A 223,194-nucleotide genomic window follows, 5' to 3' on the forward strand; every position below is an offset into this window, starting at 1 on the left:
GGCGGCCGAGGCGGCGGCCAGGCCATCGGCGGTGGAAATGAGGCTCAGCGCGGCGGCATCGGTCAGGCCGGCCGTCGTGACGGCCGCGGCGGCGGCCACATCGGCGGCCGACGATACTGCGGCCAGGGCCACGGCGTCGGTCTGGCTGGCAACAAATTGCGCCGTGGCCAGGGCGTTTTGCGCCAGCGTATTGGCGGCCGTCAAGGTGGTGACTGCTGTCTGCGCGGCAACTTCAGCGGCGGCGTCGGCAGTGGAGATGATGCCCAGCGCGCCGGCGTCGGTCAGCGCGGCCGTGGCGGCGGCGCTCGTGGCGGCGGCCTGAGCGGCGGCAGCCGCGCTGACGGCGGAGATATCGATTCCGCCCAGCTGGGCGGCCAGTTCCGCCGCCGAGACGGCGCTGGCGGCGGTGGCGGCAAGCGCTGCGGCGTTGGTCAGGTCGGCGGTGGCTTGCGCGATGTTCGCCGTCAGCGCATCGGCGGTGGAAATGCCGGCAAGGATGGTGGCATCGAACAGCGCGGCAGTGATATCGGCATTGTCGGCATCGAGCTGCAAGGTATTGACGGTGGCCGTCAGGTCGACGACGCTGGTCTGGCCAGCCGTGACGTTGGCGGCCAGGGCGGCGAGGTTGGCGAGATTGAAGGCATTCAATGCGACGTTGACGTCCAGCAGGCTGGCTTGCATATTGGCGGCGGCCGCATCGGCATCGGCCTGGTCGGCGGCTTGTTGAAGAGCAACGACATCGGTTTGGCCGGCAACGGTTTGTGCATTGGCGGCATCGCTGGCGGCCGCCGCATCGGCAGCGGCCAGGGCCGCCGCATCCGTCTGGTTGGCCGTCGTTTGCGCCGTCAGCGCGGCGGCGGCATCGGCGTCGGAAATCACTTGCAGCGCGGCCGCATCGGTCAGCCCCGCTTGCGTGGCGGCGCTGGCGGACGTGCTGGCGGCCGCATCGGCCGTGATTTGCAGGGCGGCCGCGTCGCTCAGACTGGCGGCGGCGACGGCATTCGCGGCCACGGTGGCGGCGGCGGCTGCGGCGGCGTCGAGTACGGCGGCATCGGTGGCGTTGGCGGTGACGGCCGCGGCAGCCGCGGCGGCGGCGTCGGCATCGGAAATCAGGGCCAGTGCCGCAGCATCCGTCAGGCCGGCCTGGAATTGCGCGGCGTCCGACGCCAGGGTGGCGGCATCGGCGATCAGCCCCAGGGTTGGCGCGTCCGTCATGTTCGCCTGCGTCTGTGCATTGGCGGCGTCCGTCGCGGCCGCATTGGCGGCGGCCTGCAGGGCGACGGCGTCCGTGGCGTTGGCGATCGAGGCGTCCTGGGCGGCGACGCCGGCAGCGGCGTCCGCTGCCATGCTCAAGGCGACGGCATCGGTCAGGCCCGCTTGCGTGCTGGCCGCGGCGGCGGCACTCGCTGCGGCGGTGGCGGCGATGCCCAGTGCGGCGGCGTCGGTGGCGGCGGCGAGGAGGGCGGCATTTTGTGCGGCGGTCGTGGCGGCATTCGAGGCGGCGGCCAGGGTGGCGGCATCGGTGGCGGCGGCCACGCCGGCGGCTGCGGCGGCATTGGCGGCATCGGCATCGGAGACGAGCGCCAGGGCGGCGGCATCCGTCAGGCTGGCCTGGATGCCGGCGGCGACGGCAGCGTTGGCGGCGGCGCTTGCCGCCAGGTCCAGCGCGGCGGCGTCCGTGGCATTGGCCAGCGCCGTGGCGGCGGCGGCAGCGGCGGCATCATTTGCCGAGATGACACCGAGCGCCGCCGCATCGGTCAGCGCTGCCTGGGTGTTGGCGGCGTTGGCGACGACGTCGGCCGCATCGGCGATGGCTTGCAGCGCCGGGGCGTTGGTCTGGTCCGCTTGCGTCTGCGCCGCATCGGCGGCGGCGTGCGCGGCGGCGGCGTTGGCGGCGGCCGTAGCGGCAGCCGCATCGGCGTTTTGTGCCGAGGTGGTGGCGGTCTGGGACGCGGCGGCGGCGTTGGTGGCAGTAGCGGCAGCAATGTCGTCATTCGTGGCGGCGGTAGCGGCCGCTTGTGCGCCGGGTACGGCGGCGGCCGTGCTGGCCGCCAGCATATCGTCGCTGGTGGCGTCATTGGCGGCGAGCAAGGCTGCTGCCGCGGCGGCGGCGGCCTGCGCCGCCAGCTGGTCTGCCTGGATGGCGGCATTCGCCGCTGCCAGCGATGCTGCTGCCGTGGCAGCTGCCGCGGCGGCTGCGGCGTCATCGGCCAGGGCATTGGCGGCGGCGGCGGCCGCTGCGGCGGCGGCCAGCACGGCGGCGTCGGTCACGACGGTGGTGCTGGACTGATTTCCTGTACCGCCCTGGCCGCCGGTGGAGCCGCCCGTGCCCGTGCCACCGGTGCCGCCCGTGCCCGTACCCGTACCGCCGGTGCCGCTACCTCCTGTCCCCGTGCCACCCGAACCGGCACCGCCGGCCGCGGCACCGCCTCCGCCGCCGCCCGCTGCCGCGGCAATCAGGCCAAGGCCGCCGAGTACGCCCAGCACGCCAAGTCCGCCCTGCCCATCTGTAACGCCGGCTCCGGCTCCGGCACCCGCGCCAGCCGAAGTGCCGGCGACATCGACGACACTGCCGCTGGGGATGCCGGCGGCGCCCGCGCCAGTGCCCGCCGCACCCGTGGCAGCACCGTTGTTATCGCTTTGCGGCGTGCCGAGGTCGGCGCCAGCCTGACCTGCGGCCGCGCCGCTGCCGCCTGCGGCCAGGGCCGCCGCTGTCACGGCCGCGGCCGTGCCCAGGGCGGCGGCATTGCCGTTATCGGCGCTTTCCGTGACTTCCACGACATTTTCAGGCGGCATGGTCGCACTGGCATCGGCCCCTTTTATCAGTTCATCTTCGTCATATTGCTTGCGGTCGCCATTTTTTGGATTGAGGGCCTTTTTTGCGGGTGTCGCGATCTTGGCGGCAGCGCCTTCGGCATTGACGGGAACTTGTGCTGGATTCGGGGTGGTGGCCATTTGAAATTCTCCGGAATAGGTTATGTGTTCGTTCAATTTTTCAGGATATTAAAAATCAATAATGAAATTCTTTTCCTTGATTACTCCGGCGAGGCTTGGGCCGTGGTCGAACTTGGGTATTGCTGATGTGGGTGATGAAAGTAAAACATAACTGGAAAAAAAGCGCTGGCACAACAGAACACTTATTCAGAGATATTAAAAATATCATTTTTATAGTTGTTTCGCATGGTGCTATTTTTTCGTATGCTGTTTCGCCTGCAACTGGCTGGTCAGGCGATACTCAGCGGCAGGGAACGGTGTTGGCGTGTGGTCCCTAGCTGTATCCTCCTCTGGTGATGGTTTCAATTTTGAAACTTTCAATTTAATTTTGATCACTTTTCATGCCACTATTCTGTCAAGCTTTGCGCAAGTGAATAATCACGAATTGTCACGAAATGGGACTTTGCGGCTGAATCTGCTGACATGCTCCGGTATTTCCGCATTGTTTATTAAAAAAACATATCGCTATCGAATTGCAAGCTGTTGCTTTTTTGTATGGAAATTGTCAAATGTAATTGGGAATAAAATACGATAGAAATAATTATTTGTAATTCTTATATCGTATTATTGCTATCAATTGAATAGCCTGAATGCGGTAAGGGATCTTTCATAATAACTATCAGTGCGGTAGTTATTCTTTCAGGACGGGGATTGGGGCGGAAATGGAAAACGCCCCGACGGGCGGGGCGTTTTTTTTACGGGGCAGTGATGTTGCGCCGTCAGCCTTCCTCGCGCCAGCGGCGCAGGCGGATGGCGGCGTAAATCAGCGCGGCGCCCGCCGCCGCACCGAGCCAGACGGCAGGCAAGGCCAGGCTGGACCAGGAATTGCTGAATACATCGATGCGCGTCATGTGCGAGCCCCCCTCTGCCAGCGCGTGCATGTGCGGCAGCAGTTCCGGTTCGAACAGGTACCAGCTGCCGGAAGAGTGCCCAGCAGGGCGCGTCCGATGACATTCATCTGTATCCACTCGACGCCGCTTTCCGTCTGCGTCAGCTTGCCGGCCCAGACCGTCAAGACGAGCAGCAGCAGCGGCACGCCGACGGCCCAGAGGAAGACTTTCGACCTGGCCCAGCTCGAGACCATCAGCAGCCAGCCGACCGTCGGCAAGGCCCACAGGCAATACACGGGCAGCAAGCCGAACACGCGCAGCGGTCCCAGGTACAGGCCCGGGGAGGCCAGCAGTTCGGCAAACACGTGGATGCCGTTGGCCGCCAGCACGCCGCTGAGGATCAGGATCAGGGCCAGCGACGTCAGGCTGGCGGCGGCGGCCACGAGCAGCGGCGCGACCAGCAGGGCGATGGCCGCCTTCGACAGCACCGTCTGCGCATCCGAGACGGGCAGCGACTTCCAGAACAGCACGCTGCGGTCGCGGCGGTCGTCATGCAGGGCGCTCAGGCAATAGAAAAACACGAGGAAGCCCAGTGCCAGGAACAGCGGCGCGGCCGCGTACGTGTAGTTATTGGCGACGGCGTCGATGATTTCCGCGCGGCGCGGGCCGAAGGTGCGGGTATTGAAGACGGTGCTCCAGGAAATTTCCTCGCCATTGACGATGAGCGCCGTGTGCATCTTGGTCCTGGCGACGGTCGCGGCCGCCATCAGGGCGCCCAGCACCGTCATGACGATGCCGATGATGGCGGGCGTCCACACCAGCATGCCCTTGTGTTCCCACAATTCACGCCGGAGCAGCCACTGCATTTTGTTCATGGGGGAAATACTCATTGGTACGATCCTTTCATGGTCGCGACAAACAGGTCCGCCAGGCTGGGCGTGCGGACTTCGCCCAGGGCGGCCAGCTGGGTGCGGGCGACGCCGTCGAACAGCATCACCGACTTGCCGAACACGCTGCGTTCGCTGATCGGCTGCAGGGCGCGCGCGGGATTGACGTGCTGCGGGCCCACCATCACTTCGATGTAGCGCTCGCCGACGACTTCTTCCATGCTCGAGGCCAGCACGATCTGGCCGTCGCGAATGAACATCAGGTCGCTGAGGATGTGCTCCACTTCCTCGATCTGGTGCGTGGTGATGACGATGGTCTTGTTTTCATCGAAATAGTCTTCCAGCAAGTTCTGGTAGAACTGCTTGCGGTACAAAATGTCCAGGCCCAGGGTCGGCTCGTCGAGCACCAGCAGTTTGGCGTCGATGGCCATCACCAGTGCCAGGTGCAGCTGCACCACCATGCCCTTGGACATGGCCTTGACCTTCATCTTCGGCGACAGTTTGGTGTGGGCCAGGTAGCGTTCGGCCTTGCTGCGGTCGAAACGTGGATGCACGCCGGCAACGAAATCGATGGCGTCGGCCACGCGCAGCCAGCCCGGCAGGATGGCCACGTCGGCGATGAAGCACACGTCTTCCATCAGCGCGTCGCGCTGCACGCGCGGATCGCGCCCCAGCACCGACAAGTCGCCATCGAAGCCCGTCAGGCCCAGAATGGCTTTCAGGGTGGTGGTCTTGCCGGAGCCGTTAGGCCCGATCAGGCCGACGATGCGCCCCGGCGCGATATCGAAGCTGATGCCGGCGATGGCCGTCTGCTTGCCATACTGCTTGCGCAAGCCGCGCGCGCTGATGACGCTGTCCTTGTTCAATGCATTCATGCGTTCTCTCCGTGTGCGCCGCCGTCGCGGCTCGCTTGCAGTAGTTGATCGAGGTCAAGGCCCAGGCGCGTGATGTGTTCCAGCAAGGCCGGCCATTCTTCGCGCAGGAAGCGCTCGCGTTCGCTGGCCAGCAATTTGTCGCGGGCGCCTTCCAGTACATACATGCCGAGTCCTCTGCGTTTTTCCACCAGGGCATCGTCGACCAGTTCCTGATAGGCGCGCGAAACCGTGATGGGATTCAATTGATAATCGGCCGCCACCTGGCGCACCGACGGCAAGGCGTCGCCGGATTGCAGCACGCCATCGAGCATCATGCCCACCACCCTGGCCTTGAGCTGGCGGTAGATGGGGCTATTGTCGTTCCATTCCGTGCTCATGGGATGCGCTCCGACAAGGGCGGGGCGGTGCGGCGCGTAAAAAATGCTGTCGGCATGGTGGCTCCGTGATGTATTGAGTTGGTGTTGTAGTTAACTATAACAGTGAAAATGCAAATGTCAACATTTTGATGCTTTTCTATCCATGAGGAAACTATAATGTTGCGTGTTTGAGAATCTTACTTGATAACTTTTGGCCCGAACCGGCGCCAGCAACCATGAAAGCAGAAATGTTAAATTGCTTTGAGGAAGTGCAAAACCTGTTCAGGCGTGCCGGCTGCGGCGCCGCCCTGTTGGCGCTACTGAGCGCCTGTGGCGGCGGTTCCTGCGGTGGCGCGGCCACGCCCGTAGCACCTGTCGAAACGCCACGATACCTGCTGGGCGGCACGGTCAGCGGCTTGCTGCCTGGCACCAGCGTCGTGCTGGCGAACGGCGCGGATAAAGTGACCGTCACGGCCAACGGTCGCTTCAGCTTTGCCGGCAAGCTGGCGGCGGGCACTGCGTATCAAGGCAAGGTCGACAGCGCCTCCGCCGGCCTGGGCTGCAGCATCGCCCCAGGCGCGGCGACCATGGGCAACGCGGATGTCGATACCCTGGCCGTGCGTTGCCTGCCTGTCTTGCTGGCCGGGGTGCAGGAACAGATCCAGCGTGTCGATGGCATGGTGCAGGATGGCGCGGGCAATTCTTATTTCGCCGATTCGTCCACGCAGGTGATCCACAAGCTCACCCCTGACGGCAACCTGAGTATCTACGCCGGCATGCCGGGCAAGGCTGGTGCCGTTGACGGGCCTGGGGCCAGCGCGACTTTCAACATGGGCGGCGGCCGTGCACCGCTGGCGATCGACGGCCAGTCCAATCTGTACGTGGCCGATAGCTGCAATGGCCTGGTGCGAAGAATTACGCCTGCCGGGGTGGTCAGTACACTGGCCGGCAAGCGCCGCGCCAATTGCGGCGCGACACCGGTCGCGCCGAATGGCACGCCTGTGTATGCCGATGGGCCGGGAGCGCAAGCGGGGTTCGGATGGATAAGCAGCATGGCCGTGGAGCGTAACGGCGATCTGCTGCTCGCCGATGATGGGCAGTCCACGCTTCGCCGGGTGACGCCAGATGGCGTGGTCAGCTCCATGTCTGTCATGTTTTTCGAACCGAACAGCCAGCCGCGGGCAGGGCAGGTAGGTCAGATAGCGCTCGATGCCATCGGCGTCATTTACTTGAGTAACTATGGCGGCAGTAAGATATATCGCCTTGACAATGGCCAGGCTTTCCTGATTGCTGGCAATGCGAGAACGACTGGCTATGATGGCAAGGGCGTCAATGCCAGCTTCAGGGGCGTGCGCAGCATGGTGTTCGAGCGCAGCGGCAATTTGTTGCTGGTCGACCGCGACGCCATCCGCCGCATGGCGCCCGATGGCGAGGTGACGACGGTCGTGGGGCGCCTGGTGCCTGATGCTGCGGGGAACCTGTCGACTGGAAAAACCTCGCGCTGATATTGCGCGAGGAGTCAGGCGCCATGCTGGTCTACGATGCCAGTCTGCCGCGCTTGAGCCGGGTGGATGCCGGCAACAGGATTGTGACCGTGCCTGTCATGCTGAGCGAAGCCGGGCCGGCGGACGGCGTGGGCGCTGCGGCCCGCGTGGGTACGGTCAGGGCGTCGGGCATGTGCGGCGACCCTGCAGGGAATGTCTATCTGCTCGATGCGGCCAACAAGGTATTGCGCCGGCTCGCGCCAAACGGCAAGCTGGAAGTCCATGCGGGGATTGCCGGCCGCGCCGGCAGCGATGACGGGCCACGGCTCAGCGCGACCATGCTCAGCCCCGTGGCCATTGCTTGCGGCGCGGATGGCGCCGTGTATGTGGCGGACAGGGCGCCGAATTCTGCTTCATTTAATTTGCGCAAGATCAATGCCGACGGGGTCATGTCCACCGTTGAGCCATTGCCAGCAGACGGTTTTGGCCTTCAGCAGTATATCCTGGCGGTTGACAAGGATGGCTATATCACCTGGACGGAGGCTTTGGGCGGGGGGATTTACCGGCGCCCGCCCGGTGGCGTATTTTCCTTGTTTGTGTCCTTTGAGACCCTCGCGCGCTCCTTCAGCGACAGTGAGCTCGGCTTGCAAGATATTCTGCCCTACAGCATGGTATTTGACAGCAAGGGGAATCTGTATTTTGATGACTATTATCATCAAGTGATCTTCAAGGCGGATCGTTCCGGCGCCGTGACCGTGTTTGCCGGCACCCTGTACTCGACTAAAAATGCCGACGGTGCGCCTGGCGTGGGCAGCCTGTCCTTTGCCGGCATGCCCAGCCTGGCCATCGACAAGGCCGACAACCTGTACCTGAGCGGCCAGGATGGCGTGCGCAAGATCGATGCGGCCGGGGTCATTTCCTCACCGCAACTGGCATGGGGCAATCCCATCGTGGAGGTCCTGGCTTTTGGCAACGGAACCTTGTATGGTTATACCGCCCGCGCCATCGTCCAGACGCCGTTGCCTTAGGCGGGACTTCGGTCAGGCGCGGTTGGCAAGCCCATCAGCCGCGCCTGCAAGTCCAGTGCATTGAGCAGGGCGGCCCCGGCCGCCGTATTGTCGAAGATGCACCAGCTGTTCGCTGGCGCCCGTGCGGCCAGTTCATTGGCCAGGGCCGCCAGGTAGTCGGCAGGGTAGTCCGAGTAGTAAATCCGCGGGCTGCCGTGCAGGCGCACGTAGGCGGCCTCCGTGGTCGGCACGTGCGGCCCCGGCTGGCCGGCGGGCGGGTCGGCGCGCACGCGCGTGATGCGCTGTATCGTCAAAAGCGTGGTCGCACCTTCCTCGAACCAGCTGGGATGGCGCGCCTCCCAGGCCAGCATGCGGTCGAAGCGTTGCCTTAGCGCAGTCAGGAAGTCAAAGGCCACGTCCGCCTCGAAACGCAGGCTGGGCGGCAGCTGCACCAGCACGCAGCCCAATTTATTCCCCAGTTGCATGACTTCCCCCGCAAAGCGTTCCAGCTCGGCAGTGCCATCGTGCAAACGCCGTTCGTGCGTGATGCTGCGCGGCAATTTCACGCTGAAGCGAAAATGCCCGGGTACGCTGTCGGCCCAGCGCGCGTAGGTTGACGGCTGGTGCGGGCGGTAGAAAGAACTGTTGATTTCCACGCAGTCCAGCACCTGGGCATAGCGCTGCAGGTGGCTGCCATCGAGGGGGAAGTGGCGGGCGGCGGCGCTGGAAATACTCCAGCCGGCCGTGCCGATGTAGCGAGTGTGCATGGCGCCATTACAGCGCAGGCCGGCCTATGGCGCTATCGGACTAAACCCCGTGGCGGAGTCAGCTTTCGCCTAGTCGATGATGTCGCCGTTCAGCTTGTGGCGCGTGATGTTGCCGCGTGCATCGATGGCGATCCAGCCGCCGCGTTGCGGTTCCACGTCGCATTCCCAGTCCGGCAAGACATAGCGCAAGGTTTCGTCAACTTTATGCAGGGCAGGGCGGTGCGTATGGCCGTGGATCATGACGGTGCTGGCGTTTTCGGCAAATACTTGGGCGACAGCGTCGGGCGTGACATCCATGATGTCCATGGATTTTTCGCCATTGTGCTCGCGGCTGCTCTTGCGCAAACCGTCGATGATGGCCTTGCGCTGCGCCAGCGGCATGGACAGGAACTGCTTTTGCCAGGCGGGCTGGCGCACCATGGCGCGAAACTCCATGTAGCTGACGTCTTTCGTGCATTCGGCGTCACCATGCAGCAAGACGATGCGCCGGCCGGCAATTGTGGCCACGTGCGGTTCGCTGAGCAGGGTAGCGCCGGCGGCGGCGGCAAAGCCGGAGCCGACGAGAAAGTCGCGGTTGCCGGCGATCCAGTAGACGTGCACGCCAGCATCGCTGACGGCGCGGATGGCGGCCGTCATGCGCGCATTGAACGGGTCTTCCAGGTCATCGTCGCCGGCCCAGTATTCGAACAGGTCGCCTAATAGATACAGCGCTTGCGCATATTGCGCATGGTGTTCCAGGAAAGAAAGAAACGCCGCGCTGGTGCGCGGATGCGAGCTCTGCAGATGCAGGTCGGAAATAAAGAGTGCGGCAGGCATTGTCATCGTTCAACGCTCCCAAGAAGTGAAGTGCATGGAGAGGCGCAAACGCTGCAATGCCTGTTATTCATGATGCAGTAGCCGAATTAAACTGCTTCGACTTTTTCGATGATGACGTCGGTTACTGGCACATCGGCGAACATGCCGGCGCGCGAGGTTTTCACGGCGCGGATGGCGTCGACGACTTCCTTGCCTTCGGTGACTTTACCGAATACGGCGTAGCCCCAGCCGTCCTGGCCTGGATAGTCGAGGAAGCTGTTGTTCTTGATGTTGATGAAGAACTGGGCCGATGCCGAGTGCGGATCCGACGTGCGGGCCATGGCCAGCGTGTACGTGTCGTTTTTCAGGCCGTTCTTGGCTTCGTTTTCCACGGTGGTGTCGGCAGGCTTCTGTTTCATGCCTGGCTCGAAACCGCCGCCCTGGATCATGAAGCCGTCGATGACGCGGTGGAAAATCGTGTTGTCGTAGTGACCAGCTTTCATGTAGGCCAGGAAGTTGGCAACCGTTTTCGGCGCTTTCTCGGCGTCCAGTTCAGCGGTGATCTTGCCCAGATTGGTGGTGATGATGACGGAGGTCATGATGATCCTTAATAAATTGGATGAATAATTGATTCAGCGGTGCCGGCCAGGCCGGCGCCGCAAAAACGCTATTTTACAGTTTTGCGGGCGCTGTCTTGAGTAAAGTCGCCGATTCGATCACCACGGGGGTGACCGGCACGTTCTGGTGCGGACCCTTGTCGGCCACGGGCACGGCCTTGATCTTGTCGACCACATCCATACCACTGACGACTTTGCCGAACACCGTGTAGCCGAAGCCGTCGCGGCCAGGATAGTCGAGCGCGCCATTGTCGTTGACGTTGATGAAGAATTGCGCGGTAGCCGAATGCGGGTCGCCCCGTGCGCGCCATGGCGATGCTGTAGGTGACGTTTTGCAAGCCGTTTTGCGCTTCATTCCTGATCGGCGCCTTGGTGGCTTTCTGTTTCATGTTCTTGTCGAAGCCGCCGCCCTGTATCATGAAGCCGTCGATGACGCGGTGAAACACCGTGCCCTTGTAGTAACCGCTGTTGACGTACTGCAGGAAATTGGCCACGCTTTTTGGCGCTTTTTCCTGGTCCAGTTCCAGCACGATCTCGCCCATGCTGGTTTTCAGGGCCACGTGGGGCGTCGGGTCGAGGGCGGTCGCCGGAGCGGCTGCCACGACGGCGCTGCCCAGGGTCAGGCCGGCAAACAGGGTGCAAAAGCGGGCCAGGAAAGACAGGCGTTTCGATTTGATTTCTTGCATGAAGGCGTCCTTAATCGTTATTTTTCTTTAAACTTGCTTTAATTGTAAATAAATGAAAATTCGGTTGAACATCGTAAAAACCTGATTCATATCGGGCCAGTATGGTTTTTATCAATGTTATACTTGACCGCTAACGCCCTAATTCTAACAAACAAGAACAACAATATAGCGGGTCGTACAGTCTCGGCGCACACGGCAGTTCAGTGGCGCGGCACCCCTGGTGTCCGCGCCTGTCTGTCGTTTTGCCAGGCTGGCGGCCGCTCCACTTGCAAAGTACGATGAGCAATCTAAAGATTTACAACACCCTGGCTCGCGAGAAGCAGGTATTCGTCCCGATGGAAGCGGGCAAGGTACGCATGTACGTCTGCGGCATGACCATCTACGACTATTGCCATATCGGCCATGCGCGCATGATGATGGCCTTCGACGTCATCTACCGCTGGTTGAAGGCGTCCGGTTTCGACGTCACCTATGTGCGCAACATTACGGACATCGACGACAAGATCATCCGCCGCGCCGTGGAAAACGGCGAGACGATTTCCCAGCTGACGACGCGTTTCACCCAGTACATGGATGAAGACACGGCCGCGCTGGGCATCCTGACGCCCGACCACACGCCGCGCGCCACTGAGTACGTGCCGCAGATGCTGCGCCTGATCGAGCAGCTGGAAGCGAAGGACCTGGCTTACCAGGGCGCGGACGGCGACGTGAACTACGCCGTGCGCAATTTCCCCCACTACGGCAAGCTGTCGGGCAAGTCGCTCGACGACCTGCGCGCGGGCGAGCGCGTCGATGTGAACACGGGCAAGCGCGATCCGCTCGACTTCGTGCTGTGGAAGTCGTCGAAGGAGTCCGAGCCGGAAGAAGTCAAATGGGACTCGAAGTGGGGCAAAGGCCGCCCGGGCTGGCATATCGAGTGCTCGGCCATGTCGTGCGCCTTGCTCGGCGAACAATTCGACATCCATGGCGGCGGCGCGGACTTGCAATTCCCGCACCACGAAAACGAGATCGCCCAGTCCGAAGGCGCGTTCGGCCACACCAGCGTCAATTACTGGATCCATAACGGCTTCGTGCGCCTGGACAATGAAAAAATGTCCAAGTCGCTCGGTAACTTCTTCCACCATCCGCGAAGTGCTGCAAAAGTTCGATGCCGAAGTGATCCGCTTCTTCATCCTGCGCGCGCACTACCGCAGCCCCCTGAATTACTCGGACGTGCACCTGGACGACGCGCGCCTGTCGCTGACCCGCCTGTACACGGCGCTGGCCGACGTGGCGGTGGAAGCGGGCGCCATCGACTGGAATGAAGCCCATGCCGTGCGCGTGCGCGAAGCGATGGACGACGATTTCAACACGCCGCTGGCCGTGGCTGCCCTGTTCGACCTGGCAACGGAAGTCAACAAGAGCAAGTCGCCGGCCCTGGCGCGTCAATTGAAGGGCCTGGCGGGCGTGTTCGGCTTGCTGGAACGCACGCCGCAGCAATTCCTGCAGGCAACTGTCGGCGCGGCCGGCGGCCAGGACGAGGCGGCCGGCATCGAAGCGGCCATCGCGGCGCGCAGCGCGGCGAAGAAGGCGCGCGACTTTGCCCAGTCCGACAAGATCCGCGCCGAATTGTTGGCCGCAGGCATTATTCTTGAAGACAAGCCTGACGGCTCGACCAACTGGCGCCGCGCATGATGGCGACGTCCAGGGAAAACGGGGAAGCGCCCAAGGTGACGGACCTGGCGCAAGTGATCCAGGTGCCGCACTACTGGGAAGAGGCGAAGATCGAGCTGATGAAGCGCGACCGCATCATGAAAAAGCTCATCCCGCAATTTGGCGACCTGCACCTGGTCGGCCATAGCGACCCGTTTACCACCCTGGCCCGTTCGCTGGTGGGCCAGCAGATCACGCCCAAGGCGGCTGATGCCGCCTGGAAAAAGCTGCTGCTGGCTTGCCCGAAATGCACGCCTTCACAAGTCTTGAAGGCCGGCGCCGAGCAACTGTCCGCCTGCGGTTTGTCCAAACGCAAGACCGAATACATCCTCGACCTGGCCGACCATTTCAAGGCCAAGCGCGTGCACGCGAGCCAGTGGGATCAGATGGATGATGAAGCCGTCATCGCCGAACTGGTGCAGATCCGCGGCATCGGCCGCTGGACAGCCGAGATGTTTTTGATATTTAATCTGCTCCGGCCGAATGTCTTGCCGCTCGACGACCCGGGTTTGATCCAGGGCATCAGCGTCAATTATTTTTCCGGCGAACCAGTTTCCCGCAGCGATGCCCGCGAAGTTTCCGCCAATTGGGAACCGTGGCGCACCGTGGCGACGTGGTATCTGTGGCGCAGTCTCGACCCTGCAGCCGCCCCTGCCGCACCCGATGCAGCCCCCGGCGCACCAGCCGGTACGGTAAAATAAACATAGATGACGCCGCGCGCCCTGGCGCCGTGGCCGGTAAAACCTGGAGGTACAATGACTAAAACGACTTTCCTCAATTTTGAACAGCCGATCGCGGAACTCGATTCCAAGATCGAAGAGTTGCGCTTCGTGCAAGACGATTCGGCCGTCGACATCTCGGAAGAGATCGACCGCCTGGCCAAGAAGAGCCAGCAGCTGACCAAGGATATCTACGCCAAGCTGACGCCTTGGCAAGTGGCGCAGATCGCGCGCCACCCGCAGCGCCCCTACACCATGGATTACGTGAATGAAATCTTTACCGATTTCCACGAATTGCATGGCGACCGCAGCTACGCGGACGATCTGTCCGTCGTCGGCGGCCTGGCCCGCTTCAACGGCCAGCCGTGCATGGTCATCGGCCACCAGAAGGGCCGCGACACGAAAGAGCGCGCCATGCGCAATTTCGGCATGCCGAAACCGGAAGGCTACCGCAAGGCCATGCGCCTGATGAAAGTGGCTGAAAAGTTCAACTTGCCCATCTTCACTTTCGTTGACACGCCAGGCGCCTTCCCCGGCATCGACGCGGAAGAGCGCGGCCAGTCGGAAGCCATCGGCCACAACCTGTACGTGATGGCCGAGCTGAAAGTGCCGCTGATCGCCACCATCATCGGTGAAGGCGGTTCCGGCGGCGCGCTGGCCATTGCCGTGGGCGATGCCGTGCTGATGCTGCAATACTCGACCTATGCCCGTGATCTCGCCGGAAGGCTGCGCCTCGATCCTGTGGAAGAGCGCCGAGCGCGCCTCCGACGCGGCCGAAGCGCTGGGCCTGACGGCGCACCGCCTGAAAGCCATGGGCCTGATCGACAAGATCATCAACGAACCGCTGGGCGGCGCCCACCGCGATCCGAAACAGATGGCCACCTTGCTCAAACGCGCACTGGCGGACACCCTGCGCCAGTTCCAGGGCATGAAAACCAAGGATCTGCTGGCCGCGCGCCATGAAAAACTGCTGAGCTACGGCAAGTTCAAGGAAACCACGCCGAGCGAGTAAATCATCGCCGGCGCAGGCCGGCAGCAAGAACACCGGGGACAGGCAGCCAGACGACAGGAGTCGTTTGGTCGCCTGTCCCTCTTTGCATTCCTGGAGTATTATGAAAAAGCAACAAACCGCCACCGTCGCCGATATCTTCGCCAGCGCGCTGGAAACCTGCGGACCGCAAGCCGGCGAGACGGTCGGCATCGCCCTCAGCGGCGGCCTCGATTCCGCGGCCCTGCTGCACCTGGCGCATGCCTGGGCGCAAGAGCAGGGCGTGGCCTTGCACGCATTTCACGTGCACCACGGCCTGAGTCCGAATGCGGATGCCTGGCTGGCGCACTGCGAGCAGGCGTGCGCCGGCCTGGGCATCGCCTTCGAGGCGCGCAAGGTCACCTTGGAAAAGAATGCGAAGACGGGCACGGAAGAGGCGGCCCGCAAGCGCCGTTATGCGGCCCTGGGCGAGCTGTGCGCCGCGCACGGCGTGCGCCTGCTGCTGACGGCCCACCACCAGGACGACCAGGCCGAGACGGTGCTGCTGCAATTGCTGCGCGGCTCCGGCACGGCGGGGCTGTCCGGCATGGATGGCGCCAACAGCGCGCCCGAACTGCTGGGCAACCCGGACCTGGTGATGGCGCGCCCCTTGCTTTCCGTGTCGCGCAGGCAACTCGAAGCGTATGTGGACAAGCATGCCATTGCGCACATCCACGACGAGTCGAAACGACGATCCCCGCTTTGCCCGCAATGCCCTGCGGCACCAGGTGATGCCCGTGCTGGCGCAGGCCTTTCCCGGTTTCCAGGAGCGCTTCGCCCGCAGCGCCCAGCATGCGCAATCGGCGCAGCGCCTGCTGACGGAGCTGGCGACCCAGGATCTGGCCGCTTGCCTCGACGGCGACTGCATCGAATTGGCGAAATTGCGGGAATTGAGCGCGGACCGCTGCTACAACCTGCTGCGCCACTGGTTCGGCACGCGCGGCTTGCGCATGCCGTCGACGGCGTGGCTGGCGGAAATGCTGGCGCAACTGCTGGAGGCGCGGCCCGATGCGCAACTGCTGGTCACGCATCCCGAATGCCACGTGCGGCGCCACCGCGACCGGCTGTACCTGACGCCCAAGCTGAATGACCTTGCCGGCATGCGCGACAAAAGCGATGCGGGCATTCCCGGCCTGGAAAAAGCCGGCCAGCAATTTACGTGGCAGGGCGAAGCCAGCCTGGCCTTTCCCGCGTATGGCGGCGTACTGCATTTCGATGCGGTGGAAGAAGGCGGGCAGGGTATCGATATTGCCTGGTTGCAAGCTCAAACCTTGACGATCGACTTCCGCCAGGGCGGTGAGCGCCTGAAACTGGCCCTGAACCGTCCCACCAAGAGCTTGAAATACCATTACCAGGCGTTCGACGTGCCCGCCTGGGAGCGCGAACGCCTGCCCCTTGTCTGTGCGGCGCAACAATTGCTGTTTGCGGCCGGTATCGGCCTCGATTGCCATTGCCTGAGTCTGCTGGACCGTCCCCGCGTGACTTTGCGCTGGGTCTCCTGCTGAGCGCAGGGGCAGCCGCCACGGCCACTCTCGGGGTGGCCGGCAAGTGGCTGCTCAAGCCGGCTGGACTGCATGGATTGGTTATTTCCATATGCGCAATCGGTATGAGCTAATGCGCTTTTTAGCTTGTTATTTTGCATTGCGGCATGTAGAGTAAAGCCCTCCTTTTTTATTCTTCTTGAGCGGAAACTTCACTCTTATGGCTTTAATCGTCCACAAATATGGCGGTACGTCGATGGGCTCGACTGACCGTATCAAGAATGTCGCCAAGCGCGTTGCCAAGTGGCACGACGCCGGGCATCAAATCGTGGTGGTGCCATCCGCCATGTCGGGCGAAACCAACCGCCTGATTGGACTGGCCAAGGAAATCATGGATCAACCCGATCCCCGTGAACTTGACATGATCGCCTCGACAGGCGAACAGGTGTCCGTCGGCCTATTGTCGATGGCACTGCTGGCGATCGGCAAACAAGCCGTATCCTATGCTGGCTGGCAAGTCGCGATCAAGACCGATTCCGCCTTTACCAAGGCACGCATCCAGTCGATCGATGACGAAAAAGTCAAACGCGACCTCGATGCGGGCAAGATCGTCATCATTACCGGTTTCCAGGGCGTCGACGAGCACGACAACATCGCGACCCTGGGCCGCGGCGGTTCCGACACCTCGGCCGTGGCGATCGCCGCCGCCATGAAGGCGTCCGAATGCCTGATCTTCACGGACGTCGACGGCGTCTACACGACCGACCCGCGCGTGGTCTCCGAGGCGCGCCGCCTGAAGACCATCACCTTTGAAGAAATGCTGGAACTGGCTTCGCTGGGCTCCAAAGTGCTGCAGACGCGTTCGGTGGAATTTGCCGGCAACTACCGCGTTCCCACGCGCGTGCTGTCGTCGCTGACCGACCCGATGTTGCCGCTGGAAATAGAAGCCAATTCAGGCACCCTGATTTCGTTTGAGGAAGATACAAACATGGAACAAGCAGTCATCTCCGGCATCGCCTTCAACCGCGATGAAGCCAAAATCACCGTGCTCGGCGTGCCCGACCGTCCAGGCGTGGCGTACCACATCCTGGGACCGGTGGCGGACGCGAATATCGAAGTCGACATGATCATACAGAATCAGTCGGTCGACGGTAAAACGGACTTCACCTTCACCGTCTCGCGCGGCGAATACACGCGCGCGCTGGCCGTGCTGGAAGCGAACCGCGAAGCGCTGGGCGCGGCCAGCATCACGGGCGACGCGAAAGTGTCGAAACTGTCCGTCGTCGGCGTCGGCATGCGCAGCCATGTGGGCGTCGCCTCGCAAATGTTCCGTACCCTGTCGGAAGAGGGCATCAACATCATGATGATCTCCACTTCCGAGATCAAGATCTCCGTGCTGATCGATGAAAAGTACATGGAACTGGCCGTGCGCGCGCTGCATAAAGCGTTCGAGCTGGAAAAAGCGTAAATATCCAAAAATATTGCCCCACGCCCTTGACCAAAGGGGGGGCAATCGATATTATGACGTTCGTCGCTGCAGCGCAGTTAGCTACAGAGACATAGTTGAGTAATCAGCTAGGAGACGTGGCCGAGTGGCCGAAGGCACATCCCTGCTAAGGATGCATACGGCTTATACCTGTATCGTGGGTTCGAATCCCACCGTCTCCGCCAGAATCAAATAAAAAAGCCTCCCCTGCGGGGGGCTTTTTTATTTGTCTGGACGGAACGGTGGGATTCGAAGACGGAGCGCCCTGAAGGGCGCGCAGGCTCTCCGAATCACCCATCTGCCGCGCCCCGCGCGGCCCCGTTGGCCGCGCAGCGGCCAACGCCGTCCCCTCATCTCAGGCAATGGTGGCCAGCGCATGCGCCGGCTTATGCGAGCCCATGCGCCGACCGGCGCTCAGCAAGGGATTCTTTTTCACGGCATTCAGCCCAACCCCCTTAAAAAGTTGCATAATCTGCAAATGCCGCGCAGAACTTCATCCTGGCCAGCGTGGCCTATGCCAGCGGCAAGGACGGCATGGTCCGCACAACCGAGGGGGTACGCACATGCAGCTGCTTCGCCAAGTCAAACTGTCGCGCCGGCTGGCCTTGTTGGTCGGCATCTTTTCGCTGGGCATGATCGTGTATGGCGGCTGGTCGCTGCGCGTGCTGCACGAACTGAAGGTCAACGGACCCGTGTATCACCGCATCGTGCAGGGAAGGGATCTGGTGGCCGACGTGCTGCCGCCGCCCGAATACATCCTCGAATCCTACCTGGTCGCCTTCCAGCTGATGGCGTCCGAAGAGCGGGGCGCGCAAGACAAGCTGGTCGAACGCCTGAAGGCATTGAAGGTTGAGTACGACACGCGCCACCAGTTCTGGCGTACCCAGGATCTCGATCACGATATCGCCGACACCTTGCTGACGCAGGCGCACGCCCCTGCAGTGGCATTCTATGAGATGGCATTCACGCGCCTCATTCCCGCGCTGCAGGGGCAGGACAAGGCTGGCGTGGCCACCGCCATGGCGGCGATGGCGGCCAGCTACGATAGCCATCTGGCGGCCATCAACCGCGTCGTCGACATGACCAGCAAGCGTTCCGGCGCATTCGAGACCGAGTCGGCCGACAGGGCGCGCTCGGCGACCGTGCTGCTGGCGGGCTTGCTGCTGGCATCGCTGGGCGTCAGCATCGCCGGTGCCGTGTTGATCAGCCGGAGCATTACCGGCCCCCTGCAGGAGGCGCTGCGGGCCGCGCAGAGGGTGGCGGCCGGCGATTTGAGCAATCGCCTCGACAAGCGCTTTTCCGATGAGCCCGGTCAATTGCTGCAAGCCCTCGAAGCGATGAATGGCAGCCTGTCGCGCACCGTGGGCCAGGTGCGCAGCAGCACGGAAAGCATTACGGTGGCTTCGCGTGAAATCGCGGCCGGCAATTTCGACCTGTCGTCGCGCACGGAGGCGCAAGCCAGTTCGCTGGAAGAAACGGCTTCCGCGATGAAGGAGCTGACCAGCACGGTAAAGCAGAATGCCGACAATGCCAGGCAGGCGAATCAGCTGGTGGTATCGGCGTCCGAATTTGCCGTGCAGGGCGGGCAGGTGGTCGGGCGCGTGGTCGATACCATGGGTGCCATCAATGCCAGCTCGCGCAAGATCGTCGATATTGTCGATGTGATCGACAGCATCGCTTTCCAGACGAATATCCTGGCCCTGAATGCGGCCGTGGAGGCAGCCAGGGCGGGCGAGCAGGGGCGCGGCTTCGCCGTCGTCGCCAGCGAGGTGCGCAGCCTGGCGCAACGTTCGGCCAGCGCCGCGCGCGAAATCAAGGCCATGATCGGCGACTCGGTCGAGCGCGTCGATGCGGGCAGCAAGCTGGTGGACGAGGCGGGCGCCACGATGGACAAGATCGTGACATCCGTCAAGCAGGTGGTCGACCTGATGAGCGAAATCGCCGCCGCCAGCCAGGAGCAGAGCCTGGGCATCGAACAGGTCAACCAGGCCATCACGCAGATGGACGAGGTCACGCAGCAGAACGCCGCCCTGGTCGAAGAGGCGGCCGCCGCTGCCGGCAGCCTGGAAGAGCAGGCGGCCAGCCTGGTGCGGGAAGTGGGGGTGTTCAAGCTCGACGCGGGTGCCGCTGCCGGCGTGCTTGCCGCGCCCGCGCATCCGGGCCGCTGACAGGCTGGCTGGCGGCCCGGATGCCGTTCGGCATGGCGTTTCGTGGGCGTTGCTGCGCTATGGCGCGTGAACCGCTGCAATGGCTTGCTTGTGGCACGTCGCCAGGCTGCCTGTGCAGGCGGAAAACGTTTCCAGATAGGTGATGGTTTTCTCGTACTCGTCGATCAGGTAGCGCAGCTGATATGTCGCCTCGACAGATTCGCCCGTGCCTTTGTCCCGCAGCCTGTACATATCTTTCAAGAAGCGTTTTCTTCGCACCAGTTCCGCAGCCAGGCGCGCCTTGCGCTCGGCGGCCGGTGGCAGGGGATACGGCTTGCCATTGATGGATTTGACGCCCTCGGGCGTCAGATCCAGGTCCTTGCCGGGAGCGCGAAATTCCACGCTCATGCTGCCATCCGCCTGCACCAGTATCAGCAGTTCGTCGGCGTCGCCGTAGGCCGGCAAGGTCAGGGCCAGCACTTCAGGCTTGCCCTTGGGCAGCCAGCGATATTCGAGCTTGACCTGCAATGGCGCGGCGGCCTGCGCCGGCAGGAAAAGGCAGCAGCTGGCGGCGCTGCTCATGTAAGGATGCAGTGGATCGGTATCGACAGCGTTGTCGGGATTGCTGGCGGAACTGATGCCCACCTGTATCATGCGCGGGCTGTAGTTCAAGGTGCTGACCGACAACTGCCGTTCACCGGCGCCGGACGTGGAGCCGTCCCGGCCCCGCTCCCCGCGCTCGTCCGCAAGTAGTGGCCGGTGGAACAGGGTGGTAATGCCGAAGGCCGCGATATTGCTGATATAGCCGGTATCGGACGGGCCGACGCGTGAGTTCTTGTTTCCCGGCGTGTGGTAGAGGTAGCCGATCTCTCCCAGCGCTAGCGCGCTGACCATGCGGTCCTGCTGAAACAGTGGCGGCGACGCATAGCTGTCGCTGCTACCCATGACTTTGGCGTAGATGGGGCCCGTCCATGGCCCGTCGCCGCCAAAACGCGCGCGTACCAGGTACTCGTTCAGCAACGGCACCACTTTCAGGACATCCTTGGTCTCGCCGGTGACAGGGTCGATGATGGAATAAATGCCCGGAAAGGGATCGGTGGCGACAGGCGACTGCTTGGGCAGGGCGAAGCAGAGTCCTGCAACCACGGTGACGGCGGTGGCGATGGCGATGCTGGCGCTGGTAGCTTTCATGCGCCGGGACCTTTCCCTTGCCTTTTGCAGAACGCCACCAGGTCGGCCGGATAGAATTCTGCGCCGCGATAGCCGCTGTCGTCGATATCGAGCACGCAGGTGATGGCGGCCGCTTCCCAGGACCAGTAGCCCCAGAACGAGGTGTCGCGCCGGTGGCTGTCGTAATAGGGCTCGCGGCGGCTGGCCTCATACCATTGCTGCAGATAAGCGTGCATCAGCGCGGGACGGGCATCTTTTTCTGCCGCGAATATCTTGAGTGTATTGACGTAGGGCAGATGGCGCGTGCACTTTGGCCAGGCGGCATCCCTGCCGGCGACGAAGCATGCCAGCAGCCGCTCCAGCAAGCCATCCTTTTCATGGTTATTGAAATCGATGACGGGGCGCCAGGGGGCAGCAAACTGCCGCAGCCCAGCAAAATGCCTAGGCAGACCATGCGGTTGACCTGTTCGTAGCCGTCGCCGGGCAGGGCGAAGTGGGGAAATCCCTGCTCGGCTTCGCCGGCCTGAGCGTCAAATGCCATGTCATGGCGGGCAAACGTCAGCCAGTAAGCGAGTATCGTCGGATACGCGCCGTGCAGCTCGTCCAGCGGGTGGCCGGCGCTATAGGCGAGGGCGAGCTGGTCGACGCCATCCCAGGCCCGCTCACGCGTGGCCGTCATGAAATTTTCTGGTGGAATATGTTGCAGCACGTGCGCCGGCTGTTGCAAGCCGGCTGCCACCATGTCGTAGCACTCGTCCTGGCTTTCCTTGCTTTCAAGGTAGATGGCGTAGGACAGCCGCGCTTCCCTGCGCCGCGCCAAAAAATCCTGTTCGTTCAGCGTCTGCATTCTTGTCCTTTGCTGATTATGGTTGCGGCCATGCAACTTCACTGGTGTAGCGCGCTTCTTTTCGTAGCCGTCGCGCATGGTCGACCAGGTCCCTGGGATACACCAGGGATCTGCTCTGGCTATCGTCCAGGTCGAGCAGGAAAACCGTCACCGCCGCTTCGAATGCCCAGTAGCCGTAATAAGGTGCATAACCTGCGTCCCTGACTCTCAAATGTCCGTCATGCCAGCGTGGATGATGTCGCATGGCTGGATACCACTGTTTCAGGTATTTCTGGAGCAGGGCGAGCGTGGCATGCTCGTCCTCTTCAAAGAAGACTTGCGCCAGGGTACTGTAGGGCTTGCCGAGGACGCAGGCGTGGAGATCCTGGCTGTCGTCGACATAGGCGCTGATCAATTGCTCGAACAGACTATCGCGGCCACGGTGGCTGCGCAGCACGTGGATGATGCGCAGCACCGAGCGCTGATCGCGCAGCAGGATGGCAATGCTGAGCAGTTGCAAGGTGTCCTGGTAGTCGGACAGGATGGAAAAGTCTGGCGCGCCGAAGTAGGCGTACGGCCCGTAATCTGGAAACTCAAGCGCCGCTTCCCGCTGACTGACCTGGTCGGCCGTATTCCATTCTTCAAATTTGTCCACGATGTCCGCGATGCGCGGCGCCAGGGCCTCGATGGACTCGCCCGCCGTGTAGTCGAGCATCCAGAGCCAGAGCAGTTCCAGATACAAAAAATGATGAACGGAAGCATTTTCCAGCGCTGAATCGGCGACCTTTTTATGTTCCAGTCTTCCTGCAATCAGCGCAAATTGATTGTTGCGCGTTTTGACATACAGTTCTTCATCAAGAAATTGCTGGCGCCGCCGCTCGTGAAATGGCAAATCTTCCATGCCTGGATTCCTTTTTCGGGTGAAACTGGTCACGTGCTGGTGTGACGGTTTTCTGCGCGTAATTTTCGGGCATAGTCAACGAGGTTCCTGGGATAGACCATATGGTTGATGCCGTTGTCGTCGACATCAAAAACAAAGACCATTGCGCCGGCTTCAAATGCCCAATAGCCATAATAGGGTGAGTAGCCTTTCTCGCTGATGCGCAGATGGCCGTCGTGCCAGCGCGGATGCTGTTTCATGGCTGGGTACCATTGCTGTAAATACTTCTCGATCAGCATGCGTGCCGCAGGTTCGTCGTTTGCATGAACTGCCTGCAGCAAGGTAGCGTAGGGTTTTGCAAACATGCAAGTGTCGAGCTCCATCGCATCGTCCACATACGCGCCAATCAGCTGTTCGAACAGGCCGTCTTGCCCACGGTGGCTGCGCAATATTCGGATAAGGCGCCTGACCGAACGTTGATCGCGTAATAATATGGCGATGCCTAATAATTGCAAGGTATCTGCATAATCGGAAAAATCCCCGAAATTCGCCGCTGCCCTGTATTTGTATGGGCCATATTCAGGATACTGCGACAGCGTTTCCTGTTGATGTTGCTGGTCGACTTCGTTCCATTCCGAAAATCTGTCCACGATGCCTGATAGCCGTGGTGCGAGTTCTTCGATAGGCACGCCGGCCGTGTAATCGAGCATCCAGATCCAGAAATTTTCGAGATATAAGAAATAGTGCGCCAAACTGCTATCTCCAGCGGATGCAGCCAATTCCTTGTTTTTCAGCTGAACCTGTAGCAAGGCACGTGAATTTTCCAGGGTTTTTTCATATTGATCCTGATCAAGGAATTGTTGGCGACGACGAGTGTTGAATGGCGCATTTTCCATGCTATTCGCCGGCTTTTCGTTTTGCCGATGGATTCGCCGATGGATTCGTATACAGGCTGGTGTGGCGGCCTTCCTTGCGTAATTGGCGCGCATAGTCGACCAGATCCCTGGGGTACACCAGATGCCCGGCCTGGCTATCGTCCAGGTCGAGCAGGAAAACCGTCGCCCCCGCTTCGAAAGCCCAGTAGCCGTAGTAGCCGGCATAGCCTTCCTCGCTGATATTGAGATGCTCGTTGTGCCAGCGCGGATGATGTTTCATGGCCGGATACCATTGTTTCAGGTATTTCTGGAGCAGGGCCAAGGTAGCTTCCTCATCCTCCTCATAGAACACTTGCAGCAGGGTGTCATAGGGCCTGGCGATGATGCAGGCGTCGAGTGCTTGTCCATCCTCCACATATCCGTCGATCAATTGCTCGAACAGGCCATCGCGGCCACGATGGCTGCGCAGCACGTGGATGATGCGCAGTACCGAACGCTGATCGCGCAGCAGGATCGCAATGCTCAGCAGTTGCAAGGTGTCCTGATAGTCGGACAGGATGTAAAACTCTGGCGCTCCCTGATATTCGTAGGGTCCAAACTCTGGAAACTCAAGCGCCGCATCCTGCTGATAGAGTTGATCGACCGCATTCCATTCTTCAAACTTATCCACGATGCCCGCGATGCGCGGCGCCAGCGCATCAATCGGCTCGCCAGCCGTATAGTCGAGCATCCAGAGCCAGAATTCTTCTAAATACAAAAAATGATGGACGGACGCATTTTCCTGCGTTGAGTCGGCGACCTTTTTGTTTTCCAGTCCTCCTGCAATCAGCGCAAATTGATTGTTGCGCGTTTTGACATACAGTTTTTCATCCAGAAATTGCTGGCGGCGCCGCTCGGTGAATGGAAGATTGTTCATCTTGTCCGGCTGCCGTCGTGATCGACGCGTAAGGAAGATGCACTTGCATGGAGAAATGCGGACATTGTTTGGGACTCCGTGTGGTGAGGTAAACGTATCGGCATTTGATGTCATAACTTGTTTGCAAGATTACACACTAGAAATAGTGATCGAACAAGCGCGATTCAATTGAATCGTGTGCCAGAAAGAAAGATTCAAAATAGCTAATATGAGCGACGCGATGGCGTGCCGCAGGTGTTTTCGGCCGTCATCGTCTTTTTACGTGAACAGGAGCAAGCATGAGCAAGATCAAATACGCGGCCGCCGCGGCCTTATGGGCCAGCCTGTCGCCCGCCATGGCGGCGTCCACCGCGGCCGCAGCACCGTTCCTCGATGTGCTCGTCTATCAGTACGCCAATTGCGTCAAACCTGCCTACCATCAGGCCGACCTGCTGGTGCAGGACGGGACGGGGCGCTACCAGATCGACGTCAAGGGCGAGGCCTATACGGTCGAACTGCAGGAACGCATGGGCTTTTCGCTGCAGGCGGGCATAGGCGGTCCCGTGGCGGCCGTCGTCAAGCTGGACCGGCCACCCAAGGGACAGTTCGAGGAGCAGGCGCGCTGGCGCGAGCGCTGGCTGCGCGACGTGGCCGAGCGCAGCGGCGTGGCGCTGGAAGAGCGGGCGCTTGCGGGCGGCGCGCGCTTGCTGGCCGTCAACAAGGGCGAGATCAAGGGTAACTATGTGGGGCAGTCCCTGCTGATCGATCCGGCACGGCAGTTGTTCATCGACATGGCGTGGCCGAATACGCTGGATATCTATCGCGGCCCCGATGGCGTGCGGCATGTGCGGCAAGTGCAGGACGACGTCTGGCAACGCCTGCTGTCCTGCTTGCCCGCCGCGTGACGCCGGTGGCGAGCGCATACCCCTGCTGCGTGCATGTGCATACACAAATAATAATGATTCTCATTTATAATTCGTGGCTATGGGGGTGCAATGGGCAGGCGCCGTGGCGCCACGGGTGTGAAGGAGGGCATGATGGGCAGTGTGTATGGTAACGAGGACGCGATCGCGCATGAGCATCGCGTGCTGATCGGCGAGTATGGGCGGGCGCAGGCCCGCTGCAGTGCGCAGCTGGCCGCGCAGGCGGCGCGCATCGCGCAGCTGGAGTCGGAATTGATGCGCGCGCGGGCGCAAGTCGTGATCCGCGATACGCGGCTGGCGCTGGCGCGTGACGAATTGGCCGAACTGGCGACCGCCGCACCGGGCCTGCCGACGCGGGCACGGCTGGCGCGCAAGGTCGAGTGGCTCAGTGAGCGCGTGCAGGACCTGATGCGCGAGTTGCTGCGCCTGCAGTGGTTGCCCGCGCCGGGCTTGCGGGCCGACGTGCGCGAAAAGGCCGTGCTATACGTGGGCAACTATGCAAATCTGGAGCCGGGCCAGGCTGCGGGCGGCGTCCACGTGGCGCAGCAGGCCGTCGAGCAGGCCGGCGGACGCTTCCTGCACCATGCGGGCGGGGACGACGGCGCCGACGACGTGGCGGCGCTGGAAGCGGGGCTGGTAGCGGCCGACCTGGTGATTTGCCAGACGGGCTGCGTCAGCCACGATGCCTACTGGCGCGTGCATGACCACTGCAAGCGCACGGGCAAGCAGTGCGTGCTGGTGGACCAGCCGCAAGCCATGCATTTCGTGCGCAAGGAGGCGCTGGCTGCTTTTTGATTCCGGATTAATGCCTGCTTAATCCGCATGGGGCAGAATGGCCACCATTCGACGTCATAGAAAGCGCCCATGCTGTCCCTGCAAATCGGCCCCCTGGCCCTGCCCACGGGCCTGGTTCTGTTGTTCTTCTCCCTGTGCGCCGCCTACGGCGCGGCGTGGTGGCTGCGGCGCTACCGCCAGCTGCCCGACGCCGGTCCCCTCGTTTTCCGACATGCTGATCGCCGGCCTGCTGGCGGCGCGCCTGGCTTTCGTGCTGCGCTGGCACGAACAATACTTCGCGGCTCCCTGGTCCATCCTGAATATCCGCGACGGGGGCTTCCTGGCGCCGGCTGGCATCGCCGCCGCGCTGGCCATCGCCGCGTGGCGCTGCCGGCGTCCCGCCATGGCGGCCATGCGCCGTCCTCTCGTCATCAGCGTGGCGTCCGGCGCGCTGGCCTGGGGCGTGCTGAGCGCAGGGATGGGGCTGGCGTATGACAAGCCGGCAGCCTTGCCGGCCGTGGCCCTGCAGGCGCTCGACGGCGCGCCAAAGACCCTGGCGGCGCTGGCCGGCGGCAAGCCCATGGTGGTCAACCTATGGGCCAGCTGGTGCCCGCCATGCCGGCGCGAGATGCCCGTGCTGGCCGCCGCGCAGCAGGCGCGCGCCGATATCGTCTTCGTCTACGCGAATCAGCGCGAGGATGCGGCTGCCGCCAGCGCTTTTCTGGACAAGAGTGGTGTGACCTTGCGCAATGTGGTGCTCGACAGCGAGGCGGCGCTGGGCAAGGCGGCCGGTTCCTCGGCCTTGCCGACCACCCTGTTCTATGACGCGCAAGGGCGCCTGGTCGACACCCACCTGGGCGAATTGTCCGACGCCTCGCTGGCCAGCAAGCTGCAGAAGATCACGCCCGTTCCCTGAGGCGGGTATGCCTTTTGACGTAACCGTGGCGGCTTCTGATAGTATACCCCCCTATAGTATTTATCGGGGTGAATCATGGGCCACACGGCACACAACAAGACCAGGCTGCTCAATCGCGTCAAGCGCATCAAGGGACAGGTGGAAGGCCTGGAGCGGGGCCTGGAAGAGGGCCGCGACTGCGGCGAAGTGCTGCAGCTGATCGCCGCCGTGCGCGGCGCCGTCAATGGCCTGATGGCGGAAGTCATCGAAGAGCACTTGCGCGAGCACGTGGCCAGTCCCGATATCTCCGGCGAGGAGCGGGCCAGGGGCGCCGCGACGACGACATCGCGGGCATTCTGCGCACCTACCTCAAATAAGGAGATCGCCATGAAAACGCACTCCCTGAGCGAAGACCTCTCCGCCTGGCAGCACGAACACGTGTTTGGCGCAGCCAGCGACAAGGCAGAACGCCGCGCGCGCATCGTCATGTGGATCACGCTGGCCACCATGGTGCTGGAAATCGTCGCCGGCTGGTGGTACAACTCCATGGCCCTGCTGGCCGATGGCTGGCATATGAGTTCGCACGCGCTGGCCATCGGCCTGGCCGCCTTTGCGTATGCGGCCGCGCGCCGCTATGCGCGCGACCCCCGCTTTGCCTTCGGCACGTGGAAGATCGAGGTGCTGGCCGGCTATACCAGCGCCATCCTGCTGCTGGGCGTGGCCGTGCTGATGGTGGCGGCCTCCGTCGAGCGCCTGTTTTCGCCGCAACCCATCCACTATCCGCAGGCGATGGCGGTGGCCGCCTTCGGCCTGGCGGTCAACCTCGTGTGCGCGCTGATCCTCGGCGGCCACCACGATCACGGGCATGACCACCACGGCGGCCATGACCACCACCACGACCATCACGGCCATGGCGAAGACCTGAACATGAAGGCCGCCTACATCCACGTGCTGGCCGACGCCGCCACCTCCGTGCTGGCCATCGTGGCGCTGGCCGGCGCGTGGGCTTATGGCTGGCGCTGGCTTGATCCCGTGATGGGCATCGCTGGCGCCGTGCTGGTGGCGCTGTGGGCGAAAAAGCTCATGCTGGACACGGGCAAGGTCTTGCTGGACCGCGAGATGGACCATCCCGTGGTGGACGAAATCCGCGAGGCCGTGGAAGTGGAAAGCGCCGGGGACACGCCGCGCATCGTCGACCTGCACGTCTGGCGAGTCGGCAAGCAGCTGTATTCGTGCGCTTTCTCCGTCGTCAGCCGCGATGCCAGCCTGACAGGCGCCGAGCTGCGTGCGCGCATCGGCATCCACGAGGAAATCGTCCACAGCACCATCGAGATTATTCGCCGGCCTTGACAATGATGGTGAAAAAAGCCCGTTGATGCGGGGCGTAGGCCGTATAATGTCGGCTTTTACAGCACGCGCTGTTCACCAGACAGAGAAGAAAATGAGCACATTACCACCATGCCCGCAATGCCAATCCGAATTCACGTACGAAGACGGCAGCCAGTTGATCTGCCCTGAATGCGCGCATGAATGGTCGGCCACGGCTGCAGAAGCGGCGGAGGAGGGCGCGAAGGTGTACCGCGATTCGGCCGGCAATATCCTGCAGGATGGCGACACGGTCAGCGTCATCAAGGATTTGAAATTGAAGGGTGGCGGCGGTGTCGTCAAGATGGGCACCAAGGTCAAGAACATCCGCCTGGTCGACAGCGACCATGATATCGACTGCAAGATCGACGGCTTCGGTTCCATGAGCCTCAAAACCGAGTTCGTCAAGAAGGTGTAACGCTTTTACCTGTAACACGGCGCGCCGGCTTCATTCCCGCGCGCCGTTTTTTTATTCAGACTCCATGCAAATCGATCATCTGCGCCAGCGCCTGCGCGCCCTGGGCGCCAAGCCCCTGCACGAACAGCGCGTGCTGCGCGACTGGATACAGGGCCAGCCGCACGACCAGGGCCGGCGCCGCGCCGAAGACTTTTTGCCGCTGCCCGTGCGCGAAGCCTTGCCTGCGCTCGACCTCGAACTGCAGGGCATGCTGAAGCTGCTCAGCACCCATCCGGGCGCGGACGGTTCCGCGCGCCTGCTGGTGGGACTGCACGACGGCCAGACGGTGGAAAGCGTGCTGCTGCCGCGCGACGGCCTGTGCGTGTCGAGCCAGGTCGGTTGCGCCGTTGGCTGCCAGTTCTGCATGACGGGCCGCGACGGTTTGATCCGGCAAGTGACCAGCGGCGAAATCGTCGCGCAGGTGGTGCTGGCGCGCACCTTGCGCCCCGTGAAAAAAGTCGTCTTCATGGGCATGGGCGAACCGGCGCATAACCTGAACAATGTGATGGAAGCGATCGAGCTGCTGGGCACCGAGGGCAATATCGGCCACAAGAACCTCGTGTTTTCCACCGTGGGCGACCCGCGCGCCTTCGAGCGCCTGCCGCAGGGGCGAGTCAAGCCGGCGCTGGCCCTGTCGCTGCACACGACCAAGCCGGCGCTGCGCGAACAGCTGCTGCCGCGCGCACCCAAATTATCCCCGCGCGAGCTGGTGGAGTTCGGCGAGTCGTATGCGCGCCTGACCGGCTACCCGGTGCAGTATCAATGGACCCTGATGGAAGGCGTCAATGATGGCGAGGACGAGATGGACGGCATCGTGGCGCTCCTGCAGGGCAAGTACGCGGTACTGAACATGATTCCGTACAACACCATCGACGACTTGCCGTTCAGGCGCCCCAGCTGGGACAAGGCGCGGGCGATTGCCGCCGCCCTGCATGCGCGCGGCGTGCTGACCAAGCTGCGCGATTCGGCCGGTCAGGACGTGGAAGGGGGATGCGGGCAGTTAAGGGCGCGCGAAGCGAAGGGCAGGAAAGTGATCGAGATACACGCAGCGTAGAACCGGGGTTAGACCCCCGGATACGTTGGCATCGAGCTTGACGCTAACAGCGTTGCGGGTCAGATCCCAGCCTTTGCCGTGGGGTTAAACTCCGCCCAGCAAATCGTTTTCATTCAAGATCGCAAACGCGATCTCGGGGTGCGCGGCCAGGCAGCGCCGCACGGCGGCCGGAATGGCCGCGCGCGTCTTACGGCACAGGCCCGGTTGCTCCAGCAGGCGGATCTGGAAGCCGCGCACGCTGCGCACTTCGCCGCTGCCCGGTGCAATCTGCAATTCCACGCCCAGATTTTTCTTCAACAGCAGTTGCAGCTTCTGCAGCTGTGCATAGGTGGCGATGCCATCGATATGCGCCAGCAGGCGCTTTTCTTCCGCCAGGTTCAGGCGCAGGATGGACAAGTCCGCCTGCGCATCGTCGAGCAGCCGCTCGCGCTCGCAGTCGCACAGCTGCGGCGGGCACTCCTTGCGGACTTCAAAATCGACGATGCGCATGCTGGTGTTCCAGTGACGTTCCAATGGCGATCCGGGATAAATCCAGTATCGTCCGCCATCTGGCGCCTGTCAATCAGCGCGGGCTGACGATCAGGCGCCAGAGGATAGGCCCCCCTGCTCGCTGCTGTGCTGATGGTGGTTTTGCGGCGGCATGACGTGGCCTTCCGTCGACACGATTTCGTGCGCGCAGCCGTCGCAGCGGTAGATGCCCGAATACGGCACGGCTTCGCCGGGCGACGTCAATTCATCGAAACGCGGGTGCATGGAGCGGGCCACGTAGCTGGGGTTCTTGTAGTCGGCCATGGATTCCTCGTGAAGTGGGTAATGACGCCATTCTGGCACACTATTGTGCGGGGCCTTGACCGCGTGTCTTGGCGCGCGCGCCGCCCTGTGTTGTAATGTTGATCATTTCATTTGAACACGCAAGGCCATGAGAACCCGCATCAAGATCTGCTGTATCGCTTCCATCGACGAAGCGCAACTGGCGATTGCCGCCGGCGCCGACGCGCTGGGCCTGGTGGCGGCCATGCCGTCCGGCCCTGGCCCGATTCCCGATGGGCGCATCGCGCAGATCGCCGCCTGGACGCCGCCGCCCGTGGCCACCTTCCTGTTGACGTCCGAAACGACGGCGCAAGCCATTGCCGAACACGTGCACGCCACGCAGCCATCCACCGTGCAGATCGTCGGGCATGTCGATCCCGGCGAAGTCGCTGAGCTGGCGCGCCTGCTGCCGCACGTGCGGCGCGTGCAGGTGATCCACGTGGAAGGGCCGCAGGCGCTGGAGTTGATTCCCGCCTATGCGCCCCACGTGCATGCCTTTTTGCTCGATTCGGGCCGCCCTGGCGCGCCGGTCCCGGAACTGGGCGGCACGGGCCGCACGCACGACTGGTCCATCAGCGCGCGCTTCGTGCGCGCCAGTCCCCGTCCCGTCTTCCTCGCTGGCGGCCTCGATGCGAACAACGTGATGGAGGCCCTGCGCCAGGTGCGGCCCTATGGCATCGACCTGTGCTCGCGCGTGCGCACCGATGGCCAGCTCGATGTCATGAAACTGGCCCTGCTGATGGCGGCCGTGCGCGACGCGGATGCGGCGCTGTATGCGGAAGGTTAAGCCGCCGTTGCCGACGCGTTCATCTCGCGCACGAACGCTTCCGTAAACGCGGCCACCATGCCGCTGGCCGCGCGCGGCGAGATCAGGCCGACGACGGAATGCGATTCCTCGTCGGGCAGGGCAATGAAACGCACGCCGGGCGGCGCCACCAGGCGCATGCTGTCCGGGACGATGGCGATGCCCATGTTGGCCTCGATCAGGTTCAGCTGCGAGGTCTTGCGCGACAGGGCGCGCGCCGCCTTCGGAAAGAAGCCCTGCGCCAGGCACAGGCCCGCCACCAGATAGCTCAGGCCACCGCGGTCCTTGTGCGGGATCGAGACGAAGGCTTCATCGCGCAGGGCGGCGATCGTCGTGCGCTCCAGGGCAGCAAGCGGCGAGGCCGACGACACGGCCACCACCAGCTTTTCCGCGTACAGTTCGCGCACGACGATGTTGGCGTGCTTGCGCAGGGTGGGCAGGCGCACGAGTCCCAGGTCGGCGCGGCCTTCCTCGATATCAAACGCCTGGTTTTCCGACGATCCCTTTGATACATCGAGCGAAACGCCGGGGAATTGCGCCAGCAGGCGGTTCAGCACGGCGCCGATGGCGGGCGTGAGGGTGACGGAACTCGAATGCAGCAGGCGGATGATGCCTTGCGCCCCTTGTCCCACGTGGCGTGTCTGGCGCACGGTTTCCTCGATGTCGTCGAGGATGCGCCTGGCCCGTTCATAAAAGACCTGTCCCGCGGGCGTGAGTTCGATATGGCGCGCGTCGCGCGTGAGCAGCAGCGCTTGCACCTCGCCCTCGAGTTCCTTGATTTGCCGGCTCAGGGCCGACTGCGCGATATATAACTTTTCCGCCGCGCGCGAGTAGCTGCCCGCATCGACGACGACTTCGACAAAATAGCGGAACTGTTTGATGGAAATCAATCGTATGCCTTTTCGAGATCGGAGACTGCCTGATTTGATATTAGCCTTGCCCCGGCGTTCACGCTACAGTGGACTGATCTGCCGTCACTGCAAAGGAAAGACCATGCTGGAATTGCTCGGGGTGTTGGGAGTACTTGTCAGTATTATCGTAAAACTGATTTTCGTCCAGATCGGCGGCGTGGCCGAGGGCAAGGAGGACTAATATGCCAGGGTCGCCACATACGGAGCCGACAAGCTCAAAGCTTGCAGGCGGCATGCTGGCGCGATCCCGTCCCATTCCGCCAGCGGCAAGCCCGCGCACTTGAGCGCCGCCTCGCGCGCCGTCCACGCCTGCGCCAGGCGCAGCGAGCGCTGGTCGGCAGGGCAGTCGGCCAGCTCAGCTGCCACCTGCGGCCCCAGGTAATCGCGCGCCAGATTGAACCAGTCGGCAATGTCCTGCACCCGCATCACGTCGATGCCGACGGCGCCATGCAGGTGGACGGCAGCCAGCGACAGTCCCTCGTCATGGCTGAACGACAGGCCCGCCGCGCGTCCTGCCAGCAGCAAACGGGGAGGGGCGCCCGGCGTCGATTCCACTGAAATCGCCTCGATGTCCAGGTTTCGCCATTGCGCCGCCGCCTCGCATACGGCCTGGCGCAGGTGCGCGCGTGCTTCGATACGTGACGGCGGCGGCACGATGCCGATCGCCAGCACGCCGTCGCCCGACCAGAGCACCGTAAAATCCATCAGCTGCAATCAGCTACGCAAAGGCGCGGCCGGACATCCGGCCCAGTTGCTGCCGGCGGGGATGTGTTCGCCCTTCATCACCAGGGTCAAGGGGCCAAGGCGGGCATTGTCGCCCACCCTGGCGCTGTACAGCACGGAGCTGCGCGGGCCCATGTACACGCGCTGGCCGATCTCCACGTGGTCGATCTTCATCACGCGGTCTTCGAACAAATGCGTTTGCGGGCAGGTCAGGGCGTTCAATTCGCTGTAGTCGCCGATATGCACGCAGTCGAATTCCGTGATGTCCGTCGTATCCATGTAGACGCCGCGGCCGATCTTGCAGCCGAACAGGCGGAAGGCCAGCGGCAGCCACGGCGTGCCGCGCAGATAGCGCATGAAGTTGGGCACGGCGATGCCTTCGTACAGATTGGTCACGCCTTCCGAGATCCACACGAACGGCGTCCACATGGGCGCCGCGTGCTTGCGGTAGCGTCCCAGCAGCAGCCACTTGAACAGCACGACCACCAAAAAATTGCCGATGCCGTAAGCCAGGCCGGCGATGGCCAGGTCGCCCACCACTTCGCCCCAGCGCCCGGCGCCCGCGATCGGCATCACGTCCAGCACCAGGGTATAGCCGACTGCGATCACCACCGCGTGCGGCGCGACGATGCGGAAGGCTTCGATCAGGCTGCGGCCCAGGCGGCGCAGCATGGAAGGCTTGAAGGTCAGGTGCTCGGCAAAGCCGCTGACCTGTTCGCGCGCGGGCAAATGCATGGGGGGAGAGCCGAGCCAGGTGTCGCCGCCGTGCATCTGCTCATTGCGCGGCGCGTGCGTGTGCACGCCGATCAGCACGTGTTCGGGTAGCACGGTGCCGTCCGGGATGTAGCTGCCGTTGCCGACGAAGCTGCGGTGCGAGACGACGGTGGGGCGCATGGTCATCCAGCCGCCGTCGATCTGCTCGTCGCCCAGCATGACGGCGTCGGCGATGAAGGTGTCGTCGCCCAGGGTCAGCATGTCGGGCACCACGCCCAGCGCCGTGGAAATCTCCGCGCCCTTGCCCACCTTGGCGCCCAGCAGGCGGTACCAGTACGGCGCGTACACGGTGGCGTAAATGCCGTGCAGGACGTTCAGGCTCGATTCCTGGATATGGCTGACCAGCCACTTGGCGCAATACAGATTGCTGTGCACGGGCGAGCTGCCCGGCTTCAGGCGGGGCAGCGCGCCCCAGCGGATGGCGGCTGACAGCAGGGCCGTGAGCACGATCAGCACGGCGCTGGCGGGGAAGGCCAGCAGGAAGTAGCGGGCCAGCTGGGTCGTCACGTCGCGGCCCTGCAGCCACGGCATCATTTCGCGCTCGTCGAACCAGTCGATCAGCACGAAGCTGGGGAAGACGGGCATGAAGAACAGCACGGCGATGAGGACCATGCCAAAGCAGAAGAACAGGGTTTCGCCCGTCAGGCGCAGGCGCGAGACGGCGGGGCGCGGCGGCTGGCTGGCCCGGTCGTAAGGGCCGATGTCGCGCGCGGGCGAGCCAGTCCAGACCCTGCCGGTCGGCACCGAGGCGCCATCTGCCAGCGCCGATTGTCCCTCCAGGTGGCCAAATGCGCCTACTTTGGTATTGCCTTCCAAAATCGCGTAAGAGCTGATGCAGGCATCGTCACTGATGCTGATCCGGCCCAGCAGCAAACGGCCCCGTTCAACGCGGGCGTTTTCAAAGTTGACGGCATTGCCGACGCTGACGTTGTCGCCGATGGACAGCAGGTCGGGCGCGCGCAGGGTCATCGAGCCGATGACCACTTCCTTGCCCACTTTCGCGCCCAGCGCGCGCAGCCACCAGCTGTTCAGCGATGAACCGCTGAGCAGATACGCGGGTGCCGATTCGACCAGGCGGTCGGCCAGCCACCAGCGGTAATACGTGACGCCCCAGAGCGGATAGCTGCCCGGCTTCAGACGCCCGGCGATCAGCCACTTGCCGGCAATCGCAATGGCAAATTCGGCCAGCGTCGCGAGCAAGAACACGCCGATCGAGGCGGCGATGGCGCGCGGCACGGTGTCGCCCGTGTCCCCCGTGAAGAAGTGGTAGGTGAAGAACGGCGCCATCCACTGTGCCATGCGCAGGGTGACGAGGCCCGGCACGGCCGCCGCCTGGGCCGCGCCGCAGATCCAGCGCTTCCAGGCCGACGACGGCGTCCAATCCGCTTCCGGCGTGGCCAGCGCGGGCACTTCGTTCAAGACGGCGGCGATCTTGCCGATCTGCCGGTTCTGGTAAATGTCGCGCACCGTCATGTGGGCGTAGGCCGGATCGGCGCGCAGGCTTGATGCCAGGCGCGCGGCCAGGAAGGAGTGGCCGCCAAGGTCGCTGAAGAAGTCCAGCTGGCGCAAGATCGCCTGGCCGGGGAAAAGCTTGGCCAGCGCCGCGAACAGGGCCGCCTCGGCCGGCGTTTCCGGCACGTCCGATACACCCGCCTCGCCGGCCGGCGGCGCGGACAGGGGCATGGCTTTCAAGGCTTTCCTGTCGATTTTCCCCGAGGTCAGGCGCGGCATCAGCGGCAGCAGCTCGAAACGGCCCGGCACCATGTAGGGCGGCAAGTGCAGGTTCAGGGCCGCGCGCAGGTTTTTCGCCGCCAGGGCGTCGTCGGGCGCCTCGTCGCTGCCGACGATGTAGGCCACCAGCTGGTCGATTCCGTCATCCTTGCGCAGCAGGACGGCCACCGTGCCCACGCCCGGTTGCTGCGCCAGCACGGCTTCGATCTCGCCCAGTTCCACGCGGAAGCCGCGTATCTTGACCTGATCGTCGGCGCGGCCCAGGCACAGCACCTGGCCGTCCGCATCGATGCGTGCCAGGTCGCCCGTGCGGTACAGGCGCGCGTCGTCGTCGGTGCTCGCCCAGGGATTGGGCAGGAATTTTTCCACCGTCAGGTCGGGCCGGCCCAGGTAGCCCTCGGCCAGGCCGGGGCCGATGATGCACAATTCCCCCGTTTCGCCGCGCGCCAGCAATGTCAAGGGACGGTTTTCTCCGGACTCGGCCACCTGCAGCACCAGCAAGCCGTAGTTGGGCAGCGGCGTGCCGATGGTGACGGGTTCCCCGGGCCGCAAACGCGCCAGGCTGCACGAGACGGTCGCCTCCGTGGGGCCATAGGTGTTGAACATGGCGCGGCCCGGGCGCGACCAGCGCTCGACCAGGGATTCCGGGCACATCTCGCCGCCCAGGTTGATCAAACGCAAACTGGGCACTTCCTCGGCGAACAGGGCCAGCAAGGTCGGCACGGCGTGGAGAACGGTGACCTTGTTCTCGGCCAGCGCGCGCGGCAAGGCTTCCGGGTCGCCCGAAATCTCCTTGGGACCCAGCCACAGGGTGGCGCCCACCAGGTAGGCGATCCAGATTTCCTCGAACGACATGTCGAAGGCGACGGAAAAGCCCTGGTAGACGGTGTCGGATTGCGTGACTTCCAGCACGGCGTTTTCGCTGCGCAGGAAGTGGCAGATGCTGCGCTGATTGATCAATATGCCTTTCGGCTTGCCCGTGGAGCCGGACGTGTAGATCACGTACGCCGGGTGTTCGGGCAAGACTGTGCCGCGCGCGGGCAGCAGTTCGCCCGGCGCGGCGGGGGCCAGCAGGCTTTCCGCCGTCCACACGGGGCGCTCGACGCCGGCCTGCTCCAGGCGCGGCGCGAACTGCGCACAGCTGACGACACCAAAGCCATTGGCGTCATCGAGGCACACTTGCAGGCGCTCGACGGGCGTGTCTTCATCGACGGGCAGCCAGGCGGCGCCCGCCTTGGCGATGGCCGCCTGCATCAGCAGCAAATGCGCGCCGCGCGGCAGCCACAGGCCGACGATGTCGCCGGGCTTGACGCCGGCCGCCACCAGGCGCGACGCGGCCAGGCCCGCCTGCGCATCGAGTTCGGCATACGTGATGCGGCGTTCGCCATCGATCAGAGCGATGTGTTCGGGGCAGCGGCGGGCCGTCGCTTCCAGCAGGTCGGCCAGCACTTCCTCGCGCAGCAAATCCGGTCGCGGCGGGCCGTACAGGATGTCGGCGTGGGTGGACGGGGTGCCTGGACTGACTGCGGTGAAATCGTTCATGGATGACGCTTATCTGTAATGCTGTAGGAGGAATCTGCTGTGCTGCGCATGGTGCGCGGCACAGTTGATACATTACAGCACGCAAGGCATTTCAGCGTTGCAGAACGGGGAATTTTGTGGATCTTTCAGCAATTATGTGGCGGCAGGCTCAACTGCCATGATTACGGAATGTAAATTGCGGAAACATGGCGCCGATTTGCGCCAAAGTAGGCGCCGCCGGATAGCCGTGCAGGGGCCGGCCGGACAGCGCCGCATCGACGCAGCCGTCGGCGCGGAATTGCTGCAGCACGTAGTTGTCGACGCCTTTGGCGGCCAGGGTGGCGGCCAGGGCCAGCAGTTGTGCGTCCGGCAGCAGGTCGGGATGCGTCGTGGTGCGGCATTCGTAGGCGACGCCGCTGGCAAGGATGGCGTCCAGGCAGGCGCGCGCCGGGTCGCCGCTGCCGGCCACGCGGGTCACATGGCGATAGTCGGCAAACGGCGCCTTGATGTCGAAGCCGACCCAGTCGACCAGGGGCAGCACTTCCTGCAGGCGCTGCGGATAGATGCAGGCCGTGTGCAGGCCGATGCCGAAACCCAGCGCTTTGATGTCCAGCATGGCGCGCCCCAGCGCCGGGTCCATGCACGCCTCGCCGCCGCTGAAGACGACGGCGTCGACCAGGCCCACGCGGCGGCGCAGCCAGGTCAGGACGTCCTGCCACGGCATGGCGCCTTCCGGCGTGCGCCCCTGCAAGTGCGGATTGTGGCAATAGCCGCAACGCCAGGGGCAGCCCTGCACGAAGACCACGGCCGCCAGCTTGCCCGGGTAGTCGGTGGCGGAAAAGGGCGTCAGGCCGCCCACTTTCAACTCAGCCATGGCAGGCGGGCAGGCCAAGCCGGGCGCCCGCTTCCGTAAAGTACTGGCGCTCGTGGAATTCGCCCTGCTTGCCGATGTTGAACGAGGCGACGGGGCGGTGGTAGCCCATCACGCGGGTCCAGATTTCGCAGCGCTGGCGTTCGGTGTCGAGCAGGGTGATGGCGGGAGTGAAGTCGGGACGTGCATTCATGGCGTTTCCTCAAGTGATGGAGCAATGTGGGCCTGCTTGCGGGCGATCAGCTCCGCGTCGCAGGTGGGGCAGAATTCATGTTTGCCGGCCAGGTAGCCGTGGCGCGGGCAGATGGAAAACGTGGGCGTGTGACGGTGATATAGGGCAGCGAGAAGCGGCTCAGGGCGCGCTTTACCAGCTCGCGGCAGGCGTTCGCGTCGGACAGCGCTTCCGTCATGTACAAATGCAGCACCGTGCCGCCCGTGTACTTGCGCTGCAGCGCGTCCTGCAATTCCAGCGCCTCGAACGGGTCGTCCGTATGCCCGACGGGCAGCTGCGACGAGTTCGTGTAATACGGATTGTCCGGCGTGCCCGCCTGCAGGATGGCGGGATAGCGCTTGCGGTCTTCGCGGGCGAAGCGGTACGTCGTGCCTTCGGCCGGTGTCGCTTCCAGGTTGTACATATGCCCCGTCTCTTCCTGGAATTGCACCATGCGGGCGCGCACGTGGTCGAGCAGGCGTATCGCCAGCGCATGGCCCTCGGCGGACGTGATGTCCCAGGCGTCGCCGCTGAAATTGCGGATCATCTCGTTGATGCCGTTCACCCCCAAGGTGGAAAAGTGGTTGCGCAGGGTGCCCAGGTAGCGCTTCGTGTACGGGAACAGGCCTTGCTGCATCAATTCCTCAATGGTGCGGCGCTTGATTTCCAGGCTGCTCTTGCCCAGTTCCAGCAGGCGGTCCAGGTCCGCCATCAGCGCCGCTTCGTCGCCGCGCCATCGGTGGCCCAGGCGCGCGCAGTTGATCGTCGTCACCACGCCCAGGGAACCCGTCTGCTCGGCGGAACCGAACAGGCCATTGCCCCGTTTCAGCAGTTCGCGCAAGTCCAGCTGCAAGCGGCAGCACATGGAGCGGATCATGTTCGGCTTGAGCTCCGAATTGATGAAATTCTGGAAATAGGGCAGGCCGTAGCGGGCCGTCATCTCGAACAGGCGTTCCGCGTTTTCGCTATGCCAGTCGAAATCCTCGGTGATGTTATAGGTGGGGATGGGAAAGGTGAAGACTCTGCCCTTGGCGTCGCCCGCCATCATGATCTCGATGTAGGCGCGGTTGATCATGTCCATTTCCGCCTGCAGCTCGCCATAGCTGAAGTCCATTTCCTGGCCAGCGATGACGGGAATCTGCTCGCGCAGGTCGTCCGGGCAGACCCAGTCGAAGGTGAGGTTGGTGAACGGCGTCTGCGTGCCCCAGCGCGATGGCACGTTGAGGTTGAAGATCAGCTCCTGCATGTACTGGCGCACGTCTTCGTAGCGCAGGCTGTCCTTACGGATGTAGGGCGCCATGTAGGTGTCGAAGGAGCTGAACGCCTGTGCACCGGCCCACTCGTTTTGCAGGGTGCCGAGGAAGTTGACGATCTGGCCGATGGCGCTCGACATGTGCTTGGGCGGGCCCGATTCGATCTTGCCCGGCACGCCATTCAAGCCTTCGTGCAGCAGGGTGCGCAGCGACCAGCCGGCGCAATAGCCGGCCAGCATGTCGAGGTCGTGGATGTGCAGCGCCGCTTCGCGGTGCGCGGCGCCCACTTCCGGCGGATACACCTGGTCCAGCCAGTAGTTGGCGATGACCTTGCCCGACACGTTGAGTATCAGGCCGCCCAGCGAGTAACCCTGGTTGGCGTTGGCGTTGACACGCCAGTCGCGCCGGTCCAGGTATTCATTGATGGACGCGGCGACGTCGACCTGGCCGCGCATGGATGGAACTGCATTTGTCGTCATGAAACCTCCAATAAACACAACATGCGGTGTTTTTATGGAGATTAATCACTAAATATAGTGGCGTCAAAGGGCGCGTGCAGTTGCGTGGCGAATCCTTGATGCAGGTGAAAAATACACCTCAGCCGGTTTTGTTCCAGCGCGTTTCGCGCAGGATCAGCCAGCTCGCGAAAAAGAACGCGGCGCCGCAGGCGGCGACGCTGGCGACGGAGGCGGGCAGCACGTGCGTCCAGATTTCCAGCGGCGTATAGGTGCTCCAGCTGGCCACGCGCGCGTCGAAGGTGACGTAGTTCGCCAGCAGCCAGTAGATGGCCAGCAGGCCCGTGCAGATGGCGGCCTGACGCAGCAGCGGCATCTTGCTGCGCGCGAACACGGCCAGCAGGAACAGCAGCAGCACGCCCGGATACGCGCCCAGTACTTCGGGCGACAGCACGGAGAGGGTTCCCGCGTCATAGCCATCGGCCGGGCCGGCCCACTGCACTTGCAGCGCGGTGAGGAACAGGGTGAGCAGGAAAATCAGCAGCGGTTTGCGGGTCATGGCGGGCAATCGGAGGGAAGAAAAGTGGGGCATTTTACAGCCAGGTCAAGCAAGTTGAACGCGCGCCAGCCATGCATGCATTCCTTCACCTGCGTCAAGGACTGGGCGGCATGGGCGGGGCTATAGTCTGCACCCTGAGCCGATACAGGACTGAGAACACCATGATGCTTGAATCAACCACCGCCACCCGCGTGGCTGGACCGCTGGAACTGGTCTGCCCCGCCGGCAGCCTGCCCGCCTTGAAAGCGGCCGTCGACAATGGCGCCGACACCGTTTACCTGGGCTTTCGCGACGCCACCAATGCGCGCAATTTCGCCGGCCTCAATTTCGACGAGAAGGCCATTGCCGAGGGCGTGCGCTACGCCCATCAATATGGACGCAAGGTGCTGCTGGCGCTGAACACCTATCCGCAGCCGCATAACTGGGCCGTGTGGCGCAGCGCCATCGACCGCGCCGCGCAGGCCGGCATCGACGCCATGATCGTCGCCGACCCGGGATTGATGGCCTACGCGGCCCAGCACCACCCGCAGCTGCGCCTGCACCTGTCCGTGCAGGGCTCGGCCACCAACTACGAAGCCATCAATTTTTACCACGAACATTTCGGCATCGCCCGCGCCGTGCTGCCGCGCGTGCTGTCGATGGCGCAGGTCGAGCAATTGATCAGCAAGACGGAAGTCGAGATCGAGGTCTTCGGCTTCGGCAGCCTGTGCGTGATGGTCGAGGGGCGCTGCGCGCTGTCCTCGTATGCGACAGGCGAGGCGCCGAACACCCACGGCGTGTGCTCGCCGGCGAAATCCGTGCGCTGGCTGGAAACGCCGAACGGCCTCGAATCGCGCCTGAACGGCGTGCTGATCGACCGCTACGCACCCGGTGAAAACGCCAGCTACCCGACCCTGTGCAAGGGGCGCTTCGAAGTCAACGACGAAGAGTATTACGCCATCGAGGAGCCGGCCAGCCTGAACACGCTGGCGCTGCTGCCGCAACTGATCGCCATGGGCGTGCGCGCCGTGAAGATCGAAGGGCGCCAGCGCAGCCCCGCGTATGTCGCGCAGGTGACGCGCGTATGGCGCGAGGCGATCGACGCCTGCCGCGAAGGCAATGCGCGCTACGCCGTCAAGCCAGGCTGGATGGCGGCCATGGACAAGCTGGCCGAGGGTCAGCAGCACACCTTGGGCGCGTATCACCGCTCCTGGAAATAGAGGATGAACATGCTAAAACTATCATTGGGCCCCTTGCTGTACTACTGGCCGCGCGCCACCGTTTTCGAGTTTTACCAGCAGATCGCCGGCACCGCCGTCGATATCGTGTACCTGGGCGAAACCGTCTGTTCGCGCCGGCATGAGCTGCGCCTGGCCGACTGGCTCGATATCGCCGACATGCTGGCCGCCGCCGGCAAGGAAGTGGTGCTGTCGACGCAGGCGCTGATCGAGGCGGGCGCCGAACTGGCCACCCTGCGCCGCATCACGGGCAATGGCCGCTACAGCGTCGAGGCCAACGACATGGGCGCCGTGCACTGCATGGAAAAGGGGGCGTCCTTCGTCGCCGGGCCCCATCTGAACCTGTTCAATGGCCCCAGCCTGCAGCTGCTGGCGCGCCTCGGTGCGCGGCGCTGGGTGATGCCGCTGGAAATGGGGCAGACGGCGCTGGCCGAGATGCAGCGCCAGAAGCCGGAAGGGCTGGAGACGGAGGTGTTCGCCTACGGCCGCATGCCGCTGGCGTTTTCCGCGCGCTGCTTCACGGCGCGCAACCGCAACCTGCCGAAGGACGATTGCGGCTACAGCTGCCTGGAAGAGCCGGACGGCCTGCTGCTGCGCACGCGCGACGAAGTGCCCTTCCTCGTACTGAATGGCACGCAGACGCAGTCGGCGCTCGTCTACAACCTGGTGCGCGAACTGGACGCCATGCGCGACATGGGCGTGTCGGTGGCGCGCATCAGCCCGCAGGCCATGCATACGGAACAGGTGATCGCCATCTTCGACCGTGCCCGCCGGGGGCAGGTCAGCGGCATCGGCGCCCAGGCCCAGCTGGCGGCCTGCCAGCCGGCCGGCGCCTGCGACGGCTACTGGCACGGCCAGCCCGGCATGGAACAGCACGCCGCCCATTGAACGCCTCGAAAGGAAGCACCATGCAAGATCAACTGGAAAGATTGCCCGTCCCGGCCCCGGTTCCGGCCAAACCCGGCATGAGCAAGCCCGCCATGTCGTACCGGCTGCCTGAACCGCTGGCCGAATTGCTGTCCAAGCTGCCGCCATATCCCGCCTCGTGGCTGTTCGTGCAGGGTTTGAACCGCCTGCTGGCGCCGCAATTGCCCGACGACGTGCGGCGCAGCCTGGAGGGGCGCAGCTTGCGTTTGCGCCTGCTGGACGCGGGCATCGCCTTCGATTTCGAGTGGCAGGGCACGGTGTTCGTGGCCGAGCGCTATGTCGACGTGCCCGACCTGTGCATCGCCGCCAGCGTGCATGACTTGATGCTGCTGGCGCGGCGCCAGGAAGATCCGGACACCTTGTTCTTCAGCCGCCGCCTGAGCCTGGAAGGCGATACGGAACTGGGCTTGCTGTTCAAGAACACGCTCGACGCCATCGAATTGCCGCCGTTCGACCTGCAGGCGCTGGGACCGCGCCGCGTGCTCGCGCATCTGCGCGACCGGGGCGCGCGGGAAGGCTGAGCGGGGAATTGCCGGCAGGGCGTTCAGTGGCGGCAGTGGCCGCAGGCGCCGCTGCACGAGGCCAGCTGTTCCTCATCCGTTGCTTCGCCCATGAAGCCGGCGTCGTTGACGGCGGCCAGCAAGCGTTCCTGCGTGGCCAGCCGTTCGTCGAATTGCACCGTGGCGCCGTGGCGCGCCAGCGAGACGCAGACGGTGGCCACGCCCGTGACCGCCTCAAGCGCGCCCGTCAACCTGTCGGCGCATCCTTCGTGATCCATTCCAATAATATTCAAGCGCGCTGTCTGCATGGGTTCCTCTTGTTTTTCAGATAAAAAAAACAGCGTAGGCGAGCGGTGCGCATGCCGTCCAGAGCAGCACGCAGGATTTATTTTGTATTTGCGGTTTTATTGATCTGGATTAATTCCTGCCCCTCCAGTACTGCCTGAAACTGCTGTTGTTTTATACACAGTTTCCCTATTCCAGTCGACAAGCGTACTCTGCTGCGTGATACTGTCATTCTGATAAGAACGCTGAGGAAAGCGCTGGAAAGGAGGGGCCATGCAGCGCCGCACCCTGCTCATGCTGGCCGGCCTGTGGCCGTTGGGCGCTGCCGCCGGCACGCCGCTGCCGCTCGTGTATCCGCGCCATCAGGCGCTCGATGATCCGCAGCAAGGTTATGTGACGGCCCTGCTGCAACAGGCGCTGGCCCGTTCGGGCCAGGCATATGCCTTGCGCCGCTCCGCACTGCGCATGGTGCAGGCGCGCGCCATGCAGGAAATCGCCACGGCGTCGGGCAGCGTCGATGTCGTCTGGGCCATGACGAGCCGGGAGCGCGAAATGCAATTGCTGCCGGTGCGCATCCCTATCGACCGTGGCCTGATCGGCTGGCGCGTGGCCCTGATCCATGCCCGCCAGCCCCAGCTGTTGCGGGGCGTGCGCAGCATCACCGCCCTGGCGCGGCTGTCGGCCGGGCAGATGCGCGACTGGCCCGACGCCGCCATCCTGCAGGCGAACGGCTTGCGTCTCGATACTTCGAGCACTTACGAAGGCCTGTTCCAGCAACTGGCGGCGGGGCGCATCGATTATTTTCCCCGCTCCGTGATCGAGGCGCAAAGCGAACTGGCCAGCCACGCGCAATTGCCGCTGGCGCTCGACACCCACCTGGTCATCCGCTACCCGGCCGCGCTGTACTTTTTTGTCGGCAAGCACCGGCCGGAACTGGCGCGCCACATTGAAACAGGGCTGGAAACCATGCTGGCCGATGGCAGTTTCGCGCAGCTGTTCCAGCAGCATTTCGGCCGCCTCGCGGATGGCCTGAAGCTGCCCCAGCGCCATGTGCTGGAACTGATCAATCCCGACTTGCCGGAAGAGACGCCGCTGGCGCGCAAGGCACTTTGGTATCGCCAAAAATATTACTAATAGTTTTGTTGATCTATGTCAAACAGCCGCCGCAATCGTGCGCAGGATGTTTGATGAAACGCAAAGCGAGTTCAACAGAACACCTGTTGACACTTATAAAATTTTCGCCGAACATCATTCTACTTTGCAACACTTTGCAATACTTTCCCAGCGAAAGCCGCCATGGCAGCTGTCGTGCGGGACCCGTGCGCCCGTTCAACGGCAAGCCGCCGCCAGCCACCGAACGCCCTGTTCCCTTGTAACCATCCGTTATCTTTTCGAAGGTTTGCCCATGCTCGATTCGATCGCGTCGGTATTGCACCAGGTGCCGGAACTGGCCCTGTTCCTGGCGCTGGCCCTCGGTTACGCGGTAGGGCAGATACGCTTCGGCCCCATCCAGCTGGGCGGCGTGTGCGGCACACTGATCGCCGCGCTGCTGATCGGCCAGCTGGGCATCACGCTGGATGCCAGCGTCAAGAACGTTTTCTTCATGCTGTTCATCTTTGCCCTCGGCTACGCGGGCGGTCCCCAGTTCTTTGCCAACCTGAACGCCAAGGGCTTGCGCCTGGGCATACTTTGCCTGATCGAAGTGGTGGTGGTGCTGGCGCTGGTGTTGCTGGCCACGCGGTTGCTGGGCCTGGACCAGGGCACGGCAGCCGGCATGATGGCGGGCGCGGCGACGGAATCGGCCGTCGTCGGCACGGCCACGGACGCCATCTCGAAGCTGGCGCTGCCGGCCGCCCGCATCGCCGAACTGCAAGCCAACGTGGTCACCGCGTATTCCATCACGTACATCTTCGGCCTGATCGCCATCGTCATCGTCACCAGCCAGGTTTTCCCGCTGTTGTTGCGCGTCAACCTGCGCGAGGAAGCGGACAAATTATGGGCAAAGATGGGCGGCGCGCACACCGATGGCGACGGGGTGCAGGCGACGCCGGAAATGGTGGGCCGCGCCTACCGCATCAGCCGGGGGGCCGGGCGCCGCCTCGATGCCTTGCAGCATATTTTCGCGGGCCGCGCCAGCATCACGCGCGTGCGCCGGCACGGCAAGGTGCTTGACCTGGAACCGGCACTGCGCCTGCGCGCCAATGATGAAGTACTGGTGATCGGCCACCGTCCCGCGCTGGTGGCGGCCGAAGCCGTGCTGGGCGAGGAATTTGCCGACACGACGGGCTTGAACATGGCCGTTTCCGCCGTCGAAGTGGTGCTGCAGCAAGCCGCGCTGGTGGGCCAGCCCTTGCGCCAGCTGGCTTTGCCTTCCGGCGTGCACGTGGCGGCCGTCGTCCGTGGCGAGCACAGCATGCCGCCGCCCTTGCCCGACCTGGCCCTGCAGCGCGACGACGTGCTGCGCCTGTACGGCACGGCGGAAGGGCGCGAACTGAACACGGCGCTGGCCGCCATCGGCAAGCGTGTGCCCACGGGCGACCGCAGTAACATCGTCTACGCCAGCATCGGCATCGTGCTCGGCGTGTACATCGGCGGTTTTACCGCCAGGCTGGGCGGTATTCCGTTTTCGCTGGGCACGGGCGGCGGCGCCTTGCTGACGGGCCTCGTATTCGGCTGGTACCAGGCAAGAAAGCCCGGCATGCCGGGCATCCACCCCAGCGCGCTCGACATGATGAAGGATATCGGCCTGGCCACCTTCATCGCCTGCGTGGGCCTGGCGTCGGGACCGCAGGCGATCGAGCTGATCCGCCAGTACGGCCTGTCGCTGCCGCTGATGGGCGTGCTGATCGCCGTCGTTCCCGCCTCGCTGTCGTTGCTGGTGGGTCACTTTTTCCTCAAGCTGGAAGCGCCCGTGCTGCTGGGCGCCATCGCCGGCCAGCAGTGCAGCACGCCGGCCCTGTCGGCCGTGCAGAACGCGGCCGGCAACTCCACGCCCTTGCTGGGCTACACGATTACGTATGCGATCTCGAACGTGGTGCTGCCTCTGCTGGGGCCGCTCATCGTGGCCCTGGCCGGTTCCGTCCACGCATGAGCAGCCGGCAAGGGCACGCGCAGTAAAGAATTCCTTCAACACGAAAGGCGGTCCGTATGGAATGGTTGCATGAGTTATTCAAGAAGTCGCCCGAAATTGCCTTGTTTCTCTCCCTGGCAGTGGGCTACTACATCGGCAAGATCAAGTTCGGCTCGTTTCAGCTGGGCGGGGTCGCCGGTTCACTGCTGGTGGCGGTCCTCGTCAGCCAGGTAGGCGTCGCCATCGATCCCGGCGTCAAGTCGGTGCTGTTTGCCCTGTTCATTTACGCGGTCGGCTATGAAAGCGGACCGCAGTTCTTCAATTCCCTGGGTCGCCAGTCGGTGCGCGAAATCATCCTGGCCGTGGTGCTGGCCGTGACGGCGCTGTTGACGGTGGTCATCATGGCCAAGGTCTTTGGCCTGGACAAGGGCCTGGCAGCGGGCGTGGCGGCGGGCGGCTTGACGCAGTCGGCCATCATCGGCACGGCCGGTGACGCGATCACCAAGCTGGGCCTGGCGGCCGACGAGGTGGCGCGTTTGCAGGGCAATGTGGCCGTCGGCTATGCCGTCACCTACGTGTTCGGCTCGTTTGGGGCCATCATCGTTTGCGTCAATATCTTGCCTAAGCTCATGGGTCGCACCATCCGCGAAGATGCGATCAAGGCGGAAACGGCGCTGCAGGCGGGCGTGCAGGTGCTGGGACCGGGCCAGACGCCGGCCGCGCCAGACCTGATCGGCCGCATCTACGACGTGGGCCCGGGCGCCGGCCGCACGGTGGAAGAGATCGAAAGTGCGCATCCGAACACGGCCATCACCATCGAGCGCGTGAAGCGCAATGGCCAGATCATCGACGTCAGCCCGGACCTGGTGCTGGCGGCCGACGATATCGTGCTGCTGGTGGGCCGCCGCGAAGCCATGCTCAGCGTGTCTTCCCAGCTGGGCAAGGAATTGCTGGCCGTCGAAGGCATGGAACTGGTGATGCAGCGCCGCGACATGGTGCTGACCAACAAGGCTTACCACAACAAGACGGTGGGCGAAATCCGCAGCGCGACGGCGCCGGGTGTGCGCCACGGCATCTTTGTCGTGCAGCTGAGCCGCATGGGCAAGATCTTGCCCATGCAGGCGGAAACCATCGTACAGACGGGCGACGTGGTGACCATCTATGGCGCCGAGCAGGACGTCAAGCGCGTGGCGGCCGAAGTGGGCTACATGATCGTGCCGAGCGCCAAGACGGACTTCGTCTACATGGGCGCCGGCCTCGTCGTCGGCCTGCTCGTGGGCTTGCTGGTGGCGCGCATCGGTTCGATTCCGCTGACCCTGGGCAGCGGCGGCGGCGTGCTGCTGTCGGGCCTGGTCTTCGGCTGGTTCCGCGCCAAGCGCCAGACCTTCGGCTACATGCCCAGCGGCGCCGTGCAAATCCTCAAGGACCTGGGCCTGGCCGGTTTTGTTGCCGTCGTCGGCCTCACGTCCGGCCTGCAAGCCGTGCAAACCGTGCGCGAACACGGCCTGACCCTGTTCGGCGTGGGCGTGGTGGTGACCATCCTGCCGATGATTTTGACCATGCTGATTGGCCGTTACATCTTGCGTTATGACAACGTCGCCATCTTTGCGGGCGCCTTGTCCGGCTCGCGCAGTGCCAATCCCGCGTTCGGCGAAGTGCTGAACGCGGCGCAAAACTCGATTCCCACCGTACCGTTTGCCATCACATATGCCTTGGCCAACGTTTTCTTGACCTTGCTGGGGCCGCTGATTGTGGCCTTCGTCTGAGTCTGCATGTATGTGCAAGAACCTTTGCAAGAACCTTTAAAATTATCAGTCTGATAAGGAGTAGCAAAAATGGATTTTTCAGTAAACCCAAGCAAACTCGCCCTGTTGAGCCCCTTCGAATTGAAGGATGCGCTGATCCAGACGGCCAAGCAAAGCAACCGCCTGATGCTGAACGCGGGCCGCGGCAACCCGAATTTCCTGGCCACCACCCCACGCCACGGCTTCTTCCAGTTCGGCCAGTTCGCCATGACGGAAGCGGAGCGCTCGTATGTCTACATGGACGACGTGGGCGGCTTTCCCACGCGCGAAGGCATCGAGGCGCGCTTTGAAATCTTCGTGCGCAAGCACGAAGGCAACCCCGGCGCGCATTTCATCGAGGCGGCCGTGTCGTATGTGCGCGACCAGCTGGGCCTGAGCGCGGGCGATTTCATCTATGAAATGTGCGAAGCGATTCTGGGCTGTAACTATCCGGTGCCTGACCGCATGCTGCGCCTGTCCGAGAAAATCGTCGGCCAGTATATCCACCGCGAAATGATCGGCAAGCACCCGTTTGTTGGCAACTTCGACATGTACGCCGTCGAAGGGGGCACGGCAGCCATGACCTATTTGTTCGCCAGCCTGAAATCGAACCACATCATCCAGGAAGGCGACACGATCGCCCTGGGCATGCCGATCTTCACGCCGTACATCGAGATTCCTCAGCTCAATGATTACAAGCTGAACACCGTGCACATCGATGCGCCGCAATCGAACAATTGGCAATTCACCAAGAAGGAGCTGGACAAGCTGCTGGACCCGAAAGTAAAAGCGTTCTTCCTCGTCAACCCCAGCAATCCGCCATCCGTCAAGATCGATGACGAAACCCTGGAATACATCGCCAAGATCATCAAGAAGCGCCCGGACCTGATCATTTTGACCGATGACGTGTATGGCACCTTTGCCGACAATTTCGTCTCGCTGTTTGCCATTTGCCCGTTCAATACCATCCTCGTGTATTCGTTCTCGAAATACTTCGGCGCGACGGGCTGGCGCATGGGCGTGGTGGCCACGCATGAAAACAATGTGCTCGACGACAAGATTGCCAAGTTGCCGGAAACCATCAAGAAGCAGCTCGATGCGCGCTACCATTCCATCACGACGGAGCCGCGCGAGCTGAAATTCATCGACCGCCTGGTGGCCGACAGCCGCACGGTGGCGCTGAACCACACGGCCGGCCTGTCCACGCCCGTGCAGGTGCAGATGACCTTGTTCTCCTTGTTTTCGCTGATGGATGAAGAGCAAAAGTACAAGCAGTCGATGAAGCGCATCGTGCTGCGCCGCAAGGAAGCGCTGTACCGCGAACTGGGCTTGCCGATGGTGCACGACGCCAATTCCGTGCGCTACTACCATCTGCTGGACATGGAATCCTTGGCCGCGCAGATGCATGGCGTGGAGTTTTCGCAGTGGCTGCTGAAAAAGCTGAAACCGAACGAAGCGCTGTTCCGCCTGGCCGAGGAAACGGGCGTCATCCTGCTGCCGGGCCGCGGATTCGGCACCACGCATCCGTCCGGCCGCGTCTCGCTGGCCAACCTGAACGAATACGACTACGCCAACATCGGCCGCGCCATCCGCAACATGGCGTCCGAGTTCTTTGCCGTATTTGAAAAGGAGAAGGGAAGCAAGAAGGTCAAGAAGTAAGCCGCTAGCCGCTTACGCTGAGTAGAACGGGCGCCCCGCAAGAGGCGCCCGTTTTTGTCTGTCAGTCTGCGTAACCAATAGTGCAGGGTGGAATGGACATCCATGGATATAATTGCTATTGTGAAAGTATAAACATGGCAACCCCGTGCTTTCCCCTCATTCATTGACTGGACGCTACATGGGCAGATTGCAAGGACATTTATCATTATTGCTGGCGGGCGCGCTGGGCGCGGCCATGCCCGCCCTGGCGGAACCGCTGACATTTAACGAAGCGCTGCAGCAGGCGGCAAAGGCGTCGGGTGCCGTGCAGGGCGCCGCGCTCGACGTGCGCGCGAAAACACTGAAGGCCGAGGCGTTGTCGAATATCGACGGCCCTTCCGTGGACTTGACGGCGTTTCGCGGCCGTTTGTCGACGGACCTGAACATCGATACGAGCGGCCTGTCCGGCGTGGTGGGCGGCATCGAGTCCGTGCTGCCATCGATTCCCGGCTTGCCCAAGCCACAGATTCCCAACTCCCTGAGCCGCGAAGTGGTGACGGACCTGACCTCGTTCGGCTTGCTGGGCATGTGGCCCATCTACACGGGCGGACGGCTGGACGCCGTCAAGGGGCTTGCATCGAGCCTGACCCTGGCCGCGCAGGCGGAGCACACGGAAGCGGAAGAACAGCTGGCCACCCTGGTGGCGCAGCGCTATTTCCAGTTGTTGCTGGCCAAGCGGGTGGTGGCCGTGCGGGCCGAAGTGACGGCCGGCGTGACGCAGCACCAGCGCGACGCGGCCAAGCTGGAAAAGGGTGGCCTGATTTCGCGCGCGGAACGCCTGCGCGCCGACGTGGCCCTGGACAGCGCCCGCAGCGAGGAAGCGCAGGCGCGCAGCGATGAGGAAATTGCCCAGGTGGCGCTTGACCGTTTGCTTGCCGTCAATACGCAAGTGCTTCCCAGCACACCGCTGTTCGTCAACAGCTTGCCGGTGGGCACCTTGCAATCGTTCATCAGCACGGGCATGCGCGAAAATGCGAACTGGAAAAAGATCGACAGCAAGCGCGTGCAGGCCGAGCAAGCCTTGAAGCTGCACGGCAAGGAATATGCGCCCACTGTGTTTGCCATCGGTAACTACAATTTGAATCGCGGCAGCGAAAAGCTCGTGCGTTCGAACTGGGCCATCGGCCTGGTCGTGTCCGTGCCGCTCGTGCACCGCATCAATACGGGCAAGATGATCGCCGCCGCCAAACTGGACCAGGAGCGGGTGGAAGTGGTGGCGCGCCAGGCCGAGCGCGACATTCCGACCCTGATCGAAAAGAACTGGCGCACGCTGGAAAACGCCCGCATCCAGTACCTGTCCACGGCCTCGTCGGTGGAACTGGCGCGCGAAAATATCCGTTTGCAAACGGTCGCCTTCCAGCAAGGACAAGTGACGTCGCTGGAAGTGGTCGATGCGCGTCTGAACCTGGCCAAGGTGGAAACCCAGCGCGCGCAGACGGCCTATAACTATGTGATGGGGCTGGCGCAATTGCTGGAAGCGACGGGCGAAACGCAGCGCCTGGGCAGCCTGGCCGCCGCGGCCGATATCCAATTACCTGTGGACAAATAATAATGAGCACCTCCAAAAAACCATTGGCAGTAGTCGCCGCTGTCATCGTCCTCGGCTTCGTGGGCTGGGGCTTGTACCAGGCGTTCCAGCCGCAGCGCCTGCCTTTGCAGGGGCAGATGGATGCGCAGGAAGTCAATGTGTCATCGAAAGTGCCGGGCAGGGTGGGGCAGCTGTACGTCAAGCTGGGCCAGACGGTGCCGAAAGGCGAGCTGCTGTTCCAGCTGACGAGTCCGGAAGTGGATGCCAAGGTTGCGCAAGCGACGGCCGCCACGCAGGCAGCCGATGCCGTGGCGCAAAAGGCGCAAGCCGGTGCGCGTCCCCGAGGAAATTGCTGCGGCGAAAGCCAATTGGGAACGGGCGCAAACGGGCGCCACCATCGCCAAGACCACGTACACCCGCGTCAACAATATGTACGAGCAAGGCGTGATTGCCCAACAGAAACGCGATGAGGCGCAAGCGCAATGGCGCGCCGCCGACCAGCTGGCGCAAGCGGCCCGCGCGCAATATGACATGGCGCAAAAAGGCGCCCGTCCGGAAGACAAGACGGCCGCCGCCGCGCAGGCGCGCCAGGTGGGCGCCGTGCTGACGGAAGCGCAGATCGCCCTGGCCGAAACGAAGATCGCCGCGCCCGTGGCCGGGCAGGTCAGCAAGATCCAGATACAACCGGGCGAACTGGCGCCGCAAGGTTTCCCGGTAATCACTTTGGTGAACCTCGACGACGCCTGGGCCGTGCTGCAGGTGCGCGAAGATGAAATGGCCGCGTTTGCCATGGGCAGCACGCATACGGCCAATGTGCCGGCCCTGAAACAGCAAGTGAGCTTCAAGGTCAGCTCAGTCGCCGTGCTGCCCGATTTTGCCACGTGGCGCGCGGCGCGCCCGGGCGGCACGGATTTGCGCACGTTTGAAATCCGGCTGCGTCCCGCCATCAAGGTCGAGGGCTTGCGTCCGGGCATGTCGGTCGTGTTTCCACCGCTCTGATACGCGATGAACGAAGCGGATAAGGGGCCGGATTCAGCGCTGGCGCGCGAGTGGGCGCGGCTGCGCGGCGATTTCTGGGACTTAGGCATGCTCAGCTGGATTCCCGTCGTGCTGTGCGGCATGCTGTGGCTGGTGTTTTCCGCCGGCATCGCGCGCGACTTGCCCATCGTCGTCATCGATAACGACAACTCCACCTTGTCGCGCCAGCTCACGCGCTGGCTCGACGCGTCGCCCGGCATCGCGGTGGCGGCGAAAGTGGCGTCCAGCGACGAAGCGCTGCATCGCTTGCGCGAACGCACGGCGTACGGCTACCTGCTGATCCCGAACGATTTCGAACAGAAACTGCTGGGCGGCCGCCAGGCCACCGTGCAATGGCTGTACAACGCGCAGTTTTCCTCGCACGCGGGCGCCTTGCTGCGCGACGTGCGCACGGTCAGCACGACCTTGTCGGCCGGCATCGAGATGACGGCGCGCGTCAAGAAGGGTATGTCGGGCGTGCAGGCGGTGGCCCAGTTCGAACCGATACGCACGACACTGAACAGTCTATACAATGAAAACACCAGCTATGAAGCATTTTTAACGTTGGCCCTGATGCCGGCCATGCTGCAGATTTTCATCGTCGTCGCCGTCGTCACGAGCATCGGACGAGAGTTGCGCGACGGCACGGTGCCCCAATGGCTGGCCTCGGCCAACGGCAGCTGGCTGCGCGCCGTCGGCGCCAAGCTGCTGTTTCCCGTGATCGCCTACTGCGCGCTGGCGCTGCTGTACTTGCTGTTCTTCAGCCTGGCGCGGGGCTGGGCCGTGGCGGGCAGCTTGCCGGCCTTGCTGCTGAGCATGCTGCTGCTGGTGCTCGCGTATTGCGGCCTGGCAACCTTGCTGATCGCCGCCACCCTGTCATTGCGCCTGGCCCTGTCCGGTGCCGCCTTCATCACGGCGCCGGCCTTCGCGTTCGCGGGCCAGGCTTTTCCCCTGATGGCCATGCCGGCGCCCGCGCGCGCCTGGGCGGAAGCCTTGCCGCTTACGCATTATCTGCAATTGCAAACGAAATACTGGCTGGCCGGCGCGCCGTGGCGTTATGGCGTGCAGGAAATACTGATCTTGGCCGGCTTTGCCATCGGCTGCGGCGCCGTGGGCATATTCCTGCTGGCGCGCCGCGCGAATGCGCCTGCTGCCTGGGGGCGCGCATGATGTGGCAATCCTTCTTCGCCACCTGGCGCGCCATGCTGACGGACAAGGGCGCGCTGACCTTGCTGTTTGTCGGCGGCATCATCTATTCCTTCTTCTATCCCTTGCCATACTCGACGGAAATCGTCCAGCGCGTGCCCGTGGCGGTCGTCGACCAGGACCGCAGCGCCATGTCGCGCCAGCTGACGCGCTTCGCCATGGCCCATCCATCGCTGCAAGTCGTGGCCGTCACGCCGGACTTGCCCGTCGCGCAGGATTTATTGTGGCGCGACCAGGTCATGGGCGTGCTGATCCTTCCCGACGGCTTGCAGACGGACGTGCTGGCCGGCCGCGCCGCCCACGCGCAGGTGGCGGGCAATGGCTTGTATTTGATGCTCAACAAGGTGGCCTTGAACGGCCTGGCCGAAGTGGTGGGCACGGTGTCGGCCGGAATCGAGCTCAAGCGTTTGGGCGCGGGCACGCCGTCCACCATCCAGGCCAACCAGCAGCGCTCGCCCATCGCCTTTGACGCCGTGCCCTTGTTTAACGTCAAGGAAGGCTATGGCGCGTATGTCGTGCCGGGCGTGGCGACCTTGATCGTGCAACAGACCTTGCTGATCGGCATGACCATGCTGTTCGGCACCTGGTATCAGCGCAAGAGCTTCCCGTTGGCAGGCCGCGCACGGCGGGCGGCTATGCGGGCATGCTGCTGGCGTTTGCCTGCGTCGCCTTTCTCAACTGCTGCTATTTCTTCGGCTTCGTCTTCTGGTTCCAGGATTACCCCCGTGGCGGCAACTTTGGCGGCATGCTGTTGCTGCTGGTGCTGTTCTCGCTGGCGGAAGCGGCCTTCGGCATGCTGCTGGGCATGCTGTTCCGCACGCGCGAACGGGGCACCCAGCTGATGATCGCCACCTCGATGCCCGTGCTGTTCCTGGCGGGCCTGACCTGGCCCGTGTCGTCCATGCCCGTCGTGCTGCAGTGGCTGCGCTGGCTGCTGCCGTCCACGGCTGGCATCCAGGGCTTTGTTGCGCTCAATCAAATGGGCGCCTCGCTGCATGAAATCCGCCATGAAGTGGCGGGCTTGCTGGCCTTGCTGCTGGCCTGCGTGGCGCTGGGCTGGTGGCGCTGGCGCAAGCTGGAGGAAACGGTTGTCGATTTGAACAAGGCGTAGTGGGAACGATATGCAATAATTTCGTTTCCCTCACGTTGCCTGTACATTATGTCAGCCTTTAACTTGTTCCAGCGTCTTTCACAAGCCCCCACCAAGCCCAAGTCCGCGCCCGTTGCGCGGCAGTTCGACGTGGCGGACCTGTACCAGGGCCCCATCGCGCTGGGAGCGGAAGGCGAGGCGCAAGCGCGGCCTTTCGATGAAAAGCTGCGCCAGGCGTATTTCTGGATCGTCAACCACGCCATCATCAGCCCCCACTACGACATCGAGTACAACGACGGCCCGTCGCAGACGTACTCCGTGGGCGACAGCCGCCGTACATTGAATTTGCCGTCGGCACAAAGCTATTCCAGTTTTATTTTGCTGCCGCTGCTGACGTTTGCCACGCGCCGAAAATGCCTGTTCGTCGGCGGGCCGGGGCGGGGCAAGACGGCCAGCGCCTTGCTGATGGGCGTGCTCGCCGGTTCCACCGTCAAGGAGGTGAAACGCGCCATGCAGCACGGCCACCCGCAGATGACGGTGGCCGATTTGCTGGGCAATCCGCTGCCGGCGGACCTGGTCAACGCGCAAAGCATGGACGATATCCGCATCGCCTGGCGCGCCTGGCTGGGCATGCGCGTGAAAATCGTCGATGAATACAACCGCATCCCCACGCGCACGCAAAGTGCGCTGCTCACCGTGATGGGCGACAATTACGCGGAAGTGCTGAACCATATCTATGAATGCCCGGAAGCGGCCTGGTATCTGACGGCCAACGACGACCAGGGCGGCGGGACCTACCAGGTAATCGAGGCGCTGCGCGACCGGGTCGACGTGACGGTGCAGGCGCTGGCCTTCAATCCGCGCTTCCTGAATGAACTGCTGCTGCGCGTGGAAGAAAACGTGCGCCCCGAAGAGCTGGTGCCACCCGATATCATCTTCACGGAAGGGGAGGTCGACCAGATCGGCGAGGCGATCCGCCAGGTGGGCATACCCGACGCCGTGCGCCGCCGCCTGGAATTCTTTGCCAGCCAGTTCGAGCTGTTCGAGACGGCCGGTGGCCAGTTCGAATACATGACCAAGGATACGGCCCGCCTTGCCGGCGCCGACCGTGGCGCCGCGCAGGCGGCCGACAATGGGCGCGACCGTTTGAAGGATCTCGGTTGCCAGACCTTGAATGGCATCTCCGTGCGCACCCTGATGGCGCTCATGATCTACGCCAAGGCCATGGCGTATTTTCGCGGCAATGGCGAGGTGGCGCTGGAAGACTTGCGCCAGGTACTGCCCTTCGTCCTGCACAACAAGCTGCAGCCGGACCCGGACGCGCCGTTTTTTTTTTCGCGCTGCCGGAAAACGCCGCCTACCGCAGCGACAGGCTGGGCTGGCTGCGCCGCCTGTTCGACCTGTCCAACGATGAATTCAACCGCCTGGACCTGGACCGCGACGATCCCGTGGGCGCGCTGTCGGCTGAATTCGACCTGGGCCTCGACGGCGTCAGCGAGCGCGAGACCCTGGCGCGCCTGAACCGCATCGAAAAGCTGATCGGCGAACGCACGAAGGGCAGAAAACTGTACGGCCCCCTGTACGACGATTTGCTGAAACTCAAATACCTGCATCAGCGCTATACGAATTACCGCAGCTGGCTGCGTTCGCAATGAGTATCCAGCATTGTCAAGGCTTCCTGGACGCGCTGGCTCTACTCAATAGTGAGGCCAGCGACCTGTGCGCGAGCTACGAATTATCACGTCTGCCCGATGCGCCGGACCTCGCCACGGCGCTGGGCTTGCGCGTCGAGGATTATGCCTTGCACGTCATCGAACCCGCACGCGACTTGCCGGCAGCCCTGTGGCACCTCCATGCGGCGCCGTGCGCGCGCGCGCAGCTGGAGCAGGTGTGCCAGCGCTGGTTTTTCTCGTCGCGGCACATGCAGGCGGCGCCGGCCGGCCGCTTCCGCGCGCAGCTGGTGGCCGCTTTCCTCGAATCGCTCGACGAGGCGCTGGGCGGTTTTTCGCCGTACGCCGTGACGATGACGCCGCCCGCCGGTTTCTGGTACGCGATCCACTGGGACGAGATCGCGTTCGAGCGTGATGGCGAGCGCTATCTGCTGCACTTTTCGCACAGCGACTGAGGTGCAACGATGATTTCTCCTGCCTTTGCTTCGATCCTTGCCAGCGGCCGCGCCCAGTTCAATGCGCGCGCACTGGAAGCGCGCCGGCGCTTTCCCGCGCTCGACATGGCTGCTTTTTCCGCCTTTTTGCGCGACGGCGTCGATCCGCTGATAGTCGCCGTGGCCGCCGCCGCGCCCGAGCGCGTGGGCGGCGCGACTCTGGCCGCCTACGACACGGCTTTGGAACTGGTGGGCCACGGCCTGGCCGGTCCGGCCGCGAAAAACCCGTTCCTGAACACCGTCTGGCGCGAGCTGGCGCCGCAGTTTGCGCCGCTGCTGGCGGCGGCGCCCGTCGATGTGCTTGGCATGCTCAGCAACGCCGCCATCCACATCGCCTCCGTGGCGGGCGCGCGTCCCGCGCAGTGGCAGCGCGAGCTGGCCGCCCTGGCGCCGCAGATCGCCACGCTGGCGCAGCTGCGCGCAGTGGGCCAGGTGCTGGCCTGGCGCGCGGGCGTTGCGCATTTCCGCCTGGGCGCGCTGGCTGCCGCCGATACCTTGCCGCCCGCCTTGGCGCTGGCCGCCTTCGATGAACCCGGTGCGCAATGGCCGCAGGTGCATGCGCAGTTGCTGGGCAATCCGTGGCGCGGCAATACGGAGGGCAGGGAGTTCGGCAGCTTCACAGGCCTCGGCGGCGCTTTCGGCACGCCGCCGCAGGTGCGCGCCACGCTGGATGGATTTGTCGTGCGCAGCGCCGAGCGCCATTACCTGCTGGTGGCCGACGCCTATGGCGCCGTGCTGCATGGCGCCACGGCGCAGGAGTTTGAGCAGGCGCAAACGGGCATGCCGGCGTCCGTGCGCGTGGATGGCGCCAGCGTGCAGATTGGCGCGCGCCGCATCGAACTCGATGTGCCGGCCGGCGACATCGCCCTTGCCGCCAATGCGCACACGCTGGCCGTCACCTCGCCCTGGACGCATGCGATTCGCCTGCTGCCGCTCGCATGAAGAAGGATGCCGACACCGCGCTGATCGACGCCTGGCGCGCCGCCTGGCCCGAGGCCCTGGCCGTATGGAGCAAATTTACGCGCCTGCGCGACCCCAGCCTGTGCGCCAGCCGCGTCGAGGCCAGCAAGCAGGGCTTGTCCGGCAGCTTCGCCATGATCCGTTTGCTGGACCAGAGCGTGGTGGTGGACTTGCCGCTGGTGGCGGAGCTGGGGCTGGACGACTATGCGCTGGAAATCCTCGCGCATGAAATCGGCCACCATATCCTCGCGCCGGGCAGCGCCGGCGACCAGTTCCGCCTGCTGGCGCGCATGCGCCGCGCCTTGCCCACGCTGGAACAGCACGCGCCCATGGTGGCCAATCTGTACACGGACCTGTTCATCAACGACCGCTTGCAGCGCCAGGCGAATCTGCGCATGGCCGACATCTCTACCGCAAGCTGCAGCAGGGGCGCACGGTGGAAGCGCGCGCCAAGGGCAGCGGCGGCGTATGGACCTTGTACATGCTCATCTATGAAAACCTGTGGCAGCTGGAAAAGGGAGAGCTGGGCGGAGCAGGGGCTGAGAACGAGGCGGACGAACGCCTGGACACGGATGCCTGGCTGGGCGCGCGCCTGATACGCGTGTATGCGAACGACTGGATGCTGGCGGCGGGCCGCTTCGCCACCTTGCTGCTGCCCTACCTGGTCGACGATACGGATGCCTTGAGCCCGAGCCGCTATCTGCAGGACACGCGCGACGCGGCCCGTGGCTGCCAGACGTATGGCGCGCAGCAGATCGAGGATGACGAGGAGGGCGGCGCCATCCACCCGGTGCACGACAAGCGCATTTCCGGCCTCGATGGCGAGGAGCCTGCCGCCGAACCTGCGACCGAGGCGCCGGCCAGGCCCAGCGGCGGCCAGCTGCGCGAACCGTTCGAGCTGGGCGACATTTTGAAGGCCTCGGGCATCGATCTGAGCGACCATGAAATCGCCATCCGCTACTACCGCGAGCGGGCCTTGCCGCATCTGGTGGCGTTTCCCAGCCGCCCCGCGCCCGAGTCGCAGGAGCCGCAGATGGAGGGACTGGAGCCGTGGGAAATCGGCGATCCGCTGGAAGACATCGACTGGCTGCAGTCCGTGATGCAGTCGCCGCGCCCCGTGCCGGGCGTGACGACCGTGCGCCGCGTGTACGGCCGCGAACCGGCGCGCGCCATCGACGCGGTGCCCGTCGACCTGGACATGTATGTGGACAGTTCCGGCTCCATGCCGAATCCGCAGGCGCACACCTCGTTCCTGACCCTGGCCGGCGCCGTCATCGCCCTGTCGGCCCTGCGCGCCGGCGCGAAAGTGCAGGTGACCCTGTGGAGCGGCAAGAAGGAGGTGATGCAGACGCCCGGTTTCGTGCGCGACGAAGACCTGATCCTGGGCGTGCTGACGGAATTTTTTGGCGGCGGCACCTGTTTCCCCATCCATTGTCTGCGCAAGACCTATGCGGGCAAGCGCGAACGGCCCGCGCACATCCTGATGATTTCCGACGATGGCATCACCACCATGTTCGACAAGGATGAACTGGGCAACAGCGGCTGGGATATCTCGGCGAAAGCGCTGGCCCAGGGCGGCGCGGGCGGCACCATGGCCCTGAACCTGGAGCGCGACTGGGAAGGCGCAGCGAGCCACAAGTGGCTGCAGCAGACCTATGACGATTTGAAACGCGCGCGCCGCGAGCAGGGCTGGGATATCCACGCCGTCGAGCGCTACGAGGACTTGCTGGACTTTGCGCGGGCGTTCAGCCGGCGCCACTATATACAACCATGACATGCAGACTCCCGGACCCCACCTCGAAACTCTGACCCACCGCCTGGCCGACACGCCCGCCGAATTCCTCGCCGAGCCCCGCATCGCCGGTGTCGCCAATGCCCAGGCCGTGGCGGTTGCCGCGCTGGTCAACGACATTTTGCTGCTGCATGGCGCGCGCGCGCCGGCCGCGTCACTGCAGGGTTTTATCGGCGCGCAAGTGAAGGCGGACCGCAACCGGCTGGCGCTGGCCATGATCCTGTGCTGGCTGCTGGCCGACGACTGGTTCACCGCGCAGCAGCTGCCGCAGCCAGCCTTGCTGCAGGTACTGGGCGAGGCGGCACGCGAACTGGCTGCCAGTACGCCGGCGCACCAGTTCACGCAAGACCCGGAGCGGCGCGAGGAACTGGCGCGCATCGTGCTGGCGCGCCTGGGCTTTCGGCCCCGCGACGAAAGCGTGGCGCAGGCCACGGACAGGTTGTCCGCCATCAGCGGCACGGAGCGCCGCCGCCTGCTTGAAGCGAGCCGGCTGGCCGAGCAGCGCGCGCGGGAAATCCGCGAGGCGCTGGCGAAGAAGGCGGCCGAGGAATCGGCCGACAAGTGGTCGCGCGAATGACGCTCGCTGTCAAACCTGACGTCAACCTGCCGGGCGGCGCCTGGGAATCGGACCGCGATTACTGCCCCACGTTGACGCCGGCGGGTGCGCGCATGCTGGACAAGCTGCGCAGCCATCCTTGCGCGCCCATGTACCGCAACCGCAGCGGCAACAAGCTGCAGGCGGCGGAAGTCGGCGCCCTGCGCGCATATGAACGCGAAGTGATGGACGCGGCGATCGGCTGGAGCGCCGCTGCGCCGCCGCCCTGGCTGGCGGATTTTCTCAGGGCGACCTACGCCACGGTGCCGCATTACCGCGCCTGCGGCTCGCCCCCCGCGCGCCTTGCGGACGTGGCGCCCATCAGCCGCGCCGAACTGGCGCACGATATCGCCGCCTTCGTGCCCGACGATGCGGATCTGGTGCGCATGATCAATTTCCAGACGACGGGCACCACGGGCCACCCCTTGCTGATCGCCTCGCACCCGCTGGTGGCGGGGCGCTACCTGGCCTTCCACAAGCGCGCGCTGCGCCGCTTCGGCGTCACCCTGCGCCATGGCGCGGGCCAGGTGGGTGTGATGCTGCTGGGGCACCAGCGCCGCTGCTTCACCTATGTCTCCGTCACGCCGACGATGCACGAATCGGGCCTGGCGAAGATCAACCTGCACGTGGACGACTGGCGCGACCCGGACGACCGCGCGCGCTACCTGGACGCCATGGCGCCCGAGCTGATCGCGGGCGACCCCATCTCGTTCGCCGAGCTGCTGACCGTGCCCATGACGCACAAGCCGGCCGCGCTGCTGTCCGTCTCGATGATGCTGTTGCCCGGCATGCGCGCGCGCCTGGAAGCGGCGTTCGGCTGCCCCGTGCTCGACATCTATTCGCTCAATGAAGTGGGGCCTGTGGCCGTGTACGACGAGCGGGCCGGCGGCCACGTGCTGCTGCAGCACCGGCTGTACGTGGAAATCCTCGACGCGGATGGCCGTCCCGTGCCTGATGGAGTCCGTGGCGAGATCACCGTGACGGGCGGTTTCAATTTTTGCCTGCCCCTCGTGCGCTACCGCACGGGCGACTACGCTTCGCTTCGCTGGCGCATGGACCAGACGGTCCCGTGCTGGTGGGTCTGGCTGGCCGCAGCCCTCTGCGCTACAGGACGGTCAACGGCGCATGGATCAACAATATCGACATCACGCACGCCCTGAAACCGCTGGCCATCGCCCTGTTCGGCGTGCACCAGCATGGCGACGGCGCCGTCGCGCTGCGCCTGGCGCCGGGCGCCATGCCGCAGGCTGACAGGGCGCGCGCCTTGCTGGCGCCTTTTTTCGGCGACATCGCGGTCGAGACCTTGCTGGCGGAAGACAAGATCATTCAATACACCTCGGATTTACGGGAAGCGGCAGTATGAGCAGATACAAGCGGGGCCTGGTAGTGGGAAAATTCTGTCCGCTGCACCTGGGCCATGAACTATTGATACAGCGCGCCACGGACGGGTGCGAGGAACTGCTGGTGGTCAGCTACACCAGGCCCGAATTTCCAGGCCTGGAACCGGCGCGCCGGGAAGCCTGGCTGCGCGCGCGGTTTCCGCAGGCGCATATCGTGGTGCTCGACGATGCACGGCTGGCCGCCCTGTGCGCGGCGCGCGGCGTGCCAGCACGCCTTTTGCCGCACAACGACGACGACGGCGAACTGCACCGCCACTTCATGGGCTGGCTGTGCTGGACGGTGCTGTGCTTGCCCGTCGACGCCGTCTTCACCAGCGAAGACTACGGCCCTGGCTTTGCGCGCGTGCTGGAACGGCATTATGCGGTGGGCGCGGTGGCGCACGTGAGCGTGGACCAGGCGAGGTCCCTGGTGCCCGTGTCCGGCACCCTCGTGCGGCAAGACCCGCAGGCGCACGGCGCCTTTTTGTCGCCCGTCGTGCGCGCCGATTTTGTGACGCGTGTGTGCGTGCTGGGCGGCGAATCGAGCGGCAAGACGACCCTGGCGCAAGCGCTGGCGGCGCATTTCGATACCGGCTGGGTGGCCGAATATGGCCGCGAACTGTGGGAAAGCCAGGATGGCATCTTGCACTATGACGATCTGCTCAGGATCGGCCGGGAACAGCTGCGCCGCGAAGCGCAGGCGGCCATGGCCGCGCGGCGCTGGCTGTTTTGCGATACCTCGCCCATGACCACGTATTTTTACTGCGTCGAGATGTTCGGCAGGGCCGAGCAGGAACTGGCGCAGCTGGCCGAACACCGCTACGACCTGGTGCTGCTGTGCGCCCCCGATTTCCCCTTCATCCAGGACGGCACGCGCCGCGACGGGGAGTTCCGCGCGCGCCAGCATGCGTGGTACCAGGCCGAGCTGGCGCGGCGGGGGATCGCTTTTATCGATGTATCTGGTGCTGTGGACGACAGGGTCAGGCAGGTGGCGAAGGTGCTGGTGGCGCAAACGCGGCACCCGCCATGGCCGACGGCATGACGATGCATGCAGGGGACTGGCCGGGTCGCCGGCAAAAAAAAATGCCGTCCAGTGTGAACTGAACGGCATTTGCTCGCAGGCGAGGATTGTCAGCGGTGGCAGTCCGGAGACTGCCACTTGAAATCGGCGATTATTTAAACTTGTAGCGTGCGTTCAAGTAAATATAGCGGCCGACGATATCGTTCATCGCATTGACGTAGGTATCGACATACGCACTGTTCGAGTACACGGTACCTTTGTCGAACATATTGTTGACGCCGAAACTCACATCCAGGTCTTTGACGGGCTTGAAGTGGATATTCATGTCCCACGCCGTGTACGAGCCAATACGCTTGTTGGTAATGGCAGCGTCCTGCAGTTTCGTCGGATCGTCAATATTCTTCGTGCTGGAGTACGTACGGGCGGTCAGAGCCACTTCCTTGTCATCGCGCTCGAAGCCGATACGCAGTGTGTTCGACCATTTTGGATGGTAAGTGCCGTCCAGGCGGTCGGTCGGCTCGGCGCCCGGCGCGATGCTTTGCTCATACTTCAAATTGTAGCTATTGGACTCGCGCAGTTTCACGGTGCCGTAATCACCCACTTTGAATGAGTACTTCACATCCAGATCCAGGCCCTGCGACATTTGTTTTGCCAACGTTTTGGAAAGGCAGTTTCATGTCCTTGATACGGCCTTTGTTCAAACCGGGATTATTCGCTTCCAGCACGGGATTGCGCGGATCGCGGCCGATCAGTTCCGCGAAGCCGGGAATCGTGTCTTCATGATCGAGCACGTATTGCGCATCCAGGGTCTGGATCGTGTCCTTTTGACGCACGCTATACCAATCCAGCGATGCCGACAGGTCCTTGATCGGCTGCAAGACGATACCCAAGGAGAAGTTCTTCGCCTTTTCCGCCTTCAGGTCAGGATTGCCGGACAGGTAAACCTTGGGACCGTAGGAGCATTGCACGCCCGTGTAACCCAGCGGTCCGCAACGCGCCCAGTCGGCCACGGTGGCGTAGCCGGTGGTGGTCGAGGCGACCTCCGGCAGGGTCGGTGCCTTGAACGAGGTCGTGGCCGAACCGCGCAACATCACTTGCTGGTTCGGACGCCATGCGAGCGCGACTTTCGGGTATTATAGGAATTGCCGAAATCGCTGTAATGGTCGCCGCGCAGCGCCAATTGCATTTCAACCTGCTTGGCGATTGGTACGTTCAACTCGCCGTATATGGAATACACCGTGCGGCTGGCCTTGCTGCTGGTTGCGCCAAAGTTGACGATGTTGCCCGCTTTCATCTGTGGATCGGCGACGTCGTCGATCGACTCGTGGCTGCCCTGCAAGCCCCAGGCGAAGCCAACTGGCTCGCCGCCCAGCGTGAACAATTCAGGCGTGCTCATCTTCCATTCGGCGCTGCTCAGCTTGGAGGTTGAGCGGTGCGAAGTTGTTGTCAGGAAAGGCAAGTAGGCGCTTTCCGGATTATTCAAGACAAAGGGATCGTAGCCACCCGCTTTGCCCAGCAAGCCGGCTTGCAAGGCCGCCGTCGACTTGTCCAGCAACGATTGCTTGTCGGCATCGTCGCTCAGCTTGTTCTGGTTCAGGCTGATTGCACCTTCGCTATCCCATTTGCCCAGCGTACCGCGCCAGCCGCCGACCACGCGCGTGGTTTTGCTGGTGACCTTCGAGGTCCGCTTGCCGGCCTCGTAGACGCTGCGGAAAACCTGCACCTGATCGCCGGGCATGAAGCCGTTCACGGTGCCATCGCTGCCGTCCGGCAGCGTCGCCAGACCGGGGTTGGTCGAGCCGGCCGTCCGGTAGTTGGCGCTGCTAAAGTTCGGGGAGCCACCGATAAAGGTCGACGAGTTCTGGGTGTAGGCGGCTTCCAGGAACAATTCATCGGTGCTGTTGAGGCGCTGCGTGAAAATGGAAGAAATACCGGCGCGCTCCTGCTTCGGCGTCAGGTTCGAAGCCGGATTGGTGAAGCAGACATTGTCTCCGGTGCTGGAGACACCCACCGTACCCTGGCAACCTGGGATCACATAACCCTTGTCGCCACTGCTCTGGTTGCGGATCCAGCCCATGTACTCGTTGGTCCTGCGCTTGTCGGAGCCGCCGAACTTGCGGAAATCGTTCGCCGCCAGGTTCGAATGCTTGTTCGACACCAGCGGATTGCGGCGGTACAAGTCCAGCGTCAACAGCAGGTTGCGCCCATCCTTCTCCAGATCGCCCCAACCTGAGGTCAGGCTGACGTTGCCGGTCTCGCCGTCGCCCTGCTGGTTGGCGCCGATGTTTGCAGTACCCTCTACGCCCTGGTAGTTGGTGCGGGTCTTGAAGTTGATTACGCCAGCGACGGCGTCGGAGCCATAAATAGCCGAAGCGCCATCGCGCAGGATTTCTACCGACTCGATGGCCGACAAAGGCAGGCTGTTCAAGTCAACGAAGGAATTCTCCGCGCCGATCGCAAAGCCGTAGTTGGCCAGGCGGCGGCCATTCAGCAAAATCAGCGTGTACTTGGAGTCGAGGCCACGCAAGGCGGCCGACGAGGCACCGGAGGCGAAGGTGGAACTACTGTTGCCGTCGAGGGAGACGGAGATCGATGGCAGTTTGCTTAACAATTCGATCACGGTGGAGGCACCGACTTGGCGATGTCGGCGCGCTTGACGACCTCGATTGGGGTCGGGCCTTCCATGTCGACGCGCGAAATATTCGAACCCGTGACGACGACGCGCTGAATCTTATCGTTGGCGACGTCGGCTTGCTGCGCTTGCACTTGACTGGCGATGAGAATGGTTCCTGCCATGACGCTCAACGCGATTTTAACCGCATGAACGCTCTTTTTTTCTTGAAAAATCATATTCTCCGAGCCTTGATAAATAGTTGATTGCATTTAATAAACAACAAAATTCAAGCCGCCGGTATCATTGAACGATCCGTTACTGAAATTATTGTTGCTTGGTTTTTGCCGAGAAGCTCATGGATGGACTTTAGATAGTCTTTTCCATAAGGCTTAGTTAACTATACAACTTCGGACTGGCTGCGTTTTGCATAATGTTGCTTATAAACAACGAAAACAATATATATATTTAGGCAATATTTTTCGGTATGAATGAATTCCTCGCCTGGCTTGCCGGGCACCAGACACACCGGGTCCTCCCAGGCGCAAAAAAAAATCAGGGCGGCACATGTCGCTTGACGGGTGTTTTTTGCCACGAACGTGGTCTAACCGGATATCGCTTGAAGGAGAGATGGCATGTCGGGATGCAATCACCGCATGCTGCAAGGCGTGTGCAAGGCGTGTGCAAGGCGCTCAGCAGGCGGCTGCAGCTCGCAGAAAAGATGCAGGCACCGGGTCCGCGCCTGTCCCGGCAGGGGAGGCATGCATGTGCCGGGACAGGCTTGCAGGCTGATTTCAGCTTGATTCAGGCCGCGTTCAAGGCCTGTTCCAGGTCTTCGCGCAAGTCGTCGATATGCTCGATGCCCACGGACAGGCGAAGCATGTCTTCGGACACGCCCGCCTTGGCCAGTTCTTCCGGATTGAGCTGGCGGTGCGTGGTGGACGCCGGGTGCGTGGCCAGCGACTTGGCGTCGCCGATGTTGACCAGGCGCGTAAACAGCTGCAGGGCGTCGAGCACGCGGGCACCGGCCGCGCGCGGATCTTCACCGGCAGCCAGCTTCAGGCCGAACGATAGAATGCCCGAGGCGCGGCCGTTCATGTATTTTTTCACCAGCGCGTGGTCCGGGTGGTCTTCCAGGCCAGCGTAATTGACCCAGGCGACTTTCGGATGCTGCTTCAGGTGTCTGGCCAGGGCCAGGGTGTTGTCGCAGATGCGGTCCATGCGCAGGGCCAGGGTCTCGATGCCCTGGATCAGCTGGAAGGCGGAGAGCGGAGAAATGGCCGCGCCCATGTTGCGCAGCGGGACGACGCGGGCGCGGCCGATGAAGGCGGCGGGGCCGAACGCTTCCGTGTAGACGACGCCGTGGTACGACACGTCCGGCTCGTTCAGGCGCTTGAAGCGCTCCTTGTGCTCCGCCCACGGAAATTTGCCGCTGTCGACGATGGCGCCGCCCACGGTGGTGCCGTGGCCGCCCAGGTATTTGGTCAGCGAATGGACGACGATGTCGGCGCCATGCTCGCTCGATGGGGCGGAACAGATAGGGACTCGGTACCGTGTTATCGACGATCAGCGGGATGCCGTGCGCGTGCGCGATTTCGGCCAGTTTCGCTACGTCCGTCACATTGCCCAGCGGGTTGCCGATCGATTCGCAGAAGATGGCCTTGGTGCGCGCATCGATCAGGGCGGCGAAGGTCTCGGGCTGGCGCGCATCGGCGAAGCGCACTTCGATGCCGATTTGCGGCAGGGTGTGGGCAAACAGGTTGTAGGTGCCGCCGTACAGCTGGCTGGCGGAGATGAAATTGTCGCCCGCTTCGGCAATCGTCTGGATCGCGTAGGTGATGGCCGCCATGCCCGACGCCACGGCCAGCGCGGCCACGCCGCCTTCCAGCGCCGCGACGCGCTTTTCCAGCACGTCTTGCGTCGGGTTCATGATGCGCGTGTAGATATTCCCGGCCACCTTCAGGTCGAACAGGTCGGCCCCATGCTGGGCATTGTCGAAGGCGTAGGCCACCGTCTGGTAGATGGGGACGGCGGCGGCCTTGGTGGTCGGTCGTCGGGGGTGTAGCCGGCGTGCACGGCCAGGGTTTCGATTCTCATGTGGTCTCCGGTTCTCGGTCTGCGATGGTGAAGCGTTTGAAATTCGCAGCCATTGTGCCATGCGCCCGTTAGCTCGATGCTACGCTTGATAGAATATTAAGTCATAAGCTAGTGCTGTCTTGATATAAGTCATGCAGCTCTTCCTGGCCGATAAACCGTTCATGCGTGCCATGCTGGGCGCAGGCGAATGCGCCGCCGATGGCGCCGCGGCGCATGGCGGCGTCGATGCCCGCGCCATCGAGCCAGGCATGCAAAAAGGCCGCCACGAAGGAATCGCCCGCGCCATTCGTGTCCACCACGGGCAGCTTCAATCCCGCCGTCGGAGTGTGGCGCACGGACGCGCTGCCCCGTTCCAGCAGGTAGGCGCCATCCGCGCCCGCCATGGCGATGACGGCTTGCGCGCGGCCTTCCGCGATTATCGCGCGCATGACGTCGTCCCGACGCTCGCCCAGCGCCGCCGTGCTGAGAAACACCAGGTCGGCGCGCAGCGCAAAGACCTTGTGGTGCGGGTTGACGCCATCCCAGTCGTGCAGATCGGTCGACACGGTGGTGCCGCACGCTTGCGCATCGTCAAACAGTTCGGCCACCCAGCCCATGATGGAAAAGTGCGCATGGCGCGCCGGCCCCAGGTAGGGAAGATAAAATGCGGCCGGCATGCGCAGGTCTTCCGGATGGCGGCCGTCGTACAGCGACATCCTGCGCCCCTGCGGGTCGACCAGGTTGACGCTGCGCCGCGTGCCCGAGGGCTCGACGAGATGCGAAAAATCGAGCTTGGCTTCCTTATAGCGCTGCAGGATGGCCGCGCCTTGCACATCGTCGCCGATGAAATCGATGAACTTGCAGCGCAAGCCCAGCGCGTGGCAACCGAGCGCCACGCCATTGCCCGTATGCGCCACGTAGTCGCGGATGGGGGGCACGTGCACGGAGTCGGCGACGGGCAATTGCAGGTCGGGGACGCGCACGATGGTGTCGATGCCGGCGCCGCCGACAACTAATATGTCATAGGTACTCATGGTGCAGCCTTTTCTAACAGGACGGTGCCGGCCGCGTTCACCGCGACGGCGCCATTTTTTACCAGGTAGGTTTGATTTGTATAAGCGTCGCGCAGCTTGGCGCCATCGGCGAACACGCCGTGTACCTTCAGTGAGAGCGCACCTTGCGCTTCGGGCACGGCGATGACGGCGTCGTCCTGCGTCACGCGGGCGAACGCATACGGTTTTTCATCGATCAGGCGATGCTCGCCGCGCGCCAGGGCAGGGTGGCGCAGCCGGAACTGGCCCAGCTTGCGCGCATGCGCGAGGGTGGCAGCGTCCAGCGACGACCAGTTCATGTCGGAGCGCGTGGCTTGCTGTTCGTCGCCGATGGGCGCCGCGCCGGGCTGGCGCGCGCTTTCATCGCCATAGAACAGCTGCACGCCGCCGGGCGCCAGCAGCAGCGCGGACAAGCCGTGCTTCAATTGATCGCGCGGGAACAGGCTGGTGTCGTGCGAGGAGATATATGACAGGATGTCGTAGCGGGGACCTGGGCCCTTGCCCAGCAAGCCCGCGTACTGGCGGTACACGCCGTCTATGCTTTTCCAGCCACCGCCGGCGCGGTGTTGAAAGTCGAAATTGATCATCGAGTCGAAGCCCGCGTCATGCCAGCTGCTGCGCTCGGGGCCGTGGCCCCACGCTTCGCCCGTCATCCAGAACGGCGCGTCATCGATCTTCTGTTCGGGATGGCGCGTTTTCCAGTCTTGTAATGCCTCCGTGGCCGCCGCGCGCAGGGCCAGCCAGCTGTTTGGTTCCACGTGCTTGACGGTGTCGGCCCTGAAACCGTCGACGCCGAATTCGCGCACCCAGTCGGCCAGCCAGTGCACCAGGTAGCCGCGCACGGTGGTGCCGGGCAGGGCGACGGCACGCGTGTCCGTCTTGCGCTGCAAAATCGGCGGCAAGCCCACGGCCTTGGCGCTTTCCGTGCGGAAGTCGGGAAGATACGCCAGCTGCATCGTGTAGTCGTCCTTGCCCCCATCGGGATAGCCGGGCAAGCCGGCGCGCACCCAGTCCGGGCCCCACCATTGTGCGAAATCAAAGTTGTTATAGTCGATGAAGCTATGATAGTCGCGCAGGGTGGCTTTTTCGTGGCCGGGCCATAGCACGGGCACCTTGTATTCGGCCAGGGTGCGCAAGTCCGCGTAGCCCGGGTGGTTCAGCACCACGTCGAACAGCACGCGGATGCCTTGCGCGTGGGCGGTGGCGATCATCTCGCGCAGTTCCTCGCGCGTGCCCATGTTGGCGTCCATGGTCGTGTAGTCGAGTGCCCAGTAGCCGTGGTAGGCGTAGTGCTGGAATTGCTGCTTGCCGCCCACCACCCAGCCGTGGATCTGCTCGTACGGCGCCGTGATCCACAGGGCGTTGACGCCCAGGTCCTTGAAATAGCCGGCTTTCAGCTGCTGCGTGATGCCGGCGATGTCGCCGCCGTGGAAGCTGCCGACATCGCCGCCTTGCGGGTCGGCGGCGCGGCCGTAACTGTGGTCGTTGCCGGGATTGCCGTTGGCGAAACGGTCCGTCACGGCAAAGTAGACGATGGGGTTGTCAGCGAAGCTGACGCTGCCTGCCTGCGCCGAAGCGCTGAGTAACAGGGCGGCCAGCGCAGTCAGGGAGCGTCGCATGGTCAGCCCTTTACGCCGCCAGCCGTCAGGCCGGAGATCATCCATTTTTGCGCCAGCAGGAACACGGCCGTGATGGGCAAGCCGGACAAAATGGCCGCCGCGGCGAAGTCGCCCCACAGGTATTTTTGCTCGTACAGGAACAGTTTCGAGCCGACGGCCAGGGTCAGGTTGTTCTGTTCATGCAGCAGCACGGACGCGATCGGGTATTCGATGATGGCGCCGATGAACGACAGCAGGAATACCACCATCAAAATGGGCACCGTCATCGGCAGCAGCACGTAGACGAAGGCTTGCCACTGCGTGGCGCCGTCGACCTTGGCCGCTTCCTCGATCTCGATGGGGATGGTTTGATAGTAGCCCTTGATGGTCCAGATATGCAGGGCGATGCCGCCCGTGTAGGCCAGCACCAGGCTGCCGTGGTGGTCGATGCCCAGCCACGGCACGTAGTTGCCCAGCACGTCGAAGATGGCGTAGATGGCCACCAGGGCCAGCACGGCGGGGAACATCTGCAGCAGCATCAGCGCCGACAGCGTCTGCGACTTGAAGCGGAATTGCATGCGCGCGAACGCATACGCGCAGGTGGTCGACAGCAGCACGGTGACGGTGGCGCTCATGCTGGCCACCTTGATGGAATTCCATAGCCACAGCAGCACGGGGAAGTCCGGCTCGACGAGGGCGCCGTTGGGCGCCTGGTAGGACATGCCCAGCGCCAATCGCCAGTGCTCGAAGCTGATCTCGGGCGGTATCAAGCTGCCCGAGGCGAAGTTGCCTGGGCGCAAAGAAATCGACAGGATCATCAGGAAGGGGAACATCACCAGTGCGATCAGCGCGATCACGGCGACGTGGGCCGCCAGGATGCGCCAGCGGTTGGAACGGTCGACAACGATAGCCATATGCTGTCCTTTATGCTTTGTTCATGCGCGTCAGGCGCATGTTGACCAGCGAAATCGCGGCCACGAGGAAGAAGATCAGGGTCGAGATGGCGGCAGCCAGGCCAAAGTTTTGGCCGGAATCCTCGAACGCGATGCGGTAGGTGTAGGACACGAGCAAGTCCGTCGTACCGGCCGGCAAGTTGGTGTCGAGGAAATCGGGACGCCCGCCCGTCAGCAAGCTGATTAGCACGAAGTTATTAAAATTGAAACCCAGGCTGGCCACCATCAACGGCGTCAGCGGCTTGATGATCAGGGGTAACGTTATCTTGAAGAAATTCGTCAGCGGTCCCGCGCCGGCCAGGGCCGACGCTTCGTACAGGTCCGACGGAATCGCCTTGATCAGGCCCATGCATACGACCATCATGTAGGGGTAGCCGAGCCAGGTGTTGACGATCAGGATCATGGCCTTGGCCAGGGTGGTGTCCGAGAACCAGGCGGGCTTGATGCCGAACAAGGCGTCGAGCACGAGGTTGATTTCGCCGAAGTTATTGTTGAACAGCCCTTTGAAGACCAGGATGGAAATGAAGCCCGGCACGGCGTACGGCAGGAACAGCAGGGTGCGGTACAGGCCGCGGAAGCGCAGCGCATCCCAGTTCAAGAGCACGGCCAGCACCATGCCCAGGCCCGTCGTGGTGGCCACGCTGATCAGCGCGAAAACGATGGTCCACACAAAAATGCGCAGGAAGGGGCCGCGGAACGCTTCGTCGGAGAAGATTTTCACGAAGTTGGCGAAGCCCACGTTGACCTTGAAGCCCGGTTCCAGCTTGGTGCCATCCGGCATTTCATAAAAGCCCGTCTTGAAGTTCGGTGTCACGAGTTCGCCCGTGGCGACTTTTTTGAGGGTCTTGTCGGGGAGTTGCTTGTAGACATGCGCGACGGGGCCGAATTCGCGCAAGCCCACCATGCGCAGCTCGATCTTGTTCGGCAGCACGAGGGTGAGCAGCTTCAAATCCTTTTGCAGGGCGATGATGTCCTTGATGGGCAGCGGCGGGGCCAGCACGGGCGCTTGCACGGGGTCGGCCGGCGCCACGTCCACGTTCAGGGGCACGGCGCGCTTCAGGGCCAGCGGCGGCGTCAACAGCACTTCGCCCGTGTCCGGGCTTTCCAGGCGCAAACGGTATTCCTTGTTGTCGGCATGCACGGTCATGGCATAGCCGGCGCTTTCCACGCGCTGCGTCTCGTCGAGCAGGTATTGCGTGGCCCTGTCGTAGGTGAGCAGGTTGCGCGAACTGAAATTGGTAAAGCCGATCGACACCGTGTACACCATCGGCAGCAGCACGAAGACGATCACCGCCGTGATGCCGGGAAACAGATAACGGTAGGCATAGGCGCGCGGCGACGTGAAGACAAACGTCGTCAAGGTCAGCAAGCCGAGGAAAACGGCGGCCAGCATGGTCTGGCCGGAAATGTACAACATGAAGAGCAGATACAGACCCAGCGCCATGCTGATGGTCAATACCGTAGGGCCGATAAACTTGCGCACGATGGGATACCTGTAATGATACGTAGGTCGGATCAGGCCCAAAGGGCCGTAATCCGACAACATTGTTGGCGGCACATGTCGGATTACGCGCTACACGCTAATCCGACCTACGCTCAATCAAAAGATGGCTTAATTGGCGGTCGTAATCCGCTTCGCCGCCGCGTCCAGGCCATCCTTGGTGCTCTGGCGGCCTTGCGTGATGTTTTCCAGCGCCGATTGCATCGACGACCAGAAGCGGCCCATTTCCGGGTTGTTCGGCATTGGGCGGCCCGCTTGCGCGCTTTCCATCGTCGCCTGAATGTTCGGATTGGCTTTCAATTCCGCGAACAGCACTTTATTAGCTGGCGTGCCCAGCGGGACGTCGGCGTTGATGGTTTTCAGGCCATTGAGCTGCAGCATCTGGTTTTCCAGGAATTCCGTCGCCAGGTCCTTGTTTGGGCTGGCTTTCGAAATCATCGCGCCCAGCACGCCCACGAACGGGGTGGCCGTCTTGCCGGCCACGGTAGGAATCGTTGCCACGCCGTAATTGATCTTCGATTTGCGCGCATTGTCCCACGACCATGGGCCGTTGATCATCATGGCGATCTTGCCCTGGTTGAAGCCCGCTTCCATCTCGGCATAGCCGGCGCCCTTCGGCATGGCGCCGCTGTTGATCAGGGTCATCAGTGCATTCACGCCCGCCTGCGAACCGGCATTGTTCACGCCGGTTTTCGCCGCATCGTAGCGGCCATCGGCCTTGACTTCAAACGGGAAGCCGCCGCCCGCGCCCAGCAGTGGCCACGTGAAATAGGTATTCGTGTAATCCCACAGGATGGCTTTCTTGCCTTGCGCGGAAAGTTTCTTGTCCAGCGCGGCGATTTCTTCGAAGGTTTTTGGCGGGGTCGGCACCAGGTCCTTGTTGTAGACGAGGGCGACGGCTTCGATGGAGATCGGGTAGCCCCAGGTCTTGCCGCCCACCGTGAAGGCGTTCCACGCCAGCGGCAGGATGGCGGCGCGCGCTTCCTTGCTTGGCGTCACTGGCTGCAGCAAGCCGGCGTCGATCCAGCCGCCGATGCGGTCATGCGGCCAGATCCAGATGTCCGGGCCCTTGCCGGCGGCGGCCGCCTGCTGGAATTTGTTCGGCGCATCTTCAGGGTGCTCGACGACGACCTTGATGCCCGTCTTCTTGGTGAATTCCTCGCCGACCTTGGCCAGGCCCTTGTAGCCTTTGTCGCCATTGATCCAGATCAACAGGGTGCCTGCTTCGGCCGCGTGCGCCATGCTGACGGCGGCCAGGTTGCCGATGCCGGCCAGGGCGGCGGCGATCAGCGTGGTTTTGATGAAGCTGCGTTTCGGGTGCGTGAAGGACATGTCAATCTCCAGTATCTTTTTTTATGCTAAGTTTATGTTGAGTATCAAGGCTGAAACGATGCAACCAGGCCAGGCGGCGCCTGTAGCGCCTGGCCCCTAAAGCGGATAGATCAGGTACGGGTCTGGCCGTGCTCGTCGAACACGTGGACGCGGGCGGGCGCCACCTGCAGCGCCACGGACTGGCCAATCGCCCAATCCGTATCGGCATCGGCGCGCACCACCAGCGGCTCGTCGCCGCCAGGCACGTGCACATACAGATAGCTGATGTCGCCCAGTTTTTCCACCGCCTGCACTGTGGCCGTGATGGCGGCAGTGGCGCCGGGCGCGCATGCCTGCACGTGCTCCGGGCGCGCGCCGATGGTGACGGGGGTGCCGCTGGCCAGCGGCTGCGTCAACGCCGCCTGCAGCATGCCGCCCGCATTCGTGGCGATGGTGGCCACGCCGTCGACGTAGCTGTGGATCTTGCCTTTGATGAAGTTCATGCGGGGCGAACCGAGGAAGCCGGCCACGAACAGGTTGGCGGGATGGTGGTACAGCTCCAGCGGCGCGCCCACCTGTTCGATGCGGCCCGCGTTGAGCACGACGATGCGGTCGGCCAGAGTCATCGCTTCGACCTGGTCATGCGTGACGTAGATCATGGTCGAGCGCAATTCGCGGTGCAGATTCGCCAGTTCGATGCGCATCTGCACGCGCAGCGAGGCGTCCAGGTTCGACAGCGGTTCGTCGAACAGGAAGACGTCGGGCTTGCGCACGATGGCGCGGCCGATGGCCACGCGCTGGCGCTGGCCGCCCGACAAATCTTTCGGTTTGCGTTCGAGCAAAGGTTCGATGCGCAGGATTTGCGCGGCGCGCTGCACGGCGTCGGCAATTTGTACCTTGCTCATGCCGGCCAGTTTCAGACCGAACGCCATGTTTTGCGCCACGCTCATGTGCGGGTACAGGGCGTAGCTCTGGAACACCATGGCGATACCGCGTTTGGCGGGCGGCACGTCGTTCATGCGGGTCTTGCCGATGAATAAGTCGCCGCCGCTGATTTCTTCCAGGCCGCAGATGCTGCGCAGCAAGGTTGACTTGCCACAACCCGACGGGCCCACGAAGACCATGAATTCGCCATCGGCGATCTCCAGGTCGATGCCGTGCAGGGTTTGCACGTCGCCATATGCCTTCTTCAGCCCTGCTAATTTCAGTCCTGCCATGTCGTCCTCACTGTGTCAATCCGTCCCCGCTGATGCGCGGGGCTCGTTATTGTAATTGGCGGCATGGCCGCCAAAGGGTACTGTTTAAGCGTGCGTGCCGAACCAGCCGCCATGCGGTGGCAGGCTGATCTGTTGGCCATCTTTGCTACCTGGCAAGCCGTGACCGGCCAGATCGCTCGCTGGCGCCGCGTCAGGCCAGGCGAAGGTGACCGCTTGCGTGCCCAGGTTGAAGGCGGCCAGCACGGACGGTTGGCCCGGCAAGTCGCGGCGCAGGGCCAGCACGGGTTCCGGCGCATCGAAGAAGACTATATCGCCGCGCAACAATTGCGGCTGGGTGCGGCGCCAGGCGAGGATGTTCTGCGCAAACTGCAATGGGGAAGCGGCATCGTTTTCTTCCACGTCAACGGCGCGCGCCAGGTGCTCCGGCGGCACGGGCAGCCAGGGTTTGGCATTGCTGAAGCCGCCATGCGGCGCGTCAGATACCCATGGCATCGGCGTGCGGCAGCCGTCGCGGCCCTTGAACTGGGGCCAGAACGGGATGCCGTAGGGATCTTGCAGCGCCTCGAAAGGAATGTCCGCTTCCGTCAGGGCCAGCTCGTCGCCCTGGTACAGGCACGGTGTGCCTTTCAGCGCCGCCTGCACGGCCAGCACCACCTTGGCCAGCGACGGCGACGGGTTCTCGCCGCCCCAGCGCGTCATGACGCGCACGCTGTCGTGGTTGCCCACGGACCAGGAAGCCCAGCCGTCGGCCACTTGTGCCTCGAATTCTTCCACCTGGGTGCGGATGTGCGCGGCGGAAAACTCCGCCGTCAGCAAGTTGAAACTGTAAGCCATGTGCAGCTTGTCGGCGCCCGTGTAGGCGGCCATGGTGGCCAGCGCATTGTCGTCGCCCACTTCGCCGATGGAAATGGCTTGATATTCGTCAAGCACGGCGCGCACGCGCTGCAAATAGGCGATGTTTTCCGGCTGCGTCTTGTCGTACACGTGCGCCTGCATGCCATACGGGTTGATGGCCGACACGCTGCTGGCGTCGCGCTGCGCTGCTGGCGGATTGTCGCGCAGCAACTGGTCGTGATACGGGAAATTGCAGGAATCGAAACGGAAACCGTCGACGCCGCGTTCGAGCCAGAAACGCAGGTTGTCCAGCTGCGCCTGCTGTACGGCCGGGTTATGGAAATTCAGGTCGGGCTGGCTGGCGAGGAAATCGTGCAGGAAGTACTGGCCGCGGCGCGGCTCCCATTGCCACGCGGAACCGCCGAACACGGACAGCCAGTTATTCGGCGCCGTGCCATCCGGTTTCTGGTCGGCCCAGACGTACCAGTCGGCCTTGGGATTGTCGCGGCTGGAACGGCTTTCCACGAACCATGGGTGGACGTCGGACGAGTGCGACAACACCTGGTCGATCATCACTTTCAAGCCCAGTTCATGGGCGCGCGCCACCAGGCGGTCGAAATCGGCCAAGGTACCAAACATGGGGTCGACGTCGCAGAAGTCGGCCACGTCGTAGCCGAAGTCTTTCATCGGCGACGTGAAGAAGGGCGAGATCCAGACGATGTCGGCGCCCAGGGCGGCGATGTAATCGAGCTTGGAGGTGATGCCGGGCAAGTCGCCGATGCCGTCGCCATTGCTGTCGAGGAAGCTGCGTGGATAGACTTGGTAGATGACGGCGCTGCGCCACCAGTCAGCGGGCAGGTGGGCGAGATTGTTCTGGATGGTCGGCATGAATGATTTCTTAAAAGTTGCCTGTAGCCTTGGCTATCAGGGCGCGCTGCTGGTTGGTAGGCGAACGTCTTATTTTAAAATTCAAAGCGCTTTGGGTATGAAATGAGTATAGTTCAAAGCGCTTTGAAAAGTAAAGCGATACACGCGCCAGACATACGATTTTTTTATGAGGGTGATTCAGGACAACAAGATGGCACCGCCGGCCAGGCGGCCGGCGGTGCCGGGGGTAGGGAAATGGCTAGTGCGGCACGGGGCCCGCCGACTCGCCCGGCAACAGTTCGCACGGCCACAGTTCCTGCAGGTCGGTGACGGGCGTGCCGTCCATCAGGGCCAGCAGCATGTGGATCATCTTCGCGCCGGCGCCGCGCGGGTCGGGCTGGACGACGGTGGTGACGTTGTGGCCGGCCAGCGAATCTTCCATCACGCCCCAGACGATCAGCGACATCTCGCGGCCGATGGCGATGCCCGCGTCGAGCAGGGCGCGCACGGCGCCCACGCCCGACATGTGATTGTCGACGATGACGGCGGTGGGGCGGGGCGAGCGGGCCAGCAGGCGCTGCATGGCCTGGTAGCCGGCGCGGCGGTCGTGTGCATTGTCGACCAGGTTGTCGGGATCGACGGCGAGGCCGCCCGCCTGCATGGCGTGCTGGAAACTCTCGACGCGCTGGCGCACGAAGTTCAGGTCCGGCGTGGCGCTGATCAGGCCGATGCGCTGGTGGCCCAGCTGCGCCAGGCGCTCGACGGCCAGGCGCATGCCGGCCTCGTTGTCATAGTCGAACCATGCGTGCGGCTGGTTCAGCTGCGTGCGGCCATGGGCGACGAACGGCATGCCCTGCTGGGCCAGGTAGGCGATGCGCTCGTCGAACGGTTTCGTGCGCCCGACGATCAGCCCGTCGATGCGGCGGCCCTTGACCATGCGTTCATAGGTGTGGAATTCATTGGTGGCCGAGGCGGGCGCGATCATCATGTCCATCTGCTGCGCTTCAAGCGCCTCGGACATGCCGCCGACGATATCGATGAACATGGGGTCGGCCAGGTCGTTCGGCATCAGCGGGTAGATGATGCCGACGATGTTCGTGCGCCCCACGGCCAGGCTGCGCGCCATGGGATTGGGGCGGTAGCCGGCCGCCTGCGCGGCGGCCAGCACCCGCTCGCGCGTGCGTTCGCTCACTTCCGGATAGCCATTCAAGGCGCGGCTGACGGTGGTTTCGGATATTCCTAGCGTTTTGGCGAGATTTTTGAGGTTCATGGATGCTGCGGTTGGGGTCTATCCAGGGTGGGTCGGGAGCGATGCGGTGCGATGACGGGTAGTTTATCTGATAAATGCCGGATTGATCAGGGTCATGGCAAGCGGCGGCGGCGCCCAAAAAAAATACGCGGGCAAACCCAGGGGCGCCCGCGCTAAAAGAGGATACTGCTGAATCACTACAGTGAAGCTGCCGGCCATCGCGTGCAGCGGCGAAATGGTGGATCCGGATATTACTTGCCCCTGGATAAGCGGGCGGTGTTGCTGCCACCGGCAAGCGTCCGGGGACGCTTGCCAACGTCCTAGAGTCCCGCGCTTACCACCAGCTTTCCACTTGGAAACCGACGGAGCTGCCGTTGGTCTTGCCACCGAACACGCCCGTCGACGACAGCGCCGATTCCGCGGCGGCGGCCGACTGGGCTGCCTTGTTCCATTTGGCGTAGGTGTAGAAGGCGCGCAGTACGGGACGGGACCAGAAGCTGTTGCCGGCCGACAGTTGCGGGGCAATGGTCAGCTTGGTCAGGTTGCGGCTCTCGCCGCCTTCCGGCTTGACGATGTCGTGGCCCAGTTCCACGGCCAGGCTGTAGTTGTCCGTGAAGTGGTACACGGGACGCGCGCCGATCGAGGTCCACTTGCTGCTCACGCCGGCCGATTCCTTGTCTTCATAGACGAAGGTGCCCATGCCCGACCAGGCGCCTTTGGGCTGGATCATGATCTGTTCCGTCAGGCGCACGACCTTGTCGTCCTTGTCGGCGCCCAGGCTGAAGCCGCCCGTGTTGGCGGCGCTGCCCTTGCCGTACTGCAATGCCACCTTGTTGAAGCCGCCCAGCAGATTGCCTTGCGTATGCATGATGGTCAGCAAGTGGCCGCTGGCGATGGGGGCCGCGCCTTGTGCATTGCGTTTCTGGTTGAATTGCAGGCCCAGCGTCAGTTCGCCGTCCGGGTTGACCTTGATGCCGGAGAAACGCAAGTCGTGGGACAGGCCCATGCGCTTGCTGTCGCCGTCATCGGCCGTGCGCACGACGGCGTAGGCCAGCTTGGCGGCGCCCAGGTCGATGTTTTCCAGGCCGGCGCCGGGGCCGCTGTTGTTCCAGAAGTAGTAATCGGTAATGTGCACGTCCTGGCGGTCGTAGTAGCGCTTGCCGACCCAGGCGCGCGCTTCGGCGAAGGCGCCCGTGCCGATCTTGTCGGCGACGACGTTCATTTCGCGCCACGACGGGTCCGATTGCTCCCAGTCCTGGTTCTGGTTGACGGAAAACGCCACCAGGGTGTTGATGCGGAACGTGGTGCCGTTGGCTGCCTTGAAGGCTTCGCCGCCGAATTTCAGCTCGCCGTAGGTTTCGCACTCATTGCCCAGACGATACTTGGACGAGGCGCCGGCCAGGCCGAAACAGGCTTCCTTGCCGCCTTCGCTGCTGGTGCCGAAGCCCGAGCGGATGTAGCCGCCGAAATCGATCGGCAGGGCGGCCTGGGCGGCCGAAGCGCTCAAGGCCAACGCCACGGCGGCAGGCAAAGTTTTCAAGAAATGTTGGTTCATTGCGTCTCCAGTGTTTTTATAGGTGTGGGATCGGTGCGCATAACTTCGCACAGCCAAAGCGCTTTAGTTATGTTTCAAAGCGCTTTGAGTATAGTTCAAAGCGCTTTGATGAGTAAACTGGTTTTATCTTTGAAAACTTTTTAGGTGTTGCGGAGAAACATCAGGGAGGGCGGCGGCACATGGGCGCCGCCGTGTACGGCAGACGGAATGATGGTCGTGAATTATTGCTGTGCCTTGCAGGCGGACAGGGCGGCCGTGTCCGTTGCTGCAACGGCCGGATGGCGCAAGAAGGCCAGGATCAGCAGGCCGACGCCGTCGTGATGCTGGCCAGCACATACAGCAAGTGGCGGAAGGCCGTGCCGTACGCTTGCGCCAGTTCGGCCGCGCCCGCCTGCGGCAACAGGGTGGCCGCATGGCGCAGCTCGCCCAGCGCCAGGAAGGGGCCCGCGTGCGCCGCCTGTTGCGCGCCGATGCCGGGAATGCCGGCGCCGCCCAGCGCCGCGACAGTGAGCGTGCCCAGCAGCGCGCTGACGATGGCCAGCGCCAGGCCTTCGCCCGCCACGCGCGTCGTATTGAAGATGCCGGCCGCCATGCCGGCCCGCTCGACGGGCACGACGCTGATGGCCAGGCCATCCATCAAGCCCCAGGGCAGGCTGATGCCGCAGCCGATCAGCAGCAGCGGACCCAGCAAGCTGACGGACGGCTGGCCCGGCGCGCATGTCGACAGCCACAGCAAGCCGCCCGCCGCCAGCAGCAGGCCGCTGGCGCAGATGTACGCGGAGGCAATGCGCTGCGCCGCCATGCCGGCCAGGACTGGCAGCACCAGCATGGGCGCCGACAGGGCGATCATCATGCGTCCCGCCTCCAGCGCGCTATAGCCTTCGATGCCGATGAAGCGGGCCGGCAACAATACCAGCAGCACGACAAAGGAAAACGCGGGCGCGGCCGCCAGCAATTGCACACCGGCAAAGGCGGGCAGGCGGAACAGGGTCAAGTCCAGCATGGGCCGCGCGGCGCGCCGTTCCACGCGGATGAACGCGGCCAGCAGCAAGGCCGCGCCGCCGAGCAGGCCCAGGCTGGCCGCGCTGCCCCAGCCACTGTCGGGTGCTTGCAGCAAGCCATAGGTAAATAAGGAGAGGGCTGCCGTAAACGTCAGGGCGCCGGGCCAATCGACGCCTTGCGCCTGCGGGTCGCGCGTTTCGCGCATGGCGCGCGCGGCGGCCAGCAGGGCGGCCAGGCCGGCCACGGCCGTGGATGCAAAAATGGCACGCCAGCCCGTGTGCGTGATCAAGGTGCCGGCCAGGAAGGGGCCGAAGGCCAGGCCCACGCCGAAGGCCGTGCCGATCAGGCTGAAGGCCCGCGCGCGGGCGGGGCCGTCGAATTCCTGCACCAGGGCCGCCAGTCCGCTCGACAGGGCCATGGCGCAGCCCAGGCCCTGGACGGCGCGCAGCACGTCGAGCAGGGCAATGGACGGCGCCGCCGCCAGCGCCAGCGCGGCGGCGGAAAACACGCCCATGCCCAGCAAGAACACGCGCTTGCGGCCATAGCGGTCGGCCAGCGCGCCGGCCACCATCAGACAGCCGCCAAAGCTGAGCATGAAGGCATTCGTGATCCACGCCAGCGCCAGCGGGCTGCCGTGCAGTTCGGCGGCGATGGCGGGAATGGCGATGGCCGGGCCCGTAAAACTGAGCGGCATGCACAGGGCCGCCAGGCAGACGGCGGCCAGCACCAGCAGACGCCGTGCAGCCGCTTGGTCCGGGACATGCGCGGGAAGATTCGTATCCATGGGATTGATTCCAGAAAGAGGGGATTCGATGATAATATGGACGTAATCCATGAAAAAGTGGCTGAAAATCCACTCATAACGGACAAATATTCCTTAATTGAGAAGATATGGATAATCTGAACGGCATCGCCGCCTTCGTGCGCGCGGCGGAAACTTCCAGTTATGTGGCGGCCGGGCGGCTGCTCGGCGTGTCGGCCTCGGCCGTGGGCAAGAGCGTGGCGCGGCTGGAAGAAAAGCTGGGCGTGCGCCTGCTCAACCGCAGCACGCGGCGCATCAGCCTGAGCAACGAGGGCGCGCTGTTCTATGAGCGCTGCCAGCGCATCCTGGCCGACCTCGGGGATGCGGAGGCGGAATTGTCGCACCTGGCCGAGGCGCCACGCGGCAAGCTGCGCGTCAGCCTGCCCGTGATCGGCTACCGCATCATCCTGCCCCTGCTGGCGGACTTTACCCGGCAGTACCCGGAGATCGAGCTCGACCTCGACTTCAACGACCGCCTGGTCGACGTGGTGGCCGAAGGCATCGACGTGGCCGTGCGCAGCGGCACCTTGACGGATTCGCGGCTGATGGCGCGCGAGCTGGGGCCGTTTGCCTTTGCCATCGTCGGTTCTCCCGCGTATTTTGCCCGCCACGGCGTGCCGGCCACGCCACGCGCGCTGGAAGAGCACGCCTGCGTGCGCTATAAATTTCCCACCACGGGCAAGTTGCAGGAGTGGGCGCTGCAGCGTGCCGAGGGCGACGGCGGCGAACTGCGCTTGCCGACCGCCTTGACCTGCAACAATATCGAGGCCCTGATCGGCGCCGCCGCGCAGGGCGTGGGCCTGGCCTATTTACCTGACTTTATCGTGCGCGACGCCATCGCGCGTGGCGAACTGCAAGTAGTGCTGGGCGAGTATCTGGCGTACTCGAGCAAGTTCTGGGTGCTGTGGCCATCGAGCCGCCATCTGTCACCGAAAATCCGCGTCTTTGTTGACCATCTGTGTACCCACCTGCATTTTTCAGCCCCACCTCCCGTCCCCTGAACGGCCTGGCAACCGCCGTGGAGGCCGGTTGAGGAATATTCCTACCCTAAAGAGATTTTTCCTAACACTGCCGCATATTTATTTGCTGCGATGCACCACGCTACGCCGCGTGCCGTCAACTTATACCCTTTCTGAATACCTATCATGCGTTAATTAAATTGCCATAAGGAATTTATTTATGTTAATTTAATATCTGTTTCCGCAACATTGCATCAACTTTATGGTTGTGGAGATAAGTGCAAGATGAGGCGCAATAAGCATGTAGTAACCAACAATTAGGGCGTGAGCCCGGTTCCGTTCAGGGAGTGTGCATGAAGACAGTAAGCACGATGCCGCCACAGCCGGCACCAGCCACGACAGCGGCCCGCAAGACGGGCCTGCTGCTTGGTGGCGGTGCACCAAATTCCACCTTGATCGCAGGCGCGCTGGCCGCGTTTCTCGACGAAGGCATCGAATTCGACGTCATCTCGGCCTCCGGCGCCGGTGTGCTGATGGGTTTTGCTTTACACGACGCCGCACGAAGCCACGCCGCGCCAGGCGCTGCAAAGCTGGGCCGATACGGGCGTGGCCGACAGCATCTACAAGATGATTCCGATCAACTACAAGGTATTCCAGAAGCCTGGCATGCACGCGAGCACTTTCCGCGACGCTTTCCAGCCGCCGGCCAACAATCCTTTTTTTCAGGCCTTCCAGCAAACGTTTGCGGGCGTGCCCACGGCCTGGTCGGACTGGGGCAAGCTGATGGTGTCGTCGCTGTCGCCGTCCGACCTGTCGGCGAAAAGCCTGGGCCTCTGCGCGCACTTGCCCTTCCTGGAAAAAGCCGTGGATTTCTCGGGCGTGGCGCGCATGCGTCCCGATTTCTACATCAATGCCTACAACCTCAGCGAGCACCGCATGCAAATCTGGGGCAAGCACGAGATCGAACCGATTCACGTGCGCGCGGCCCTGTCGTTCCCTTTCCTGTATGCGCCCACGACCATTGCCGGCGACGACTACATCGAAGGCGCGGCCCTCGATACGCTCAATTTCGATCCGTTTATCGAAGGTAAGGGCGAACACGCTGACGCCGACACCCTGGTCATCCTCGACATCCTCGGTGACGAGCGCTTGCTGCGCAAGCCGCGCAACCTGTACGACGCCTGGGTGCGCTCCATCATCACGCCGCTGGTAAAGATTTCCAAGAGCGAGCTGCGCCTGTTCGAACTTGAACACAACACGGACAGAAGCACGGGCCAGCCCAAGCGGCGTTTGCTCAAGCTCGACTTGATGGGCGGCATCCCGGAGCAGCATTGGCCCGACACCCTGGACTGGTCCAGCTCGAACATGCAGCTGCTGTTCGACGTGGGCCACAAGGCGGGCCTGGCGTTTTGCCGCGAACATGGCGACTTGCTGCGCCGCACGCCCGACGCTGCCCCGCTGGCGGCCTAAGCTGACCCCGCCTGCAACCGGTCCCGGCCACCCGATCGGCAGCTACTCATCCCGCCTGGCCTTGCCAGGCTGCTTTTTTTTGACTGTGAAACACCATGAATATCACCAAGCAATTAATTCTGACCCTCACCATCGCCTTGTTGGCCTTGCTATTGCTGGGGGCTGGCGGCGCCATCCAGCTGCAGCGCGCCCAGGAGCGCTTTGACACCGTGCAAAACCGCATCATTCCCAGCATCCAGGGCTTGAATGCGGCCAAGGGTTTCCTGGCGGACTCGCGCCTGGCAGGCTACCGCCTGTCCGTGTTCTCCAACCTGGCCGACAAGACGGCGCTGGACAAGGCCGTGGCCGATGCCAACACGAATTTCGACAAGGTCATCGCCACCTACCGCGCCGAGCGCCTGTACGACGCGACGGACAGCAAGATGCTCGACGCCGACCAGGCCGCCATGGAAGCCTACCGCCGCGCGCTCGTGCCGTTCTTCGCCGCCGCCTACGCGGGCGACATGGATGGCGTGCGCGCCACCTTGCTGGCCGGCACGCCGCTGGCCATCACGGCCGCCGCCGCGAAAAAGAGCATGGATGACCATATCGCCTACAACAACAAGCTGGTCGATGACGTGAAGGCCGAAAGCCTGGCCGCCTACGACACGGCGTTCAACACCATGCTGGCCGTGCTGGGCGTGGCCGTGCTGCTGACGGGCGCGCTGGCCTGGCATATCTACCGCACCATCAGCGGCGGCCTGGGCAATATCGAACACACCCTGGAGAGGGTCAGCGCCTCGCTGGACCTGTCCGCCGCCATGCCCGTCGAGCGCATGGATGAAGTGGGCCGCACGGCCACTGCCTTTAATAAATTCCTGGAACGCATCGTCGGCGTGATCGCCACCGTGCGCGCCTCGGCCGATACGGTCAGCGTGGCGGCCGCGCAGATTTCCGCCGGCAACGCGGACTTGTCCGTGCGCACGGAGCAGCAGGCGTCGTCGCTGGAAGAAACGGCCTCCAGCCTGGAAGAGCTGACCTCGGCCGTGCGTCAGAATACGGACAATGCGCGCCAGGCGAATACCCTCGCCGTGTCCGCCTCGGACGTGGCCCGCAAGGGTGGCGCCGTGGTGGCGCAAGTGGTGGGCACGATGGGCTCCATCAATGAGTCTGCGAAGAAGATCGCCGACATTATCGGCGTGATCGACGGCATTGCCTTCCAAACCAACATTTTGGCGCTGAACGCGGCCGTCGAGGCGGCCCGCGCGGGCGAACAGGGCCGCGGCTTCGCCGTCGTGGCTACGGAAGTGCGCAACCTGGCGCAGCGCTCGGCAGCGGCCGCCAAGGAAATCAAGGGCTTGATCGAGGATTCCGTGGATAAAGTCAACACGGGCAGCGCGCTGGTCGACCAGGCGGGCGCGACGATGGAAGAAATCGTCGCCAGCATCCGCCGCGTGACGGACATCATGGGCGACATCGCCAACGCCAGCCACGAGCAAAGCGCCGGCATCGAGCAAGTGAACCAGGCCATTTCGCAAATGGACCAGGTCACCCAGCAAAACGCGGCTCTGGTGGAAGAGGCGGCTGCTGCAGCCGCATCCTCGCTGCAAGACCGCGCCGTCGAACTGGTCGACGTGGTGGCCGTGTTCCGCCTGCGCGGCGATGCCCAGGCAAAACCGTTGAAAGTGGCGGGCGGCTTGCCGGCCCCGGCTTCCGCCTCAGCCAGTCGGCGCCTGGCGCTGCCGGGCCGCAGCGCCCGCGCTTAAACTTTGTGACTGCCCCGGTACGCCGGGGTTTTTTTTTGCGGCGCAACCGTCCGGTGCGCGAGCGTGGACGTGCTGCGCCTGTGGCGAGGGTCGTCAAGTTGCCCGGGCGGGCAGGGCGGAAGGGAAGGTGGGCGGCGCCGTCTGTTTCCGCTGCAGTCAGGGTATCAGCCTGACTTTTGGGCGCGTGAGTCCGCTTACGCCCCGAAGCAGACATAGATCTGACGCATTCGACATATGCCACCGCAGCAGATTAAGCGTCGTGATAAACAACGCCGTATGTGTCGAACATAGCTCCAGCTAGCTCGACCATGCTTAAGCCGCTGCGCTCCAAAAAAAACAGAAAGTACTCCAACTTGTCGTAAGGTGCTTCAGCGTCCATGCCGTGCAGCGCACAAATCGTGGTTCTGATACGCAACACCTCAGGGTCATCCGACATATCGCGTCCTCGGATGGTCTCCCAAAGCCTCACCCGGACAGCTAAGGCCTCGCTATCCGTTGCCGCGCCCTCAAGATATCGTTTAGCAGCCAAAACAGAAGACTGCGCGGTAACGGGTAGACATTCGATCACCCGAGCCAGGGCGTTAACCATAAAGCGTTGAGCATCACCGTGCTCTACCGGATCATCCAGATCAACGGTGGATGAAATAACATCAAAAGGATCACGGTGAGACATGCTGACTTTCTGAGTAAAGCTTAATTGGTCAATTGCCGACTGTCCGCTTCTGGCCGGGTGCAGGCACTAGAAGCTAATTAGCGCGGCTCTGCATCTCGAACTACTGCCCGGATGCACTGGAACAGTGCGCTACTTTTATCTGAACCATGAATGTGTTGGCACTCCTCGACCTTCGGAAGCATACTGATAAGACGCGGCATTCTCACCGCACCCAAAGTCTCGCGAAGACAAATCTCCGAGCGGAAAGAATAGTGCGTGTAGGAGGAGAGTTTTGGATAATCGAACGTGTCCTCGACACTCTCACGCATTGCGCTTACGACGCGGAGTGTGAGGCTTCTTGGGGCCTCAGGTATCAACGAAAGTACCTCGTCTCTACCATGTCCATTTGCACGAAGCGAGCCCGCAACTAAGGCCGATTTTGCTTGGTCAACACACAGAACATTCGACGCCTTTATCATCTCATCGGGGTCTGGGAGCGCCCAACGTTCAACTGCTTGTGCTGGCACAGCGATGGCAGCGAAAACGTAAATCAATGTTTTAATATGTCTCATAACTTGTAAGTTTCGATTTTATTATTTCACTGGCTGCGTCTGCTTTTGGCCGGTTGCCGCTGTTGGCGGGGTCCGCCCCATAGCGGACGGCCACGTCTGTGCAAGCTCATCTGCGGGGCCGCGCCTCGAACTCATCGACCAAACTATACAATTTGCTTAATTGTGTTTCAGAATCGCCAGAACCTTCAAGTTCGTCGATCCGATGCCGCACAAGATAGAATTGGTTCTCCCCCCGGATCTTGCCGGTTGTCAGAATCTCTTCAAGGCGTTTAGCTTCCTTGGCAGCGAAATCTGGATAAAACGTACGCACGGCGCTGCTTAGCGCAGCTACAACTTGGGAACGGTTCTTTAGTTCAACATCCGCAAGGATCAAGGGCAATTCACGTAGGCCTTGCTCAAGGCCGGCAGCAATTCTCGACTTCGATTCGCCTGCAGAAAGAAACTTCTCATACTGTGCCTTTGCCAAATTCCATGAGTCTCGCAGATCGGAAATTCGTCGGTCTGACAGTTCAGGTAATGATGCATAGAACTGCTCGAAGACACTGAACAGTTTGTCGTATTTCGTTCGGGGCTGGTTCGACGCTTCGTTCATCAAGTTCCCTAGGTTAAATCGATTGACCGCTTCTGGCCGGTTGCAGTCGTCGGCAGGTTCAGCCCCAAAACGGACATCTGAACGCAGGCTTGACGATATTGAATTCTACCCAAGGTCGAGATCTTCGTTCGCCACATCAAATGCAAGGAGCATCTCCACGCCCTCCTGATCGTCGCAGTCAATCAATAGCTCGCCGGAATCGAGTATGTCGGTGATTGGAACCGTCATGCCGAATGTGCCGCTCAATCCAATCTGAAGCGACATCCCTGGGGAAGCAGTTCCCGACGATAATGAGCCTCGTACAATTGCTAACCGGCCGTTGCCATAATCTTCGATCGAGGTGCAATGAAAATTTGTTCTCACGAGCAGCCTAATATAAATGATCAGCGGCGCAGCTAAGCTCGGCTGAAGGAAGAGTTAAAAGCGCGACCGCTGCTTTTGGCCGGCTGCCGTCGCCAGCATTTTTCGCCCCACTGCCGATGTTCAGTCCAAACCTGCGGGTGCTCGCGCGGCTAGGTTTTTTCGGGCTTTGCAATGAGAAGCCAGGGGATGGCAAACGGGCCTGTCAGAGCGACTATCATGTCCCTGACCGCAGTTTTTTTCAGAAGGCGTCGTTTGGCAATCAGGTGGCAAGCCACTGCCGAAAGCAGCCAGATCAAAGCGGGGATGTATGCCGTCACTGTGAACTCCGATAGTAGTTGCGTTGAATGCACGCGATGATAGCAGGCTCATCTTGGCGGTGCACCCACGGTGTTAACGTCCAGGCCGTGATGCGTCTTCGAATCATGAAGGCGCACTACATTATAGGCACGGCGAGCACCCTCGGCATCAAGCCAGACGATATCCGCAGTGTGATGCTTTAGCTCTTCAACCCTCCAGTGTGTTGCGTTCATCATTTCTCAACGTCCAAGGTGCTCACGGTCAGCGTTTTTAGGATAGCATCGTGCCCAGGTGTGACATGCTTGCCTGGTTGTGCCTTGTCAAGCGCGCCTGCTCACTGGCTTACCGCTCAAGCCTGGCTCCAAACAAGGCTGTCATTATGGCCCGGCTCTGTCTGCGGCAAGTACAGACAGAATTTAATTATATTGCTATGAATAGGGAGAGTTCCCATTGACGCAAATCGAAGAAAGCATCCACATTGCCGTCACGCCCACGGTCATCGATCAAATCTGGAGCGAAGTCGACCGATGGCACCTGTGGGATCCGGATACAAAGCAAGCCCGGCTCAATGGGCCGTTCGCGGTGGGCACGCATGGTAGGATCGTTCCGAGCAAGGGGATGGGTATTGCGATGCTGGTCACGGAGCGCACGGCCGGCCGCTCGTTCACCGTCGAGGGCTACATCCCCCTGTTCCGCATCCACTTCGAGCACACGGTTACTGCCGTAGACGGCGGATCGGCAGTCGTTCACCGCGTGTGGTTCACTGGAGCGCTTGCCTTTCTGTTCGGGCCAGGCGTTGCCAGGCAAGTCAGGGACGGGCTTCCCAGGACGATGCTTGCGCTGAAGGCCTATGCCGAGAAACGCAACGAAACCCTCCATGATGGCGAGGCGGGCAGGGCGAAGGCGACCACTGCCTGACAGATAGTTTCTCTTGGTCAATTCCTTGCAAAGCACCGCGTCAAATTAACGTGCCCTTCCCGTCATGATGGAATACAATTCCTGCGTGGCAGCCAGCTTGCCTGGCAAGGCCGGGCACGGCGCCTTTGACCTCGGAAAGATGTTGGCTTATGACTCTGCAGTTCCCCCAGCGAACGGCGCCTTGCGCGCCATCCACGCTCCGCCTTTCACGCAAGCCCCTCGTTTCCCTGTTCGTCCTGACGTTTTCATGCCTGCTGCTTACGGCGCCTGTCATGGCCGCTACGCCTGCCAGCAGCAGCGTCATGCTGGAAGAACTGACCAGCACGGAATTGCGCAGCCGCATCGACCACGGCGCCACGACGGTGCTGATTCCCATCGGCGGCGTCGAGCAGAGCGGGCCGTATATCGCGCTGGGCAAGCACAATGTGCGCGCGCCGGGCTGCTGGCGCGGCAGATCGCGCAAAAGCTGGGCAATACCATCGTCGCGCCCGTCGTTTCCTACGTGCCGGAAGGCGCGATTTCGCCACCGGCCGGCCACATGCGCTTCGCTGGCACAATTTCGATACCGCCGGCCGCCTTCGAGGCCGTGCTGGAAGGGGCGGCCGCCAGCCTGCGCCAGCATGGTTTTCGCGACATCATCTTCCTTGGTGATCACGGCGGTTACCAGAAGAACGAGCAGAATGTGGCGAATAAGCTCAATCGTGCCTGGGGCAAAGCTTCCACGGCGAAAGATGCACGTGCGTATGCCTTGCTCGATTACTATGACATTACGCAATCGCAATTTATTGTCGAACTGCAGAAACGTGGCCATAGCGGCGCCGAGATCGGCCTGCACGCGGGCTTGGCGGACGCGGCCCTGATGCTGGCGACGGACCCGTCGCTCGTGCGCAGCGAGGCCATGGCCCACGGACCGAAGCCCGGTGTGGCCGATGGCGTGCGCGGCGACGCCACGCGTGCCACGGCTGAACTGGGCCAGATCGGCATCAGGCTGCAGGTGGACACTTCGGTGGCCGCCATCAGGCAGCTGCTGCAACGTAATAAATAATTTTCCGCTGGAAGTGCTGAACTTCCGGCTTTTGCAATGAAATGACGCGAAAACACATGAAAACATCTCAACGACGCACCATCGTTACCCTGTCCGTCCTGGCGGCCGCACTGGCCGGCCTGGGCGTGGCCAGCCAGGTCACCGGCGCCAGCACAGCGGCCCCTGCCGCTGTAGCCGCGGCGCCGGCGGCTGCTTATTCTCCGCTGCCGGGCATGCCGCCGCTGGTGGACCCGAAAAACGTGTATGGCAGCATCGGCAGCAGCAATATGAGCCCCGTCGTCAAGGATCACTTGCGCCGTGTCTACGTGCCCAATCTGCGCTCGAACGACGTCTACGTGATCGACCAGGACAGCCTGAAAGTGGTCGACAAGTTCAAGGTCGGCAGCGGCCCGCAGCACGTCGTGCCGTCGTGGGACTTGCGCACCCTGTGGGTGGCGAACAATGCCGAGCGCACGGACAAGGGCAGCCTGACGCCGGTCGACCCCTTGACGGGCAAACCGGGCAAGGAAGTGCCCGTCGACGATCCCTACAATATGTACTTCACGCCGGACGGCAAGTCGGCCATCGTCGTGGCCGAAGCGCGCCACCGCCTCGATTTCCGCGATCCGAAGACCATGGCGGTGCAGTATTCGATCGATACGCCCCAGTGCGGCGGCATCAACCATGCGGATTTCTCGAATGACGGCCGCTACGCCATGTTTACCTGCGAGTTCGACGGCACCATTGCCAAGATCGACCTGGTGGGCCGCAAGGTCGACGGCTACCTGAAACTGCAGATGCCGGCCAAGCGCTTCGCCGAGTCCGGCCCCGTGGGCGGCCCGGCGAATGAAATCTGCAGCGTCAAGAAGGGCATGCCGCAAGACATACGCATTTCGCCGGACGGCAAGAAATTCTTTATCGCCGACATGGACGCCGACGGCGTGCACATCGTCGATGGCGCCACGCTGAAGGAAATCGGCTTCATCCAGACGGGCGTGGGCGCGCACGGCCTGTACCCGAGCCGCGACGGTAAAAAGTTGTACGTGGCTAACCGCGGCACGCACCGCATCCACGGCAAGCCGAAGGGCAAGGGCAGCGTCAGCGTGATCGATTTCGCTACGGAAAAAGTGGTGGCGAACTGGCCGATTCCCGGCGGCGGCAGCCCCGACATGGGCAATGTGAGCGCCGACGGCAAGTATCTGTGGCTGTCCGGCCGCTTCGACGACGTGGTGTACCGCATCGATACGAACAGCGGCGACGTGTCGAAAGTGAAAGTCGGGCAGGAACCGCACGGCCTGACCGTGTGGCCGCAGCCGGGCCGCTATTCGCTGGGTCACACGGGCAACCTGCGCTAGGCAGGCGCATGGCGCATCCCTGGAGCAAGTGTGCCGGATCTGCAGTGTTGATTGCCTAAAAGGCAATGTTGGTGCATACTGCAATTCTATTCCACGACTTCCAGGGAGCGCCATCATGATTCTTGATCACATCGGTTTGAACGTCAGCGATGCACAGGCCAGCAAGGCCTTCTTTTCGGCCGCCCTGGCGCCCCTGGGCGTATCGGTGGTGATGGAGGAGCAGGGCTGGGTGGGCATGGGCAAGGATGGCAAGCCCGATTTCTGGTTCGGCGCGGGCGGCACGCCGCATGCCGGCATGCATCTCGCCTTCGCGGCGGCAAACCGTGCCCAGGTGGACGCGTTTTACCAGGCCGCGCTGGCAGCGGGCGGCAAGGATAACGGCGCCCCCGGCATCCGTGCCATCTATCACCCGAATTATTATGGCGCTTTCGTGCTGGGGCCGGACGGCCACAATGTCGAAGCCGTCTGCCACCATCCCGAGCCTTGAGGCCGGTCATTACCTGAAGAGAGCAGCATGAAGCACAGCGCCACCCTGTTTGCCGACGATGCCGGCCGCTATGCCTACGTCAAGGCGGGTTTTTCCTGGCCAGCCCTGTTGTTGGGCTCGTTCTGGGCCGTGGCCAAGCGCCGCTGGTGGCTGTTGCTGCTCATGCTGGCGATGGATGCGTGCCTGTGGTTTGGCAGCCATCTGGCCAGCGAACTGCGCATCGGCCCGATGATGCTGCTGATGGCCGGTGCGGAACTCAGTTACCTGCTGGCGCGTGGCTGGTATGGCAACCGCTGGCTGGAAGCGTCGCTGCGCAGCCGTGGCTACAAGCCCGTCGTGCCGGGCACGGGCGCCGCTGGCTGAGCCTGCCTGGCACAGATTTTCCTTTCCGTTACTGACGTTTGCCAAGGGCAAGCCGTCCAGCCAAAACTTTCTGCACAGCCTAGCGCACCTTTGATCCAGATCATGCCTCATCTGCGGTGCTCACGTAGCCTTGGGACTCGCGTTGCAAAGCATCGTCCCACCAATCGGATATGTTTTTTCGCGTTTCGTGGCGTAACCCGGCCGTCTGCCTAAGCGTTCGGTAGTCGGTGGTGCCGCCATCTGTTTGTGTCCACCCAACCGCTATCTAATGAGGAACTCCATGTATCCATATTCCCGTAGTGTTACCCCCGCCGCCAAAAACCACCTGGAAGCGCAACTGGCTTTCTTCAATGGCTTGACGAAGTCGTTGTTCCAGTCGGTGCAGCACTTCAGTGACCTGAACATGCAACTGGCGCAAGGCTTGCTGGAAGAAAGCACGGTCACCAGCCAGAACCTGCTGACGGTCGAGCGCGCTGAAGATGTGTTTCAGGTGGCTGCCGCCTCGGGCCAGCCAGCCGCCGAGCAACTGCGCAAATACCAGCAACAGGTGTCGCGCCTGGCAGCCGATACGCAGGTCGAACTGGCCAATGTGGCAGAGCGTCATGTGAATGAAACGAGCCGCACCGCCAAGGCCCTGGCCGAGGAAGTGGCCCGTACGGCTTCGGAAGAAACGGAGAAAAACGTGCGCAAGCAGCAGGAAGCGATGCAGCGCATGGCCGAACCGTTCCAGGCCTACCAGCAAAATGGCGCCAGCCGCGAGCAGCAGCGTGGTGCGCAAAGCCGTGACGGTCAAAGCCTGCAAAGCGCCAGCCACCAGGGCAGCCAGCAGTCGGCCGGTAGCGAAAGCTCGGCCAGCGGCAGCGCATCGCAAGCAGGCTCCGCTCAAAGCAAGAGCAGCAGCGCCAGCCGTAAAGAGTAAACAGGCCGCTGCTGGCGGCTGCATCCGCATCGCGAGGGCCGAGCCTTGAGATGCGGCTGGTTGACATGCAGCGTCGCGCGTATTGGTCTGGCAGAGCGCCCGTCCCTCAGGGGGCGGGCGTTTTTTCGTCAGTGCGCGCCGCGGCAGCGTGCATGGCGGCGCCCTGCGCCCTTGCCGGCTGCTGCGGTCTGGCCGGGGATGCAGGCTTGGCCGTGTCTCGCGGCGTGCCCGCATTGTGCGCTGTTTTGTCCGCCGCGCTGTTGGCGTCGATAAAGGCGCTCACGGCGGCGTCGAGCGTGGGCGCCAGCATGCGCAAGGGGCCGGCCAGCGAGGCGACCAGGGTGGTATGGCTGACCTTGCCGAAATACATTTCCGTCACGGGCCTGTTCAGCGCCCGCAAGGCCTTGGCCAGGCCGCCCGTGTTGCGCTGCGGATTGACCAGCTTGTCCTGGCCGGGCTGGGGCGCGATCAGCAGGGCGGGCGGGGCATCGGCCGTCACGTGGTGGATGGGTTGCGAAGCGGCGGGCGTGTCCGGGTAAAAGAAGACGGGCCGGGTCGTGGTGTTCTCGATGGGCAAAAAATCATAGGGGCCGGCCAGGCCTATCCAGCCGCGCAAGTCGTGCGGGCGCATGCCGTGGCGCGCCAGCAGGCTGGCGTCGAGCGCCAGCATCGCCGCATTGTAGGCGCCGGCGCTATGGCCCATGACGAACAAACGCGCGGGGTCGCCGCCATGGCGGCTCGACTCCATCGCGGCCCAGGCCACGGCACGGGCCGCATCCTGCAGGATTTCGGGGTAGTGCACGTCCGGATACAGTCGGTAGTCGGCGATCACGGCCAGGTAGCCGCGCGCGGCCAGTGCATGGCCAACGAAGGCATAGTCGGCGCGCTCGCCGGAAGTCCAGTTGCCGCCATAAAAGAACACCACGACGGGCACGGGCCCCGTGCGGCTTTTTGGGGCATAGACATCGAGTTTTTGCCGGGGCAGGGGGCCGTAGGCCAGGCCCCGCGTCACCTTCGAGGCGCTGCCGGACGACAGGGCATTGATGGCCGTCAAGGGCGAGCAGGCGATCAGGCCGGCGGCCAGGGGCAGCGTCGCCAGCAAGCCCAGCAGAGTGTTGCGCACGATCGTCATGCCGGCCCCTTGTCGTTGTGCAGTATGGTTGCAGTGTAGGCCAAGCGGGGCGCGGCGGGCAGGAGTTGTTGCAGTGGCATAGAAATTATTCAGAAACAATGTTGTCTTGCAGCAGCCATTTGCGGGCCGTGGCGATGACGGCGTCCGACAGGGTGCGCGTGAGGGGCGTCTGGATATCCCAGGCATGCCAGGTCAGGGGTACGTCGAGCGCCTGACCCGCCGCCACGTCGACCAGCCGGCCGGCGGCCAGCGCCGTTTCCGCCTGCAGCAGGGGCACCATTCCATAGGCATAGCCCGCTTCGATGAAGCGCACGAAGTCGCGCGCCGAACCGAGCACATGGTGCGGATAGCGGCCCGCGTAGCCGAGCCGGTGCTGCAGGTAGCGTTCGTGCAGGGCATCCTTGCTGCCGAACGTGATGGCGGGCGCCTGGCTGACGGCTTCCACCGTAAATCCATGGGGAAACCACTGCCGGGCGAATGCGGGCGAGGCCACGCACAGGTAGCGCATGCCGCCCAGCGGCGTGGCCGTGGTGCCCGCCACCAGGTCGTTGGCGCTGGTGACGCAGGCAAACACCCGGCCTTCGCGCAGCTGGCTCAGGGTGTGGTCCTGGTCGTCGAGGCGGATGTCGAGCAGGCAGGACGGCGGCGACAGCAGCGGCCCCAGCGCTTCCGGGATCCACGTGGCGGCGCTGTCGGCGTTGACGGCGATGGCCAGTTCCGGCAATTGCGTCGTGGGACCAGGCTGGGCGTCGAGCGCCGCTTCAAGCAGCTTGACTTGGCGGTAATGGGCGATCAGGCGCTGGCCCGCTTCCGTGGGCAGGGGCGGGTGGCTGCGGATGATCAATAACGTGCCTTCCAGGTTTTCCAGGGTGCGGATGCGCTGCGACACGGCCGGCTGGCTGATCGCCAGCGCTTGCGCCGCCTTTTCAAAGCTGCCCAGGCCGATCACGGCGTCGAGGGCGGCCAATCCACGGTAGTCGACGACGCGCATAAGTTTCTCTTATATATGGTTAGAATCATTCATTATACTTATATTTACTTTTTCTTTACACTGTTGAAATAGGGTAACAACTCCACTCTCCCGCGCGGTCCCCCTGGTTCCGCACCACCCTCCACCTACCTCTGATGACTTTGCCGTTGCCGGCAGAGCGCGTGGGCGGCCGTGCGCGTGATGGAAAGCAATGGAAAGGAATCGATATGGACAGCGCAATTTTCTTGAAAGGCATGGGGCTCGGGGCGAGCCTGATCGTGGCCATCGGCACGCAAAACGCCTTCTTGCTCAAGCAGGGCCTGAAGCGCCATTATGTGCTTACCTGCATCCTCGTCTGCCTGTTGTGCGATGCGATTTTAATCACGGCCGGCGTGGCCGGCATGGGCACTTTTATTGCCGACAACCCCAATTTCCTGCTGTGGGCCAAGGCCGGCGGTGCCACCTTCCTGATCGCCTACGGCTTGCGCGCCGCCAAGTCGGCCTGGCGCCCGACGGCCATGACGGTATCGGCCGCCAAGGCGCCTGAAGGCTACTGGGCCGTGATCGGCGCGGCGCTCGCGTTCAGCTTGCTGAACCCGCACGCCTTCCTCGACACGGTCATTCTGCTCGGCTCGATCGGCGGCCAGCATGAAGGCATGGGGCGTTTCTATTTTGCCGGCGGCCCCATCATGGCCTCGGCCCTGTGGTTCTTCCTGCTGGGCTTTGGCGCCCGCTACCTGGCGCCCGTGTTTGCCAAGCCCATGGCCTGGCGCGTGCTCGACGGCATCATCGCCCTCGTCATGTGGGCCATCGCCGCCTCGCTGTTCTTGTAATCAGCGGGTCAGGAAGTTCAATACGCGGCTGGCCAGCTTGCCATACGGCGGCCGCAGCAGCGTCAAGGGGCTGTAGCGCGCCTGGTAGAACACGGGACGCAGCTTGCTGAAAGTGTGAAAACCTTCGACGCCGTGGTAGTGGCCCATGCCGGACTCGCCCACGCCGCCGAAGGGCAAGTCGTGCTGGCCCACATGGAACAGGGCGTCGTTGACGGACACGCCGCCCGACATCACCGTGTCGATCAGCATCTGCACGGTCCGCTTGTCGTTGCTGAAAGGATAGATGGCCAGCGGGCGCGGCCCCCCGTTGATGCTGGCAATCACGTTCTCCAGCTTCGTATAGCCGCGCAGGGGCAGGATGGGGCCGAAGATTTCCCGCGTCAGCAGCAGGCTGTCTGCGGGCGCGCCCAGCACGATGTGCGGCGCGATCTTGCGCGTGGCGCGGTCCCAGGCAGGGCCGGGCAGCAGCGAAATCACTTGCGCGCCCCGTTCCCGCGCTTCATCCAGGGCCTTCAGCAGGCGCTCGAAGGCGGCCTCATCGATGATGGAGGTGTAATCGGGCGTATCGAGCCGCGGGTAGCGCGTGGGCATGATCCGGCGCGCATGCTCGACGAAGGCGGCGATGCCGGCCTCGGGCAGCCAGGCGTGGTCGACGCTGGTGCAGATTTGCCCCGCATTCAGGTACTTGACGAACAGGATGCGCTCGGCAGCCGTGCGCACGTCGAAATCGGCGCAGACGATGGCCGGCGCCTTGCCGCCCAGCTCCAGCGTCACGGGGCACAGATTCTGTGCGGCCGCCGCCATGACGGCGCGGCCCGTCTGGCCGGACCCTGTAAACAGCAGGTGGTCGAACGGCAGTTGTGAAAAAGCAATGCCTACGCCGCCCGTCTCGTCAACAAACTGCAGCTTTTCCGGCGGGAAATAGGCGGGCATGGTCGCGATCAGCAGCCGGGCCAGGTGGCGCGAGTTCTCGCTCATCTTGACCATGGCGCGGTTGCCGGCGGCAAAGATGTAGGTCAAGGGCACCAGACTCAGGTTGACGGGGAAATTCCACGGCACGATGACGCCCACCACGCCCAGCGGCTGGGGAATGACGCGGTTGCGGGCGCCCGGGAAATTGCGCCAGTCCACACTGCGGCGCTGCGGCTGCATCCATTTTTTCAACTTTTTCAGTACATGATCGATGCCGTCGATGGCGGGGAATATCTCCGCCAGCAAGGTTTCATGGTGGGAACGGTTGCCATAATCGGCGCTGATGGCCTCGCACAATGCCAGCTTGTGGTCGCGGATATAGCGCTGCAGGGTTTGCAGGTCGCGCTTGCGCTCGGCGAACGTGGGAATGGGGTGCGCGCAGGCAGGCGGCGCGCTGGCGTGCCAGGATGGCGTCGAGCGCGGCGTGCGCCGGGGGAGCGGTCATGTGCATGGGTTTCCTCGCGTGGGCTGGCAGTGCCGTCCCGGGCAGGGTACAGCAATCGGGCAATGATGCCTATTCTGCAGTATTTATGGTCAAGCAACAATTGTCTGTTGTGCGCGCCGCCATGACCGGCGCGAATCGCCGTAGAATGCCTGATTGAGCGCTTTAACCAGCTTGCATCCAGGAATGCCATGACCCCGACCACGCCAGACTCCCTGCACATCGTGTGCCCCCATTGCGACGCCGTCAACCGCCTGCCGGCCGCCCGGCTCACGGAGCAGCCCACCTGCGGCAAGTGCCAGAAGGATTTGTTTACGGGCCAGCCCGTGGATCTGGCCAGCGCCCGTTTCCTCAAGCATATCGAACGCAGCGACATTCCCGTGCTGGTCGACTTCTGGGCGCCGTGGTGCGGCCCGTGCCGCAGCATGGCGCCATTCTATGTGCAAGCCGCCAGGACCCTGGAACCGGCGTTCCGCGTCGTCAAGGTGAATACGGAAGCGTCGCCTGACCTGGGCAGCCGTTTCAATATCCGCAGCATTCCCACCCTGGCCCTGTTTTTGCGCGGCGTGGAAGTGGCGCGCCAGCCGGGCGCCATCGATGCGAACGCCATCATCGCGTGGGCAAGGGACAAGGCGCATTTCTAGACGCAGGGGCAAGCCGTTCAGGTTTTCCATTTGACATTTAATATGGTGCCATATTATATTGCGCCATATGATAAAACTCGAACAGAAATACACGGCCCTGCTCGGTGACGTGCAGCGCCGCGCGCTCGGCGCAGATCTGCCCGCATCCATCGGGCGGCTGCGCCTGTGCTTTGAAGTGCTGGGGCTGGCGTCCGCCATCGATGGCGATTGCGCCTCGCGCCTGGGCCGGCATGGCTTGTCGGAAGGCAAGTTTGTGCTGCTGTCCTTGCTGCGCGACGTGCCCGAGGGGCTCTCCCCGCACGAACTGGCCGAACGGGCCGGCGTGACGCGCGGCACCATCACGGGCTTGCTCGACGGCCTCGAACGCGACGGTTTCCTGGCGCGCCACGCGGACCAGTTCGACCGGCGCAAGCTGCTGGTGCGCCTGAGTGCCAAGGGAAACATGGCTGCCGCCACCCTGGTCGACGAGCACGCGCAGTGGATCGCCAGCCTGTTTGCCGATTTCACGCCGGAAGAAATGCAGTTGTTGAGTGGATTGCTGGAAAAAGCCTGGCGCAAGACGGATAAGGGTGAAATGCAGGGTGCTGCATGAGCCGTGGCGTCGCCGATATCGCCCCCGCCCGCCTGGCCCTGCTGAATCAAGGAATGGTGGCCAGCACCACCCTGACGGAAGGGTTGGCCATCGATTTTGCCCAGTTGCTGGCTGCCGCCGTGCCCACTATCGGCGGGGCACGGATGGAACAAATGCGGCTCCAGGCCGCCGCCGGCATTACCCGGCGCATGGCCTTGGCAGCGCAAATGCTGCTCGATGCCAACGTTGACCTGGCGCAATTGCAAGGCCATGTTTCCGACACGGTGCGCGGCTGGGCCTGCTTTGCCATCGCCGACCAACCCGGCTTGACCTTGCCGCAACAGCTGGCCGCCATGCGGCCGCTGGCCGACGATGGCCACTTTGGCGTGCGCGAATGGGCCTGGCTGGCGCTGCGGCCCTATCTGGCGGTGCGTCTTGTCGAGGCGATTGCCTTGCTGGCGCCATGGACGGCGGACCCGTCGGAAAGAGTGCGGCGCTTTGCCTGCGAAGCGCTGCGCCCGCGCGGCGTGTGGTGCGCGCACATCGCCGAGCTGAAGGAAGAGCCGCAGCTGGCCTTGTCCCTGTTGCAGCCCCTGCGTGCCGATCCGGCCGTCTATGTGCAGGATTCCGTGGCCAACTGGCTCAACGATGCGGCCAAGAACCGGCCGGACTGGGTGCGCAGCCTGTGCGCGCAATGGCTGCTGGAAAGCCCTGTTGCCGCCACGGCCCGCATTTGCAAGCGGGCCCAGCGTTCATTTTCTTGATTGTTTGGAGGACAAACATGCATTATCTGTTGGAACTGTACAGCCCGAAACCGGCCTGGCTGGCCCTCGACGGCGCCGCGCGCCAGGCGTATTTCGCCACCGTGGGCGCCGGCATGGCTGCCTTGTCGGGCACGGGCGCCGAAGCGCTGGCCATGGGCGCCGTCGATGGCGGCAAGCTGCATGCGGCTGCCCAGCAATTCTATGCCGTCTGGCGCTTCCCGGACGAGGCGGCGCTCGATGCCTTGCTGGCCGGTATCGCCGCCACGGGCTGGCATGATTATTTTGATACCATCAATGCGGCTGGCCCGGCCGTGGATTTCCCTGCCCACCTGGCGCAGCTGGCCGCCGTCTAAGCGTCCGACGTTTTCCTTGCCGCTGAGGTAAAGTTGGCATTTCCATCCGATTATCGACGTTGATGCCAATCAAACTGCTTTCCACCCTGATGCTTGCCCTGGCGCCCATGCTGGCGTCGGCAGCCCTTGCCACCCCGCAAGCGCTGGTTGCCGCCGCCCGCAGCCAGGTGGGCGTGACCCTGCAGTACGACCCGCGCTATGAGCGCCTGGCCTATCCGGGCGGCGACGTGCCGCTCGAGCGGGGCGTGTGCACGGACGTGGTCGTGCGTGCCTACCGTAAACTTGGGCAGGATTTGCAGGTGCTGGTGCACGAAGACATGCGCAAGGCATGGCAGGTGTACCAACAGCAGGGGCGCTGGCAGATGAAGGGGCCGGACCGCAATATCGACCACCGGCGCGTGCCGAATCTGGGCACCTACTTTGCCCGCCACGGCACCAGCCTGCCTCCAGCCACGCAAGCGAGTGCTTACCGCGCGGGCGACATCGTCACCTGGCGCCTGCCGCGCAACCTCACGCACATCGGCATCGTCAGCGACAAGCAGTCGTGGAGCGGCGTGCCGCTGATCATCCACAACATCGGCGAAGGCGCGCGCGAGGAAAATATTTTATTCAGCTATCCGATCACGGGGCACTATCGCTGGCAACCCCGCTGAGGGGCAAGGGCGCCATCTCTTGCAGGATCGCCTGCACCCTGGCCAGCGCCGTGTCGATATCGAGCTTGTCGATGGCGCCATAGCCGAGGAACAGGCCTTCGTGGCGGGCGGGGCCGTGGTAAAAGCTGGCCAGCGCATACAGGCTGACGTCGGCCAGGCGTGCCCGGCGCAGCAATTCGGCGATATCGAGCGGGGCCTGCGCCAGCGCCGCCACGTGGAAGCCGGCGCTGGCCGGCACCAGGCGGAACCACGGCGCCAAGGGGCCGTTGAACCAGTGCAGCAGCCGCTCGCGGCGCCCCGCATAAATGTCATGGCAGCGGCGGATATGCCGCAGCAAATGGCCGTCCAGGATGAACCTGGCCAGCGCATGCTGGCTCAGACTGGCCGTGTGGCAATCGCTCAGGTATTTCACCGTCTGCATGGCGGCCACGAGGGCTTGCGGCAGCACAACATAGCCCAGGCGTAATTCCGGCAGCATGATCTTGGAAAAGCTGCCCACGTGGGCGACGACGCCATAGCGGTCCATGCTTTGCAGGGAATCCTCGGGCCGGCCTTCGTAGCGGAAGGCGCTGTCGTAATCGTCTTCGATGATGATGGCGCCCAGTTGGTGCGCCCGTTCCAGCAAGGCATGGCGGCGCGCCAGGCTCATCGGCATGCCGAGCGGAAATTGATGGGCGGGCGTGACATAGATCAAGCGCGTGCCGTCCGGGATTTGCGCGACGACAAGGCCATCCTCATCCACTTCGATGCCCACCACGCGCGCGCCCAGGCTGGCGAACACGGCGCGCGCCACCGGATAGCCGGGTTCTTCCACGGCAACCGTGTCGCCCGGTTCCAGCAGGGTCAGCGCGAGCAGGTGCAAGGCTTGCTGCGCGCCGCTGGTGACGAGTACTTGCTCCTCGGTGCAATGGATGCCGCGGCTGAAGGCGGCATGACCGGCAATCGCCGCGCGCAAAGGCCGGCAAACCCTCCACGGGGCCGTAGCGGCCGCGCGCCTGGCCGCTCTGGCGCAGCGCGTGCAGCATGCAGGCGCGCCATGCATCCTGCGGGAAATGCGCTGGCGTGGCGCGTCCGCCGATGAAGGCGTAGCGCGCCGGCTCTTCCTGGCTGGCGCGCCGCAGGGGCGTGGGCGTCGTTTCCCAGCGGGCGATGCGCTGCGCGCTGGCCAGCGGCGTGCTGGCATGGCGCCGCTGCGGCGAGGCATGCGGCGTCTGCACGAAGCTGCCCACGCCGACCTTTCCTACCAGCAGCTTTTCATAGCCGAGCTTGTCATACACGTCGGACACCGTCTTGCGCGACAGGCCCAGCTGGCTGGCCAGCAGGCGCGAAGGCGGCAATTGCTGGCCGTCCGTCAGGCGGCCCGAGCGGATGGCTGCGCTGAGCTGGCGGTACAGCTGGCCGCCCAGGTCGCGCGTGCCGTCGATCAGGATATGTAATTCCATGGAGTATCTGTAGGTGGTCTGCCGTTTTTCGGCGGGATTGGCCTGCCGCGCGCGTTATTCGCGCTTCTACAATGGCGCATCTCTCATTATCAAGGAATACATCATGACACAGCAACGACTCGACTTCACGCAAGCTTCGCCCGACGCCGTCAAGGCCATGTATGCGCTGGAAGCGGCGATCGCCAAACTGGGCGTGGAACATTCGCTGCTCGAGCTGATCCGCCTGCGCGCCTCGCAAATCAATGGCTGCGCTTTTTGCGTGGATCTGCACACGAGCGATGCGCGCAAGGCGGGCGAAACGGAGCGCCGCCTGTATGCCGTCTCCGTCTGGCGCGAAACGCCGTTCTTCACGCCGCGCGAACGGGCCGTGTTGGCCTGGACGGAAGCGCTGACCCTGCTGCCGCAAAGCCAGGCGCCCGATGACGTGTACGCGGCGCTGGCGGAACAATTGACGCCGGCAGAAATGGTCAACGTCACCCTGGCCATCGGCTCCATCAATACCTGGAACCGCCTGGCCGTGGGTTTCCGCAAGATGCCTGAATAACTGTGTGTTCGTTCGCGAACAGACGCCTGGCCTGCCCCTGCGTAGTCTGGCAAGACACTGTCAGCGAGGGAATGGCCATGGAAGTCAATATCAGCGAAGTAATGGAAAAGACGCCGCAGCAGCAGGAAGAAGCGCGCCGCGAATTCATCGCGGAACTGTGGCGGCGTTTTGAAGCCTTGCAGGAATGGGCCGTCAGCCATTGGCCGGATCAGCAGCATCCCTTGAGTTCCGCCGATTTCGTCGAGACGCGCAAGGAGATATTGAGTTTGCGTTCGCCGGCAGGTTCCTTGAACCAGCCGGCGCAGCAGCATGCGGCGGAACCGGAGCAGGGCGGGGCGCAATATCTGGATGTGACGCCAGCCCCCTGGCCTTGAGGAGCGCCTGAGAAAACGTCCATGACTGCGTTGCCGTGCCTGGCCGTACTAGCGTACTGCCTGCGGCACGGCGCCTTGTCCTGAACGTTTTTCAGGTGTCCCCGTCCTGAAAAATCCGCTGTAAAAGTTACTGCTTGACCACTTCCGCTTTCTTGCCCTGCGCAAACACCCAGCAAACCAAACTCACCAGCAGCCCCGCCATCACGCCATACGCCAGATTCAGCGCGCTGTCGAACAGCAGCGGCGCCACCAGGCCCGAGACCAGCGCGAACAGCAGCATCTGGATGAACGACTGCATCGACGACGCCAGGCCGCTGTTGTTGGGGAAGTGGTTCAGCGCCATCAGGGTCATCGGCGGCATGGCGATGGACAGGGCGAACGAGTAGAAGAACAATGGCAGCACGGCCCATGGCACTTCGGCGGCAAAGACATAGTTGTAGCCGATGTTGGCCAGCGCGGCGACCAGCATCAGGATGAAGCCGGCCCAGATCATCTGGCGCTGGCTGTAGCGGTGGGCGATTTTCGCCGACAGGGCCGAACCGAACACCATGCCACTGATCAAAGGAATGAACAGCCAGGCGAAGGCCGTCTCCGGCAGGTGCAGGATGTTGATGATGAAGTAGGCGGCCGAGCCGATGTACAGCGCGAAGCCGCCGAAGGCGGCGCCGATGGCTGTCGACAGCAGCAGGAACTGGCTGTGGCACAGCACTTTCCAGTAATTGACGGCGATGTCGCCCAGGTGGAAGGCGTGGCGCTGTTCCTTGGGCAGGCTTTCCGGCAGCGCGCGCCAGACGACGACGAACATCAGTACGCCGAAAGCCGTCAGGAACCAGAAGATCCAGCGCCAGCCCAGGCTGACCTGCAGCCAGCCGCCCAGCACGGGGGCGATGGCCGGCGCCAGCGCGAACACCATCATGATGTGCGAGAGGATTTTTTGCGCGGCGGCGCCCGAATAGCGGTCTTGCACGATGGCGCGGCCGATCACGGAACCGGCGCCCGCCGACAGCCCCTGCAGCACGCGCCAGGCCAGCAGCCAGCCCAGCGACGGCGCCAGCGCGGCGCCGACGGAGGCGATCACATACAGCACCAGCGAGACGAGAATCACGGGACGGCGGCCGAACGAATCGGACAGGGTGCCGTAAAACAGCATCATGAAGGCGAACGTGAACAGGAAAAAGCTCAGGGTTTGCTGCACCAGCAGGGGGCTGGCATTGAAATCTTGCGTGATGGCGGGGAAAGACGGCAGATAGGTGTCAATTGCAAGCGGTCCGACCATCGCCAGGCCCGCCAAAATCCAGGTTAATAATTTAGTCATGTTGAAGAGTGTTTTTGTTAGTCCGTCATTTTACGCTAGTGGCTGGAATCGGGTCCGGTGCCGCGGCGGTTTGCCATCTATATGCGTTTTTCGCATATAGAACCTTGAAATTCTTCGTTTGCATCGCTTGTCGTCACCGCTAAGCTGGGGCGACCCGGCTTGTTTGCCATTTTCTGGAAGTGATACGCCATGCACAGCATTTATCCCGCGGCGCCCGCCGACGACACGGCCCAGTGGAACCTGGGACCCGTGATCCAGGCGCTGCGCAGTTCGCGCGAAGACAAGCACAAGATCCGCCATAACGGCAGGGTGCGCGAACTGCCGTCGCGCGAAGCGCTCACCACCATCGTCAACGGCCTGTCGGCGGCCCTGTTTCCCACGCATTACGGGCGGCCGAATCTGACCGATGAAAGCATCGACTATTTTGTCGGCGATACCCTGAACACCACCCTGAACCGCCTCAGCGAGCAGGTGCGGCGCGGCTTGCTGTTTTCCGCTCCGGCTCACGCCGTACCGGCCGGCGATGAGGGCGATGGCGCCAGCGACGATGCGGCCCTGGCGCAGCAGGCGCGCGACATCACGCGGGCGTTCGCCGCCAGCCTGCCCGACATCCGCGCTCTGCTGGTGTCGGACGTGCAGGCCGCCTACGCGGGCGACCCGGCCGCCACCTCGGTGGCCGAGATCATGCTGTGCTATCCGGGCACCATCGCCATTTTGTACCATCGCCTGGCGCACCAGCTGCACGCGCTCGGTGCGCCTTTCCTGGCGCGCCTGATCGCCGACATCGCGCGCACACGCTGACGGGCATCGACATCCACCCGGGCGCGCACATCGGCGCCTCCTTCTTCATCGACCATGGCACGGGCGTAGTGATCGGCGAGACGGCCATCATCGGCCAGCGTGTGCGTCTGTACCAGGCCGTCACCCTGGGCGCCAAGCGTTTTCCAGCCGATGCATCCGGCGCGCTGATCAAGGGCACGCCGCGCCACCCCATCGTCGAGGACGACGTGGTCATTTACGCGGGCGCGACCGTGCTGGGGCGCATCACCATCGGCGCGGGATCGACTATCGGGGGGAATGTGTGGCTGACGCAGAGCGTGCCGCCTGAGAGTAACGTATCGCAGGCGCAGATGCGCAACGATTAGGTGTGGCGAAAGGGGAGTAAGCCCAGAGCTAAGGCTGGGGTCAGACCCGGCGGTCTGACCCCACAGCTTTGGCGTGGCGCTTGGCTTTGCAAAAACCTTACTTCACCGTCAGCGCTTCATACCGCGCCACGGGCACGCCATCCTTCAGCAGCAGCAATTCCTGGTCCGCATAGCGGTAGCCATTGACTTCGCCCAGGGTGGTCAGGAGTTCGCGTTCGAGATCCATGTCCTGCGGCTGGCACATCATCATGGTGCCGGCCATCTGCCCGAAGGCCAGGGTGCTGACGCCATCGCTGGTGTAGCCGCCCATCATCTGGTTGCAGCCGCTGTGGCCAGCGGCGCGGCCTTCGGCCAGCAGCAGGGTCACTTCGCGCTGCTCGGGCGCCTTGCGCACGATTTTCTTGCCCTTCAATTCCTTCAGCTTCCACTGCGTGCCCGTCAGCTTCGGCGCCGGCTTGGCGGGCGAGGTGGCGCCTGGCGCGGCGGCGGCAGCGTCGCTGCGCACGGGCGTTTGCGCGCAGCCGGCGGTGATGGCGACGATGGCGGCGAGGGGGATCAGTCTGGCGATATTGAACATGGCATTTCCTTCTTCAAATGAATGGCGCCAGATTAGCAGATCGGCGCCGCGCCAGCGTGCACGGTTGACAAGCCTACCGCTCCTGCTCCAGCCGCGCCTCGAGCAAGGTGCGCGCCGCCGCCGCGTAGGCGCGGCAGGCTTGCTGGTCGACGAAGGCCTCGCTGCCGGCCGTGGCGCTCGCCTCCAGCCGTTCCCATAGCTGCGACGCCTCCGGATGGGCGGAGATCAGCACGTCGCAAGGCAGTTTTTCCAGGGTTTCGAAGCTGCGGCGCAGGTCGTCCACCGCGTTCGGATACTCGCTGCTGGCGCTGAACTTGAAGCCGGGGCGCGAAACGGCGTTGATGCTGTCCGCGTAGACCATGTTCAGGCAGCGGGGGCCGTCGCACGATTGCCACGTCCAGCTCAGGCCCCCGGGCGTGTGGCCCGGCGTGGCGTGCGCCGTCAGTTGAATCGGGCCGACATTGAACTGGCCGCCGTCGCGCGCCAGACGCATGTCCTTCACGGGCGGATACTTGGGCAGCGCGTGGTATTGCGGGTCGTCCGGCCCCACTTCGCCCGACGCCAGGTCCAGCGCGGCCGACGGGCTGGCGGCCACCAGCGCATTGCTGCGCCGCTGCAGTTCGGCCAGGCCGCCCGCGTGGTCGATATGGCCGTGCGAATTGAGTATCAGCTTGACGTCCTCGATGCGAAATCCCAGCGCGCCGATATTGGCGATGATCTTCGGTGCCGATTCCGGCAAGCCGCCGTCGATCAGCACATGGCCCTGCGGTGACGTGAGGAGCACGGAACTCAGGCCTTTCACGCCCACATAATAGGTATTGCCGAAGATGCGGAACGGCGTCTGGTCGGCATTCCAGGCGGCGCAGACGTCGCAGCCAGGCGTCGGCGGCGTGGCTGGCTCCTGCGCCAATGCCAGGGCGCCATGGCCTGCCAGCAGCGCCACTGCCAGCGCGCGTGTAAGAGTGGGGGGCATTGCGATCCTTATCCGTGTTGCCAGGGTGGCGTATGCTGACACGGAACGGGTCTGGATGCAAATGCCCGCGGGGACGCGGGCGGCGTTCAGGCCGCGGCGAGCGTGGCCTCGTCTGGCGCGATGCTGACCTGGCGCCCCGCGTGATCGGCCGGCAGGCGCGAACCCTGGCCGAAGACCTTGTGGCGCAGGGTGCCTTCCTCGTAGGCGGTGCGGTAGCGGCCGCGCCGCTGCAGTTCCGGCACGATGTGGGCCACCACGTCGGCCATGCTGTCGTGCGCCACGGCGAAGGCGAGATTGAAGCCGTCGATGCCCGTCTCGTCCAGCCACGCTTCCAGCTGGTCGGCCACCTGGCGCGCATCGCCCACCAGCACGGGGCCGCGCCCGCCCAGGCCGATGTATTCGGCTGCCTCGCGCACCGTCCACGTGCGACTCGGGTCGGCCTGGCTGAACGAGGCCAGCGCCGAGCGCCCGGCCGGGGAATCGATGTAGTCGATGGTGGCGTCGAGCGGGTAGCGGCTGAAATCGACGCCCGTCCAGCCCGACAGCAGCACCAGCGCCGCCTCGATATTGACGTGGCGCAGATAGTCGGCGTGTTTGGCGCGTGCCTCGGCTTCCGTGGCGCCCGTTATGACCAGCGCCTGCGCGTAGATCAGCAGCGCGTCGCCATCGCGTCCGGCCAGCCGCACGGCGGCGCGCAGGTCGTCGGCGTAGCGTTTCACTACCGTCTTGCTGGGGCCACTGACAAACGTGGCTTCCGCATGGCGCGCCGCAAATCGCGTGCCGCGCGGCGAGGTGCCCGCCTGGTACAGCAGCGGCGTGCGCTGCGGCGACGGCTCGCACAGATGGATGCCGGGCACCTGGTAGTGGCGCCCGGCATGGTTGATCGGATGTACCTTGGCCGGATCGGCGTAGATTGCGCGCGCCTTGTCGTTGACGACGGCGTCGTCGTCCCAGCTTTTTTCCCACAGCTTGTAGACGACTTCCAGGTATTCGTCGGCCAGGTCGTAGCGTTCGTCGTGGCCCAGCTGCTGTTGCAAGCCCAGGTTGCGCGCCGCGCTGTCTAAATAGCCGGTAACGATATTCAGCCGATGCGTCCACCCGTCAGGTGGTCGAGGGTGGAGATGCGCCGCGCGAACGTGTACGGATGTTCGTAGGTGAGGGCGCAGGTGACGCCGAAACCCAGGTGCGTGGTGGCTTGCGCCATGATGGGCACGAGGGCCAGCGGGTCGTTCAGCGGCACCTGCACGCCGTGTTCCAGGGCCGCATCGAGGCTGCCCCGGTACACGTCATACACGCCCAGCACGTCGGCCAGGAACACCGCGTCGAACAGGCCCGCTTCCAGCAGGCGCGCCAGCTCCGTCCAGTGCGCAGCATCCGTATAGCGGTGGCTGCGGTCGCGCGCATGCGTCCACAGTCCCGGCGACTGGTGGCCGACGGTATTCATCTGGAAGGCGTTGAAGCGTATCGTCTTGGCCATGGCTTATTTGGCCGCCGTCTGCAAGGCTTGCTGGTAATCGGGTTTCGAATAGCCGGCAAAGTGTTTATTCGTGATGTCGAGGAATTCGCGCGAGCGGTAGGCGGCGGCCAGGTCCTTGGCGAACTGCTTGTCCTTGTCGGCCGTGCGGATGGCCACCAGGTTGATGTAGTTGGGCGAGATTTTCTCGGCCACCAGCGCCTCCGTCAGTTTCAGCCCCGACGCCAGCGCGTAATTGCCGTTGATGAAGGAGTAATCGGTGTCGCCCAGCGAGCGTGGCAGCTGCGCCGCCTCCAGCGGCAGCAGCTTGATTTTCTTCGTGTTGACGGCGATATCCTTTTCCGACGCGCGCACGGGGTCGAAGCTGGCGCGCAGCTTGATCCAGCCCAATTGATCGAGCAGCACCAGCGCGCGCGCCTGGTTGGTCGGATCGTTCGGCAAGCCCACCGTCGTGCCTTCCTTCACGTCGTCCAGCGTCTTGTGCTTCTTGCTGTAGATGGCGATCGGCGCCGTGGGGATCGTGACAAGATCGGTCAGAGCCAGCTTGTGCTCGAGCGCGAATTTCTTCAGGTAGACGATGTGCTGGAACACGTTGGCGTCCAGCGAACCCTCGGCCAGCGCGAAATTCGGCTGGATGTAGTCGTTGAATTCCACCAGCTTGACCTTGTAGCCCTGCTTTTCCAGGATAGGCTTGATGCCCAGCTTGATCTGGTCTGCGTACGGCCCGGCGCTGGTGCCGATGGTGATGTCTTTCGGGTCCTTGGCGTGGGCGAAGCTGGCCGTCAAGGCCAGGGTCAGGGCGCTGAGGACGATGCTGCGGCGGGCGATGGTCATGGTGGCTCCTTGGTGTGTGAATTATGAATATGCGGTCGGCTCGGGCACCGTGCCGGTCAAGGCAAAGCGTCCCAGGTCGCGCAGCTTGTAGTCGATGGGGTCGTGCAGGGTATGCACGCGCACGTTGCGCCAGTACCGGTCGAAGCCATATCGGGCCGAGGTGGAACGGGCGCCCGTCAGCTCGAACATCTGGCTGCTGATTTCCACGCCCGCCTTGTGCGCCAGGCATTTGGCTTCGGCCACGGAGACGGCCAGCAAGCCCCGTTCGCGCGCGCCGTGACCAGCGCGCCCTTGCGGAAGACCTTTTCCAGTTCCTGCGCCGCCGCGTCGGCCAGCACTTGTGCGGGGCGCAGCAAGAGCCACAGCTGGCCGTAGCGGTGCTGAACCAAAGGATCGTCCGTTGCCTTGTCCACGCCCGAGGCAAACCAGGCTTTCGCCTGTTCGTCCGTGTAGCGGCGCGCCGCCTCGAAGGCGCCTTCGGCGATGCCCAGGTAGAGATTCGCCATGATCAGCTGCGCGGTCTGCGAGCGCACGGTGGCTTGCGGCGTGGCGGCCTGCGCGGGCGCCTGCAGCACCAGCTCATGCGGCAGATGAACTTGTTGAAAATGCACGTTGCCGCTGTCTGTCTGGCGTTGGCCGAAGGCGTCCCAATCCGCCTGCACGCTCACGCCGTCCTGGCGCGTGGGCAGGGCGGCGATCAGCGCCGTCTGCGTGGGCGCGTGCCAGGCGGAGACGGTCAGCCAGTCGGAACCGACGGAGCCGGAAGCAAAGCTCTTGATGCCGTCGAGGAGATAGCCGTCGCCGCTGTCGGTCGCCGTGACCCGCTTGTCGAGGGGATTCAAGGCATTGCCCCAGAACAGGCGCTCGTCGACGGTCAAGGTGAGCAGGCGGCGCTGCTGCTGCTGCTGCTGCGCGCTGCCATACAGCTGCAGGCCGGCCAGCTGCAGATGGTGGAAGCCGAAGACATGCGCCAGCGCGCTGTCGGCCCGCGCCAGGATGCGAATCACCTGGTACACGAGGGGCCACGACGCGCCCTGACCGCCGAATTCCACGGGGATCGACAGGGTCAGCAAACCCGATTCACGCAGCCATTCGCGTTCCTGCGCCGCATGGCCGCCCGCCTGGTCGCGGGCATTGGCCGTTTCGGCCAGGCGCGCAGCCAGCGACGTGGCGATGCTGATGGCGTCCCGCAGGGGTTCCGGCACAGGCGGCTGGGGACGGGCGGCATGGAGAAAAACGCTAGACATGAGTGACATTCCAGAAAGACGATGACGCCGATATTGCACCGCTCCGCGTGCGCCGTACACGAAGAAAACCGCGCATGGATATGCGAAAAAAAGCCGCGCGGCTGCCGGCGCCATGGCGTGCGGGGCGTCAGACCCGGATAGTCAAAAAACGCATATCGAAGCGCGAAAGCATTCGTTCTAACGCGCTCCTGATGGCGATAGGCTGCAAGCATCCAAGTAGCCAAATCAAACCATCACGTACAGGGACGGGCATCACATGAGCATCTTGTTATTGGGCGGCAGCCCGCAACTCCCATCGAGTTCCAGCCGTTTGCTGCTGCATATCGGCGAACAGCTGGCGCTGCAGGGCCACAGCTACGCCAAGCTGCATGTGCGCGACCTGCCGGCGCGCGCCTTGCTGCTGGCCGACTACGACGACGCGGCGATCGCCCGCGCCGTGCGCGCCGTGGCCGATGCCGACGCCATCGTGATCGCCACGCCCATCTACAAGGCGTCGTATACAGGATTGCTGAAAGCCTTCCTCGACCTGCTGCCGCAAGATGGCCTGGCCGGCAAGCTGGTGCTGCCGCTGGCCACGGGCGGCGGCCATGCACACACCCTGGCGCTCGACTATGCGCTGCGTCCCGTACTGCATGCGCTGGGCGCCAAGCAGGTGTTTACCAGCATTTATGCGAATGCGCAGCAGCTGGCATGGCACGAAGAGGGGGGATTGAGCCTGGACGCGCCGATTGCCGCGCGTGTCCAGGCCGGCATCGAGGAACTCGCCACGGGCCTGTTCGTGCTGCAGGGCCGGCGTCCGTCCGTGCCGGCAGAAGTCCCGCACCCCGTGCGTTCGCTGCAAGAGCAGCCTTATGCTCCCCACTATCAAGCCGCCTGATTATTCACCGACCAAGGAACTGCCATGACACACCGCCACGCACAACGCCTCTCGCGCCGTACCACCCTGGGCCTGCTGTTTTCCGCCGTCGCCGGCGTGATGGCGGCCGGCATGCCGGCCGCGGCGCAGGCGCAGGCCAAGGGCGAGGTACAGGTGCGTATTGGGTACCAAAAATACGGCACCCTGACGTTGCTGAAGGGGCGCGGCACGCTGGAAAAACGCCTGGCCGAGCAGGGCGTGGGCGTGAAATGGACGGAATTTCCGGCCGGCCCCGTGCTGCTGGAAGGCCTCAACGTGGGCAGCATCGATTTCGGCACCGTGGGCGAGGCGCCGCCGATCTTTGCCCAGGCGGCCGGCGCCAACCTGGTGTATGTCGGCAATGAGCCGGCGTCGCCAGCCAGCGAAGCCATCGTCGTGCCCAAGGGTTCCGGCCTGCGCACCCTGGCCGACTTGAAGGGCAAGAAAATCGCCCTGAACAAGGGCTCGAACGTGCATTACCTGTTGTTGAAGGCGCTGGAAAAGGCCGGTGTCGCTTATGCCGACATCCAGCCCGTATTCCTGCCGCCGGCCGATGCGCGCGCCGCTTTCGAGCGCGGCAGCGTGGACGCCTGGGCCATCTGGGATCCGTTCCTGGCGGCCGCCGAAAAGCAGCTGGGCGCCCGCGTGCTGGCCGATGGCAAGGGCCTGGTGGCGAACTACCAGTTCTACCTGGCCTCGCGCACGTATGCGGAAAAGCATCCCGAAATCCTGCGCATCGTGCTCGATGAAGTGGCCAAGGTCGATGACTGGGGCCGCAACAATCCCGACGAGGTGGCGACGATTTTGTCGGCACAGACGGGGCTGGGCAAGGAAGTCGTGGCGCTGGCCGCCTCGCGCTATGCGTACGGCGTCAAACCCGTGTCGCCCGACGTCATCGCCTCGCAGCAAAGGGTGGCCGATGCCTTTTCCAGCCTGAAGCTGATCCCGAAACCGATCGTCGTCAAGGACGCGCTGCTGCCGGCGCGCCAGCTGGCTACCAGCGCAAAATAAGGAACAAATATCATGTCATTGAATGTCTTCTGGTTTATCCCTACCCATGGCGACAGCCGCTACCTGGGCACGTCGCAGGGCGCGCGCCCCGTCGATGCCGATTACTTGCGCCAGGTGGCGGTGGCCGCCGACACGCTGGGCTACGACGGCGTGCTGCTGCCGACGGGCCGCTCCTGCGAAGATGCGTGGGTGGTGGCGTCGTCCTTGATCAGCGTGACGCAAAAGCTCAAATTCCTGGTGGCCGTGCGCCCCGGCCTGTCCACGCCCGGCCTGGCCGTGCGCATGGCGTCCACGTTCGACCGCCTGTCCAACGGGCGCCTCTTGATCAACGTCGTCACGGGCGGCGACCAGGGCGAGCTGGAAGCGGACGGCCTGTTTGCCGACCACGCCAAGCGCTATGAAATTTCCGATGAATTCATCAAGGTGTGGCGCGCCACGCTGGCGGGCGAGGGCGGCGCGGCCGGCTACGATTTCGAGGGCAAGCATATCCAGGTGAAGGGCGCGAAAACCCTGTATCCGCCCGTGCAGAAACCATATCCGCCGCTGTATTTCGGCGGCTCGTCGGAGCCGGCGCACGAACTGGCGGCCGAGCAGATGGACGTCTACCTGACGTGGGGCGAGCCGCCCGCCGCCGTCGCCGAGAAAATCGCCGATATCCGCGCGCGCGCGGCAAAAAAAGGCCGCACGGTCCGGTTTGGCATCCGATTGCACGTGATCGTGCGCGAAACCAACGAGGCGGCCTGGCGCGCGGCCGATGAACTGATCAGCCACCTGGACGACGACATCATCGCGAAGGCGCAGGCGGCGTTCGGCAAGATGGATTCCGTGGGCCAGCAACGGATGGCGGCCCTGCATGGCGGGCGGCGCGACAAGCTCGAAGTATCGCCGAATCTCTGGGCCGGCGTGGGCCTGGTGCGCGGCGGCGCGGGCACGGCCCTCGTGGGCGATGGCCCGACGGTGGTGGCGCGCATGCAGGAATACGCGGACCTGGGCATCGACACCTTCATTTTCTCCGGCTACCCGCACCTGGAAGAGTCGTACCGCTTCGCCGAACTGGTATTCCCGTTGCTGGGTAAGGGCAAGGCCGTGGGTGAGCAATCCTTGAGCGGCCCTTTCGGCGAAGTCATGGCCAGCAATATCGTGCCGGCCGCGCCGCAGAAAAAGGCGGCCTGAGATGGCGACGGCCGCCGTCAAGAGGCTGTCCGGCACGCCCTGGCGTCATGCGCTGGCGCCGTGGGCCTTGCCCGTGGTGCTGCTGCTGGCCTGGCAGCTGGCCGCCCAGTGGGGCTGGCTGTCGAGCCGCATTCTGCCCGAGCCGTGGGCCGTGGCGAAAGCCTTCTGGCACCTGGCCGCATCGGGAGAGCTGTGGCTGCACCTGAAGACGAGCTTGTGGCGCGCGACGGTCGGTTTCGCCGTGGGCGCGGGACTGGGCTTGCTGCTGGGCCTATTGACGGGCAGCTTCCGCCACGCGGAAACCCTGCTCGACACGACCTTGCAAATGGTGCGCAACATCCCGGCATTGGCCCTGATTCCGCTGGTGATTCTGTGGTTCGGCATCGACGAGACGGCGAAACTCTTTCTGCTGGCCGTCGGCGTGTTTTTCCCCGTCTACCTGAATACCTCCACGGCATCCGCTCGGCCGACCAGGGCCTCATTGAAATGGCGAAAAGCTATGGCCTGTCGGGCTGGCCTTTGTACCGCGACGTGATCCTGCCGGCCGCCATGCCGTCTATCCTGGTCGGCGTGCGCTTTTCGCTGGGCCTCGTGTGGGTGCTGCTGATCGTCGCCGAAACCATCTCGGCGCAGGCCGGCATCGGCTACATGACCATGAATGCGCGCGAATTTTTGCAAACGGACGTCGTGCTGGTGGGGATTTTGCTGTACGCCCTGCTGGGCAAGCTGGCCGATTGGTTCTCGCGGGGGCTGGAACGCCACTGCCTGCGCTGGAATCCTGCCTACCGCTAATGATTGAAGAGGACACCATGCTGCTCGCCCCCATCCAGATCGAAACGGACTTTTTGTCGCATTTCGTGCAGTACGACCCGTCCAGCGCGCCGCCGCAGGCGAAGGCGGTGCCGTCCGCCCCTTTGCAACGGCGTGGCGTCCCGCTGGAGCTGACGAAGCTGAGCAAATCCTACACCAGCCGCCCCGTGCTGAAAAACGTCGACCTGCAGCTGGAAGCGGGAGAATTTGTCGCCATCGTGGGACGCAGCGGCTGCGGCAAGAGCACCTTGCTGCGCGCGATCGCGGGCCTGGAAAGCGTCGATGAAGGCAGGGTCGCCATCGGCAGCGGCGTGGGCGCGCCCGACATCCGCATCATGTTCCAGGAATCGCGGCTGCTGCCGTGGAAGACGGTGCTCGACAACGTGGCCCTGGGCCTGCCCCGTTCCGTCGGCGCGGCGGCCGCTTCGCTGTGGACGGTGGGCCTGGCCGAGCGGGCGGACGACTGGCCGTCGGCCCTGTCGGGCGGGCAGAAGCAGCGCGTGGCGCTGGCGCGCGCCCTCGTGCACGAGCCGCAACTGCTGCTGCTCGACGAACCCCTGGGCGCGCTCGACGCCCTGACGCGCATCGAGATGCAGCAGCTGATCGAGTCGCTGTGGCTGGCGCGCGGTTTCACGGCCGTGCTGGTGACGCATGACGTGGCCGAAGCCGTGGCCCTGGCCGACCGCGTGCTGCTGATCGAGGAGGGGCAGATCGCCCTGGACGTGCGGGTGGACTTGCCGCGCCCCCGTCAGCGCGGCACCGCGGCCTTCGCCGCGCTGGAGCAGGCTATCTTGTCGCGGGTGCTGCAACCGTCTCGGCCAGGACAATAAAGCCGTCGCCATCGACGGTCGCCACGATGCCCTCATAGCTGGCGATGGCCGGGTGGCGCGTGGCCAGCGGGTGCGCATGCGTGGCCGTGACCACCATGACTTTCGCGCCGGCCGCCTCGCCCGCCTCGATGCCCACCGATGCATCCTCGAACACCAGGCAGTCGGTTGGCGCCACGCCCAGTTTTTGCGCCGCCAGCAGGTAGCAATCGGGTTTTGGTTTACCCGCCTTGACGTCTTCCGCCGTGACCATGATGGCCGGTATCGGCATGCCGGCCGCTTTCAGGCGCGCCGTCGCCAGCGCGCGCGGTGCCGAGGTGACGATGGCCCATTGCGCGGGCGGCAGCGACGTCAAAAAACGCAGCGCGCCCGCAATTTCAATAATCCCTTCCACATCGACGATTTCCGCATCCGTGATGCCCTGCGATTCGCGCTGCGCATCGACGCCGGGCAAGCGCAGTCTGGCGATGGTGTCGACCGAGCGCGCGCCGTGGATGGTGGGCAGAAAAGTGGCGACGTCGAGGCCCTGGCGCTGCGCCCAGGTACCCCAGATGCGTTCGGCGGCGGCGATGGAATTGATGACGGTGCCATCCATGTCAAAAAGAAAAGCCCGGTAACGGCCGGCGGCCGATGGCGTTGGGGATGACGACGGCGAGGGCAGTGCGGACATGGCTTCCTTCCAGATGATGGGCTGGAAGCCATTGTAACGGCAGCCGGTTTTTATTTCACAGGTAGACCGATTCAAAGCGGGCCACGGGCGCGCCATCCTTGAGCAGGATCAGGTACTCGCCTTCGAAACGGTAGCCCGTCACGCTGTTCAAGTTGGCCAATACCGCGCTTTCCAGCTGCATTAGGGGCGGCGGGCAGGCCATGCGCGTGCCGGCCAGCTGCGTGAAGCGCAGGGCCGTGCCGGCCAGCGTGTAGCCGCCCATCACCCGGTTGCAGCCCGTAAAACCGTGGACCTTGCCATCGTCGGTGAGGGTGATGCGCACTTCGCGCTCCTGCTGCGGCGCCATCGTCACGGGGGCGCCATCGAGCTCCGTCAGCTTCCAGTAGGTATTCGTCAGGCTGTACGTGGGCGTCAGGCCCGTGTCCGGCCTGGCACTGCCGGGCGTGGCGGCGCAGCCTCCGGCCATGGCGATGACGGCGGCGAGGGACAGGTATTTGAAACGATGCGTCAGGCGATGCAGCATGGTGAACTCCAGTGTCAAGGCGAATAGCCGCCAGACTAGCAGTTTTTTCGTGCCCGCCCGCGTACCGCAGCGGCGAATGTTGCTATTTTGCCAGTTCTGGCATTAAACTCATGCTTTCTGCTGTTTCAATCTTGATCGGGGAGCGGGGCCGATGCTGCAAGCGCAAGCGCTGGATAATCGACTGGTCGCCACCACTGCCGACGACGTGCTGGTCGACCGCATCGTGCCTGGCGCGCCGCTGGTCATCGCCTTCGGCTTCGTCTCGTGGACGACGCGCCCCGCCTTCGATTTCTACGGGCGCCTGAAAAAGCTGGAGCAGGCCAGCGGCCAGTATCTGAACAAGATACTCGTGCGCGATTCGGGCAATGCTTGGTATCACCGCCGCATCGCGGGCCTGGGCAGCCACGTGGATGAGACGGCGCAAGCCTTGCGCGACCTCGTGCGCCGCATCGCACCGAGCCAGGTCGCCACCCTGGGCCAGTCCATGGGCGCGTATGCGGCCGTCATGTATGGCGTGCTGCTCGATGCGCAGCAGATCGTCGCCTTCGGACCCTTGTCTTTTCTGGACGTGCAGCAGGCGCGTTTGTACCACGAGCTGCGCTGGCTGCCCGTGATGATGGAATCGCTGGCGCAGGATCCGCCAGCCTCGGGATACTACGACCTGGCGGCCCTGTGCCGCGCCAGGGCGACGGACAAGACGCAGCTGCACCTGCTGTTCGGCACGCGGCCGGACGTGGCCAACGGGGGAGGAGGCGCCAGCGCCAGCGAATCGGTCAACCTCGACGCCATGCACGCGCAGCGCCTGGCGCCATTTGGCCGCTGTACCCTGCATCCGTTCCCCCAGTCGGGCCACGCGGTGGTGCAGCACTTGATCGACACGAAGCGCATCAATGGTTTACTGGCCAGCTGCATACTCGGTCTCGCCTTGGACGATGAGCCGATGCCGGACATCAGTCGCGAATGGCTGGACTGGGTGGCGGAAAACCTGCGCCTGGGCTGCGCTGGCGAACAGCTGGTGGCGGTGCTGCAGCAGCACGGGTTTTCGCTGGCCAGCAGCATGGCGGCCGTGGATGCGGCCCGCGCCAAGGCCATATGACGCCGCAGTTCGAACTCGACACCCTGAAAATCCGTATCGCCGCGCCCGAACTGGCGGCGCTCGACTTGCGCGTGCGCGTGCAGCGCGCACTGCGCCAGCTGATACTCGATGGCGTGCTGGCGCCCGGCCTGCGCCTGCCGGCCACGCGCGCGCTGGCGCAGTCGCTGGGCGTGTCGCGCGAGACGGTGGAAATGGCGTATGCGCAGCTGCGCCTCGATGGCTACATCCGGCGGCAGGCGGGATCGGGCAGTTTTGTGTCGGCGACGGTCGGCGCGAGCTTGCTGGGCAAGCCTGCGACGACGCTGCAGCCCTTGTCCCCGCAGCCGGTGGCGCTCAGCGCGCGCGGCGCGCAGATCCTCGCCAGCGGCGGCGTGGCCGACCAGCAAAGCGTGAAGGCTTTCGCCACGGGCTTGCCGGAAACGCGGGCCTTTCCCGTCGACGTGTGGGAGCGCTTGCGGCGCCAGGCCGCCGGCGAACACCATGTGCTGCTGCACGGCGACCCGCAAGGCGCCGAGCCGCTGCGCCAGCCCATCGCCGACTATGTGAATCTGGAGCGGGGCGCGCGGGCCACGGCCGGCCAGGTGCTGGTGCTGAGCAGCACGCGCCAGGCCCTGTACCTGTGCGCGCAGGTGCTGGCCGACGCGCATGGCCCCATCCTGATGGAAGATCCCGGCTATTTCGGCGCCCGCAAGGCTTTCGAGATGGCGCAATTGCGGGTGGTGCCCGTGCCTGTCGATGCCGATGGCTTGTCCATCGACCACCTGCGCGCGGACCGCAGCGGGGCCAACACGATCTATGTCACGCCGTCGCATCAATACCCGACGGGCGCCACCCTGGCGCTCGGGCGCCGCCTGGAGCTGGTTGCGTGGGCGGCGGAGCGCCAGGGCTGGATCATCGAAGACGATTACGACAGCCAGTTTCACTATGCGGGCTTGCCGACGGCGTGCGTGCAGGGGCTAGACACGCGGCAGCGCACGATTTACCTGGGCACCTTCGCCAAGTCGCTGTATCCGGGACTGCGCATCGGCTACATGGTGCTGCCGCCCGTGCTGGTGACACCGATGACCTATGCGCGCAGCATCCTTGATGGCCACACGCCGCAACTGGATCAGCTGACCTTGGCCCGTTTCATCGCCGACGGCCATTTCGCGGCCCATGTGCGCGCCATGCGCAAGGTCTACGCCGTGCGCCGCGACGCGATGGCGCAGGCCGTGCAGCGGCATTTGCCGCACGTCGTCACGGCGCAGCTGCCGCCGGGCGGCTTGCAACTGCCATGCCTGCTGCACGAGGGCAGGGCAGAGCTGGAAACGCTGCGCCTGGCGGCCCAGGCGGGCATCGTGCTGCCGGGCCTGAGCCGGCTGTATGCGACGCCGCCGGTGCGGGGCGGCTGGCTGCTGGGCTTTGCCGCGCTCACGCCGCACGAGATCGACAGCGGCATCGTCCGCCTGGCCCGCGCCCTGGGGTGATTGCGCAAGTGGTCTGTTATATGTAAGGAAATTGGCCTGCCTGAGCAGTCCATGCGGCCATTACACTGCTCCCTTTCATTGGCAGGGGCATACACATGACATCAACCACCACCACCGCGATGGCCGACCGGGCGCGCCGGCGCGACCTGGCTTCCCCCATCATGGCAGCCTTCATTTCCGTCCTCGTCAACTATGGCGGCACCTTCGTGCTGGTATTCCAGGCGGCCCAGTTGGCCCAGCTGAGCGCCGCGCAGACGGCGTCCTGGGTCTGGTCGCTGAGCATCGGCGTGGGCGTGACGGGCATCTGGCTCAGCTACCGCTACCGCGCGCCCATCATCACGGCCTGGTCCACGCCCGGCGTGGCCTTCCTGGCCACCGTCATGCCGCACACGCCGTATGCCGAGGTGATCGGCGCCTATATCGTGTCCGCCATCGCCTTCATTCTGCTGGGCATGTCCGGCGCCTTCGAGCGCCTGGTGCGGCTGATACCGGGCGGCATCGCGGCGGGATTGCTGGCCGGCATCCTGCTGCAATTTGGCGTGAATGCGTTCGGCGGCGCCAGCGCCGATCCCGTGCTGGTCGTCGTATTGCTGCTGTCGTACGCCGTGCTGCGCCGTTTCACGGCACGCTTTGCCGTGGTGGGCATCATGCTGGTCGGCCTGGCGCTGCTGCTGGCGCAGGGGCGCATCGATGCGCACGGCATCGAACTGGCCCTGGCCGCGCCCGTGTTCGAGATGCCGCGCTTTTCCGTGGCGTCGCTGCTGGGCGTGGCGCTGCCCCTGTTCCTGATCACCCTGACGGGCCAGTACATGCCCGGTATGCTGGTGCTGCGCAATGACGGTTACCTGGTCAGCGCCAATCCCATTTTGACGGTGACGGGACTCGGTTCGCTGCTTATGGCGCCGTTCGGCGCGCACGCCTTCAACGTAGCCGCCATCACGGCCGCCATCTGCACGGGCAAGGATGCGCATGCGGACCCGTCGAAGCGCTATGTGGCGGGCCTGGCGTGCGGCGTGCTGTACATCCTCGTGGGCATCTTCGGCGTGACACTGGCCAGCCTGTTCATGGTCTTGCCGCGCAGTTTTATTACGGCGCTGGCGGGTCTGGCCTTGCTGGGCGCAATCGGCAACAGCCTGGCGCAGGCGATGGCGGACGCGCGCATGCGCGAGACTGCCCTGATCACGTTTCTTGCCACGGCGGCGAACGTCACCCTGCTGGGCGTGGGCGGCGCCTTGTGGGGATTGGCGGCGGGACTGGCGGCGCATGCGCTGATGCATGGCTGGCGCAAGGCGGCATAGCAAGACAGGTTGCCCGTTTTGCCAGCCGCCGCATACAATTGCTGCGCCCGTGCCCGTTGGCACCGTCCTTTTCCCGATGTGAGCGATGGCCGACCTGACTTCTCTGGCGCAGTACCTGCTGGCGATCACGCCCGCCTTCCTCGTCTGCGCCGCCTTGCTGCTGGCCATTCCCCGTACTGCGCCACGCACTGTGCCGCTGCTGCGCGTGCTCGTGCACATTTTATTTTTCGTGCTGGCGCGCGATGCGATGACGGCGCACGGCTACTGGCAGGTGGCGGCGGGCGGCTTGCGCTTCACGGCGCCGCCCCCGGTCTTGCTGGCGCTGGGCGCGATGTCGCTGGGGCTGGTGGCAAGTACGTGCTGGCTGGAAAGCGAGGCGCGCCGCCAGATCCGCTGGCTGGGCATGCGGCCGGCCTTGTCCGTGCTGCTGGGCGTGGCGGGCGCGTGTATGATCATCGCGCTGGCAACGGGCTTGAAAGCCCTGTTTAACTTGCCATCCTTGCCGCCCGTCGCCCCATCCGCGCTGCCCTTGCTGCTGGGTTTTGCGCTGGCGGCCAACTGTTATGAGGAATTGCTGTTCCGCGGCTTGCTGCAGCAGCAATTGCGCGCCTGGCTGCCGGCCTGGCGCGCGGCGCTGGTGTCGGGCCTGCTGTTTGGCCTGTGCCACGCCTTCCTCGCCACCACCGTCACGCAGGTGGGCGCGCCCATCGTCGTGTTCACCGTGATCGAGGGCGTGGTGGCGGGGCTGGTATATTGCCGTGCCGGCTTGCTGGGCGCATCGCTGGCGCATGGCCTGGCGATTTTTGCGCTGGCGGCTGGCTGGGTGTGAAACCTGTTGTTTAATATCAAAGAAACGAGAAGACAATGCCTGTAAGTTCTTACCTGAATACCCGCCCCGTGCTGGGCGAACGAGTCTACCTGCATGACACGGCGCAAGTGATCGGCGACGTGCAGATCGGCGACGATTGCTCCATCTGGTGCAACAGCGTGCTGCGCGGCGACGTCAACCGCATCGTCATCGGCGAGGGCAGTAATATCCAGGACTTTTCCATGGGCCACGTGTCGCATAAAAATGCGGCCAAGCCCGACGGTTCACCGTTGACCATCGGCAAGTATGTGACCATCGGCCATTCCGTGATCTTGCACGGCTGCACGATTGGCGATGAATGCCTGATCGGCATGGGCAGCATCGTCATGGATGACGTGGTGGTGGAAAAGCACGTGATGCTGGGCGCGGGCAGCCTGGTGCCGCCGGGCAAGGTGCTGGAAAGCGGCCACCTGTACGTGGGCCGCCCGGCCGCCAAGGTGCGCGCACTGACGGATGCCGAGATCGCCTACCTGCGCTATTCGGCCGAGCATTACGTACGTGTCAAAAACAATTACCTGGCCGGTGGCGACGGCGCCTGATCGTCGGCATGATCGAGGCGGCGCAATTCCGGCCGCGGCGCCAGGTCTTGCGGCAGGCGCAGGGCTGACACCAGGCCCAGGCGCCGCAACAGCAGCAGCATCCACCAGCCCGGGTCCCATTCGCCCGGCAGCAGGCCCAGCCTGGCTGAGCCCGGATACGCGTGATGGTTGTTGTGCCAGCATTCGCCCATGGTCAGCAGCGACGTCAGTCGGATATTTCTCCCTTGTACGGCGGCGCCGTCGACATGGAAGTGCATTTGGCCATGGTTGTGGGCGAAGTAGCCGATCAGCCAGTGGCCGAGCACGCCGGCGCTGACCCTGGCGCACACGCCCCAGCACACCAGGCCCCAGCCGCCCCAGGCGAAGCACAGCATGGCCCACGGCAATTGCTGCAGCATCCACGTTGCTTCCAGGAAACGGTAAAAGCGGTCGTGGGCGATGCGCGGCTCGATGGCGATGTGCGGCGGGTGGTCGAGATCGAGGCGGCAAAACAGTTGCCACCAGGCATCACGCCAGAAACCGGCGCCGTGGCGCAAATAGGGATGGCAAGCGGGCAGGCGCTGGGCATAGTCGCGCAGTTCGTGCTGGCGCAGCAGGCCCAGCGGGCCGCTGAGTCCCACCAGCACTCCCAGGTAGACGAGCAGGTATTCCAGCCATGGCGGACATTGAAAGCTGTCGTGGATCAGCTTGCGGTGGCTGCCCAGCGAATGGCCGAACAGCAGGACGATGGCCGTGCCGGTGATGAACAGCGCCAGGCCCGTCCAGCTGAAGAAGAACAGGGCGCCGGCAATGGCGCCGGCCAGCATGGCTAGCAGCCACAGCGAGGGCAGCGGCGCATGGCGCACGCGCGCGCGCCGTCAGGACGCTGCCCGCGTGCGTGGCGCGGGCGCGGTGGCTGGCCAGGCTGGCTGCGGACATCAACCCTTGGGGGCCGACGACGGTTGCGTGTACTTGTCGAAGTTGGTGATGTAGTCGTTGAAGTTATCGGTCAACATGCGCTTGTACTGCTCCGTGAAGAACGCCACGGCGCCTTCCTTCTCTGCCTGCATCTTGGCCACGTCGTTGCTCTTGCTGGCGACGAGGAAGGCGTTGAAGCGGGCGGCCGCGTACAGCAGCGAGGTGGCCACTTCATTGCCGCCGCTGTGCATGCATTGCTCATTGGCCAGGGCGATGACCTGGTCGGCGCGCTCCCAGAATTCCGGGCCTGGTGCTGGTTTTGTTGTTGGTGTGCTCATAAAAATCCCTCATGAAAGTGCGCGCCAGTCTACACAGGGGGCCGCGGGCTGTCCAGCCGCGCGGCTGACCGTCAAGGCGCTTGCAGGATCTGTGCGAGCAGCACGGCCAGCGGCTGGCGGATGTCGAGCACGATGCCGGCCTCGTCCGGCAGCAAAGGCTGCAGGGTGGCCAGCTGGCTGTCGAGCAGGCTGGACGGCATGAAATGGCCGGGGCGCTGCATGCGGCGTTCCAGCACGGCGCGCGGACCGTCCAGGTGGACGAAGCGCAGGGCCGGGTCGCCTGCGCGCAGCACGTCGCGGTAGGCGCGCTTCAGGGCCGAGCAGGAGACAACGAGGCCGCTGCCCTGCGCGCGGGCCGTGGCGATCCGGTCGCGCAGGGCGGCCAGCCAGCCGGCCCGGTCGGCATCGTCGAGCGCGATGCCGGCCGCCATCTTGGCCACGTTTTCCGGGGAATGCACGTCGTCGCCTTCCACGCAGGGCACGTGCAAGGCGTCGGCCAGCAGGCTGCCGACGGCGCTCTTGCCGCAGCCGGACACGCCCATCACGACCCAGCGGACGGGCTCGCCCACGCTCACGGCGCCGAAACGATGACGGTGACGCGGCGGTTTTCCGCCTTGCCCGTCTTGCTGGCGTTCGAGGCCACCGGTTTGCTCATGCCCAGGCCCTTGACGCTGATGTTGTCGCGTGGAATGCCCGATGCGCTCATGGCGTCGGCCACCACGTTGGCGCGCGCCAGCGACAGCTTGTTGTTGTACGCTTCCGTGCCTTCGTTATCCGTATGGCCTTCCACGCGCATGTGGGTAATGCCCACTTTCAGCAGGGCGGCGCTGATTTTCTGGATGGCGTTGCGGCTCGGTGCCGTCAGCTTGGCGGCGTCGAATTCGAACAGCAGCTTGTCGGTAAAGCTCAGCTCCCAGCCTTCGTCCGTCTGGTTGAAGCCTTGCTCCTTCAGGGTGGCGACTTGCTCGGCATTGAACAGCGGTTTGGTCGCTGGCGTGCTCTGGCAGGCGGCCAGCAGGCCAACGAAGAAGAGGCCGAGGAAGCCGAGACGTAATTGCTTGTAGATAAATTGCATGGTGTTGCTCCTTGGTTCAGGGGTGAGTGTGGGGTTGCGGCAGGCGCGCCACCTGGCGCGTGCCGCGCTGCGCCTGCTTGGCGCGGTACATGGCTTCGTCCGCCGCGCCTACCAGCGACACGGCGTCGATGGCGTGATCGGGGAAGACGGCCACGCCGATGGTCAGCGAGCTGACGATGCTATTGCCGGTGGGCAGTTCAATGGCTTGCGCCATGGCGGCGATGATATTGTCGGCGATGTGCATGGCGTCGCTGCTGTTGCGCAGCGGCTTGAGCAGGATGGCGAATTCGTCGCCGCCCAGGCGCGCCACCAGGTCGCCTTCGCGCAATTGCTGCTTGATGCGCGCGGCGATCGTCACCAGCACGCGGTCGCCCGAGGCATGGCCAAACGTATCGTTGATGTATTTGAAACGGTCGCTGTCGAGAAACAGTACTGCCACCTTGCCGTTGCCGATGCGCGCTTCGAGGATGGCGCGTTCCAGCTCCGCCTCCATGAAGGCGCGGTTCGACAGGCCCGTCAGGCTGTCGTGGTTGGCGCGGTGCGACAGCGAGGCGTTTTCCTTCTGCAGATGGCTTTGCCACGCTTCCAGTTCGTCGAGCAGGGCATTGAAGTCGTCATTGATCTGGTTCAGTTCGGCGATGTTGGCCGGCGGCACGCGCAGTTCGAACGAACGGTCGCGCCGCACGCGGTGGGCCGTTTCCGCCAGGTGGCGCAGGGGCGACGTGATCTCCGTTTCCATGCGGCGCGACAGGCGCACGGCGACGGCCAGGCTCAGCACCAGGCAAGCGAGCAGGCAGGTCAGGCCGCTGAGCAGGAAGGGCAGCAGGCTGCGGCTGTGCGGCACCAGCTTGATGCTGCCGATGACCTGCTCATTGCGCGTGATGGGGAAGGTCAGCGAATCGGGCAGCATCCAGCCCGTCAGCGCCCGTTCGATGTAGTAGCGCGTGCTGTGCTGGCCCCGTTCCCAGCGGGCCAGCACCTTGCCGTTCTTGTCGTTGACCTGGGCCTGGTCGATGTCTTCATTGACGCCGATCAAGGCCAGCGCTTCCCTGGCAGCCATGGAGTCGCCGAAGACGACGGCCCCTTCCACCGTGTAGCTCATCGAACGGGCCACCAGGCGCAGGTTCTGGTCCGAATACACGCGCAGGGCCAGCAGCGCCACGGCCGTCAGGGTCAGGCCGGCCGCCAGCACGGCGATCAGCGACACGCTCAGGTGGGCGCGCCGCAGCACGCTGTCGAGCGTGGGGCGGGGCTTGCGCGCCAGCTTAGGGGGCATGCCGGGGCTCATGGCGGCGGTCCCTTGCGACGTGCAATTTGCAAGGCGTTCGGATGCACGCGCAGGCCGCTGCGGGCGATGGCGTCGAGGTTGACGTCAAAACCGATCTGCGCCTCGTTGAGGCGCAGGCAAAACATGGTGCCCACGGTGCAGGATGTGCCCGGTTCGGCGACCGACAAGATCGGCTTGCCGATGATCTGCGTCAGCAGATGCTCGCGTTCGCCCTCGGGCAGGCTGCCCAGGTAGGCGACGTCGCATTCGCTGGCCGCGCTGGCCGCCGCCGGGGTTTTCACGCGGATGCGCTGGCCCAGGCTGGACGCGGGCGTGTCGACGATGGCCGCCCCGTAGCGGGGTGTACCGAGCATGCAGACGCGCACTTCCGGGCGCGCCACGGGCCAGCGCACATAGCTGATGATGCCGAACAGGACCTGGGCCACTTCGGCGGGACGCCTGGCGTCGGCCGCCGCGCCCGCTTGCGCCCACGCCGCGGCTGGCGCCAGCGCAGTGCCGGCGAGCAGCGAGGCCAGCAGCACGGAGGCGAGCAGGGCGGGCAGCGCGGGGCGTTGCCGGTGGCGGGGGGAGGAGGGCACGGCGTCGGTGTCTTTATGCAGGTCGGGGTGGCTATTCAAATAGTTACTCAACAACACAGACTGTACGGAAGTCCATGTTGAAAGTAAATCACGGCATCACGCCATAAACCTTGCATTATAAACATGAATGTGAAAACTTGCATTCTTTGCCATGAGAATTGCTAATCAACACTGCTTTGCTGCGCCAGAGTGTTGCTATTCTTCCAGTGTCGCTTCCAGCAAGTCGATTTCGCGCAGCAGGCGCAAATGGATGGTGTCGTCCAGTTCGCCCGAAATGCGGCGGCGGAACAGTTCATCGCGTTCCGCATTGAGCGCTTCCAGGCGCAGTGCGCGCTCGGCCTTGGCCAGTTCCTGCAGCCGCATCGCCTCGTCGTTGCTGCTTTCGCCATACGCGAGGCGGCGCCGGTAGGCTTCGATCAGGCGGTTGGCCGCCTCCGTGACGACTTGCTGCTTGTCATTCTTGTCGATGCCTTCGCAGACTTTTTCCAGCCGCGCGATGGCCGCTTCGGCGGCGGCGGCGCGCGCGTTGCGCTCTTCCGTCGAACGGCGCGCGGGCGGCGCGAACACCAGGCCCTTGGTCAGCAGGGGCAAGGTAACGCTGGCCAGCACCAGGGACAGCAAGATCACGCCCATGGCCAGGAAGATGACGAGGTCGCGCGCGGGAAAGCGCGTGCCGTCGGGCAAAAACAACGGCAAGGTCAGGATGCCGGCCAGAGTCAGCGCGCCGCGCACGCCCGCGAACGAGGCCACCAGCAGCAATCGCAGGCTGGGGCGCGCCAGCAGCGCCGCGTCCTTCGGCTCGCCCGCCACTTTCTTGTGGTGCTTGAACAGGGTCAGCTTCATCGAGATGAAGACCCAGAGGAAGCGCATGAAAGTCAGCCCCACCGTGATGGCGATGACGAACAGGGGCAGTTTCCAGGCGCTGCCGGCGCCCACTTCCATGGAAGCGGCGGGCAAGCCGGCCACGGTGGCGGGCAGCTGCGCGCCCAGCATGACGAAGATCACGCCATTCAAGACCAGTTGCACGGTATCCCACACGGCCTTGCGCTGGGTGCGCGTGGCGGCCAGCGGGCGGCCGATCAGGTCGGCGTAATGCATGGACACGCCCGCCGTGGCGGCCGCCAGGATGCCGGAACCGTGGATTTGCTCGGCGCCCAGGTAGGCGGCGAACGGGATCAGGATGCTGATCAGGATTTGCAGGCCCGGCTCTTCGCCCACCTTGCTCACCAGCCATTTATTCGCCAGCCCCACGCCCCACGAGATGGCCAGGCCGATGACGATGCCGCCGCCCGCTTCCTGCAGGAAACTCAGCGAGGCGGCGCCGATGGAAAAGCCGCCCGTCATCATGGCGCCCACGGCAAACGTGAAGCAGACCAGGCCCGAAGCGTCGTTCAGCAGGGATTCGCCCTCGAGGATGTGCATCAGGCGCGGCGGGATGGGGTTGCCGGCGGCAATGGCCGAGACGGCCACGGGGTCCGTCGGCGACAGGATGGCACCGAGCGCGAAGGCGACGGCCAGCGGCACGCTGGGGATCAGCCAGTCGATGAAAAAGCCCATGCCCAGCACGGTAAACAGCACCAGGCCGATGGCCAGCATCAGGATCGAGCGCGCGTCGGAAAAGAAGGCGCCCTTGGGAATGCGCCAGCCATCGAGAAACAGCAGCGGCGGAATGAAGAGCAGAAGAAAATGTCGGGATCGAGCGGCACTTGCACGCCAAACAGGGCCAAACCCGTGCCGCCGGCGATCTGAATCAGGGGCAGCGGCAGCTTGACCCAGCGCGAGCGGGCAATGAAGCCGCACAGGACGACGGTCAACACGAGAATGAGGATGATGGTAACGGTATGCATGAAGAGAGCGGCGGCGTGCTGAAACGCTGATTATAAGGCGCAGCCCGCTTGCGGCACGACCTCCGTGTCATTGCGTACATACAACAAGTCACAATCGCGGTAAGATTGTCACCATCGCCTGCCGCCGCCGTCCGCGCGCGGCAGGCGCGTACCTGGCCTTTTACCGGATTCCTGTTTTGCTCAAGAAAATTTTCACCGGCTTGCTGCTCCTGCTGGCGCTGCTCATCGCCGCCGCGCTGGCCGCGTATCTGTATTACTGGCGCCCCGCGCTTGCGCCCATCGATCCGCCTGCCGCCACGGCTTTTTCCCCGCAAGTGGTGGAGCGGGGCCGCATCCTGGCCGGCATGGGCAATTGCGCCGCCTGCCACACGGCCAAGGGCGGCGCCGACTACGCGGGCGGCCACGGGCTGGCCACGCCGTTCGGCACGATCTATGCGACGAACATCACGCCGGACCGGCAAACGGGCATCGGCCGCTGGTCGCCGGCCGCCTTCCAGCGGGCCATGCGCGAAGGCGTGGGCCGCGATGGCGCGCATTTGTATCCCGTCTTTCCGTACACCCATTTCAACCTGGTGTCGGAGGCCGACCTGACGGCCCTGTACGCCTACTTCATGACGCGTCCGCCCGTGTACGCGGTGGCGCCCGCCAACGGCGTGCCTTTCCCCCTGAATTTGCGGCCGCTACAGGCGGGCTGGAAGCTGCTGTTTTTCAAGCCGGCCAATTTTCAGCTTGATCCTGCGCAAGGGCTGGACTGGAACCGGGGCCGCTACCTGGCCGAAGGCCTGGCCCATTGCGCCGCCTGCCACACGCCGCGCAACGCGCTGGGCGCCGAGCTTGCCGGTGCGGCGTATCTGGGCGCGTCCATCGACCACTGGTACGCGCCAGCCTTGACCAGCGCCAACACGGCGCCCTTGCCGTGGACCCAGGACGAGCTGTATGCCTTTTTGCGCACGGGGGCGACGGCCCTGCACGGCGTGGCGGCCGGGCCCATGTCGGCCGTCGTGCACGAAGGCATGGGCGCCTCGCCCGATAGCGATATCCGCGCGCTGGCCACGTATTTTGCCGGTGTGGCCGGAGCTGACGGGCGCAAGGTGGATGCGGATGCCGTGATCAAGGCCGGCATCGCCCGTTCGCAGCGCGTCAGCCTGGTCGACAACGACCGTGGCGCCAGCCTGTACGTGGCCGCCTGCGCGGCGTGCCATTCGAACAGCGACGGCCGGCCCGCAGCCCTGCGTCCCGAGCTGAGCCTGAACAGCGCCGTCAGCGCGCCCGATCCCGCCAACCTGATCCAGGTGATATTGCACGGCATCGGCAAGGATGAAGCCATGCCCGGCGTGCTGATGCCTGGCTTTGCCGCCTCGCTGACGGACAACGACGTGGCCCAGCTGGCCGCCTATCTGCGCCGCAGCCGCAGCCACCAGCCGGCCTGGACGAACCTGGAAGCGGTAGTGGCGCGCACGCGCGCCGGCAAGTAATTCTTGAAAGTTTCTTATGTGTAACACTCATGTATAACATTATTGTGAATGGCCAGCCCTTCGGCACCGAAACCGATGGCGACACGCCGCTGCTGTGGGTGCTGCGCGACGAAGCCCATTTAAAAGGCACGAAGTTTGGCTGCGGCATCGGCATGTGCGGCGCCTGCACCGTGCACGTGGATGGGCGCGCCATGCGCTCGTGCATCACGCCGATCGCCGCCGTCACCGGTTGCGCCATCACCACCATCGAAGGCTTGTCACCCGATGGTTCGCACCCGCTGCAACGGGCCTGGGTCGCCACGCAGGCGCCCCAGTGCGGCTATTGCCAGTCGGGCTAGATCATGCAGGCGGCCACCTTGTTGAAAGACTATCCGCAGCCGACGGATGCGAATATCGATGCCGTCATGAGCGGCAACCTGTGCCGCTGCATGGCGTATGTACGGATCCGCAAGGCAATTAAACTGGCGGCCGGCATGCAGGAGGCGCCCCGTGTTTAAATTGCCGAAAGAAAATTCAGGCGCCCGCCCCAGCTCGCTGGGCCGGCGCGGTTTCCTGATCGCCGCCGCCGGCACGGGTTTTACCCTGGCTTTCTTGCGCGCCGACAGCTCATTGGCCGCTGGCAAGGCGGCGCCCGTGCAGCGGACAAAGCCCGCCGCGCCCGTGTTCGATCCCAGCATCTGGTTTGAGATTGGCGTCGATGGCATGATCACCGTCAATATCGCCAAGGCGGAAATGGGCCAACATATCGGCACGGCCCTGGCGCGCATCGTCGCCGAGGAGCTGGAAGCGGACTGGAGCAAGGTACGCCTGCATTATGTGGACACGGACCCGAAATGGGGCGTGATGGTGACGGGTGGCAGCTGGTCCGTCTGGCAGAATTTCGATCCGCTCAGCCGTGCCGGCGCGGCCGGGCGCCTTGCGCTGATCGAGGAGGGCGCGTGCCTGCTGCGCGTGCCCGTGTCCGCCTGCCACGCCCGGCTCGGCGTCGTGCATGGGCGGGGCCGGTCGATTGCCTATGGCGACATCGTGCGCCGTGGCAAGCTGGCGCGCCGCTATACGCCGGAGCAATTGCAGGCCATCGTGCTGAAAACGCCGCAGCAGCGCAGGCTGATCGGCCAGCAGGTGCAGGCGCTGGACATTCCTTCGAAAACGGATGGCACGGCCGTGTACGGCATCGATGCGCAGGTCGACGGCATGCTGTTTGCGCGCCCGAAGATACCGCCCACGCGCTACGGCTCGAAAGTGGTGTCCATTGACGACTCGGCGGCAAAGAAAGTGAACGGCTACTTGCGCTCGGTGGCGCTGCAAGACCCCAGCGGCACGGTGCCCGGCTGGGTCATGGTGGTGGCCGACACGTATGCGGCCGCCATGCGCGCGGCCGACCTGGTGCAGGTGAAATGGCGGGCCGGCGCGGCGGCCCACGTGTCGGAGCAGGATATCGTCAACTATGCGGGCAAGCAGCTGGCCGACGCCAGCCTGGGCGCGCGCGTGGTCGACGATGATGGCGTGGAGCAAGCGTTCAAGGATGCCAGCCTGCAACTGGAACGCCACTACACGACCAGCACCGTGCTGCATTTCCAGCTGGAACCCGTGAATGCGCTGGCGCAGGAAATCGACGGCGTCTGGCACATTCATGCGGGCAACCAGTGGCAATCGTTGATCCTGCCCGTGCTGGCGCAGGCGCTCAAGGTGGAGCAGGACAAGGTGATGCTGCATACCTATCTGCTCGGCGGCGGCTTCGGACGGCGCCTGAACGGCGATTATTGCGTGCCGGCCGCGCTGGCCGCGCAAGCCGTGGGGCGCCCCGTCAAGATGATCTGCACGCGGTCCGACGATGCGCGTTTCGATTCGCCCCGTTCGCCGTCCGTGCAGCACGTGCGCATGGCGTTCGACGAGACCGGCAAGGTGTCGGCCATGGTGCACGAGGCCAGCGCGGGCTGGCCCACGCAAGCGATGATTCCCGCCTTGCTGGCCAAGGATAAGCAGGGCCATCCGTACGACCCGTTCGCCATCGTCGGCGCCGACCACTGGTATGCGGTGGGCGCGCAGCGCGTGCGGGCCGTGTCGAACGACCTGGCCAACAGCAGTTTTCGCCCCGGCTGGCTGCGCTCCGTGGGGCCGGGCTGGACGAATTGGGCGGTGGAAAGTTTCATGGACGAGGCAGCGCAGGCGGCCAAGGTCGATCCGCTGGCGTTTCGCCTGTCCTTGCTGCAGGCCACGGGGCGCAATGCGGGCAGCGCGCCGAACGCCGTCGGCGGCGCCGCGCGCCTGGCCCACGTGCTGCGGCGGGTGGCGGACAAGGCGGCCTGGGGCACGGCCATGCCGCCCGACACGGGCCTGGGCATCGCCGCCACGTTCGGCCAGGAACGCGATATGCCCACCTGGACGGCCTGTGTTGCCCGGGTGAAAGTGGACCGCAGCACTTGCATGGTGAAAGTCGAAAAGCTGTTCATGGTGATCGACGCGGGCAGCATCGTCGATCCCGATGGCGCGCTGGCGCAGGCGGAAGGGGGCGCCCTGTGGGGCGTGAGCATGGCCTTGCATGAAGGCACGGCGTTCCTGAATGGCGAAGTGAAGGATACCAACCTGAACACTTACACGCCGCTGCGCATGGCCGACGTACCCGAGCTCGACATCGAATTTGTTGCCAGTACGCAAACGGCGACGGGCATGGGCGAGCCGCCCACGACGGCCGTGGCGCCGGCCATTGGCAACGCCATCTTTGCCGCCGTGGCCTCGCGCGTGCGGCATTTGCCGATCCGCCCGGAAGCCGTGCTCAAGGGGCTGGACCGGCACGGCGCCGTCTGATGCGGGCGCGTGCCAAATTTGACGTGCGCCGCGCGTGAACGGACGCAGGCTGGTACACTGAGGCTTGCCGCTCAGGGCGCGCTGGCGACGCCCGTTCCGGCAAGATCAACGCAACAGCAGCTTGATGTCAGTCCGATTTCAGCTCGATAGCGGAGGCAGCCATGCAAGAACAATTTGTCAGCATCACGGCCGATGAACTTCAAATGGACGGCGTGCTTGAAATGCCCGAGCGGCCGGTGGGCATCGTCCTGTTTGCCCATGGCGCGGGCGCCGACAGCGACTATCTGGGCGCCTCCAGCCATGCCACTTCCCAGGATTTTCTACGAGCGGGCATCGCCACCTTGCGTTTCGACCAGGGCGGTGTCGGGCCCGGCGGCGGCAGCAATGGCCACGCGTATTTCGTGCGCAGCGACATCGTGCTGCTGGCGCGCCAGCTGGAAAAAGCCCTGGGCTGGCTGCAGGTCGACCCGTCCACGCGGCGCTTGCCCTGCGGCCTGTATGGCTATGGCACCAGCGCGGCCGTCGTGATGCAGCTTGCGGCCTGGCGCAGCGCGGAAATTGCCGCGCTGGCCGTCTGCGATGGCCAGGTGGAAATGGCAGGCAAGGCGGCGCTGGAAAACGTGCGCGTGCCTTCGTTGCTGATCGTGGGCGGACGCGACCCCGACGTGGCCGGCCTGAACCGCATGGCGTTTGCCACCTTGCGCTGCGACAAGCAACTGGAACAGATCGCCGCGCCTGGCGGCCCCGACACGCGCCACCAGGCGGCCTTGCTGGCAACGGACTGGTACACGCGCCATTTCAACGGGCATACCAGCACGGGGCAATAGCGTTGCAGATCAGGCGGCGCGCAAATTTTGCGCATGGAAGCGCACGTGCTCTTCCATGAAGCTGGCGATAAAGTAATAGCCGTGGTCATAGCCGGCATGGCGGCGCAGTTGCAAGGGCTGGCCGGCGTCGCGGCATGCCGCTTCGAACACCTCGGGGTACAGTTGCTCCGGTAAAAACTTGTCGGCCAGGCCCTGGTCGATCAAGATGCCGTTAGGAAATAGTAAGGGCTGGCCCTGCAGGCCGCGCATCAGCGCGCTGGCGTCGTATTGCTGCCAGCTGGCTTCGTTGCTGCCCAGGTAGCCCGTGAACGCCTTTTTTCCCCACGGGCACTGGCTCGGTGCGGCGATGGGGGCGAAGGCGGAGACGGAGCGGAACAGGTCAGGGTTGCGCAAGGCCAGCACCAGCGCGCCATGGCCGCCCATTGAGTGGCCGAAAATGCCCGTGCGCTGCGCATCGATGGCCAATTCCCGTTCCAGCAGGGCGCGCAATTCCAGGATGTAGCTGTACATGCGGTAGTGGCTGCTCCACGGCGCCTCGGTGGCATCGACGTAAAAGCCGGCGCCCGCGCCGAAATCCCAGGCATCCGTCTCGCCCGCGATGTTGGCGCCTCGGGGGCTGGTGTCGGGGGCGATCAGGATCAGGCCTTCTTCGGCGGCCACGCGCTGCGCGCCGCCCTTGATCATGAACGTTTCTTCCGTGCAAGTCAGGCCCGCCAGGAAAAACAGGGCGGGGCGTTTGGTGGTGACCACGCTGCCCGGCGCCGTGTCGGGGATGAAGGCCGAAAAACGCATGGGCAAGCCGATGGCTTGCGCATCGTGGCGATAAAAGCGTTGTACGCCGCCAAAACAGGCGTGTTCACTCAACAGTTCCAGCATGAATTCTCCTCGTCAATCCCATAGTATAGCGAGAGCGGCATGCCGCCGGCTCGGGATCAGCCCAGCATGGCCGCTAATGCAGGCAGGATGTCCTGTGCCGGCGCTTCGGTCTTGAATGCCAGCAAATGGTCGGCGCGCGTCTTGCCCAGGTTGATGGCGGCCACGGGCTTGCCCGTTTCGGCCGCCATGCGGCACAGGCGAAAGCTCGAATACACCATGACGGACGAGCCAACCACCAGCAAGGCGCCAGCTTCTGTCATCTTGCGCTCGGCTTCGGCCGCGCAGGCGGCGGGCACGCCGTCGCCGAAAAACACCACATCGGGCTGCAGGGTGCCGCCACAGCGGGGACAGACGGGCAGGTGGAAGGTGGCCAGCTGCGATGGCTCCAGCAAGGCGTCGCCGTCGGGCGCCGGCGTGGCCGTGGCGCCCAGCATCTGGGGATTGTCATGTTCGAGCATGTCCTGGATCAGGCGCCTCGTGTGCTGGGTGCGGCAATCGAGGCAGATCACGCCATGTATGCTGCCGTGCAACTCCGTGACGGCCGCGCTGCCGGCCTGCTGGTGCAGGCCATCCACGTTTTGCGTGACCAGGCCGCCGATGAGCCCACGCTGCGCCAGTTGTGCGATGGCCAGATGGCCGGGATTGGGCGTGGCGCGCGCAAGGGTGGGCCAGCCCACCATGCTGCGCGCCCAGTAGCGGCGGCGCACGGCTTCCTGGCGGCGAAATTCGGGGCCTTGCACGGGGGCGTTGCCGCGCCGCACGCCATCCGCATCGCGGTAATCGGGAATGCCGGACGCCGTGCTGATGCCGGCGCCCGTCAGCAGCAGCACGTCGGGATGGCGCTGCAGGAACTGCGCCAGCTGCTCAATGGCAAGATCGTCGCTGGCGGGCCGCTGGCTGGCTGATGAAAAGTTTTGCATGATGCGCCATGCTAACCGAAAAGCACGGCGCCGTTGCAAGGGCGATGGTTATTCCAGTTTCATGCCGAAACGCTGCAGCCGCGGCTGCCAATGCTCGTCGATATTGGCCGAGACGAGGATGCGTTCGGCCTTGCCGATCAGCAATTCGCGTGGCACGAAGCCGAAGTAGCGCGAGTCGGCGCTATTGTCGCGGTTATCGCCCAGCATCATGAAGTGATCGGGCGGCACCGTCACGGGGGAAAAGCTGCGCGCCGCCTCTGTAATTTGCGGCAAGACCTGGATGCGGTGCTGTTCCGTCGCATTGCGTTCGCGGACGCGCTGCGCCGTCAGCTGGCCCACGTTGGCGATGGTTTCAGGCGCCGTGTCGAGCGCCGTGTACTGGGCGGGCTGGCCATTGATGACCAGCCGTTCATCGAGCATTTCCACGGTGTCGCCGGGCAGGGCGATGATGCGCTTGATCAAGCGCGTGCCGTCTTTCGGCGAGGAAAAGGTGACGATGTCGCCCCGCTGCGGCTCGCCCAGGCGCTGCAGCACGATGTCGGTGAGCGGCACTTTCAAATTGAAGGCCAGGCGGTTGACGAAGACCACGTCGCCTTCGAGCAGGTTGGGGCGCATGGACGCCGACGGTATCGGATTCCAGTCCGCCACGGCCGTGCGGAATACGCCGAATAGCAGCAGAAACATCAAAAAACCTTTGTTGGCGCGCATCCATGTGCTCATATCGGCTCTTTCGCTGGGCTGTGCCCGTGATGGTGAAGGGAAGCGCCATTGTTGCTGGCGCCATATCACGATGCACGGCGAGGCTGAAGCGAGCCTTAAATCAAACGCATGCGGGGGCCGATGGCGTCACCGTTGTTGCGTGTAAACATCACCACGCCAGCGTCAGGGATGCCCGCAGGGCGCCTGCGCGTCGTCGTCGCCGTTCTGCAGGCGCTTGTCGTGCATGTCATCCCACAGTTCGCCCAGCGCCACCAGCAAGCCGCCGGCCACGAAAGGAACGGCGACCAGCCATGGAATGCTGTCGAGCCAGGGGCCCAGCAGGATGGCCGAGGCCACGGCGATGACGAGGGCGCTGCACCAGAAGCGGCGCGGATGCCGCAGGGTCAGCAGGTAGTGCAGGTCGTTCATAGGTCCTCCTTGGTGAGCATGCGGAACAGCCGGGCGGCCAGGATGCTGCTGACGGCAACGACGATGCAGCCGTCCAGGAAAAACAACACCTTGCCCACCAGATGCATGCCCTGCACGAGATAGGGGGGCAGTTCCTGCACTTCTGCCCACTGCGTCATCCGTGCCAGCACGATGGCGGCGGCAAAGATGACGACGGCCAAGGCCAGCACCAGCAGCACATGTTCGAACAGGCGGTGACGCAATTTCATGTTGGACTTGGCAAGAGTGGGGAAATTCCCGAACCTTGACGTTATCAGTCCGATATCGCCGTGCTTTGCGCTGCGACAAAGTCACGGCCGGTAGGACAAAAACGGCGTTGACGCCGGAAAATACGGCTATTTGAAGGCCTTGATGACGGCGTCCAGCTTGACTTTCAATGACTTGTCGTGCGCGTGGATGGCCGGTACTGCGCGCTGTACGCCGAGCAACTGGTAGACGGCCGTCTGCGCCGCGCGCACCGAGTATTCCACGGTGAACACGACATCGTCGGCAATTTCCACGAACTGGCTGACGAAGGCCAGGTTGATGGAGCCGGCCGGCACGGGCAGCGGGCGGTCGCTTTTTGCGCGGGGCATGAACATGCTGGTGATGTAGGGCATGCGGCAGGGAATGCAATTGGCCGTGGCCATGATGTCGAGGTCGAAATTCAGGTGGCCGCACAGTTCGCGCAGGATGTCCTCGCCGCTGCAGTCGGACATGGGCTTGGCGACGAAGTTGCCGATGCGGTCGGGGTGCAGCGCATAGCCCCAGAATACTTGCACACCCTCCCTCGGGCTGGCCCGCGAAATGCGGCTGGTGCGCCAGCACGATGGACATGAACCAGTTGCTGTCCTTGAAGGTGACGAGGCCGCCCGTGCCCGCGCTGTTGCCCGTGAATTGTTCCATGCGGTCGAAGAAGGCGCTGTCCTTCAGGGTGACCGTGTACGAGGCCCAGTACGATTCCGGGATGCTGCTGTTGAAGGCGGCGGGGCGCCCCAGTTGCGGCCGGCCCTCGGCCAGTTTTTCCCACAGGCGCCAGCCATGGCTGTCGTGCTTCGTGCGTTTGGCCGGCGCGCTGCGCATGCTGCCGTAGCTCGACGCATCCGTCATCGAGGCATTCTGGAAGAATACCAGGTCGCCCGCGGCGACGGGAATCACGTCGGCCAGGCCGCGGCGCTGGCAGTGCAGGGCGGTGGCGCTCAGGCGGCCTTCGGATTCCTGCACCTCGATATCGGTTACCGTGCAATCCATGATGACGTTCACGCCTTGCGCCTGCAGCCAGGGACCAGCGGGCGCACCAGCGAATCGTACTGGTTGTAGACGGTGCGCTTGACGCCGGCCAGGGTTTCGATGCGCGAAAACTCCAGCATGAAGCGGTGCAGGTAGCGCTTGAACTCGACGGCGCTGTGCCAGGGCTGGAAGGCGAACGTGGTGGCCCACATATACCAGAATTTGGTATCGAAGAATTCCGGCGAAAGCCAGTCCGTGATGGCGCTGCTGCCCAGGGTGTCCTCGTCGGCTTCCGTCAGCTTCAGCAGTTCCAGCCTGTCCTGCATGGAAAAGCCCATGCTGCTGACGTCGACCTTGAAGCGGTTGCGGTCGACCAGGCGCGCGCGCGAGTGGGGAAGGTGCCGCTCGTTGAAGGCGATGGTTTCGTCGTAGACGCTCTGGCCCGCATGTTCGAGCGAGGGGATGCTCTTGAACAAGTCCCAGGTGCACTCGTAATTGTCGGTGGTCAACATGCGCCCGCCACGCAGGGTATAGCCATCCTCGGCATTGCCACCGCCGCCGTCGAGGCTGCCCCCCGTCACGGGCGACGCTTCGAAGATGGTGATGTTGCTGCCTTGCATACCGCCGTCGCGTATCATGAAGGCGGCCGCGGCCAGCGAGCCGATGCCGCCGCCGACGAGGTAGGCTTTTTTGTCTGTATTGCGCATGTTGTTCCCTGAGTGTGATATTTGCCTATTTTACAACATCAGGGGCGAGCCGCCTGCTCAATAGAGCAACTGCTCGATTTTATTCGATGCCGGGGTGGTCCTTGCGCCGTTCAAAGTACAGCAAGTCCGACCAGGCATCCTGGAAGCGCATGGCTTTTTCCGAGCGGCCATACTGGTGAAAACCGTTGCGCTGCATGACGGCGATCGAGCCCAGGTTTTGTGGCCGCGCCGTCGCTTCCAGGCGCCACAGGTCCAGTGCGCCGAACGCTTCTTGCAGCAGCAGGGCGACCACGCGCGTGGCGTAGCCGCGTCCGCCGAACCGTTCGCCGATGCGGTAGCCGAGCGCGGCCTTGTTGAAATACGGGCGCGTGACGGCCGTCAGGTTGACCCTGCCGATGATTTGCCCGTCCAGCGTGGCCAGGTACTGGTGCGCCGTGTCTTTCTCGCGTTCGCGCTGCGCCTGTTCGATGGCGGTGGCGATGCCCTCGGCAGTGTAGTAGGACGGCGCCCGGGCCGTGACCCAGGATTCAAAATAGGTGCGGTTGTCGAGTTCGAAGGCCAGCAGGGCGGGGAGGTCGGCGCTGGTCGGCGTTTGTAATTGGAGGCGGTCGAGGTCGGGCATGGAATCTGGCTGGAAAGTAATGCGCCATTATAATCAGCTGGCGCCTTTCGCCGCACATGCTTGAATTCATGGAGGAGCAGCATGCTGTCCCATATTTGCCTTGGCACCAACGACTTTCCCCGCGCGTATGTTTTCTATGCGGCCCTGCTGGGAGAACTCGACTTGATCGAAAAATTTCATGATCCGGCCAAGCCCTGGGCGGGCTGGATGGCGCAGCAGGCGCCGCGCCCCTTGTTCGTGCTGACGGCGCCGCATGACGGCTTACCGGCGACGCCCGGCAATGGCCAGATGACGGCCCTGCTGGCGGCCAGCCGTGCGCAGGTGGACCGCTGCTACCAGGCCGTGCTGGCGCTGGGCGCCGCGTGCGAAGGGCCGCCCGGATTGCGGCCCCATTACCACGCCAACTACTATGGCGCGTATTTCCGCGACCTCGACGGCAACAAGCTGTGCGTCTGCTGTCACGCCGAAGAATGATTCAGCGCGCTCCCCAGACGTCGTCCTCCGTCCAGCCCAGCTCCGCAAAATCCTGCGCCCGCTCGCCCGCTTCGCCGGCGCAATAGAATTCGTCGAGCTGGGGCGGCGCGATGCGCGTGCCGGCCAGCATGGCGTGCACTTGCCCCCGGTGGTGGATCTGGTGCTGGAACAGATGCGCCAGCAGGCGCAGGCGCGTGTCCACTTGCGGCGTGTCGCGCAATATCGTCACGGGCCGCGCCAGATCCGCGTCGCACAGGCTGCGGCAATGCGCGATCAGGCGCGCGTCGGACGCATGCTGTGCCGCCTGCAGCGTGGCGCAGTCGGTAAATGGCTCGTCCTGTTCAAAGAAGGCATAGCAGTCGGCATGCGGCGCCTCGCCGCGCAGCTCGCGCTCGAGCGCGTCGAGATAAAACCAGTCGCACGTGAGGATGTGGTTCAGCGTGAAGCCGATGGTGGGGAAAAAACTCACGCGCGTGGCCTGGAACTCGGCCTGGGTCAGCCGCCCGCAAGCCTTCAGCAGGCGGTGGTTGGCCCAGGCGTTGTTATACGCCTGGGCGGTGACGTACTGGGCCAGCGGATTGTTCATGATGTACCTTGCAAGGCAGGAGACCTGCGGGAGTGCCACTGTAGCACTTTGCGGCAGGCGGACAACGCCGGCCACGTCCGCCGCACCAGTACTGCCGTCATCAAGTAAAATCGCGCAGCGGATTTCGCGATAGTGATGCATATAAGGTTTGGACAGCAATGGGTTGGATAGGAAAATTACTGAACTGAACGGCGGCGACGACAAAAACAAGGCTGCGCCAGTTACGCCGGCAGCGGCGCCCGAGATGGCACGGCCGCCAGCCAGCATCAGCGAAATCGATGCCATCTATTACCGCTGGCTGGCGGCCGCCGGTTCGGCGCAGGCTCCGGCGGAGGCGGAACGGCAGATTCTGGATGAATTGACGCGCCTGGCCCGTGAGCCGGTCGCTGGCGCTGCGCTGATACCGCGCATACCGGCCATCATTCCCCAGTTGATGCGGACTTTGCAAAATGAAAACATGAGCGCGGCCGAGCTCTCGCGCCAGCTGGCGCAGGACGTGCTGCTGGTCGCCGAGGTCTACCGCGAAGCGAACCGGCCCCGCTACCATTCGCGCTACAACGCCAGCCCGTCGATCAACAACATGGAAGGCGCCATCATGCTGCTGGGGCAAAACGGCATGCGCATGCTGCTCGCCCGCGTCGCCTTCCGTCCCATCGTCAGCATGCAGAGCGGCGGCCTGACCATACGCACGGCGCCGCTGATCTGGCGCCAGTCCGAGAAATGCGCACTGGCCGCCAACCTGGTCGCGCCGGCCATGCAGGCCAACGCCTTCGACGCCTATCTGGCGGGACTGATGGCCAATGTCGGCCTGGTGGTGGCGTTCCGCCTGATCGACCAGATGCATGCGCCCGATGCCTTCCCGCAATCGGACGCCTTCATTGCCCAGGTGTTTGCGCAAGCGCGCATCCTGTCGGTGCGGATCGCCGAGTTATGGGAGTTTCCCGAGTCCGTGACCCGCGCGATCGGGCATGCCGGCGCCGATGCCCACGCCGATGCCGATCCGCAGGCGCGAGCGCTGGCGCTGGGCGATCGCTTGAGCAAGCTGCGCATGCTGGTCGATACCGGCCGCTTTCCTGCCGATGATCCCTTCGTGATGACGGGACTGAGCAAGGCCGAGCTGCAGGTGTTTGACAAGCTGGCCGACGACGACGAGGACGACGACGAGGGTTGATGATTGCAGGCCGCTCAGTGCGCAAAATACAGCGCATGCAGGTGCTCGAGGTCGACATCACGCGCTGCCTGCGACAGCGCCACCTTACCGCTTTGCATCAGGTAGACGTGATCGGCCACGCCCACGGCGCGCGCCGTGTTCTGCTCCACTAAAATGATGGTGCGCTTGCCGTCATTCAGGCGCGCGAGGATGTCGAACAGCTCGTTGACCACCAGCGGCGCCAGGCCCAGCGACGGCTCGTCGATGATCAGCAGCGACGGGTCCGACATCAATCCGCGCGCCATCGCCAGCATCTGCGCCTCGCCGCCGGAGAGCGAGCCGGCCAGCTGCCTGCGCCGTTCATGCAGGCGCGGGAACATGGCGTAGGCTTCGGCCAGGCGCGCCGGCATGTGGCTGCGGTGCTCCTTCGGAAAAGCGCCCATGATCAGGTTTTCTTCCACGCTCATGTCGCGAAACGTCATGCGGCCTTCCGGGATCATCGTGACCCTCGCGTCGCTCATCTTCCACGTCGGCGTGCCGTTGATGGCCTGGCCGTCGAGCGCGATGCTGCCCGCGCCCACGGGCAGCAGGCCCATGATGGCGCGCAGCAGGGTCGTCTTGCCGGCCCCGTTCGGGCCGATGATGGTGGTCAGCTTGCCCTTCTGGATCGACAGCGACACGTCCCACAGCACATTGATGGCGCCATAGCCGGCGCGCAGTTGATTTATCTCAAGCATCGTTTCAGGCATCGCTTCAAGCATCGATTCAGGCATGAGCGGCTCCCGTATAGCTTTCGATGACGGCCGGATCGCGGAAGACGGCGTCCGGCGTGCCGTCGGCGATCAGCTGGCCAAAATTGAGCACGGCCACGCGCTGGCACAGATTGCTGATGGTTTCGATGTCGTGTTCGATCATGACGATGCCCACGCCAAAGGCGGCGTGCAAGTCCTTCAGCATGCCCATGAAGCGGCGCTTGCCGTTCGTTTCCAGGCCGGCCAGCACTTCGTCTAGCAGCAGCAGTTTCGGGTTCGTCGCCAGCGCCTTGGCCACTTCCAGCGCTTTGAGTTCCGTCAGCGCCAGTTCGCCGGCCGCATCGCGCCCGGCCTTGTCAAGCAGGCTCGTAAAATCGAGGATTTCATCGATCTTGCGCTGGTCCACCTTGCCGGTGCCGAAGCGCTGCGCCACGACGAGATTTTCGCGCACCGTCAGTTCATGCATCGGTTGCGGGATCTGGAAGGTGCGGCCCAGCCCCAGGCGGGCGCGCTGGTACATGGGCGTGGCCATGATGTCGCGTCCCTCGAAGCGGATGCTGCCGCCGGTGGGGCGCACCAGGCCGGAAATGGCGTTGAACAGGGTGGTCTTGCCGGCGCCGTTCGCGCCCACGAGGCCGATCACGTCGTGGCTGCCCACGTTCAGGGTGACGCTGTCGACGGCCGTCAGGCCGCCGAAACGCACGGACACATTGTCTAGTTTAAGCATGTGCTTTCTCCTTCGCGTTCCCCTTGAGCAGCGCTTTTTTCAGCCATTTTTTGCAGCAGCGGCAGCAGGCCGTTCGGACTGAAGACGATCATCGCCACCAGCAGCACGCCCAGCACCAGCTGGTGCCCGGTCGGAATCAGCGACTTGAAAATCAGCTGGTCGACCAGATAGACCACGACGGCGCCCAGCACGGGCCCGAGTATGGTGCGGTAGCCGCCGAAGATGGCCGCCACGATCGGCAACGTCACCCACAGGCTATTGAAGGCGTAGTCGGGCTCCAGGAAGTTGATGTAGTGGGCGTTGAAGGCGCCGAACAGGCCCGCCATGAATGCCGACACGAGCAGCATCGCGCCTTTCAGCAAGGTGCTGTTGACGCCGACGACGCGCGTGGCGTCTTCGCTGTCGTGCATGGCGCGCAGGGCGATGCCGTAATGGCTGGCGCGGATGCGGCTGTAGGCGAAGGCGCACGCCACCACCAGGGTCAGCACCACCAGGTAGGCGCCCGTCTTGCTGGCCAAATCAAAACCGAAGACGGTGGGCAGGGCGGGAATATTATTGATGCCGCCGGCGCCGCCCGTCACCGAGCTCCATTCCGTGGCCAGGATGCGGAAGATGTGCGCGTAGGCGAGGATGGCCAGCGCAAAGTACGGCCCGCGCAGCCGAGAGCACGGGCAGCATGATGACGGCGGCGATGGCCGCGCCCGCGCCACCGAGCAGCATGGCGGCAAACACGGGCAAGCCCAGTTTCACGGTGGCCAGCGCGGAGACATACGCGCCCACGCCGAAGAACGCCGCATGGCCGAAGCTGACCATGCCGCCCAGATTGCCGAGCAGTGCCCAGGACATGGCCACGCCGCCGATGACCAGGGCCGCCACCACCATGCTCATCACATACTGGTTGGCGCCCAGGGCCAGCGGCACGGCGATATACGCGGCCAGCAGCAGGGCCGCCGTTGAAAGGAAAGTCGAGCGCTTCATCCGCGCCTCCGTTGTGCGCCGAACAAGCCGTTCGGCATGATGAACAGCACCAGCAGGAACAGCACCATGCCGGACAATTCCTGCAGCGCGGAGCTGGCCAGGGTGACGGTCAGCGCTTCGGCCACGCCCAGCAGCACGGCGGCCAGCAGCACGCCCGGTATCGAGCCGATGCCGGCCAGTACCGTGATGATGAAGGCTTTTACCGTCAGCGCGCCGCCGTAGGCCGGCTGGATCACGCCATAGCTGAACAGCGCCACGCCGGCGAAGGCGGCCAGGATGCCGGCGACCAGAAACGACACCAGTTCCGTGCGGCCCGGGTCGATGCCCATCAGCTTGGCCGCGTCGCGGTTGCTGGAGACGGCGCGCACGGCGCGGCCATACCAGCTGGTCGACAGCCAGCGCCACAGGGCCGCCATCAGCACCAGGCTGACGCCAAAGAAGATCACTTCACTGCGCATGCTGAAAAACGGGCCGATTTCAAAACCTTCCTGCAGCCAGCTGGAAGACGTCGAACGGATGTCGGCCTTCCAGAGCAGCAAAATGAAATTGGTGAGGATGACGCCGATGCCGTAGGTGAGGATCAGCGAATTGATTTCGCGGTCCTTCTTGATGCGGCTGACGATCAGGTACACGCCCACGGACGTCAGGCTGACGATCACCAGCGCGATGGGAATGGCGAACATGGGCCCCAGGCCCAGGCCCGACTCCACGCTGTAGGCGATGTAGGCGGCCAGCAGCACCAGCTCGCCGTGCGCCAGGTTGATCACTTTCATGGTGCCGAACACCAGCGCCAGTCCCAGTGCGATCAGGGCGTAGGAACCGCCCTGCAGCAAGCCCGAATACAGGGCTTGCAAGATTAATTCTGTCATGTCGTCATCCCGTCAGGCGGCCCAGGCGCTTCGCGAAGAGGCACCAGGACCGCCGTTCATCGGTGCGCGTCCTGCGGGCGCGCGCGTGTGCAGCGGGAGGCTGCCTACCAGGGCAGGGCAGGGTAGGCCAGCTTGCCCGTCGCGTGTTCCTTCGGCCAGACGATCACCACCTTCTTGTCCTGGTGCTGCGCCATGCGGTGCACGAAGTTCTGGTTGTCGCCGTTGGCGGCGAACTGCACCCGGCCGATCAGCGTTTCGCGGTCCGTCTTGCGCATCTCGTCGGCCACGCCGCCTTTCTTGAGCGTGCCCTTGTCGGCCGCGCGCGCGATGGCTTCGAACAGCAGCATCGACTGCACATAGCCGAACTGGCCCAGGTAGTCCGGTTCCTTCTTGTACAGTTGCTTGTAGGCGTCGCTGAAGGCCTTGCCGTCGGCCGTCTTGAATTCGGTCGGGAAGGGCAGCAGGGCCGTGCCGAAGACGTTCGGCATCAGGTCGGGGAAGTCGGACGCCATTTTAGGGGTGGCCAGCGACCACACGCCCACCATGGCCTTGATCTTCGGTTTCAGCACGCGGGCGGCGCGGATGATGCCCACGTAATCGTTTTCGTAGCCGACCATGGCCACCACTTCCGATTTATCCTGCAGCTTGATCTTGTTGATGATGGGCTTGAAGTCGGTAATAGCCGGGTCGAACGAGTGCGTCGTCACCTTCACGCCCTTTGCCGCCAGGGCTTTTTCCACGTCCTTGGCCAGGCCCGTGGTGGCGTCCTTGGTCGAATACACGATGGAGACGGACTTGGCGCCCACGTCGGCTAGCAGTCCCAGCATGGCTTTTTCGTAGCCGGCCGTGTTATTGATGCGGAAAAAATTCTTGCGCCCGCTTGCCACCAGGCTGTCGTCCACGCCGCCCGAGGTGATGTAGACCAGGCCCAGTTTATTCGCCGTGTCCGAGGCGGGCGAGATATTGTTCGAGCCGTAGCCGCCCGTGATGGCCACCACGCCCTGGCTGGCCAGCTTTTCCACGGCGGCGATGGCCTTGGCGGGCGCCGATTCGTCGTCAACGGTGATGATCTTGATGGTGTGCTTGCCGTTGGTCTTGTTGAATACCTCGGCCGCGACCATGATCCCTTCCTGCATGCCGGCGCCGACCCGCGCCAGGTTGCCCGTCAGCGGGATTTCCGCGCCGACCAGGAATTCGTCGGCGCTGGCGTGCGCCATCCAGGCGCTGGCGACCAGCGCTGCGATGGCGATGCGTGTGTAGGTGCGTTTCATCGTGTCTCCTCCGGTGATGTGGCTTGGTTTTATTGTCGGGTCTGGTACTGCATGGTCAACTTATCGTGCATTCTGCGCCATTTGCCGCAGATGCCCCTTTAAAATCTTGCCGGTGGCGGCGGCCGGCAGCGCTTCCATGACGATGATGGCGGACGGGCACTTGTACGGCGACAGGGTCTGCGCCAGCCAGGCCTGCAATTCTGCCACGCTGGCGGGCTGGCGCGGATCCAGCTCCACATAGGCGATGACGTCCTCGTTGCCATCGGCCAGGGTGCGCCCGACCACGGCCGACTGCACCACGGAAGCGTGGGCGTTCAGGGCCGTTTCCACTTCCAGCGGATACACATTGAAGCCGGAGCGGATGATCAATTCCTTGGTGCGGCCCACGATGAAGAGGGCGCCGTCGAGGTCCTGGCGCGCCATGTCGCCCGTATTGAGCCAGCCGCCGTCGCGCATGGTGGCCGCCGTCATGGCCGGTTCGCGGTAATAGCCGGCCATGATGTTCGGCCCGCGTATCCATAATTCCCCCGGCTCGCCCGGCGCCACGTCAAGGCCATCGACGCTCACCACGCGCACTTCCACGCCAGGGATCGGCATGCCGACGGAATCGTCCTGGCGCGGCGTTTCCAGGCGCGTCTGGCTGATGGTGGGCGCGCTTTCCGTCATGCCGTAGCCATTGTGCAGCGCGGTGCCCAGCAGCTTTTCCACGTCGCGCTTGAGCGACGGCGCCAGCGGCGAGCCGCCCGCATACGCGAAGCGCAGCCGCGTGGGCAGCGGCGTGTCCGGGCCGCCCAGGGTTTGCAGCAGCTTGGCATACATGGCGGGCACGCCCTGCACGATGGTCAAGCCGTCGTCCTTCAGGGCCGAGAGCAGGCCGTCGACGGAAAAGCGCGGCACCAGGTACAAGGCGGCGCCCGCATACAGGGTGCCCCCAGGGCCACCGAGGCCAGGCCGTACACGTGCGAAATCGGCAGCACGCCGTAGGCGCGGTCGGAGCTGCTCAAGCCGCGCAGGGTGCTGGAAACGGCGGCGATGAACAGCAGGTTGCGGTGCGTGAGCATCACGCCTTTTGACTGCCCCGTCGTGCCCGTCGTGTAGATCAGCGCGGCCACCTGTTCGTTGCCGGGCACCGTGTCTTCCGCGATGGCTGCGTCGTTCAAGTCGCCCGCCAGCAGCTGGCCCATGCCGTCGACCGTGGCGCTGGCCGCGCCCAGACGCGCCGCATGCATGGCCGCTTCCGGCGAGGCGCCGGCCAGGAACAGCACGCGCCGCGCGGAACTGTGCGTGGCGATGGTGTCGATCTCGCGCGCCGACAGCCGGGCATTGACGTTGACGATCCACGCGTCGATGCTGGCGGCAGCAAAAATCAGCGCCACCTGCAGCGCGCAATTCTCGCCCACCACCATCAGGCGGTCGCCGGCGCGCACCTCCAGCCGGCGCAGCAGCTGCGCGGCGCTGTCCACACTGTGCTGCAGCTGAGCGTAGGTCCAGCTGCGCCCACCTTCGTGCAGCGCGGGCGCGTCCGGCGCGCGCGTCGCCCAATAGATGGGGATGGCCGACAGGCGCGCCGGCAAGTTGGCCAGCAGGGCGGGAATGTCCATCGCGGCCTCCTTCACTTTTGCGCTGCCTTGATCATGTTGCGGGCGATGACGATCTGCTGGATCTGCGTCGTGCCTTCGTAGATGCGGAACAGGCGCACGTCGCGGTAGAAACGCTCGGCCGCGTATTCGCTGATGTAGCCGGCGCCGCCGTGGATCTGCACGGAGCGGTCAGCGACTCTGCCGCACATTTCGGAGGCGAACAGCTTGCAGCACGACGCTTCCGTCGAAATGTCTTCCTTGTTGTCGCGCCGGCGCGCCGCGTCGAGCACCATGCTGCGCGCCGCATAGATTTCCGCCTTGCTATCGGCCAGCATGGCCTGGATCAGCTGGAATTCCGCGATAGGCTGGCCGAACTGCTGGCGCTCCATGGCGTAGGCCAGGGCGTCGGCCAGCATGCGTTCGGCCGCGCCCACGCAGACGGCGGCGATGTGCAGCCGGCCCTTGTCGAGCACTTTCATGGCTGTTTTAAAACCCACGCCTTCCTTGCCGCCGATGATGTTCGCGGCCGGCACACGGCAATTTTCGAAGATGACGTCGCAGGTATGCGCGCCTTGCTGGCCCATCTTTTTATCGATTTTTCCCAGCGAGAGGCCCGGCGTGTCCTTTTCCACGATGAAGGCGGAAATGGCCGAGGCGCCGCGCTTGACGGGGTCCGTGCGGGCCATGACGGTAAAGATGCTCGCCTCGGGCGCGTTGGTGATATAGCGCTTGCTGCCGTTGAGGATATAAAAGTCGCCATCGCGCACGGCCGTCGTGCGCAGCGAGGCAGCATCCGACCCCGATCCCGCTTCCGTCAAGGCGAACGAGCCGATGATCTCGCCGGCCGCCAGCTTGGGCAGATAGTATTGTTTTTGCGCTTCCGTGCCATCGATCACGATGCCTTGCGAGCCGATGCCGTTGTTCGTGCCGATCAGCGAGCGGAAGGCGGGCGAGGTGCGGGCGATCTCGAACGCGACGCGCACTTCCTCTTCCATGCTCAGTTCCAGGCCGCCGTAGGCTTCCGGGATGGACAGGCCGAACAGGCCCAGTTCGCGCATCTGCGCCACGATGGCGGGCGGGATCGTGTCCGTTTCGGCAACCAGCGCCTCGTTCGGGACCAGCACTTCGCGCACGAAACGGGCGATGCTGCCCAGCAGGATGTTCAGGGTTTCTTCGTCGCGTATCATCGGGTTCCTCGGCGCTGTGATTTGATCTGTTGTTAAGAGGGGGCGCGCAGTCTAACCGCGGCCCAGGTTTTTTTCCACTGTCTTGACCAGGGAGACCAGGCGCGGACCCAGGTCACCTTCGAGTTTTTCGCGCGACAGCAGGAAGGCGGGGCCGCCGCAATTGAAGGCCATCACCTGTTCGCCGTCGGCACCCAGCATCGGCACGCCCACGGCATGCACGTCGTTCTGCCACTCGCCGGCCGAAATGCAAAAGCCCCGGTCCTGGTAATCCTTGAAGCCTTGCTCGATGCCGGCCTTGATGCGCGGCCAGCGTTCCGTCTCGTGCACCCTGGCGTGATCCATCAGATAGTCGCGTTCGGCCTGCGGCAGGATGCACAGCAGGGCCTTGCCCATGGCCGTCGTCATCAGGGGAATGCGCGAACCGACGTCGAGGCGCAGCGTGACGTTGGCACTGCTGCGGCACGTCTCCACGTAGACCATGCTGAGGCGGTCGCGCGTGCCCAGCGACACGGAGGCCTGCGCATGTTCGGCCAGTTCCTCCATCAGCGGGCGCGCCATCTTGCGCACGTCGAGGTTCGACAGCATGCGGTAGCCGAGGGCCAGCACGCCGGCGCCCAGCTGGTACTTGCCCAGGCTGTCCGAATAATTCAGGTAACCGAGTTTTTTGTGAGGGTGTAGGTCAGGCGCGAAATGGTGGGCTTGGGGATGCCCGTGCGCTTGGCCATGTCCGCATTCGACAGGAATACTTCGCCGGGGCGAAAGCAGCGCAGTACTTCCAGTCCGCGCGCCAGCGCGTTGACGAACTGGCGGTCCTTGCCTTCCTCGTCATCGCTGAAGACGATGATTTCCGGATCCGCTGCGGCCTGAATATTTGTCATATTTGCATTCATTTTCGAACTCCCTGGAAATCAGTTTGCCTAGCCAAATTGGACGTGTCAATCGTTTTGTGAAACATTCGTTCGCACAGCGAAATGCTGCAGTGCATGAAAAAAGCGTGAGAAATTGACTTGCGCGAGGCCTTTTGGCCTTGCCGCTTGAGCATCGCTATATACATCTGTATATTGCGCCGTTGGATGACGGCCGCCGGATGCGCGGCCGCTTTTTTTGTATTTTTTTGTATATCGCTATATAAGCTGATATATAACGGAAGAGAACAACATGACGATGGTGAAACAGGTAATGGCAGGCGCCGTACTGCTGGCGCTGGCGCAGCAGGCTGCTGGCAAGGAAGACGTGGATGCGGCGGCGCCGTTCGTGCTGGGCACGGTGACGGTGATCGGCCAGCGCGAGCAGGCAGGCCAGATGGAACAGCAGGTGGGCACGCAAGTGAGCCGCGCCGAGATGCGCCGCTTTAACCGCGATAACGTGGGCGATGCCTTGAATTTGCTGTCCGGCGTGTCGCTGTCGACCAATTCGCGCAATGAGAAAACCGTCGCCATCCGCGGCTTCGATGCGCGCCAGGTGCCCCTGTACATCGACGGCATTCCCGTCTACGTGCCGTATGACGGCTACGTCGATTTCAACCGCTTTACGACGGCCGACCTGGCCGCCATCCAGGTGGCCAAGGGTTTCAGTTCCGTCGCGTATGGCGCCAATACCTTGGGCGGCGCCATCAACCTGGTGTCGCGCAAACCGACGGCGCGCCTTGAGGGAGACACCGTCCGTCGGTTTCGGTTCGGGCAGCGAGCGCCAGGTGTCGGCCAACGTCGGCACGAACCAGGGCCTGTGGTATCTGCAGGCGGGCGTGTCGTATATCGACAGCGACGGCTTCCCCATGTCGTCGGATTTCCGCCCCACGGCCACGGAAGACGGCGGCACACGCAATAACGCGTACCGCAAGGACCACAAGCTGTCGTTCAAGGTGGGGTACACGCCCGTGGGCGGCGACGAGTATGCTTTCAGCTACTACAAGCAGCATGGCGAAAAGGGCCAGCCGCCATCGACGAATCCCGTCGGCGCGCGCTACTGGCAATGGCCATACTGGAACAAGGAAAGCGTGTATGTCGTCTCGCAGACGCGCCTGGGCGACGCCGAGCGCCTGAAACTGCGCCTGTACCACGACAGCTACGACAATGAAATCACCTCGTACACGAATGGCAGCTACACGACCCTGAAAACCAGCGGCCAGGGAAGCGTCAGCGGCGGGCGCAGCATCTATAACGACCGCACGAACGGCGGCGCGGTGGAACTCGAATCGTTCCGCCTGGCCGCGCACAGCCTGCGCTTCGTGGCCAGCTACAAGGCCGACGAACACCAGGAACGCGATGGCAAGGGCGTGCGCAACACCTGGTACAAGGATGCGCTGTGGACCCTGGGCGCGGAAGACAGCATCGCCCTGAACGCCGCGACGGAACTGTCGCTGGGAGTGTCGCGCAATGAGCTGCGCCCGGACACGGTGTATAGCGCCGGCAATGCCTACACCTTGCCGGACAATCAATCGGCCACCGACCTGCAGGCGGGATTGTTCCACAAGACCGGTCTTGAATCGCGCGTGTACGCCACGGTGGCGCGCAAGTCGCGCCTGCCGACCCTGAAGGACCGCTACTCGCAGCGCCTGGGCACGTACATCGAAAACCCGGCCTTGCGCGCCGAGCAGGCGATGAATTACGAGCTGGGCTATCAGGGTAGCGTGCAGGGCACCAGCCTGGAAGCGGCGCTGTGTTCTACAGCGACGTGAAGGACAAGATCCAGAGCGTGGCGAATGTGGCCGGCGTGCGCGCGCAGATGCAGAACGCGGGCCGGGCGCACATCAGCGGCGTGGAACTGGGCTTGCGCGGCCGCGCCGGCGCCTGGCTCGATTTCGGCGGCAATTACACCTATACGGAGATGAAGAACGTCAGCGACCGCGCCATCCGCCTGACGGACGTGCCGCGCCACAAGCTGACGGCCCACGCCGTGCTGCACGCGGCGCGCCAGGTCGACGTGGTGGCCATCGCGGAAGCGAACAGCGGGCGCTGGGTCTCGAACACCCTGGAACTGGGCGGTTTTACGACGCTGAACTTGAAGGCCGTGTACCGGCCCGTGCCGGCCTTGAGCCTGGAAGCGGGCGTGAGCAACCTGGGCGACCGCAATTACGCGCTGGCCGACGGTTTCCCCAGCGCGGGCCGCACGTGGCTGGCCAATGCGCAGTACCAGTTCTGATTTGTCACTGTCATGAAAGGACACAGCATGTTGAAGAAGATATTGGCTGGCTTTACCTCGGCGGCGTTGCTGGCCGCGGCGCCCGCGTGGTCTGCCGCTCCCGCGCCTGCGCGCGACAACATGAGCCACGCGCTCGCCGTGACGGGCATGGTGGAAACGCCGTTGACCCTGAAGGTGGCCGACCTGCGCCAGCTGCCGCCGGCCAACGGCGGGGAAATCGCCGTCACGCGCCATAATGGCGACAAGGCCGAAACCATCACCAGCTACAAGGGCGTGCGCCTGCGCGACATCCTCGACAAGGCGGTGCTTGATGCGCCGGGCCACAATGACGTCAAGAAGCTCGCCATCATCGCCACGGCCACGGATGGCTACGCGGTGGTGTTTTCCTGGGGCGAGCTGTATAACGCGCCGGCCGGCGAGGGCGTCATCGTCTACTATGAAAAAAACGGCAAGGCCCTCGACGACAACGATGGTGAAATCGCGCTGATCTCGGCGAAGGATATCCGCACGGGCCCGCGCCACGTGAAGTGGCTGAACGGCGTCGAGGTGCGCAAGCTGGCGGAATGACGCGCAGCTGATGGAAAAAACGCGCCGTGGAGCCATCCCCGGCGCGTTTTTTTTATGCCGCCAGCGCTTGCCGCATGGCCTTGCCCGCCACGTCGAACAGACCGCGCGCCGCTGGCGTCAAGCCCAGCATGTGGATCGACGCGTGGATCATGCCATCGAGCTGCACGCATTGCGCCGCCACGCCGTCGTCGCGCAAGTACCGCGCATACGCCACGCCCTCGTCATGCAGCGGGTCGTATTCGCACACCAGCACCGTGGCCGGCGGCAAGTCCTTCAACGAGGCCGCCCGCAGGGGCGCTGCGTAAGGCTGCGCGCCGTCGGACGGCTCGTTCAGGTAGGCCGACCAGCAAAAGCGCATCGCTTCCCGCGTCAGCGAATGGCCTTCCGCATAGCGCTGGTACGAAGTCGTGTCGAAGGCAAAATCGAGCGCCGGGTACAGCAGCAGCTGGTGCGCCAGCGCGGGTCCCGCCTGGTCGCGCGCCATCAGGGCGGCGGCCGCCGCCAGGTTGCCGCCCGCGCTGTCGCCGCCCACGGCCAGCCGTTTCGCATCGATGCCCAGCGCCGCCGCATGTTCGGCGACCCAGCACAAGGCCCGGTAAAAGTCGTCCAGCGGCACGGGGAACTTGTGCTCGGGTGCCAGCCGGTAGTCGACGGAAAAGATCACGCAGCCGGTGGCGTTGGCCAGCGCGCGGCACGGATTGTCGTACAGGTCCAGCGAACACAGGCACCATCCGCCGCCATGCGCAAAGACGATGGCGGGCAGGGGCTGGCCCGTCTCCGCGCCGGCCGGCACGTAGGCGCGCACGGTCAGCGCATGCTCGCCCGGCAGCACGTAATCCTTGATCGAGGCGACATCCTCGAGTGGCCCGTGCAGCTGTCGCAAGCCCGTTTCCGTGGCCGCGCGCAGGTCCGCCAGCGAGGCGGGCGGCGGCGCATCCCTGCTCTGTTCCAGCCAGGCGGCGATCAGCGGGTCGAGGCTCATGCCGCATCTCCCGCCAGGAAGGGCAGCAGGTGGGCGATGAACGCTTCCGGCTGTTCTTCCATGATGAAGTGGCCGCATTCGGCGACGATGGCGCCTTTTAGATTGCCCGCCTTGCCCTGCATGGTCAGCAGGGGAGCGTCATTCGTCGCATGGTCGGCGCCGATGGCCAGCACGGGCATGGCCAGACTCTTTTTCGCCCGTTCCAGGTTTTGCCGGATGGTTTCGGGAATGGCGCGGTAGTAGGCGAAGCCGGCGCGCAGGGCGCCTGGCGTGGCATACGCGTCCGCATACACGTCGACGGCCACCTTGTCGCGGCGGTACGACCAGCGGTCCAGGATGAAGCGGATGTATTCGCGCTCCTTGCCCGCCGTGAGCATTTCCGGCAAGTCCAGCACCTGGTTGAACATGAAGTGCCACAGGAAGATGTTGTCGGACGGCGCGACGAAAATCGGCGGCGCGGGCGCCAGGCCGGGAATCACGGCTTCCGTCAGCGCCAGTTTCGTCACGGCTTGCGGGAAATCGCTGGCCAGCGCATAGCCGACCCACATGCCGATGTCGTGGCCGACGACGTCGTACTGCGCGTGGCCCAGGGCCAGCATGGCGCGGTGCAGGGTGGCGGCAACGGCGCCCGTGTCGTAGCCGCCGGCCGGACGTTCCGAGTGTCCGCTGCCGGGCGGATCGATGGCGATGGCCTGGTAGCCGCTGGCGGCCAGCGCCGCCATCACGTGGCGCCACGCATACCAGGTTTGCGGCCAGCCGGGGATCAGCAGCACGGGTTTGCCTTCGCCGGCGATGACGCAATGCAGGCGCTGGCCGTCGATGCGCACATAGTCGTGGGTGTAGCTGTCTTCATTCTGATGCATGGCAAGTCCTTGTATTGATTCAGTTAATTAGTCGATTAGTTGTGCGTGATGCCGAGCAGGGTATTGATCTGCTGCGCACTGACGGGGGCGCCGGCGAAATCGTCGAAGATCTTGTCGGTCACGGGAATGATGTGGGCGTTGATGAACGCCACGCCTTCGCGCGCACCCACCTCCTGGTCCTTCAGGCAGCATTCCCATTCCAGCGTCGCCCAGCCCGCGTAGTCGTTCTGCGCCATCTTCGAGAAGATCGCCTTGAAGTCGACCTGGCCGTCGCCCAGCGAACGGAAGCGCCCAGCGCGGTTTTCCCACGACTGGTAGCCGCCGTAGATGCCTTGCCGCCCCGTCGGATTGAATTCCGCATCCTTCACATGGAACATGCGGATATGGTCCTTGTAGATATCGATGAATTCCAGGTAGTTCAGCTGCTGCAGCACGAAGTGGCTGGGGTCGAACAGCATCTTGCAGCGCGGGTGGCGGCCTACGCGCTCGTAAAACATCTCGAAGCTGATGCCGTCATGCAGGTCTTCGCTCGGGTGGATTTCGTAGCACAGGTTGATGCCTTGTTCCTCGCACACGTCGAGGATGGGCAGCCAGCGGCGTGCCAGCTCGTCGAAGGCCGCCTCGATCAGGCCGGGCGGGCGCTGCGGGAACGGGAACAGGTAGGGCCAGGCGAATGAGCCGGAGAACGTGCCCATGTCGGTCAGGCCCAGGCGTTTCGAGGCCATGGCCGCCAGTTTCACTTGCTCGATGGCCCACTCGGTGCGCGCAGCCGGCTGGCCGTGCAGGTGTGCCGGCGCAAAGCTGTCGCACAGCGCGTCGTAGGCCGGGTGCACGGCGACCAGCTGGCCGAGGATGTGCGTCGTCAGTTCGCTGATGACGAGGCCATGGCTGGCCAGCATGGCAACCAGGTCGTCGCAGTATTGCTGGCTGTGCGCCGCTTGCGCCACGTCGAACAGGCGCGCATCCCAGGCGGGAATCTGCAGGGCCTTGAAGCCCATGCCGGCCGCCCATTCGGCGATGGCGGGCAGGGTGTTGAAGGGCGCCGTGTCGGCGGCGAATTGTGCCAGGTGCAGGCTTGGTCCTTGGATGGTTTTCATATCGGCTCCTATTGTTTGTCGATCGACAAAGAATAGGCGAAATTGTTGGCGCGGTCAAGCCCGTGATGCAAAATAAATGGCGAACGCGCCGCGGGCGCCAGGCGTTATACTGGCCGCCAGTTCGTAAGCAGAGGATCAAGATGGCAGGAAGACCGAGGGAATTCGACCGCGCGCTGGCGCTGGCAAAAGCGCGCGACGCGTTCTGGACGCGCGGCTATGAAGGCGTATCGATGGCCGACCTGGTGGCGGCGCTGGGCATCGCCTCGGCGCGCATTTATGCGGCGTTCGGCTCGAAGGAGCAGCTGTTCCGCGAAGCCGTGGAGCTATACGAGTCAGGCGAGGGCGCGTTTGCCGTGCATGCGCTGGCGGCCAGCCTGAACGTGCGCGACGCGGTGGCGCGCATGCTGGAAGAGGCCGTGCTGCTGTACACGCGCAGCGGCCAGCCGCAAGGCTGCATGGTGGTGACGGCCGCCACGAATACGAGCGCGGACAACGCGGGCATCGCCGACGAGGCTGGCGCAGCACCGCCGCGCGCGCACGCAAGCCGTCATCGAGCGCCTGCGCGCGGCGCAACTGGCAGGGGAATTAAAAGAGGATGCGGACGTGCAGGCGCTGGGCGACTACTATGCGGCCTTGCTGCACGGCCTGTCGGTGCAGGCGCGCGACGGCATTCCCGCCGAACGGCTGCTGGCGCTGATCACGCCGGCGATGGCGCCCTTGGCGCTGGAAATGAACAAGCAGACTATCTAAGCGCTAGTGACTGTGCTTAAGTCTTGACGTCGATCAGGCTGCCCAGGGCCTGGTCGGCCGCCTTGACGACGTTCGCCGACAGGTTAAAACCGGCCTTGTAGACGAGGTTATCGGTCAGTTCGGAGGCCAGGCCGACGCCGTTCGGCCGGCTTTCGGCCGCCTTGGCCGCGGTCGCATTGGCGCCGCTGACGCTTTCCGTGGCGGCCAGCTTGCGCCCTTCCACGGAGAGGGTGACGCCCGTGCCGGCCGGGCTGGCTTCCTGGAACCCGGCTTGCTGCGGCTGGAAGCCGGGCGTATTCGCATTGGCGATATTGTTGGCGGCCACGTCCAGCGCGCGCTGGTTGGCGGTCAGCCCCGAGGTACCGGTGGTGAGGGCGGATATGGACATGGCAACTCCTTCAGAATGCGTCCAGTTTACTCCTTCCGGCGGGAAAAGTGGCTGATGGTGGTTGGTGTAGGGCAACAATTTTTTCCGCAGGTAGTTGCCGTAAAAAATATGTGCATCACGTAATTTTTTTATATTGTTCTGTGCTACTTCACTGTCTAGACTGGCAGGGAAGTCATTCACGGAGTCCGTCATTTTCCACCTGCTTCGCCCCATTTTGCTGGTTTTTTTGCTCTGCCTGCCTTGCCTGCCCCTGAAAGCCGAGCTTGCCTACGCGCAACTACCGCTCGACGCGCGCCTGAACGAGCAGGTGCTCATGGTGCCGGCTGGCGACGGCTTGCGCGAAGCGCTGGAAACGACGGTATTCCGGCCCGCCGGCCCCGGCCCGTTTCCCCTGCTGCTGATGAATCACGGCAAGCAGCCCGGCCCGGCCCGGCTGCAGCAGCGCGAGCGCTTCATCTATATGGCGACCGAGTTCGTGCGCCGCGGCTACGCCGTGATGCTGCCCATGCGCGCCGGCTTTGCGCGCTCCACGGGCGCCTACCGCGATTTCGGCTGCGACATGCTGGGCAACGCCCAGGGCCAGGCGCGCGACATGCTCGCCGCGCTGGCATATGCGCGCCGCCAGAGCTGGGTCGACCCGCAGCGCATCGTCGTCGCGGGGCAGTCGTATGGCGGCATGGCGGCGCTGGCGCTGGCCACCCGGGTGCTGCCCGGCGTGCGCGGCGTGCTCAATTTTTCCGGTGGCCTGCGCGTCGACATGCCCGGCTGCGACTGGCAAGGGGCGCTGGCCAAGACTTTCGCCACCCTGGGCGCCTACAACCACATTCCCAGCCTGTGGCTGTATGGCGCGAACGACGCGTATTTTTCGCCGGCGCTGGCGCGGCGGCTGTTCAATTCCTTTACCGGTTCCGGCGGCCGGGCGCAACTGCTGGCCTATGGCCCGTTCAAGCGCGACGCCCACCTGACCCTGGGCAGCCGCGATGGCGTGGCCGTGTGGCTGCCCGCCACCGAGCGCTTCCTGCAGAGAATCGGCATGCCGGTGCGCCAGGTCTATCGCGTGGCCGATGCGCCGCCGCCGCCCGCCACGCATTTCGCGCCGCAGGACGATATCGCCGCCGTGCCGTACCTGGAAGAGCAGGGCCGCGCCGCCTACCGCGTCTTCCTGGAGAAAACCGCGCCGCGCGCCTTTGCCCTGTCGGCCAGCGGCGCCTGGGGCTGGGCGGAAGAGGGCGAAAGCCCCGATGTGCGTGCGCTCGCTTCGTGCCAGCGCCGCAGCAGCCTGCCATGCCAGCTGTATTCGGTCGATGAAAGCGTTGTTTGGCCGGTCGCGGGCGCCAGTGCGGGCGCCGCCGGCGGCGCGCAATAGGCTGCCGCGCACGATAGTTGTCGCCGAAACGGGGGATGGGCGAATATACTAGGGGAAAAGGGAGGCGTTGCGCTTCCCGTCCGCCCTTATCATCAGCGAGAATTCACCCTTATGGCGTCATCCCCAGAAAACCTCAGCATGGCCGTGTTTTGCGACTTCGAGAACGTCGCGCTCGGCGTGCGAGATGCAAATTACGAAAAATTCGATATCAAGCCCATCCTCGAACGCTTGCTGCTCAAGGGCAGTATCGTTGTCAAGAAGGCATATTGCGACTGGGACCGTTATAAAAGTTTCAAGGGCACCATGCATGAGGCGAACTTCGAACTGATCGAAATTCCCCACGTGCGCCAGTCCGGCAAGAATTCGGCCGACATCCGCCTGGTGGTCGATGCGCTGGACCTGTGCTACACCAAGGCCCACGTGAACACCTTCGTCATCATCAGCGGCGATTCCGATTTTTCGCCGCTGGTGTCGAAACTGCGTGAAAACGCCAAGCAGGTGATCGGCGTGGGCGTCAAGCAGTCGACCTCCGACCTGCTGGTGGCGAACTGCGACGAATTCATTTTCTACGATGACCTGGTGCGCGAGAGCCGCCGCACGGCCGCCAAGCGCGACGCGCGCGACACGCCTGCGCCTAAGCGTTCGGCCGACGAAGAAGTGCGCCGCAAGGAAAAATACGAGTCGCGCAAGACGGAAGCGATCGAAATGGCCGTCGAAACGTTCGACGCGCTGGTATCCGAACGGGGCGACAGCGGCAAGATCTGGGCTTCGATGCTGAAGGAAGCGATCAAGCGCCGCAAGCCGGACTTCAGCGAGTCCTACTACGGTTTCCGCACCTTCGGCAACCTGCTGGAAGAAGCGCAGACGCGCGGCTTGCTGGAATTTGGCCGCGACGAAAAATCGGGCGCCTATGTCTACCGCAGCAGCGGCCTGGTGCCTGTCGCTGCGCCCGTGAACGGGGAAGTCGCCAGTGAAGTCATCGCCAGCGGCGAAGCCGGCGCGACGGCGAAGAGGGCAATCACCGCGAAGGCGGCAGTCGCCGCGATTCGCGCCGCAATGGCCGTGGCGGCCGCAAGCAGAACGAGCAACGCCGCGGCGAGTCCGCGCCACAGGCTTTCGTGCCGGTGGCCGACGCCGAAACAACCGTCATCGAGCAGTATGCGCCGGCGCCGCAGCCCGAGGTGGTGCACGAAGTGGCCGAAGCCGCAGTCGAGGTCGCGGCGGAAGAGGGCAACGCCAAGCGCGGTTCGCGCCGCAATGGCCGTGGCGGCCGCAAGAATGGCGATGGCGGCCGTGAAGCGCGTGCCGAAGTGGCCGAAGTGGCGCCAGCGCCCGAACCGGTGCCTGAGCCAGTCGCCGAAGTGATCGTGGAAGCCGCCGCCGAAGCGAAGCCGAAGGCCAAGCCGCGCACGCCAGCGCGCAAGACTGCAGCGGCGAAAAAGCCGGCCAGGAAGGCGGCCGATACCGTGGCGGAAGCGGCGCCTGTGATTGAGGCGGCGCCGGTGGAAGCGGCCGTCGTGGCGGAAGACAAGCCTGCCAAGGCCCCGCGCAAGACCCCGGCACGCCGTCCCGCGCGCAAGAAGGCGGAAGCTGCCTGATAGTTTGAGCAGGAACAAGCGGGGCGGCAATCGCATGCGCCCCGGCTTTTCCTGTGTCTGCCTTGCGCAAACCGCGCACCCCGATCTCCCCAAGCGTGTAGGATGAGCCTGTTTTTAACGCAGCGGGCGGTCAAGCATGTACCACGGTGAACGGTTCAACAGCATTTCCCATACGGTGGGCGCCGCGCTGGCGGCCATCGGCGGCGTCATCCTGATCGTCGCGGCGGCCCGCACGGGCGACCCCTGGAAAATCGTCAGCTGCAGCGTGTATGCGGCCATGCTGCTGACCCTGTACCTCACTTCCACCCTGTATCACAGCGTGCGCGGCAAGGCCAAGGCCGTGCTGCAGCGGCTCGACCATTGCGCCATCTACCTGCTCATCGCGGGCACCTACACGCCCTTCATGCTGGTGACCCTGCGCGGGCCGTGGGGCTGGTCGCTGTTCGGCGTCGTCTGGGGCCTCGCGCTGTTTGGCATCGTGCAGGAATATGTGTACGCGAAAGGCGCGCGCATCCTGTCGCTGGTGATTTACGTGGCCATGGGCTGGCTCATCGTCATCGGCATCAAGCCGCTGCTGGCGGCGCTCGAGTGGAACGGCTTCCTGTGGCTGGTGGCGGGCGGGCTGTGCTACACGGGCGGCATCGCTTTCTACGCCACCGACCACAAGCTGCGCCATGGCCACGGCATCTGGCATTTGTTCGTGCTGGCCGGCAGCAGCTGCCATTTTATCGCCATTTTGTTCTACGTTGCCTGACGTTGCCTGCAGCCATCACTGTTGCCGTGATTCCATTATAATGGCGCGATATGTGAAAATAGCGCAACAATGCGGCAATAATAAGGCAACAATGGATATCAATTCGGACGACCTGAAAATCTTCGTCACCGTCATCGACAGCGGCACCCTGAGCGCGGCCGCCGTGCACCTGGGACAAACCACCTCGGGCGTCAGCCGCGCCCTGTCGCGGCTGGAAGACAAGCTGGCCACGTCGCTGCTGACGCGCACCACGCGGCGCATGGAGCTGACGGAAGAGGGGCAGCTGTTCCTGGACAAGGCGCGCGCCATCCTCGCCTCGATGGAAGACGTGGAAGAGTCGATCCGCATCCGCCGCCAGAAGCCGGCCGGGCGGCTGTCCGTCGATGCCGCCTCGCCCTTCATGCTCCACTGCGTGGTGCCGCACGTGGCCGAGTTTCGCGCCATGTACCCGGACATCCGCCTGGAGCTGACCAGCAACGACCAGATCGCCGACCTGCTCGAACACCGCACCGATATCGCCATCCGCATCGGCGCGCTGGTCGATTCGACCCTGCATGCGCGCGCCCTGACTGCCAGCCCGCTGCACGTGCTGGCCACGCCCGCCTACCTGGCACGCCACGGCGAACCGGCCACGCCGGAAGACCTGTCCGGCCATGCGCTGCTGGGCTTTGCCCAATACGACCTGGGGAATAACTGGCCGCTGCAGCACGCCGCGGGCAACAGCCTGCAGATCGTGCCCGCGCTGGCCGCCTCCAGCGGCGAAACCCTGCGCCAGCTGGCCCTGCACGACCAGGGCATCGTCTGCCTGTCCGACTTCATGACGCGTGACGACATCGCCGCCGGCCGCCTGGTGAAAGTGCTGCAGCCATTCTACACGGGCTACCGCCAGCAGATCCACGCCGTCTACTACCGCAATACGCAGCTGGCGCAGCGCATCAGCTGCTTCCTCGAATTCCTGCAACAGAAGCTGTAAGGCCCGGACATGAGCGCACATGGCATGCAATGCCCCACCTGCGACGGATATGGCGACCTGGTGCACGCCACGGTCCGCCAGACGGGCCAGCAGGTGATCGTTTGCACGGAATGCGATTTCGTGTGGCCGCATCCCGAGCAGGACATTGATCCGGCGCATGCCACGGATGTGGCATCCCTGCTGGCGCAATCCGGCCTGGACGACGACTGGGACGAGCTCGAACTTGGGGCAAGGGTGCCTGCCCGATAGCCCGTGATGGCTGCCCAGCGCAGCATCAGCGGTTTCTGGCATTCCCGCAGCAACAGCTGCAGTGGTCACGTGAGAATGTACGTATTTCTTATCAGATCAGACATGTTAGCATGTTGCAACTCAATATATTGCAAAAAAAACATGAAAAAACCTCTTTTCCTGATTGTCTTGCTGTGTGCGTCCAGTTCTGGTGCAGCCGAGATCACTTACGCTGGCGAGGCGGATTGCCGCGTTGCAGAGCATGCGCGGGTTGCCGGGCACGTGGCGTACTGGAGTGGTGCCTGCAAGGAAGGCTATGCCAGCGGACCTGGTGCATTGCAGTGGAGCAAGGACGGCAAGGCGACGGAACGCTATGAAGGTGTGTTGAGCGAGGGGAGGCCGGAGGGCGAAGGCATCGCGCAGTGGGCGGATGGTAGCTTGCATAAAGGCAACTATCAGAGTGGCATGCTGGAGGGCCCTGGCCTGATCGTATTTGCGGACAAGGCAAAGATGACCGCCACATTCGAGCGCGATACGCCAGCCGGTCCCGTGACGGTGACAGCGCGAAATGGCAACCGCTATGAGGGGGGCTGGCAGAATGGTCCGGAAGGCAGCGGCAGCATGACATTTGCGTTGGGCGGCATCTACCGGGGCGCTTGGCACGAAGGGCATCCTATGGGGGACGGCGAAATACTATACCCGAACGGACAAGTGCTGAAGGGACGCTTCCATGGCAGCTTTCAGCTGACGCAACAGCCTGGGGAGCTTGCGACACCGAGGCTGTATGACATCAAGCAGAAAGACGGATACATCGGCTCGAATATTCCGCCGGTTGTCAGCAGCGGTCATGTCGTACCGCCGGAAAAATCGTATGCCGAGTTGACGGGGGAGCAGCAAACGCTCATCAAGCGCCATTACCCCGTGTTGCAGGATGATGATGTGCCGCCCTATCGGAAAAGGGCCAGCTGCCCGTGTTTCGCGCCATGCGCCATCTGATTTCGTATGGGGGCATTACCGGTGTATTGCGTGCCAATGTCAGTATCAACGAAAATGGCGTGCCACAGAGCGTCGCCATGCTGGAAAGTCCCGACAGCGAGGCTACTAGGCTGGCAGCGTCTGTCTTTATGCTCACCAAATATACGCCAGGCCGATGCGCGGGCCAACCCTGCGCGATGGTGGTGCCGTTCAGTTTTTCGCTCAGTTTCATGCAGTAGCGTCGCGGGCGGGCCACAACTGCTGCATGCCTGTCATTTTGCATGAGTGAGATACATACATTGCTGAAATAGTTTCCATTGTTCACGGCTGCAGGGCTGCCGATAAGCCGGACGCATGATGCTGAAGGGCCTGATTCAGGCGACCACGCTGATGTCGCTGCGCAGCAGCTGTTCCACTTCATGCGCGGGCAGCGGCCGGCTGAAATAATAGCCTTGCGCTTCGTCGCAACCGTGGCTGCGCAGATAATCGAGCTGCTCCGCCGTTTCCACGCCTTCGGCCACCACGCGCAGTTTCAGATTGTGCGCCAGCGCGATGATGGAGACGACGATGGCCGCGTCGTCCGCGTCGCGCGCCACGTCGTTGATGAAGCTGCGGTCGATCTTCAGCACGTCGATGGGGAAGGTGCGCAGGTAGGCGAAGCTGGAATAACCGGTGCCGAAATCGTCGATCGACAGCTGCACTCCCAGCGCCTTCATGTCGTGCAGCTGGCTCACGGCCAGCGCCACATCGTGCATGAACAGGCTTTCCGTCAATTCCAGTTCCAGGCAGGCCGGCGCCAGGCCCGTTTCAAGCAGCACTGCGGCGATCGATGCCACCAGATTCGGCTCGTTGAACTGGCGCGCCGACAGGTTCACGGCCAGGCGCAGATTGTCCAGCCCCGCCATATGCCAGGCCTTGACCTGGGCGCACGCTTCGCGCATGACCCAGGCGCCGATCGGCACGATCAGGCCCCTATCCTCGGCCAGCGCGATGAAGCGGTTCGGCGCCACCATGCCCAGGTCCGGATGCTGCCAGCGCAGCAGCGCCTCCACGCCGACGATGCGCCCGCTGGCCAGGTCCAGCTGCGGCTGGTAATGCAGCACGAACTGCTCGCGTTCGAGGGCGGCGTTGCGCAGCGCCGTCTCGATGCGCAGGCGCTCCAGGGTGGCCTGGTTCATGGCCGTCGTGTAGAACTTGATGTTGTTGCGGCCCTGTTTCTTGGCGCAGTACATGGCGATGTCGGCCTGCTCGATCAGGTTCTGCGTTTCGCCATTCAGGGTCACGTCGCCGGGGGCGTCGTAGCGCGACATGTCGTAGACGGCCACGCCGATGCTGCAGGTGACGAAGAACTCCTTGCCATCTAACAATACCGGCTGGGCCACGGCATCCATCACGCGCTGCACGATGGCGGCGCTGAGGGTTTCATCGGCCTGTTCGCACAGGATGGCGACGAATTCATCGCCGGACAGGCGCGCCACCGTATCGGTTTCGCGCAGGCTGGCCTGCAGGCGCGTGGCGATGGTTTTCAGCAGCAGATCGCCGGCCTTGTGACCCAGGCTGTCGTTGACGAACTTGAAGCGGTCGAGGTCGATCAACAGCACCCACAGCGCGCGGTTCTTGCGGCGCGACAGGGCCATCGCTTGCGCCAGGCGGTCGCGCAGCAGGGCGCGGTTGGGCAAGCCCGTCAGCACGTCGTGGTGGGCGATGTGCTGGATTTGCTGCTCGGCCAGCTTGCGTTCCGTGATTTCGGAACCCGTGCCCCGGTAGCCGCGAAACTCGCCCAGTTCGTTGAACAGCGGTTCGCCATTGACGCTGAACCAGCGCAGCTGGCCATTGCGGTCCTGCATCGCGTATTCGAGGTTGGAAAAGGGCAGGTGGGCTTCCAGGTTGGCGATATGCTGCTTGCCCCAGCGCGAATTGCGCATCTCCGGGTTGTTGTCCCAGCGCGTCATGCCGATGAAGCGTTCCAGCGGCATGTTCGACTTGTCCGTGAAACCGCTGGTGATGTGGGTGAAGCAGAAGTTGGCGTCCTGTTCCCAGTACCAGTCCGAGGACAGGGCCAGCAGGCGGCGGAAGCGCTTTTCGCTTTCCTGCAAGGCGCGCTCGGTGCGCTGGCGCGCCCGCACGTCGGCGCTGAGCAGCTCATTGCTGCGCTTGAGGTCGGCCGTGCGCTGCTCCACCAGCAGTTGCACGCGGCGCGAGCGCTGCGTCAGCGACTGCACGAAGGCGGCCGTCAGCATGCTGAACAGCAAACCCATGATCAGGGTGAACAGCGAACCCAGGTGGTCGGCCAGGAAGGGGCGCGGATGGGCCACCACGCGCACATGCCACGGCCGGCCGGCGGAAACGAAGGCCCGGTCGTAATGGCTGTGGTAGGCAAATTGCAGCCAGCGTGGCAGCGATTCCCAGGCGCCGCCCGCTTCGACAGCAGGCGCCTGGCCATGCCGGAAGATCAATTGGCGCGGGTCGGCGCCGGCGTCGGCATAGACGCTCAGTTCGAGCTGCGGGTCGCCCAGCAAGTCGGCGCCGGCGAGGATTTTCTGCACCAGTTCCCCGGCACGCACGATGACCGCCGTATCGCCGATCAGCGCCGCGCGCCGCTGCGGTACCGTCTGCAGGGGCACGCCGTGGCGGTACACGGGACGCACGATGACGAAGCCCTGCTGCGGTCCCTGCGCCAGGGCCAGCAGGCCGGTGGCGGTGGTCTGGCCGCTGATGATCGCCTGCTCCAGCGCACGCGCCAGCACGCCGTTCGGGCTGACGTTCAGGCCGAAGGCGGGGCGGTTGCCCTGCAGGGGCTCGAGGTAGTCCACCACCAGGTAGCTGGCGCGCGTCGTCGCGGGCACGATGACGCCGTCGTGCATTTCCGTCATGGCGTAATCGGGCACGATGCGCCGCAGCCCGGCCTCGAAGGCGTCGCGCTGGGCATGCGGCACGATACGGTGGAAATTGAAGGCCTGGATGAACGGGTGGCGCTGCAGCAGCGGCGTGGTGAAGGCATGGAACTGCTCGCGCGTGACGGGCACGACGGCGGAAAACAGCTGGTTCGTCGTCGTCAGCACCTCGACCGCATCGTCGAGCCCCTGCTCGATGGCGGCCACCCTGGCACCGGCGCGCTGCTGCAGGCTCAGGCCCATCTTGTCGTATTCGAGCTGGCTGATGGCGGCGAACAGCACGGCCGTCACGCTGACGCCGCAGGCGAAGGTCAGCGCGGCCGCGGCGGAAATCGACAATGGCAGGCGGCCACGCAGCATGGGTTTTCCTATCTCACTTCATGGACACAATTGCTCGGCAGCACCTGCGGGCCCGCGCAGGCCGTAGTTTGTCATAAACCACATCCATCATGCGAATTTTGCACCAGATCGCTGCTAATAAGCAACAATATCTATGGCCATGGCGGACGACTATCAGTTGTCGGGTGCGCCTGATTGCCGGCGCAAGCGCCACAACTGCCATGCCGGCAGCCAGCGGTTCAGGAACGCCAGGCCGCATACCCGGCGCCAGCGCACCAGCCGCACCATGCGCACGGCGCGGCCCGCCCCGAGCTTGTCCGGCCTGGCGGCGAAGAGGATGCGGTTGTTGCCGGCGATGCCGTCGAACTGGCACACGGCGCCGCGGAAGGTCAGCATCAGGCGTTCCAGCATGGCGGGGTAGTGCTCGTCATAACTGAACAGGTTGGCCACCAGCACGCCGCCGGGCAACAGGGTGCGCAGGCAGTCCGCATAGAAGCGCGCGCTGCCCAGGGCCGGCGGCAGGCCCGTTTCGTCATAGCCGTCGAGCAGCAGCACGTCGGCGCAGCCCGGATGCTGGCGGATATAGCTGACGGCATCCGTCTCGATGATGCGCAGGCGCGCGTCGTCGGGCGGCAGCATGAATTGCTCGCGCAGGGCGATCACGTCGGCGCGCAGTTCCAGCACCGTGATGCGCGTTTCGGGCAGGTGCCGGTGGCAGAATTTCAGCAGCGAGCCGCCGCCCAGGCCCACCATCAGGATGTGGCGGGGATGCGGCACGAACAGGGTAAAGCACATCATGGCGCGCGCATAGCGCAGCAGCAGATGGTCGGGGCGCGACAGCAGCATTTCGCTCTGGATCATGCCTGGCTGGAATTCCAGCCGGCGCCGGTCGCCGCAGGTATGCACCTGCGGGGCAAGTGGGGTGGTGCTTCTGTTTTCCGGCATGGGGCGACTTCGCTGAGTGGACAGGGGGAGATGCTTTGTTGCATTCAGAGAAATCTGATAAGCTCCCGTGAGCATACCCGATTAATCCGCGCCGAGCATGCGTAACGGTACGCGGCGGCACGGCCGCGCAGTCGGGCACCATGGAGACAAGCATGTTTTTGGATCACCCCATCATTACGGCGACGAACAGTTTTACCGAACCTGACCGCATCGAGCGGCTGACGCGCGTGTATGGTTACGCGGCGGCGCTGGCCGACCAGGCCGAAAATTTCGGCTTCATTGAAAAAGTGGCGCAAAATCCACGATCACAAGGGCACCCTCATCGTGTTCTGGCATGAAGTTCCCAGCGACGTGGAAAAGCAGTATTTCGTGCAGGCCTGGGCCAGCAAGGTCGGCGACGGCAGCACCAATGTCGAACACGAGATCTGACCCGGCGCGGCGCGCCAGCGCGGCGATACTGTAAGCCATGGATATCAAGACCCTGGTACTGGCCCTGGCGCTCGGCAACCTGAGCCTGTGCGCGGCCCTGTTCTTCTTCGAGTACGAGCGCAAGAAGTCGCTCAGCATGTCCACCTGGGCGGTGGCCAAGCAATGCCAGGCCGTGGCCTGGTGTTTGCTGTATTTTCGCGGCGTGCTGCCCGATTTCCTCTCCATCCTGCTCGGCAACAGCCTGCTGTTTGCCGGCATGGCGCTGGACGCGGGCGCGCTGTGGCAGGCGGCCGGACGCAGCGGCTGGCGCCGCTACATATTGCCGGCGCTGGGCGCGGCGATCGGCCTGTTTGCCGCCTGCTACCTGTTCGACGTGGCGCCATTGCTGCGCAGCGCCGGCGGTTCGCTGATCGTGGCCGGCTTTTTCCTCGCTGGCGTGGCGGCGCTGTGCCTGAAATGGCGCGAGGCGAGCATGCTGCGCCGCTTCCTCGTCGTCAGCATGGGCCTGCTGTCTGCTGCTGATCGCGGCGCGCGGCGTGCTCGCCGCCGCCGTCCCGGCTTTTGACGCGGAGCTGCTGCAGCTGGCCGGTTTTGGCGCCCTGTACCTGATGATGCTGACGAACGCCTTCGGCTATCTGCTGCTGTCGCGCGAAAAACTGGGCGGCGAACTGGCGCGCCTGGAAGTGCTGGACGCGGCCACGGGCGTGCCGAACCGGCGCGGTTTTTACCAGGCGCTGGCGCCGTGGATGGCGCTGGCGCGCCGGCCCGGCTTGCCGACGGCGCTGGTGGTGCTCAATATCGACCATTTCAAGCGCGTCAACGACAGCTATGGCCATCCGGTGGGCGATGCGGTGCTTAAAACCATCGTCGACACGTGCCGCCAGCAGCTGCGCGACAGCGACCTGATGGGCCGCCTGGGCGGCGCCGAATTCGCCATCCAATTGCCGCGCACGAGCCTGGCCGATGCACTGATGGTGGCCGAGCGCATCCGCGCCGCCGTCGAGGCGCTGCCCGTCAGACGGACGGAGCGCGCCGTGCTGCAGCTGACGGCCAGCCTGGGCGTGACCACCATCCGCGCCGAAGACAGCACCGTCAGCCTGTTCAAGCGGGCCGACGAGGCGCTGCAGGCGGCCAAGCAGGCGGGCCGCAACAGGGTGGTGGAGGCGCAGGGCTCCAGCACCCTCGATATATAAACCGGACTAATAAACCGGATTATTTCTTGCGCGAGCCCAGCCAGCTCGGTTCCTTGCCGCACTCCTTGGGCAGGAACAGGGCGCCCAGGCCGGGATCGCAGCGCCGGTCCGGCGCCTTCATCGGCTCGACGGTGAGCCATTCGCTCTTGGGCAGTATCTTTTCTTCGCGTGGCGCCACGGGCGGCGCGGGCGGCAGGCTGTCTTGCCAGCGTGCCTCTGCGGCGGGCGCGGGCGGGGTGGCCCAGTTTGCATCCACCTGCGCTGCCTGCGTTGGCGGCGCAGGCGGCGTGTCCGCATGCGCGGCGGCGCACAGCAGGCTGCTCGCGAAGATGGCTAATACGGTGACGGTGCGCGTGGCTGCGCTGCTTGCTCGTTTCATGGTGTGTCCTTGGTCGGTGGCGGGAGGGCCTGCCCTGCAGTATGACGGATTCAGGAAGTAAAAAGACAAGGAAATTGCAACGGCATGTTACCAAAGGGACTATAGTTACTGGTAGCAAGCAGGTGCACTGTGGCAAGGTGATTGAAAGGTGAGCCAGGCGCGGGCGCCGGCACCCGGACATGTGCATTCCCTAACATTCATTTAAGCTAAGCAAGTTATGCTGTGGGGTGCACGCTCGCCCCTCTTGTCGTCCGCACCGCAGTTCCCCTTTCTTACTCTTGCCAGGCCCATAATGAAAATGCTCAAATCCCTGCCTGTATGGCCGCTTGCCGCCCCGCTTGCCGGCTGGCTGTTCCTGTTCGGTTCCACCTTCAATGTCGGCGGCTACTACCAGATCCTGCTGGTCGCTGGCCTGATCGGCAGCGTGCTGGCCGCCGTGTACCACGCGGAAGTGGTGGCGCACCGCATCGGCGAACCGTATGGCACCCTGGTGCTGGCGCTGGCCGTAACCCTGATCGAGGTGGCGCTGATCGTCTCGCTGATGCTGGCCGGCGGGCCGGAGACGACGGGCCTGGCGCGCGACACCGTGTTTGCCGCCATCATGATCATTTTGAACGGCATCGTCGGCATCTGCCTGTTGCTGGGTGCCGGGCGCCATCGCGAGCAGACTTTCGGCTTGCTGGGCGTGAGCGCCTCGCTGGCCACCCTGGCCGCCATCGCCATTCTGACCTTGGTGCTGCCGAACTACACCTCGAGCGCCGCCGGCCCCTTCTACAATTCCAGCCAACTCATTTTCATCGCCGTCATCTCGCTGGTCTTGTACGGCACCTTCGTGCTGGTGCAGACGGTGCGCCACCGCGACTACTTCCTGCCCAAGGAAGCCGTCGGCGACGAAGAGGTGCATGCGGCGCCGCCCACGCCCACCGTCGCCTGGGTCAGCGCCGGCGCGCTGCTGGTGTGCCTTGGAGCCGTGGTGCTGCTGGCCAAGTCGCTGGCGCCCGCGCTGGAGACGGCGATTGCCGCCATGGGCGCGCCGAAAACCCTGGTCGGCATCGTCATCGCCGCCATCGTGCTGCTGCCCGAAGGCCTGGCCGCCGTGCGCGCCGCGCGCGCCAACCGTCTGCAAACGAGCTTGAACCTGGCGCTCGGCTCCGCGCTGGCCAGCATCGGCCTGACGATACCCGCCGTGGTGGTCGTGTCGCTGGCCACGGGCCTGACGATTACCCTGGGACTCGATATCAAATCGACAGTGCTGTTGCTGCTGTCGCTGATGGTGGCCACCCTGTCGCTGGGGCACGGGCCGCACCACGGTCATGCAGGGCACGGTGCACCTGGTGATTTTCGCCGTTTATTTATTTACCACCATCGTGCCGTAAGCGCCACGGCTGGCCGCCGTTTTGTCACAATCCTGTCACGCCGCTGTCATACGATGAGGGTAGTGTGGTAGGATTTTTAAATCGTCTAAATGATTTATATAGTTTAGCAACTGATTTTGCCAACTTTTTTCAGTTGGTGCAGCAATGACAAGACAAGAGGCCAGTATGTATGCAGCGGTGGACCTGGGGTCCAACAGTTTTCGTTTACACGTCGGCAAGCATGATGGCGACACCATCCGCGTGGTCAAGAGCGTGCGCGACCCGATACGCCTGGCCGCCGGCCTGGACACCAATGGCGACCTGACCGAGGCGGCCATGCAGGGCGCGCTGGCCTGCCTGCAGCGCTTTCGCGCCATCCTGGCAGGTTTCGAGCTTGAAGCCGTGCGCGTGGTGGCCACGTCGGCCATGCGCGTGGCGCGCAACGGCGCCGTCTTCCTGCCGCTGGCAGAGCAAGCCATCGGCTACCCGATCGAAATCATCTCGGGCGAGGAAGAGGGGCGCCTGATCTACATGGGCGTGGCCAATGCGCTGGCCATTCCCGGCGAACGCCGCCTGGTGATGGATATCGGCGGCGGTTCGACCGAACTGATACTGGGGCGCGGCAACGATATCGAGCGCGTCGAGTCGTTCAGCCTGGGCACGGTCAAGCAAAGCCTGTCGTTCTTCATCGGCGGGCGCATCGACGCGCCGTCGTTCGAGGCGGCCATCCTGTCGGCGCGCAGCCATTTCGAGGATGCCGCGCCGCCGTACCACCCGCAGCACTGGAAGACGGCCTACGGCTCTTCCGGCACCATCCGCACCATCGCCGACATCATCGCCCGCAATAAGCTTGGCGACGGCTTGCTTACCAGCGCCAGCCTCGACGCGCTGGCGCGGCGCTTCATCGAACTCGGTCACACCAGCCGCATCGACATGCCCGGCCTGCTGCGCCCCGACCGCGCCAGCACCATCGTCGGCGGCCTGGCCATCTTGATCGGCCTGTTCCGCGAACTGGCGATTCCCGCCATGACGCCGATCGAGGCGGGCCTGCGCATGGGCGTGATGTGGGATTTGTACCTGCGTTCGACCAAGCGCGACCGCCGCGAACAGTCGGTGCAGGGCTGCATGGAGAAATTCCACATCGACCAGCAGCGCGCCGGCCGGGTGGCGCAGCAGGCGCTGGCCCTGTACGCACAGCTCAAGCCCACCTCCGACGCCCTGGTGAAAAGCCTGCGCTGGAGCAGCCTGCTGCACGAGGTGGGGCTGGCCGTGTCGCAGACGGGCTACCACAAGCACGCGTCCTACATCGTGGAAAACGCGGACTTGCCCGGCTTTACCACGCGCGAACAGAAGACCATGAGCCGCTTGATCCTGGCGCAGAAGGGCAACCTGCGCAAGATCGGCGAAGTGCTGTCCGACCCCGATTTCGCCAAGGCCGTGCTGGCGCTGCGCCTGTCGATTTTGCTCATGCATGCGCGCATCGAGGCCGATTTCAGCGAACTGCGCCTGCGCATGAAGAGCCGCATCGAGCTCGACATCAAGCGCGGCTGGGTGGCGCACCATCCCACCGTGTCGTTCTGGATCGAGAAGGAGCAGGAATTCTGGGACGAGGTCGGGGTCGATTTCACCATCCGCGCCAGCGCGTGAGAGGGTGTCTGTCGTGCGCATGGTTTGATGTGCAGCAAGCAAGATTTCAAAAAACAGTATATATTGTTTATATTATTGATTAGATTGGAAAATCCATGACCAAAACCGTTCCAGTGAAAAAGGCCGACAGCGCGCCTGTATCGATGTTCCCCACCAGCGCATCGATCAATGCGGCAGCGGCCAAGGCCGCACCGGCCAGCAAACCTGTCGCCAAACCTGCGGCGAAGGCGGCCGCCAAGCCGGTGGCCAAAGCCGCCGTCAAGCCAGTGGCTGCCAAACCCGCCGCAGCAAAGCGGCAGCAGCCAAGCCTGTTGCCGCCAAGCCTGCCGTAGCCAAGGCGCCAGCCGCCAAGCCGGCGGCCAAGGCCGTCGTTGCCAAACCCGTTGCCAAGCCTGCCGCCAAAGCTGTCGCCAAGCCAGCCGCGAAAGCCGCTGTCAAGCCAGTTGCCACAGCCGCCAAGCCGGTAGCGAAAGCCACGGCCAAACCGGCGGCCAAAGCTGCTGCCAAGCCCGCCGCCGTGAAAAAGGCGCCAGCCGCCAAGGTCGCCGCCGTCAAGGAAAAAGCCCGCAAGCCGAAACTGGTGCGCGACAGCTTTACTATGCCGGAAGCGGAATACGAGGTATTGGGCCAGGTCAAGAAAGCCTGCCTGAAAGCCGGTTTCGAGATCAAGAAAAGCGAATTGCTGCGCATCGGCGTGGCGCTGATCAGCCAGATCGACCTGGCCACGCTGCAAAACGTGCTGGCCGGCTTGCCGCAGCTGAAAACGGGCCGTCCGAAGAAGGATTGATGGCGCGGGCAGGGGCCGCCCCCGCTTGCCCATTCTGGTTTACCATGGGGCCTGTGATAGTTCCCCATGGTTGCCATGTCAGAAGATACCAATACCGAACGCGCCGGCTTCGTCGAGCGTTCCATCGTCCGCCACAAGGCGGGCGTCTCTACCCCAGCCATCGACCACGTCGCCGAGGAAATCCCCGTCGCGCTGGTCTTCAATGGCATTTCCCACGTCGTCATGATGGCCACGCCGCGCGACCTGGAAGCGTTCGCGTATGGTTTCGCGCTGACGGAAGGCGTGGTGGCATCGGCTGCCGCCATCTTCGATTGCGAAGTGTTCCTGCGCTCCGACTCCGCCGAAGTGGCCTTGACCATCGCGCAAGAGGATTTCATGCGCCTGAAGGACCGGCGGCGCCAGTTGACGGGCCGCACGGGTTGCGGCGTGTGCGGCATCGACAGCATCGACATGCTCGACTTGCAGCCTGCGGCGCTGCCGCCGTCCCTGATCCGCGTCGACTTGCCGGCCGCGCTGGCGCGTGCCTCCGCGGGCTTGCGCGAACGCCAGGCGCTGATGCGGGAAACGGGCGGCGTGCACGCTGCCGCGTGGTGCGCGCCAGACGGCGACATCGTGCACGTGTTCGAGGATGTCGGCCGGCATAACGGCCTCGACAAGCTGATCGGCCACCTCGCACTGAACGGCGCCGACATGCGGCGCGGCTTCGTCTTCCTGTCCAGCCGCGGCAGCTATGAGCTGGCGCGCAAGGCGGCGCGCATGCAGATTCCGCTGCTGGCGACGATTTCCGCCCCCAGTTCTCTGGCCATTTCCATCGCCGCGCAGGCGGGCATGAAGCTGGTGGGCTTCTGCCGCCAGGAGGCGTACGTGGACTACACGCCCGGCATCAGCATCTAAGCGGCAGAACGCTGCAGCAGCACCGGCACGGATTTCGACGTGGGCGTGCCGGCGCCGTCGGCCGTGCTGGCCAGCGGCACCAGCGCATTCGTCTCGGGGTAATACGCGCCCAGGCAGCCGCGCGGGATGTCATAGGCGACCAGGCGGAAACCGTCGGCGCGGCGCGCCACGCCGTCGTCCCAGGCGCTAATCATATCGATCATGTCGCCATCCTTAAAACCCAGCATGGCGATATCGGCCGCATTCGCGAAGACGACCTTGCGCGTGCCGTACACCCCGGTAGCGGTCGTCCATGCCGTAGATGGTGGTGTTGTACTGGTCGTGCGAGCGCGTGCTCATCAACACCATCAGGCGTTCGCCATGGCGCGCGCGGGCGCGGTGCAGCGGCGTATCGAGGTCCAGCGGGGCGACGAGGAAGCTGGCCTTGCCGCTGGCCGTCTTCCACACGCGCTCGCGCGAAGCCACCGTCAAATGAAAACCGCCCGGCTGCGCCACCCTGGCGTTGTAGTCGTAAAAATCGTCAAACACCTTTTCGATATCGTCGCGGATGCGCGCATAGTCGGCCGCATACGCGCGCCAGTCCACCAGGGCGCTGCCGACCGTCGTCGCTTGGCCATGCCGGCCACGATGGCCACTTCCGAGCGCAGCTGCGGCGAGGCGGGCGCATTGCGGCCATACGAGATATGCACCATGCTCATCGAGTCTTCCACCGTCACGCCCTGCGCCACGCCGTGCTGCAGGTCGATCTCCGTGCGGCCCAGGGTGGGCAGCAGCAGGGCTTCACGGCCGATGACCAGGTGGCTGCGATTGAGCTTGGTGGCCACCTGCACCGTCAGCGCGCACTGGCGCAGCGCGGCAAAGGTCAATGGCGTATCGGGCGTGGCGGCGGCGAAATTGCCGCCCAGCGCGATGAACACTTTTACCTCGCCGCGCCGCATGGCTTCGATGGTGGCCACCACGTCGTGGCCGTGCGCGCGCGGCGGCGCGAAGCCATACACCTGGCCCAGGCGGTCGAGGAAGGCGTTTGTGGGCTTTTCCTCGATGCCCACCGTGCGGTCGCCCTGCACGTTGGAATGGCCGCGCACGGGGCATAGCCCGGCGCCCGGCTTGCCGATCTGGCCGCGCAACATCATCAGGTTCGACAGCATGCGGATGGCCGCCACGCTGTGCTTGTGCTGCGTCAAACCCATGCCCCAGGTGGCGATGATGCGCTTGCCCTTGACGACAATGTCCGTCAATGCCTCGATCTGCGCGCGCGCCACGCCCGACTCCCGCAGCAGCAGTTCCCAGCTTTCTGCACGCAGGTCGTCGCGGAAGGCGTCGAAGCCGCTGCAGTGCTCAAGAATGAAAGCGTGGTCGATGACGGCCGGCGCGCCGGCCGCCTGCGCCGCATCGTCATGCTCGACGACGCGCTTGGCGACGGCCTTGATCAGGGCGAAATCTCCGCCCAGTGTCGGTTGCACGAACAGGCCGGCCAGGCGCGTGCTGCCCAGTGTCGCCATTTCCAGCGCGCTTTGCGGGTCCATGAAGCGCTGCAAGCCCCGCTCGCGCAGGGGATTGATGGAAACGATGCTGCCGCCGCGGCGCGCGCACTCGCGTAGTTCGCCCAGCATGCGCGGGATGGTTGGTGGCGGGATTCTGGCCGAAAATCAGGATGGTGTCGGCCAGTTCGAAGTCGGCCAAAGTCACCGTGCCCTTGCCGATGCCCACGGTGGCCGGCAAGCCGCGGCTGGTCGCCTCGTGGCACATATTGGAGCAGTCGGGGAAGTTGTTCGTGCCGTACAGGCGCGCCATCAGCTGGTACAAAAAGGCCGCCTCGTTGCTGGCGCGTCCCGAGGTGTAGAACGCAGCCTGGTTCGGGTCGGGCAGGGCGCGCAGGTGGCGCGCCACGAGGGCGCAGGCGTCATCCCAGGCGATCGGCACGTAGCGGTCGCTGGCGGCGTCGTAGACCATCGGTTCGGTCAGGCGGCCGTATTGTTCCAGCGCGTAGTCCGATTGTTCCAGCAGCTGCGTGACGGTGCGGCTGGCAAACAGCTCCGGGCCGGCGCGGCGGCTGGTCGCTTCGGCGGCGACGGCCTTGGCGCCGTTTTCGCAAAAGGCGAACGTGGCAGCGTGGTTGCGGTCGGGCCAGGCGCAGCCGGGGCAATCGAAGCCGTCCGGCTGGTTTTGCGCCAGCAGCGCCTTCAGGTTCCCGGGCGCGACCCGCTCCTGGCGCAGGCTGATGGCCATGTGTTTCAGGGCGTCCCAGCCGGCGGCAGGCTTGGTATAGGGGGTGATGCGGGGCGCTTCGTGATCGTCCATCGTGGCTTTCCGGAAGGGGAGTGTGGTAATTATGCACGATCCCCGCATGGCATTGACTTGCGTCATGGAAATGACATTCGGCTGTCATTTTCCTGACATATTAGGCAAGTACGCTGGAGTCGTCTTGATCACAGGGATGAAACCATGCAAAACATAATCGCATCAAACGAAGCCAAGGCCCGGCCGGTCCAACTGGTGCTGAGCCAGGCCACTACAGCGGCGGAATTGCGCGAAGTCCAGCGTTTGCGTTACAAGGTGTTTATCGAGACCATGGGCCTGACGTCGCTGGCGAATGCCGATGGCCTCGACAGCGATGAATTCGACGCGCATTGCGACCACCTGATCGTGCGCGACGCCGATACCCTGAAAGTGGTGGGCACCTACCGCGTGCTGAGCGCGGCCAAGGCAGCCAAGATCGGCCGCCTGTATTCGGAAAACGAGTTCGACCTGAGCCGCCTGAAGAACCTGCGCGGCCGCATGGTCGAAGCGGGCCGCGCCTGCATCCACCCGAAATACCGCGGCGGCAGCGTGATCATGCTGCTGTGGTCGGGCCTGGCCGAGTACATGCGCCGCGAGCGCTGCGACTACCTGGTCGGCTGCGCCAGCATCAGCCTGGCCGATGGCGGCCATAACGCCGTCGCCGTGTACCAGGCGCTGGCCGAAAAGCACATGGCCCCAAGCGAGTACCGCGTCACGCCGCACCTGCCTTTCCCCATCCATCAGGTGGAAGCGGCGCACAAGCCGCAAGTGCCGCCGCTGATCAAGGGCTATCTGCGTTCGGGCGCCTGGATTTGCGGCGAACCGGCCTGGGATCCTGACTTCGAAAGCGCCGACATGTTCATGATGATGCCGCTGGCGAATCTGGACGAGCGCTATGCGCGCCATTACGGGGTGGTGCCTGGCTAAGAGCGGGCAGTGAAGCCTGCAGCTGGCTGGCCAGCGCCTGCACGGCGCTGCGCAAGCCGGTGTCCGTGCCGCCGGGCGGCAGCAGTTCGAGCAGGAAGCGCAGCGGCGCCGTGATCGCCTCGGGTTCGCCGATGCTGCCGTGGCGCCGCACGGCGTCGTGGTACAGGGCCAGGAAGGCGGCGCGCGCTGGCGCGTCGAGGGGCTGGCCGTCCGGCACCTGCCACAGGGCCGCCAGCAGGGCGGCGCGCACGGGGGCGCTGGCGTCGATGGCGCGGTGTTCGTCCGCGTGGCGCTGGCGCGCATAGGCGATGGCATCGTGCAGCAAGTCGCCCAGCTGCGGATCGAGGGCGCGCCAGGGGCCGCCGTCGCCGTGGGATTTCAGCAGCAGGGCGCCCGCCAGCACCTGGAAAATCAGGTCGCAGTCGGCCACGCCGCTGCGCCGCCGCGCTTCTTCCAGCGCGGCCAGGCAGGCGTCCGTCATGGCGCGCAGGGCCGGCGCGCCGGAGCTTCCTTCGCCGCAGGCCAGGCGCGCCTGCAAGGCCCAGTAGCGCCCCAGCAGGGCCAGGCGCTGCGCCGTGGGCGCCAGCGCCACCAGCAGGTCGATATGCTGTTTTCCGTCCTGCAGCAGCTGGCGTCCCTGTGCCGGATCGGGCACGGCCGGCACGTCGATGCCGGCGCCCGCATCGAGGCCGCACAGGGCCGCGCCCTGGCGTATCTCCAGTTCCGCCCAGTGCGCCAGCGCGCGCAAGCCCACCTTGCCGTCGGCCGCGCTATGCGCCGCCCGATAGTGCTCAATGGCGCGCAGGGTGTTGTCCAGGCCTCCCAGGCCGGCCCGCGTGGCGGCCATGTTTTCGCGGATGTCGGCGCAGCCGAAGAAGCGCGCGCGCACGGCTTCCTCGATGCTGGCCAGCTTTTCCTCGATGGCGGCGCGGCGCGCCGCATCGGCGCCCGCCAGGCGCGCATGCAGGGTTTCCAGGTCGGCCAGCAAATGGCCGTGGTAGTGGTAGTCGGGCGCCTGCCAGGGCCGGCTCTGGGTGTTCGGAAAGCGGTAGCGGTCGTCGCCGTAGGCCTGGTAGGCGCCCCAGGTGTTCGACGCGGGGAACCGCAGATACGCCGCCTCGCGCGCCAGGCGCACGGCGTCGCCGAAGTACTCGCCGCTCAGCATGGCGTGATAAAAACTGTGCGCGAAGATGCTGGCCGCCTCGTCGTCGATGCGCCAGCCGGCCGCGATCACCGCTTGCGAGCCCATTTCGATGAAGGCCGTGGCCAGGCTGGCGGCCAGTTTCGACCATGGCGCGATGGCGTCCGCGCGCATGTCGCCCAGGTGGCAGCAATTGATGAAGACGAATTGCGGCACGCGCTTCAATTTGCCCACCTGCGCCGCCGTCAGCCGCGTCTTCGGTCCCAGCACCAGGCCCGTATGGGCGATGCCGGGGCCGGCCACCTCGCCATGGCCGGCAAGGTGGATGGCGAAATAGCGCTCGTCGAACAGGTGCACCAGCACGCGCTGCGCCTGCGGGCGCAGCAGCTCGCGCACCTGGTAGCCGTACGCGCCGAACATGCGCGCCACGTCCTGCGCCTCGGCCTGCGCGGCGGGCAGCTCGGGCAGGCCGGAATCGGTGTCGCCGATCACCAGCACGCTGTTGCTGGGCGGGCTGACGGCCGGCGGCTGCTCGCGCAGGCTGGCCAGCTGGCGCACCATGCCGATGCGCGTCGACAGGGGGCTTTCCTCGCTGCCCGCCTCGTCGCGCATGAGTTCCCACGGGTAGATGGCGGCGCTCTGGTCGACGGCCAGGATCAGGCCGCGCATCTCGGGGATGGCCGCCTTCAGGCCGTTGGGCAGCATCAGTTCGTACAGGGCGCGCGACAATCCCGGCTGGTCGGTGGTGTTGTCGGTGGCATCCATGATCAGGCCATCGACGGCTTGCCGCTGGTTCGGCTCTTCATCGACGCTGTTGTGGGCGCGGTCCGTCAGCACCGTGAAGCGCAGGGCGCCCGAGAGATCCGCGGCGACGATCTGCACGCGGCGCCAGCCATTGTCGCCGCTCAGGCTGGGCAGGATGCGCCGGTAGCCGCCGGGGCTGTGGCGGATGCGCCGCTCGAACGAGAAGCTGCCCTGGTAGCGCGCCTCGGCCATGATCTGCTCGATGGCCACGGCGGCGGCGATGGCGCGCGCCTCGGACTGTTCATAGATGGCGATGTGGCCGATGCGGCAGGCCATGCCCGCGTCTTCCAGGCGCCGGTTGGCGCTGCGCGCGCCGTCGATCAGGGCGCGCGCGCACAGGGCGATGCTCAAGCCGCCGTAGCCGGAACCGGACAGCAGGCTGGCCACGCGCAAGCCGTGTTCGCCCATCGGCGGCGCGGCCACGTGGCCGGCGGCGCGCACCTGCAGGCAGACGCACGCGTATTCGAGCAGGCCGCCGGCAAAGGCGCGCGCCAGTTCGCCCGGCGTCAGCTCGCCCAGCGCGCCCAGGCCGATGACGATGGCGCCGCCGGGCCGGCGCGCCGCATCGGGCTGCAGCACCACCAGGGCGGAGTCGGGGCGCTGCGGGAAGCGACCCAGCGCGTGGATTTCCTGCAGCTTGCCGGCCAGCAGGCGGTCGAGAAAGCTCATGCTGCCGCGCAGCGATTCGGACGCGTAGCAGCCGCTCATGACGGGCGCATCGGCCGAGGCCATGCTGCCGTGGATGACGGATAGGCTCAGCTGCGGCGCGCGGCTTTCCGGCGCGCTGGCGGGGCCGGCGGCGCCGATGGCCGCGTCGAGCAATTCCTGCGGCTGCGGGTACAGCGGCCTGGCCTCGGGGACGTAGGGATGGAAGCGGGGTGGAACGCCGCCAGGCGCGTGCGGCGGCTGCCGGGACAGGGCTGCCGCCTGGCCGCCCTCGAGCAACTGCGCGAGGGCCGGGTAGTATTCCTTTTGCAGCAGCAGGTCGCCATGCGCCACGGGCAGGTAGCACGCTTCCACGCCGGCCGGCACGGCGCCTTGCCAGGCGGTGCGGCCATCGCCATCCGGCGACCAGGCCGTCTCGATGCCGCCGTCGCGCAGGCGCAGCGCCACCGGCGTGTCGGCGCAGCCGGCCAGGTAGCTGCAATGGCGGGCGTCGAGCGGGGCCGCTTCCAGCAGGGCCACGGTGGCGCGCGCGGCGGCCAGCGCTGGCGCTTCGGGCGCCTGCCAGCCGCCGGGCAGGCCCGCTTGCGCGTCGCCGGCCGCCAGCTGCGCCCAGGCGCCGGCGTCGAAATAGTCGATGCCGCCCGCCTGCGGCCACGGCAGCATGTCGAGCACGCCGGGAAAGGCGCGCACGAAGCCGAGAAACTGGCGCCGCGTGTGCTTCCAGCCGATCCAGCAGGCCAGCATCTGCACCAGCCGGTCGCGTCCCAGCAGCACTTGCACCATCGCCTGCGTGCCCCGGTTGGCCGTGCCCACCTGCAGCAACCGGCTGCCGGGCAGGGCGCCGAAGCGCTGCCAGCGGTCCTTCAGGGCCAGGCGCGCCACCAGCCCGCCCATGCCGTGGGCGACGATGCGCAAGGGCTGGCCGCGCTCTCCGGCGTCGCGCATGGCTTCATCGAGCACGGGCAGGAAGGCGCTGCTGGAGTGCTGCAGCGACAGGCGCCAGTCATAGGTAAAGGGCCGCACTTCCTGGCTTTGCGCGAGAAAGCGGGCAAACGGCTCATAGCAGGACTCGAGCCAGCCGGCGCTGACGATGTGCGGCTGGCCCACTGCCAGGCGTTCGATGCGTCCTTCGACCAGGTTGACGGGGTCGAACCAGATGCGGTTGCTGCCCACTTGCAGATGGCTGCCCAGCATGTCGGGGCAGCAGCAGGGCGATGGGCGCGTGCGCGCGCCGTTTCGGCACTTCGCCGCCGCGTCCCAGCGGGCCATGTTCCATGCCGCTCAGCGGCTGGTGGCAGTCTCGTCGCCCGTGAGCGCCTGCACGGCGGCCAGGCTGGAAGGCGCGCGCTCGAAGTAGTTCAGGTGGTGCGTCCGCGGCCCGCGCAGCAGCAGTTGCCGCACGGGCGTGCTGCGCGTGGCGCCGCCGGCCATCGAGGCGCAATTGACGACCAGGTCGTTCTGTCCGCCGTACAGCTGTTCGCCGAGACAGTCGCCCAGCCACCCCAGCAGGCCCTCGCCGCTGCACGCGCCGGCCAGCACATGCAGCGGACTGGCCACGCGCACGTCGGGCGCATTGAGCAGCGCCACCAGGGGCGAGTCGGGCATCATCGCTTCCAGGCCCGGCAGGATGCGCGCGTCGCAGCGCTGCTGCACCACGGCCAGCAGAAAGGCGGCGGCGCCATCGGGGGCATCGTCCTGCAGCAGGTTGAACATCACGCTGGCCCAGCGGTCCAGCCGGCCCGACATCAGGGTCGTGCCGCGCGTCGGGCATGCCACGCGCACGAAGCGGGTGATGCGGATGGCGCGCGTTTTCAGCTCCACGCCCAGTGCGCGCAGGCGCGCCGCATCCCCGTCGTGGCCGCCGCGTCCGCCCAGCCGCGCCTGCGCCGTGAAGTGCTCGATATCGTGGCTGTTGAAGGCTTCGCCGCCCACCGTGTTTTCGCTCAGGCGCTCCAGGCCGTCGCCCGCCAGGTCGACGGCGCCGCGGCTGTCGATGCGCTGCGCCCGCGCCAGCAATTCTCCCACCAGGCCGCCGCGCGAATGCGTCAGCAGGTGCAGCACGGCGCCGTGCGGCAACTGGCGCACGAGGGTCAGCGCGTTGTCGATGGGGCTTTCGCTGAGGCTGCGGTGCTCATAGCCATAGATGCGGTTGCCGTACTGCGCCGCCAGCTGCGGCGCCAGGCCGTTGCGCCACAGGCCGCCAAAGCTGCGCTGGGTCGATGACGCCGTGCCGTGCAATAGCAGCAGCACCGGTTCCGGCCCGGCGGGCAGGCTGGCGACGGCCGTCATGCTGCCCGCCTCGATGCCGCAGCGGTACAGGCCCAGCCGCTGTTCCAGCTGGCGGTCCTGAAAGGTGCCCGCCGCCGCCAGCGCCGTCATGGCGGCAGCGCCGCAGCGGTACACGCGCACGGCCCGCAGCATCCAGGCGCCCAGGCCGTCGCGGCTGGCGCCGGGCGGCTGGCACGCCGCCTGCGGGCGCAAGGCCAGTCCCACTTCGATGCTGGCGGGCGCGCCGTCGCGTGCCGCCGTGGCCGGCCCCAGATAGCGTGGCAGGTCCAGGCTGCTTGCCAGCAAGGAACTGCCGTCGCACAGCAGCAGCTGCACCACGTCGGCCGGGCCGATATCGAGGGCGATGCGGCAGCTGCCGATGCCGCGCGCGCTCGACAGCACATGGGTCTCGGCATGCCAGCCGGGCGCGGCGGGGCAGTCGCCGGCGCCGGCGAGGGGATCGCGCGTGAGCGTCAGGCGCAGCACGGGCGGCGCAAGAGGGTCGCTGGACATGCGGTTGAGAAAACTGGTTAAAAGCTGACCTTGATGCCTGCGGCGACTGTGCGTGTTGTGTCAGATCAAGTTTGAGTGGAAATGCTGGCGATCGGGAGGGCGGGGCAGGGAGGGGGTGCTGCTGGAGCGGGAAGGCAGAGAAACGGTCAGCATGGTTTGGGCTGGGTCTCTTCGCTATCGTGCCCGGATGCGGTGCGGTGAGCGAACTACGCGAATTTCATGGCAAAAGTTCATGGCGCCGGGGACCTGGGTGCCTGGCATGGCATGACAACAGCGGGTGGTTCAATGGACTGGCGTGGCGGACAGTTCCTTCAGTTCGCGGATGGTGATGTCCGATTTTTCATGCATGCGCAATAAAATCGTTGCACCGACCGACAGTTTGCCGTGACGAATCTTGCTGATGATGGGGGGCTGGACCTCGAGAACTCGGCACAGTTCCGCATCATTTTTCAGGTTCATCTTCTCGATCAGGGTATCGAGCAGCTTGTTGGGCACAAAACTCGATGGTTCGAGCGCGCGCGCGCCCGGTTCATCGCTTCAATCATTTCCAGCTTCTTTTGCCGAACGTTCATTTACTCCTCCTTCAGGTTATGCAAGGGACGAGACCACTTTACGCAGTCCCGGCTATAGTTCGTCATCGCAGTACGGCTGTCCGGGTGACGTAGTACACCATTTGCGGTACAACATTGATAACCATGCAAGTGTTTTCAATAATACTACGATAACAAAACTTGTGACAGATGGTCAGTTAAATTAACTGATTGTTTGATCAATTTGGTTGACGATTGTTGTATTTTGTAAGCCGCTTTTCGTCAGGATCATGGTTCTGTCCGCCATTTCGGCGGCGGCCAGCGAATGCGTGACCATGATCGCGCAACTGCCGTTGGCCTTGATTTCGGCGCGCAGCAATTGCAGGATGCTGTGCGCCGTGTCCGGATCGAGGTTGCCGGTCGGCTCATCGGCCAGCACCAGCGCCGGCTTGTGCACGAGCGCGCGGGCAATGGCCACGCGCTGCATTTCGCCGCCCGACAATTGCTGCGGAAAGTCGCCGCCGCGTCCGCCCAGGCCGACCGCTTCGAGCATGCTGGCGGCACGCTCCTGGGGCAGTCCGTTGAGCAGCAGCGGCAGGGCCACGTTTTGCAGCAGGGTCAGGTGCGGCAAGACGTGGAAGGCCTGGAAAATAAAGCCCATGCGGGCGCGACGCAGCCGGGTGGCGGCGGCGTCATCGAGGCTGGACATGGCAATGCCGTCCACCAGGATAGGGTGCGCTTCGGCACCCGCATCGGGCGTATCGAGGCCGGCGATCAGGTTCAGCAAGGTCGATTTGCCCACGCCCGAATCGCCCATGATGGCGATGAATTCCCCCGCCTTGAAGCGGCAGGAAAGATTGGCCAGCACGGGACGGGCATTGGCATAGGACTTCGACAGATGGCGCAATTCGAGCATGGTGATCTTGATTAATAACGGCTATCGTAAAGGGAGGCACGCGGGGGAGAGGGGGGCCTGGGAACTGCAAGGGCGCGCGGATTGTTTGGCCGGCAATGTGTAGTATACGACAGCCTTATGCTTTTTGCTTGGCAATACCAATTTTATGTGCGCGCCGCGCGTTTGACCTTAAGTTACCTGCCGCACGGCTGGCTTGCGCGGATTCCGCTATGATGAGAAAAAGTCATCGGCAAAGGCGCCCGCAAGCGCTGCGGCAGGGGCGGCGCGTCCGGTGGCCGACCGTGCAAGCCCTTCGTGAACCCAACATTGACGACGCCAGCCCATGACCACGCCACCCGCGCAGCACCTGTCCGATTTGTATCCCGCTAGCAACGCCCGCGCGGCCAGCGCCACTCCTGCCACGATAGCCGAGATCAGCAGCGGCCTGCTGGCGCGCGCGGCCTGGACCTCGCCCAAGTACCTGTACGACGCGCTGGGCTCGAAACTCTTCGAAGCCATCTGCGCCTTGCCCGAGTACTATCCCACGCGCACGGAGGCGGCCATCTTCGCCCGCCACGGCGCCGAGATCGCGCACGCCGTGGGGCCGGGCAGCACCCTGATCGACCTGGGCGCGGGCAATTGCGCCAAGGCCGCCAGCCTGTTCCCCCTGCTGCACCCGGCACAATACGTGGCCGTGGATATTTCCTACGATTTTCTCAGCGAGTCGCTGAGCCGGCTGCAGCAGCGCTTTCCGCACATCGAGATGACGGGCCTGGGCCTGGATTTCTCCAGCCGCCTGGACTTGCCCGACAGCGTGCGCGAGGCGCGGCGCTTGTTCTTCTATCCCGGCTCGTCGATCGGCAATTTTGAGCCTGAGCAAGCGACTGCCTTCCTGCGCCGCCTGCGCGCGAATGCGGACGGCGATGGCGGCCTGCTGATCGGCGTCGACCTGATCAAGGATGACGCCGTCCTCGACGCGGCCTATGATGATGCGCTGGGCGTCACGGCCGCCTTTAATCTGAACATGCTGCGCCACGTGAACGGCTTGATCGGCGCCGACTTCGACGTGCGCGCCTGGCGGCACCACGGTTTTTTCAATGCCGATGAGCACCGCGTGGAAATGCACCTGGAGGCGCGCAGCGAACAGTTTGTCCATTGGCAAGGTGGCCAGCGGCGTTTCGCGAAAGGCGAACGCATCCATACGGAAGACAGCTATAAATACACGCGCCCGGCCTTCGTCGGCTTGCTGGAACAGGCAGGGTTTTCCACCGTGCAAGTCTGGACGGACCCGCAGCAGTGGTTTGCCGTCATTTATGCGCGCATCATCAGGGATTAAGAAAAAGATGCTGATCGATCATTACCATATAGTGCGCCAGCACTCGCTGCGGCTGGCCGAACCGCTGTCCGACGAGGATTGCGGCGCCCAGTCGATGCCGGACGCCAGTCCCGTCAAATGGCACCTCGCGCATACCACCTGGTTTTTTGAAACGTTTATCCTGGAAAGCATGGAAGCGGGGTTCGCGCCATTCCACCCCGCTTTCCGCGTGCTGTTCAACTCGTATTACAACGGCGTGGGCGAAAAGCACCCCGCGCGCCCAGCGTGGCTTGCTGACGCGCCCCGGCATGGACGTCGTGCGTGCCTACCGGGCCAACGTCGATGCGCGCATTGCGCGCCTGCTGGCGGGCGAACTGGCGCGCGACGCGCGCGAACGGCTGACCATGCTGCTGGCGCTGGGCCTGGAACACGAGCAGCAGCACCAGGAATTGCTGTTGACGGATGTCAAGCACCTGCTGGCGCAGAGCGCGCTGTTTCCCGCTTACCTGGACAATGCGCTGGACGGCACGTTTGCGCCAGCGCAAGAACACGCGCAGCCCACGGCCTGGCTCGCCTTCGACGGCGGCCTGGCGCAGATCGGCCACGCGGGCGACGGTTTTTGCTTCGATAATGAATTGCCGCGCCACCCGCAATACGTGGCGCCGTTCGAACTGGCCAGCGCGCTCGTGACGAATGGCGAATTTCTCGCCTTCATCGAGGCGGGCGGCTACCGCACGGCGCATTGGTGGCTGGCCGAGGGCTGGGACTGGGTCCGCACGCAACAGCTGGCATGCCCGCTGTACTGGCAGCGCGATGACGCGGGCCACTGGCAGGAATTCACTTTATCCGGCTTGCGCCCGCTGGATCCGCAGGCGCCGGCCACGCATCTGTCGCTGTTCGAGGCCGATGCGTATGCGCACTGGGCCGGCGCGCGCCTGCCGACGGAAGCGGAGTGGGAAGTGGCGGCGCAGGGCGTCGACATGCAAGTGGGCCGGCTGCATCCGGCGGCTGGCGCGCCGGGAACAGGGTTGCGGCAGATGTTCGGCCACTGCTGGCAATGGACCAGCAGCAGCTACGCGCCGTATCCCGGCTACCGCACGGCGCCCGGGGCGCTGGGCGAATACAACGGCAAGTTCATGCTGAACCAGTACGTGCTGCGCGGCTCTTCGTGCGCCACGCCGGCCGGCCATGCGCGCGCCAGCTACCGCAATTTCTTTCCAGCAAGCGCGCGCTGGCAGTTTGCCGGCATCCGCCTGGCGCGCCAGGTGGAATAAAGGTGGAATAAAGGGGGAGTAACTTAGTGCAGGCGCGGCACGGCGGGCGCGTCAGGGCGGGGCGGCGCCTTGGCGACGGCGTTCTGTTCCAGCTTGAACTGACTGACGAGGGTTTCCAGTTCGCCCGCCTGTTCATGCATGGCGGCGGCGGCGGCGGCTGCTTCCTCGACCAGGGCCGCATTCTGCTGCGTCGTCTGGTCCATCTGCATGATGGCGGCATTGATCTGCTCGATGCCTTCGCTTTGCTCGTGGTTGGCGACGCTGATTTCACCGACGATGGCGCTGACCCGGCCCACGCTGGCCACTACTTCATCCATCGTGGCGCCCGCCTGGCTGACCAGTTGCGCGCCCTGGCCCACGCGGTTGACGGAGTCGGCAATGAGTTCCTTGATTTCCTTGGCGGCCGCTGCCGAGCGTTGCGCCAGGCTGCGCACTTCGGTGGCCACGACGGCAAAGCCGCGCCCCTGCTCGCCGGCCCTGGCCGCTTCCACGGCCGCGTTGAGCGCCAGGATATTCGTCTGGAAGGCGATGCCGTCGATGACGGCGATGATGTCGACGATCTTGCGCGACGAGGCATTGATGGCGTCCATGGTGCCGATCACTTCCGCCATGGCCGTGCCGCCGCGCTGCGCGATGGCGGACGCCGAGCGGGCCAGGCTGTCGGCCTGGCGCGCATTGTCGCTGTTGCTGCGCACGGTACCCGTCAGTTCGATCATCGACGAGGCCGTCTCTTCCAGCGCGCTCGCTTGCGCTTCCGTGCGGGCCGACAGGTCGGCATTGCCGCTGGCAATCTGGCTCGACGCCACGGCGATCGTGCCTGTGCCGCCGCGCACCTGGCCCACGAGGGTGGCCAGGTTGTGGTTCATGTCGTGCAGCGCGCGCAGCAGCTGGGCCATTTCATCGTTGCCCTCGGCCACGATCTTGCTGCTCAAGTCGCCTGCCGCCACGGCTTGCGCCACGCCAAGCGCATAGGCGACGGGCGTGGTGATCGAGCGCGTGACCCGCCACGCAAAGAGTATGCCCAGCAGCAAGGCGGCCGTGCCCAGGCTGGCCATCAGCACATTCGCTGCTGAAATATTCTGCTGGATTTGCTGGCCGCCATGCACGACCACGCCGCGCTGGATTTCATTCAGGTGGTTCACCGTCTTTTGCAACTGATTCAGGGCGGGCAGGGTGTCGTCGCGCACGTGCTTGGCCGCTTCCGCGCGCTGTCCCGCCACCAGCAGCTTGTCTGCCTGGCTGAACGAGACGACATAGGCCTTGCGCTGCTGTTTCAGCGTAGCCAGCAGTTCCTTGCCTTCAGGCAGCACGATCAGGCGGTCGAGGATGGCCAGCGCATCGGTGATGGTGGCCTTGTTGGCATCGATTTCGCCGTGGATGGCGCTGGCGCGGGCCGGATCTTCATGGATGAACAGTTCCAGCACGAGCGCCGCGTTCGAGCGCGTGGTGCTGCGGATGGTGGCGATGGCGTCCGCCTTGGCCCAGTCTTTTTCGATGATGGCTTCGCTGCTGAGCGCGCCGATCTTGTCCAGCCGGAACAGGCCCGTGCCCACCAGCACCGCCATCAGCAGCAGTACCACGCCAAAACCCGCGCCCAGGCGCGCGCCTATCTTCATGTCCGTCAATTTCATACTCATTCCCTCGGTAGCTAGAATCCTGTCCCCGGTGGTCTTATTATGAGTCGATTATACGGCGAGTGATACTTCTTTTGCAGCAACAATTGCCCTACGGAAATGAAAAAGCGGCACGTGGATCAAGCCATGCCGCTTTTTTTTCCTGTGCGAGAGGGAGCGTCGTTCTTAGACGGCGCTGGCCGCCACGTCGGCCGCTGTTGTTTTTTCGGCGTCCGTCTGCTTGATGCGGCGGTTCACGGCCGACAGCACTGCCTTGAACGAGGCGGTGACGATATTGCTGTCGATGGCGGCGCCGAACAGGGTCGGGCCGTTGTCGAGGCGCAATTCCACATAGCACGCCGCTTGCGCATTGGCGCCGGAGCCGATCGAGTGCTCATGGTAATCCATCAGCTTGATGTCGAGACCGAGCGCATTGACGAAGGCGTCGATGGGGCCGTTGCCGCCGCCTTGCAGGGCCAATGGCGTCTGGCGGTGCGACAGGCTGATGTCGATCTGCACGGACTCGTCGCTGCTGGTGTCCTCCACCATGCGGTGCGCAGCGTAGGCGTAGGGCGCCGTCTGCTCCAGGTACTCGCGCTGGAAGATTTCATGGATATCCTGCGCGGCGATTTCGCGGCCCGTGGCGTCGGCCACGGCTTGCACGGCGCGCGAGAATTCGATCTGCAGGCGGCGCGGCAAGACCAGGCCGTATTCCTGTTCCAGCAAATATGCCATGCCGCCCTTGCCGGACTGGCTGTTGACGCGGATCACGGCGTCGTAGCTGCGGCCCAGGTCGGCCGGGTCGATCGGCAAGTACGGCACTTCCCAGATGCTGTCCGGTTGTTGCTTGGCGAAACCTTTCTTGATCGCATCCTGGTGCGAGCCGGAGAATGCCGTGAACACCAGGTCGCCCGCATACGGGTGGCGCGGGTGGACGGGCAGCTGGTTGCATTCTTCCACGCACTTGCGCACCGTATCGATGTCGGAAAAATCCAGGCCCGGGTGCACGCCTTGCGTGTACAAGTTCATCGCCAAAGTCACCAGGTCGACGTTGCCCGTGCGCTCGCCATTGCCGAACAAGCAGCCTTCCACGCGGTCGGCGCCCGCCATCACGGCCAGCTCGGCCGACGCGACGGCCGTGCCGCGGTCGTTATGCGGGTGCACGCTGATGATGATGGAATCGCGGCGCGCCAGCTTGCGCGACATCCATTCGATCTGGTCCGCATACACGTTCGGCGTGCTGCATTCCACGGTCGATGGCAGGTTGATGATCATCTTGTTGGCCGGCGTCGGCTTCCAGATGGCGCTGACGGCGTCGCAGATATGCTTGGAGAAATCGAGTTCCGTGGTGGAAAACGATTCCGGCGTGTATTCGAAGCCCCATTCCGTTTCCGGATGCTGCGCCACCAGCTGTTTTACCAAAGTGGTGCCGGTGGTGGCGATCTGCGTGATTTCTTCGCGCGACATGCCGAACACGACCTTGCGGAACACGGGCGCCACGGAGTTGTACAGGTGGACGATGGCGCGCTTGGCGCCGACGACCGATTCCACCGTGCGGCGGATCAATTCTTCGCGCGACTGGGTCAGCACGATGATGGTGACGTCGTCCGGGATGCGGCCTTCATCGACGAGCTTGCGCACGAAATCGAAATCCGTCTGCGATGCCGATGGGAAACCCACTTCGATTTCCTTCAGGCCGATGGCGATCAGCATCTCGAAGAACCGCAGCTTCTTTTCCGCGCTCATCGGCTCAATCAGGGACTGATTGCCGTCGCGCAAGTCTGTGCTCATCCAGATGGGCGGCTTGCTGATGATCTGGTTCGGCCATTGACGGTCGGTCAATTTGACGGGAGGAAAGGCGCGGTATTTGGAAGCTGGGTTTTGCAACATCATGATCGGGTACTCCTGAAGATAGGGGGAAATCAATGGTTGTGGCGCAAGCTTGCCGGGCGGCCACGCAACACTAGGCCAGGCAAGCGATCGGTAGCGGTAGCAGTGCGGCCGCGATGCCGGCAGGAGCGGTCGCAGCGGGAATTACGTGTACGTATGGGGATGGTGCAAACATCATCAAACCTTCCAGGGTTTTTGAAACACGCCGGCGTGTGGCCAGGCGAAGCAATGCGGCAAACTTATGCGCGTGCTAGTAGTAGTCGCGATAGCGACAGCAGGGAAGGGGATGGATGTTTGAAGGAGGACATGCACTCAATGTAAGGGATGTCGGGCGGCGCTGTCAAGCATATTTCAGCCGGGAACGCTGCTGCTGCCATGCCGCAGGTCGACTTATTGTTCCTGCGCAACTTACTTTTCTATCATTGTTGAATAATACAGTTTCCGTATGGCGACGTGTGTCGCCCGTCCTGCATTGGAGTCGGCTGCATGGAATCCTTGCTGAAATACTATGAACTGGAACTGGGCATGCTGCGTACGCACCAGCAGGAATTTGCCGCCCGCTATCCTGGTGTCGCTGCCGCACTGGGTATCGTGGGCAGCAACTGCCACGATCCGCACATCGAACGCCTGATCGAGGCATACGCTCTGTGCAATGCCCGCACGGCCAAGAAGATCGATGATGCGCGCCATGTTTTCACCGAGTCCATGCTGGAAGTGAATTTTCCGCACTATCTGAGGCCGTTTCCAGCGTGTTCGATTGCCCATGTGGATGCCAGTGGTGTGCTTGGCCAGGCCCGTGACGGCATCGACACGCTACTGCGCGGAACCTTGATGCATGCACCGCAATATCAGGGTGTCGTCTGCAAGTTTCGCACCGCCTATGATGTGGTGCTGGCGCCGCTCAGCCTCGCTGGCGCGCGTTTCGTTCCCATTCTTGATGTTACTGCGGCGATTCATTTGCCGTCCGACATATCGACCGCGATTGCCATCGATATCGTGTCCACATCGGCCACTGGGACGCTGGAGCAATTGACGTTGCCTGGCGTACGCGTCTTTATCGACGGCACGCCATCGCTGACGGCCACCTTGCGCGATGCCCTGTTTCTGCATGCCGCGTACGCCTGGATCGAGGCCGGAGGCGCGCAGTTGCCGCTGGCGCAAGTGCCGCTGCGTGCCGTCGGGTTTTTGCCGGAGGAAGCGCTGTTGCCGCGCAAGCCGGGTTCCCATCGTGCCTATTGCCTGCTGACCGAATACTTTGCCTTCCCTGAAAAATTCCAGTTCTTCGATATCGACCTTGGCTTGATCACACCGCTTTTGCCGCCTGGATGCCGGAATTGGACGCTGTATGTCGGCCTGCGGGACATGCCCGTCAGCAGCGCTGGCGCACGCCTGCTGCGTTCTGTATCGGCAAGTAATTTGTTGCTTGCCTGCACGCCAGTGATTAATCTGTTCCAGCAAGCGGCAGCGCCGATCAGGCTGACGCACATGCACAGCGAATATCCGTTGCTCGCCGAGCATAAATATGCGCACGCGTACGACATCCATAGTGTCGATGCCGTGCGTGTGGTACGGCAGGGCGCCGATGCCGGCATGGTGACACACTGCCAACCGTTTTATGCCATGCACCATGGGCAGGCTGGCGGAGCGAAGCGCCGTTACTGGGTGGCGCGGCGCGATGAAGCGCGGGCGCTCAGCCATCCCGGTTACGAAAGCAGCCTGGCGTTTGTCGACAGCGACGAGGACGATACCTATGACGGCCTGGCGACGGTATCGGTCGACCTGACGTGCAGCAATCGCGATTTACCGAGCGCATTGCCATTCGGCGTGCCCGGTGGCGATCTGCGGCACGAGGGGGCGGCTGGCGCGCTGCCGGTGCGCCTGTTGCGCCAGCCGAGTCCGGCGTATCGCTTTAAAGCCGACTTGCCTGCGCAAACCCGTTTGCTGGCATTGTTGTCGTTGAATCATCAATCTTTGCTGGACGATGGTCTGGCGCTGTTTTCAGGAAATGCTGGAGCTGCATGATTTGCCCGCTTCCTTGATGTCACAACGGCAAATTCAAGGCATCAAGGCGTTGACGCAGCGCGCCAGCAGCACCTGGATGCCCGACGCCAGTGGCGGCGTGCTGGTGTTTGGCATCGATGTCTTGCTGGCAGTGGATGAAGAGGCCTACGTCGGCAGTGGCCTGCATATCTTTGCGCAAGTGATCGAGCATGTGCTGGGCATGTATGTTCATGTCAACAGCTATTGCCGTTTGTTCTTGATTTCGCACAAGAGTGGGAAGGAGCTGCTGCGATGCCTGCCCCGCAATGGCCAGCAAGCACTGGCGTAATCGCGCTGCTGTCCGAGGCGCCATACCGTTTTGGTTTCTTTCAGACCGTGCGCTTGCTCGAACGCTGGCTATGCCGGCAGGGAGCGTGCGCCGATTCCGCATTGCACGATGGATTGCGTTTCCATCAGAGCGTTGCGCTGGCCTTTCCTGCCTGTGAAATAGAGGCAGTGTGGCATGACGGCGAGCATGGCCGCCTGCACCTGCGGCCCAGTTTCATGGGCTTGCTGGGCGTGAACGGCACTTTGCCCCTGCACTATACGGAACGCCTGATTCGCCAGGAACGGGCCATGGGCGATGCCGGCGCGCGAGCCTTTCTCGATGCCTTGTCGCAACGCGCCCCCGTGCTGTTTTATCAGGCTTGGGCCGGTAGCCGGATCGAGTGTCAGGCCGACGCAAGCGGCCGCCCCGGCTTCCTGTCGTTGCAGCTGGCGCTGGCTGGCGCCTGGCCGTCGCGCCTGGCAAGTGCTGGCGCGCTGCCGCCGGAAGCGCTGGCTTACTACGCGGCGGCACTGCGGCACCGCCCCGTCAGCGCCGAATTGATGGCGGACGTGCTGGGCGACTATTTCGGCGTGCCCTTGCGCATCGAGTCCTTCGTCAGCACCTGGCACGTGCGCCCAAGCGATGAGCATTCCCTGCTCAACCTTGGCAATGTGAGTCTGGGGCAGGGTGCCATGCTGGGCGCACGCTGCCGGCGCCGGGACTTGCGCGTGCGCCTTTACCTGGGTCCTCTGACGCGGGCACAGTTTGACGATTTTCTTCCTGGAAATTCAGGCGCGCTGGCCTTGAAAAGCATGTTGAGCCTGTTTGGCATGCCTTCCATGCAATACGAAATCCGTCTGATCCTGCGCACTGCGGATGTGCACGGCAGCAGCCTGACGGACAGGATGGGGCAAGGCGCAGCTTGCCTGGGGCAGGCAGCGCGTCTGCTGGCGGGAGAGGCAAGCAGCGATTGCGACGCCATGCACTATGACCTCCGGTTTCCCGGCGCCGCTTGATGTGCCGCAATTGGCCGCCGGTAAATGCATGAATACTGATGAGCTTGGGGCGATGCCTATCGGCATTGAGGGAGATGGAATGGATAGCGCGGACGAATTCATGCAATTCATGCTGGCGGACAAGGAATTGAACTCCAGCAACCGGCCATTGCGCCTGCGGCTGGCGTATGCGGACGGCATCAACGACGATGTGCTGTTGCCGCAGCGGGTAGATGGCCGCGAAGCCATTTGTGCTGGCCTCGAGTACAGCATAGGTTGCGTCTCGCTTGACGCGCATTTGCCGCTCAAGCAGTTCATCGGTGTGCCGGCCGAGTTGCAGATTGTCACCGATACGGGGCAATTGCGCAGCGTGTGCGGCATCGTCGCGCAGGCATCGGCCGGACTGAGCGATGGCGGCCTCGCCACTTACCGGCTGGTGCTGCACGATGCGCTGACCTTGATGGAAAAGCGCCGTAATACGCGGGTTTTTCGTGCCAAGACGGAGCTGGAGATCGTCGAATTACTGATTGCCGAATGGCGGCTGGGCAACAGCATCATCGGTGCCACGTTCGCTTGCAAAATCGATCAGGCCCTGGCCGGTCGTCACTTTCCGGCGCGCGAGCTGACCATGCAGCACAATGAATCCGATGCCGCATTCATCCGGCGCCTGCTGCGGCGGCGCGGCATTTCCTGGGTCATCCAGCCTGGCGCCGCACAACATGGGGCATCCGACGCCATGCCCTCGCACGTTTTGTTGCTGTTCGACGACGCCAGCCGCCTGCCGGAGAATGTGGCGCCGGTCATCCGCTACCACCGGGCGGATGGCACTGAAGAGAGCGATACCATCACGGCCTGGGGCGCCGTACGCACTTTGCAGGCAGGCAGCACGGGGCGCCATAGCTGGGATTATGCGGCGCCGCGCAACCGCCAGTTCATGCAAACGGATGCGGGCGCGATGGCGGACCAGGGTGCCAGCGGCAATAGCCTGGCAACCAGCCTCGACGACTATTTTGTGGCGACGCCGCACCTGGGCAACGATGCAGAAGATTTTCGCCAGCTGGGTTTGCTGGCGATGGCGCGCCATGACGTGGAAACCAAGTGTTTTCATGGCGAGGGCGTGGTGCGCTCGCTGTGCGCCGGCCAGCAGTTCAGCCTGGAAGGTCATCCGGAGATCGACCGGCACCGGCCGGATGGCCGGCGTTTCCTGGTCACGGCATTGGAGGTGCATGCCAGCAACAATCTGCCGCAAACCCTGGATGCGCGCCTCGCGCGCCTGTTCGCCTCCAATGGCTGGCAGGCGCAAGGAACATCCTGGCTGCACGGCGAGACGGGGCCGGAAACGCCGCGTTATCGCATGCGCTTCAGTTGCGTCCGCTCCAGCGTGGTGCTGGTGCCCGCCTTCGATCCGCAACGCGATGTGCCCCAGCCGCAACTGCAAAGCGCCATCGTCGTCGGACCTGCCGGTGAAGAAGTGCATTGCGACGAACAGGGGCGCATCAAGGTGCGTTTCCCTGCCACCCGCGCCGCAGACCATGCGCACGCGCAAGGTTCCGGTGCCTCGGATACGGAGCGCGACACAGCCTGGCTGCGCGTCGTCGGCAATTGGGCTGGCGACGGACAGGGCAGCGCGCACCAGTGCGGCACCTTGGCGTTGCCGCGAGTCGGGTCGGAAGTGCTGATCGGATTTTTGGCGGGCGACCCTGACCGGCCGATTGTCCTGGGGCAATTGTTCAACACCGTTGCGCCGCCGCCGGCCCTCAGCAAGCGCGGCGCGCTGCCGGGCAACCGTTACCTGGCGGGCATGCGCAGCCGCGAAGTGCGTGGTCAGGGCGGCAATCAGCTGCGTTTCGACGATACGCCGCGGCAGATCAGCGCCCAGTTGGCCAGCGATCACGCCGCCACCGAGCTGAACCTGGGATTCCTCGTCGAGCCGCGCGCCGGCGGCGCTGGCCGGCAGCGCGGCGACGGATTCGAATTGCGCAGCGATCATGGCGGCGCCGTGCGTAGCGGCAAGGCGCTGCTGCTGTCGGCCTGGCAGCGGCTCGACGCGACAGGCGGCCAGTTATCGGCCGAGGAGCATGTGGCCCTGATGCAGGAGTGCCTGGACCTGTTCAAATCGCTGGGCGAGTACGCTGGCGCGCACCAGGCGCTGCCGGTCGACGCAGCGCCCGCCGCAACCTTGAAGGAGGCGGTAGCGGGTGCGGTGGCGCCTGCGGCCAGCCTGACGGCGCCTGCGGGGCTGGCGCTGAGCAGCCCGAAGACCATCGTCAGCTACGCCGGCGTGAATGTCGATACGGTGGCGCAGCAGCATGTACACGTGATCGCGGGCCAGCGCTGCAGCATACAGGCTGGCGACGGCGTTTCCGTGTTTGCCCACAAGGGCGGCATCACCCAGATCGCGCACCATGGCAAATTTCTCATGCAGAGCCAGTTTGACGAGATGCAGCTGAACGCCGCCAAGGCCCTGAAATTGACGGCCAATACCCGCCTGATCGGCATGGCGCAGGATGAAATCACGTTCATGACGGCCGGTGGCGCCTATCTGAAACTGGCGGGCGGCAGCGTGGAACTGGGCGGCCCGGGTGCGCTGACCATCAAGACCGACGGCCATCACTGGAATGGCCCGGCCAGCAGCAAGGCTGAACTGCCGCGCTTTGACGAAGGCGACCTGGGCCGCATGCCGCAGGTGCAGGTGCTTTCCGGCCTCGACGGCAGTCCCGTCGGCGGCGTCAAGATCGTCGTCGAGCGCGAGGATGGCTCGCAGCAAGTGGTCGATGCCGACAGCGAAGGCAAGGGCGCGGCCATCGTGGGCGACAGCCTGGAAAAACTCAAGGTGCGTATTTTCAGGCCGCGCGATTGAGCGTGGATAGTGCGTTGCCCATCATTCACGGGAGTCAAGCATGAGTGTGCACAAGCCCAAGGCAGCTTCCTTGCCCTTTGATGAAAGCAAATACCTGCAGATAGGCGAAAAAGACGGCTTGCTGCGCTTCGACCATGACACATTGCCGATTACCACGCGCCTGCCTTTGCCAGGCATCATGATCTTCGTGCATGGCGTCAACTCCGATGGCGAGTGGTATGACGAGGCGGAAACCGGTTTGTGCGCGGGATTGAATGCGCGCCTGCACCGGCGCGTACACGATGCCGGGCGTGGCGCCCAGGAAGGCATTGCCATGACGCCGGCCCGCTATCTGAAACAGCTGACGCGCGACGGTTTCATTAACCCGCTGATGAAACCCAGAACCTTCATGGAAGGCGATGGCTATTCGCCCGTGATCCGCTTTCGCTGGGGTTATGCAGCCAATGATATCGAGTTGCAGACGTATGGCGACGGCATATTCCTGAACGAACAGAATTACTGGGGCGGCGGACCGTTCGCCAATGGCTGCACTTCGCTGCCGGACTTGTGGAGCGAAGGCCTGTCGGACCAGTTGTTCCTGTGGATGCAGATCCAGCACATGAACCCGACCAATGACCGGCAGGTGTATGCCTGCCCGCCGCGCCCGTACTTCGTGCTGGCCGCTTACCGCCTGGCCCGGTTGATCGAGGCCATCCGGCAAAAACAGGCCGACGTGCCGATCACCATCGTGTGCCATAGCCAGGGCAATATGGTCAGCATGGCAGCGGCCTTCCTGGGCGAACGCCTGCCCAAGGTGGCTGATTCCCAAGGCAGGCTGTGGCCTTGCATTGCTGACAATTATGTGTTGTGCAATCCACCCTACAGCGTGGTGGAAGACAATATGGCGGAGAACTGGACGTCGTCGAATCTGAAGGCGGCCGATGGCAGCACGGGCCGCCAGACGGCCGCGGCGCGCATCGACACGCTGGCGGCCTTCTTTGCCCTCATCGGCGAGCGGCGCGCCGCACAATGGCCAGCCGAAAAAATCGACCAGGCCATGAGCAGCGCGCACCACCCATTCAAGGCGCAGCACGATATTGACAGTTATGGCGTACGGGGCGCGACCGTGGGACGCGTGACCCTGTATTGCAATCCGCACGACCAGGTGATCTCGTCCCTGACGGTGCAAGGCATCGGCTGGCGCGGCCTGGCCGGCCCATTGCTGGGCAAGAATGGCTTGCCAAGGAAAGACCGCCAGGGCAAGCTCGACCCCGGCGAAATCGCCAGGGCAGGCGGCGAGGGAGTATTTACCCAGCGCGTGTTTGCCGAGGGTTTTCCCGTCGGCGTAAAAGGCGCGCGCGACTACTGGGGCGATCACCGTCCTGCCATTGATTTTGGCAGCGACCATTTCTGGAATCCGCCTTCCATGATTTCCACCTATAGCGTGGAAAAGGGGGTGGAAGCGCAAGAGAACTGGCTGTTCAAGATACTCACCGTGGCGTTTGCTCCCATCGCCATCGTGGCCACCGCATTGATGCGCCAGCGTATCAATGCCTCGCCCGACAAGTACTGGAAAATCCCGCTGGAAGCGCCCGACCTGCCAGAGACCTTCTTCCCGCAGGCGAAGTTGTTTGGCGCTATCTGCCCCAGTTTCGACATGGGACTGCATCCGCACGGCTGGGATCGCAACAAGGATGCCGCCCATCCGGCGGGCGACCCCTTCCATGGCGAGCGCGAGTTGTCGATACCGCGCGGCGGCCTGCATGGCGAAAAACAGCGCACCGATGCCGCGCGCGGCAACGAGGAGAGCGAAGCGGCGCTGCAATACGAATACCACGCCTCCCTGCGCATGATGGCCAGCGCGAAGGCAAGGTCGAGAAAGGCAAACACGTCACGGAAGAAGACCGTCCCGAGACGGCGAGCGCGCAATACACGGCATGGCGCAACAAGAAGATCCAGGCCGGCCTGGCTGGCAACGTCGGCACCTATGCCACCGATCACTCCACCATCCTGACCAACAGCGAGCATTCCAGAAAGGCGCTGGCGTATGACGTGGCCGTGGGCTGTTGCCATTTGTTGGAAACGGATTTGCGGGAGTTGAGGACGATGGCGGATTGGCGGTTTCTTGAAGGACGGTTAGATAATAAAGATATGAAAATCTTTCATAGATATTTCGCAAAAGGAGATTTGGAGGGAAAAACAGTTATTGATTGGAGTAGATATTCTACAGAAGGATCCATTCCGGAAAAAATAAAAAATTTCCGAGAAAATAAATAAATACAAATATTTCAATATTTTTGTATTTTATTTTTCAATGATGAAAGATTTGTCATGGTAAAAAAATACTTATTATCTGCAATCACTTCGATCATGGCGACAATGGGAGTGTCTGCCAGTACAGTTGTTCATGAATTCCCTATCGGAAATGCTAAATTGGGAGTGCCAGATGTTGATGAGAAATTTATTGCGCAGGTTGTCGGTGTGCAATGGTTGAATCCTTTGCAACGTCAAGATTATTCGACGGAATGGCAGCTTTTATGGACGTTGGGGAAAGTTCGTCCGAATAAGAAAGATGACATGTTGGAGCTATATCCGGAGATTTTTTCAAAAATCAGGTTTGTTTCAGATATTTCACAAGTAGAAAAAAGTAAGAGTAATTTTAGTAATTTTCACTATTCTTATGTTTCAAATATGATATTGAGATTTCATGGAGTCTATTTTTCCAATCCTACCTATTTTTATAACGCCCACGACTTCAAACACAAAAAAGGCTGGAATGAACTGGCGGGTATCCATGTCGAATACGCGGTGCCCGCAGTGCGCTTTGACCCTATTCAGGCAGGCGAGGCACTGCGTGAAGAAATCATCGATACTTTTTCAATCGGGAATCCAAGTTTCCCCAACTCCTGGACCAAGTCCACCCCGCCCGACGTGCGCGTCACAGCCGGCGGCGCGAATGCCGGTTTCATTTCCCTGGCGGCCGCCCTCGATTATCTGCAGGCGCATCCGAAGGAAACGGTGTGGGTGATGAGCTGGGATGCGCCCAGCTTTCCGAAAGATGAGCAGATCAATGAAAACATGGTCTTGCTGGTGCTGGCCGGCCCCCATTACAAGACGGAGCGCGATGCGCTGGCGTGGATAGGCTATCCGGCCACGCAGCAGGTCGGCGCCTTTACGGCGCAGAAGGGCTTGCCGCCGTCCACGGTGCAGGCGTGGCAGGCGACCCTGGCGCAGGCGGCCGCGAATGGACGCAAGACCGATGCCGAGATCGGCTATGTGATCCACGATGCGCACAACACGCATCCGGCCTCGTCGGACCGCATCGGCCACCTGGCGCAAACCTTGACGACCGAGGTGCCGGCCTTCGATTTCCTCCGGCAGACCTTCAATACGCCGGCCTTGCTGGGCGAAATGGGCGCTGCCACGGCCTTGACGAATGTGGCGCTGGGCATCGCGCAGGCGAATCACTTTGGCCAGAACGTGCTGGTGGCGGGCACCAGCGACGCTGGCCAGACGACCGGCGTGTTGATATTGCCGCCGGCCAAGGTGCGGCCCATCGACCCCGTGAAACCGTGGTTCCGCGCGCGCGGCGGCGGCAATGCCTATCTGATGTGGTGGGGCATCCGGCATGCCTGGGCCACGCTGGATGCGGGACAGTTCAATGAGCAGGGTTATTCGAAGTAGGCGATGGGAATGGCGCGCCAGATGGCGTACTTGATGAACTGACCAGGGTGAAAAATGAACCTTCTCTCTTCCTTTCGCAACTTGGCGGCACTGCTGTCGGGCCTGGCTTTGTCGGCGTGCGTGACGCATCCGGCGAGCAAAGATGGCCGTGAGAATGAAAAAATGATTGCCCAGCCATTCATGGCGCAAGTGGTGGGCGTGCAGTGGCTCAACCCCCTACAGCGTCAGGATTATCCAACCGAATGGCAACTATTATGGACCCTTGGGAAAGTAAGGCCAAATAAGAAAGACGACATGTTGGAACAATATCCTGCCATTTTTTCTGAGGTCAGATCTGTGTCTGGCATAGCTTCCTCCAATGATGGAAAGGGTACTTTTTTTAACTTTCACGGAAAATATGTCCGGCAGATGATTGCAAAATTTCATGGTATGTATTTTTCAAATCCAACCTATTTTTATAACGCCCACGACGTAAAAAACAAAAAAGGCTGGAATGAACTGGCGGGTATCCATGTTGAGTACGCTTTGCCTGCAGAACGGTTTGATCCCCTTCTCGCCGGGGATGACTTGCGCAAGCAAATTACAAGTACTTTTTCCATCGGCAACCCGAACTTCCCCAACTCCTGGACCAAGTCCACCCCGCCCGACGTGCGCGTCACAGCCGGCGGCGCGAATGCCGGTTTCATTTCCCTGGCGGCCGCCCTCGATTATCTGCAGGCGCATCCGAAGGAAACGGTGTGGGTGATGAGCTGGGATGCGCCCAGCTTTCCGAAAGATGAGCAGATCAATGAAAACATGGTCTTGCTGGTGCTGGCCGGCCCCCATTACAAGACGGAGCGCGATGCGCTGGCGTGGATAGGCTATCCGGCCACGCAGCAGGTCGGCGCCTTTACGGCGCAGAAGGGCTTGCCGCCGTCCACGGTGCAGGCGTGGCAGGCGACCCTGGCGCAGGCGGCCGCGAATGGACGCAAGACCGATGCCGAGATCGGCTATGTGATCCACGATGCGCACAACACGCATCCGGCCTCGTCGGACCGCATCGGCCACCTGGCGCAAACCTTGACGACCGAGGTGCCGGCCTTCGATTTCCTCCGGCAGACCTTCAATACGCCGGCCTTGCTGGGCGAAATGGGCGCTGCCACGGCCTTGACGAATGTGGCGCTGGGCATCGCGCAGGCGAATCACTTTGGCCAGAACGTGCTGGTGGCGGGCACCAGCGACGCGGATCAGACGACCGGCGTGCTGATCTTGCCGCCGGCTAAGGTGCGGCCGATTGACCCCGTGAAACCGTGGTTCCGCGCGCGCGGCGGCGGCAATGCCTATCTGATGTGGTGGGGCATCCGCCATGCCTGGGCCACGCTGGATGCGGGGCAGTTCAATGAGCAGGGATATTCGAAGTAATAGACGGCGAAAGCTCAGGCATGGCGCACCTGCGCCGCCTGGGCCGGCATGTCCTGCGCCATGCGCGCCAGGATGCGCTGCAAAGTGGCCGCATCGTGGGGCAGGCGTGCGGCGAAGGCTGGCCAGCCGCGCAGCTCCAGCTGTTGCGGCATGTCCACCAGGCCCGTGATGGCATCCCAGAAGGCGTCCCAGTTCATGCCGTAGAAGGAAGGGAAATCCAGCGCGGCCGCCAGCGCCGCGTGCAGCTGGCGCGCGGTGTTGATCTCGCTCAAGTCGATCGTCACCAGGGCAGATCGATTCACAATATGCCTTTGAGCAGGTTCTGCAGGTTTTGCCGCATGCCGCCCACCACAGACTCGTGCTGCTCCAGGATGGCGGGCGCATCCTTGAATGGTGCCGGGTCGAGGTACAGGCGCGGCAAGTCGGCCACGGCCACGCCGCGCGGGCCGCCGCGCAGGATCTCGTCCACGTGCTTGTTGATCGAGTCGATGGCCGCCTGGATGCGCGGCGTGGAAGATGCCGCCAGGCAGGCGGCCAGCGCCGCGTCGAGTTCGGCGCGCGCGGGCGCCTGCGGCAGCACGGGGGCGGCGATCTGTTCCAGCGGCGACATGTTGACGGCCGGCTTGCGGTAGGCCAGCAGGGTATCGAGCGCCATCAGCCGGTGTGCGCCGCCCCGTTGCAGCCAATCAACGATTTGCGGCCAGGGCGTGTCCAGCAGGGCCGCCGCCACGCCCCATTGTCCCGCCACGGGCGAGCCGACATTGGCGTCGATCCAAGTCAGGGCGGCCGGATTGCCCGTGTAGGCCAGCAGGATGGCATTCGACGAGCGCAGTGCTGGTGCCTGCGTGGCGAGGATGGCGCTCAGCCAGGCGAGGGCCCCATCGGGCGGCTGCCTCGATAACTGTTGCGTAAATGGGGCGCTCAGGGCGCGGCTGTCGGAAAATTGATATTCGTCGGACATGTTGAGCGATTCGGCGAGTGAGAAGAGGTGGGGCGCTTCGGTATGCGCACAAGCTATCCCAGGGGCAGGGGGGCAATAGAGCGGACGCTGCTATTGCTCCGATTTTTTGCAGCGTGCGGAAAATTGCAAGGCGGTGCTGTTTTCAAACGGGGAATTGAATTCGCCCTTTACCTGAGTCAAGTTGCCGGTAAAGCGCATGGTCAGCGGGCCGCTGCTTGGTCCCGCGTCATACGTGCAAGACAAGCTGTCGCCGCTTTGCCGGCAGCCGTAGAAATTACTCGCTTTGCCGCGCCCGTCAATGATGTGGGTGCCTTGCGCGCCGTGCCGGTCGGGGACGTCGAAGCTGAGCTCAATCGTGTGCTCCTCCTGATCAGGGGGAATCTGTATGTTACCGGTGCAGGTAAAGCCCGCCATCCTTTCCGCGATGCTATCTGGGCGCTGCGTTGCCGCCGCAGGGGTGGCGTTGGCGCAGGCTGCACCGAGCAGGGTGGCAACGAGCAAGCATGGGGGCGCGATGTAGCGGAACAGGTCTGTTTTCATAAGCCGGCAGGTGGGGAGGTTGGAAACCAGCCGCCAGTCTAGCAGCCGGCGTGGCGCGCACGATTCGGAATCTTGTCATTTGTAAACATTTAAGATCGCCTTCAGTGCGGGCGGCCCCGCTTGCGCTACAATCGGCTCTCCTTTGTTGCCACTGCCGCGCGCGGTTCTCTTCTGCCACTATGTTCCCTAAACGCCTGACTCTGCTTGCCCTGGCCGCCTTTGCGCTGGCCGGCTGCGATACCACCGCCCCGAAACCCGTCCAAGTATTGACGCCCCGAACCCATCGTTGTCACGCCGCGCAAGATCAAGATCGGCCTGGCGCTGGGTGGCGGCGCGGCGCGCGGTTTTGCGCACATCGGCGTGATCAAGGCGCTCGAATCGCAGGGCATCAACGCCGACATCGTTACGGGCACCAGCGCCGGCAGCGTGGTGGGCGCCATGTATGCGGCGGGCAATTCCGGCTTCGCCCTGCAAAAGATGGCCTTCGATATGGACGAAGCGGCCATTTCGGACTGGGCCTTGCCCCTGTTCGGCAAGTCGTCCGGCGTACTGAAAGGCGAGGCGCTGCAAAGCTATGTCAACAAGGCGGTCGGCGGCGTGCCGCTGGAAAAGCTGAAGATTCCGTTTGGCGTGGTGGCGACCGATTTGAAGAATGGCCAGCCGATCCTGTTCCAGCGTGGCAACACCGGCATGGCCGTGCGCGCCTCGTCGGCCGTGCCCGGCGTGTTCCAGCCCGTGACCATTGCCGGCCACACCTATGTCGATGGCGGCCTCGTCGCTCCCGTGCCCGTGCGTTTTGCGCGCGACATGGGTGCCGACTTCATCATCGCCGTGAATATCTCGTCGCAAACGGACACCCAGAAGGCCATCAGCTCGATGGAAGTCATCATGCAAACCTTCGCCATCATGGGCCAGCGCATCAACCAGTTCGAACTGAAGGATGCGGACGTGGTGATCCAGCCCAGCCTGGGCACCATGAAGGGCAACGATTTCAACAGCCGCAACCAGGCCATCCTGGCGGGCGAGCAGGCGACGTTTGCCGTCATGGCGCAGCTCAAGCAAAAGCTGAAAGCCAAGCGCGAGCAGTAAGCCGTTATTCTGGCCCCGCATTTCGTATACAATTTTGATTCAACATAACAAGGATGCACCATGCAATCGAAACCGATTTTGACCCTGGACGACGTAAAGAAAATCGCTGCCGCCGCGGAAGCGGAAGCGGTCAAGAATAACTGGGCGGTCACGATCGCCATCGTCGACGACGGCGGCCACCTGCTGTGTGGCTGCAGCGCATGGACGGCGTGGCGCCGATCTCGTCGCACATCGCCCCATCGAAAGCCAAGACGGCCGCGCTGGGCCGCCGCGAATCGCGCATCTATGAAGAGATGATCAACGGCGGCCGCGTGTCGTTCCTGAGCGCGCCGGAAATCGACGGCTTGCTCGAAGGCGGCGTACCCATCGTGTTCGACGGCCACTACGTGGGCGCCGTCGGCGTCTCGGGCGTCAAGTCGGCGGAAGATGCGCAAATTGCCAAAGCGGGCATTGCGGCCCTGACGGCCTAAGTACTATCCGTAGTTGCAGAACAAGCCGCCCCGCGCAAGCCGGGCGGCTTTTTTCATGGGCCGCAGGATTTATGTTGCTGCGCAAAAAAATGCCGGGCTTTCTGAATTTTCTTCCTTGTGGAAAAGCTTCCTTTTGGTTATAATTCAAAGGTTTAGCCAATCACACATATACCGTAGCGACTACCCATCCCCTCATTCAAAATGACCGTTGAAACACCTGAGTGCATCTGGCTCGGGTAACTAGGCGGTCGGTCTGACGTGGCGCAGCTACGGTAACTTTATCAGGAGTTGCCCTTGCCGCCATTTTTTTCTGGCCCTGCCGTTCCAGCCATATTAGCGCTTGCTGATGGAACGATCTTTAAAGGTTTTTCGATCGGTGCCGCCGGTCATACCACGGGCGAGGTTGTTTTCAACACCTCGATGACCGGGTATCAGGAAATCCTTACCGACCCAAGCTATTGCCGCCAGATGGTCACCCTGACCTATCCGCATATCGGCAATACGGGCGTCAATCCGGAAGACGTCGAATCTTCCAAGGTTCACGCCGCCGGCCTCATCATCCGCGATCTGCCATTGCTGGCATCCAGTTTCCGTTCCACGCTCTCCCTGTCCGATTACCTGAAAGCTGAAAATATCGTCGCCATCGCCGGCATCGATACACGCAAGCTCACGCGCATCCTGCGTGAAAAAGGTGCACAGGGCGGCGCCATCCTCGTCGGCACGCAAGGCAACGAACCGTCCGCCGCGCAAGCGCTGGAACTGGCACGCTCCTTCCCTGGCCTGGCCGGCATGGACCTGGCCAAGGTGGTATCGAGCAAGGCCGCCTACGAGTACCGCGAAACGGAATGGACCCTGGGCGAAGGCTATGGCCAGTTGCTTGACGCCGATGCGAAATACCACGTGGTTGCCTTCGACTACGGCGTCAAGCGCAATATCCTGCGCATGCTGACGGCGCGCGGCTGCAAAGTCACCGTGCTGCCCGCGCAAGCGACGGCGGCCGACGCCCTGGCTTTGAATCCGGACGGCATCTTCCTGTCGAACGGCCCCGGCGACCCGGAGCCGTGCGACTACGCCATCGCGGCGACCAAGGAGCTGATCGAGAAGGGCATCCCGACCTTCGGCATCTGCCTCGGCCACCAGATCATGGCGCTCGCTTCCGGCGCGAAAACCTTGAAGATGAAGTTCGGCCACCACGGCGCCAACCACCCGGTGCAGGACCTGGAAACGAAACAGGTCTTGATTACTTCGCAAAACCACGGTTTCGCAGTCGACGCGGCAACTCTGCCCGCGAATTGCCGCGTGACCCATGAATCGCTGTTCGACGGCTCCCTGCAGGGCTTTGCCCGCACGGACAAGCCGGCCTTCTGCTTCCAGGGCCACCCTGAAGCGTCGCCGGGCCCGATGGATGTTGCTTACCTGTTTGACCGCTTCATCAACTTGATGGCTGCGGAGGAGAAAAAGAAAAATGCCTAAACGTTTAGATATCAAAAGTATTCTGATTATTGGCGCTGGCCCGATCGTGATCGGCCAGGCCTGCGAATTCGATTATTCCGGCGCGCAAGCGTGCAAGGCCCTGCGCGAAGAGGGCTACAAAGTCATCCTGGTCAACAGCAATCCTGCGACCATCATGACCGATCCGGAAATGGCCGACGTGACCTATATCGAACCGATCACCTGGTCGGTCGTCGAGCGCATCATCGCCAAGGAGCGTCCTGACGCCATCCTGCCGACGATGGGCGGCCAGACGGCGCTGAACTGCGCGCTGGACCTGTTCAACAATGGCGTGCTGGCAAAATACAACGTCGAGCTGATCGGCGCGTCGCCGGAAGCCATCGACAAGGCGGAAGACCGCTCCAAGTTCAAGGATGCGATGACCAAGATCGGCCTCGGTTCGGCACGCTCCGGCGTGGCGCACTCGATGGAAGAATCGTGGGCAGTGCAGCGCACCCTGGGCTTCCCGACCATCATCCGTCCATCGTTCACCATGGGCGGCTCCGGCGGCGGCATCGCCTACAACGAAGAAGAATTCGAAACCATTTGCAAGCGCGGCCTGGAAGCATCGCCGACGAAAGAGCTGCTGATCGAAGAATCGTTGCTGGGCTGGAAAGAGTACGAGATGGAAGTGGTGCGCGACAAGGCGGACAACTGCATCATCATCTGCTCGATCGAAAACCTCGATCCGATGGGCGTGCACACGGGCGACTCCATCACGGTTGCGCCAGCGCAAACCCTGACGGACAAGGAATACCAGATCATGCGCAATGCCAGTCTGGCAGTGCTGCGCGAGATCGGCGTCGACACCGGTGGCTCGAACGTGCAATTCTCGATCAACCCCGTCGATGGCCGCATGATCGTCATCGAGATGAACCCGCGCGTGTCGCGTTCGTCGGCGCTGGCATCGAAAGCGACGGGTTTCCCGATTGCAAAGATCGCCGCCAAGCTGGCCGTCGGTTTCACGCTGGACGAGCTGCGCAATGAAATCACGGGCGGCGCCACGCCGGCATCGTTCGAGCCATCGATCGATTACGTCGTCACGAAGATTCCCCGTTTCACGTTCGAGAAATTCCCGACCGCCGACCACCACCTGACGACGCAGATGAAATCCGTCGGCGAAGTGATGGCCATCGGCCGTACCTTCCAGGAATCGTTCCAGAAAGCCTTGCGCGGCCTGGAAGTGGGCGTGGACGGCATGAACGAAAAGACCAAGGACCGCGAAAAGATCGAAGAGGAACTGGGCGAGCCTGGTCCTGAGCGCATCTGGTACGTGGGCGACGCGTTTGCCCAGGGTTTCACTCTGGAAGAAGTGCACAATCTGACCAAGATCGACCCATGGTTCCTGATCCAGATCAAGGAAATCGTCGACCTGGAACTGTGGCTGGACACGCAGAAGCTGGAAAACCTGGACAAGAACACCCTGTACAAGTTGAAACAGAAGGGCTTCTCGGACCGCCGCCTGGGCTTCCTGCTGCAAACGACCGACACGGCCGTGCGCCAGCAGCGCCATGCGCTGAACATCCGTCCCGTCTACAAGCGCGTCGACACCTGCGCGGCGGAATTCTCGACCGACACGGCGTACATGTATTCCACGTACGACGAAGAGTGCGAGTCGAATCCGACCGACAAGAAAAAGATCATGGTGCTGGGCGGTGGCCCGAACCGTATCGGCCAGGGTATCGAATTTGACTATTGCTGCGTCCACGCGGCCCTCGCCATGCGCGAAGACGGCTACGAGACCATCATGGTCAATTGCAATCCAGAAACGGTTTCGACCGACTACGATACCTCGGATCGCCTGTACTTCGAATCGCTGACGCTGGAAGACGTGCTGGAAATCGTCGCCATCGAAAAACCGGTCGGCGTGATCGTGCAGTACGGCGGCCAGACCCCATTAAAACTGGCGCTGGATCTGGAAGCGAATGGCGTGCCGATCATCGGCACCTCGCCCGACATGATCGATGCGGCCGAAGACCGCGAGCGTTTCCAGCAAATGCTGCACAAGCTGGAACTGCGCCAGCCGCCTAACCGCACCGCGCGCACGGAAGCCGACGCTTTGGCGCTGGCGCAGGAAATCGGCTACCCGCTGGTCGTGCGTCCATCGTACGTGCTGGGCGGCCGCGCCATGGAAATTGTCCACGAGCAGCGCGACCTCGAGCGCTACATGCGCGAAGCCGTCAAGGTTTCGCACGATTCGCCCGTGCTGCTGGACCGCTTCCTGAACGACGCCATCGAGTGCGACGTCGATTGCATCTCCGACGGCGAAACGACGTTCATCGGCGGCGTGATGGAACACATCGAACAGGCTGGCGTCCACTCGGGCGACTCGGCTTGCTCCTTGCCGCCATACTCGCTGGCAGCGGAAACCATTGAAGAACTGAAACGCCAGACGGCGCTGATGGCCAAGGGTTTGAACGTGGTCGGCCTGATGAACGTGCAGTTCGCGATCCAGAAACAGGAAATCGATGGCCAGCTGAAAGACGTCGTCTACGTGCTGGAAGTCAATCCGCGCGCCTCGCGCACCGTGCCTTTCGTTTCGAAAGCCACGGGGCTGCAACTGGCGAAGATCGCCGCCCGCTGTATGGTCGGCCAGTCGCTGGCGTCGCAAGGCATCACGCAGGAAGTCGTGCCGCCATATTTCAGCGTCAAGGAAGCCGTGTTCCCGTTCGTCAAGTTCCCGGGCGTGGACACCATCCTGGGCCCTGAAATGAAATCGACGGGCGAAGAAGTCATGGGCGTGGGCCTGACGTTCGGCGAAGCGTTTGTGAAATCGCAACTGGGCGCCGGCGTGAACCTGCCAAAATCGGGCAAGGTCTTCATCAGCGTGAAAGCGTCGGACAAGCCGCGCGCCGTGCAAGTGGCGCGCGACCTGGTCGAGTCCGGTTTCACCGTGGTTGCCACCAAGGGTACCGCCGCCGTGATCGCTGCTGCCGGCATCGCCGTCACGCCAGTGAACAAGGTGATCGAAGGCCGTCCGCACATCGTCGACATGATCAAGAACCATGAAATCGTGCTGGTGATCAACACCGTGGAAGAAAAGCGCAGCGCCATCGTCGATTCGCGGGCCATCCGCACGTCGGCCCTGGCCTCGCGCGTGACGACCTACACGACCATCGCGGGCGCGGAAGCGGCCGTCGAAGGCATCCGCCATCTGGATGAGTTGCGCGTCTACGATTTGCAAGGCCTGCACAAGACCCTGCAGCAAGCATAGTCCGCGTGTGATTTGCAGTGACCGCCGTTAGGCGGTACACTGCATGCTTATCAACCACAGAGTTCCGTGCAGAGCAGCGCGCGGCCTCTGTGGTTTTCACTTGGTAAGTCCGTTCAGCGTGACAAAACACGGCAACGGCGCCGATAACTAGCAGATAGTAGAGATAACATGACCTCAGTCCCATTGACCAAATACGGCGCAGAACTCTTGAAGGAAGAGCTGCATCATTTGAAGACCAAGGAACGCCGCATCGTCATCGATGCGATCGCCGAAGCGCGTTCGCACGGAGATTTGTCGGAAAACGCCGAGTACGATGCCGCCAAGGAACGCCAGGCCTTCGTCGAAGGCCGCATCGCCGAGCTCGAAGGCAAGCTGGGCGCAGCGCAAATCATCGACCCGACCGCGCTCGACGCGGAAGGCCGCGTGGTGTTTGCCTCGACCGTGAACCTGGAAGACCTGGAATCGGGCCAGAAAGTCACATACCAGATCGTCGGCCTCGATGAAGCCGACCTGAAAATGAACAAGGTTTCCGTGACGTCCCCGATCGCCCGCGCGCTGATCGGCAAGTACGCCGGCGACGTGGTGGAAGTGCAGGCGCCGTCCGGCCCGCGCGAATACGAAATCCTGGAAGTGCTGTACATCTGATGCTGACGCGCCTGCGTTTCCTCGTTGCCGCCCTGTGGGCCGGCAGCCTGTGGACCATCGGCTTCATCGTGGCGCCCACGCTGTTCGGCACCCTGAGCGACCGCGTGCTGGCGGGCAATATCGCCGGCAGCATGTTCCGCGCCGAGGCATGGCTGTCCATCGCCTGTGCCTTGATACTGCTGGCCTTGCTGCAATGGGCGCCCGGCGCGCTGGAACTCAAGCGCCGCCGCCTGCTGGGGGCGCTGGTGCTGTCCATGCTCGTGTGCGCGCTGCTCAGCCATTTCGGCATTTCGCCGCTGATGGCCGAACTCAAGGCGCAAGCGCCGTCGGGCATCATGGACGAGGCCATGCGCAGCCGCTTCGGCATGCTGCATGGCGTGTCGACCGCGATCTTTGCCGTGCAGAGCCTGCTGGCGGGCGTATTGATCTGGAAACAGCAGTAATTTGATGCAGGTAAAGTAATCGCATGAAAAAAGCGGAGCAGGGGATATCCCGTGCTCCGCTTCTTGTTTCAAGCCCGGCCGCCTTGCGGTGGCCGGGTGAACAGGCTTACTTGCTGCCCAGTGCGCTTTTCTTGGCGCTTTTCTGACGTGGCTTGGCACGCTTGATGGAACCGCCTTCGGTAACGCGCTCATTGCCCTTGATCATGACTTTCGTCACGCTGGGGCGCTTGGTGCCGCTGGCGCTGGCCTTGACGATGGTCACTTCGCGCATGCCTTTGCCGGCGCTGACCTTCTCCTTAACCACTTCTTTTTTCGGACGGTAGATTACCAGCAGTTTGCCAATATGTTGTACCGGGGCGGCGCCGAGATTGCCGCAAATCGTATCGTACATTCCGACGCGGGCTTCGCGGTCGTCGCCGAACACGCGGACTTTAATCAGGCCGTGCGAATCCAGGCCAAGGTCGATCTCTTTGAGGACAGCAGGTGTCAAGCCCGCTTCGCCAATGATGACGATAGGCTTCAGCGCGTGTGCTTCGGCGCGCAGTGCGCTGCGCTCTACGGGTGTAAGTTTTAGCATAATAATATTTAGTAATTCCCTTAAAAGCAGTATTCTACGCGAATGGCAAAGAAGAAATTAAACAAAAACTGGTTGCACGACCACATAAATGATCCTTATGTGAAGTTGGCGCAAAAAGAGGGCTACCGCGCCCGGGCAGCATACAAGCTGAAAGAAATCGATGAAGACGAGAAACTGATCAAACCTGGCCAGGTGATCGTCGACCTGGGCTGCACTCCTGGCAGCTGGGCCCAGTACACGCGGCGCAAGCTGGCCGGCAAGGACGGCGGCGGGGTCAATGGTACCCTGATTGGCCTGGACATGCTGGAAATGGAACCGATTGCCGATTTCCACTTCATCCAGGGCGACTTCCGCGAAGCGCGCGTGCTGCGCCAGCTGGAAGTGGTGTTGCAGGGACGCAAGGTCGACCTGGTCCTGTCGGACATGGCGCCCAACCTGTCGGGCATCGCCACGGCGGACGCCGCGCGCATGGAGCATCTGATCGACCTGGCCATCGAATTTTCGCAATTGCATTTGAAACCATCGGGCGTATTGCTGGTGAAATGCTTTAAAGACATGGGTTTCAGCCAGATCGTGGAGAAATTCCGCGCTGAATTCAAGGTCGTGGTGCAGAAAAAGCCGAAGGCCAGCCGCGATAAATCGTCGGAAATCTTCCTGATGGGCCGTGGAATCAAGAATCCGCTGAAAAATGCCGTGGAAGAAGATGATTCCGCCCTTGATATTTGAGCGGGAATCCGCACATGGGAACGAGAAGTGCAGTAGCGTCTGATGGCATAAAAGCCTAAATTGTTTATACTGCATTTTTTTTGCGTGAACGCGGTTTTTTCGCGCGCACGGATCGGCGGGCTTTGGCACGGCCCGCTTATTGCGAGTAAAATCGTGTTTCTAGCTATAGGTAAAGAGATGCGCACTGCATCCAAGGAGTCTTCGTGAATAACATGTTTTCCAAATCTGCCATCTGGGTAGTCGTATTGCTGCTGTTGTTCATGCTGTTCAAGCAATTCGACAGTCATGGCGCCACAGGCGGCAGCAAGGCCATCGCTTATTCCGATTTGCTGGATGAAGTCAAAGCCAAGCGCGTCAAGGATGTCGTGATCGAAGGTTCGTCGATCACCGCCAAGCTGATGGACGACACCAAGGTGCGTACCACCGCCACCAGCCTCGACAAGGGCCTGATCGGCGACCTGCGCGACAATGGCGTGCATTTCGATGTGCGTCCGCCCGAGGAAGCGTCTTTCCTGCAAACTATTTTTGTTTCCTGGTTCCCCATGCTGCTGTTGATCGGCGTCTGGGTCTTCTTCATGCGTCAGATGCAAGGCGGCGGCAAGGGCGGGGCATTCTCGTTCGGCAGTCGAAGGCGCGCATGATGGATGAAGCCAGCAACACCGTCACCTTCGCCGACGTCGCCGGTTGCGACGAAGCGAAAGAAGAAGTCAACGAAGTGGTCGACTTCCTCAAGGATCCAAGCAAATTCCAGAAGCTGGGCGGCCGTATTCCCCGCGGCGTGCTGATGGTCGGTCCTCCGGGCACGGGTAAAACCCTGCTGGCGCGCGCCATCGCCGGCGAAGCCAAGGTGCCGTTCTTCTCGATTTCCGGTTCCGACTTCGTGGAAATGTTCGTCGGCGTCGGCGCCAGCCGCGTGCGCGACATGTTCGAAAACGCGAAAAAGCATTCGCCGTGCATCATCTTCATCGACGAGATCGACGCTGTCGGCCGTCACCGCGGTGCCGGCATGGGCGGCGGCAATGACGAGCGCGAACAGACCCTGAACCAGTTGCTGGTCGAGATGGACGGTTTTGAAGCGAACTCCGGCGTCATCGTCGTGGCCGCCACCAACCGCGCCGACGTCTCGACAAAGCCTTGCTGCGTCCGGGCCGCTTCGACCGCCAGGTCTCCGTCGGCTTGCCCGATATCCGCGGCCGCGAACAGATCTTGAACGTGCACATGCGCAAAGTGCCTATTGGTACTGACGTGAAAGCCGATATCCTGGCCCGCGGCACCCCCGGTTTCTCGGGCGCGGATCTGGCCAACCTAGTCAACGAGGCAGCCCTGTTCGCCGCGCGCCGCAGCAAGCGCCTGGTGGAAATGGCCGACTTCGAAGATGCGAAAGACAAGATTTACATGGGTCCCGAGCGTAAATCGATGATCATCCGCGAGGAAGAGCGTCGCAATACGGCTTACCATGAGTCCGGTCACGCCGTCGTCGCCAAGCTGTTGCCGAAGGCTGATCCCGTGCATAAAGTGACGATCATGCCGCGCGGCTGGGCCTTGGGCCTGACGTGGCAGTTGCCGGAACACGACAACTTGTCCGCCTACAAGGACAAGATGCTGGAAGAAATTTCCATCCTGTTCGGCGGCCGTATCGCCGAAGAGATTTTCGTTGGACAAATGTCCACGGGTGCGTCGAACGACTTTTCGCGTGCCACCAAGCTGGCCCGTTCCATGGTGACCCGCTTCGGCATGTCCGACAGCATGGGCGTGATGGTCTACGAAGACAGCGAAAACGAAGGTTTCTTCGGTGGCGCCACCAAGACGATCTCGGAAGCGACCCAGCAAAAGGTCGATGCTGAAATCCGCAATATTCTCGACAAGCAATATGCTTTGGCGCGAACCTTGCTGGAAAGCAACCGCGACAAGGTGGAAATGATGACCAAAGCCTTGCTGGAATGGGAAACCATTGATGCAGAGCAAATCAATGACATCATGGCCGGCCTGGAGCCGCGTCCACCGAAAGTCATCCCGCCACGCCGCAATGCGGGCGACAGCGGCACGGGCGGCATCTCGCCAAACGTGACGGCGCCAGCCTGATAGCTGCCACTGCCTGATTAGTGGCATGTAATAGAAGGGTAAGGAGGAGCAATCCTTGCCCTTTTTCGTTGCCGCGGCAGTTTTTTCCTGACGACTAAAAAGATTCACATGCGACACTATTTGCAATTCGGCCGCTTCGGCTTCAACCTGTCCGGCACGCAGGCGCTGGTGATGGGCATCCTGAACATCACGCCCGATTCGTTTTCCGATGCGGGCCAGTATCAGCACCTGGAATTTGCCCTGTCGCGCGCCGAGCAGATGATTGCTGACGGCGCCGACATCATCGATATCGGCGGCGAATCGAGCCGCCCCGGCGCGCCGCCGCTGCCGCTGCAGGACGAGTTGCAGCGCGTCATGCCCGTGCTGTACGCCTTGCGCGACTGCGGCAAGCCCCTGTCCGTCGACACGTATAAACCCGAAGTGATGCGCGAAGCCATCCTGGCGGGCGCCGACATGATCAACGACATCAACGGTTTCCGCGCGCCGGGCGCCATCGACGCCGTGCGGGACAGCGACTGCGCGCTGTGCATCATGCACATGCAAAGCGTGCCGCAAACCATGCAGGACCAGCCGCAATACGAAGACGTGGTGCGCGAAGTCATCGCCTTCCTGCGCGAACGCATCGACACCATGACGGCGGCCGGCATCGACCGCGAGCGCCTGTGCATCGACCCCGGCTTTGGCTTCGGCAAGACGGTGGAGCAGAATTACGCTTTATTGCGCGCCACGCGCCGGCTGCGCAGCGAGCTGGGCCTGCCCGTGCTGGCCGGCCTGTCGCGCAAGTCGATGATCGGCGCCGTCACGGGACGTCCCGTCGAGCAGCGTCTGGCCGGCAGTGTTGCCGGTGCACTTGCTGCGGTAGCGCAAGGTGCGGAAATTATCCGTGTGCATGATGTAGCTGAAACCGTCGATGCATTGAAGGTCTGGCGCATGGCACACTGAGCCTGTAAGATTTATCATAAACAACAAAAAGAGAAATACGATGACGCGTAAATATTTTGGCACCGATGGCATCCGCGGCCTGGTGGGCACGGCTCCGATCACCCCCGATTTCGTCATGCGCCTCGGCTATGCGGCCGGCAAGGTGCTGGCCAAGTCGCAAGGCGGCAAGGCGCGCCCGACTGTGCTGATCGGCAAGGACACGCGCATTTCCGGCTACATGCTGGAAGCGGCGCTGGAGGCGGGCTTGTCGGCCGCCGGCGTGGACGTGATGCTGGCCGGCCCCATGCCGACGCCGGCGATCGCCTATTTGACGCGGGCGCTGCGCCTGTCGGCCGGCGTGGTCATTTCCGCCTCGCACAATCCGTATCACGACAATGGCATCAAGTTCTTTTCCGGCCAGGGCACCAAGCTGCCTGACAGCGTGGAACTGGAAATCGAAGCGGCGCTCGACGAACCGATGGCTTGCGTGCCATCGGACAAGCTGGGCCGCGCCAAGCGCCTGGACGACGCCCAGGGCCGCTACATCGAATTTTGCAAGGGCACCTTCCCGAACGAGCTGGACTTGCGCGGCCTGAAGATCGTTGTCGATTGCGCGCATGGCGCCGCCTATCATATCGCCCCGCACGTCTTCCATGAGCTGGGCGCGGAAGTCATCGCCATCGGCAACAAGCCCGATGGCTTCAACATCAATGCGGGCTTTGGCGCCACGGCGACCAAGGCCATGGCCGAAGCCGTCGTCGAGCATGGCGCCGACCTGGGCATCGCCCTCGATGGCGACGCCGACCGCCTGATCATGTGCGATGCCACGGGCCGCCTGTATAACGGTGACGAGTTGTTGTACGTCATGGTCAAGGACCGCCTGGCGACGGGCCCCGTGGCCGGCGCCGTCGGCACCCTGATGACGAATATGGCGCTGGAAGTGCTGTTCAAGCAGCAGGGCATCGGCTTTGCGCGCGCCAAGGTGGGCGACCGCTACGTGCTGGAAGTCATGAAGGAAAAGGGCTGGATACTGGGCGGCGAAGGTTCCGGCCATTTGCTGTGCCTGGACAAGCACACGACGGGCGACGGCATCGTTTCCGCGCTGCAAGTATTGTCCGCGCTCAAGCGCAGCGGCCAGAGCCTGCAGCAATGCCTGGCCGAACTGGTGCTGTTCCCGCAAACCCTGATCAACCTGCGCGTGGCGCCCGGTTTCGACTGGCAGAAAAATGCCGCCATGGTGGCCGAGAAGGAACTGGTCGAGGCCGAGCTGGGCGACACGGGCCGCGTGCTGATCCGCGCTTCTGGCACGGAGCCGCTGATTCGCGTGATGGTGGAAGCGAAAGATAAGGACAAGGCTGAATCGATGGCGCGCCGCATCGCGGATAAAGTGGCGGTGTAAGGGCAGGCGCCGATAGTTATTTCCATCTAATTCGTCTATGGCAATTGACGAAATTGAGTGGGGGCGTTATTATCTTGTCTTCGGAGTGTGGCGCAGCCCGGTAGCGCACCTGGTTTGGGACCAGGGGGTCCAAGGTTCGAATCCTTGTACTCCGACCAAAGTCATAAGCGGGCTGTCAGAAATGACAGCCCGTTTTCTATTCCGCGCAAGCATTTCATTGCTGGCGTGCATGGATTAAAATACTGCACCTTTCCGCCCATCGTTCAACGGATAGGACAACGGTCTTCTAAACCGTGAATGGGGGTTCGATTCCCTCTGGGCGGACCAGTTTCATACTGGCCACGAGCATGCGGCAAGCTGCCGCACCACAGCGCATCGTTCCCTTCCTCCCGTCTTGCTCGCCGGTTCTACGGCTGCGCAAACAACACCAAACTCAGCAAATACAGCAGCGGCACCGCGCACAGCAGCGCCGAACACAGCGATAGCACTTTCTTGCTCGCCATGCGCGCCAGGCGCAGCCGTTCGCGCACGGGCAAATGCTGGCGCAGCAGGCTGCGCGCGCGGGGGTGGAATGGGGATTCATGCATGGAAGCTCCTTCGCAAGGGTGGCGGTGGTGCCAGCCAGCATAGCGAGAGGTGCATAAAGGCGGTGTAAAGAGTCGGGCGCGGCGCGTATGCGCGGTGTAAACGGGGCGCCGCGGCCCGTGAGGGCGGAGCTTACTTTTCGCTGTCGTCGGGACTCTTGCCGAACAGACGATCCTTGGCGTTGAGCAATTTTTGTACCTTGGCGCCCATTTTCATCAGTTGCGCCATCGATTCGGGCGACAGGCGCTGCAAGTCGTCGAACCAGGTATTGGCCAGGTCGACCAATTCATACATCTCGCGCATGCGCTCCTGCGCATACTGGTCCACGGGTTCCGTGGCCGGCGCCAGCAACGATTCGCGCAGCACCGTCAGGGTGGGCGCCACTTCGCGGCGACGGCGCTCGGCGGCCACCACGCGGAAGATCTGCCACACGTCGCCCAGCGAGGAAAAATATTCGCGCCGGTCGCCGGGGATGCGCGACTGGCGGATCAAGCCCCAGCCCTGCAATTCCTTCAAGCCGATGCTCACGTTCGAGCGCGAGAAACTCAGGTGTTCCGCGATTTCATCCGCGTGCAAGGGATGCTCCGCGACAAATAACAAGGCGTACACTTGCCCCACCGTGCGGTTAAAAGCCCCAGCGGCTGCCCATCTCGCCGAAATGGCTGACGAAGGTCAGGATCAGCGGCGTCATTTGGATATTTTGAGTTTTCATAATTATCCGAATTTTTTCACGCCATACTGGTGGGGTCAATTGATATATGTCATGTTTCGCAGTATTATACAAAAAATCGAATTTACAGAAAATTCTGAAAACTCAAAAAGTATAAGATGCCGACCACGCCTTTGTCCTTGCCCCGCTTTATTCTTCCCCGTGCCGCCAGCCTGGCGCAGGGGGGCGCCGCCTTGCTGTGGCTGCCGCAAGCGGCCTTGCTGGCCTGGGCCGTGCAAGCCATGCTCGATGGCGCGCCCTGGCGCGCGGCCCTGTTGCCGGCGGCCGGCGTGCTGCTGCTGGGCGTGCTGCGCGCCGGCTGCGAAGCGTGGGGCGCGCGGCGCATGTACGCGGCGGCGCGCGGGCACCTGTCCACCTTGCGCGCGCAAGTGGCGCAAGCACTGGCGCGCCGTTCGCCGCTGGACCGCCGCCAGCGCGCCCGGTCGGGCCAGGCGGCCAGCGTCATCGCCGAGCAAGCCGAAGCCATCGTGCCGTATCTGGTGCGCTACAAGCCCGCGCGCTGGAAGGTGCTCACCGTGCCGTTCGTGATCCTGGCTGCCGTGACGCCGCTGTCGTGGATCGCCGCCTTGATCCTGCTGATCGCCGCGCCCCTGATTCCCGTCTTCATGGCCCTGGTCGGCATGGGCGCGCAAGCGGCAAGCCGCGCGCAGATGGTGGAAATGGGCAGCATGAACGCCTTCCTGCTGGATCGCCTGCGCGGCCTGGCCACCTTGCGCGCGCTGGGCGCCGTCGACGCCACGGCCGAGCGGCTCGATGCCTCGTCGCAATCCGTGCGCCGGCGCACGATGGTGGTGCTGCGCATCGCCTTTTTGTCGTCCGCCGTGCTGGAACTGTTTTCCGCGCTGGGCGTCGCCATGGTGGCCGCGTTCATCGGTTTTTCCTTGCTGGGCAGCATCAATTTCGGCACCTGGGGCCGCGAATTGACGCTGGGGCAGGGCCTGTTCATCCTGCTGCTGGCGCCCGCGTTCTTTGAGCCGCTGCGCGAGCTGGCCGCCGTCTGGCATGACAAGGCGGCCGGCGAAGCGGGCCTGGCCGGCTTGCACGACCTGGCGGGCGAGGGCGTCGCCCTGCCTGGCTTTGGTGCGGAAGTGGCCGCCGTCTCCGCCGCCGCCATGGCGGTGGCGCCGCCGCCGGCCATTGACATCCATCAACTGCGCTTTGCCCACCCTGGCGAAGCGCCCGTGTTCCACGGCTTCGATTTGAGCGTGCGCGCCGGCGAACACGTGGCCCTGCTGGGCGCCAGCGGCGCCGGCAAGACCACCTTGCTGTCCCTGCTGGCCGGCTTGCTGCCCGCCAGCGGCGGCGAGATCCGCATCGGCGGCGTGCGCCTGACCGACAGTACCGTGAATACCTTGCGCCAGCGCATGGCCTGGATGGGCCAGCGTCCGCACGTGTTTGCCGCGTCCTCAGCCAGAACGTGACCCTGGGCCGCAGCGGCGCCAGCGGCAGCCCCGCGCAGGTGACGCAGGCGCTGCACCTGGCCGACCTGGCCGGCGTGGCGCAGGCGCAGCCGGCCGTCATGCTCAGCGATGGCGGCCAGGGCTTGTCCGGCGGCGAAGCCGTGCGCCTGGCCCTGGCCCGCGTGGCCCTGCATCCGCATGCGGATTTGCTGCTGGTCGATGAACCGACGGCCCACCTGGACAGCGAAACGGCGGCGCGCGTCACGGACGCCTTGCTGGAATTGGCGAAAGGCAAGACGATGCTCGTCGCCACGCACGACCCCGTGCTGGCGGGCCGCTTGCAGCGCACGGTGCACGTCGATGCGCAGGCGCAGGAGCTGAGCGCATGAAGAATTCACTGGCATTGCACCCCGTCCTGCGGCAATTGCTGCTGGCCCAGCCCGGCAAGCTGATCGGGGGCGCCTTGCTGGCGGCCCTGACGGCCGTGGCCGGCATGGCCTTATTGGGCTTGTCCGGCTGGTTCATCACGGCCACCTCGATTGCCGGCCTGCATGCCTCGACGGCCATCCTGTTCGACGTGTTCGGCCCGTCGGCCGGCATCCGCCTGCTGGCCATCGGCCGCACGGGGTCGCGCTATGCGGAGCGCCTCGTCACGCACGACGCCACGTTCGCCGCGCTGGCGGCCATCCGCGTGCGACTGTTCCGCGGCTGGTCGCGCCCGGAAGCGGCCAGCCGCTTGCTGCGCCAGCCGGCCAGGCTGCTGTTCCGCCTGACGGCCGATATCGACGCGCTCGAAGCGCTGTATCTGCGCCTGCTGGTGCCCGCCTTCACGGCACTGTGCGCGGCCTTGCTGGCCGGCGTGGCGCTGGGCGCGATGCAGTGGCAACTGGGCCTGGGCCTGGCCGCGTGGCTGCTGGCCGCCGGCGGCGGCATCAGCTGGGTCGTGGCGCAGCGTGCCCGCCGGCCCGCCATCGTGCGCTCGCGCGCCATCGAAAAATTGCGCTCCGGCACCATCGACCTGGTGGCTGGCCAGACGGACCTGGTGATGGCGGGCCGCATCGACGCCCAGTGCGCCGTGCTGGGACAGATCGACCGCTCGCTGGCGCAAGCCGATGTCGCCCTGCAGCGCCTGGAGACGGCAGCCGGCGCCGCGTATGGCGTGGCCGGCAGCGCGCTACTTTCCGGCGTCTTGCTGGCCGTGGCCGCGCTGGTGCAGCAGCAAACACTGAACGTGCCGCTGGCGGCGCTGGCCCTGCTGATCGCCCTGACGGCCGTGGAACCGTTTGCGGGATTGCGCCGCGGCGCGCTGGAAGCGGGGCGCATGCTGCTGGCCATGCGCCGCCTGGCGCCGCGCCTGGATGGCGACGATGTACCGCCGCCGCCCGTCGACGCCGCACCGGGCTTGCGCCTGGACAATGTCAGCGCCGCGCATGCGGGCAGCAATGTTGCAATTTTGCATGACATATCGCTGCACATCGCCGATGGCGAGCGCGTGGCCTTGATCGGCCCCAGCGGCGCGGGCAAGTCCACCTTGCTGGCCATCGCCGCGCGCGAGCTGGCGCCGCTGTCGGGCACGGTGCACGCGGGCCGCGCCTGTTTGTTCACCCAGAAGACGGAATTGTTCCAGGACAGCTTGCGCGACAACCTGCGCCTGGCCGACCCGTCCGCCAGCGATGCGCAGCTGTGGGCGGCGCTGCAATCGGCCGGCCTGGACGAGGAAGTGCGGGCCCTGGCGGGCGGCCTCGACACTTTGCTGGGAGAGGGCGGCCTGGGCTTGTCGGGCGGCCAGGCGCGGCGCCTGGCGCTGGCGCGGCTGTTCCTGCATGCATCGGCCTTGTGGCTGCTGGACGAGGCGACGGAAGCGCTGAATGCGCAGACGGCAAGCGACGTGCTGCAGCGCCTGCGCGCGCGCTGCGAAGGGCGCAGCTTGCTGATCGCAACCCACTTGCGGCGCGAGGCGGCGCTGGCGGACCGGCTGGTGAGCCTGCGCGACGGCCGCATCGTGGGCGACGCGCGCCGTGGCACGCCAGCCTTCGAGGCGGCGCTGGCGGGCTTGCGCGGCGATTAGGGAATAAAGAAGACCGGAGACACAGGCGGTGCCGCACGCCAGCCTGAGGGCGGCGGAACCAATCGAACTACATCAGATAGATACCAAGTTTACAATTCAGTAGGGAAACACCAAGGAAATCATATGGACTTCGATATTGTCGCTTTATCCAGACTGCAGTTCGCGCTGACAGCTCTGTACCACTTTATATTCGTTCCGCTGACGATAGGCCTGTCAGTGATCCTCGCCATCATGGAGACGGTTTATGTGATGACGAACCGTCCCATCTGGCGCGACATGACCAAGTTCTGGGGTGTCTTGTTCGGCATCAACTTCGCCATGGGCGTGGCGACGGGCATCGTCATGGAATTCCAGTTCGGCATGAACTGGAGCTATTACAGCCATTATGTGGGCGACATCTTCGGCGCGCCGCTGGCCATCGAGGGCTTGATGGCCTTCTTCCTGGAAGCGACCTTCGTCGGCCTGTTCTTCTTCGGCTGGGACAAGCTGTCGAAGCGGGGCCACCTGGTCACCACCTGGCTGGTGGCCATCGGCTCGAACTTCTCGGCCCTGTGGATTTTGATCGCCAACGGCTGGATGCAAAATCCCGTCGGCGCGGCCTTCAATCCGCAGACCATGCGCATGGAAGTGACGGATTTCGGCGCCGTGCTGACGAATCCTGTTGCGCAGGCGAAATTCGTGCACACGGTGTCGGCCGGCTATACGGCGGCGGCCATCTTCGTGCTGGGTATTTCTGCCTGGTATCTGCTGAAAGGCCGCCACGTGCAGCTGGCCAAGCGCTCGATGACGGTGGCCGCCTCGTTCGGCCTGGCCGCCACCCTGTCGGTGGTGGTGCTGGGCGACGAAAGCGGCTACCTGTCGTCCGAACATCAAAAAATGAAGCTGGCCGCCATCGAAGCCATGTGGACTACGGAGCCGGCGCCCGCCGCCTTCACGGCCATCGGTTTCCCCGACGCAAAAGCGCGCGAGACGCATTATGCCGTGCACATCCCGATGGTGATGGGCCTGATCGGCACGCGTTCGCTGACGACGGAAATCCCCGGCATCGAGCAATTGGTCGACCGCGGCGAACTGCTGATCCAGGATGGCATCAAGGCGTATGACGCGCTGCAAACCATCCGCAGCGTGGCGCCGGGCAGCCCCGTGCCGCAGGACGCGAAAGACGTGTTCGAGTCGAAAGGCCAGTCCATGGGCTACGCCTTGTTGTTAAAACGCTATGTCGACGATCCGCGCCAGGCCACGCCCGAGCAGATCCGCAAGGCCGCGCTCGATACCGTGCCGCCCGTGGGGCCCTTGTTCTGGTCCTTCCGCGTGATGGTGGGCCTGGGCATGTTCTTTATCTTGTTGACCGGCACCTTCTTCATCCTGTCGACGCGCCGCACCTTGGACAAGCACCGCTGGCTGCTGAAACTGGCCGTGCTCGCCATTCCGCTGCCGTGGGTGGCGATTGAGGCGGGCTGGATCGTGGCCGAAGTGGGCCGCCAGCCGTGGGTCATCGAAGGCGTGCTGCCGACGGCAGTGGCGGTCTCCAACCTGGGCGCGACGACCTTGCTGATTACCATTGCCGGCTTTGCCGCCATCTACACCGTGCTGTTGATTATCGAAATGAAGCTCATGCTCAAGGCCATCCGCAAGGGGCCGGAAGAGACGGCGCCGGCTACCGCGCCCGCCGCAGCCATTCATACTCAACGCGCCTAAGGAGGGCCAGACCATGATTTTGCATGAAATGATTTCTTACGAAACACTGCGCCTGATCTGGTGGCTGCTGATCGGCGTGCTGCTGGTCGGCTTTGCCATCACGGACGGCTTCGACCTGGGCACGGGTATTTTGCTGCCCTTCGCCGGCAAGACGGACCTCGAGCGCCGTGTCATCATCAACAGCATCGGTCCCGTGTGGGAAGGCAACCAGGTGTGGCTGATTCTCGGCGGCGGCGCCATCTTTTGCCGCCTGGCCGCAGCTGTACGCCGTGTCGTTCTCGGGCTTTTACCTGGCCATGTTCGTCATTTTGGTGGCGCTGATCGTGCGTCCCGTGGCGTTCAAGTTCCGCAGCAAGCGCGAAGACCCGCGCTGGCGCGCCCGCTGGGATGCGGCCCTGTTCGTGGGCGGCTTCGTGCCGGCCCTGATCTGCGGCGTGGCCATCGGCAACGTGCTGCAGGGCGTGCCGTTCCGTTTCTCGCCGGACATGCACATCTTCTATGACGGCACGTTCTTCGCGCTGCTCAACCCGTTTGCCCTGCTGTGCGGCCTCGTCTCGGTCGCCATGCTGGTGATGCACGGCGCCACCTGGCTGCAACTGAAAACGGACGGTCTTGTCGCCGAACGGGCGCGCCGCTACGGCAGCGTGGCGGCGCTTGCCACCGTCGTGCTGTATGCGGCAGCCGGCGTGGCCCTGTGGCTGTGGGTCGATGGCTACCGCGTCACCAGCGCCGTCGTCGTCGACGGTCCGTCGAACCCGATGCTGAAGACGGCGCAAGTGCACGTGGGCGCCTGGTTCGCCAACTTTGCCGCCCACCCGTGGACCTGGATCGCTCCAGCGCTGGGCCTGCTTTGCCCGCTGCTGGCCTTCGCCTTCCAGCGCGCGCGCCGCGAAGTGCCCGCCTTGCTGGCCAGCGCGGCTGCCATCGCCGGCATCATCCTCGGCGTGGGCGCGGCCATGTTCCCGTTCATCCTGCCTTCGTCGATCGATCCGCGCGCCAGCCTGACGGTGTGGGATTCCTCGTCCAGCCACATGACCCTGTTCATCATGCTGGTCGTCACGGCCGTCTTCATTCCCCTCATCGTGGCCTACACGACGTGGGTATATAAAGTGCTGTGGGGCAAGGTTGATGGAAAAGCAATCGAAGACGAGAGCGGTCACGCTTACTAAGAATTAAGGAAAGGATATAACTATGTGGTATTTCGCCTGGATACTGGGTCTTCCGCTGGCGGCGACGTTCGCGACGTTGTGCTCAATGCGATGTGGTATGAAATCGCCGATGGCGACACGACACCTGAGCAGTACCGCGACACGCCGAAGTAAAAGCGCGTCGGCTTGACTGGCCCCGCCCGGTGCGATGGTTTTGCCATTGCCGCCCGGCGGGGCTTTGCTATGGTTTTCCCGCATTTCCGGAAAGCAATTGCAGCAATAAGAATGCTGTGAAGCACGGATGGATTCGTTGTGCGGTCAACACAGAACGCGTCGCCGTAGCGCCAGAACTTCACTGCTCCCTGCATGTCCATCGCCCGGCCCTGCCGTTCGCGGCAGCCGCGCGCAGGGGAGGGAAGCGCTAGAACTTGTTTTGACGCCGATGTCACGGCTCTTTACATAAATTTATGTTTTTTGTGTTTTTTATTTTCATATTTGTGAATTTTAATTAAATTCGTACTAAATTGTCAGAATTCGCTGTAAAATAAGTTGCCTGTCATAAAAATATAATGATGATTTGGCAGGTTTTTCGCGGCTTGACTGAGCGTCTGCCATCCGCGCGAGAGTAGTGCCGCCTCGGTCGCTGAACCAGGGGCAAGCATAGTTAATTTAAGGAAAACATCATGAGTATGCTAAGAGGACTCAAACTAACGCACCGCCTGGCTGTGCTGATTGTGATCTTTTCAGTCGGTTTCATCCTCTATGGCCTATGGTCGTTCAAGACTCTGCAAGAATGGAAAGTGAACGGCCCTGTCTATCAGAAAATTGTGCAAAGCAAGGATCTGATTGCGGACGTGTTGCCGCCGCCGGAGTACATACTGGAATCCTATCTGGTCAGTTTTCAGCTGATGGCGACCGAGGATCGTGCCGAACAGGCGCAGTTGATCGCCCAATTCAAAACGCTCAAACATGATTACGATGAGCGCCATGCATTCTGGAAGGGCGCGGCACTGGATGCCGATATCGCCGGGCTGTTGCTGAACAAGGCGCATGCGCCGGCACAGGCCTTCTATACGACGGCACTGCAACAGTTCATCCCCGCAATCGAGGCGCAGGACAAGGCTGGCGCCGCCGTTGCGATGAAAACAATGACGATGAGCTACGCCCAGCATCTGCAGGCCATCAAGCAACTGGTCGAGATGACCACCCAACGCGCGTCGGCGATAGAGGCGGAGTCGGGCGCGCGCATCACGGTGGCGAGCAGCTTGCTGCTGGCGATACTGCTGGTCTCGCTGGGCACGGCGATTGCGGT

At 63.7% G+C, this 223,194-nt stretch carries 194 protein-coding genes, 3 tRNA genes and 31 pseudogenes (2 of these 228 running past the window's edge); 123 read left to right on the plus strand and 105 right to left on the minus strand.

Translation table 11 applies throughout. The annotated features are described in order from the left end of the window. Positions 1-2,955 carry the beginning of a hypothetical protein gene (locus ACQVLG_RS18505; RefSeq protein WP_474290550.1) on the minus strand. The gene continues 4,068 nt to the left of window position 1, outside the view, so the window shows 2,955 of its 7,023 coding nt (coding positions 1-2,955); the start codon lies at positions 2,953-2,955; the stop codon falls past the left edge of the window. 125 nt (positions 2,956-3,080) lie between these two features. Here ACQVLG_RS18505 and ACQVLG_RS18510 point away from each other — a divergent pair, with 125 nt between their 5' ends. Further along, positions 3,081-3,272 (plus strand): hypothetical protein, encoded by a 192-nt coding sequence (locus tag ACQVLG_RS18510; RefSeq protein ID WP_474290551.1) that lies wholly within the window; start codon positions 3,081-3,083, stop codon positions 3,270-3,272. A 441-nt stretch (positions 3,273-3,713) separates the two neighbouring features. Here ACQVLG_RS18510 and ACQVLG_RS18515 read toward each other — a convergent pair whose 3' ends face one another. The 4 genes from ACQVLG_RS18515 to ACQVLG_RS18530 are packed head-to-tail and all read right to left on the minus strand — an operon-like array spanning position 3,714 to position 5,963. After that, a complete protein-coding gene (locus ACQVLG_RS18515) occupies positions 3,714-3,845 on the minus strand; it encodes a hypothetical protein (protein WP_290125641.1) in 132 nt (43 codons plus the stop codon). Then, a complete protein-coding gene (locus ACQVLG_RS18520; RefSeq protein ID WP_474290552.1) occupies positions 3,842-4,699 on the minus strand; it encodes a hypothetical protein in 858 nt (285 codons plus the stop codon). The genes ACQVLG_RS18515 and ACQVLG_RS18520 overlap by 4 nt, the downstream gene beginning before the upstream one ends. An 11-nt stretch (positions 4,700-4,710) precedes the next feature. Continuing rightward, on the minus strand, positions 4,711-5,586 hold the full coding sequence (locus ACQVLG_RS18525; protein WP_474290553.1) for an ABC transporter ATP-binding protein: 876 nt from the start codon (positions 5,584-5,586) through the stop codon (positions 4,711-4,713). Then, entirely contained in the window at positions 5,583-5,963 is a 381-nt protein-coding gene (locus tag ACQVLG_RS18530; RefSeq protein WP_289915998.1) for a GntR family transcriptional regulator, read from the minus strand. The genes ACQVLG_RS18525 and ACQVLG_RS18530 overlap by 4 nt, the downstream gene beginning before the upstream one ends. Positions 5,964-6,178: 215 nt before the next feature. On the opposite strand from ACQVLG_RS18530, the gene ACQVLG_RS18535 reads away from it, so the two are divergent. Together ACQVLG_RS18535 and ACQVLG_RS18540 are read left to right on the plus strand one after the other, a co-directional pair. Further along, positions 6,179-7,447 carry an NHL repeat-containing protein gene (locus ACQVLG_RS18535; protein ID WP_474290554.1) on the plus strand — a complete coding sequence of 423 codons (1,269 nt, stop codon included), beginning with the start codon at positions 6,179-6,181 and terminating at the stop codon, positions 7,445-7,447. 23 nt (positions 7,448-7,470) lie between these two features. Continuing rightward, positions 7,471-8,454 (plus strand): NHL repeat-containing protein, encoded by a 984-nt coding sequence (locus ACQVLG_RS18540; RefSeq protein WP_474290555.1) that lies wholly within the window; start codon positions 7,471-7,473, stop codon positions 8,452-8,454. Here ACQVLG_RS18540 and ACQVLG_RS18545 read toward each other — a convergent pair. From ACQVLG_RS18545 to ACQVLG_RS18560, 4 genes and pseudogenes are all read right to left on the minus strand, one after another. Next, a complete protein-coding gene (locus ACQVLG_RS18545; protein ID WP_474290556.1) occupies positions 8,451-9,200 on the minus strand; it encodes a DUF72 domain-containing protein in 750 nt (249 codons plus the stop codon). The genes ACQVLG_RS18540 and ACQVLG_RS18545 overlap by 4 nt on opposite strands. A gap of 69 nt (positions 9,201-9,269) precedes the next feature. Next, the gene (locus tag ACQVLG_RS18550; RefSeq protein ID WP_474290557.1) at positions 9,270-10,016 is read right to left on the minus strand and encodes a UDP-2,3-diacylglucosamine diphosphatase; all 747 of its coding nucleotides are present in this window, start codon (positions 10,014-10,016) and stop codon (positions 9,270-9,272) included. Positions 10,017-10,102: 86 nt separating this feature from the next. After that, the gene (locus tag ACQVLG_RS18555; RefSeq protein ID WP_034784044.1) at positions 10,103-10,594 is read right to left on the minus strand and encodes a peptidylprolyl isomerase; all 492 of its coding nucleotides are present in this window, start codon (positions 10,592-10,594) and stop codon (positions 10,103-10,105) included. 73 nt (positions 10,595-10,667) lie between these two features. Next, a pseudogene (locus tag ACQVLG_RS18560) lies at positions 10,668-11,298 on the minus strand (peptidylprolyl isomerase). Between the two features lie 278 nt (positions 11,299-11,576). Between ACQVLG_RS18560 and cysS the strand changes: the two are divergent. The 7 genes and pseudogenes from cysS to ACQVLG_RS18595 all read left to right on the plus strand — a co-directional run bounded on the left by cysS (position 11,577) and on the right by ACQVLG_RS18595 (position 19,871). Beyond that, positions 11,577-12,972: pseudogene (gene cysS / locus ACQVLG_RS18565) on the plus strand (cysteine--tRNA ligase). Next, positions 12,972-13,691, plus strand: coding sequence for a DNA-3-methyladenine glycosylase family protein (locus tag ACQVLG_RS18570; protein WP_230541027.1), 720 nt, complete (start codon positions 12,972-12,974; stop codon positions 13,689-13,691). Before cysS ends, ACQVLG_RS18570 begins: the two are co-directional and overlap by 1 nt. Before the next feature lie 54 nt (positions 13,692-13,745). Next, positions 13,746-14,721 (plus strand): annotated as a pseudogene (locus ACQVLG_RS18575) (acetyl-CoA carboxylase carboxyltransferase subunit alpha). A 100-nt stretch (positions 14,722-14,821) separates the two neighbouring features. Then, a pseudogene (gene tilS / locus ACQVLG_RS18580) lies at positions 14,822-16,241 on the plus strand (tRNA lysidine(34) synthetase TilS). A 196-nt stretch (positions 16,242-16,437) separates the two neighbouring features. Then, positions 16,438-17,685, plus strand: a complete 1,248-nt coding sequence (locus tag ACQVLG_RS18585) for an aspartate kinase (protein WP_070221317.1) — start codon at positions 16,438-16,440, stop codon at positions 17,683-17,685. 110 nt (positions 17,686-17,795) lie between these two features. Then, a tRNA-Ser gene (locus ACQVLG_RS18590) sits at positions 17,796-17,888 on the plus strand. Positions 17,889-18,266: 378 nt separating this feature from the next. Further along, a complete protein-coding gene (locus tag ACQVLG_RS18595) occupies positions 18,267-19,871 on the plus strand; it encodes a methyl-accepting chemotaxis protein (RefSeq protein ID WP_474290558.1) in 1,605 nt (534 codons plus the stop codon). A 57-nt stretch (positions 19,872-19,928) separates the two neighbouring features. On the opposite strand, the gene ACQVLG_RS18600 is transcribed toward ACQVLG_RS18595, so the two are convergent. The 6 genes from ACQVLG_RS18600 to ACQVLG_RS18625 are packed head-to-tail and all read right to left on the minus strand — an operon-like array spanning position 19,929 to position 24,517. Beyond that, the gene (locus ACQVLG_RS18600) at positions 19,929-21,041 is read right to left on the minus strand and encodes a hypothetical protein (protein WP_474290559.1); all 1,113 of its coding nucleotides are present in this window, start codon (positions 21,039-21,041) and stop codon (positions 19,929-19,931) included. Further along, positions 21,038-21,373 (minus strand): PoNe immunity protein domain-containing protein, encoded by a 336-nt coding sequence (locus tag ACQVLG_RS18605; RefSeq protein ID WP_474295712.1) that lies wholly within the window; start codon positions 21,371-21,373, stop codon positions 21,038-21,040. The genes ACQVLG_RS18600 and ACQVLG_RS18605 overlap by 4 nt, the downstream gene beginning before the upstream one ends. Continuing rightward, a complete protein-coding gene (locus tag ACQVLG_RS18610) occupies positions 21,256-21,867 on the minus strand; it encodes a hypothetical protein (RefSeq protein WP_474295885.1) in 612 nt (203 codons plus the stop codon). The genes ACQVLG_RS18605 and ACQVLG_RS18610 overlap by 118 nt, the downstream gene beginning before the upstream one ends. 16 nt (positions 21,868-21,883) lie before the next feature. Further along, on the minus strand, positions 21,884-22,747 hold the full coding sequence (locus ACQVLG_RS18615) for a PoNe immunity protein domain-containing protein (protein WP_474290560.1): 864 nt from the start codon (positions 22,745-22,747) through the stop codon (positions 21,884-21,886). Between the two features lie 29 nt (positions 22,748-22,776). Next, entirely contained in the window at positions 22,777-23,622 is an 846-nt protein-coding gene (locus ACQVLG_RS18620) for a PoNe immunity protein domain-containing protein (protein ID WP_474290561.1), read from the minus strand. A gap of 1 nt (position 23,623) precedes the next feature. Beyond that, positions 23,624-24,517 carry a PoNe immunity protein domain-containing protein gene (locus ACQVLG_RS18625; RefSeq protein WP_474290562.1) on the minus strand — a complete coding sequence of 298 codons (894 nt, stop codon included), beginning with the start codon at positions 24,515-24,517 and terminating at the stop codon, positions 23,624-23,626. A 278-nt stretch (positions 24,518-24,795) separates the two neighbouring features. Here ACQVLG_RS18625 and ACQVLG_RS18630 point away from each other — a divergent pair, with 278 nt between their 5' ends. From ACQVLG_RS18630 to ACQVLG_RS18660, 7 genes and pseudogenes are all read left to right on the plus strand, one after another. After that, a complete protein-coding gene (locus ACQVLG_RS18630) occupies positions 24,796-25,401 on the plus strand; it encodes a hypothetical protein (RefSeq protein ID WP_474290563.1) in 606 nt (201 codons plus the stop codon). Between the two features lie 129 nt (positions 25,402-25,530). After that, complete coding sequence (locus tag ACQVLG_RS18635) at positions 25,531-26,214, plus strand: DUF2325 domain-containing protein (RefSeq protein WP_474290564.1); 684 nt, start codon at positions 25,531-25,533, stop codon at positions 26,212-26,214. A 211-nt stretch (positions 26,215-26,425) separates the two neighbouring features. Continuing rightward, positions 26,426-27,109 carry a TlpA family protein disulfide reductase gene (locus tag ACQVLG_RS18640; RefSeq protein ID WP_474290565.1) on the plus strand — a complete coding sequence of 228 codons (684 nt, stop codon included), beginning with the start codon at positions 26,426-26,428 and terminating at the stop codon, positions 27,107-27,109. Between the two features lie 75 nt (positions 27,110-27,184). Beyond that, a pseudogene (locus tag ACQVLG_RS18645) lies at positions 27,185-27,379 on the plus strand (metal/formaldehyde-sensitive transcriptional repressor); the annotation flags it as partial. Between the two features lie 96 nt (positions 27,380-27,475). Further along, positions 27,476-28,438, plus strand: a complete 963-nt coding sequence (gene dmeF, locus ACQVLG_RS18650; RefSeq protein ID WP_474295714.1) for a CDF family Co(II)/Ni(II) efflux transporter DmeF — start codon at positions 27,476-27,478, stop codon at positions 28,436-28,438. Positions 28,439-28,529: 91 nt separating this feature from the next. Next, on the plus strand, positions 28,530-28,871 hold the full coding sequence (locus ACQVLG_RS18655; RefSeq protein ID WP_077402365.1) for a zinc ribbon domain-containing protein YjdM: 342 nt from the start codon (positions 28,530-28,532) through the stop codon (positions 28,869-28,871). Positions 28,872-28,935: 64 nt separating this feature from the next. Beyond that, the gene (locus tag ACQVLG_RS18660) at positions 28,936-29,964 is read left to right on the plus strand and encodes an RNA methyltransferase (RefSeq protein WP_474290566.1); all 1,029 of its coding nucleotides are present in this window, start codon (positions 28,936-28,938) and stop codon (positions 29,962-29,964) included. Between the two features lie 84 nt (positions 29,965-30,048). On the opposite strand, the gene ACQVLG_RS18665 is transcribed toward ACQVLG_RS18660, so the two are convergent. Both ACQVLG_RS18665 and ACQVLG_RS18670 read right to left on the minus strand, forming a co-directional pair. Further along, on the minus strand, positions 30,049-30,453 hold the full coding sequence (locus ACQVLG_RS18665) for a hypothetical protein (protein ID WP_474290567.1): 405 nt from the start codon (positions 30,451-30,453) through the stop codon (positions 30,049-30,051). A 90-nt stretch (positions 30,454-30,543) separates the two neighbouring features. Continuing rightward, entirely contained in the window at positions 30,544-30,756 is a 213-nt protein-coding gene (locus tag ACQVLG_RS18670) for a protein L (RefSeq protein WP_474290568.1), read from the minus strand. 127 nt (positions 30,757-30,883) lie between these two features. Here ACQVLG_RS18670 and ACQVLG_RS18675 point away from each other — a divergent pair, with 127 nt between their 5' ends. Beyond that, positions 30,884-31,561, plus strand: coding sequence for a phosphoribosylanthranilate isomerase (locus ACQVLG_RS18675; protein WP_474290569.1), 678 nt, complete (start codon positions 30,884-30,886; stop codon positions 31,559-31,561). Here ACQVLG_RS18675 and ACQVLG_RS18680 read toward each other — a convergent pair. From ACQVLG_RS18680 to ACQVLG_RS18710, 7 genes and pseudogenes are all read right to left on the minus strand, one after another. Continuing rightward, positions 31,558-32,469 (minus strand): LysR family transcriptional regulator, encoded by a 912-nt coding sequence (locus tag ACQVLG_RS18680; RefSeq protein ID WP_474290570.1) that lies wholly within the window; start codon positions 32,467-32,469, stop codon positions 31,558-31,560. The genes ACQVLG_RS18675 and ACQVLG_RS18680 overlap by 4 nt on opposite strands. A gap of 198 nt (positions 32,470-32,667) precedes the next feature. Then, positions 32,668-33,195, minus strand: coding sequence for a 4'-phosphopantetheinyl transferase family protein (locus ACQVLG_RS18685; protein ID WP_474290571.1), 528 nt, complete (start codon positions 33,193-33,195; stop codon positions 32,668-32,670). A gap of 9 nt (positions 33,196-33,204) precedes the next feature. Continuing rightward, positions 33,205-37,260 carry a Pls/PosA family non-ribosomal peptide synthetase gene (locus ACQVLG_RS18690; protein ID WP_474290572.1) on the minus strand — a complete coding sequence of 1,352 codons (4,056 nt, stop codon included), beginning with the start codon at positions 37,258-37,260 and terminating at the stop codon, positions 33,205-33,207. A gap of 148 nt (positions 37,261-37,408) precedes the next feature. Next, positions 37,409-38,113, minus strand: coding sequence for an anaerobic ribonucleoside-triphosphate reductase activating protein (locus ACQVLG_RS18695; protein WP_474290573.1), 705 nt, complete (start codon positions 38,111-38,113; stop codon positions 37,409-37,411). Continuing rightward, complete coding sequence (gene nrdD / locus ACQVLG_RS18700) at positions 38,106-38,303, minus strand: anaerobic ribonucleoside-triphosphate reductase (RefSeq protein ID WP_474290574.1); 198 nt, start codon at positions 38,301-38,303, stop codon at positions 38,106-38,108. Before nrdD ends, ACQVLG_RS18695 begins: the two co-directional genes overlap by 8 nt. Next, positions 38,300-40,053 (minus strand): annotated as a pseudogene (locus ACQVLG_RS18705) (ribonucleoside triphosphate reductase). Before ACQVLG_RS18705 ends, nrdD begins: the two are co-directional and overlap by 4 nt. 118 nt (positions 40,054-40,171) lie before the next feature. Next, complete coding sequence (locus ACQVLG_RS18710) at positions 40,172-40,588, minus strand: hypothetical protein (protein WP_474290575.1); 417 nt, start codon at positions 40,586-40,588, stop codon at positions 40,172-40,174. A 161-nt stretch (positions 40,589-40,749) separates the two neighbouring features. Here ACQVLG_RS18710 and ubiU point away from each other — a divergent pair, with 161 nt between their 5' ends. From ubiU to ubiT, 3 genes are read left to right on the plus strand one after another with little or no spacing between them, the layout of a single operon-like run. Further along, a complete protein-coding gene (gene ubiU, locus ACQVLG_RS18715; RefSeq protein ID WP_442908080.1) occupies positions 40,750-41,787 on the plus strand; it encodes a ubiquinone anaerobic biosynthesis protein UbiU in 1,038 nt (345 codons plus the stop codon). A gap of 9 nt (positions 41,788-41,796) precedes the next feature. Next, entirely contained in the window at positions 41,797-42,693 is an 897-nt protein-coding gene (ubiV, locus tag ACQVLG_RS18720) for a ubiquinone anaerobic biosynthesis protein UbiV (protein ID WP_474290576.1), read from the plus strand. A 20-nt stretch (positions 42,694-42,713) separates the two neighbouring features. Next, positions 42,714-43,253, plus strand: coding sequence for a ubiquinone anaerobic biosynthesis accessory factor UbiT (ubiT, locus tag ACQVLG_RS18725; RefSeq protein WP_474290577.1), 540 nt, complete (start codon positions 42,714-42,716; stop codon positions 43,251-43,253). Positions 43,254-43,276: 23 nt separating this feature from the next. On the opposite strand, the gene ACQVLG_RS18730 is transcribed toward ubiT, so the two are convergent. Continuing rightward, complete coding sequence (locus tag ACQVLG_RS18730) at positions 43,277-43,540, minus strand: heavy-metal-associated domain-containing protein (protein WP_077402408.1); 264 nt, start codon at positions 43,538-43,540, stop codon at positions 43,277-43,279. Between the two features lie 250 nt (positions 43,541-43,790). Between ACQVLG_RS18730 and ACQVLG_RS18735 the strand changes: the two genes are divergently transcribed. The 19 genes and pseudogenes from ACQVLG_RS18735 (at position 43,791) to ACQVLG_RS18825 (ending at position 62,842) form a co-directional block, all read left to right on the plus strand. Then, complete coding sequence (locus ACQVLG_RS18735; RefSeq protein ID WP_474290578.1) at positions 43,791-44,651, plus strand: substrate-binding periplasmic protein; 861 nt, start codon at positions 43,791-43,793, stop codon at positions 44,649-44,651. 271 nt (positions 44,652-44,922) lie between these two features. Further along, positions 44,923-46,608 carry an aspartate-alanine antiporter gene (gene aspT, locus ACQVLG_RS18740; RefSeq protein ID WP_474290579.1) on the plus strand — a complete coding sequence of 562 codons (1,686 nt, stop codon included), beginning with the start codon at positions 44,923-44,925 and terminating at the stop codon, positions 46,606-46,608. Between the two features lie 56 nt (positions 46,609-46,664). After that, the gene (gene aspT / locus ACQVLG_RS18745) at positions 46,665-48,353 is read left to right on the plus strand and encodes an aspartate-alanine antiporter (protein WP_474290580.1); all 1,689 of its coding nucleotides are present in this window, start codon (positions 46,665-46,667) and stop codon (positions 48,351-48,353) included. Positions 48,354-48,422: 69 nt separating this feature from the next. Beyond that, positions 48,423-50,030, plus strand: a complete 1,608-nt coding sequence (locus ACQVLG_RS18750; protein ID WP_474290581.1) for a bifunctional aspartate transaminase/aspartate 4-decarboxylase — start codon at positions 48,423-48,425, stop codon at positions 50,028-50,030. Positions 50,031-50,208: 178 nt separating this feature from the next. After that, the gene (locus ACQVLG_RS18755) at positions 50,209-51,618 is read left to right on the plus strand and encodes a TolC family protein (protein ID WP_474290582.1); all 1,410 of its coding nucleotides are present in this window, start codon (positions 50,209-50,211) and stop codon (positions 51,616-51,618) included. Positions 51,619-51,927: 309 nt separating this feature from the next. Then, positions 51,928-52,596 (plus strand): HlyD family secretion protein, encoded by a 669-nt coding sequence (locus ACQVLG_RS18760; RefSeq protein WP_474290584.1) that lies wholly within the window; start codon positions 51,928-51,930, stop codon positions 52,594-52,596. Positions 52,597-52,602: 6 nt separating this feature from the next. Next, entirely contained in the window at positions 52,603-53,784 is a 1,182-nt protein-coding gene (locus ACQVLG_RS18765) for an ABC transporter permease (protein WP_474290585.1), read from the plus strand. A gap of 32 nt (positions 53,785-53,816) precedes the next feature. Further along, positions 53,817-54,335: pseudogene (locus tag ACQVLG_RS18770) on the plus strand (ABC transporter permease); the annotation flags it as partial. Positions 54,336-54,463: 128 nt separating this feature from the next. Then, positions 54,464-54,931 (plus strand): ABC transporter permease, encoded by a 468-nt coding sequence (locus tag ACQVLG_RS18775; protein ID WP_474290586.1) that lies wholly within the window; start codon positions 54,464-54,466, stop codon positions 54,929-54,931. Positions 54,932-54,979: 48 nt separating this feature from the next. After that, positions 54,980-56,431, plus strand: a complete 1,452-nt coding sequence (locus ACQVLG_RS18780; protein WP_474290587.1) for an AAA family ATPase — start codon at positions 54,980-54,982, stop codon at positions 56,429-56,431. After that, positions 56,359-56,565, plus strand: a complete 207-nt coding sequence (locus ACQVLG_RS18785) for a hypothetical protein (protein ID WP_474290588.1) — start codon at positions 56,359-56,361, stop codon at positions 56,563-56,565. Before ACQVLG_RS18780 ends, ACQVLG_RS18785 begins: the two co-directional genes overlap by 73 nt. Continuing rightward, a complete protein-coding gene (locus tag ACQVLG_RS18790) occupies positions 56,562-57,035 on the plus strand; it encodes a hypothetical protein (RefSeq protein WP_474290589.1) in 474 nt (157 codons plus the stop codon). The genes ACQVLG_RS18785 and ACQVLG_RS18790 overlap by 4 nt, the downstream gene beginning before the upstream one ends. Positions 57,036-57,044: 9 nt before the next feature. After that, positions 57,045-58,016 (plus strand): hypothetical protein, encoded by a 972-nt coding sequence (locus ACQVLG_RS18795; RefSeq protein ID WP_474290590.1) that lies wholly within the window; start codon positions 57,045-57,047, stop codon positions 58,014-58,016. Next, on the plus strand, positions 58,013-58,630 hold the full coding sequence (locus ACQVLG_RS18800) for a hypothetical protein (protein WP_474290591.1): 618 nt from the start codon (positions 58,013-58,015) through the stop codon (positions 58,628-58,630). Before ACQVLG_RS18795 ends, ACQVLG_RS18800 begins: the two co-directional genes overlap by 4 nt. After that, positions 58,516-59,808, plus strand: a complete 1,293-nt coding sequence (locus tag ACQVLG_RS18805; RefSeq protein WP_474290593.1) for a vWA domain-containing protein — start codon at positions 58,516-58,518, stop codon at positions 59,806-59,808. Before ACQVLG_RS18800 ends, ACQVLG_RS18805 begins: the two co-directional genes overlap by 115 nt. Before the next feature lies 1 nt (position 59,809). Further along, complete coding sequence (locus ACQVLG_RS18810) at positions 59,810-60,403, plus strand: hypothetical protein (protein ID WP_474290594.1); 594 nt, start codon at positions 59,810-59,812, stop codon at positions 60,401-60,403. After that, positions 60,400-61,581 (plus strand): AMP-binding protein, encoded by a 1,182-nt coding sequence (locus ACQVLG_RS18815; protein WP_474290595.1) that lies wholly within the window; start codon positions 60,400-60,402, stop codon positions 61,579-61,581. The genes ACQVLG_RS18810 and ACQVLG_RS18815 overlap by 4 nt, the downstream gene beginning before the upstream one ends. Next, positions 61,491-61,784 (plus strand): hypothetical protein, encoded by a 294-nt coding sequence (locus ACQVLG_RS18820; RefSeq protein WP_474290596.1) that lies wholly within the window; start codon positions 61,491-61,493, stop codon positions 61,782-61,784. The genes ACQVLG_RS18815 and ACQVLG_RS18820 overlap by 91 nt, the downstream gene beginning before the upstream one ends. Then, positions 61,781-62,842 carry an AAA family ATPase gene (locus ACQVLG_RS18825; protein WP_474290597.1) on the plus strand — a complete coding sequence of 354 codons (1,062 nt, stop codon included), beginning with the start codon at positions 61,781-61,783 and terminating at the stop codon, positions 62,840-62,842. The genes ACQVLG_RS18820 and ACQVLG_RS18825 overlap by 4 nt, the downstream gene beginning before the upstream one ends. Positions 62,843-62,972: 130 nt before the next feature. Here ACQVLG_RS18825 and ACQVLG_RS18830 read toward each other — a convergent pair whose 3' ends face one another. From ACQVLG_RS18830 to ACQVLG_RS18900, 15 genes and pseudogenes are all read right to left on the minus strand, one after another. Then, the gene (locus ACQVLG_RS18830) at positions 62,973-63,440 is read right to left on the minus strand and encodes a hypothetical protein (protein ID WP_474290598.1); all 468 of its coding nucleotides are present in this window, start codon (positions 63,438-63,440) and stop codon (positions 62,973-62,975) included. Then, a complete protein-coding gene (locus tag ACQVLG_RS18835) occupies positions 63,415-63,912 on the minus strand; it encodes a TonB-dependent receptor domain-containing protein (RefSeq protein ID WP_474290599.1) in 498 nt (165 codons plus the stop codon). Before ACQVLG_RS18835 ends, ACQVLG_RS18830 begins: the two co-directional genes overlap by 26 nt. Further along, positions 63,912-65,441, minus strand: a complete 1,530-nt coding sequence (locus ACQVLG_RS18840; RefSeq protein WP_474290600.1) for a TonB-dependent receptor plug domain-containing protein — start codon at positions 65,439-65,441, stop codon at positions 63,912-63,914. Before ACQVLG_RS18840 ends, ACQVLG_RS18835 begins: the two co-directional genes overlap by 1 nt. Continuing rightward, positions 65,438-65,671 carry a hypothetical protein gene (locus ACQVLG_RS18845; protein WP_474290601.1) on the minus strand — a complete coding sequence of 78 codons (234 nt, stop codon included), beginning with the start codon at positions 65,669-65,671 and terminating at the stop codon, positions 65,438-65,440. Before ACQVLG_RS18845 ends, ACQVLG_RS18840 begins: the two co-directional genes overlap by 4 nt. 565 nt (positions 65,672-66,236) lie before the next feature. Further along, positions 66,237-67,529: pseudogene (locus tag ACQVLG_RS18850) on the minus strand (O-acetylhomoserine aminocarboxypropyltransferase/cysteine synthase family protein). 101 nt (positions 67,530-67,630) lie between these two features. Continuing rightward, positions 67,631-68,542, minus strand: coding sequence for a carbohydrate kinase family protein (locus ACQVLG_RS18855; RefSeq protein ID WP_474290602.1), 912 nt, complete (start codon positions 68,540-68,542; stop codon positions 67,631-67,633). After that, the gene (locus ACQVLG_RS18860; RefSeq protein ID WP_474290603.1) at positions 68,539-70,179 is read right to left on the minus strand and encodes an alpha-amylase family glycosyl hydrolase; all 1,641 of its coding nucleotides are present in this window, start codon (positions 70,177-70,179) and stop codon (positions 68,539-68,541) included. The genes ACQVLG_RS18855 and ACQVLG_RS18860 overlap by 4 nt, the downstream gene beginning before the upstream one ends. Positions 70,180-70,181: 2 nt before the next feature. Continuing rightward, positions 70,182-71,072: a maltose ABC transporter permease MalG gene (gene malG, locus ACQVLG_RS18865; RefSeq protein WP_230540917.1), complete on the minus strand. Its 891-nt coding sequence runs from the start codon at positions 71,070-71,072 to the stop codon at positions 70,182-70,184. 10 nt (positions 71,073-71,082) lie between these two features. Further along, entirely contained in the window at positions 71,083-72,594 is a 1,512-nt protein-coding gene (gene malF, locus ACQVLG_RS18870; RefSeq protein WP_474290604.1) for a maltose ABC transporter permease MalF, read from the minus strand. A gap of 129 nt (positions 72,595-72,723) precedes the next feature. Then, entirely contained in the window at positions 72,724-73,944 is a 1,221-nt protein-coding gene (gene malE / locus ACQVLG_RS18875) for a maltose/maltodextrin ABC transporter substrate-binding protein MalE (RefSeq protein ID WP_474290605.1), read from the minus strand. Positions 73,945-74,054: 110 nt separating this feature from the next. After that, on the minus strand, positions 74,055-75,140 hold the full coding sequence (locus tag ACQVLG_RS18880; protein ID WP_474290606.1) for an ABC transporter ATP-binding protein: 1,086 nt from the start codon (positions 75,138-75,140) through the stop codon (positions 74,055-74,057). 84 nt (positions 75,141-75,224) lie between these two features. After that, positions 75,225-76,862 carry an alpha-amylase family glycosyl hydrolase gene (locus ACQVLG_RS18885; RefSeq protein ID WP_474290607.1) on the minus strand — a complete coding sequence of 546 codons (1,638 nt, stop codon included), beginning with the start codon at positions 76,860-76,862 and terminating at the stop codon, positions 75,225-75,227. Positions 76,863-77,100: 238 nt separating this feature from the next. Further along, on the minus strand, positions 77,101-78,111 hold the full coding sequence (locus tag ACQVLG_RS18890; protein ID WP_230540912.1) for a substrate-binding domain-containing protein: 1,011 nt from the start codon (positions 78,109-78,111) through the stop codon (positions 77,101-77,103). 313 nt (positions 78,112-78,424) lie between these two features. After that, positions 78,425-79,645 carry a maltoporin gene (locus ACQVLG_RS18895; protein WP_230540911.1) on the minus strand — a complete coding sequence of 407 codons (1,221 nt, stop codon included), beginning with the start codon at positions 79,643-79,645 and terminating at the stop codon, positions 78,425-78,427. 298 nt (positions 79,646-79,943) lie between these two features. Continuing rightward, positions 79,944-81,431: an MFS transporter gene (locus ACQVLG_RS18900; protein ID WP_474290608.1), complete on the minus strand. Its 1,488-nt coding sequence runs from the start codon at positions 81,429-81,431 to the stop codon at positions 79,944-79,946. A 107-nt stretch (positions 81,432-81,538) separates the two neighbouring features. On the opposite strand from ACQVLG_RS18900, the gene ACQVLG_RS18905 reads away from it, so the two are divergent. Next, the gene (locus tag ACQVLG_RS18905; protein WP_474290609.1) at positions 81,539-82,450 is read left to right on the plus strand and encodes a LysR family transcriptional regulator; all 912 of its coding nucleotides are present in this window, start codon (positions 81,539-81,541) and stop codon (positions 82,448-82,450) included. Positions 82,451-82,748: 298 nt separating this feature from the next. On the opposite strand, the gene ACQVLG_RS18910 is transcribed toward ACQVLG_RS18905, so the two are convergent. Next, positions 82,749-82,916, minus strand: a complete 168-nt coding sequence (locus tag ACQVLG_RS18910) for a hypothetical protein (protein ID WP_474290610.1) — start codon at positions 82,914-82,916, stop codon at positions 82,749-82,751. 32 nt (positions 82,917-82,948) lie between these two features. Between ACQVLG_RS18910 and ACQVLG_RS18915 the strand changes: the two genes are divergently transcribed. Together ACQVLG_RS18915 and ACQVLG_RS18920 are read left to right on the plus strand one after the other, a co-directional pair. Continuing rightward, positions 82,949-83,878, plus strand: a complete 930-nt coding sequence (locus tag ACQVLG_RS18915) for a patatin-like phospholipase family protein (protein ID WP_474290611.1) — start codon at positions 82,949-82,951, stop codon at positions 83,876-83,878. 95 nt (positions 83,879-83,973) lie between these two features. After that, positions 83,974-85,623, plus strand: a complete 1,650-nt coding sequence (locus tag ACQVLG_RS18920) for a methyl-accepting chemotaxis protein (protein ID WP_474290612.1) — start codon at positions 83,974-83,976, stop codon at positions 85,621-85,623. A 250-nt stretch (positions 85,624-85,873) separates the two neighbouring features. On the opposite strand, the gene ACQVLG_RS18925 is transcribed toward ACQVLG_RS18920, so the two are convergent. The 4 genes from ACQVLG_RS18925 to ACQVLG_RS18940 all read right to left on the minus strand — a co-directional run bounded on the left by ACQVLG_RS18925 (position 85,874) and on the right by ACQVLG_RS18940 (position 88,119). After that, positions 85,874-86,296, minus strand: a complete 423-nt coding sequence (locus ACQVLG_RS18925; protein ID WP_474290613.1) for a hypothetical protein — start codon at positions 86,294-86,296, stop codon at positions 85,874-85,876. Between the two features lie 657 nt (positions 86,297-86,953). Beyond that, a complete protein-coding gene (locus tag ACQVLG_RS18930; protein ID WP_474290614.1) occupies positions 86,954-87,439 on the minus strand; it encodes a hypothetical protein in 486 nt (161 codons plus the stop codon). 105 nt (positions 87,440-87,544) lie between these two features. Then, a complete protein-coding gene (locus ACQVLG_RS18935; protein ID WP_171984982.1) occupies positions 87,545-87,685 on the minus strand; it encodes a hypothetical protein in 141 nt (46 codons plus the stop codon). Between the two features lie 266 nt (positions 87,686-87,951). Then, positions 87,952-88,119, minus strand: a complete 168-nt coding sequence (locus ACQVLG_RS18940; RefSeq protein ID WP_474290615.1) for a hypothetical protein — start codon at positions 88,117-88,119, stop codon at positions 87,952-87,954. A 430-nt stretch (positions 88,120-88,549) separates the two neighbouring features. Between ACQVLG_RS18940 and ACQVLG_RS18945 the strand changes: the two genes are divergently transcribed. The 6 genes from ACQVLG_RS18945 (at position 88,550) to ACQVLG_RS18970 (ending at position 93,165) form a co-directional block, all read left to right on the plus strand. Beyond that, complete coding sequence (locus tag ACQVLG_RS18945; RefSeq protein ID WP_474290616.1) at positions 88,550-89,017, plus strand: SRPBCC family protein; 468 nt, start codon at positions 88,550-88,552, stop codon at positions 89,015-89,017. A gap of 247 nt (positions 89,018-89,264) precedes the next feature. After that, positions 89,265-90,062: a creatininase family protein gene (locus ACQVLG_RS18950; protein WP_474290617.1), complete on the plus strand. Its 798-nt coding sequence runs from the start codon at positions 89,265-89,267 to the stop codon at positions 90,060-90,062. 56 nt (positions 90,063-90,118) lie between these two features. Further along, positions 90,119-91,396: a YncE family protein gene (locus ACQVLG_RS18955; protein WP_230540902.1), complete on the plus strand. Its 1,278-nt coding sequence runs from the start codon at positions 90,119-90,121 to the stop codon at positions 91,394-91,396. Positions 91,397-91,511: 115 nt separating this feature from the next. After that, entirely contained in the window at positions 91,512-91,883 is a 372-nt protein-coding gene (locus ACQVLG_RS18960) for a VOC family protein (RefSeq protein ID WP_230540901.1), read from the plus strand. Between the two features lie 27 nt (positions 91,884-91,910). Next, positions 91,911-92,246 (plus strand): hypothetical protein, encoded by a 336-nt coding sequence (locus ACQVLG_RS18965; protein WP_230540900.1) that lies wholly within the window; start codon positions 91,911-91,913, stop codon positions 92,244-92,246. Positions 92,247-92,526: 280 nt separating this feature from the next. Further along, positions 92,527-93,165, plus strand: coding sequence for a phasin family protein (locus tag ACQVLG_RS18970; protein ID WP_230540899.1), 639 nt, complete (start codon positions 92,527-92,529; stop codon positions 93,163-93,165). A 106-nt stretch (positions 93,166-93,271) separates the two neighbouring features. On the opposite strand, the gene ACQVLG_RS18975 is transcribed toward ACQVLG_RS18970, so the two are convergent. Together ACQVLG_RS18975 and ACQVLG_RS18980 are read right to left on the minus strand one after the other, a co-directional pair. Further along, complete coding sequence (locus ACQVLG_RS18975) at positions 93,272-94,297, minus strand: alpha/beta hydrolase (RefSeq protein ID WP_474290618.1); 1,026 nt, start codon at positions 94,295-94,297, stop codon at positions 93,272-93,274. 85 nt (positions 94,298-94,382) lie between these two features. Then, positions 94,383-95,288, minus strand: a complete 906-nt coding sequence (locus ACQVLG_RS18980) for a LysR family transcriptional regulator ArgP (RefSeq protein WP_474290619.1) — start codon at positions 95,286-95,288, stop codon at positions 94,383-94,385. A gap of 206 nt (positions 95,289-95,494) precedes the next feature. Between ACQVLG_RS18980 and ACQVLG_RS18985 the strand changes: the two genes are divergently transcribed. Further along, positions 95,495-96,100 carry a LysE/ArgO family amino acid transporter gene (locus tag ACQVLG_RS18985; protein WP_474290620.1) on the plus strand — a complete coding sequence of 202 codons (606 nt, stop codon included), beginning with the start codon at positions 95,495-95,497 and terminating at the stop codon, positions 96,098-96,100. On the opposite strand, the gene ACQVLG_RS18990 is transcribed toward ACQVLG_RS18985, so the two are convergent. Next, a complete protein-coding gene (locus ACQVLG_RS18990) occupies positions 96,101-97,441 on the minus strand; it encodes a coniferyl aldehyde dehydrogenase (RefSeq protein ID WP_474295715.1) in 1,341 nt (446 codons plus the stop codon). A gap of 264 nt (positions 97,442-97,705) precedes the next feature. On the opposite strand from ACQVLG_RS18990, the gene trxC reads away from it, so the two are divergent. The 5 genes from trxC (at position 97,706) to ACQVLG_RS19015 (ending at position 100,499) form a co-directional block, all read left to right on the plus strand. Next, the gene (trxC, locus tag ACQVLG_RS18995) at positions 97,706-98,158 is read left to right on the plus strand and encodes a thioredoxin TrxC (protein WP_474290621.1); all 453 of its coding nucleotides are present in this window, start codon (positions 97,706-97,708) and stop codon (positions 98,156-98,158) included. Positions 98,159-98,228: 70 nt separating this feature from the next. Continuing rightward, positions 98,229-98,750: a MarR family winged helix-turn-helix transcriptional regulator gene (locus ACQVLG_RS19000; RefSeq protein WP_474295717.1), complete on the plus strand. Its 522-nt coding sequence runs from the start codon at positions 98,229-98,231 to the stop codon at positions 98,748-98,750. After that, positions 98,747-99,493 carry a HEAT repeat domain-containing protein gene (locus ACQVLG_RS19005; RefSeq protein ID WP_474290623.1) on the plus strand — a complete coding sequence of 249 codons (747 nt, stop codon included), beginning with the start codon at positions 98,747-98,749 and terminating at the stop codon, positions 99,491-99,493. The genes ACQVLG_RS19000 and ACQVLG_RS19005 overlap by 4 nt, the downstream gene beginning before the upstream one ends. A gap of 17 nt (positions 99,494-99,510) precedes the next feature. Next, complete coding sequence (locus ACQVLG_RS19010) at positions 99,511-99,846, plus strand: DUF6616 family protein (protein WP_474290624.1); 336 nt, start codon at positions 99,511-99,513, stop codon at positions 99,844-99,846. A 62-nt stretch (positions 99,847-99,908) separates the two neighbouring features. Further along, complete coding sequence (locus ACQVLG_RS19015) at positions 99,909-100,499, plus strand: DUF1287 domain-containing protein (protein WP_474290625.1); 591 nt, start codon at positions 99,909-99,911, stop codon at positions 100,497-100,499. Here the strand turns inward: ACQVLG_RS19015 and ACQVLG_RS19020 are convergent. Continuing rightward, positions 100,468-101,703 carry an aminotransferase-like domain-containing protein gene (locus tag ACQVLG_RS19020; RefSeq protein ID WP_474290626.1) on the minus strand — a complete coding sequence of 412 codons (1,236 nt, stop codon included), beginning with the start codon at positions 101,701-101,703 and terminating at the stop codon, positions 100,468-100,470. The genes ACQVLG_RS19015 and ACQVLG_RS19020 overlap by 32 nt on opposite strands. A 70-nt stretch (positions 101,704-101,773) precedes the next feature. Continuing rightward, a pseudogene (locus tag ACQVLG_RS19025) lies at positions 101,774-101,941 on the minus strand (GntR family transcriptional regulator); the annotation flags it as partial. A gap of 103 nt (positions 101,942-102,044) precedes the next feature. On the opposite strand from ACQVLG_RS19025, the gene ACQVLG_RS19030 reads away from it, so the two are divergent. Then, positions 102,045-102,485: a carboxymuconolactone decarboxylase family protein gene (locus tag ACQVLG_RS19030; RefSeq protein ID WP_230540889.1), complete on the plus strand. Its 441-nt coding sequence runs from the start codon at positions 102,045-102,047 to the stop codon at positions 102,483-102,485. Between the two features lie 77 nt (positions 102,486-102,562). Beyond that, positions 102,563-102,859 (plus strand): hypothetical protein, encoded by a 297-nt coding sequence (locus tag ACQVLG_RS19035; protein ID WP_230540888.1) that lies wholly within the window; start codon positions 102,563-102,565, stop codon positions 102,857-102,859. 127 nt (positions 102,860-102,986) lie between these two features. Here ACQVLG_RS19035 and ACQVLG_RS19040 read toward each other — a convergent pair whose 3' ends face one another. Continuing rightward, complete coding sequence (locus ACQVLG_RS19040) at positions 102,987-104,174, minus strand: multidrug effflux MFS transporter (RefSeq protein ID WP_474290627.1); 1,188 nt, start codon at positions 104,172-104,174, stop codon at positions 102,987-102,989. A gap of 189 nt (positions 104,175-104,363) precedes the next feature. Here ACQVLG_RS19040 and epsC point away from each other — a divergent pair. Then, a pseudogene (epsC, locus tag ACQVLG_RS19045) lies at positions 104,364-105,319 on the plus strand (serine O-acetyltransferase EpsC). Positions 105,320-105,416: 97 nt separating this feature from the next. Here epsC and ACQVLG_RS19050 read toward each other — a convergent pair. From ACQVLG_RS19050 to ACQVLG_RS19070, 5 genes and pseudogenes are all read right to left on the minus strand, one after another. Further along, complete coding sequence (locus tag ACQVLG_RS19050; protein WP_474290628.1) at positions 105,417-105,896, minus strand: META domain-containing protein; 480 nt, start codon at positions 105,894-105,896, stop codon at positions 105,417-105,419. A 73-nt stretch (positions 105,897-105,969) separates the two neighbouring features. After that, positions 105,970-106,869 (minus strand): subclass B3 metallo-beta-lactamase, encoded by a 900-nt coding sequence (gene bla / locus ACQVLG_RS19055; protein WP_474290629.1) that lies wholly within the window; start codon positions 106,867-106,869, stop codon positions 105,970-105,972. A gap of 86 nt (positions 106,870-106,955) precedes the next feature. Further along, positions 106,956-108,346: pseudogene (locus ACQVLG_RS19060) on the minus strand (LLM class flavin-dependent oxidoreductase). Positions 108,347-108,349: 3 nt separating this feature from the next. Further along, positions 108,350-109,177, minus strand: coding sequence for a MetQ/NlpA family ABC transporter substrate-binding protein (locus ACQVLG_RS19065; protein WP_474290630.1), 828 nt, complete (start codon positions 109,175-109,177; stop codon positions 108,350-108,352). A gap of 21 nt (positions 109,178-109,198) precedes the next feature. Continuing rightward, positions 109,199-110,424 (minus strand): annotated as a pseudogene (locus ACQVLG_RS19070) (acyl-CoA dehydrogenase family protein). 256 nt (positions 110,425-110,680) lie between these two features. On the opposite strand from ACQVLG_RS19070, the gene ssuE reads away from it, so the two are divergent. The 5 genes and pseudogenes from ssuE (at position 110,681) to ACQVLG_RS19095 (ending at position 115,143) form a co-directional block, all read left to right on the plus strand. After that, entirely contained in the window at positions 110,681-111,301 is a 621-nt protein-coding gene (gene ssuE / locus ACQVLG_RS19075; protein ID WP_474290631.1) for an NADPH-dependent FMN reductase, read from the plus strand. Between the two features lie 24 nt (positions 111,302-111,325). After that, the gene (locus tag ACQVLG_RS19080; protein ID WP_474290632.1) at positions 111,326-112,330 is read left to right on the plus strand and encodes a sulfonate ABC transporter substrate-binding protein; all 1,005 of its coding nucleotides are present in this window, start codon (positions 111,326-111,328) and stop codon (positions 112,328-112,330) included. Positions 112,331-112,342: 12 nt separating this feature from the next. Further along, a complete protein-coding gene (ssuD, locus tag ACQVLG_RS19085) occupies positions 112,343-113,503 on the plus strand; it encodes an FMNH2-dependent alkanesulfonate monooxygenase (protein WP_070218242.1) in 1,161 nt (386 codons plus the stop codon). 1 nt (position 113,504) lies between these two features. Next, positions 113,505-114,295 (plus strand): annotated as a pseudogene (ssuC, locus tag ACQVLG_RS19090) (aliphatic sulfonate ABC transporter permease SsuC). A 17-nt stretch (positions 114,296-114,312) separates the two neighbouring features. Then, positions 114,313-115,143, plus strand: coding sequence for an ATP-binding cassette domain-containing protein (locus ACQVLG_RS19095; RefSeq protein WP_474290633.1), 831 nt, complete (start codon positions 114,313-114,315; stop codon positions 115,141-115,143). Here ACQVLG_RS19095 and ACQVLG_RS19100 read toward each other — a convergent pair. Together ACQVLG_RS19100 and ACQVLG_RS19105 are read right to left on the minus strand one after the other, a co-directional pair. Next, on the minus strand, positions 115,100-115,810 hold the full coding sequence (locus tag ACQVLG_RS19100) for an HAD-IA family hydrolase (RefSeq protein WP_230540876.1): 711 nt from the start codon (positions 115,808-115,810) through the stop codon (positions 115,100-115,102). The two genes, ACQVLG_RS19095 and ACQVLG_RS19100, sit on opposite strands and share 44 nt — an antisense overlap. 55 nt (positions 115,811-115,865) lie before the next feature. Next, positions 115,866-116,333 carry an META domain-containing protein gene (locus tag ACQVLG_RS19105; RefSeq protein WP_474290634.1) on the minus strand — a complete coding sequence of 156 codons (468 nt, stop codon included), beginning with the start codon at positions 116,331-116,333 and terminating at the stop codon, positions 115,866-115,868. A 151-nt stretch (positions 116,334-116,484) separates the two neighbouring features. Here ACQVLG_RS19105 and ACQVLG_RS19110 point away from each other — a divergent pair, with 151 nt between their 5' ends. The 5 genes from ACQVLG_RS19110 (at position 116,485) to ACQVLG_RS19130 (ending at position 121,600) form a co-directional block, all read left to right on the plus strand. Further along, positions 116,485-117,429: a hypothetical protein gene (locus ACQVLG_RS19110; protein WP_474290635.1), complete on the plus strand. Its 945-nt coding sequence runs from the start codon at positions 116,485-116,487 to the stop codon at positions 117,427-117,429. After that, on the plus strand, positions 117,426-118,895 hold the full coding sequence (pdxR, locus tag ACQVLG_RS19115; RefSeq protein WP_474290636.1) for a MocR-like pyridoxine biosynthesis transcription factor PdxR: 1,470 nt from the start codon (positions 117,426-117,428) through the stop codon (positions 118,893-118,895). The genes ACQVLG_RS19110 and pdxR overlap by 4 nt, the downstream gene beginning before the upstream one ends. A 95-nt stretch (positions 118,896-118,990) precedes the next feature. Continuing rightward, positions 118,991-120,193, plus strand: coding sequence for a benzoate/H(+) symporter BenE family transporter (locus ACQVLG_RS19120; RefSeq protein WP_474290637.1), 1,203 nt, complete (start codon positions 118,991-118,993; stop codon positions 120,191-120,193). Positions 120,194-120,278: 85 nt separating this feature from the next. Then, positions 120,279-121,022: a lysostaphin resistance A-like protein gene (locus ACQVLG_RS19125; protein ID WP_474290638.1), complete on the plus strand. Its 744-nt coding sequence runs from the start codon at positions 120,279-120,281 to the stop codon at positions 121,020-121,022. 35 nt (positions 121,023-121,057) lie between these two features. After that, entirely contained in the window at positions 121,058-121,600 is a 543-nt protein-coding gene (locus tag ACQVLG_RS19130; protein WP_474290639.1) for a gamma carbonic anhydrase family protein, read from the plus strand. Here ACQVLG_RS19130 and ACQVLG_RS19135 read toward each other — a convergent pair. The 8 genes from ACQVLG_RS19135 to ACQVLG_RS19170 form a co-directional block, all read right to left on the minus strand. After that, on the minus strand, positions 121,573-122,445 hold the full coding sequence (locus ACQVLG_RS19135; RefSeq protein ID WP_474290640.1) for an acyl-CoA desaturase: 873 nt from the start codon (positions 122,443-122,445) through the stop codon (positions 121,573-121,575). The two genes, ACQVLG_RS19130 and ACQVLG_RS19135, sit on opposite strands and share 28 nt — an antisense overlap. Positions 122,446-122,517: 72 nt before the next feature. Beyond that, positions 122,518-122,835, minus strand: coding sequence for a DUF3144 domain-containing protein (locus ACQVLG_RS19140; RefSeq protein ID WP_092712778.1), 318 nt, complete (start codon positions 122,833-122,835; stop codon positions 122,518-122,520). Positions 122,836-122,906: 71 nt separating this feature from the next. Continuing rightward, on the minus strand, positions 122,907-123,377 hold the full coding sequence (locus ACQVLG_RS19145) for a gluconokinase (RefSeq protein WP_474295718.1): 471 nt from the start codon (positions 123,375-123,377) through the stop codon (positions 122,907-122,909). Positions 123,378-123,406: 29 nt separating this feature from the next. Next, positions 123,407-123,910, minus strand: a complete 504-nt coding sequence (yfiB, locus tag ACQVLG_RS19150; protein WP_230540868.1) for an outer membrane lipoprotein YfiB — start codon at positions 123,908-123,910, stop codon at positions 123,407-123,409. A 16-nt stretch (positions 123,911-123,926) separates the two neighbouring features. Further along, positions 123,927-125,198: a diguanylate cyclase DgcN/YfiN gene (dgcN, locus tag ACQVLG_RS19155; RefSeq protein WP_474290641.1), complete on the minus strand. Its 1,272-nt coding sequence runs from the start codon at positions 125,196-125,198 to the stop codon at positions 123,927-123,929. Beyond that, on the minus strand, positions 125,195-125,776 hold the full coding sequence (gene yfiR / locus ACQVLG_RS19160) for a regulatory sequestration protein YfiR (protein WP_474290642.1): 582 nt from the start codon (positions 125,774-125,776) through the stop codon (positions 125,195-125,197). Before yfiR ends, dgcN begins: the two co-directional genes overlap by 4 nt. Positions 125,777-125,971: 195 nt before the next feature. Beyond that, positions 125,972-127,456 carry a Na+/H+ antiporter gene (locus ACQVLG_RS19165; protein ID WP_474295720.1) on the minus strand — a complete coding sequence of 495 codons (1,485 nt, stop codon included), beginning with the start codon at positions 127,454-127,456 and terminating at the stop codon, positions 125,972-125,974. Then, positions 127,372-127,623, minus strand: coding sequence for a hypothetical protein (locus ACQVLG_RS19170; RefSeq protein ID WP_474295887.1), 252 nt, complete (start codon positions 127,621-127,623; stop codon positions 127,372-127,374). The genes ACQVLG_RS19165 and ACQVLG_RS19170 overlap by 85 nt, the downstream gene beginning before the upstream one ends. Positions 127,624-127,799: 176 nt before the next feature. Here ACQVLG_RS19170 and ACQVLG_RS19175 point away from each other — a divergent pair, with 176 nt between their 5' ends. From ACQVLG_RS19175 to ACQVLG_RS19190, 4 genes and pseudogenes are all read left to right on the plus strand, one after another. Continuing rightward, positions 127,800-129,098: a cytochrome c gene (locus ACQVLG_RS19175; protein ID WP_474290643.1), complete on the plus strand. Its 1,299-nt coding sequence runs from the start codon at positions 127,800-127,802 to the stop codon at positions 129,096-129,098. 29 nt (positions 129,099-129,127) lie between these two features. Next, positions 129,128-129,595 (plus strand): annotated as a pseudogene (locus tag ACQVLG_RS19180) ((2Fe-2S)-binding protein). Next, on the plus strand, positions 129,588-131,906 hold the full coding sequence (locus tag ACQVLG_RS19185) for a xanthine dehydrogenase family protein molybdopterin-binding subunit (protein ID WP_474290644.1): 2,319 nt from the start codon (positions 129,588-129,590) through the stop codon (positions 131,904-131,906). Before ACQVLG_RS19180 ends, ACQVLG_RS19185 begins: the two are co-directional and overlap by 8 nt. A 161-nt stretch (positions 131,907-132,067) precedes the next feature. After that, the gene (locus ACQVLG_RS19190; RefSeq protein ID WP_230540861.1) at positions 132,068-132,733 is read left to right on the plus strand and encodes a dienelactone hydrolase family protein; all 666 of its coding nucleotides are present in this window, start codon (positions 132,068-132,070) and stop codon (positions 132,731-132,733) included. A gap of 9 nt (positions 132,734-132,742) precedes the next feature. Here ACQVLG_RS19190 and fghA read toward each other — a convergent pair whose 3' ends face one another. The 8 genes and pseudogenes from fghA to ACQVLG_RS19230 form a co-directional block, all read right to left on the minus strand. Then, a complete protein-coding gene (gene fghA / locus ACQVLG_RS19195) occupies positions 132,743-133,609 on the minus strand; it encodes an S-formylglutathione hydrolase (RefSeq protein ID WP_474290645.1) in 867 nt (288 codons plus the stop codon). A 56-nt stretch (positions 133,610-133,665) separates the two neighbouring features. Further along, positions 133,666-134,529, minus strand: coding sequence for an NAD-dependent protein deacetylase (locus tag ACQVLG_RS19200; protein WP_474290646.1), 864 nt, complete (start codon positions 134,527-134,529; stop codon positions 133,666-133,668). 48 nt (positions 134,530-134,577) lie between these two features. Next, entirely contained in the window at positions 134,578-135,249 is a 672-nt protein-coding gene (gene lepB, locus ACQVLG_RS19205; RefSeq protein ID WP_474290647.1) for a signal peptidase I, read from the minus strand. 162 nt (positions 135,250-135,411) lie between these two features. Beyond that, on the minus strand, positions 135,412-135,657 hold the full coding sequence (locus ACQVLG_RS19210; RefSeq protein WP_474295889.1) for a hypothetical protein: 246 nt from the start codon (positions 135,655-135,657) through the stop codon (positions 135,412-135,414). Next, positions 135,654-135,905, minus strand: coding sequence for a hypothetical protein (locus ACQVLG_RS19215; protein ID WP_230540857.1), 252 nt, complete (start codon positions 135,903-135,905; stop codon positions 135,654-135,656). The genes ACQVLG_RS19210 and ACQVLG_RS19215 overlap by 4 nt, the downstream gene beginning before the upstream one ends. 126 nt (positions 135,906-136,031) lie before the next feature. After that, positions 136,032-136,457, minus strand: a complete 426-nt coding sequence (locus ACQVLG_RS19220) for an oleate hydratase (RefSeq protein WP_474295722.1) — start codon at positions 136,455-136,457, stop codon at positions 136,032-136,034. 64 nt (positions 136,458-136,521) lie between these two features. Continuing rightward, a pseudogene (locus ACQVLG_RS19225) lies at positions 136,522-137,612 on the minus strand (oleate hydratase); the annotation flags it as partial. Positions 137,613-137,691: 79 nt separating this feature from the next. Continuing rightward, complete coding sequence (locus tag ACQVLG_RS19230) at positions 137,692-138,234, minus strand: GNAT family N-acetyltransferase (protein ID WP_474290648.1); 543 nt, start codon at positions 138,232-138,234, stop codon at positions 137,692-137,694. Positions 138,235-138,315: 81 nt separating this feature from the next. On the opposite strand from ACQVLG_RS19230, the gene ACQVLG_RS19235 reads away from it, so the two are divergent. Further along, positions 138,316-138,708, plus strand: a complete 393-nt coding sequence (locus tag ACQVLG_RS19235; RefSeq protein ID WP_230540854.1) for a VOC family protein — start codon at positions 138,316-138,318, stop codon at positions 138,706-138,708. A gap of 1 nt (position 138,709) precedes the next feature. Here ACQVLG_RS19235 and ACQVLG_RS19240 read toward each other — a convergent pair whose 3' ends face one another. Then, positions 138,710-139,294 (minus strand): DinB family protein, encoded by a 585-nt coding sequence (locus ACQVLG_RS19240; RefSeq protein ID WP_474290649.1) that lies wholly within the window; start codon positions 139,292-139,294, stop codon positions 138,710-138,712. A gap of 244 nt (positions 139,295-139,538) precedes the next feature. On the opposite strand from ACQVLG_RS19240, the gene ACQVLG_RS19245 reads away from it, so the two are divergent. After that, on the plus strand, positions 139,539-140,465 hold the full coding sequence (locus ACQVLG_RS19245) for an HDOD domain-containing protein (RefSeq protein ID WP_474290650.1): 927 nt from the start codon (positions 139,539-139,541) through the stop codon (positions 140,463-140,465). 14 nt (positions 140,466-140,479) lie between these two features. Here the strand turns inward: ACQVLG_RS19245 and ACQVLG_RS19250 are convergent, their stop codons facing one another. From ACQVLG_RS19250 to ACQVLG_RS19290, 9 genes and pseudogenes are all read right to left on the minus strand, one after another. Continuing rightward, on the minus strand, positions 140,480-141,181 hold the full coding sequence (locus ACQVLG_RS19250; RefSeq protein ID WP_474290651.1) for an ABC transporter ATP-binding protein: 702 nt from the start codon (positions 141,179-141,181) through the stop codon (positions 140,480-140,482). Between the two features lie 28 nt (positions 141,182-141,209). After that, the gene (locus ACQVLG_RS19255) at positions 141,210-141,923 is read right to left on the minus strand and encodes an ABC transporter ATP-binding protein (RefSeq protein ID WP_474290652.1); all 714 of its coding nucleotides are present in this window, start codon (positions 141,921-141,923) and stop codon (positions 141,210-141,212) included. Beyond that, positions 141,911-142,582, minus strand: a complete 672-nt coding sequence (locus tag ACQVLG_RS19260) for a branched-chain amino acid ABC transporter permease (RefSeq protein WP_474295724.1) — start codon at positions 142,580-142,582, stop codon at positions 141,911-141,913. The genes ACQVLG_RS19255 and ACQVLG_RS19260 overlap by 13 nt, the downstream gene beginning before the upstream one ends. Continuing rightward, entirely contained in the window at positions 142,476-142,901 is a 426-nt protein-coding gene (locus ACQVLG_RS19265) for a hypothetical protein (protein ID WP_474290653.1), read from the minus strand. Before ACQVLG_RS19265 ends, ACQVLG_RS19260 begins: the two co-directional genes overlap by 107 nt. Beyond that, the gene (locus tag ACQVLG_RS19270) at positions 142,898-143,770 is read right to left on the minus strand and encodes a branched-chain amino acid ABC transporter permease (RefSeq protein WP_230540849.1); all 873 of its coding nucleotides are present in this window, start codon (positions 143,768-143,770) and stop codon (positions 142,898-142,900) included. Before ACQVLG_RS19270 ends, ACQVLG_RS19265 begins: the two co-directional genes overlap by 4 nt. Positions 143,771-143,874: 104 nt before the next feature. Then, complete coding sequence (locus ACQVLG_RS19275; protein ID WP_474290654.1) at positions 143,875-145,041, minus strand: ABC transporter substrate-binding protein; 1,167 nt, start codon at positions 145,039-145,041, stop codon at positions 143,875-143,877. 60 nt (positions 145,042-145,101) lie between these two features. Next, a pseudogene (locus tag ACQVLG_RS19280) lies at positions 145,102-146,642 on the minus strand (class I adenylate-forming enzyme family protein). Between the two features lie 11 nt (positions 146,643-146,653). Continuing rightward, positions 146,654-147,808, minus strand: coding sequence for an acyl-CoA dehydrogenase family protein (locus ACQVLG_RS19285; protein WP_474290655.1), 1,155 nt, complete (start codon positions 147,806-147,808; stop codon positions 146,654-146,656). Positions 147,809-147,859: 51 nt separating this feature from the next. Further along, a pseudogene (locus ACQVLG_RS19290) lies at positions 147,860-148,686 on the minus strand (IclR family transcriptional regulator). Between the two features lie 280 nt (positions 148,687-148,966). On the opposite strand from ACQVLG_RS19290, the gene ACQVLG_RS19295 reads away from it, so the two are divergent. The 3 genes from ACQVLG_RS19295 to ACQVLG_RS19305 all read left to right on the plus strand — a co-directional run bounded on the left by ACQVLG_RS19295 (position 148,967) and on the right by ACQVLG_RS19305 (position 151,516). After that, a complete protein-coding gene (locus ACQVLG_RS19295) occupies positions 148,967-149,635 on the plus strand; it encodes a TonB-dependent receptor plug domain-containing protein (RefSeq protein WP_474290656.1) in 669 nt (222 codons plus the stop codon). Positions 149,636-150,466: 831 nt separating this feature from the next. Continuing rightward, positions 150,467-150,949 (plus strand): TonB-dependent receptor domain-containing protein, encoded by a 483-nt coding sequence (locus tag ACQVLG_RS19300; protein WP_474290657.1) that lies wholly within the window; start codon positions 150,467-150,469, stop codon positions 150,947-150,949. 27 nt (positions 150,950-150,976) lie between these two features. Beyond that, entirely contained in the window at positions 150,977-151,516 is a 540-nt protein-coding gene (locus ACQVLG_RS19305; protein ID WP_474290658.1) for a molybdopterin-dependent oxidoreductase, read from the plus strand. Between the two features lie 52 nt (positions 151,517-151,568). On the opposite strand, the gene ACQVLG_RS19310 is transcribed toward ACQVLG_RS19305, so the two are convergent. Genes ACQVLG_RS19310 through ACQVLG_RS19320 form a run of 3 tightly spaced genes read right to left on the minus strand, consistent with a single transcriptional unit; the run spans position 151,569 to position 154,458 of the window. Next, entirely contained in the window at positions 151,569-152,498 is a 930-nt protein-coding gene (locus ACQVLG_RS19310; protein WP_474290659.1) for an alpha/beta hydrolase, read from the minus strand. Next, positions 152,495-153,361: an alpha/beta fold hydrolase gene (locus ACQVLG_RS19315; protein WP_474290660.1), complete on the minus strand. Its 867-nt coding sequence runs from the start codon at positions 153,359-153,361 to the stop codon at positions 152,495-152,497. Before ACQVLG_RS19315 ends, ACQVLG_RS19310 begins: the two co-directional genes overlap by 4 nt. Before the next feature lie 35 nt (positions 153,362-153,396). Continuing rightward, a complete protein-coding gene (locus tag ACQVLG_RS19320) occupies positions 153,397-154,458 on the minus strand; it encodes a sugar phosphate isomerase/epimerase family protein (RefSeq protein ID WP_099664526.1) in 1,062 nt (353 codons plus the stop codon). 140 nt (positions 154,459-154,598) lie between these two features. On the opposite strand from ACQVLG_RS19320, the pseudogene ACQVLG_RS19325 reads away from it, so the two are divergent. After that, positions 154,599-155,208, plus strand: a pseudogene (locus tag ACQVLG_RS19325) (TetR/AcrR family transcriptional regulator). Between the two features lie 16 nt (positions 155,209-155,224). On the opposite strand, the gene ACQVLG_RS19330 reads toward ACQVLG_RS19325, so the two are convergent. Next, positions 155,225-155,596 (minus strand): flagellar basal body protein, encoded by a 372-nt coding sequence (locus ACQVLG_RS19330; RefSeq protein ID WP_230540839.1) that lies wholly within the window; start codon positions 155,594-155,596, stop codon positions 155,225-155,227. Positions 155,597-155,822: 226 nt separating this feature from the next. On the opposite strand from ACQVLG_RS19330, the gene ACQVLG_RS19335 reads away from it, so the two are divergent. The 8 genes and pseudogenes from ACQVLG_RS19335 to ACQVLG_RS19370 all read left to right on the plus strand — a co-directional run bounded on the left by ACQVLG_RS19335 (position 155,823) and on the right by ACQVLG_RS19370 (position 161,729). Next, positions 155,823-156,962, plus strand: coding sequence for a dienelactone hydrolase family protein (locus ACQVLG_RS19335; RefSeq protein ID WP_230540838.1), 1,140 nt, complete (start codon positions 155,823-155,825; stop codon positions 156,960-156,962). Positions 156,963-157,073: 111 nt separating this feature from the next. Then, a pseudogene (locus ACQVLG_RS19340) lies at positions 157,074-157,893 on the plus strand (NYN domain-containing protein); the annotation flags it as partial. A 409-nt stretch (positions 157,894-158,302) separates the two neighbouring features. Beyond that, positions 158,303-158,560, plus strand: coding sequence for a hypothetical protein (locus ACQVLG_RS19345; RefSeq protein ID WP_474290661.1), 258 nt, complete (start codon positions 158,303-158,305; stop codon positions 158,558-158,560). Positions 158,561-158,696: 136 nt separating this feature from the next. Next, positions 158,697-159,314: a PAQR family membrane homeostasis protein TrhA gene (gene trhA, locus ACQVLG_RS19350; protein WP_070222989.1), complete on the plus strand. Its 618-nt coding sequence runs from the start codon at positions 158,697-158,699 to the stop codon at positions 159,312-159,314. 91 nt (positions 159,315-159,405) lie between these two features. Continuing rightward, positions 159,406-160,287 carry a LysR substrate-binding domain-containing protein gene (locus ACQVLG_RS19355; protein ID WP_474290662.1) on the plus strand — a complete coding sequence of 294 codons (882 nt, stop codon included), beginning with the start codon at positions 159,406-159,408 and terminating at the stop codon, positions 160,285-160,287. Positions 160,288-160,296: 9 nt separating this feature from the next. Next, positions 160,297-160,536 carry a hypothetical protein gene (locus ACQVLG_RS19360; protein ID WP_474290663.1) on the plus strand — a complete coding sequence of 80 codons (240 nt, stop codon included), beginning with the start codon at positions 160,297-160,299 and terminating at the stop codon, positions 160,534-160,536. Between the two features lie 141 nt (positions 160,537-160,677). Next, the gene (locus tag ACQVLG_RS19365; protein WP_474290664.1) at positions 160,678-161,511 is read left to right on the plus strand and encodes an MORN repeat-containing protein; all 834 of its coding nucleotides are present in this window, start codon (positions 160,678-160,680) and stop codon (positions 161,509-161,511) included. Next, entirely contained in the window at positions 161,499-161,729 is a 231-nt protein-coding gene (locus tag ACQVLG_RS19370; protein WP_474290665.1) for an energy transducer TonB, read from the plus strand. Before ACQVLG_RS19365 ends, ACQVLG_RS19370 begins: the two co-directional genes overlap by 13 nt. A gap of 135 nt (positions 161,730-161,864) precedes the next feature. On the opposite strand, the gene ACQVLG_RS19375 is transcribed toward ACQVLG_RS19370, so the two are convergent. Next, complete coding sequence (locus ACQVLG_RS19375) at positions 161,865-164,744, minus strand: bifunctional diguanylate cyclase/phosphodiesterase (RefSeq protein WP_474290666.1); 2,880 nt, start codon at positions 164,742-164,744, stop codon at positions 161,865-161,867. Between the two features lie 153 nt (positions 164,745-164,897). Next, the gene (locus ACQVLG_RS19380) at positions 164,898-165,668 is read right to left on the minus strand and encodes a spermine/spermidine synthase domain-containing protein (protein ID WP_474290667.1); all 771 of its coding nucleotides are present in this window, start codon (positions 165,666-165,668) and stop codon (positions 164,898-164,900) included. 152 nt (positions 165,669-165,820) lie between these two features. Here ACQVLG_RS19380 and ACQVLG_RS19385 point away from each other — a divergent pair. From ACQVLG_RS19385 to ACQVLG_RS19395, 3 genes and pseudogenes are all read left to right on the plus strand, one after another. Then, positions 165,821-166,097: pseudogene (locus ACQVLG_RS19385) on the plus strand (hypothetical protein). A gap of 37 nt (positions 166,098-166,134) precedes the next feature. Continuing rightward, positions 166,135-166,662 (plus strand): hypothetical protein, encoded by a 528-nt coding sequence (locus ACQVLG_RS19390; protein ID WP_474290668.1) that lies wholly within the window; start codon positions 166,135-166,137, stop codon positions 166,660-166,662. Beyond that, positions 166,634-167,290, plus strand: coding sequence for a GGDEF domain-containing protein (locus tag ACQVLG_RS19395; RefSeq protein ID WP_474290669.1), 657 nt, complete (start codon positions 166,634-166,636; stop codon positions 167,288-167,290). The genes ACQVLG_RS19390 and ACQVLG_RS19395 overlap by 29 nt, the downstream gene beginning before the upstream one ends. Positions 167,291-167,309: 19 nt before the next feature. Here the strand turns inward: ACQVLG_RS19395 and ACQVLG_RS19400 are convergent, their stop codons facing one another. Further along, positions 167,310-167,669, minus strand: coding sequence for a hypothetical protein (locus ACQVLG_RS19400; protein ID WP_474290670.1), 360 nt, complete (start codon positions 167,667-167,669; stop codon positions 167,310-167,312). Positions 167,670-167,961: 292 nt separating this feature from the next. Here ACQVLG_RS19400 and ACQVLG_RS19405 point away from each other — a divergent pair. The 5 genes and pseudogenes from ACQVLG_RS19405 to fdhD all read left to right on the plus strand — a co-directional run bounded on the left by ACQVLG_RS19405 (position 167,962) and on the right by fdhD (position 172,352). Next, positions 167,962-169,045 (plus strand): annotated as a pseudogene (locus tag ACQVLG_RS19405) (calcium:cation antiporter). A gap of 165 nt (positions 169,046-169,210) precedes the next feature. After that, a complete protein-coding gene (locus ACQVLG_RS19410) occupies positions 169,211-170,671 on the plus strand; it encodes a Ppx/GppA phosphatase family protein (RefSeq protein WP_474290671.1) in 1,461 nt (486 codons plus the stop codon). 95 nt (positions 170,672-170,766) lie between these two features. Next, entirely contained in the window at positions 170,767-171,003 is a 237-nt protein-coding gene (locus ACQVLG_RS19415) for a hypothetical protein (protein ID WP_474290672.1), read from the plus strand. Positions 171,004-171,188: 185 nt separating this feature from the next. Beyond that, positions 171,189-171,458: a hypothetical protein gene (locus ACQVLG_RS19420; RefSeq protein WP_474290673.1), complete on the plus strand. Its 270-nt coding sequence runs from the start codon at positions 171,189-171,191 to the stop codon at positions 171,456-171,458. A 66-nt stretch (positions 171,459-171,524) separates the two neighbouring features. Next, complete coding sequence (gene fdhD / locus ACQVLG_RS19425) at positions 171,525-172,352, plus strand: formate dehydrogenase accessory sulfurtransferase FdhD (RefSeq protein ID WP_474290674.1); 828 nt, start codon at positions 171,525-171,527, stop codon at positions 172,350-172,352. Here the strand turns inward: fdhD and ACQVLG_RS19430 are convergent. Further along, positions 172,349-174,653, minus strand: a pseudogene (locus ACQVLG_RS19430) (FdhF/YdeP family oxidoreductase). The gene fdhD and the pseudogene ACQVLG_RS19430 overlap by 4 nt on opposite strands. Positions 174,654-174,797: 144 nt before the next feature. Between ACQVLG_RS19430 and ACQVLG_RS19435 the strand changes: the two are divergent. Next, positions 174,798-175,559 carry a GNAT family N-acetyltransferase gene (locus ACQVLG_RS19435; protein WP_046683713.1) on the plus strand — a complete coding sequence of 254 codons (762 nt, stop codon included), beginning with the start codon at positions 174,798-174,800 and terminating at the stop codon, positions 175,557-175,559. Here the strand turns inward: ACQVLG_RS19435 and ACQVLG_RS19440 are convergent. The 4 genes and pseudogenes from ACQVLG_RS19440 to ACQVLG_RS19455 all read right to left on the minus strand — a co-directional run bounded on the left by ACQVLG_RS19440 (position 175,492) and on the right by ACQVLG_RS19455 (position 182,397). Then, positions 175,492-179,439: a CHAT domain-containing protein gene (locus tag ACQVLG_RS19440; RefSeq protein WP_474290675.1), complete on the minus strand. Its 3,948-nt coding sequence runs from the start codon at positions 179,437-179,439 to the stop codon at positions 175,492-175,494. The two genes, ACQVLG_RS19435 and ACQVLG_RS19440, sit on opposite strands and share 68 nt — an antisense overlap. A gap of 12 nt (positions 179,440-179,451) precedes the next feature. Next, complete coding sequence (locus ACQVLG_RS19445; RefSeq protein ID WP_474290677.1) at positions 179,452-180,951, minus strand: DUF7379 domain-containing protein; 1,500 nt, start codon at positions 180,949-180,951, stop codon at positions 179,452-179,454. Positions 180,952-181,233: 282 nt separating this feature from the next. Beyond that, positions 181,234-181,523, minus strand: a pseudogene (locus tag ACQVLG_RS19450) (hypothetical protein). A 181-nt stretch (positions 181,524-181,704) separates the two neighbouring features. Next, entirely contained in the window at positions 181,705-182,397 is a 693-nt protein-coding gene (locus tag ACQVLG_RS19455; protein ID WP_230540824.1) for an ABC transporter ATP-binding protein, read from the minus strand. Positions 182,398-182,719: 322 nt separating this feature from the next. On the opposite strand from ACQVLG_RS19455, the gene egtD reads away from it, so the two are divergent. Next, a complete protein-coding gene (gene egtD, locus ACQVLG_RS19460) occupies positions 182,720-183,712 on the plus strand; it encodes an L-histidine N(alpha)-methyltransferase (RefSeq protein WP_230540823.1) in 993 nt (330 codons plus the stop codon). A 7-nt stretch (positions 183,713-183,719) separates the two neighbouring features. Next, positions 183,720-184,965: pseudogene (egtB, locus tag ACQVLG_RS19465) on the plus strand (ergothioneine biosynthesis protein EgtB). A 23-nt stretch (positions 184,966-184,988) separates the two neighbouring features. Here the strand turns inward: egtB and ACQVLG_RS19470 are convergent. Both ACQVLG_RS19470 and leuA read right to left on the minus strand, forming a co-directional pair. Beyond that, positions 184,989-186,596 carry a methyl-accepting chemotaxis protein gene (locus ACQVLG_RS19470; protein ID WP_474290678.1) on the minus strand — a complete coding sequence of 536 codons (1,608 nt, stop codon included), beginning with the start codon at positions 186,594-186,596 and terminating at the stop codon, positions 184,989-184,991. A gap of 168 nt (positions 186,597-186,764) precedes the next feature. Next, a complete protein-coding gene (gene leuA, locus ACQVLG_RS19475; RefSeq protein WP_474290679.1) occupies positions 186,765-188,471 on the minus strand; it encodes a 2-isopropylmalate synthase in 1,707 nt (568 codons plus the stop codon). A gap of 483 nt (positions 188,472-188,954) precedes the next feature. On the opposite strand from leuA, the gene tssF reads away from it, so the two are divergent. From tssF to ACQVLG_RS19510, 7 genes are all read left to right on the plus strand, one after another. Continuing rightward, positions 188,955-190,490 carry a type VI secretion system baseplate subunit TssF gene (tssF, locus tag ACQVLG_RS19480; protein WP_474290680.1) on the plus strand — a complete coding sequence of 512 codons (1,536 nt, stop codon included), beginning with the start codon at positions 188,955-188,957 and terminating at the stop codon, positions 190,488-190,490. Between the two features lie 16 nt (positions 190,491-190,506). Continuing rightward, entirely contained in the window at positions 190,507-190,797 is a 291-nt protein-coding gene (locus tag ACQVLG_RS19485; RefSeq protein ID WP_474290681.1) for a type VI secretion system baseplate subunit TssF, read from the plus strand. Further along, a complete protein-coding gene (gene tssG / locus ACQVLG_RS19490; RefSeq protein WP_474290682.1) occupies positions 190,761-191,792 on the plus strand; it encodes a type VI secretion system baseplate subunit TssG in 1,032 nt (343 codons plus the stop codon). The genes ACQVLG_RS19485 and tssG overlap by 37 nt, the downstream gene beginning before the upstream one ends. A gap of 79 nt (positions 191,793-191,871) precedes the next feature. Continuing rightward, positions 191,872-194,631 carry a type VI secretion system Vgr family protein gene (locus tag ACQVLG_RS19495; protein WP_474290683.1) on the plus strand — a complete coding sequence of 920 codons (2,760 nt, stop codon included), beginning with the start codon at positions 191,872-191,874 and terminating at the stop codon, positions 194,629-194,631. A 40-nt stretch (positions 194,632-194,671) separates the two neighbouring features. Next, positions 194,672-196,624, plus strand: a complete 1,953-nt coding sequence (locus ACQVLG_RS19500) for a T6SS effector phospholipase Tle3 domain-containing protein (RefSeq protein ID WP_474290684.1) — start codon at positions 194,672-194,674, stop codon at positions 196,622-196,624. A 44-nt stretch (positions 196,625-196,668) separates the two neighbouring features. Beyond that, positions 196,669-196,887 (plus strand): hypothetical protein, encoded by a 219-nt coding sequence (locus ACQVLG_RS19505; protein WP_474295726.1) that lies wholly within the window; start codon positions 196,669-196,671, stop codon positions 196,885-196,887. A gap of 654 nt (positions 196,888-197,541) precedes the next feature. Beyond that, on the plus strand, positions 197,542-198,294 hold the full coding sequence (locus tag ACQVLG_RS19510; protein ID WP_474290685.1) for a hypothetical protein: 753 nt from the start codon (positions 197,542-197,544) through the stop codon (positions 198,292-198,294). Here ACQVLG_RS19510 and ACQVLG_RS19515 read toward each other — a convergent pair. After that, on the minus strand, positions 198,282-198,476 hold the full coding sequence (locus tag ACQVLG_RS19515) for a hypothetical protein (protein WP_474290686.1): 195 nt from the start codon (positions 198,474-198,476) through the stop codon (positions 198,282-198,284). The two genes, ACQVLG_RS19510 and ACQVLG_RS19515, sit on opposite strands and share 13 nt — an antisense overlap. A 385-nt stretch (positions 198,477-198,861) precedes the next feature. On the opposite strand from ACQVLG_RS19515, the gene ACQVLG_RS19520 reads away from it, so the two are divergent. Beyond that, the gene (locus ACQVLG_RS19520) at positions 198,862-199,695 is read left to right on the plus strand and encodes a hypothetical protein (RefSeq protein WP_474290687.1); all 834 of its coding nucleotides are present in this window, start codon (positions 198,862-198,864) and stop codon (positions 199,693-199,695) included. Positions 199,696-199,709: 14 nt separating this feature from the next. On the opposite strand, the gene ACQVLG_RS19525 is transcribed toward ACQVLG_RS19520, so the two are convergent. The 3 genes from ACQVLG_RS19525 to ACQVLG_RS19535 form a co-directional block, all read right to left on the minus strand. Next, positions 199,710-199,997 (minus strand): barstar family protein, encoded by a 288-nt coding sequence (locus ACQVLG_RS19525; protein WP_474290688.1) that lies wholly within the window; start codon positions 199,995-199,997, stop codon positions 199,710-199,712. Further along, a complete protein-coding gene (locus ACQVLG_RS19530) occupies positions 199,994-200,656 on the minus strand; it encodes a hypothetical protein (RefSeq protein WP_474290689.1) in 663 nt (220 codons plus the stop codon). Before ACQVLG_RS19530 ends, ACQVLG_RS19525 begins: the two co-directional genes overlap by 4 nt. 90 nt (positions 200,657-200,746) lie before the next feature. Continuing rightward, on the minus strand, positions 200,747-201,196 hold the full coding sequence (locus tag ACQVLG_RS19535) for a hypothetical protein (RefSeq protein ID WP_474290690.1): 450 nt from the start codon (positions 201,194-201,196) through the stop codon (positions 200,747-200,749). A 179-nt stretch (positions 201,197-201,375) separates the two neighbouring features. Here ACQVLG_RS19535 and ACQVLG_RS19540 point away from each other — a divergent pair. The 6 genes and pseudogenes from ACQVLG_RS19540 (at position 201,376) to ACQVLG_RS19565 (ending at position 208,548) form a co-directional block, all read left to right on the plus strand. Further along, positions 201,376-202,285, plus strand: a pseudogene (locus ACQVLG_RS19540) (patatin-like phospholipase family protein). Between the two features lie 60 nt (positions 202,286-202,345). After that, positions 202,346-202,755, plus strand: a pseudogene (locus ACQVLG_RS19545) (GlcG/HbpS family heme-binding protein). 294 nt (positions 202,756-203,049) lie between these two features. Further along, a complete protein-coding gene (gene carA, locus ACQVLG_RS19550) occupies positions 203,050-204,228 on the plus strand; it encodes a glutamine-hydrolyzing carbamoyl-phosphate synthase small subunit (protein ID WP_474290691.1) in 1,179 nt (392 codons plus the stop codon). Then, positions 204,221-207,460 carry a carbamoyl-phosphate synthase large subunit gene (gene carB, locus ACQVLG_RS19555; protein WP_474290693.1) on the plus strand — a complete coding sequence of 1,080 codons (3,240 nt, stop codon included), beginning with the start codon at positions 204,221-204,223 and terminating at the stop codon, positions 207,458-207,460. The genes carA and carB overlap by 8 nt, the downstream gene beginning before the upstream one ends. 168 nt (positions 207,461-207,628) lie before the next feature. Continuing rightward, positions 207,629-208,105, plus strand: a complete 477-nt coding sequence (gene greA / locus ACQVLG_RS19560; RefSeq protein WP_034757428.1) for a transcription elongation factor GreA — start codon at positions 207,629-207,631, stop codon at positions 208,103-208,105. Then, positions 208,105-208,548 carry a DUF4149 domain-containing protein gene (locus ACQVLG_RS19565; protein ID WP_474290694.1) on the plus strand — a complete coding sequence of 148 codons (444 nt, stop codon included), beginning with the start codon at positions 208,105-208,107 and terminating at the stop codon, positions 208,546-208,548. The genes greA and ACQVLG_RS19565 overlap by 1 nt, the downstream gene beginning before the upstream one ends. A 106-nt stretch (positions 208,549-208,654) precedes the next feature. On the opposite strand, the gene ACQVLG_RS19570 is transcribed toward ACQVLG_RS19565, so the two are convergent. Beyond that, complete coding sequence (locus ACQVLG_RS19570) at positions 208,655-209,125, minus strand: YhbY family RNA-binding protein (RefSeq protein WP_010397237.1); 471 nt, start codon at positions 209,123-209,125, stop codon at positions 208,655-208,657. Between the two features lie 42 nt (positions 209,126-209,167). Here ACQVLG_RS19570 and ACQVLG_RS19575 point away from each other — a divergent pair, with 42 nt between their 5' ends. From ACQVLG_RS19575 to ACQVLG_RS19600, 6 genes and pseudogenes are all read left to right on the plus strand, one after another. Then, complete coding sequence (locus ACQVLG_RS19575; RefSeq protein ID WP_034757436.1) at positions 209,168-209,851, plus strand: RlmE family RNA methyltransferase; 684 nt, start codon at positions 209,168-209,170, stop codon at positions 209,849-209,851. A 203-nt stretch (positions 209,852-210,054) separates the two neighbouring features. Beyond that, positions 210,055-211,933: pseudogene (gene ftsH, locus ACQVLG_RS19580) on the plus strand (ATP-dependent zinc metalloprotease FtsH). Between the two features lie 108 nt (positions 211,934-212,041). Beyond that, entirely contained in the window at positions 212,042-212,875 is an 834-nt protein-coding gene (folP, locus tag ACQVLG_RS19585; protein ID WP_474290695.1) for a dihydropteroate synthase, read from the plus strand. Between the two features lie 40 nt (positions 212,876-212,915). Continuing rightward, positions 212,916-214,253, plus strand: coding sequence for a phosphoglucosamine mutase (gene glmM, locus ACQVLG_RS19590; protein WP_230540807.1), 1,338 nt, complete (start codon positions 212,916-212,918; stop codon positions 214,251-214,253). Between the two features lie 81 nt (positions 214,254-214,334). Continuing rightward, positions 214,335-214,411 (plus strand) — tRNA-Pro (locus ACQVLG_RS19595). A 94-nt stretch (positions 214,412-214,505) separates the two neighbouring features. Continuing rightward, positions 214,506-214,580, plus strand: a tRNA-Arg gene (locus ACQVLG_RS19600). An 80-nt stretch (positions 214,581-214,660) separates the two neighbouring features. Here the strand turns inward: ACQVLG_RS19600 and ACQVLG_RS19605 are convergent. Further along, entirely contained in the window at positions 214,661-214,840 is a 180-nt protein-coding gene (locus ACQVLG_RS19605) for a hypothetical protein (RefSeq protein ID WP_230540806.1), read from the minus strand. Between the two features lie 130 nt (positions 214,841-214,970). After that, positions 214,971-215,529, minus strand: a pseudogene (locus tag ACQVLG_RS19610) (GbsR/MarR family transcriptional regulator). Positions 215,530-215,666: 137 nt separating this feature from the next. Between ACQVLG_RS19610 and cydD the strand changes: the two are divergent. The 6 genes and pseudogenes from cydD to ACQVLG_RS19640 form a co-directional block, all read left to right on the plus strand. After that, a pseudogene (gene cydD / locus ACQVLG_RS19615) lies at positions 215,667-217,357 on the plus strand (thiol reductant ABC exporter subunit CydD). Continuing rightward, positions 217,354-219,036, plus strand: a complete 1,683-nt coding sequence (locus tag ACQVLG_RS19620) for an amino acid ABC transporter ATP-binding/permease protein (RefSeq protein WP_474290696.1) — start codon at positions 217,354-217,356, stop codon at positions 219,034-219,036. The pseudogene cydD and the gene ACQVLG_RS19620 overlap by 4 nt, the downstream one beginning before the upstream one ends. A 123-nt stretch (positions 219,037-219,159) precedes the next feature. Then, on the plus strand, positions 219,160-220,734 hold the full coding sequence (locus tag ACQVLG_RS19625) for a cytochrome ubiquinol oxidase subunit I (RefSeq protein WP_474290697.1): 1,575 nt from the start codon (positions 219,160-219,162) through the stop codon (positions 220,732-220,734). 13 nt (positions 220,735-220,747) lie between these two features. Beyond that, a pseudogene (cydB, locus tag ACQVLG_RS19630) lies at positions 220,748-221,903 on the plus strand (cytochrome d ubiquinol oxidase subunit II). A gap of 22 nt (positions 221,904-221,925) precedes the next feature. After that, positions 221,926-222,056 (plus strand): annotated as a pseudogene (cydX, locus tag ACQVLG_RS19635) (cytochrome bd-I oxidase subunit CydX). A gap of 551 nt (positions 222,057-222,607) precedes the next feature. After that, positions 222,608-223,194: the beginning of a methyl-accepting chemotaxis protein gene (locus ACQVLG_RS19640; RefSeq protein WP_474290698.1), read on the plus strand. Its footprint extends 931 nt past the window's final position; only the first 587 of its 1,518 coding nucleotides appear in the window; the start codon lies at positions 222,608-222,610; the stop codon falls past the right edge of the window.

The organism is Janthinobacterium sp. TPC_1 (genome assembly GCF_056037845.1).

What these genes read in the sequence shown, in the direction of transcription:
- ACQVLG_RS18610 (WP_474295885.1), bottom strand. Translation starts at nt 21,867, where the DNA reads ATGCAGACGCTGAACGAACAGGATTTTTTGGCGCGGCGCAGGGAAGCG.
- ACQVLG_RS18685 (WP_474290571.1), bottom strand. Translation starts at nt 33,195, where the DNA reads ATGGATTTTACGGTGCTCTGGTCGGGCGACGGCGTGCTGGCGATCGGC.
- ACQVLG_RS18805 (WP_474290593.1), top strand. Translation starts at nt 58,516, where the DNA reads ATGCTCATCTATGAAAACCTGTGGCAGCTGGAAAAGGGAGAGCTGGGC.
- tssG (WP_474290682.1), top strand. Translation starts at nt 190,761, where the DNA reads ATGCCTGCCCCGCAATGGCCAGCAAGCACTGGCGTAATCGCGCTGCTG.
- ACQVLG_RS18825 (WP_474290597.1), top strand. Translation starts at nt 61,781, where the DNA reads ATGAGCAGATACAAGCGGGGCCTGGTAGTGGGAAAATTCTGTCCGCTG.
- ACQVLG_RS18890 (WP_230540912.1), bottom strand. Translation starts at nt 78,111, where the DNA reads ATGAACCTCAAAAATCTCGCCAAAACGCTAGGAATATCCGAAACCACC.
- ACQVLG_RS19620 (WP_474290696.1), top strand. Translation starts at nt 217,354, where the DNA reads ATGAAGAATTCACTGGCATTGCACCCCGTCCTGCGGCAATTGCTGCTG.
- ACQVLG_RS18970 (WP_230540899.1), top strand. Translation starts at nt 92,527, where the DNA reads ATGTATCCATATTCCCGTAGTGTTACCCCCGCCGCCAAAAACCACCTG.
- ACQVLG_RS18885 (WP_474290607.1), bottom strand. Translation starts at nt 76,862, where the DNA reads ATGCCGACCATCCAGAACAATCTCGCCCACCTGCCCGCTGACTGGTGG.
- ACQVLG_RS19040 (WP_474290627.1), bottom strand. Translation starts at nt 104,174, where the DNA reads ATGACTAAATTATTAACCTGGATTTTGGCGGGCCTGGCGATGGTCGGA.
- ACQVLG_RS19110 (WP_474290635.1), top strand. Translation starts at nt 116,485, where the DNA reads ATGCTGCAAGCGCAAGCGCTGGATAATCGACTGGTCGCCACCACTGCC.
- ACQVLG_RS19365 (WP_474290664.1), top strand. Translation starts at nt 160,678, where the DNA reads ATGAAAAAACCTCTTTTCCTGATTGTCTTGCTGTGTGCGTCCAGTTCT.
- ACQVLG_RS19410 (WP_474290671.1), top strand. Translation starts at nt 169,211, where the DNA reads ATGTATGCAGCGGTGGACCTGGGGTCCAACAGTTTTCGTTTACACGTC.
- ACQVLG_RS19270 (WP_230540849.1), bottom strand. Translation starts at nt 143,770, where the DNA reads ATGACAGAATTAATCTTGCAAGCCCTGTATTCGGGCTTGCTGCAGGGC.
- ACQVLG_RS19250 (WP_474290651.1), bottom strand. Translation starts at nt 141,181, where the DNA reads ATGCTTGAGATAAATCAACTGCGCGCCGGCTATGGCGCCATCAATGTG.
- ACQVLG_RS18750 (WP_474290581.1), top strand. Translation starts at nt 48,423, where the DNA reads ATGGATTTTTCAGTAAACCCAAGCAAACTCGCCCTGTTGAGCCCCTTC.
- ACQVLG_RS18900 (WP_474290608.1), bottom strand. Translation starts at nt 81,431, where the DNA reads ATGGATACGAATCTTCCCGCGCATGTCCCGGACCAAGCGGCTGCACGG.
- ACQVLG_RS19235 (WP_230540854.1), top strand. Translation starts at nt 138,316, where the DNA reads ATGCTGTCCCATATTTGCCTTGGCACCAACGACTTTCCCCGCGCGTAT.
- ACQVLG_RS18530 (WP_289915998.1), bottom strand. Translation starts at nt 5,963, where the DNA reads ATGAGCACGGAATGGAACGACAATAGCCCCATCTACCGCCAGCTCAAG.
- ACQVLG_RS19190 (WP_230540861.1), top strand. Translation starts at nt 132,068, where the DNA reads ATGCAAGAACAATTTGTCAGCATCACGGCCGATGAACTTCAAATGGAC.
- ACQVLG_RS18670 (WP_474290568.1), bottom strand. Translation starts at nt 30,756, where the DNA reads ATGGCCGACTACAAGAACCCCAGCTACGTGGCCCGCTCCATGCACCCG.
- ACQVLG_RS19285 (WP_474290655.1), bottom strand. Translation starts at nt 147,808, where the DNA reads ATGATACGCGACGAAGAAACCCTGAACATCCTGCTGGGCAGCATCGCC.
- ACQVLG_RS18795 (WP_474290590.1), top strand. Translation starts at nt 57,045, where the DNA reads ATGATTTCTCCTGCCTTTGCTTCGATCCTTGCCAGCGGCCGCGCCCAG.
- ACQVLG_RS19370 (WP_474290665.1), top strand. Translation starts at nt 161,499, where the DNA reads ATGCGCCATCTGATTTCGTATGGGGGCATTACCGGTGTATTGCGTGCC.
- ACQVLG_RS19570 (WP_010397237.1), bottom strand. Translation starts at nt 209,125, where the DNA reads ATGCTAAAACTTACACCCGTAGAGCGCAGCGCACTGCGCGCCGAAGCA.
- malG (WP_230540917.1), bottom strand. Translation starts at nt 71,072, where the DNA reads ATGGCTATCGTTGTCGACCGTTCCAACCGCTGGCGCATCCTGGCGGCC.
- ACQVLG_RS19530 (WP_474290689.1), bottom strand. Translation starts at nt 200,656, where the DNA reads ATGTCCGACGAATATCAATTTTCCGACAGCCGCGCCCTGAGCGCCCCA.
- ACQVLG_RS18620 (WP_474290561.1), bottom strand. Translation starts at nt 23,622, where the DNA reads ATGGAAAATGCGCCATTCAACACTCGTCGTCGCCAACAATTCCTTGAT.
- ACQVLG_RS19210 (WP_474295889.1), bottom strand. Translation starts at nt 135,657, where the DNA reads ATGAACGACCTGCACTACCTGCTGACCCTGCGGCATCCGCGCCGCTTC.
- ACQVLG_RS19105 (WP_474290634.1), bottom strand. Translation starts at nt 116,333, where the DNA reads ATGCTGCATCGCCTGACGCATCGTTTCAAATACCTGTCCCTCGCCGCC.
- ACQVLG_RS19275 (WP_474290654.1), bottom strand. Translation starts at nt 145,041, where the DNA reads ATGAAACGCACCTACACACGCATCGCCATCGCAGCGCTGGTCGCCAGC.
- ACQVLG_RS18965 (WP_230540900.1), top strand. Translation starts at nt 91,911, where the DNA reads ATGAAGCACAGCGCCACCCTGTTTGCCGACGATGCCGGCCGCTATGCC.
- fdhD (WP_474290674.1), top strand. Translation starts at nt 171,525, where the DNA reads ATGGTTGCCATGTCAGAAGATACCAATACCGAACGCGCCGGCTTCGTC.
- ACQVLG_RS18810 (WP_474290594.1), top strand. Translation starts at nt 59,810, where the DNA reads ATGCAGACTCCCGGACCCCACCTCGAAACTCTGACCCACCGCCTGGCC.
- ACQVLG_RS19495 (WP_474290683.1), top strand. Translation starts at nt 191,872, where the DNA reads ATGGATAGCGCGGACGAATTCATGCAATTCATGCTGGCGGACAAGGAA.
- aspT (WP_474290580.1), top strand. Translation starts at nt 46,665, where the DNA reads ATGGAATGGTTGCATGAGTTATTCAAGAAGTCGCCCGAAATTGCCTTG.
- ACQVLG_RS18550 (WP_474290557.1), bottom strand. Translation starts at nt 10,016, where the DNA reads ATGCCTGCCGCACTCTTTATTTCCGACCTGCATCTGCAGAGCTCGCAT.
- ACQVLG_RS18555 (WP_034784044.1), bottom strand. Translation starts at nt 10,594, where the DNA reads ATGACCTCCGTCATCATCACCACCAATCTGGGCAAGATCACCGCTGAA.
- greA (WP_034757428.1), top strand. Translation starts at nt 207,629, where the DNA reads ATGACCTCAGTCCCATTGACCAAATACGGCGCAGAACTCTTGAAGGAA.
- trhA (WP_070222989.1), top strand. Translation starts at nt 158,697, where the DNA reads ATGTACCACGGTGAACGGTTCAACAGCATTTCCCATACGGTGGGCGCC.
- ACQVLG_RS18815 (WP_474290595.1), top strand. Translation starts at nt 60,400, where the DNA reads ATGACGCTCGCTGTCAAACCTGACGTCAACCTGCCGGGCGGCGCCTGG.
- carB (WP_474290693.1), top strand. Translation starts at nt 204,221, where the DNA reads ATGCCTAAACGTTTAGATATCAAAAGTATTCTGATTATTGGCGCTGGC.
- ACQVLG_RS18655 (WP_077402365.1), top strand. Translation starts at nt 28,530, where the DNA reads ATGAGCACATTACCACCATGCCCGCAATGCCAATCCGAATTCACGTAC.
- ACQVLG_RS18835 (WP_474290599.1), bottom strand. Translation starts at nt 63,912, where the DNA reads ATGTTGCGCGGTTCGGCCACGACCTCGTTCAAGGCACCGACCCTGCCG.
- ACQVLG_RS18525 (WP_474290553.1), bottom strand. Translation starts at nt 5,586, where the DNA reads ATGAATGCATTGAACAAGGACAGCGTCATCAGCGCGCGCGGCTTGCGC.
- ACQVLG_RS18880 (WP_474290606.1), bottom strand. Translation starts at nt 75,140, where the DNA reads ATGGCAGGACTGAAATTAGCAGGGCTGAAGAAGGCATATGGCGACGTG.
- ACQVLG_RS19010 (WP_474290624.1), top strand. Translation starts at nt 99,511, where the DNA reads ATGCATTATCTGTTGGAACTGTACAGCCCGAAACCGGCCTGGCTGGCC.
- ACQVLG_RS18855 (WP_474290602.1), bottom strand. Translation starts at nt 68,542, where the DNA reads ATGAGTACCTATGACATATTAGTTGTCGGCGGCGCCGGCATCGACACC.
- dmeF (WP_474295714.1), top strand. Translation starts at nt 27,476, where the DNA reads ATGAAAACGCACTCCCTGAGCGAAGACCTCTCCGCCTGGCAGCACGAA.
- ACQVLG_RS18775 (WP_474290586.1), top strand. Translation starts at nt 54,464, where the DNA reads ATGCTGCTGGCGTTTGCCTGCGTCGCCTTTCTCAACTGCTGCTATTTC.
- leuA (WP_474290679.1), bottom strand. Translation starts at nt 188,471, where the DNA reads ATGATGTTGCAAAACCCAGCTTCCAAATACCGCGCCTTTCCTCCCGTC.
- ACQVLG_RS18615 (WP_474290560.1), bottom strand. Translation starts at nt 22,747, where the DNA reads ATGGAAGATTTGCCATTTCACGAGCGGCGGCGCCAGCAATTTCTTGAT.
- ACQVLG_RS19020 (WP_474290626.1), bottom strand. Translation starts at nt 101,703, where the DNA reads ATGCCTCGCCGCAGCGGCGCCATGCCAGCACGCCGCTGGCCAGCGCGC.
- egtD (WP_230540823.1), top strand. Translation starts at nt 182,720, where the DNA reads ATGACCACGCCACCCGCGCAGCACCTGTCCGATTTGTATCCCGCTAGC.
- ACQVLG_RS19390 (WP_474290668.1), top strand. Translation starts at nt 166,135, where the DNA reads ATGGATATCAAGACCCTGGTACTGGCCCTGGCGCTCGGCAACCTGAGC.
- ACQVLG_RS19080 (WP_474290632.1), top strand. Translation starts at nt 111,326, where the DNA reads ATGACACACCGCCACGCACAACGCCTCTCGCGCCGTACCACCCTGGGC.
- ACQVLG_RS18910 (WP_474290610.1), bottom strand. Translation starts at nt 82,916, where the DNA reads ATGACGTCGAATTCGATGCCTTCGTCGAGAAACGCGGCCAGCGCGCCT.
- ACQVLG_RS18790 (WP_474290589.1), top strand. Translation starts at nt 56,562, where the DNA reads ATGAGTATCCAGCATTGTCAAGGCTTCCTGGACGCGCTGGCTCTACTC.
- ACQVLG_RS19230 (WP_474290648.1), bottom strand. Translation starts at nt 138,234, where the DNA reads ATGCCCGACCTCGACCGCCTCCAATTACAAACGCCGACCAGCGCCGAC.
- ACQVLG_RS19400 (WP_474290670.1), bottom strand. Translation starts at nt 167,669, where the DNA reads ATGAAACGAGCAAGCAGCGCAGCCACGCGCACCGTCACCGTATTAGCC.
- ACQVLG_RS18845 (WP_474290601.1), bottom strand. Translation starts at nt 65,671, where the DNA reads ATGATTTTTCAAGAAAAAAAGAGCGTTCATGCGGTTAAAATCGCGTTG.
- ACQVLG_RS19145 (WP_474295718.1), bottom strand. Translation starts at nt 123,377, where the DNA reads ATGGGCGTGTCCGGCTGCGGCAAGAGCGCCGTCGGCAGCCTGCTGGCC.
- ACQVLG_RS19120 (WP_474290637.1), top strand. Translation starts at nt 118,991, where the DNA reads ATGACATCAACCACCACCACCGCGATGGCCGACCGGGCGCGCCGGCGC.
- ACQVLG_RS18515 (WP_290125641.1), bottom strand. Translation starts at nt 3,845, where the DNA reads ATGACGCGCATCGATGTATTCAGCAATTCCTGGTCCAGCCTGGCCTTG.
- ACQVLG_RS18765 (WP_474290585.1), top strand. Translation starts at nt 52,603, where the DNA reads ATGAACGAAGCGGATAAGGGGCCGGATTCAGCGCTGGCGCGCGAGTGG.
- ACQVLG_RS18545 (WP_474290556.1), bottom strand. Translation starts at nt 9,200, where the DNA reads ATGCACACTCGCTACATCGGCACGGCCGGCTGGAGTATTTCCAGCGCC.
- ACQVLG_RS18510 (WP_474290551.1), top strand. Translation starts at nt 3,081, where the DNA reads ATGTGGGTGATGAAAGTAAAACATAACTGGAAAAAAAGCGCTGGCACA.
- ACQVLG_RS18975 (WP_474290618.1), bottom strand. Translation starts at nt 94,297, where the DNA reads ATGACGATCGTGCGCAACACTCTGCTGGGCTTGCTGGCGACGCTGCCC.
- ACQVLG_RS18895 (WP_230540911.1), bottom strand. Translation starts at nt 79,645, where the DNA reads ATGAACCAACATTTCTTGAAAACTTTGCCTGCCGCCGTGGCGTTGGCC.
- ACQVLG_RS18755 (WP_474290582.1), top strand. Translation starts at nt 50,209, where the DNA reads ATGGGCAGATTGCAAGGACATTTATCATTATTGCTGGCGGGCGCGCTG.
- tssF (WP_474290680.1), top strand. Translation starts at nt 188,955, where the DNA reads ATGGAATCCTTGCTGAAATACTATGAACTGGAACTGGGCATGCTGCGT.
- ACQVLG_RS19305 (WP_474290658.1), top strand. Translation starts at nt 150,977, where the DNA reads ATGTTGAAGAAGATATTGGCTGGCTTTACCTCGGCGGCGTTGCTGGCC.
- ACQVLG_RS19200 (WP_474290646.1), bottom strand. Translation starts at nt 134,529, where the DNA reads ATGCAAAACTTTTCATCAGCCAGCCAGCGGCCCGCCAGCGACGATCTT.
- ACQVLG_RS19310 (WP_474290659.1), bottom strand. Translation starts at nt 152,498, where the DNA reads ATGAGCCTCGACCCGCTGATCGCCGCCTGGCTGGAACAGAGCAGGGAT.
- ACQVLG_RS18710 (WP_474290575.1), bottom strand. Translation starts at nt 40,588, where the DNA reads ATGACCCGCAAACCGCTGCTGATTTTCCTGCTCACCCTGTTCCTCACC.
- yfiB (WP_230540868.1), bottom strand. Translation starts at nt 123,910, where the DNA reads ATGCAATTTATCTACAAGCAATTACGTCTCGGCTTCCTCGGCCTCTTC.
- ACQVLG_RS19440 (WP_474290675.1), bottom strand. Translation starts at nt 179,439, where the DNA reads ATGGCCCGCTGGGACGCGGCGGCGAAGTGCCGAAACGGCGCGCGCACG.
- ACQVLG_RS18905 (WP_474290609.1), top strand. Translation starts at nt 81,539, where the DNA reads ATGGATAATCTGAACGGCATCGCCGCCTTCGTGCGCGCGGCGGAAACT.
- ACQVLG_RS19380 (WP_474290667.1), bottom strand. Translation starts at nt 165,668, where the DNA reads ATGCCGGAAAACAGAAGCACCACCCCACTTGCCCCGCAGGTGCATACC.
- pdxR (WP_474290636.1), top strand. Translation starts at nt 117,426, where the DNA reads ATGACGCCGCAGTTCGAACTCGACACCCTGAAAATCCGTATCGCCGCG.
- ACQVLG_RS18960 (WP_230540901.1), top strand. Translation starts at nt 91,512, where the DNA reads ATGATTCTTGATCACATCGGTTTGAACGTCAGCGATGCACAGGCCAGC.
- ACQVLG_RS19455 (WP_230540824.1), bottom strand. Translation starts at nt 182,397, where the DNA reads ATGCTCGAATTGCGCCATCTGTCGAAGTCCTATGCCAATGCCCGTCCC.
- ACQVLG_RS19140 (WP_092712778.1), bottom strand. Translation starts at nt 122,835, where the DNA reads ATGAGCACACCAACAACAAAACCAGCACCAGGCCCGGAATTCTGGGAG.
- ACQVLG_RS18730 (WP_077402408.1), bottom strand. Translation starts at nt 43,540, where the DNA reads ATGCAGACAGCGCGCTTGAATATTATTGGAATGGATCACGAAGGATGC.
- trxC (WP_474290621.1), top strand. Translation starts at nt 97,706, where the DNA reads ATGACCCCGACCACGCCAGACTCCCTGCACATCGTGTGCCCCCATTGC.
- ACQVLG_RS19065 (WP_474290630.1), bottom strand. Translation starts at nt 109,177, where the DNA reads ATGACCATCGCCCGCCGCAGCATCGTCCTCAGCGCCCTGACCCTGGCC.
- ACQVLG_RS19415 (WP_474290672.1), top strand. Translation starts at nt 170,767, where the DNA reads ATGACCAAAACCGTTCCAGTGAAAAAGGCCGACAGCGCGCCTGTATCG.
- fghA (WP_474290645.1), bottom strand. Translation starts at nt 133,609, where the DNA reads ATGCTGGAACTGTTGAGTGAACACGCCTGTTTTGGCGGCGTACAACGC.
- ACQVLG_RS19375 (WP_474290666.1), bottom strand. Translation starts at nt 164,744, where the DNA reads ATGCTGCGTGGCCGCCTGCCATTGTCGATTTCCGCCGCGGCCGCGCTG.
- ACQVLG_RS19315 (WP_474290660.1), bottom strand. Translation starts at nt 153,361, where the DNA reads ATGCATCAGAATGAAGACAGCTACACCCACGACTATGTGCGCATCGAC.
- ACQVLG_RS19445 (WP_474290677.1), bottom strand. Translation starts at nt 180,951, where the DNA reads ATGTCCAGCGACCCTCTTGCGCCGCCCGTGCTGCGCCTGACGCTCACG.
- ACQVLG_RS19245 (WP_474290650.1), top strand. Translation starts at nt 139,539, where the DNA reads ATGGCACGGCCGCCAGCCAGCATCAGCGAAATCGATGCCATCTATTAC.
- ACQVLG_RS19170 (WP_474295887.1), bottom strand. Translation starts at nt 127,623, where the DNA reads ATGCATACCGTTACCATCATCCTCATTCTCGTGTTGACCGTCGTCCTG.
- ACQVLG_RS19355 (WP_474290662.1), top strand. Translation starts at nt 159,406, where the DNA reads ATGGATATCAATTCGGACGACCTGAAAATCTTCGTCACCGTCATCGAC.
- ubiV (WP_474290576.1), top strand. Translation starts at nt 41,797, where the DNA reads ATGCTAAAACTATCATTGGGCCCCTTGCTGTACTACTGGCCGCGCGCC.
- dgcN (WP_474290641.1), bottom strand. Translation starts at nt 125,198, where the DNA reads ATGAGCCCCGGCATGCCCCCTAAGCTGGCGCGCAAGCCCCGCCCCACG.
- aspT (WP_474290579.1), top strand. Translation starts at nt 44,923, where the DNA reads ATGCTCGATTCGATCGCGTCGGTATTGCACCAGGTGCCGGAACTGGCC.
- ACQVLG_RS18665 (WP_474290567.1), bottom strand. Translation starts at nt 30,453, where the DNA reads ATGCGCATCGTCGATTTTGAAGTCCGCAAGGAGTGCCCGCCGCAGCTG.
- ACQVLG_RS19360 (WP_474290663.1), top strand. Translation starts at nt 160,297, where the DNA reads ATGAGCGCACATGGCATGCAATGCCCCACCTGCGACGGATATGGCGAC.
- ACQVLG_RS19095 (WP_474290633.1), top strand. Translation starts at nt 114,313, where the DNA reads ATGCTGCTCGCCCCCATCCAGATCGAAACGGACTTTTTGTCGCATTTC.
- bla (WP_474290629.1), bottom strand. Translation starts at nt 106,869, where the DNA reads ATGCCCCCCACTCTTACACGCGCGCTGGCAGTGGCGCTGCTGGCAGGC.
- ACQVLG_RS19470 (WP_474290678.1), bottom strand. Translation starts at nt 186,596, where the DNA reads ATGAAATTGACGGACATGAAGATAGGCGCGCGCCTGGGCGCGGGTTTT.
- ACQVLG_RS19015 (WP_474290625.1), top strand. Translation starts at nt 99,909, where the DNA reads ATGCCAATCAAACTGCTTTCCACCCTGATGCTTGCCCTGGCGCCCATG.
- ACQVLG_RS18735 (WP_474290578.1), top strand. Translation starts at nt 43,791, where the DNA reads ATGCAGCGCCGCACCCTGCTCATGCTGGCCGGCCTGTGGCCGTTGGGC.
- folP (WP_474290695.1), top strand. Translation starts at nt 212,042, where the DNA reads ATGCGACACTATTTGCAATTCGGCCGCTTCGGCTTCAACCTGTCCGGC.
- ACQVLG_RS18630 (WP_474290563.1), top strand. Translation starts at nt 24,796, where the DNA reads ATGAGCAAGATCAAATACGCGGCCGCCGCGGCCTTATGGGCCAGCCTG.
- ACQVLG_RS18925 (WP_474290613.1), bottom strand. Translation starts at nt 86,296, where the DNA reads ATGTCTCACCGTGATCCTTTTGATGTTATTTCATCCACCGTTGATCTG.
- ACQVLG_RS18585 (WP_070221317.1), top strand. Translation starts at nt 16,438, where the DNA reads ATGGCTTTAATCGTCCACAAATATGGCGGTACGTCGATGGGCTCGACT.
- ssuD (WP_070218242.1), top strand. Translation starts at nt 112,343, where the DNA reads ATGTCATTGAATGTCTTCTGGTTTATCCCTACCCATGGCGACAGCCGC.
- ACQVLG_RS18985 (WP_474290620.1), top strand. Translation starts at nt 95,495, where the DNA reads ATGGACAGCGCAATTTTCTTGAAAGGCATGGGGCTCGGGGCGAGCCTG.
- ACQVLG_RS18955 (WP_230540902.1), top strand. Translation starts at nt 90,119, where the DNA reads ATGAAAACATCTCAACGACGCACCATCGTTACCCTGTCCGTCCTGGCG.
- ACQVLG_RS19130 (WP_474290639.1), top strand. Translation starts at nt 121,058, where the DNA reads ATGCCTGTAAGTTCTTACCTGAATACCCGCCCCGTGCTGGGCGAACGA.
- ACQVLG_RS18950 (WP_474290617.1), top strand. Translation starts at nt 89,265, where the DNA reads ATGCCTGCTGCTTACGGCGCCTGTCATGGCCGCTACGCCTGCCAGCAG.
- ACQVLG_RS19035 (WP_230540888.1), top strand. Translation starts at nt 102,563, where the DNA reads ATGGAAGTCAATATCAGCGAAGTAATGGAAAAGACGCCGCAGCAGCAG.
- ACQVLG_RS19005 (WP_474290623.1), top strand. Translation starts at nt 98,747, where the DNA reads ATGAGCCGTGGCGTCGCCGATATCGCCCCCGCCCGCCTGGCCCTGCTG.
- ACQVLG_RS18660 (WP_474290566.1), top strand. Translation starts at nt 28,936, where the DNA reads ATGCAAATCGATCATCTGCGCCAGCGCCTGCGCGCCCTGGGCGCCAAG.
- ACQVLG_RS18695 (WP_474290573.1), bottom strand. Translation starts at nt 38,113, where the DNA reads ATGGCTGAGTTGAAAGTGGGCGGCCTGACGCCCTTTTCCGCCACCGAC.
- ACQVLG_RS19330 (WP_230540839.1), bottom strand. Translation starts at nt 155,596, where the DNA reads ATGTCCATATCCGCCCTCACCACCGGTACCTCGGGGCTGACCGCCAAC.
- lepB (WP_474290647.1), bottom strand. Translation starts at nt 135,249, where the DNA reads ATGAGCACATGGATGCGCGCCAACAAAGGTTTTTTGATGTTTCTGCTG.
- ACQVLG_RS18780 (WP_474290587.1), top strand. Translation starts at nt 54,980, where the DNA reads ATGTCAGCCTTTAACTTGTTCCAGCGTCTTTCACAAGCCCCCACCAAG.
- ACQVLG_RS18690 (WP_474290572.1), bottom strand. Translation starts at nt 37,260, where the DNA reads ATGAACGATTTCACCGCAGTCAGTCCAGGCACCCCGTCCACCCACGCC.
- ACQVLG_RS19515 (WP_474290686.1), bottom strand. Translation starts at nt 198,476, where the DNA reads ATGAATGGCTGGGCAATCATTTTTTCATTCTCACGGCCATCTTTGCTC.
- ACQVLG_RS19240 (WP_474290649.1), bottom strand. Translation starts at nt 139,294, where the DNA reads ATGAACAATCCGCTGGCCCAGTACGTCACCGCCCAGGCGTATAACAAC.
- malE (WP_474290605.1), bottom strand. Translation starts at nt 73,944, where the DNA reads ATGTCCTTCACGCACCCGAAACGCAGCTTCATCAAAACCACGCTGATC.
- ACQVLG_RS19500 (WP_474290684.1), top strand. Translation starts at nt 194,672, where the DNA reads ATGAGTGTGCACAAGCCCAAGGCAGCTTCCTTGCCCTTTGATGAAAGC.
- ACQVLG_RS19435 (WP_046683713.1), top strand. Translation starts at nt 174,798, where the DNA reads ATGCAAAACATAATCGCATCAAACGAAGCCAAGGCCCGGCCGGTCCAA.
- ACQVLG_RS19565 (WP_474290694.1), top strand. Translation starts at nt 208,105, where the DNA reads ATGCTGACGCGCCTGCGTTTCCTCGTTGCCGCCCTGTGGGCCGGCAGC.
- ACQVLG_RS19265 (WP_474290653.1), bottom strand. Translation starts at nt 142,901, where the DNA reads ATGAAGCGCTCGACTTTCCTTTCAACGGCGGCCCTGCTGCTGGCCGCG.
- ACQVLG_RS19295 (WP_474290656.1), top strand. Translation starts at nt 148,967, where the DNA reads ATGACGATGGTGAAACAGGTAATGGCAGGCGCCGTACTGCTGGCGCTG.
- ACQVLG_RS19575 (WP_034757436.1), top strand. Translation starts at nt 209,168, where the DNA reads ATGGCAAAGAAGAAATTAAACAAAAACTGGTTGCACGACCACATAAAT.
- ACQVLG_RS18535 (WP_474290554.1), top strand. Translation starts at nt 6,179, where the DNA reads ATGAAAGCAGAAATGTTAAATTGCTTTGAGGAAGTGCAAAACCTGTTC.
- ACQVLG_RS18675 (WP_474290569.1), top strand. Translation starts at nt 30,884, where the DNA reads ATGAGAACCCGCATCAAGATCTGCTGTATCGCTTCCATCGACGAAGCG.
- ubiU (WP_442908080.1), top strand. Translation starts at nt 40,750, where the DNA reads ATGATGCTTGAATCAACCACCGCCACCCGCGTGGCTGGACCGCTGGAA.
- ACQVLG_RS18635 (WP_474290564.1), top strand. Translation starts at nt 25,531, where the DNA reads ATGATGGGCAGTGTGTATGGTAACGAGGACGCGATCGCGCATGAGCAT.
- ACQVLG_RS18570 (WP_230541027.1), top strand. Translation starts at nt 12,972, where the DNA reads ATGGCGACGTCCAGGGAAAACGGGGAAGCGCCCAAGGTGACGGACCTG.
- ACQVLG_RS19030 (WP_230540889.1), top strand. Translation starts at nt 102,045, where the DNA reads ATGACACAGCAACGACTCGACTTCACGCAAGCTTCGCCCGACGCCGTC.
- ACQVLG_RS19535 (WP_474290690.1), bottom strand. Translation starts at nt 201,196, where the DNA reads ATGAAAACAGACCTGTTCCGCTACATCGCGCCCCCATGCTTGCTCGTT.
- ubiT (WP_474290577.1), top strand. Translation starts at nt 42,714, where the DNA reads ATGCAAGATCAACTGGAAAGATTGCCCGTCCCGGCCCCGGTTCCGGCC.
- ACQVLG_RS19605 (WP_230540806.1), bottom strand. Translation starts at nt 214,840, where the DNA reads ATGCATGAATCCCCATTCCACCCCCGCGCGCGCAGCCTGCTGCGCCAG.
- ACQVLG_RS18540 (WP_474290555.1), top strand. Translation starts at nt 7,471, where the DNA reads ATGCTGGTCTACGATGCCAGTCTGCCGCGCTTGAGCCGGGTGGATGCC.
- ssuE (WP_474290631.1), top strand. Translation starts at nt 110,681, where the DNA reads ATGAGCATCTTGTTATTGGGCGGCAGCCCGCAACTCCCATCGAGTTCC.
- ACQVLG_RS18980 (WP_474290619.1), bottom strand. Translation starts at nt 95,288, where the DNA reads ATGCGCGTCGTCGACTACCGTGGATTGGCCGCCCTCGACGCCGTGATC.
- ACQVLG_RS19255 (WP_474290652.1), bottom strand. Translation starts at nt 141,923, where the DNA reads ATGCTTAAACTAGACAATGTGTCCGTGCGTTTCGGCGGCCTGACGGCC.
- ACQVLG_RS18860 (WP_474290603.1), bottom strand. Translation starts at nt 70,179, where the DNA reads ATGCGACGCTCCCTGACTGCGCTGGCCGCCCTGTTACTCAGCGCTTCG.
- ACQVLG_RS18930 (WP_474290614.1), bottom strand. Translation starts at nt 87,439, where the DNA reads ATGAACGAAGCGTCGAACCAGCCCCGAACGAAATACGACAAACTGTTC.
- ACQVLG_RS19100 (WP_230540876.1), bottom strand. Translation starts at nt 115,810, where the DNA reads ATGTCCGCACTGCCCTCGCCGTCGTCATCCCCAACGCCATCGGCCGCC.
- ACQVLG_RS18625 (WP_474290562.1), bottom strand. Translation starts at nt 24,517, where the DNA reads ATGAACAATCTTCCATTCACCGAGCGGCGCCGCCAGCAATTTCTGGAT.
- ACQVLG_RS19485 (WP_474290681.1), top strand. Translation starts at nt 190,507, where the DNA reads ATGTCACAACGGCAAATTCAAGGCATCAAGGCGTTGACGCAGCGCGCC.
- ACQVLG_RS18600 (WP_474290559.1), bottom strand. Translation starts at nt 21,041, where the DNA reads ATGAAAGCTACCAGCGCCAGCATCGCCATCGCCACCGCCGTCACCGTG.
- ACQVLG_RS19125 (WP_474290638.1), top strand. Translation starts at nt 120,279, where the DNA reads ATGGCCGACCTGACTTCTCTGGCGCAGTACCTGCTGGCGATCACGCCC.
- ACQVLG_RS19625 (WP_474290697.1), top strand. Translation starts at nt 219,160, where the DNA reads ATGGACTTCGATATTGTCGCTTTATCCAGACTGCAGTTCGCGCTGACA.
- ACQVLG_RS18920 (WP_474290612.1), top strand. Translation starts at nt 83,974, where the DNA reads ATGAATATCACCAAGCAATTAATTCTGACCCTCACCATCGCCTTGTTG.
- glmM (WP_230540807.1), top strand. Translation starts at nt 212,916, where the DNA reads ATGACGCGTAAATATTTTGGCACCGATGGCATCCGCGGCCTGGTGGGC.
- ACQVLG_RS19320 (WP_099664526.1), bottom strand. Translation starts at nt 154,458, where the DNA reads ATGAAAACCATCCAAGGACCAAGCCTGCACCTGGCACAATTCGCCGCC.
- ACQVLG_RS18800 (WP_474290591.1), top strand. Translation starts at nt 58,013, where the DNA reads ATGAAGAAGGATGCCGACACCGCGCTGATCGACGCCTGGCGCGCCGCC.
- ACQVLG_RS18520 (WP_474290552.1), bottom strand. Translation starts at nt 4,699, where the DNA reads ATGAACAAAATGCAGTGGCTGCTCCGGCGTGAATTGTGGGAACACAAG.
- ACQVLG_RS18640 (WP_474290565.1), top strand. Translation starts at nt 26,426, where the DNA reads ATGCTGATCGCCGGCCTGCTGGCGGCGCGCCTGGCTTTCGTGCTGCGC.
- ACQVLG_RS19050 (WP_474290628.1), bottom strand. Translation starts at nt 105,896, where the DNA reads ATGTTCAATATCGCCAGACTGATCCCCCTCGCCGCCATCGTCGCCATC.
- ACQVLG_RS18595 (WP_474290558.1), top strand. Translation starts at nt 18,267, where the DNA reads ATGCAGCTGCTTCGCCAAGTCAAACTGTCGCGCCGGCTGGCCTTGTTG.
- ACQVLG_RS19215 (WP_230540857.1), bottom strand. Translation starts at nt 135,905, where the DNA reads ATGAAATTGCGTCACCGCCTGTTCGAACATGTGCTGCTGGTGCTGGCC.
- nrdD (WP_474290574.1), bottom strand. Translation starts at nt 38,303, where the DNA reads ATGAATGCACGTCCCGACTTCACTCCCGCCATCACCCTGCTCGACACC.